The organism is Enterobacter cloacae complex sp. ECL352, from assembly GCF_020149545.1.
GTDB lineage: Bacteria > Pseudomonadota > Gammaproteobacteria > Enterobacterales > Enterobacteriaceae > Enterobacter > Enterobacter asburiae_B.
In genome coordinates, this window is sequence record NZ_CP083709.1 from 2698459 (window position 1) to 2929144 (window position 230686).

Sequence of the window (230686 nt, forward strand, 5' to 3'; positions counted from 1 at the left end):
AACACCCTTTTTCCCTGACGCCAGACGTGGTCGATGTGAACGTGCTCGCCCTTGCGGTGGGCCAGCACCAGATCCGCGCGTTTACCCTCGGCGATTTCCCCGCGATCCTGAAGATTAAGCGCCGAGGCCGGGTTTTTCGTCACCAGGCGAATCGCCTGCGGCAGCGTAAAGCTGTTGCTCTCGTCGTCGGCCACCCGGAACGCCGCATCCAGCAGGCTGGCGGGGTAGTAGTCGGACGAGAGAATATCCAGCAGGCCAAGGGAGGCTAGCCTGCTTGCCGCGACGTTGCCGGAGTGCGATCCGCCGCGCACGATGTTTGGCGCGCCCATCAGCACGTTCATGCCGTGCCTGCGGGAGGCTTCAGCCGCTTCAAACGTGGTGGGAAATTCGGCGATCACGCTGCCAAGCTGGTGGGATTCGCGCACGTGATCGTGCGTGGCGTCGTCATGGCTGGCCAGCGCGATATTGCGGTCACGACACATCGCGGCAATCCTGAGACGGTTTGGCTGCGACCACTGCGCGGCAAGCGCCAGCTGCTCTTCCTCGTAGCGCGCCATCTCCGCATCGCTGAGAGAATATTTGCCCTGATAGTATTCGCGATACTTTTCAATGTTGGCGAACTGGCGCTGCCCCGGCGAGTGGTCCATCAGGGAGACCAGCGAGACCGGCTCGCGCCCGACCAGTTTTTCAAACAGCGGCAGGGTGGTGTGGTGCGGCAGCTCGCAGCGCAGGTGGAGACGGTGCTCGGCGCGGTTGAGGCCGCGCTTTTGCGTCTCCTCCACGGCGTTGATCATCTTCTCCAGATTCTCCAGGCGATCGCCGCCGTCGCGCACGTCGCCAATCGCCACCGCGTCCAGCACGGTGGTGATGCCGCTGGCGACCATCAGCGCGTCATGGCTGCTCATCGCCGAATGGGCGGGCCAGTCGACTTTCGGGCGCGGGGTGAAAAATTTGTCCAGATTATCGGTATGCAGCTCAATCAGCCCCGGCAGCAGCCAGCCGCCTTCACCGTCCATCGCTTCAGGGGTACGGCTTTGGGTTTCGGCAAAGGCGCGAATAACGCCTTCATGGACTTCAACCGAGCCATTAACCACTTCATTTTCCAGCACCAGCCTGACGTTATTGATAATCATGCGTGGACCCCCATCGGGTGCAATCTGTCCGCCACGCGGCTGCGTACGGCGTCGTCGTGGAAGATCCCGACGATCGCCGCGCCGCGCGCTTTGGCCTGTTCGATCAGCTCCACCACGGCCGCGCTGTTTTTGCCGTCGAGCGAGGCGGTGGGTTCATCCAGAAGTAAAATCGGGTAGTCGACGATAAACCCGCGGGCGATATTGACGCGCTGCTGCTCGCCGCCGGAAAAGGTCGACGGAGCGAGGTGCCACAGGCGCTCCGGCACGTTGAGGCGCGTCAGCAGGCTGGCGGCTTTGGCGGCGCAGGCTTCTCGCGGCACGCCCAGATCCAGCAGCGGCTGCATCACCACGTCCAGAGCGGAGATCCGCGGGATCACCCGCAGAAACTGGCTGACCCAGCCGATCGTCGTGCGGCGCACTTCCAGCACTTTGCGCGCGGGGGCCTGCACCAGATCGACCCACTCATCATTGTGGCGAATATGAATGTGGCCTTCGTCCGGGAGATAGTTGGCGTACAGGGAGCGTAGCAGGGTGGATTTTCCGCTGCCGGAATGGCCGTGCAGCACCACGCATTCGCCGCTGCTGACCTCTAATGAGGCATTTTGCAGCACCGGCAGGCGCACGCCGTTTTGCTGGTGGAGCACAAAGGTCTTACTTACGTTTTGTACGTGGATCATGTTGGCCTCTTAATTCTGCAATACGGACGACACCAGCAGCTGAGTGTACGGATGGTGTGGATCGTCGAGCACCCGGTCGGTTAACCCACTTTCCACCACCTGGCCCTGCTTCATCACCAGCAGACGGTCCGCAAGCAGGCGCGCAACGCCTAAATCGTGGGTGACAATCACCACCGCGAGGTTCAGCTCCACCACCAGACCGCGCAGCAGGTCGAGCAGGCGCGCCTGCACGGAGACGTCCAGCCCGCCGGTGGGTTCATCCATAAACACCAGCTTCGGATGGGTGACCAGGTTGCGGGCAATCTGCAGGCGCTGCTGCATCCCGCCGGAGAAGGTCGTCGGCAGGTCGTCGATGCGCGAGGCGGGGATTTCCACTTCCTCCAGCCAGAGTGCTGGGCGGTAGCGCGGATGTTGCCGTAGTGGCGCGCGCCGGTAGCCATCAGGCGTTCGCCGATGTTGCCCCCGGCAGAGACCTGACGGCGCAGGCCGTCCATCGGGTGCTGATGTACCACGCCCCATTCGGTGCGCAGCAGGCGGCGGCGTCCGGCCTCGCTCATGCCGTACAGCGAGGCGCCCTCATACAAAATGTCGCCTTTCTGCGGCGTCAGGCGCGCGGAGATGGACTTCAGCAGGGTGGTTTTGCCGGAGCCGGACTCGCCGACGATCCCCAGCACTTCGCCCGGCCACAGCTCGAACGACACGTCGCTAAAGCCTTTGCCCGGCGCATACAGGTGAGTCAGGTTATTAACCGAAAGCAGCGGTTTCATTGGCTATTCGCCTCGCTCTGTTGGCGGCAGTAATCGGTGTCGGAGCAGACAAACATCCGTTTGCCCGTGTCGTCCAGCACCACTTCGTCCAGATAGCTGTGTTTGGATCCGCAGATGGCGCACGGCTCGTCCCACTCCTGCACCGTAAACGGGTGATCGTCGAAATCCAGGCTTTCCACGCGGGTGTAAGGCGGGACGGCGTAGATGCGCTTTTCGCGCCCGGCGCCGAACAGCTGCAGGGCGGGCATCATGTCCATCTTCGGGTTATCGAATTTTGGGATTGGCGACGGGTCCATCACGTAGCGCCCGTTCACCTTCACCGGGTAGGCGTAGGTGGTGGCGATATGGCCGAAGCGGGCGATATCCTCATACAGCTTCACCTGCATGACGCCGTACTCTTCCAGCGCGTGCATGGTGCGGGTTTCCGTTTCGCGCGGCTCGATAAAGCGCAGCGGCTCCGGGATCGGCACCTGGAAAATCAAAATCTGATCTTCAGTGAGCGGGGTTTCCGGGATGCGGTGACGGGTCTGGATCAGCGTCGCGTCTTCGGTTTTTTCGGTGGTGTTTACGCCAGTTACGCGCTGGAAGAAGCTGCGGATCGACACGGCGTTGGTGGTGTCGTCGGCGCCCTGGTCGATGACCTTCAGCACGTCCGCCTCGCCGATCACGCTGGCGGTGATCTGTATACCGCCCGTGCCCCAGCCGTAGGGCATCGGCATTTCGCGGCCGCCGAACGGCACCTGATAGCCCGGAATGGCCACCGCTTTTAAGATGGCGCGGCGGATCATGCGTTTGGTTTGCTCATCCAGATAGGCAAAGTTGTAGCCGCTTAAGTTAGCCATTTTTGCGCTCCCGTTGCAGGCGTTTCAGCAGTTCCAGTTCGGCCTGGAAATCGACGTAGTGCGGCAGCTTAAGGTGCGAGACGAAGCCAGCGGCCTCAACGTTATCCGCGTGGGCCAGCACGAACTCTTCGTCCTGCGCCGGGCCTGCAACGTGCTCGCCGTAGTCCGGTGCCTGCAGGGCGCGGTCGACCAGCGCCATTGCCATGGCCTTGCGCTCGCCGAGGCCGAATACCAGCCCGTAGCCGCGGGTAAAGTGCGGGTCTTCGTCTTCCGGGGCGACGAAACCGTTCACCATTTCACACTCGGTCATCAGCAGTTCGCCGACGTTCACCGCAAAACCCAGCTCTTCCGGTACGATTTCAACGTCGATATAGCCGCTGCGAATTTCGGCCGCAAACGGGTGGTTGCGCCCGTAGCCGCGCTGGGTGGAGTAGGCCAGCGCCAGCAGATAGCCTTCGTCGCCGCGCATCAGCTGCTGCAGGCGGGACGAGCGCGAGCACGAGTAAACCGGCGGCGTGCGGGTGATGTCATCCGGCTGCGCGCCTGAATCTTCTTCCGTCTTCGCCAGACCCTGTTTTGCCAGCAGGCTGAAGACGTGCGGAGACGGTTCCTGTTCGGCGTCGGAGGTGCTCAGCTGCGGCGATTCGCCGTTCGCCAGCAGGGTAAAATCCAGCAAGCGGTGGGTGTAGTCGTAGGTGGGGCCAAGCAGCTGGCCGCCGGGAACGTCTTTATAAACGGCAGAAATGCGACGTTCCAGGCGCATCTCCGCCGTATTCACCGGCTCGCTGACCGCCAGTTTCGCGAGCGTGGTGCGGTAGGCGCGCAGCAGGAAGATGGCTTCCACGCTGTCGCCGCTGGCCTGCTTCAGGGCCAGCGCCGCCAGCTCGCGATCGGCGATGCCGCCCTCGGTCATCACGCGGTCGACGGCGAGGTTTAGCTGCTGCTCAATCTGGGCGACGCTCAGCTCGGGAAGCCGTTCATCGCCCCGTCGTCTGTGCGCCTGTAGCGCATGGGCGGCGGCGATGGCCTTCTCGCCCCCTTTGACGGCAACGTACATCAGCACACCTCCACGTGGGTGGTCCGCGGGATTGCCAGCAGGCGCTCGCCGCAGGTCAGGATCAGGTCAATGCCCAGCGGGAACGGGTGCGGGCGCTCGGTCAGCTCGTGAATGATGCACTCCGGCAGCTGCGGCGCAACCATGCGTTCGTCGGCGATGCCTGCCCCCGTGAGGCGCAGCATGCGGCCGCCGCTCAGGCTGGAAACCTGCAGGATCAGCGTGGCGCTGGTCTCCGGGGCGACGGCGCTGCCTTCGCTCAGGGCATTCAATTGTTCATGGCTGATTTGCTCGTCGGCCACGGCAAAAACCGCCTGCTGGGGCTGATCGACCAGCGGAGCGCTGGTGTGAAAACGCAGGTTCTGGCTGGCGATATCGTTCGACAGCGCGCCCGAGAGCCACACCGGGGTGTCGTTGTCGGCAAGCGTCAGCAGCACGCTGGTAGTCGCCAGGTTCAGCGGCAGCCAGCCCTGGGAGAGCTGGTGCAGCGAGACGATCACGCCCGGCTCGCTCATCGCCTTCAGCAGGCGACGAAAACTGTGTTGGGCATCCTGGACGGCCAGGGTAAAAGCAGGTTGAAGCGTCATGCGTTGTCTCCGCGAACGAGCGTAAAGAAGTCGACCCGGCTGGTGTTCACTTCGGCCTGACGTGCGGCAATGCGCGCGGCGCGGTCGGCTTCCAGCGGGGCAATAAGGGTTTCCATTAACGTCTGGAAATAGGGTTGTTCTTGTAAAAGCGCGTCGATCACCGCGCAGCGCTCGGCGTGCGCTTTGTCGCGCCCCAGCACGTAGCTGTAGCCCAGCGTGCCGCTGTTCAGGCGGATTGCCGCGCGGGTGAGGGTGGCGTCTCCGGCGAAAAAGCGTTCTCCGGTGCCGCCCATGCGCGCCTGGATCTGAACGAGGCCGATCTCCGGGGCGCGAAGGGTGTCGTAGTCTGGCGTCAGGCTGAGCGCGTTCATGCGGGCAGCCAGCGCAGCAGGCTGGCTATGGGCCAGCACGCGCATCCAGCGCTGTCGGGTGGCGGTGTCGAAGTGCATTCAGTGCTCCATGGTGAATTCGATCATGTCGGCGCGGGTCAGGCTGACGGAGTATTCCGTCGCGTTGATCTCGCCGTCACGGTGGTTGAGGGTGCGCACGCAGAGCAGCGGGGCCATATTGGGGATTTCGAGCACTTTGCTCTCTTTCGCCTGCGCGCGACGGGCGCTGATGCGCGTCTGGGTGCGCTTGAGCGCAATGCCGGTCGCATCCTTAAGAAAATCATGCAGCGAGCCGCTGGAGAAATGCTGGAGTACGGGCCAGAGGGCGAGGTCCGCAAAGTAGTGGTCTATCTGGCATACCGCCACGCCGTTAACGCGACGCAGGGTGCGCAGGTGAATGACGTCGTCACCTTCCTGAATACCCAGCGCGTCCGCCACGTGGCTGGAGGCCGGACGCAGTACCGAGAGCAGCTTTTCGCTGGTCGGGTGGCTGCCCTGATCCAGCAGGTTCTGGCTAAAGCGCGCCTGGGCGTTTAGCGGGTAGTCGAACGGGCGCATCAGCACCAGCACGCCCACGCCCTGACGGCGCTGGACCCACCCGCGCTCAACCAGCTGGTCAATGGCGCGACGCAGGGTGTGGCGGTTCACTTCATAGCGGTCGGCAAGCTGCTGCTCGGCGGGCAGGTAGTCCCCGCAGCGGTAGTGCGTGCGCAGCTCCACTTCGAGCTTTGCCGCAATCTCTTGCCAGCGGGTGGGATAACTGGTCGGATGTCTGGATAAGTGCATAGAAAACAAAGCCTCGCTTCTCAGATGAAGTGCTTACGCAAACGTTGAGAGAGGAAATCCAGCAGGCTGACGGTGACGATGATGAGCACCATCAGGGCGCAGGTTTGCTGGAACTGAAAACCGCGAATCGCTTCCCACAGGGTGACGCCAATCCCGCCTGCGCCCACCATGCCGACTACCGTCGCGGAGCGGACGTTGGACTCAAAGCGGTACAGGGAGTAGGAGATCAGGAGCGGCATAACCTGCGGCAGGACGCCGTACAGGATCTCTTCGATTTTGTTGGCGCCCGTTGCGCGGATGCCTTCCACCGGGCCGGGCTCGATGGCTTCGACCGCTTCGGAGAGCAGCTTGGAGAGCACGCCGGTGGTGTGGATGAACAGCGCCATCACGCCGGCGAACGGACCCAGGCCAACGGCGACCACGAACAGCATCGCAAAGACCATTTCATTGATGGCGCGACAGGCGTCCATCAGGCGACGCATCGGCTGGTATACCCACCACGGCACGATGTTTTCGGCGCTCATCAGGCCAAACGGAATGGAGAGAACGACGGCAAGAGCGGTGCCCCAGACGGCGATTTGCAGGGTGACCGCCATTTCGCTGAGGTAATCCTGCCACTGGCTGAAGTCCGGCGGGAAGAAGTCGGCGGCGAAGGTCGCCATGTTGCCCGCGTCTTTGAAGAGCAGCAGCGGATCCATTTCCGCGCCCTTCCAGGAGATAACCAGCACCGCCAGCAGGATGGCCCAGCTTATGAGCGAGAACCAGCTGCGCTTCGGCGGCGGGAGGGTGATGGCTTGCATGTTGGCTCCTTTGGGTTTAGTCCCCTCTCCCTTGAGGGAGAGGGTTAGGGTGAGGGGGAAATGTGCGCGCTGATGCCCTCACCCCGCCCCTCTCCCACTGGGAGAGGGAGAAAGGCACTACTGCACCGCTTTATTCACGCTCGTCATCGCACCGAGCGCGGCGGTCAGGCGGTCGAGGTCTTCCAGCTGCGCCTCAATTGCGGCCACTTTGCTGGTCTTCTCCTCGTCCTTCAGCCCTTTGTTGTCCTTCACGCCCTGCATCTCTTTAAACAGCGCCAGCTGGCGAATCGGGACCAGCTGCAGGTCGCTTGACGGGCGGAACGGTGCCCAGCCCAGACGCGCCAGGACCGCTTTCTCTTCCGGCGTTTTGCCATAGGTCATGAAGAAGTCGTACACCTTGTCCTTGGTGCTCTCGGACAGGTTTTTACGCCACACGATCGGGTCGCCCGGGATCAGCGGCGATTTCCAGATAACCTTGATCTCTTTCAGCTTGTCCGGCGCGGAAGTTTTCAGCTTGTCGAGGTTCTCGGTGTTGTTGGTAGCAACGTCCACCTGCTTGTTGGCCACGGCCAGGGCGTTGGTTTCGTGGCTGGCGTTCACCGTGCGTTTGAAGTCGCTGGCGGAGGCGTTGTTTTTGGCGAAGACGTAGTAGCCAGGGACAAGGTAGCCGGAGGTCGAGTTCGGGTCGCCGTTGCCGAAGGTCAGCTCTTTGCGTTTGGCGAGCATGTCGTTGAGGTTGTTGATCGGGCTGTCTTTGTTCACGATCAGCACGCTCCAGTAGCCCGGGGAGCCATCTGCCGCGACGGTCTGGGCAAAGACCTGGCCGTTCGCGCGGTCCACCGCTTCCATGGCGGAGAGGTTGCCGTACCAGGCGATGTCCACTTTATTAAAGCGCATCCCCTGGATGATGCCCGCGTAGTCCGGGGCGAAGAAGGCGTTCACTTTGATCCCCAGCTTAGTTTCCATATCTTTCAGGAACGGTTCCCACTGAGGCTTCAGATTCTGCTGTGATTCCGTCGAAATAATGCCGAAGTTCAGCGCTTTTTCCTGCTCTTGTGCATACGCCGGGCTTAACAGGGTGCTGAGGCTGAACATGCTGGTAAAGGCCAGCGCGGCAACGGCTTTGTAGCTCATGTACTTTCCTCGGATCGGGTTTAATTAAGCAGCCTGCGCGTTCTCTTCGACGCGGTTAATGCTGCGGTAGAGATGGTCAAAACGTTCGTTATCAAACTGATGGCTCGCGCCATCAAAGAACACATGTCCCTGACGCAGGGCGACAATGCGTTCGCAGTAGCGCAGGGCGTAATCCACCTGATGCAGCGTGACCACTACGGTGATGCCGTCGTTCTGGTTAATGTCGCGCAGGGTTTCCATCACGATGCGGGCGGACTCCGGGTCCAGCGAGGCAATGGGTTCGTCAGCGAGAATGATTTGCGCTTTCTGCATCAGCGCGCGCGCAATCGCCACGCGCTGCTGTTGTCCACCGGACAGGGTGGAGACGCGCTGGTGGGCAAAATGCGCCATGCCGACGCGGGTCAGGGCCTGCAAGGCTTCCTGCTTCTGTGAAGGAGAGAACCAGCGCAGACAGGTGCGCCAGAACGGGGTGCTGCCGAGCGCGCCAATCAGCACGTTCTCCAGCACCGTCAGGCGGTTCACCAGGTTGAACTGCTGGAAGATGTAGCCCGTCTGGGCGCGGCTCTTGCGGATATCACTGGCGAGACGCCCCGCGCGCTGCACGGTATTGCCCAGCAGCTCGACGTGGCTTTCCGGCGTTTTATCGCAGGTGATAAGACCGCTTAAATGACGCAGAAGGGTGGATTTACCGGAACCGGATGGCCCCAGCAGCGCCACCATTTCGCCCTGCTGGACGGTCAGATCAACGGCATGCAGAGCCTTATTGTGATGGAAGGTCTTGCTCAGTTTCTCGACGCGGATGACGGTTTGCATGTGCTGGGCCTCACGATAAATGTGGCCTCATGCTGGCGCATCAATGTGACATTTGGGTTAAGTCTGGGTTGCGGGAGTTTGAAGAGTTGAAGTGAAAGCGATGACAGTCACCGTAGGCCCGGTCAGCGCAGCGCCACCGGGCGCTGTTGCCGGCTGCGCTGCGCTTATCCGGCCTAAGACGTTTGCTGCTGCTTAACGACGTTAATCATCCACGGCACGCCGTATTTATCGGTGACTTTACCGAAACCGTGTGCCCAGAAGGTTTCCTGCCAGGCCATGTCGATATTCCCGCCCGCGGCGAGGTTGTCGAACCAGCGTTTGCCTTCATTAACGTCCTGGGTGTCGAGAACCAGCGTGAAGCCCGCGTACTGCGCGTTGCTGCCCGGCGGCATCCCGTCGCTCATCATGATATCGCTGCCCGCAATGCGGACGTTGGAGTGAGCGATAGCCGAATCCGGAAATTGCATACCGGACGGACAGCCTTCTTCGCTGTTATCGCTTTTTGGCATTTCGCCGAAGGTGATTTTATAGAGAAGCTCTGCGCCGACGGCTTGCTGGTAGAAAGAAGTGGCTTCTGCACAGTTGCCGGCAAAAGAGATGTAGGGACTTAACGGCATAATCTTTACCTCACGTAAGAAAAGCCCGTTAAGTGTAGTTCCCGAAAACCCGGTAAGCGAAGCGCCACCGGGCGGGTAAATCAGTTCTTTTTCACGAACTCTGATTTCAGCTTCATCGGACCGAAGCCGTCAATTTTGCAGTCGATATTATGATCGCCTTCAACCAGACGGATATTCTTCACTTTGGTGCCGATCTTCAGCATGGAAGAACTGCCTTTCACTTTCAGATCTTTAATCACGGTTACGCTGTCGCCGTCCGCCAGCAAATTGCCGTTCGCATCTTTTACGACAAGTGCATCAGCATCGTGGGATGGTTCGGCATCATTCCATTCGTGAGCGCATTCCGGGCAGATGAACATGCCATTATCTTCATAGGTGTATTCAGAATTGCATTTTGGGCAGTGTGGGAGTGACATATCGGTATCCTCAAAAAGTGTAAACGCGCTGGAAAGTGCCAGCTAAATGACGGCAGCGTGCCGAAAAAGGCGGCAAGTATAGCGCAAATCCACACGTTTGTCGGTGACATTGTGAATTAAAAAAATGCAAAAAGCGTATCGGGAGTGACACTTCCTGTCAGTCAGTTAAGCGATGCTTACCTCATTAACACGTTGGGAAGAAATGACGCTAAATATATCGAATATTTTATTGCAGCAAATTGCTACGCTCCTTCATTTCGGATAAGGTGAAGCGACACATTGTTATTTATCTCCTGACTTCGCTGCCATCCATATCTTTTGGCAGGGGCGTATTACCTCTCTTTTTAGGTGGGTAAATAATGATGATATATCCTGAAGTTTCTTAAAATTGGGCTACGCTTTTTTCCTTTGGCCGTCAGGCCAGGAGGGGAGCTATACACGCCATGCAAGGATAGCGAATTATTTCTGATTATCATCAATCAGTTATATTTCGGCGGACATGTTTTCCACACGTGATCATATAAGCCTGAACAACATAATTAATACCAGTGGCTTAATAAAAGTAATAAATTTGCGTTAAGGAAAGGCTTTTATCATGCACACACAGACCATTTTTGAATTAAGCCAGGAAGCTGAGCGTTTGCTACAGCTCGCCCGGCAAAACCTTGATACGTTGAAATCAATGCCGACTGCGATGCTGGAGAGCACCGCGGCTGCTATTACGGGTGAAAAGAACAACGTTTTACCTTTGCATTTTAGCGCGCGCGGTGTCGAAGCGCAGCAGGCGATGCTGAATAATGAATTACGAAAAATAACCCGGCTGGAAATGGTCCTGGCTATTGTTGGCACTATGAAAGCGGGGAAATCGACCACCATTAATGCGATTGTGGGGACCGAAGTGTTGCCGAACCGCAATCGTCCGATGACGGCGCTTCCTACCCTGATTCGCCACACGCCGGGTCAGAAGGAGCCGGTGCTGCATTTCTCACATGCCTCGCCCATTGATGAATTGATCCAACTGCTTCAGAAAAAGCTATGCGATTACGATCGCGGAAAGCTGGCCCAGCATCTGGAAATTGATAAAGACATGAATACGCTGCTGGAGCGCATTGAAAAAGGAGAGGCTTTTGAGAAGCATCACCTGGGCGCGCAGCCGATATTTCATTGTCTGAAAAGCCTCAACGACCTGGTGAGGCTTTCCCAGGCGTTAGGGGTGGAGTTTCCGTTCTCTGAGTATGCGGCTATCGAACATATTCCGGTGATTGAAGTGGAGTTCGTGCATCTTGCGGGTCTGGATGCTCATCTCGGACAGCTGACGCTGCTCGATACGCCCGGGCCGAATGAGGCCGGACAGCCGCACCTGCAAAAAATGCTAAGCGAGCAGTTGTCCCGCGCGTCGGCGGTGCTGGCCGTGATGGATTATACCCAGCTTAAATCCATCTCTGATGAAGAAGTCCGCCAGGCCATTTCCGCGGCGGGAAAATCCGTGCCGCTGTATGCGCTGGTCAATAAATTCGATCAGAAAGATCGCAATAGCGACGATGAAGAGCAGATCCGGGCGATGATCTCCGGCACCTTAATGAAAGGCAATATTTCGCCTGGCCAGATCTACCCCGTTTCGTCCATGTGGGCCTATCTGGCGAACCGCGCTCGCTACGAGATGAGTACCCACGGACAACTGCCGGATCATCAGGAGCAACCCTGGGTACAGGACTTTGCCGAAGCGGCGCTTGGGCGACGCTGGCGTACGGCGGACCTGGACGATATCGACCATATTCGTCATGCTGCCGATTTGCTCTGGGAAGATTCGCTTTTCGAACAACCGATACGCAAACTGATCTACGCCGCCTATGCCAATGCCTCGCTTTACGCGCTGCGTTCGGCCTCGCACAAGCTGCTCAACTACGCACAAAATGCCCGGGAGTACCTCGACTTCCGCTATCAGGGGCTGACGGTTGCCTTTGAGGCGCTGGAACTGAATATCGCACGTCTGGAAGAGGACATGGCGCTTCTCCAGACGCGTCAGAGCGTGGTGAGCGATGAGGTGAAACATGAAGTTGAGGAGGCGCTGAACGCTACAGCGGACTTTATGGGAGCGCAAAAAACCGCGCTTAACCAGGCGATTGGCGAGGTGTTCAGCGCTCAACATATTCTTGATTTGGCAGGTATCGATCGGCAGAACCCTCACGGTGACGAGCTGAAGCAGCTGGTTCTGGACGATGAAGGGCAGGCGCAGATCGCGCTGAGTAAAATCCGCTCCTCCTGCGAATTGGTGATGCTGGATGCACAGACGAAAATCTGCCGGGAGCTGGCGTTACGCTTCGACCAGCTTGAATCTACGCTGGCGCGTTCCCTGAACGAAGCCATGCGCCCCATCGAAACGCGTATTAAAGAGCATCTGAGCCATGCGGGCTTTCGGGCGCGAATCAGTTTCCCGGCGTTTCAGGCTCACCAGCTCAACTTCAATACGCGGGCGCTTTTTAACGATGCGATAGCGCAGGATGACAGCCAGGCAGGCCCGTCATCAGGCGGGAGCAGCATGCGAGAAACGGTCTCTCGCTGGCTCAATAATCCGGGCTGGGGCTGGGATGAGTATGTGGAAACGCGCACGCGATATGTTATCGATATTGCGCAGCTACATGACAAATTTAAGCAACATATTGAGCTGTTTTGTGAACAAATACGTAAAGCTTTGTCCGCGCAGGTCGATGTCTCTGTTACGGCAGGAATGGCGACGTTCTTTGCAGAATTCTCGCTGTGCCTGACCGGGTTACAGGAAAGCTTGCGTGATAGCCTCGCAGTGCGTCAACAGAATGAGCATTCAACCCGAGCGCTCTGCCAGCTGTTGAAGCAAAGTATTACGACTGCGGCGTGGATACAGGAAGATACCCGACTGTTACGCGATGATATTCAAACTCTATTCGCGGCAGAGCAACCATGACAACACCACTACTGGACGGCCCCGGGCGAACGCTGGAGTGTATTAATCCAAAATTTATGGTCGATCTGGTTCAGGGAGTGGACGCGGCGCGTCATCCTCACCTGGGACCACAACAGCTTCAGTTTCGTGAGCGTTTGACTCAGGAAATCATGACGCATACCCGGCTGCGCCCCTGGGCGATGGCGGGTATGCTCAATGAAAATGCGGCGCTGCGCCTGGGGCTGGCGGAAAAACTGGCCGGCATGCTTGACCCGGGTCATCTCGCGCTGACGCTGATGGCAGAGAAACTGATTGCTTTGCGCCAGCAGACGCACCCGCGCGCCCAGCAGTCCCCCGGTTTGATGCAGCAGTACGCTGAACTTGCTTCTCATTTTACCCAACGCGCCGCCTATAAAGAAAAGGCGCTAACCCAGCGCGGGCTCACGGTGCAGGCGGGCGAGCACAGCGAGCAGATTTTTACCCGCTGGCGGGCCGGGCATTATGATGGCTGGTCGCTGGCCGGGCGCTGTTTTATCGTCCTGGAAGAGCTGCGCTGGGGGGCATTTGGTGACGCATGCCGCCTCGCGAATGAAGATGTGGCGGCAATGCTTAAGGATAACCTGCGCAGCATGGCGTCTAACTATCTGGCACAGGGCATCAATGCGTCACCCACGACCCGCCATTTCTATCACCAGTGGCTGACAACGCCAGCCTCTCCGGGGTTAATCGATCATAAAGACATGCTGGGGTGGCTGGGGGACTGGTGTCAGGCGGATCAACATCCGGTGAGCTGGTCAGTGACGCAAAACTGGCAGACCGTCGCGCTGGGCATGCCGAGACTCTGTTCGGCAAAACGGCTGGTGGACGGGATGGTGGAAGAGATTTTTGGCTAAATCTCTCCCCCTCTCCCCATTGGGAGAGGGAACGGTGCGGTGTGTTAATGATTCATCTCTATCGGCTTCGGTTCAGGCAGGGTCTCTTGCATATTCCCGTAGCGTTTCGCATACAGCGCCGTGATGATGGGGACCAGAATCGCGGTGACGATCACGCTCGCGGCAACCAGCGCCGTCGCTGAAGCGGCGACCGGTTCGAAGGCCGGGTTAATTTGGGCGATAATCACCGGGTTTGCGACTGCAGCACCGGCGGCTGAAGAGGCGGCGACGCCGGCCGTGCCGTTTCCTCCTCCGATGACGCGGTCAGCAATAATCAGCGGAATACCGGTGATGACGATCACGGCGACACCCAGCACAATGCCCAGCAGGCCGGTATCGAGAATGACCTTCAGGTTGATGGTGTTCCCCAGTGCGAAACCGAAGAACGGGATCAGCACCGGCGTGGCTTTGCTGAAGAAATCACGCAGATCGCGGTCGAGATTGCCAAGGGCGAAACCGACCAGGAAGGGCAGGATCGCGCCGACAAAGTGGTGGGGTTCAAACGAGGCCAGGCCAGCAGACCCCAGGATCAGCATCGTCATCAATGGGCCGGACTCCAGAGACATCAACACAAATGCGCCGGACTTTTCTTTCGTCCCGTACTGATTCATCAGGCTGGCGTACAATCCGCCGTTGGTCATATCCATCGCCGAGACAATCGCCAGGACCGATAAACCCGCAAAGAACCCGGTCTGAATTCCATTCTCCGGAATGAACATCGCGCATATCATTGCCACTGCCCAGGCTACGGCTATTTTGGTGATCACCAGCGTGCCGGATTTCCGTAATACTGTCCCCGTTGCCCGTAAATTAATGGATGCGCCGATACAAAAAAACCAGACGGCAAGAATGGGAACCGTGCCTGTTATCATGCCTTTTGTGAAACCGCCAAAATAAGCTCCGGTATTGGGAGCAAGGGTATTCAGGATCGCGCCCAGTACCAGCGGAACCAGCATCATGCCGCCGGGTATACGTTCTATCGTGGCTTTAATCTTCATAGACAAACCTCACATCGGATCCCGCAGTACGGGGGATAGGTGTTAAAAATTAGTCAATAAATTCAATTGATTGCTCGTATTGCTTGTGGTGTTTTTTCGAAAGCCCTGCAACAAAATTAAATGCGTGCTCTCAATTAACCTTTTCCTTAAACACGTAAAACGCTGAATTCGGATTTATGATGCGATCACTGGAATATTGATTCAATGAAAATAAAACATCGTTTTAGTTATCTTTATCACATATTCAATGTAAAACCTGAGGCCGGTTCCTGCTGATGAAAATTTATGTAAACCTGATGTGAATTAATGTGGTTTGTTTTTCTGTTACGAAAGAAATAATGACGTGCGGGAGGATGTTCTTTAGGTGGGATAAGGAAGTACTTATTGGCACTCCTTGACAAAAATTTGCCTGAGCTGACCAGACACGAAAATATGTGTGAAGTTGATCACAAATATAAACGCTGGTAGGGTAAAAAGGTCATTAACTGCCCAGGCAGGCGTCAACAGGTTCGGTTGTATCGACGTAAAACGTCAATGTAAGTAAACCTGCTACGCTTGAATAAGGCGATTCGCATGGAGCGGATCCCATGGTTCACAGAACGCTAACTGAACTGTGAAACAGACAGGGCCGAGTCAACGAGGATAGCTATGCTGAGAAGGAAAAAGATTAAACCCATCACGCTTCGCGACGTCACCATTATTGATGACGCAAAGCTGCGTAAAGCCATTACCGCAGCCTCGCTCGGTAATGCGATGGAATGGTTCGATTTTGGTGTCTACGGCTTTGTGGCCTATGCGTTAGGTAAAGTGTTTTTCCCCGGGGCCGATCCCAGCCTGCAGATGATCGCCGCACTGGGTACGTTCTCCGTTCCCTTCCTGATTCGCCCGCTGGGCGGTCTGTTCTTCGGTATGCTCGGCGATAAATATGGTCGTCAGAAGATCCTGGCCATCACCATCGTCATTATGTCGATCAGTACATTCTGTATCGGCCTTATACCGTCTTACGCCACCATCGGCATTTGGGCACCCATTCTCCTGCTGATTTGTAAGATGGCGCAGGGCTTCTCCGTCGGCGGTGAATATACCGGTGCCTCGATCTTCGTCGCCGAGTATTCCCCGGACCGTAAGCGCGGATTTATGGGGAGCTGGCTGGACTTCGGCTCGATTGCCGGGTTTGTCATGGGCGCGGGCGTAGTGGTACTGATTTCAACCGTGGTTGGCGAAGATAACTTCCTCGACTGGGGCTGGCGTATCCCGTTCTTCCTGGCATTGCCGCTGGGGATTATTGGTCTTTACCTGCGTCATGCGCTGGAAGAGACGCCTGCTTTCCAGCAGCACGTCGAAAAACTGGAACAGGGTGACCGCGAAGGGCTGCAGGATGGTCCGAAGGTGTCGTTCAAAGAGATTGCCACTAAGCACTGGCGCAGCCTGCTGACCTGTATTGGTCTGGTGATTTCGACCAACGTGACCTACTACATGCTGTTGACCTACATGCCGAGCTATCTGTCGCATAACCTGCACTACTCGGAAGATCACGGTGTGCTGATTATTATCGCCATCATGGTGGGTATGCTGTTTGTGCAGCCGATTATGGGCCTGTTGAGTGACCGTTTTGGTCGTCGACCGTTCATTATCCTGGGAAGCGTTGCGCTGTTTGCTCTGGCAATTCCGGCATTCATTCTGATTAACAGTGATGTGCTGGGGCTGATTTTTGCCGGTCTGCTGATGCTGGCGGTGATCCTTAACTGCTTTATCGGGGTGATGGCCTCCACGTTGCCCGCGATGTTCCCGACGCATATTCGCTACAGCGCGCTGGCCGCGGCCTTTAACATCTCGGTGCTGATTGCCGGTCTGACCCCGACGCTTGCCGCCTCGCTGGTCGAGAGCACGCAGAACCTGATGATGCCGGCTTATTACCTGATGGTGATTGCGGTGATTGGTTTGATTACAGGTCTTACCATGAAGGAGACGGCGAATCGCCCTCTGAAAGGCGCAACACCTGCGGCGTCTGACATCCAGGAAGCGAAAGAGATCCTGCGCGAGCACTACGATAACGTAGAGCAGAAGATTGAGGATATTGACGCAGAGATTGAAGAGCTGCAGAAAAAACGCTCCCGACTGGTGGACCAGCATCCACGCATCAATGAGTAATAAAGAAACCCGCCAACGGCGGGTTTTCTTTTATTAGCATCCGGCAGCGATGTAGTCGCCATTGGCGCTGACGGGGATCACCGTCAGGAACAGCACCGTCGCAAACAGGATCAGGACTATCCCTCCGGCTATTTTGACTGCCGGTACGAGCCATCTCAATGAGGCGCTCTCTCCGAACCAGGTCACCGTGCGCTCGCGGGCGTAACGTACAGCCAGGGAAAGCCCCACAATAGAAAGTGCGGTGCCCAAAGACATGGTCATGACCGCGGCTACCCCCCAGGTGACAATGCCCAGCGCGTTCGAAAACATCAGAATCATGATCGCCCCGCTGCACGGACGTGCGCCAATCGCCAGAATCACGCCCAGACGGGTTTTCCAGTCGCCCTGCGTCAGGTCTGTACCTACGCCGTGATGTCCGCAGCCACAGTATTCATCATGCTGATGAAGCGGCTTGATGGCGGAGATAGTCATCCTGTGCGGGCGCAGGCTCTTCAGCGCCTGATAAATGACAAAAGCACCGAATGCGCCAATAAGCACTGCGCTTATCTTCTCCACGTACCAGCGGCTGGTACTGATATCCCCTGAGGCGAGGTTAAACCCCACCGCCAGAATAAAGACAAACAGAATGGCGCTGACGCCCTGCATCAGGCTACCCAGGAAGGGGACAACCCGGGCGGCCAGTTCGCTTTCCTTATTGGTGGTCAGATAGGTCGTCACGATGAACTTTCCGTGTCCGGGTCCGATGGCGTGAAGGACACCATAAAGGAAAGCCCCCGTTAACAGCCATAATCCGCCGCTGTACTGGTGGTTATTAAGCTGCAGCAGATACATCACCAGATAACGGTGCAGCGTAATTTGCGTGGCGAGACACCACTGGATAAAGGCGTTCCAGTGCGCATGCAGGGTAAAACCGGCAAAGAGGAGTGCCAGCAGCATCACCCCTGCTGTAGGGAGACGCCAGTCGCGGGCGAGGCGTTGTGTGGTCATGAGGGAGGCCTGCACAGGGGAGATTATTTGCCGCTAGTATAGTTGATCTTCCCGCTCAATTCGTAGGATCGCCTCGCGATCCGCTCATGATTGTGGATAACTTTGTGCATAAAAGGGTATAAGGCGGGGTTTTGCTGTGGAATGCAGCAGTCAGTCATTTTTCTGTCATTTAGCGGTTGCGGCCTGCTGAGAACTCCCTATAATGCGCCTCCATCGACACGGCGGATGTGAAACACTTCACAAACAAGCCGGTCGGTTGAAGAGAAAAATTCTGAAATAACGGGTTGACTCTGAAAGAGGAAAGCGTAATATACGCCACCTCGCAACGGTGAGCGAAAGCCGCGTTGCACTGCTCTTTAACAATTTATCAGACAATCTGTGTGGGCACTCAAAGTGACATGGATTCTTAACGTCGCAAGACGAAAAATGAATACCAAGTCTCTGAGTGAACATACGTAATTCATTACGAAGTTTAATTCACGAGCATCAAACTTAAATTGAAGAGTTTGATCATGGCTCAGATTGAACGCTGGCGGCAGGCCTAACACATGCAAGTCGAGCGGCAGCGGAAAGTAGCTTGCTACTTTGCCGGCGAGCGGCGGACGGGTGAGTAATGTCTGGGAAACTGCCTGATGGAGGGGGATAACTACTGGAAACGGTAGCTAATACCGCATAACGTCGCAAGACCAAAGAGGGGGACCTTCGGGCCTCTTGCCATCAGATGTGCCCAGATGGGATTAGCTAGTAGGTGGGGTAACGGCTCACCTAGGCGACGATCCCTAGCTGGTCTGAGAGGATGACCAGCCACACTGGAACTGAGACACGGTCCAGACTCCTACGGGAGGCAGCAGTGGGGAATATTGCACAATGGGCGCAAGCCTGATGCAGCCATGCCGCGTGTATGAAGAAGGCCTTCGGGTTGTAAAGTACTTTCAGCGGGGAGGAAGGTGTTGTGGTTAATAACCACAGCAATTGACGTTACCCGCAGAAGAAGCACCGGCTAACTCCGTGCCAGCAGCCGCGGTAATACGGAGGGTGCAAGCGTTAATCGGAATTACTGGGCGTAAAGCGCACGCAGGCGGTCTGTCAAGTCGGATGTGAAATCCCCGGGCTCAACCTGGGAACTGCATTCGAAACTGGCAGGCTAGAGTCTTGTAGAGGGGGGTAGAATTCCAGGTGTAGCGGTGAAATGCGTAGAGATCTGGAGGAATACCGGTGGCGAAGGCGGCCCCCTGGACAAAGACTGACGCTCAGGTGCGAAAGCGTGGGGAGCAAACAGGATTAGATACCCTGGTAGTCCACGCCGTAAACGATGTCGACTTGGAGGTTGTGCCCTTGAGGCGTGGCTTCCGGAGCTAACGCGTTAAGTCGACCGCCTGGGGAGTACGGCCGCAAGGTTAAAACTCAAATGAATTGACGGGGGCCCGCACAAGCGGTGGAGCATGTGGTTTAATTCGATGCAACGCGAAGAACCTTACCTACTCTTGACATCCAGAGAACTTTCCAGAGATGGATTGGTGCCTTCGGGAACTCTGAGACAGGTGCTGCATGGCTGTCGTCAGCTCGTGTTGTGAAATGTTGGGTTAAGTCCCGCAACGAGCGCAACCCTTATCCTTTGTTGCCAGCGGTTAGGCCGGGAACTCAAAGGAGACTGCCAGTGATAAACTGGAGGAAGGTGGGGATGACGTCAAGTCATCATGGCCCTTACGAGTAGGGCTACACACGTGCTACAATGGCGCATACAAAGAGAAGCGACCTCGCGAGAGCAAGCGGACCTCATAAAGTGCGTCGTAGTCCGGATTGGAGTCTGCAACTCGACTCCATGAAGTCGGAATCGCTAGTAATCGTAGATCAGAATGCTACGGTGAATACGTTCCCGGGCCTTGTACACACCGCCCGTCACACCATGGGAGTGGGTTGCAAAAGAAGTAGGTAGCTTAACCTTCGGGAGGGCGCTTACCACTTTGTGATTCATGACTGGGGTGAAGTCGTAACAAGGTAACCGTAGGGGAACCTGCGGTTGGATCACCTCCTTACCTTAAAGAACCTGCCTTTGTAGTGTCCACACAGATTGTCTGATGAAAAGTAAATAGCAAGGCGTCTTGCGATTGAGACTTACACGTCCCCTTCGTCTAGAGGCCCAGGACACCGCCCTTTCACGGCGGTAACAGGGGTTCGAATCCCCTAGGGGACGCCACTTGCTGGTTCGTGAGTGAAAGTCACCTGCCTCAGTATCTCAAAACTCATCTTCGGGTGACGTTTGAGATATTTGCTCTTTAAAAATCTGGATCAAGCTGAAAATTGAAACGACACATCTTTAATGGTGTGTTCGAGTCTCTCAAATTTTCGCAATCATGAAGTGAAACATCTTCGGGTTGTGAGGTTAAGCGACTAAGCGTACACGGTGGATGCCCTGGCAGTCAGAGGCGATGAAGGACGTGCTAATCTGCGAAAAGCGCCGGCGAGGTGATATGAACCTTTGACCCGGCGATGTCCGAATGGGGAAACCCAGTGCAATTCGTTGCACTATCGTTAACTGAATACATAGGTTAACGAGGCGAACCGGGGGAACTGAAACATCTAAGTACCCCGAGGAAAAGAAATCAACCGAGATTCCCCCAGTAGCGGCGAGCGAACGGGGAGCAGCCCAGAGTCTGAATCAGCTTGTGTGTTAGTGGAAGCGTCTGGAAAGTCGCACGGTACAGGGTGACAGTCCCGTACACGAAAGCACACAGGTTGTGAACTCGAAGAGTAGGGCGGGACACGTGGTATCCTGTCTGAATATGGGGGGACCATCCTCCAAGGCTAAATACTCCTGACTGACCGATAGTGAACCAGTACCGTGAGGGAAAGGCGAAAAGAACCCCGGCGAGGGGAGTGAAAAAGAACCTGAAACCGTGTACGTACAAGCAGTGGGAGCACCCTTGTGGTGTGACTGCGTACCTTTTGTATAATGGGTCAGCGACTTATATTCTGTAGCAAGGTTAACCGTATAGGGGAGCCGAAGGGAAACCGAGTCTTAACTGGGCGTTAAGTTGCAGGGTATAGACCCGAAACCCGGTGATCTAGCCATGGGCAGGTTGAAGGTTGGGTAACACTAACTGGAGGACCGAACCGACTAATGTTGAAAAATTAGCGGATGACTTGTGGCTGGGGGTGAAAGGCCAATCAAACCGGGAGATAGCTGGTTCTCCCCGAAAGCTATTTAGGTAGCGCCTCGTGAACTCATCTTCGGGGGTAGAGCACTGTTTCGGCTAGGGGGCCATCCCGGCTTACCAACCCGATGCAAACTACGAATACCGAAGAATGTTATCACGGGAGACACACGGCGGGTGCTAACGTCCGTCGTGAAGAGGGAAACAACCCAGACCGCCAGCTAAGGTCCCAAAGTCATGGTTAAGTGGGAAACGATGTGGGAAGGCACAGACAGCCAGGATGTTGGCTTAGAAGCAGCCATCATTTAAAGAAAGCGTAATAGCTCACTGGTCGAGTCGGCCTGCGCGGAAGATGTAACGGGGCTAAACCATGCACCGAAGCTGCGGCAGCGACGCTTAGGCGTTGTTGGGTAGGGGAGCGTTCTGTAAGCCGTTGAAGGTGTGCTGTGAGGCATGCTGGAGGTATCAGAAGTGCGAATGCTGACATAAGTAACGATAAAGCGGGTGAAAAGCCCGCTCGCCGGAAGACCAAGGGTTCCTGTCCAACGTTAATCGGGGCAGGGTGAGTCGACCCCTAAGGCGAGGCCGAAAGGCGTAGTCGATGGGAAACAGGTTAATATTCCTGTACTTGGTGTTACTGCGAAGGGGGGACGGAGAAGGCTATGTTAGCCGGGCGACGGTTGTCCCGGTTTAAGCATGTAGGCGGAGGTTCCAGGTAAATCCGGTACCTTTTAACGCTGAGGTGTGATGACGAGGCACTACGGTGCTGAAGTAACAAATGCCCTGCTTCCAGGAAAAGCCTCTAAGCATCAGGTAACACGAAATCGTACCCCAAACCGACACAGGTGGTCAGGTAGAGAATACCAAGGCGCTTGAGAGAACTCGGGTGAAGGAACTAGGCAAAATGGTGCCGTAACTTCGGGAGAAGGCACGCTGATATGTAGGTGAAGCCCCTGCGGGTGGAGCTGAAATCAGTCGAAGATACCAGCTGGCTGCAACTGTTTATTAAAAACACAGCACTGTGCAAACACGAAAGTGGACGTATACGGTGTGACGCCTGCCCGGTGCCGGAAGGTTAATTGATGGGGTTAGCGGCAACGCGAAGCTCTTGATCGAAGCCCCGGTAAACGGCGGCCGTAACTATAACGGTCCTAAGGTAGCGAAATTCCTTGTCGGGTAAGTTCCGACCTGCACGAATGGCGTAATGATGGCCAGGCTGTCTCCACCCGAGACTCAGTGAAATTGAACTCGCTGTGAAGATGCAGTGTACCCGCGGCAAGACGGAAAGACCCCGTGAACCTTTACTATAGCTTGACACTGAACACTGGTCCTTGATGTGTAGGATAGGTGGGAGGCTTTGAAGCGTGGACGCCAGTCTGCGTGGAGCCAACCTTGAAATACCACCCTTTAATGGCTGGTGTTCTAACGTAGACCCGTGATCCGGGTTGCGGACAGTGTCTGGTGGGTAGTTTGACTGGGGCGGTCTCCTCCCAAAGAGTAACGGAGGAGCACGAAGGTTAGCTAATCCTGGTCGGACATCAGGAGGTTAGTGCAATGGCATAAGCTAGCTTGACTGCGAGAGTGACGGCTCGAGCAGGTGCGAAAGCAGGTCATAGTGATCCGGTGGTTCTGAATGGAAGGGCCATCGCTCAACGGATAAAAGGTACTCCGGGGATAACAGGCTGATACCGCCCAAGAGTTCATATCGACGGCGGTGTTTGGCACCTCGATGTCGGCTCATCACATCCTGGGGCTGAAGTAGGTCCCAAGGGTATGGCTGTTCGCCATTTAAAGTGGTACGCGAGCTGGGTTTAGAACGTCGTGAGACAGTTCGGTCCCTATCTGCCGTGGGCGCTGGAGAATTGAGGGGGGCTGCTCCTAGTACGAGAGGACCGGAGTGGACGCATCACTGGTGTTCGGGTTGTCATGCCAATGGCACTGCCCGGTAGCTAAATGCGGAAAAGATAAGTGCTGAAAGCATCTAAGCACGAAACTTGCCCCGAGATGAGTTCTCCCTGACCCTTTAAGGGTCCTGAAGGAACGTTGAAGACTACGACGTTGATAGGTCGGGTGTGTAAGCGCAGCGATGCGTTGAGCTAACCGATACTAATGAACCGTGAGGCTTAACCTTACAACGCCGAAGCTGTTTCGGCGAAGAGACAGACACGATTTTCAGCCTGATACAGATTAAACAGAATTTGCCTGGCGGCTTTAGCGCGGTGGTCCCACCTGACCCCATGCCGAACTCAGAAGTGAAACGCCGTAGCGCCGATGGTAGTGTGGGGTCTCCCCATGTGAGAGTAGGGAACTGCCAGGCATCAATTAGAAGAACCCCGTACCGTAAGGTGCGGGGTTTTTTGCTTTGTGCGCGCAGAAAAGCTCGATGGTGCTGCGCTTGCGGAGCCCACGAGTTTAGTAGGCAGGATAAGGCAAAGCCGCCATCCTGACCTGCCCCCACGATTAGATACAACACTCAGTTAGTAACGTCGGAATCTTCATTCTCAGAATGACCCTTTCTCCAGCCCGCTGCAAATTCAGACGGTGTCTGATAATTCAGCGTGGAGTGCGGGCGGCATTCGTTATAATCCTGCCGCCAGTCATTAATAATTTTCCTGGCATGAACGATATCGCTGAACCAGTGCTCATTCAAACATTCATCGCGAAATCGTCCGTTAAAGCTCTCAATAAATCCGTTCTGCGTTGGCTTGCCCGGCTGGATTAAGCGCAACTCAACACCATGCTCAAAGGCCCATTGATCCAGTGCACGGCAAGTGAACTCCGGCCCCTGGTCAGTTCTTATCGTCGCCGGATAGCCTCGAAACAGTGCAATGCTGTCCAGAATACGCGTGACCTGAACGCCTGAAATCCCAAAGGCAACAGTGACCGTCAGGCATTCCTTTGTGAAATCATCGACGCAGGTAAGACACTTGATCCTGCGACCGGTGGAAAGTGCGTCCATGACGAAATCCATCGACCAGGTCAGATTGGGCGCCGCCGGACGGAGCAGCGGCAGACGTTCTGTTGCCAGCCCTTTACGACGTCTTCTGCGTTTTACGCCCAGGCCACTGAGGTGATAAAGCCGGTACACGCGCTTATGATTAACATGAAGCCCTTCACGGCGCAGCAACTGCCAAATACGACGGTAGCCAAAACGCCTGCGCTCCAGTGCCAGCTCAGTGATGCGCCCTGATAAATGCGCATCAGCAGCCGGACGGTGAGCCTCATAGCGGCAGGTCGACAGGGATAAACCTGTAAGCCTGCAGGCACGACGTTGCGACAGACCGGTCGCATCACACATCAACATCACGGCTTCCCGCTTCTGGTCTGTCGTCAGTACTTTCGCCCAAGAGCCACCTGAAGCGCCTCTTTATCCAGCATGGCTTCGGCAAGCAGCTTCTTGAGTCTGGCGTTCTCTTCCTCAAGCGACTTCAGGCGCTTAACTTCAGGCACCTCCATACCGCCATACTTCTTACGCCAGGTGTAAAACGTGGCATCGGAAATGGCATGCTTGCGGCAGAGTTCACGGGCGGGTACCCCAGCTTCGGCTTCGCGGAGAATACTGATGATCTGTTCGTCGGAAAAACGCTTCTTCATGGGGATGTCCTCATGTGGCTTATGAAGACATTACTAACATCGGGGTGTACTAATCAACGGGGAGCAGGTCACATGATGAGTATCCTTTCAAAGGTTCTGTGTGGGTATAAACATTATCGAACCGCGATATACCCGCAGTTGTACCCGCATCAGTTAGTTGATTTAAATTGAATCAAGTTGACTTAGGTTGAGTGAAAAAGCGAGGAAAGCCTTGTGGATACTGGATTTCAGACACAAAAAAAGCCGCCCTTAAGCGACTTTAATTCACATCTTTTGGTGCCGAAGGCCGGACTCGAACCGGCACGTATTTCTACGGTTGATTTTGAATCAACTGCGTCTACCGATTTCGCCACTTCGGCACTGAAGGGGATGCGGAAACGTTGTGGATTATACCTGTCGCGCGCCGCCATGCAAGCGACGACGCGCTAAACACGCGCTAAGTGCCCAAAAAACCAGCGCCCTTCCTTACTCCAGCTCAGACACCGCCAGACGAATCACCCCCGCCGCCTTCTGCTCCGGCAGCGCCAGCACCTTCGCCCACATCTCCTGCACCATATCGCAGGAGAGCTTCTCTTTGCCCGTAGCCTTCTCCGGCATCTGCAGCAGCTGGATGTCCTCACCGTACTTATCGGCAAGCGCCTTCATAATCGGCCGCACGTCCTCGACGGCCGCCTCGCGTTCGGCCTGGGTCACGGTGTGGCGGTTTTTGCCGTAGGCCGCGCGCATCATGTCGGCGTCGGCCTGCATGCGCCGCGCCATCAGGTCTTTATCCAGCATGCGCATCGGGTTCACGCCGCCCTTCACCGTCGGGTAGAGGAAGCGGAAGCAGGCGTCGTCGCTCACCTTCTGGATGGCGGCGGTCTGCTCCATGTTGATGGTCATATAGTTCACCACGTTGGCGTCCGGGGCGTTTTGCAGGCGCGACATCTGCAGATGCAGGATCTGCGGCTGGATGGTGTCGATAATCTGCTGCTCCGGCTCGCCCGCTTTTTGCAGGGCGGCCATCTGGTCGAGGATGCGCTGATGCAGCGCGGGCTCCTGCTCCTTAATCACCTGCCAGGCGGGCATCGCGTTAAGGGCGGAATCCATCTGCCTTTCCGGAGCGCGCGGCCTGTCGAAGAACACCCAGAACGCCACGGCGGCGACCGCGACAACAACAATGACCGTACTGATCCACGTTTTTTTCATCTCGCATCCTTATCCTTGCGTTATGCCGGTTTACACCGGCACGCCGCTGTGGAAGCGAAACTCGTTGTCCGGTGTCGAGATAAGTGTGGCTTCAATTTCGCCAAAAAGCTTTATACGCGGTGAGATATCGTCCTCGCTCACCTGCCGGGCAAGCGTCAGGTAGTCCTGATAATGGCGCGCTTCCGAGCGCAGCAGCGAGAGATAGAACTTCTGCAGGTCGTCGTCGAGGAACGGGGCCAGCGCGGCGAAGCGTTCGCAGGAACGGGCTTCGATGTAGGCGCCGCAGATGAGCTTGTCGATCAGCGTCAGCGGTTCGTGGGTACGCACTTCCTTCAGCATCCCTTTGGCGTAGCGGCTAGCGGTAATTTTGACGTACGGAATGTCGCGGGCCAGCATCGCCTCGCGCACCTGCCAGAAGTGGTGCAGCTCCTCTTTAATCAGCAGCACCATGCTGTCGATGAGCGCCTGGCCCCACGGGTCGTCGGTTTTGGGCATCACGCTTTTGCCAATCTGCCTGTGCAGGGCGACGAAGTCCGGCTCCGGGCCGTCACGGAAGGTGAACTGTTCGTAGGGTTTGAGCCAGTCGAGCAGCGCGTCGGCACCGCTTTCGTCGACGACGTATTTGCGCACCAGCAGCAGCGCGGTCTGGGCGGCCTTGAGCTCGCACACCATGTGGTCGGTAAGCAGCAGCGGCAGGTTCGCCGGGTCGCGGGCTTTATCAATCCATGCTTGCGGGGTCGGGCACTGGAGGAAGTTGAGTACGGGGGCGAGTATCTGCGGGTAATCCATGGTTCTGCCTTGAAAAAGCGGTGGCGAGCGCCACCGCCTGAAACGCTTAGTGACGCACGCCGTCGTCGTCTTCGTCGACGTAATCTTCGTCGTCGCCTTCTTCGCCGTCTTCACCGTTCGGATCTTCGAAGTAGGTTCCCCAGCCGTCGTATTCCACTTCAAACTTCTCGGCCAGGTTCATCAGCTGTTCTACCTGCGCGTCGATCAGCTCCGCCTTCAGCGCGCCTTCGCTCAGGATGTCGCAGCAGATGACGGTATCGCCCTCTTCCACTTCCAGCTCTTCCGGCTCGGTCACTTCGTAACCCAGCTTGAAGGCTTCCACGGCCAGTTTTTCCAGCGCGTCGAAATCATCCGCAGAGAAATGGTGCTCGATGGTGTACAGCGCGTCCGGATCGCTACCGTCTTCCAGCAGTTCTTCAATAATCAGACGCGTCTCTTCGCGTTGCTCTTCCAGGTGTTCCGGGTTTGCCATGGCTCAATCCTCTTTAAAGTGCGGCAGATACTTCTATTTTCACACACGGACGGGTTTGCCTCCACCTTTGTAAGAAAGATTTGTGAAACGGGGTTGCAAATGAATAATTACACATATAAAGTGAATTTTAATTCAATAAGTGGCGTTCGCCATGCGAGGATAAGATGTCCGATTTATACAAGAAACACTTTCTGAAATTGCTCGACTTTACCCCTGCACAGTTCACTTCTCTGCTGACCCTTGCCGCACAGCTCAAAGCCGATAAAAAAAATGGCAAGGAAGTACAAAAGCTTACCGGTAAAAACATCGCGCTCATCTTCGAAAAAGACTCGACCCGTACACGTTGCTCTTTCGAAGTTGCCGCATTTGACCAGGGCGCACGCGTCACCTATTTAGGGCCGAGCGGCAGCCAGATTGGGCATAAAGAGTCAATTAAGGACACCGCGCGGGTTCTCGGGCGGATGTATGACGGCATTCAGTATCGCGGCCACGGCCAGGAAGTGGTCGAAACGCTGGCGCAGTATGCGGGCGTGCCGGTGTGGAATGGGCTGACCAACGAGTTCCATCCAACCCAGCTGCTGGCGGACCTGCTGACCATGCAGGAGCACCTGCCGGGCAAGGCGTTTAACGAGATGACGCTGGTCTACGCGGGCGATGCGCGCAACAACATGGGCAACTCGATGCTGGAAGCGGCAGCGCTGACCGGGCTGGATCTGCGCCTGGTGGCCCCGAAAGCCTGCTGGCCGGAAGAGAGCCTGGTGGCGGAGTGCAGCGCGCTGGCGGAGAAGCACGGCGGGAAGATCACCCTGACGGAAGACGTGGCGGCGGGCGTGAAGGGTGCGGACTTTATCTATACCGACGTCTGGGTGTCGATGGGCGAAGCCAAAGAGAAGTGGGCGGAGCGGATTGCGCTGCTGCGCGGGTATCAGGTGAACGCGCAGATGATGGCGCTGACCGGCAACCCGAACGTGAAGTTCCTGCACTGTCTGCCGGCGTTCCATGACGACCAGACCACGCTCGGCAAGCAGATGGCGAAAGAGTTCGACCTGCATGGCGGGATGGAAGTGACGGACGAGGTGTTTGAGTCGGCGGCGAGCATCGTTTTCGACCAGGCGGAAAACCGGATGCATACGATTAAGGCGGTGATGGTGGCGACGCTTGGGGAGTGAGCCTCTCTCTTACCTTGAGATGGTGATTATCTGCTGAATTATTTTTCAGCAGATAATCATTTCCAGTTTACGAGCAAAAAAATCATTTTACTGACGCATCCTCAGATAAGCATCAACCATAATATGTATTTATAATTTTATTAACCATTATTTATTAGATTGATGATGGTTAATATTAGATCATTATCAATTACAAACCATTGTAAATATCCGGTGTAATGTTTCCTTATTACTACGTTTCGTTAATAAAATAAGGATTATTTTATGTCATGGAATAAGCATGAAGCTGTGTCATATGCCCGCAGCCACGCACATCATAACAGTACGGGTTACTGCGCTCGCGCCGTCGCTGCAGCTATTCGTGCCGGAGGTTTGAAAATTGATGGTGCTGATGCAAAAAACTTCTGGCGCTCTCTTGAGAAGGCAGGATTCAGCAAGGTGTACGGCACACCCATTGAGGGTGATGTCGCAGTAATTGACGCATTACCAGGTGCGCATCAGAATGGGCATGCATGTATCTACGACGGATCGGGCACCTGGTATTCAGATTTTAAACAGAACAGCCTTTATCCCGGCCAGACATATCGTAAGATACAGCCAAAAATCACCCTTTACAGGCACTACTGATATGAAAAATATCTTACTGCTTCTCTTCATATTTTCTTTCTCTGTAATGGCTGGCCACTCTGAGCCGATTGAGCGTGCTGTAAAATTTAATAGCTGGTACGTTAATCAAATCAACAAAGATGCATTTCCCATTACTGATGGAAACGAAATAGATAAATATGTCACAGCATCAACAATGAAAAAACTCCGTCATACGCAGGATCCGCGTTATGCCGACGAAGAGTTTTACGAAGCCGATATGTTTTTAAAAGCGCAATACGTTGGCGATGACTGGCCCCAGAATGTAACAGCCATAGCCGGGGATACCGATCCAGTTTGTGTCAACGTATACATTGCATTTGGCAAAAAGCAGGAGCACGTAGTCATAGACTGCATGGTTAAAGAAAACAACTTATGGAAGGTACAGTCAGTTTCTAATGCGGATTTTTCAAGAAATCTGGCTATCTCTAAATGAGCCAAACAAAGTTCTTATCACTCTAGTGGTTCAGTGCGCCTTTCTTGCCGGGTGGCGCTGCGCTTACCCGGCCTGCTTTGTGCAACGATATCAATAATCGTAGGCCCTGTAAGCGCAGCGCCACCGGGCAAATCAAGCACCGATACGGCCCTCTCCCACAGGGAGAGGGAGTAAACCCGTTTAGCCGATCAGCATCTTCACCACAACCTTGCGCACCTTCGCAGGCGCGCCCACCGCGCAGAGCGGCTTGTGCACTTCGCCCGGCCAGAACACCACAAAATCCCCTTCGCTCAGCACCACGGTTTTCTCCTGCTCGCCTTCCGGCAGGAACGCGATGTCTTTGTCCGCCAGCCAGTCGGTATCCGGCGTGCCGTGCGGCAGGGTGCTGAAGGTCATCCCTTCCTGGCCCTTCATAATTATCTGGATGTCCAGATAGCGCGCGTGGTACTCGGCGCGGCGATCGGCGAACGGCTGGGTCATGTCTTCAGAGACCAGATAAAACAGGCCGTTGCCGTTGATGTCGTGTTTCCCGAGCGGCGTGGCGTCGGTGACGTGGGCTTTAACGTGCTCAATCGCCTTGCGCAACTCGTCAGGCAGCCAGGGCTGCAGATGGTAGATGTTGCCGATAATCATGTGAAATTCCTCTACGTAAAACAACGTTTCATTTTTATCTTTTATACGAGAGTTAAGACTGCCATACCAGCCCTTTTTCGAAGAGGTTTGCGCGAGCGCATGTTTATCGGGAAAGGTGTTAACCCACTGTTAATCCTGTCCAGGCAATTATGCAGGGGTTATGCATAACCTCGATCAACGCTTATCGGACGGCTGTTCTAACCTCTTGATTATGCTCTCTTATTAACAAAACTCGTTGCCGTCTCACACTTTACTGTTTTGATAATTCGCTCTAAAAAGCCATAATTATTTATTGATTTTCCTTAAGTCAAAAATAGTTAATTATGTTAATTGCATAGCCATTCTTGATTATAATAATTATGATTTAAAATCAGCCACATAACGATATATTTCAAAAGATTAAAATCTACAAAATAATAACAACCTCAAATAATGCCAGCGGATCCTGCTTAGCTATTCACGCCTCAATAATATGAAATCAATCATTATCTGATGCGAATCATGCAAATGAAAACAAACCCCTTAATATCCGGTTTCGCGTGAGCAATATCACAATACGGATTATTTAACTGCCTAGTATGAATCACGAAATCAATTGAGCTTAGCCGCCATGAAATTAAACACATCACATGGCGCATGCCCTTTTTATTCTGAAAAACAGTTAAAGGAATAATTATGGAAAAGCATTACGTCGGTTCTGAAATTGGTCAATTGCGTAGCGTTATGCTGCATCGTCCTAATTTAAGTCTGAAACGTTTAACGCCATCAAACTGTCAGGAGCTGCTTTTCGATGACGTGCTCTCGGTTGAGCGGGCGGGTGAGGAGCATGACATCTTCGCCAACACGCTGCGCGAGCAGGGTGTGGAAGTCCTGCTGTTGACCGACCTTCTGACACAAACCCTTGATATTGCAGAAGCGAAAGCCTGGCTTCTGGATACCCAAATCTCCGACTACCGCCTCGGCCCAACCTTTGCCGGCGACGTCCGCGGCTGGCTGGCGGATATGCCGCACCGCGAACTGGCGCGCAGATTAAGCGGCGGATTAACCTACGGCGAAATTCCGGCGGCCATTAAAAATATGGTGGTGGATACCCACACGGCGAATGATTTTATTATGAAGCCGTTGCCGAACCATTTATTTACCCGTGATACCTCGTGCTGGATTTATAACGGCGTCTCTATTAACCCAATGGCGAAACCGGCCCGTCAGCGTGAAACCAATAACCTGCGTGCAATATATCGCTGGCATCCGGCGTTTGCCGACGGCGATTTTATTAAGTATTTCGGCGACGAGAATATTAATTACGACCACGCCACGCTAGAAGGCGGCGACGTACTGGTGATTGGCCGCGGCGCGGTACTGATCGGCATGTCCGAGCGCACGACGCCGCAGGGCGTGGAGTTCCTCGCCAACAGCCTGTTCAAACACCGCCAGGCCGAGCGCGTGATCGCCGTTGAGCTGCCAAAACACCGCTCCTGCATGCACCTCGACACCGTCATGACCCACATCGACGTGGACACCTTCTCCGTCTACCCGGAAGTGGTGCGCAAGGACGCCCAGTGCTGGACGCTCACCCCGGACGGACGCGGCGGCCTGCTGCGCACCCAGGAAACCGACCTGCTGCACGCCATCGAGAAAGCGCTCGGCATTAACCAGGTGCGCCTGATCACCACCGGCGGCGACGCCTTTGAAGCCGAACGCGAGCAGTGGAACGACGCCAACAACGTGCTGACCATCCGCCCGGGCGTGGTGATCGGCTACGAGCGCAACGTCTGGACCAACGAGAAGTACGACAAAGCGGGCATCACCGTGCTGCCTATCCCGGGCGACGAACTCGGACGCGGCCGCGGCGGCGCGCGCTGCATGAGCTGCCCGCTGGAACGCGACGGAATTTAAAGGAGCCATCATGGAACGAAAACCCACTCTGGTTGTGGCCCTGGGCGGCAACGCGCTGCTCAAGCGCGGCGAGCCGCTGGAAGCCGAAATCCAGCGCCAGAACATCGAGCAGGCCGCGCGCACCATCGCCGGATTAACAGAACAGTGGCGCGTGGTGCTGGTGCACGGCAACGGGCCGCAGGTCGGGCTGCTGGCGCTGCAGAACAGCGCCTACGACAAAGTCACGCCCTACCCGCTGGACGTTCTCGGCGCCGAAAGCCAGGGAATGATCGGCTACATGCTCCAGCAGGCGCTGAAAAACAATCTGCCGCAGCGCGAGGTGAGCGTCCTGCTCACGCAGGTAGAAGTGGACGCCGCCGACCCGGCCTTCAGCAACCCCACCAAATACATCGGCCCGGTGTACAGCGAAGCCCAGGCGAAAGCGCTCGCTGCGGAAAAAGGCTGGGTGTTTAAGGCCGACGGAAGCTACGTCCGCCGCGTGGTGCCGTCACCGCAGCCGAAGCGCATCGTCGAAAGCGACGCCATCACGGCGCTGATCCAGCGCGATCACCTGGTGATCTGCAACGGCGGCGGCGGCGTGCCGGTAGTGGAGAACGCCAACGGCTATCGCGGCATTGAGGCGGTGATCGACAAAGACCTCTCCGCCGCCCTGCTGGCGCGCCAGATCGAGGCCGACGCCCTGCTGATCCTGACCGATGCCGACGCGGTGTACCTCGACTGGGGCAAGCCGACCCAGCGCCCGCTGGCGCAGGTGACGCCGGAGCTGCTCAGAGGCATGCAGTTCGACGCCGGATCGATGGGGCCGAAAGTGGCCGCCTGCCGCGAGTTTGTTGAGGCCTGCAACGGCATTGCCGGGATCGGCGCGCTGGCCGACGGCGCGGAGATCCTGGCGGGCGAGAAAGGCACGTTGATTCGTAATTGAGCACACTCTCCCCTCACCCTAACCCTCTCCCCAAAGGGGAGAGGGGACTTGAAACACCCTCTCCCCTTTGGGGAGAGGGCTGGGGTGAGGGGTAAGGTTTTAGACACTAATTTTAAAAAAGGATTTACCCATGACCATCAACCTGAAAAACCGCAACTTCCTGAAACTGCTGGACTACACCCCGGCGGAGATCCAGTACCTGATCGACCTCGCCATTGAGCTGAAAGCGGCCAAAAAAGCCGGACGTGAAAAGCAAACCCTGGTCGGGAAAAACATCGCCCTGATTTTTGAAAAAACCTCCACCCGCACCCGCTGCGCCTTTGAAGTGGGCGCGTTCGACCAGGGTGCGCAGGTCACCTATCTCGGCCCAAGCGGCTCGCAGATCGGCCATAAAGAGTCGATGAAAGACACCGCCCGCGTGCTGGGCCGCATGTATGACGGCATCGAATACCGCGGCTACGGCCAGGCCATCGTCGAAGAGCTGGGCGAATACGCGGGCGTGCCGGTGTGGAACGGCCTGACCGACGAGTTCCACCCAACGCAGATCCTCGCCGACCTGATGACCATGCTGGAGCACGCGCCGGGCAAAACCCTGCCGGAGCTGAGCTTTGCCTACCTGGGCGACGCGCGCAACAACATGGGTAACTCGCTGATGGTCGGCGCGGCCAAGATGGGGATGGATATCCGCCTCGTCGCGCCGAAATCCTTCTGGCCGGAAGCCGGGCTGGTTGAGCAGTGCCGCGCCATCGCGAAAGAGACAGGCGCGCGCATCACCCTCACCGACGACGTGGAAGAAGGCGTGCAGGGGACCGATTTCCTCTACACCGACGTGTGGGTCTCCATGGGCGAGCCGAAGGAGGCCTGGGCCGAGCGCGTCAGCCTGATGAAGCCGTATCAAATCAACGCGGACGTGATGAAAGCCACCGGCAACCCGAACGTCAAGTTTATGCACTGCCTGCCGGCGTTCCACAACGAACACACCAAAGTGGGCCGCGAGATCGAGATGGCCTACGGCCTGAAGGGGCTGGAGGTGACGGAAGAGGTCTTCGAATCACCGAACTCCATCGTCTTCGACGAAGCAGAGAACCGCATGCACACCATTAAAGCGGTCATGGTGGCGACACTCGGCGACTAATCACCGCCCGGCGCGCCGCGCGGTGCGCCGGGTTTAAGGAGAACATCATGGGCAAGTTTAAGTTTCCCTCCGCTTACACCATTCTCTTTTTCCTGATTGCCGTTGTGGCGGCGCTGAGCTGGGTCGTCCCCGCCGGTCAGTACCAGATGGCGATGAACGAGACCCTCGGTAAAGAAGTCCCGATTGCCGGAACGTACGCGCACGTGGCGGCACATCCGCAGGGGCTGATTTCCGTCCTGATGGCGCCCATCGCCGGGCTGTACGATCCGGTCTCCGGCCAGGCCGGGGCGATCGACGTCGCGCTGTTTATCCTGATCATCGGCGGTTTTCTCGGGATCGTCACCAAAACCGGGGCGATTGACGCCGGGATCGAACGCGTCACCACCCGGCTTCGCGGGCGCGAGGAGTGGATGATCCCGATCCTGATGGCGCTGTTTGCCGCAGGCGGCACGATTTACGGCATGGCCGAAGAGTCGCTGCCGTTCTACACCCTGCTGGTACCGGTGATGCTGGCCGCCCGGTTCGATCCGGTTGTCGCCGCGTCCACCGTGCTGCTCGGGGCGGGGATCGGCACGCTCGGCTCTACCATTAACCCGTTTGCCACGGTGATCGCCGCCAACGCCGCCGGGATCCCCTTCACTAACGGCATCGCCCTGCGCGTGGCGCTGCTGGTCATCGGCTGGGTCATCTGCGTGGCGTGGGTGATGCGTTACGCCCGTAAGGTGCGCCAGGATCCGTCGCTGTCGATCGTCGCAGACAAACAGGAAGAGAACCGCGCCCACTTCCTCGGCGACAAGGGCGAACAGTCGCTGGAATTCACCCCGGTGCGCAAAATCATCCTGGTGATTTTCGCCCTCGCCTTTGCGGTGATGATCTACGGCGTGGCGGTGCTGGGCTGGTGGATGGCGGAGATCTCAGCGGTATTTCTCGCCAGCGCGATTATCGTCGGCCTGATTGCCCGCATGAGCGAAGAGGAGCTGACGTCGACGTTTATCAACGGCGCGCGAGATTTGCTGGGCGTCGCGCTGATTATCGGCATCGCGCGCGGTATCGTAGTCATCATGGATAAGGGCATGATTACCCACACCATTTTGCACAGCGCGGAAGGGCTGGTCAGCGGGTTGTCCACGGTAGCGTTTATCAACGTGATGTACTGGCTGGAGGTCGTGCTGTCGTTTCTTGTGCCTTCTTCATCCGGCCTGGCCGTTCTGACGATGCCGATCATGGCGCCGCTTGCCGATTTCGCTAACGTCAACCGCGACCTGGTGGTGACGGCTTACCAGTCGGCCTCCGGCATCGTTAACCTCGTCACGCCCACTTCTGCCGTCGTGATGGGCGGGCTGGCCATCGCCCGCGTGCCCTACGTGCGCTATCTGAAATGGGTGGCGCCGCTGCTGGGCATTTTAACGGTGGTGATTATGGTGGCGTTAAGTCTGGGTGCCTTGTTGTGATTTGCCGGATGGCGCTGCGCTTATCCGGCCTACGGATCGGTGCGGTGCCACCGGTTATTTCAGGAACTGATATGGGAACTATGATGGATTACGAAGAGTACTCTCCCAAAGAGCAACTACAGCTGACGGTCTGCCAGCGCCTGATCGCAGAAAAAAGCTATCTCTCTCAGGAGGAGATCCGCCGGGATTTGCAGGAGCGTGGTTTTGAGACCATCAGCCAGTCCACCGTTTCACGTTTGCTTAAATTGCTCGGCGTCATAAAAATTCGAAATGCCAAAGGGCTAAAGATTTATTCGCTGAATCCCCAGCTGCGCCCTGCCCCCGACGCCGCGCGTACCGTGTCCGAAATGGTGGTCAGCGTCGAGCACAATAGCGAGTTTATCCTTGTTCATACCGTCGCCGGATATGGCCGCGCGGTGGCGCGTATTCTGGATTATCACCAGCTACCGGAAATTTTAGGCGTGGTGGCCGGCAGCAGTATCGTCTGGGTCGCTCCCCGGGTCGTGAAGCGCACCGCACTGGTGCATAAGCAAATTAATTATTTACTCAGAACGCATTAATATTCATAAAGAACCGTTTGCATTGAGTAAAGCGTGCATTAAATCGCTTGATCCGAAAAGCGAGCTGCGTATAATGCCCGACAATTTGCCGGGAGGAAGCATGGTCAAGCGTGTACGACATAACGTCTTACCGCGTCTGAAATCAGACGCTGGCCTGCCGTTTTTCTTCCCGTTGCTAAACCTATTCCCAGAGCCCCTCATTTGAGGGGCTTTTTTTTGCCCGGCGTCAGGAGATAAACATGAATCCGCTTTATCAAAAACACATCATTTCCATAAACGACCTCAGCCGCGAAGAGCTGGAACTGGTTCTGGAAACCGCGGCAAAACTGAAGGCCAATCCGCAACCGGAGCTGCTGAAGCACAAGGTGATTGCGAGCTGCTTCTTCGAAGCCTCGACCCGCACCCGCCTCTCCTTTGAAACCTCCATGCACCGCCTGGGCGCGAGCGTGGTGGGCTTCTCGGACAGCAGCAACACGTCGCTGGGTAAAAAAGGCGAGACCCTGGCGGACACCATTTCAGTGATCAGCACCTACGTCGACGCGATTGTGATGCGTCACCCGCAGGAGGGCGCGGCGCGCCTGGCGACCGAATTTTCCGGCGGCATTCCGGTACTGAACGCCGGTGACGGTGCCAACCAGCACCCAACGCAGACCCTGCTGGATCTGTTCACCATTCAGGAGACGCAGGGCAAGCTCGAGAACCTGAATATCGCCATGGTCGGCGACCTGAAATATGGCCGCACCGTCCACTCCCTGACCCAGGCGCTGGCGAAATTTAACGGCAACCGCTTCTTCTTCATCGCCCCTGACGCGCTGGCGATGCCGCAGTACATTCTCGACATGCTGGACGAAAAAGGCATTCAGTGGAGCCTGCACGCCAGCATCGAAGAGGTGATGAGCCACGTGGATATTCTCTACATGACCCGCGTGCAGAAAGAGCGTCTGGATCCGTCCGAATACGCCAACGTGAAGGCACAGTTCGTGCTGCGCGCCAGCGACCTCGAGGGCGCGCGCGACAATATGAAGGTGCTGCACCCACTGCCGCGCATCGATGAGATCACCACAGACGTGGATAAGACGCCGCACGCCTGGTACTTCCAGCAGGCCGGAAACGGCATCTTCGCCCGCCAGGCGTTACTGGCACTGGTTCTGAATCGCGAATTGGCACTGTAAGGGGAAACGACCATGACACACGATAACAAACTCCAGGTTGAAGCCATCAAGCGCGGCACCGTGATTGACCACATCCCTGCGCAGGTGGGCTTTAAGCTGCTGACGCTGTTCAAACTGACCGAAACCGACCAGCGCATCACCATCGGCCTGAACCTGCCGTCGGGCGAGATGGGCCGCAAGGACCTGATTAAAATCGAGAACACCTTCCTGACCGACGAGCAGGTCAACCAGCTGTCGCTGTACGCGCCGGACGCCACCGTCAACCGCATCGACGAGTATGAAGTGGTCGGCAAATCCCGTCCGAGCCTGCCGGATCGCATCGAAAGCGTGCTGGTCTGCCCGAACAGCAACTGCATCAGTCATGCTGAGCCGGTGTCTTCCAGCTTTGCAGTGAAAAAACGCGCCGATGACATCGCGCTCAAATGCAAATACTGCGAAAAAGAGTTTTCTCATTATGTGGTGCTGGCCAACTAATTGAGGTTGGTAATGAAATCCCGGCTGTTATAATGGCCGGGAACATTCTTAACGCTGTAATTCTGGAGAAAACATGAGCAAAGTACTCGCGACGGAAAATGCACCAGCGGCTATCGGCCCTTACGTTCAGGGCGTTGATCTGGGTAGCATGATCATCACTTCCGGTCAGATCCCGGTGAACCCAAAAACCGGCGCGGTGCCGGAAGACGTCGCGGCACAGGCGCGTCAGTCGCTGGAAAACGTGCAGGCTATCGTTGAATCTGCCGGTCTGAAAGTGGGCGATATCGTGAAAACCACCGTTTTCGTGAAAGATCTGAACGATTTCGCGACCGTTAACGCCACTTACGAAGCGTTCTTCACCGAGCACAACGCCACCTTCCCGGCGCGCTCCTGCGTGGAAGTGGCCCGTCTGCCAAAAGATGTGAAAATTGAAATCGAAGCGATTGCGGTACGTCGCTAATTCGCTTTGGCGATAAAAAAGGCAGCCCAGGCTGCCTTTTTTGTTGCTTGCTACTGATTCCGCGTCGCCCTGAGCAGCGTCTCCAGCGGATAGACCGCCGCAATCACCACTTCGTCCTGAACCTTCGCCGCGTTATCCAGCTCGCTCTGAATCGAGGCTATCTCTTTATCATCCAGCGTGCCCTGGCGCGCCACCAGATCCGTCAGCCTCAGGCCAATGGAGGCCAGCTTATCCACCTCCTGGATCACCGGCTTCATGGCCTTCAGCTGATAGCTGTTTTCGCTTAGCGCCAGCGCGTCGCTGATGTTGCTCTGCCAGCGATTAAAGACGTGGCGCAGCGCGTCGGCGCTTTCCGCATCTTCCGCATCGCTCACCAGGCGGTCCGCCCATTTGTTCATCTGGCGCACGGTGGCGCTTTCGGCGTTCAGCGCATCGGCGAAGCGGTTGAGCGGTTCGAACTGATGATAATTTCCCGCCTGGAACTTCAGGTGCTGGCGGGTGTAATACTGCGCGGGCTCTACCGCCTGAGCGAGGATCTGCAGCGGCAGCGTGTCGGCATTACCGGCGAGGCGCGTGAACTGCACCTGCTGCTGGGTATGCTGCTGCAGCCCGACCGACACCGTCGACCAGCTGTCCATCGCCTGCAGGCGGGTGTACATGTTGTCGACGTCGTTGACGTCCTGCGCGGACCACAGCCGCTCCGCCACCGCGAAGGTGCGCGGCCACAGGCGGATATCCAGCACCGGCGCCACCACGTTTTCCGCCCACAGAGCGGCTTCCCCGCCGAGCAGGTTGGCCTGATTCGCCACGTCCGGCACGACCGGCGGAATGCCTTTCGGCACCGCGTCCAGACGCGTGCCGCTGATTGGGTAACGCGTATTCCCCACCAGGAAATAGCCGGTGAGCTTGTCGTTATCGACGGAAACCACCGGGCGCGTCTCGCCCATCCACGTGTCGACGGTGAAGGTCACCTGGCTGTCGTCACGCCATTCAATATCCTGCACCGCGCGGCGGGATTTCCCGGCAAAATCAATAAACCCGCGCCAGCCTGAATCCCCTTTCACCAGCGTAAAACTCCCCTCTACCGGCTTGCCCTTCAGGCGCGGCATGGAGAAGGCCCAGCTCTGGACGCTGTCGGTGTCGGCAATCACATCCACGCCGTTCAGCCCCTGCGGGACAATTTCGTTGCGGTAGTGATAGGCGGTGGACTGGGGTTGGTCGAGATAGAAACCGGTGGAGAGAATGCCCTTGTAGCCGTTCTGCGCCACCTGCCCCAGCGCGTCCTGCCCCTGCCAGGACTGGATCAGAATGCTTTTCGGCAGGTCGGGATGGTAGATCTCATCCCAGCCGACCATCTGCCGGTGATGCTTCTCAAGGATTGTTTCCAGCCTGCGGTTGAAATACGCCTGCAGCGCGTGGCTGTCCGCCAGCCTGTTGTCGCGCATGAAATTCTGGATCGCGGCGTTCGCTTTCCACTGGCTGTCGTCGACCTCATCGCCGCCGATATGCAGATACGGATCGGGGAAAATCGCCGCCAGTTCGCTGACCATCGCGTCAGCAAAGGCGTAGGTTGCCTCTTTTGTGGGATCTAATACCGGCTTCAGCACGCCCCAGTGGCGCTCCATGGCGTACGGCCCCGGGGCGCTCATCAGCTCCGGATAGGCTACGGCAATCGCCGAGGCGTGGCCCGGCATGTCGATCTCCGGCACCACGCGGATACCGCGTTCGGCGGCGTAACGCACCACTTCACGCATCTGTTCAGGCGTGTAGAACAGCCCGTCGCTGGCAAGCTGCGTCAGCTTAGGGTAGCGCTTCGAGCTGAAGCGCCAGCCCTGGTCGTCGGTCAGGTGCCAGTGCAGGACATTGAGCTTCGCCGCGGCCATGCCGTCGATCTGGCGCTTGATATCCGGCAGCGGAATAAAGTGACGCGCCGAGTCGAGCAGCAGCCCGCGCCACGGGAAGCGCGGCGAATCTTCAATGGTGACCCACGGCAGCGAGGTGTTTTCCGCCCCGTTCTGCATCAGCTGGAGCAGGGTTTCAATGGCGCGCAGCGCGCCGAAGCGGGTGTTGGCGGAGATATCGACGCCGTTAGCATCCACCGTGAGCCTATAGCTTTCATCGCTGTCCGGCAGCGGCTGCGGTTTTACCTTTTTGGCAATCGCGATACGGATGGTCGGCTTTTCAGGCTTGTCGGCCTGGGGCTGCAGCGTCCAGCCGGTTTGCAGGGCAATGCGCTGGCGCAGGCGGTTGACGGCGTCACCGAGATCGTCCCCGCTGACGCTAATGGATACGTTGTTGCTGAGCACCAGCGCGCCTTGGGTCGTAGGGCGTTCGACCTTCGCAGGCCAGGGCATCAGGGGGAGATCGCCTGCCGGGGCGGCAAACGCAGAGGCGCCGAGCATCAGCCCGGCGGTTAAGAGGCTGTACCGTAACATGAATGTTCCTTATCTGACGGGCCAAATAAAGGCAAAACATTCTGTTAACATGCGCTCAATTTGTCGTCAAGCGAATGCGCCGACGGAGATCACAGGTTGTTGAATTTGGGAGGAAAGCCAGCCCCCTCACCCCGGCCCTCTCCCCAAAGGGGCGAGGGTGAAAGGCGGCACCAAGCGGTCCCCTCTCCCTTTCAGGGAGAGGGTTAGGGTGAGGGTAAAAAATTACTGCCACCCATACCGACGCGCATAGAATCCTTTCACCATCTGCGTCAGCACCATATAGCCCGCAAGGATTGCCACCAGCCACGGGAAGTAGCTCAGCGGCAGCGCCTGCAGCTGCAGGTAGCCTGCCAGCGGCGAGAACGGTAGCGCGATGCCGAGCGCCATCACAATGCCCGTCATTACAATCAGCGGCCACGCGGCGCGGCTCTGGATAAACGGAATGCGGCGGGTGCGGATCATGTGCACAATCAGCGTCTGCGACAGCAGACCTACCACGAACCAGCCGGACTGGAACAGCGTCTGGTGTTCCGGGGTGTTGGCGTGGAACACAAACCACATCAGGCAGAAGGTCAGGATATCGAAGATGGAGCTGATCGGCCCAAAGAACAGCATAAAGCGCCCCAGATCCGCCGGGTTCCAGTGCTGCGGCTTCTGGATCTGCTCGTCGTCCACGTTATCAAACGGGATCGCCACCTGCGACACGTCGTACATCAGGTTCTGGATCAGCAGGTGCAGCGGCAGCATCGGCAGGAACGGCAGAAACGCGCTCGCCACCAGCACGCTGAAGACGTTACCGAAGTTGGAGCTGGCGGTCATCTTGATGTACTTGAGCATATTGGCGAAGGTGCGGCGCCCTTCGATCACCCCCTCCTCCAGCACCATCAGGCTCTTTTCCAGCAGGATGATATCCGCCGCTTCGCGGGCGATATCCACCGCCCCATCGACGGAGATACCGATGTCCGCCGCACGCAGCGCGGGCGCGTCGTTGATGCCGTCGCCCATAAAGCCCACCACGTGCCCTTCGCGCTTAAGCAGGGTGACGATGCGCTCTTTGTGCATCGGCGTCAGGCGGGCAAACAGCGTGGTACGCTGGGCAAGCTTCGCCAGCTCGTCGTCGGACAGGTGCTCAATATCGCTTCCCACCACCACGTCGCCCGCGTCCAGCCCCACTTCATGGCACACTTTGGCCGCCACCAGCTCGCTGTCGCCGGTGAGAATTTTGACGGTAATACCGCTCGCCTTCAGCGCTTTCAGCGCCGGCGCGGTGGTCTCTTTCGGCGGATCGAGGAAGGCGATGTAACCCTCGAGGATCAGATCGGATTCGTCGATACGCTGATAGTCACCCTCGCGCGCGGGCAGGAACTTGCTCGCGACCGCCACCACGCGCAGCCCCTGACGGTTCAGGTTGTCGGTGACGCGCTTGATGCGGCGCAGCATGGTGTCGTCCAGCGGCACGATGTCGCCGTTATAGCGAACCTGCGTCGACACGTTGAGGATCTCCTGCAGCGCCCCTTTGCAGATCAGCTGATGCACGTCCGTCTGCTCGCTCACCACCACCGACATGCGGCGGCGCTCGAAGTCGAACGGGATCTCATCCACCTTCTGCCAGCGCCCGGAGAGCGTGCGGGCGGATTCCTCATCCACCCCTTCCAGCACCGCGACGTCGAGCAGGTTTTTCAGCCCGGTCTGGTAATGGCTGTTCAGCCACGCGCTGTGCAGGACGCGCTCGCTGGTTTTGCCGGAGATATCGGTGTGGTTCTCCAGCACGATTTTGTCCTGCGTCAGGGTGCCGGTTTTATCGGTGCAGAGGATGTCCATCGCGCCAAAGTTTTGAATGGCGTCGAGGTGTTTAACGATCACTTTCTGTTTAGAGAGCTTCACCGCCCCGCGCGCCAGCGTGGAGGTGACGATCATCGGCAGCATTTCCGGCGTCAGGCCAACGGCCACGGAGAGCGCGAACAGGGCCGCTTCCCACCAGTCGCCTTTGGTGTAGCCGTTGATCAGCAGCACGATCGGCGTCATCACCATCATAAAGCGGATCAGCAGCATGCTGACGCGGCCAATCCCTTTCTGAAAGGCGTTTGGCTCGCTCTCCTGCTCGCTGACGCGCCCGGCAAGCTGACCAAACCAGGTGTTGCCCCCGGTGGCGGTGACAATCGCCTGCGCCGTACCGCTGACCACCGTGGTGCCCATAAAGCACAGGGTATCGCATTCAAGCGGATTCATCTGCTGCGGGTCGCGGCTGCGCGCTACCTTTTCTACGGGCAGGGATTCCCCGGTCAGGGAGGCCTGGGCGACGAACAGATCGCGCGCCTGGATGATGCGTAAATCCGCCGGGATCATGTCCCCCGCGGCCAGCTTCACCAGATCGCCCGGCACCAGCTGGTCGATCGGCAGCTCCACCCAGGCGTTTTCGCCGAGATCGTTAATCACGCGCGAGACGGTCGCGGTGTTGCTGACCATCGCCTTCAGGGCATCCGCCGCTTTGGTGGAGCGGGCCTCCTGAATAAAGTTCAGCAGCGTGGAGATACCCACCATCAGGGCAATAACGCCTGCGGCAAACAGATCTTCCGTCGCGTAGGAGATGAGGCCGAGCACGGTCAGCAGCAGGTTGAACGGGTTGCGGTAGCAGAGCCACAGGTGCACCCACCACGGAGACGGCTTCTGCGCCGGGATCTGGTTATCGCCGTGCACGGCGCGGATTTTTTCCACTTCGGCCGCGTTTAGCCCTTCCGGGTGTCCGCCGAACGCGCGCCAGACTTCGTTTTCATCCATCGCCGCCACGTTCAGGCAGCGTTCGGTCAGGGACGCGGGGATCGCCGCCCCCGCCATGTTTTTGGCGTTTGGCAGCGGGTCGCGCTGAACAAGACGGTGTGGCAGGTGGCGGCTCAGCAGGGCCTGCAGCTGCCGGGTGATATTTTTAAACATAGTCATTCCTCCGCATCCGCCTGGGCGGACGCAGCAATTCCTTCAGGCGTGGCAAAGCCGTACCTGAGAGGCACTCAATTTTTCAAGCAGGAACGTTTAAGACGTTGCTGCCTCACGCCGGTGAGACAGCAAAAGCTGGCTTACCGGAAAGAACGCATTCTCCCGTTCAGGAGAGGTGTGGGATCGGGATCCATGAAGCCTCCGGTAAGTAAAAAAACAGGGTGTCGCCGCGCAGTATAAGGATTTAAGCGTACCCTTTATGACGATTCGGGCGGTATTATACCCCCCTGCAAATAAACCGAACGTAAACCAGACTTTGCCCATAGCGAAATCGCGCTATAGCATTAGGCTCAATTCACTACATCGTCGTTGTTACAGGGAATACAGCATGCAGAACCGCCTAACGATTAAAGACATCGCGCGTTTAAGCGGCGTGGGGAAATCGACCGTCTCACGCGTGCTGAACAACGAAAGCGGCGTCAGCGAACGCACCCGCGAGCGCGTTGAGGCGGTTATGAATCAGCACGGTTTTTCCCCTTCCCGCTCTGCGCGCGCCATGCGCGGGCAGAGTGACAAAGTCGTCGCCATCATTGTTTCGCGTCTGGACTCTCTTTCTGAAAATCTCGCCGTGCAGACCATGCTGCCCGCCTTCTATGAGCAGGGGTATGATCCGATCATGATGGAGAGCCAGTTCTCTGTGCAGCTGGTTGAAGAGCATCTGGGGATGCTCCAGCGGCGCAACATTGATGGCGTGGTGCTGTTCGGTTTTACCGGCATTAAGGACGAGATGCTGAAACCCTGGCAGCCTTCGCTGGTGCTGCTGGCGCGCGATGCACACGGCTTTGCCTCCGTCTGCTACGACGATGAGGGCGCGATTATCACCCTGATGCAGCGCCTGTTTGACGAAGGTCATCGCCACATCAGCTTCCTCGGCGTCCCGCACGCGGACGTCACCACCGGCAAGCGTCGCCATGAGGCGTATCTGGCCTTTTGCAAAAAGCACAACCTCTCCGCCGTGGCCTCCCTGCCGGGGCTGGGCATGAAGCAGGGCTACGAGCAGGCCGCCAGCGTTCTTACGCCGCAGACCACGGCGCTGGTGTGCGCCACGGATACCCTGGCGCTGGGTGCCAGCAAATATCTGCAGGAGCAGCGCATCGATAATTTGCAGGTGGCGAGCGTCGGCAGCACGCCGCTGATGAAGTTCCTGCACCCGGAGATCATCACCGTCGATCCGGGCTACGCCGAGTCCGGCAGACAGGCCGCAGCACAGCTTATCGAGCAGATAAACGGGCGTTCAGAGCCTCGTCAGATCGTCATTCCCGCTCACCTTTCGTAACCCCTCTTAAACAGATTATTGTGATCTTCGCCTGATTTCGGGAACGTTCCCATTTTCGCCGTCACGCTGAAGGAGTAGGCTTGCGCTCAGGTCATTACACCCCCTCACCATCTGTCATGAGGTTTCATGATGAGTAAAGTCAAACAAGCAGATATCGATCGGCTGATCGTCCTGGTCGGCGGACGCGAAAACATCGCTACCGTCAGCCATTGCATTACCCGCCTGCGCTTCGTGCTGAACGATCCGGCCAAAGCCAACCCGAAGGCCATTGAAGAACTTTCCATGGTCAAAGGCTGCTTCACCAACGCCGGGCAGTTCCAGGTCGTTATTGGTACCGAAGTGGGCGATTACTATCAGGCTCTGCTGGCGACAACCGGGCACTCTTCTGCCGATAAAGAGCAGGCGAAGAAGGCCGCGCGCCAGAATATGAAGTGGCACGAGCAGCTGATTTCCCACTTCGCGGAAATTTTCTTCCCGCTGCTGCCCGCGCTGATCAGCGCGGGCTTAATCTTAGGCTTCCGTAACGTCATCGGCGATGTGCCGATGAGCGACGGCAAAACCCTGGCGCAGATGTATCCGGCGCTGAAAACCGTTTACGATTTCCTGTGGCTGATTGGCGAGGCGATCTTCTTCTATCTGCCGGTCGGGATTTGCTGGTCCGCGGTGCGCAAGATGGGCGGCACACCGATTCTCGGTATCGTGCTGGGCGTCACGCTGGTCTCTCCACAGTTAATGAACGCTTACTTACTTGGTCAGCAGGTGCCTGAGGTGTGGAACTTCGGCCTGTTTACTATCGCCAAAGTGGGCTATCAGGCGCAGGTCATTCCGGCCCTGCTGGCCGGTCTGGCGCTGGGCTTTATTGAAACGCGCCTGAAGCGCATCGTGCCGGATTACCTCTATCTGGTAGTGGTGCCGGTCTGCTCGCTGATTCTGGCGGTGTTCCTGGCGCACGCCTTTATCGGTCCGTTTGGCCGCATGATCGGCGACGGCGTGGCCTTCGCGGTGCGTCACCTGATGACCGGCAGCTTTGCGCCAATCGGTGCCGCGCTGTTTGGCTTCCTTTACGCCCCGCTGGTGATCACCGGCGTGCACCAGACCACGCTGGCCATTGATATGCAGATGATCCAGAGCCTCGGCGGCACGCCGGTCTGGCCGATTATCGCCCTGTCTAACATTGCACAGGCGTCGGCGGTCACTGGCATCATCATCGTCAGCCGCAAGCACAACGAGCGTGAGATCTCCGTTCCGGCAGCCATCTCTGCCTACCTCGGCGTCACTGAACCGGCGATGTACGGTATCAACCTGAAATACCGCTTCCCGATGCTCTGCGCGATGATCGGTTCCGGTCTGGCGGGCCTCGTGTGCGGTCTGAACGGCGTGATGGCGAACGGGATTGGCGTCGGCGGCCTGCCGGGCATTCTCTCCATCCAGCCGGCTTACTGGCAGGTGTTTGCCCTGGCGATGGCCATCGCGATCATCGTCCCTATGGCGCTCACCACCGTGGTTTACCAACGTAAGTTCCGTCAGGGCTCGCTGCAGATTGTTTAACTTCTTCTTTCGGGGCGCAGTTGCGCCCCTTCGCATTTGCAGGAACGCATTATGAATACCCTTCCTCACTGGTGGCAGAACGGCGTCATCTATCAGATTTACCCAAAGAGTTTCCAGGATACCACCGGCAGCGGCACCGGCGATCTGCGCGGCGTGACGCAGCGGCTGGACTACCTGAAAACCCTCGGCATCGACGCCATCTGGCTGACGCCGTTTTATATCTCCCCGCAGGTGGATAATGGCTACGACGTGGCGAATTACACCGCCATCGACCCGGCTTACGGCACGCTGGATGATTTCGACGAGCTGGTTGCCCGGGCGCACGAGCGCGGCATCCGTATCGTGCTGGATATGGTGTTTAACCACACCTCCACGCAGCACGCCTGGTTCCGCGAGTCGCTGAACAAAGAGAGCCCGTACCGCCAGTTCTACATCTGGCGCGACGGCACGCCGGAGCTGCTTCCCAACAACTGGCGCTCCAAGTTTGGTGGCAACGCCTGGCGCTGGCACGCCGAGAGCGAGCAGTATTACCTGCATCTGTTCGCCCCGGAGCAGGCGGATCTCAACTGGGAGAACCCAGAAGTGCGCGCCGAGCTGAAAAAGGTGTGCGAGTTCTGGGCCGATCGCGGCGTCGACGGCTTGCGTCTCGACGTGATTAACCTGATTTCGAAAGATCAGGATTTCCCGGACGACAACACCGGAGACGGCCGCCGCTTCTACACCGACGGGCCGCGCGTTCACGAATATCTGCAGGAGATGAGCCGCGACGTCTTCACCCCGCGCAACCTGATGACGGTGGGCGAGATGTCCTCGACCTCGCTGGAGAACTGCCAGCAGTACGCCTCGCTCGACGGACGCGAGCTGTCGATGACCTTTAACTTCCACCACCTGAAGGTGGACTACCCCGGCGGAGAAAAATGGACGAAGGCGAAGCCGGACTTCGTGGCGCTGAAAACCCTCTTCCGCCACTGGCAGCAGGGGATGCACAACAGGGCGTGGAACGCGCTGTTCTGGTGTAACCACGATCAGCCGCGCATCGTGTCGCGCTTTGGTGACGAAGGGGAATACCGCGTTCAGGCCGCGAAGATGCTCGGCATGGTGCTGCACGGCATGCAGGGCACGCCGTATATCTATCAGGGCGAAGAGCTGGGTATGATCAACCCGCACTTCAGCCGCATCACCGACTATCGCGACGTGGAAAGCCTGAACATGTTCGCCGAACTGCGCGCCAACGGCCGCGAATCGGATGAACTACTGGCGATTCTGGCGAGTAAGTCCCGCGATAACGGGCGAACCCCAATGCAGTGGGACGCTTCGCACAATGCGGGCTTTACCGAGGGCGAGCCGTGGATTGGCGTCTGCGACAATTACGAGACGGTGAACGCCCGCGCGGCGCTCGACGACCCTGATTCGGTGTTCTACACCTACCAGTCGCTGATCGGCCTGCGTAAAACCCTGCCGGTGCTGACGTGGGGAGATTATGAGGATCTTCTGCCGGAACATCCTTCTCTTTGGTGCTACCGTCGTCAGTGGCAGGGGCAGACGCTGATGGTGGCGGCGAACCTGTGTAATACGCCGCAGGAATGGCAGACAGACGCCCTCAGCGATAGGTCGCAGGTGCTGATGAGTAACTACCCGGCACCGCAAACGACGTCGCTGCGTCCGTTTGAAGCCGTCTGGTGGTTGCAGCAGTAACTTTCCCTGCCGGGTGCGGCTCAGCACCCGGCTTACTTTACTGTTTTTGTTGAGTAAATAATCAGATTTTTCTCTCGCGCCTTTACAATCGCTGAAGCGCCCGTCGTTTGTACTCTCGTCTTTTTACTTTGTTCTGCATCAAATAAATCGCAAACATGTTTGATGCAAATCACTATATGTAGCACTTAAAATGCACGCCGACCCAACATCTTGTATTTATCGTCTACTATTCCAACAACAAGACGGCGCTTACGCTGGCCGGAATTGTGGATAACACGAGCTGGGAACGCGGGAAGTCTTTGGCCCGGCGGGGAATATGCCCGGTTATGACTTCTCCACCTCTGTGGATAACCTGTTTTCAAAAAATGGAGTGATCATGACACCGCATGTGATGAAACGTGATGGCTGTAAAGTGCCGTTTAAATCAGAGCGCATCCAGGAAGCCATTCTGCGTGCAGCTAAAGCAGCGGGAGTCGATGACGCAGATTACTGCGCCACCGTCGCAGAAGTCGTTAGCAGCCAGATGAACGAACGCAGCCAGGTCGATATCAACGAGATCCAGACCGCGGTTGAGAACCAGCTGATGGCGGGGCCCTACAAGCAGCTGGCGCGCGCCTACATTGAGTACCGTCACGATCGTGACGTGCAGCGTGAGAAGCGCGGTCGTCTGAACCAGGAGATCCGTGGCCTGGTGGAGCAGACCAACTCCGCCCTGCTCAATGAAAACGCCAACAAAGACAGTAAAGTGATCCCGACCCAGCGCGACCTGCTGGCCGGTATCGTCGCCAAACACTATGCCCGTCAGCATCTGCTGCCGCGCGACGTGGTGTCGGCGCACGAGCGCGGTGAAATTCACTACCACGATCTCGACTATTCGCCGTTCTTCCCGATGTTCAACTGCATGCTGATCGACCTGAAAGGCATGCTGACCCACGGTTTTAAAATGGGTAACGCCGAGATTGAACCGCCAAAATCAATCTCCACGGCCACCGCCGTCACCGCGCAGATTATCGCTCAGGTCGCCAGCCATATTTATGGCGGCACCACGATTAACCGCATTGATGAAGTGCTGGCCCCGTTCGTGACGGCAAGTTTCAACAAGCATCGTAAAACGGCCGAAGAGTGGCAGATCCCGGACGCCGACGGCTACGCGCACTCCCGCACCGAGAAAGAGTGCTACGACGCCTTCCAGTCGCTGGAGTATGAGGTAAACACGCTGCACACCGCCAACGGCCAGACGCCGTTTGTGACCTTCGGCTTTGGGCTGGGCACCAGCTGGGAATCACGCCTGATCCAGCAGTCCATCCTGCGCAACCGCATTTCCGGTCTCGGCAAGAACCGCAAAACGGCGGTGTTCCCGAAACTGGTGTTCGCCATTCGCGACGGCCTGAACCACAAGTTTGGCGATCCGAACTACGACATCAAACAGCTGGCGCTGGAGTGCGCGAGCAAGCGCATGTATCCGGACATCCTGAACTACGACCAGGTCGTGAAAGTGACCGGCTCGTTTAAAACGCCAATGGGCTGCCGCAGCTTCCTCGGCGTGTACGAAGATGAAAACGGCGAGCAGATCCACGACGGGCGCAACAACCTGGGCGTCATCAGCCTTAACCTGCCGCGCATCGCGCTGGAGGCGAAAGGCAATGAAGCGGAATTCTGGACGCTGCTGGATGAACGTCTGCAGCTGGCGCGCAAAGCGCTGATGACACGTATTGCACGTCTGGAAGGGGTCAAGGCCCGCGTCGCGCCGATCCTTTATATGGAAGGGGCCTGCGGCGTACGTCTGAAAGCGGACGATGACGTGTCGGAGATCTTCAAAAACGGCCGCGCGTCGATTTCGCTGGGCTATATCGGTATTCACGAGACCATCAACGCCCTGGCGGGCGATACGCATATGTACGACAGCGAGGCCCTGCGTGAGAAAGGCATCGCGATTGTTCAGCGCCTGCGCGACGCGGTAGACCAGTGGAAAGAGGAAACCGGCTACGGGTTTAGCCTCTACAGCACGCCGAGCGAGAACCTGTGCGACCGCTTCTGCCGTCTGGATACCGCCGAATTCGGGATTGTGGAAGGCGTGACCGACAAAGGGTATTACACCAACAGCTTCCACCTCGACGTGGAGAAAAAGGTGAACCCGTACGACAAGATCGACTTCGAAGCGGCGTATCCGCCGATCGCCAGCGGCGGCTTCATCTGCTACGGCGAGTACCCGAACATTCAGCACAACCTGAAGGCGCTGGAAGACGTGTGGGATTACAGCTATCAGCACGTGCCGTATTACGGGACCAACACGCCAATCGACGAGTGCTACGAGTGCGGCTTTACCGGCGAGTTCGAGTGTACGAGCAAAGGCTTCACCTGCCCGAAATGCGGCAACCACGATGCGGCCCGCGTCTCCGTGACCCGTCGCGTGTGCGGCTATCTCGGCAGCCCGGACGCGCGTCCGTTTAACGCCGGCAAGCAGGAAGAGGTGAAGCGTCGCGTGAAGCATTTGGGGAATGGGCAGATCGGGTAAGTTCTGCGCAGGGTTCTCCCCCTCACCCTACCCCTCTCCCCAAGGGAGAGGGAACCGATCGAGCACATTGTTAAGCCTGACTCCGGTTTTCTCCCTCTCCCCGTGGGAGAGGGCCGGGGTGAGGGCATCAGCGCGCACAAATTCTCTGGACATTTTCTATGCGATATCATCAATACTACCCCGTCGACATCGTCAACGGCCCCGGCACCCGCTGCACCCTGTTCGTTTCAGGCTGCGTCCACGAATGCCCCGGCTGCTATAACAAAAGCACCTGGCGCTTAAATTCCGGCATGCCGTTCACCGCCGAAATGGAAGACCGGATCGTCAACGACCTTAACGACACGCGCATCAAACGTCAGGGGATTTCCCTCTCCGGCGGCGATCCGCTGCACCCGCAAAACGTGCCGGATATCCTGAAGCTGGTGAAGCGCATTCGGGCAGAGTGTACGGGAAAAGATATCTGGGTCTGGACGGGATACAGGCTGGATGAGCTGAACGCGCAGCAAATGGAAGTAGTGGGTCTGATTAACGTCCTGGTCGACGGCAAGTTCGTGCAGGATTTAAAAGACCCGGCCCTGATCTGGCGCGGCAGCAGCAATCAGGTTGTGCATCATTTGCGATGAACAAAGGCGGATGTTATCCGTCCGCCCTTATCTCAAAACCGGCTCAAACTCTCCATCGCCACCGCCTTAAACCCGGCAAAATCTCCGCAGCTACAGAGCCGCGACATCGCCCGCTCACGCAGGAAGGTGACGAAGATATCGTAAATCGCCATCGCCTCTTCGTATTCGCTTTTGCTGATGGCGAGCAGGAAGATGACGTGCGCGGTTTCGTCGCCCCACTGAACGCCGTGCGGGGCGAGCACGGTATAGACCACGGTTTTCTGCGCTAAAAGGCCGAGGGAGTGCGGCAGCGCGATGCCGTCGCCGAGCATGGTGCTGACGATGGCTTCACGCTCGACGACAGAATCCAGGAACTCCGCGCCGACAAACCCCTCGCCTTCAAGCTGCGCGCACAGTTCCCGGAACAGCGTTTGCTGATCAACGGGCTTGTCGAGAATGCGGAAATGGGCCGCGTCGAAGTATTTATCCAGCATCCACGGGCGGGTGCGGTCCACCAGCACCAGCTTGCCGATCTGCTCTAACTGATAATCGGTCGGGAACGGGGCGATCGTCACCACCGGTTTGGATTTTTCGCTCACGCGGGCGGTGGAAATGACAAAGTCCTCGCCGATGGAATCCGCCAGCTCGTACTCGCGCAGGGTGAGCGTGCGGGCCACCTCAATCTGCGGGTACTTGCGCTGGAGCACCGCCTCGATCATGCGGACCATGGCATTCCCGGCGTCGCATACCAGCAGCACCCGCGGCTGGCGCTGGTAGCCGATGTTGTAATGGCGCTCCAGCCCGACGCCGATATGCAGCACCAGGAAGCCGATCTCGTTTTCGCTGATCACATACGGCGTGTATTTTCCCCAGCTCGACACCGCCGCGAGGGTCATATCCCACGCCATCGGGTAGTGCTGCTTGATGTTATCCAGCAGCGGATTGGGGATCATGATTTGATACCGCACGCGGGTGATCATGGTTTTGATATGCGTGAGCAGGTCCGCGTGCAGCTGCGCGTCGCTGAGCAGATTGTAGTTATAGTGGGTGTTGATATAGCGCAGGATGTAGTTGACCAGCGCTTCGTCGTCATCCGCGTTAATGGCGCTCGGGGCTATCTCCTGAATCTGCCGCGCCGCAATATGCACGCATAGCCAGCTCTCCTCCGAAGGTGAAAGCGCTTTGCCCGCCAGCTGCTGGATAGTGACGGCGATATCCTTCGCCGCCTCGCGCACGTTCTCTTCCACGTCTTCGGCGTGGAATTCCGGCAGCGGATAGCCCTCGCTGATGCGCCGCACCGACACCGCGCAGTACAGGCGCAGGAACAGCTCGCCTTCGTCGGTCAGACGGATGTGATGACGCGTCAGCGCCTCGTGCAGCACGGGCACCATCTGCTCCGCCACGCCTGCATTCAGCGCCACGTCGGTCACCAGCGGGTTCAGGCTGTCCTGCTGCGCCAGCTCCCAGAGCAGATCGGTCAGGCAGGCGCGGGTCGACATCTCGCTGCCAAACAGCTTCATCCCGTGGCGCGGACGCGTTTCCAGCGTCAGGTTATAGCGGTGAAACCACTCGCGCACTTCGGCCATGTCGCTTTGCAGCGTGGCGCGGCTGACGAACCACTCGTCCGCCAGATCCTCCAGCTTAAGAGAAAATGCCGAAGTCAGAAAACGCACCACCAGATAGTGCACGCGCTCCGGCCCGGTCCGGGGAATACGCAGCGCGCGCGGGTGGGATGCCTGCAGCTGCTGGTAGCGCTGGGCATCATCAATTTTGAGCTGATAGCCGTTGCCCCGGCTCAATATAAACTGCGCGCCGTAGCCTGCCAGCAGCGCGTTCAGGGCGGTGATATCGGCACGGACGGTTCGCGTGGAGACCGACAGCCGCTGCGCCAGCTCGTCCTGCGGCAGCGTCTCGTTTTGCAACAGATCGAACAGTTGCGCTAAACGTTGGTTCGGAAATCGCACGGGTTTGTCCTCTTACAGCTTAAGGTGAAATGACCATCTGAGATGGGCTGCCGACCGGGGTATAGTCCGGCTCGAAGCTTAATTTCCCGTCCTGCGCCACGCGGAAACGGGTGATGTTGTCGCTGCGCTGGTTCATGACGTACAGCCAGCGTCCCTGCTTATCGAGCGTCAGGGTGCGCGGGTAGTCGCCGCGCGTCCACACGTCGTCCTGATGCGTCAGCGTGCCCTCCGCTGTTACGGTAAAGTGCCCGATGCTGTTATGCAAACGGTTAGCCACATACAGCTGTTTACCGTCGGCGCTTAATGCGAGCCCGGCAGCAAAGCTGGTGCCTTTGTAACCTTCCGGCAGGGCTGAGAGCGTTTTGCCCTCTTTCAGGGTGCCGTTGGCGTTCACGGTATAATGGGTGAGCGTAGACGCCTCTTCGTTAATCAGCCACAGGGCATCGCCTTTTGGCGTAAAGACGAAGTGGCGCGGCCCGGCGCCTTTTGAGGAGGCGCTGATAAACGGCGGATCGTTCGGCGTCAGCTTCCCTGTTCGATCGTCAAAACGGTACTGGTAGAGGCGATCCAGCCCAAGATCGGTGGAAAACACGTATTTCCCGCTCGGATCGGCGGCGATCATGTGCGCGTGGGGGCCGTTATGATCGCTGATGGCAAAGCTGCCCTCCGCTGCCGCTTCCGGCTTCGCCGCGCCCGGTTCGCCCTGATCCTGATGTGTGTCCGTCGCCTCACCCAGGCTGCCGTCTGCTTTAACGGGCAGCACTGCGATAGATCCGCTGACGTAGTTCGCCACCAGAAGATGGCGACCGTTCGGGGTCAGCGACAGGTAAACCGGCCCCGCGCCGCCGGAGGCCACCTGATTCAGCTCGCTCAGCTCGCCGTTATCCCCCACCCGCAGCGCCTGCACCACGCCCTGCTCCACTTCGCTTGCCAGATAGAGCGTTTTGCCATCGCGTGAGACGGCCAGCTGCGCGGCGTTCGGCAGCCTGCTCACCAGCGTTTTATTCGCCAGCGCGCCGCTTTGCGGGTCAACGGTAAAGCGGTACAGCCCTTCGCCGTTGGGGTTGTAGGTGCCCACCCAGGCGTACTGTGGCTGGGCGATAGCGGCGGTGGCGAGCATTGAGAGTGAAGCAACAAGCAGGGTACGGGTGTGCATGGTGGCTCCTTCAGGTTTGTGCGGTTTGTTTTCCCTCACCCCGGCCCTCTCCCAAAGGGAGAGGGGGTAAAAGTTCCCTCTCCCTTTGGGAGAGGGTTAGGGTGAGGACAGATACTACTTCACCAGCTTCTTCGTCATCGCAAGCAGCGTACGCACGTCTTCCGGGCGCGTGTCGCCGCTGGCTTTGTCGATAATCGAGCTGTAGATATGCGGGATGATTTTGCTCACGCCCGCGTCGAGGGCGATCTGCAGGATCTCCTCATAGTTTTCCAGATCGATACCTCCGGTCGGCTCCAGCCAGAAGTCGTGACGGGCGCAGGCTTCCGCCACCGCGTTGTACTCGTCACGGCACTTGAGGCCGCCCATCGGGAAGTATTTGATGGAGCTGCCGCCGAAATCCTTCAGCAGGGCAATCGCGGTTTCAACCGGTACGATGCCGTCCGGTGCGTTGCTGCTCAGCGGTCCGGTAGAGATTTTCACCATGCCCACGATGCCGGTCGGAGAGACCAGGCCGTTGACCACCGACTCATTCTGCCCCAGCAGCGCGCGGCTGGTGGCCACGCCGGTGAAGACCTGGTTGACGTGCTGCGGCTGCACCTGACGGGAGATCTCGCTCACCATCGCCGACTGGTTCGGATCCCCCGCGCCGAGGCCGACGGAGAGTGCGTTATCGATCAGCGCGGCATATTCACGCATGTCGGCAACGGCGCTCGCCACGTCCGGGTAATTTTTGGAGAGCACGCCCACCAGCACGTGACCTTCCGCCGCCTCGTAAATGGCGCTGGCGTTGGCTTTCGATCCTGCCAGCACGTTCAGGCAGACGCGGTCACGGTAAAAGTTGGGGGTCAGTTTCATGCTTTTTTCTCCTGTCCTAATACTTCGCTAATGCGGCGGTACACGATGTTCAGCTGGTCAGCATTCACGCTGCGCACGTCCGCCTCGATAATCCCTTCGTTGGCCTTGTAGCCACGGAAGTAAATGGCGTACTCCCCCTGCTTGAGCTTCGCCACCAGATCGCCCGTGCCGACGCCCGTTGCGGCTTCGTCAAACTTAATCTCGGTGCGGGCGATATCGCGACCGGCGCTGTCCCAGACCACGCGCGCGGTCACGCCGTTCAGGGTATTGAGCGCCTCGATAAACGGCGTCATCTTCGCCACCATCTCGGCCCCGCTCTCTTTGGTCGCCGTCAGGTAGTGTTCGATGGCGCAGGTCAGGCCAAGAATGCCCTCTTTACCCACCTTCATCGCGCGGCCAATGCCCGCCGTCTGGCGCTTCACCCACTCAACGTACTGGGTTTTGCCGATCACCAGCCCGCTGGTTGGGCCTTCAATCGCCTTCGCGCCGCTGTAGATCACCAGGTCCGCGCCGGAGCGGTAGTACGCGTGAAGATCTTCTTCCGCCGCGGCATCGACGATCAGCGGGAGATCGTGCTTGCGCGCCACCACCGCCGCCTGCCCGACGCTGAGCATGCTTTTCTGCACGCAGTGGTGCGATTTGATGTAGAGGATCGCCGCCGTGCGCGGGGTGATCGCCGCCGCCAGCTGTTCGGCGGAGCATTCGTTGGCGTAGCCCGCCTCCACCAGCTTGCCGCCGCCCAGCGCCACCATGGTGCCCACCGGCGCGCCAAAGTTCACGTTGTGGCCTTTCGGCAGGACGATTTCGTTGTTCTCAATCGGGGTCACGTGCAGGTTTTCCAGCAGCCAGTCGCTGTCTTTGACCAGCACCGCCGCCACGGACTGGGCTATGCCCGCCGACGCGCAGGAGACCACCGTCGCGCCTTCCACATCCAGCAGCTTCGCGATGTATTCCCCGGTTTTATTGACCAGATCCTTCATCTCGAAATAGTGATTCATGCCGTCCATCGCCGCCTGCACCACTTCCGGGCGCGGCGTGGAGACGCCCAGCGCCGTCATGCGGCCAGAGGTGTTGATCACCTGCTTTAAGTTGTACTTCTCATAAATCGAAGGCATGTTCCGTGCTCCCTTGTTCGGTCATGTAGCCCTTGCCCGCGCGGATCGCGGCAAGCGGCACCAGAATGTGTTCAGCCTGCAGGCTGTCGTTTTCGGCATCCGTCAGCACCGTCGGCTGGCGTTTAATCGTGAACAGCGTCAGGTCGGCGTCGAGACCCGGCTGGATGCGGCCCTTGCGCGCCAGGCGCAGGCCGTCGGCGGCGTTGGCGGTCACGCAGTCAATCACCTGCGGCAAGGACATGCCGATGGCGAGAAACTTCGACATCACGCTTGCCAGCGAGCCGACCGGCCCGTTGATGCGGTTGCGGCAGTAGATATCCGAGCTGATGGTGTGCGGCAGAATGCCCATCGCGATGGCGCGTTTCGCCACCTCAAAGCTGAAGCTCGCCGTACCGTGGCCAACGTCCAGGCGCACGCCGCGCTTCAGGGCGGAGGTGATGGAGGCGCGCAGCTCGCCGGAGGGCGTCAGAATGCGGTTGGGTTTGCCGTTATAGCAGTGGGTGATGATGTCGCCTGAGCTCAGCAGCTCGGCAATTTCGTCGAGGTTCGGCGGGTTGTTGCCGATGTGCACCATCAGCGGCAGGTCGCCGTTCTCTTTCTGAATGGCTTTGGCGCGCTCCAGCGGCGTAATGCCGTTTTCACCGACCACGCTGCTGCTCATGCGCGCCTTCAGGCCGACGATAAAATCAGGGTGGCGCTTCACCGCCTGCTTCACCGCGTCGGCGTCGATATTCGCCATGTTGGCCAGTTCGTTCTGGGCAATCAGCCCCACGCGGGAGATGTTCAGCAGGGCAAATACCTCGGTAGAGGCTTTACGGGTGATTTCGTAGAAATCGTCCACGTCGTCGGCACCGGTACTGCCCGCGTCCACCACGGAGGTGACGCCGGTGGCAATGCCCACGCTGTCCGGCTCGTCGTGGTAAATCGGGGAGTTCGGGTAGCAGTGAACGTGGGAGTCAATCCAGCCTGCGCTGACGAACACGTCGCCGTTCAGCTCAACCGTTTTATGCGCGGGGGCGTCAATCTCGCCCAGCGCCGCGATCTTCCCGTCCTGAATGGCGATATCGGTCAGGGTATCGTCGGCAAGGCGCGCACGGCGCAGGAGTAAATCAAACATGAGGATCTCCTGATAAGGCGGGCGCCTGAGCGCCCGCGGGTATTAAAGGGCGACCGGGAACAGCCAGCCCAACAGCATTGCGCCGAGGATCGCGCCACCGGTGATCGGCTTCTGCCAGATGTAGAACACCAGCGCACCCAGCAGGGAACCGACGCCGATAGGAATGGAGGCGGTCATGGCGCTGAGGATAATCAACGGCCCGAGGAAGCGGCCGGAGGCGTTACCCGCGCCCATCATCACGTCTGCACCGTAGGTGGAGTTGCTCTGGTTGATGGTGAACTTACGCGCCAGGATGATGACGTAGCCAATCGCCAGACCAATCACCAGGCCGGTAATCAGCGCGGCAATGAAGTTGGTCACCGGGAACATGATGCCCGCGCCCAGCAGCAGCGCCGGAACGCCGAGGCCCACGCCGGTCTGGATGGCGCCGCCGATGTCGAGAATACCCACCAGCGACCCTTCGATAATGCGGGCGAACAGGAAGCTCGCGCCGAACGCCGCCACCGCGCCGTAAACGCCGGTATCGATCCCCGCTTTCAGCATCGCCACGAAGGCCACTTCGTTAAACGCGCCGATGCCGTAGAGGTAGTACATGTGCGTCCCGGCGAAAACGCCGGAGGAGAGCAGGCCAACGAAGATCGGGAACGACCAGTCGGCATACCAAAAACCTTTATTCTGTTCCATGTAGAGGCTCCTGTTATTTACCGCTGAGCGAGTTGTGGATCATGTCGAGCCAGTTCGGCACGGTCAGATGGAAGGATTCGATCATCTTCATGTCGAAGCCGCGGAAGAAGCCGCTCAGCACGAAGAGCAGGACGATCGCCGCCATCATCACTTTGGTGACGTGGTTCCAGCCGCTCTCTTCCACGCCTTTCCCGATCAGGATCCCCAGCACCAGGCCCGGTACGGCGTTCCCCATAATCAGCTGCGCCGCGCCGCCAAAGATGGTGGCCCAGAAGCCCGATTTTTTACCCGCGTCGATGGCCGCCAGCCAGAAGATCACCGGCATGACGGTGTTGACCAGCAGGTTTGCCGCCGGTACCAGCACCTTCACGGCGGTGACCTGAAGCGCTGCCGGCACGGAGGAGGCGGTCAGGTTCAGGAAGGTGACGACGAGCATGCCAATCACGCCGCAGGCAATCGCCATTTTGCGCGGGTCGTGCAGCGTTTCGCCGACGTTACGGTTTTTGATCATCAGTGCAGCAGCACCCCAGTTCGGGATGATGCGGTGGTCAACGTCCTGTGTGAAGGCACCTGCGGCCACGGAAGAGGCCCAGGCGTTAAAGAAGAAACCTAACCCAAAGGAGAAGTGGGACGCCGGATCCCCTTCACAGGAGTTCAGTTCCCCCAACGTACGAAACGCGCCCATACCCTGAGTGGTAGGCGCATGAAACATGCGTGCAGCCCCGGCGCCAACACCGACGCCAACCAGGCCGCCAATGATGAGCGATTTTATTAATATAATTAAGAACATCAGTCTGCCCTTTTATGAATAATCAGCGTTGCGTGACGAAATCCACCTGGTCAAGATTGATAGCGGTCACGTTGACGGTCACATCCAGCTCCACGCTGTAGGTGCGTCTTTCCCGGCGCAGAAAGAAGAACAGAAACGCTTCTTTTCGCACCGCTTCTTGCGCCTGAACGACCTGCACATCCTGTGGCTCAATACGCAGTAAGATATGCGGTGAGGCTTTCATCACCGCGGCCTGAACGTGGTTGAGCGCGTCGGCAAAGGCGCGCGCTTTGGCGTCGCCTTTGCCCTTCACTCTCACCGTGGTTGTGAACTGTTCTTTCATGCTTATGCGCCGTATTTCTTCTGCCACGCCTGCACCAGACGCTCGCCCAGCTCTTCTTTATCCATAAAGCCGAAGCCCAGCACGTTGCAGCCTTCGTTGATGGCGGTCACGCCCTCTTCCACCGAACGCATGCCGTATTTGGCCTTGTAGCCATATTTGGTTTGGGCCGTGATGGCACCCGCGCCGCCGCTGCCGCAGAAGGAGATGCCGAAGGTGGCGCTTTCCGCTTTCATCACGTCGCCGAGCTTCATGTCCGCCGCCATGCCCGGTACAACCACCGCGCGTCCACCTGCTTTTTCCACACCGGCAGCCACTTTCTGACCTTTACCCAGGCGATCGCCAATCACGACTGTAATCTGTTCCATGTGTTGCTCCTTAAAGGTTGTCTTTCGCGACTTCAAAGTGAACGGAGAGCAGCCAGGCTTCTTCATCAGGAAGATTGCCAAACTGCGCGACCACTTCACGGGCGAGCCGCATTGAATCCGGTGAAATTTCGTCAAACAGCTCTGCTTCAACCTCCGGCAGCGGCTCGCCGGTCACGGACCGGTGCGCCATTGCGCGCACGTGGGAGGTGAGCATCTGCTCCTGTACCGCATTGGGGATGATGTTGTTCCGGGCCAGCAGGGCATAAACCTGCTGCAGCATGGTGTTCGCGAGCTGTTCTTTTTGCTCTGCCTGTTCCCCAACGTCGTTCATTACCGCTCCGTTAATCACTGGTCTTACCCCGTTAATGGCTCTGGAATAAAACTAACGTTGGGGGGGAATTGTTTGTAGCGAGTTGTTTTCCACTTCGAAGTGGAAAGGCGAGCCGCAGCAGTGATCTGTGCCACATAAATGCGGTGAATCTGAATTAATCCCGGTATTTGCGTGATGAATATCACGTATTCCAGCGGCAAAACGCGCGCCGGGGAAACGAAACGTTCAGGCGCGGTGACGCAAAAATGTGATGGCGATAGGGTTTACTTATTACCACGTAAAAAAAACGGGGGCCGCCGGCCCCCGCTGGTTGTTTGTCAAATGCGCGATCGGTTAACGGTATTTCTGGTGATACGTGTTGCGGGTCGTCACAAACTGCTCGGCCGCCGCCTGGGCTTCCTTCACTTTGCCTTCGTTAGCCAGCTTCAGCGCGCCGTCGATCTGGCCGACCAGCACGTCAAAGCCGTGGCGATAGTCTTTCATTTCTGCGCTGTCTGCCGCTTTGCTTTCCAGCTTCGGAGGCGTCGCTTTTTGTGCGTCGAGCGCCGCTTCACGCATTTTGGTCAGCGCGTCTTTCATTTCAGCCGCATTGTCGGTTTTCTGTACCACCTTCAGGTTTTGACCGAGGATGCCCATGTCGTCTTCAAGATCGGCAGCAAACGCAGAAGAGCCAAGAACCAGCGTTGAAGCCGCGACGATCGCTAACAGATGTTTACGCATTGCTCACTTCCTTTTTTATTATTAAAACGCCTTTACGGGTATTACTGACCGGCGATTTTCATTTCCGGCAGAAGTACAGAACCACACTGTATATTGCTACGTGTTTCAATATCGTTACCGACCGTAACGATATTGCGCCACATGTCCTTCAGGTTGCCGGCGATAGTAATTTCGCTCACCGGATACTGAATTTCGCCGTTTTCCACCCAGAAGCCCGCCGCACCGCGCGAGTAGTCTCCGGTAATGCCGCTTACGCCCTGGCCCATCAGCTCGGTGACCACCAGACCTGTGCCCATCTCTTTCAGCATCTGCTCAAAGTTCAGGCCCTGACCGGCAATGCGCCAGTTGTGGATGCCGCCAGCGTGTCCGGTGCTTTTCAGCCCCAGCTTGCGCGCGGAGTAGTTGGTCAGCAGCCACTGGGTCAGAATACCGTCTTTGATGATATCGCGACGTTCGGTGCGCACGCCTTCGCTGTCGAACGGCGTGGAGGCCAGCCCTTTCAGCAGGTGCGGATGTTCTTCAATGGTGAGCCATTCCGGCAGGATCTGCTTGCCCAGCGAGTCGAGCAGGAAGGTCGATTTACGGTAAACCGAGCCGCCCGCGATAGCGCCCACCAGATGGCCAAACAGACCGGTCGCCACTTCGTTGGCAAAAATAACCGGGGCCTTCATGGTGGAGAGTTTACGCGGCGACAGGCGTGACAGCGTGCGTTCGGCACACTCTTTACCCACCCACTCAGGAGACTGCAAATCCCCCAGCGCGCGGCCAATGGTGTAGGCGTAGTCGCGCTCCATGTCACCGTTCTCTTCGGCGATCACGCAGCTGGAGAGAGAATGACGGGTGGAGCAGTAGCCCTGCAGCATGCCGTGGCTGTTGCCGAAGACTTTGATGCCGTAGTGGCTGTTGAAGCTGCCGCCTTCGGTATTGGTGATGCGCTTATCGGCCTGCAGGGAAGCCTGCTCGGCGCGCGCGGCCAGTTCGATCGCTTCGTCCGGGGTTACTTCCGCCGGGTGGAAAAGATCGAGATCCGGCGCGTCAAACGCCAGCAGGTCTTTATCCGCCACGCCTGCGTAAGGATCCGGAGAGGTATAACGGGCGATATCCAGCGCCGCCTGCACCGTACGGGCAATGGCATCCGGGCTGAGATCGGTAGATGACGCGCTGCCTTTGCGGTTCTGGTGATACACCGTGATCCCAAGCGCGCCATCGCTGTTGAATTCTACGTTCTCCACTTCACCATAGCGGGTACTCACGCTGATGCCGGTGGTTTTGCTGACCGCCACTTCGGCGCCATCTGATTTTTCTGAAGCAAGCATCAGCGCGGTGGAGACGGCTTCTTCCAGAATCTTACGCTGCGCTTCAACTTGTGAGGTTACTTTCATCGCAAATGCCATACTGTAAGAGAGAGTTATCTGAAGTCTAACAGAGAACCGTTTTTCAGTGCGCGTCTTAACTGGTAACATTAGCCTCTTTTTTTAAGGAGCCTGACATGACTAAGCAGCCCGAAGACTGGCTCGACGACGTTCCCGGTGATGACATCGAAGACGAAGATGATGAGATCATCTGGGTCAGTAAAAGTGAAATTAAACGTGACGCCGAAGAGTTAAAACAGCTTGGCGCGGAAATGGTAGAACTGGGTAAAAACGCGCTGGACAAGATCCCGCTCGACCAGGATCTGCGTGATGCCATTGAACTGGCACAGAAAATCAAGAAAGAAGGCCGTCGTCGCCAGCTTCAGCTTATCGGGAAAATGCTGCGTCAGCGCGACGTCGATCCGATCCGCCAGGCGCTCGACAAGCTGAAAAACCGCCACAACCAGCAGGTTGCGTTTTTCCACAAGCTTGAGCAGATCCGCGATCGCCTGATTGAACAGGGTGATGATGCCGTACCGGAAGTGCTGAACCTGTGGCCGGATGCCGACCGCCAGCAGCTGCGTTCTTTGATCCGCAACGCGCAGAAAGAGAAAGAAGGGAATAAGCCGCCGAAGTCTGCGCGCCTGATTTTCCAGTATCTGCGCGAGCTGTCTGAGAACGAAGAGTAATCAGTTCCCCCCTCCCCGGAGGGCGAGGGAGGAAAGAATGTAGGCCCGGTAAGCGCAAGCGCCACCGGGCTTTTTTTACTCTGCGGCTGCCGCTTCCGCTTTCTTCGCCAGACCGTCCAGCAGCTTCTGATGGATCCCACCAAAACCGCCGTTGCTCATCACCAGAATGTGATCGCCAGGCTGAGCGGCTTTCACCACCATATCCGCGAGCGCATCCACATCCGCGCTCCAGTGCGCGGGCTGAATGCAGGCATCGGCCACTTCGGCCACCTGCCACGGAATATGCTGCGGCTGCAGCAGGAAGACCTCATCGGCACGTCCTAACGACGGCGCGAGATCATCTTTGCAGATGCCCATCTTCATGGTGTTCGAGCGCGGTTCCAGCACCGCGAGGATGCGGGCTGTCCCGCCGACCTTGCCGCGCAGGGCGGCAAGCGTTGCCAGAATGGCCGTTGGGTGGTGTGCAAAATCGTCATATACGGTAACGCCGTGGGCTTCACCGCGCAGTTCCAGACGGCGACGGGCGTTAATGAACGAGCCCAGCGCATTGGCCGCATCCGCAGGCAGAACGCCAACGTGACGCGCCGCAGCAATAGCCATCAGGCCGTTGTGCATGTTGTGCTCGCCCACCAGGCCCCACTTCACCTCACCCACTTTTTCACCGTCGAGCAGCACTTCCCACTCGGAGGCATCGGCGTTGAGTTTCTTCGCCTGCCAGTGGCCCTGCTCGCCCACCAGCTCCTGCTCGCTCCAGCAGCCCATCGCCATCGTCTGCTTCAGGTTGATGTCGTTCTCCGGCAGGATGATGCGCCCCTGGCCCGGAACAATGCGCACCAGGTGGTGGAACTGTTTCTGGATCGCTTTCAGGTCGTCAAAAATATCCGCGTGGTCGAACTCAAGGTTGTTGAGGATCAGCGTGCGCGGGCAGTAATGCACGAACTTGGAGCGCTTGTCGAAGAACGCGCAGTCGTATTCGTCGGCTTCGATCACGAAGAACGGGCTGTCACCCAGACGCGCAGAAACGTCGAAATTACCCGGTACGCCGCCAATCACGAAGCCCGGCTTGTAGCCGCAGGCTTCGAGGATCCAGGTCGCCATGCCCGCGGTCGTGGTTTTGCCATGGGTACCGGCAACGGCAACCACCCAGCGGTCGCGCAGGACGAAGTCATGCAGCCACTGCGGGCCGGACATGAACGGAATATTGCGTTCCAGAACCGCCTCGACGCACGGATTGCCGCGGGTCATGGCGTTGCCGATGATCACCAGGTCCGGCTCGGGATCCAGCTGGCTGGCATCGTAGCCCTGAATTAACGAGATGCCCTGTTTCTCCAGAAGTGTGCTCATTGGCGGATACACATTGGCGTCCGAACCTGTCACTTCATGGCCCAGCGAGCGCGCCAGCATTGCCAGTCCGCCCATGAAAGTGCCACAAATCCCCAATATATGAATGCGCATACGTCACTATCCTTCTTCAATGTGGCGCACATTTTACTCACATGTTAGCGGCTGTGAAACGCATTTCAGGTAAATCCGTATGTTGCTGGCGCGATTCACCTCTGCGCTAATATTTGAATGTTTGTTAAGATTGTTGGGCTTTAGTCGTTTTAGTGAACATACAATCGCTCTACTCACAAAGATGCAGGGAAAGTGTTATGAAAACGTTAGGTGAATTTATTGTCGAAAAGCAGCACGAGTTCTCTCATGCTACCGGTGAACTCACTGCTTTGCTGTCGGCAATAAAGCTGGGCGCTAAGATCATCCACCGCGATATCAACAAGGCCGGTCTGGTCGATATCCTGGGTGCCAGCGGTGCCGAGAACGTTCAGGGCGAGGTTCAACAGAAGCTCGATCTGTTCGCAAATGAAAAATTGAAAGCTGCACTGCGCGCGCGCGACATCGTTGCGGGTATCGCCTCTGAAGAAGAAGATGAAATTGTTGTTTTCGAAGGGTGTGAACACGCTAAATACGTTGTTCTGATGGATCCGCTCGACGGCTCCTCAAACATCGACGTTAACGTTTCTGTCGGTACCATTTTCTCCATCTACCGCCGCGTCACGCCTGTTGGCACGCCGGTAACCGAAGAAGATTTCCTGCAGCCGGGCATTAACCAGGTTGCTGCCGGTTACGTCGTTTATGGCTCCTCCACCATGCTGGTGTACACCACCGGCTGCGGAGTTCACGCCTTTACGTACGATCCTTCACTGGGCGTTTTCTGCCTGAGCCAGGAACGCATGCGCTTCCCGGAGAAGGGCAACACCTACTCCATCAACGAAGGCAACTACATCCGCTTCCCGAACGGCGTGAAGAAGTACATTAAATTCTGCCAGGAAGAAGATAAAGCGACCCAGCGCCCGTACACGTCCCGCTATATTGGCTCTCTGGTCGCGGATTTCCACCGTAACCTGCTGAAAGGCGGTATCTACCTCTACCCAAGCACCGCCAGCCACCCGGACGGGAAGCTGCGCCTGCTGTACGAGTGCAACCCGATGGCGTTCCTCGCCGAACAGGCGGGCGGCAAGGCGAGCGACGGTAAAGAGCGTATTCTGGATATCGTGCCGGAAAGCCTTCACCAGCGCCGTTCATTCTTCGTCGGCAACAACCACATGGTTGAAGACGTTGAACGTTTTATCCGTGAGTACCCGGACGCGTAATGCCTCTCTACAGGGGAGCCGTTCTGGCTCCCCTGTTCATTTATATATTTTACCGTATAAGTGTTTATAAAAAACATGCTTTAATATTCACCACTGCTCCTGCATTATTTCCATAACAGTTTGACAGATATTTCGTGGAGCAGAATCGCAATGAACAATTATTCCCGTGCTAATACCGGCATTGATTTAAATCTTATCCCTGTATTTATTGAAATCGTCCGCTGCGGCAGCATGGCTAAAGCCTCTTTGCGTCTGGAGATGTCACGTCCGGCGGTGAGTCTGGCCCTAAAGCGTTTTAATCAACTCTTTGATGAACCGTTATTTTTCCGCAAAGGTTTATATCTTGAACCGACGGAAAAGGCGTTAGCCTTAACCAGCTCACTGGAAATATTAATGGGTGAAATTCACGATAATATTGCGGCAGTTAATTCCGGAAAAAATAAAACCCCGGCACAGAACGTACCGGGGCTGGGTAATATTATGCAGCGGTCTGAGTCGTCACTTTGAATGATGACATGGCTTCCATCAGCTGACGCGACTGCTCCTCAAGAGAGCGGGTCGCGGCGGAGGATTGCTGCACCAGCGCCGCATTCTGCTGCGCGGTTTCGTCCATCTGATTCACCGCAATATTCACCTGCTCAATGCCGCGGCTCTGCTCCTGAGACGCGGTCGCAATCTCACGCATCAGTTTGGTCATGCGCAGCACTTCTGTTGCGATTTCGTCCATGGTTTCGCCGGCCTGCTGGGCCAGCTCGCTGCCCTCGTTAACGTGGGTCTGCGAATCACTGATAAGCGATCGGATCTCTTTCGCCGCGTCGGCACTGCGGCTGGCAAGGTTTCGCACTTCGCCCGCGACGACGGCAAACCCGCGCCCCTGCTCGCCCGCGCGCGCCGCTTCCACGGAGGCGTTAAGCGCCAGGATATTGGTCTGGAAGGCAATACCGTCGATCACGCTCAGGATGTCGGCGATGCGCGCCGAGCTGCCGGAGATATCGCGCATTTTTTCAATTACGTAGCAAACCATTTCGCTGCCGTGATCGGCCGTGTCGGACACCGACTTCGCCAGCTGGTGCGCCTGCTCGGCGTTATCGGCGTTGAGCTTCACCGTCGCGGTGATCTGTTCCATGCTGGCCGCCGTCTGCTCCAGCGACGTGGCGGTGGATTCCGTACGCTCGGCAAGATCGCGGTTTCCCAGCGTCAGCTCGCGGCTACCGGTGTCAATTTGCGAGCTGGCATCGCGTACCCGCATAACCGAGTTCATCAGCGACTGTCGCATCTCCTCTATCACCGCGTTGAGGCGGTTAAACTCCTGGCTCGCGGGGGCATTCAGCGTATGGGTTAAATCCCCCGCAGCCACGTTCTCCAGCTGAGCGATCGATGCCGAAAGCGGCTTGAGCAGCATATGGCGCAGCACCAGCCACGCGAGCACGATAATACCCGCCGTCAGCAGCGCTGCGACGATAATCAGGATCAGTACGCGGGTTTTACTCGCCTGCACGGCGCTCACTTCCGCCTGACCACGCGCTTCGCTCCATTTCTGGAACGCCTGCATATCGTTATCAAACTGCTTCGCCACCGGAATCAGCGTCTTCTCCAGCAGATCGTAATACCCGTCCGCGCTCTGGTCATTCAGGGTTTTCAGCATCGGGTTGATCCCCTGCTGGCTATACGTCGCCAGGCTGGCCGCCACTTTATCGAGCAGCTGTTGCCCCTGCTCGTCAGCCACGCCGCCGTCGATCACGCCTTTCAGCGTTTTCTGGGCCAGGGCAACTTCCTGATTGATGTTTTTTACCGCTTTGGCCGCATCGTCCAGCATGCCGATTTCCATCATGCGGACGGCCTGGCCCGCCTCATTGCGCGCGCGCAGGATCAGCGTATAGCCTGAATTAAGCTGCACCATCTGCTCACCCTGAAGGTGATTAATACGCTGCAGTGAAGAAGAACTCTGTGTGAGGGCATAAATGCCAATGCCGCTGACAATCAGCAGCAGAAGGGTCATAACGGCCAGTAAAGAGAGCAAGCCGGTACGAATCGATAGCGTTTTAAGCATGATATTATTTCCGGTAGCGAGATATTTCTGGGCATAAAAAAAGAGTATCGGCCGCTACCGGAAAATGTTTAGACTTTAAGCAAATTCAGCGTGTTATCGCTCTGTTACCGATGTGTTTACGCGAGTAACAGGCGAGCTTTGACGGTTCTCCCAGAGCACCGTCAGGCCACGCTGCAGGGCAATAAAAATAAACAGCAGAATGCCGATGGCGATCTTCGTCCACCAGGAGCTGAGCGTGCCGTCAAAGTTGATATAGGTTTGTATCAGCCCCTGGATCGCCACGCCGAACAGCGTTCCCAGCACCGTCCCCACCCCGCCGCTGAGCAGCGTGCCGCCAATGACCACAGAAGCAATCGCATCCAGCTCAACGCCCACGCCTGCAAGGGCATAGCCCGCCTGGGTATACACCGAGAAGACGATCCCCGCCAGCGTCGCCAGGCCGGTCGAGAGCATATAGATGCGGATGGTGGTGCTGCGGGTGGAGATCCCCATCAGGTTTGCCGACGTGGCGTTACCGCCGATGGCGTAAACCTGGTTGCCAAACCGGGTACGGTGGGCGAGGAAGATGCCAATCACCACCACGCCCAGCATCAGCAGCCCCATCGCGCTCAGGCGGCCGCCGCCGGGAATTTTCCACGCCAGGCTGGAGAGCGTGTCGTACACCGGATGGTTAATCGGAATCGACTCTTCCGACACCAGGTAGCTCACCCCGCGCAGGAAGAACATCCCCGCAAGGGTAATGATAAACGCCGGGATTTTTAACGCGTCGATAAGCAGCCCCATAAAGGCACCAAACGCGCAGCCCATCGCCAGCACCAGCGGAAACGCCACCAGCGGAGAGATCCCCCAGAAGCCGATCGCCTTCGCGAGGAATACGCCCGTGAACGCGATCACCGAGCCAACGGAGAGATCGATCCCGCCGGAGAGGATCACAAAGGTCATCCCGACGGCGATGATGCCTAAAAAGGCGTTATCGGTCAGGATATTGCAAATCACGCGCGTCGACGCAAAACCGGGGAATTGGGTGAGGCAGTAGAGATACCCCAGCACAAACACGCCCAGCGTGATCATCAACGGTAAATTACGTTTTATCATGGCCACGGATCCCCTTAATGATGCTGACAAAGCGCGGCGACTGGACGATCAGCACGCAAAGCACGACCACCGCTTTCACCACCTGGTTGAGTTCCGGCTGAAACCCCGAAAGCAGGATCCCGGTGTTCATTCCCTGAATGATCAGCGCGCCAATCACCGAGAGCAGCAGGTTAAAGCGCCCGCCCATCAGCGATCCACCGCCGATCACCACCGCGAGGATCGCGTCCAGCTCCAGCCAGAGCCCCGCGTTGTTGGCATCGGCCCCGCGAATATCCGCCGCGACGATGACCCCGGCGATGGCGGCGCAGACGCCGCTCAGCACGTAGGTCAGCATCACCATCAGCCGGGTGTTGACCCCGGCGTTGCGCGCGGCGCGGATGTTGATCCCGACGGCTTCAATGAACATGCCCAGCGCCGTTTTGCGGGTGAAAAGCCAGAAGACAACGAGCGTGACCAGGGCAACGATCACCGGCGTCGGGAAGAACAGAAGGTTGCCGCTCCCGATCCACGCCAGGCTCGGCGAGTTAAAGGTGACAATCTGCCCGGAGGTAATCAGCTGCGCCACGCCGCGCCCGGCCACCATTAAGATAAGGGTGGCGACAAAGGGCTGAATTTTCAGCACCGCCACCAGAATGCCGTTCCATAATCCGGCCAGCACGCCGGTGCCTAAGGCCGCCAGCAGTACCACCGGCAGGCTGTGTCCGGACACGGTCATGGAAGCTGCCGTGGCCCCGGCGATGGCCATCACCGCGCCGACGGAGAGGTCAATCCCGCCGGTGGCGATGACCAGCGTCATCCCGATAGCCAGCAGCGCCACCGGCGCGGCACGGTTTAGAATGTCTATCGGGCTGCCAAACAGGCGACCATCCTGCACGATAATCTGGAAGAAATGCGGCGCGACCAGGCTATCAACCAGCAGAACCACCAGCAGCGCTGCGATTTGCGGCGTGCCGGTTGGCCAGCTGAATCGGCGCTTTGACTCACCGGTTTGCGAAAGCGAACGGGGCATCACGATTTACTCCTTATGCCGCGATGGCATTCATGATCGCCGGAACGGACAGCTTATCCAGCGGGATCTCTGCCACCTGTTTGCGATCGCGCATGATGATGACGCGATCGGCATATCCCACCAGCTCCTCCAGCTCGGACGAAATAACCAGCAGCGCCAGACCGTCCGCGCACAGGGTTTCGATAAGCCGGATAATTTCGGCGTGCGCCCCCACGTCAATGCCGCGGGTCGGTTCGTCGAGGATCAGGAACTGGGGTTTGGTCAGCAGCCAGCGGGAGAGCAGCACCTTCTGCTGGTTGCCGCCGGAGAGGAACTCGATAGGCTGTTCCGCGCTCGGGGTACGAATACCCAGCTGACGGATAAAGCGCTCGGCAATGGCGTTTTGCTCTTTACGGGGGATCGGGCGCAGCCAGCCGCGCTGGGCCTGCAGCGCCAGAATGATATTTTCCCGCACCGAGGCCGCGGCAATAATGCCGTCCGTTTTTCGGTCTTCCGGGCAGAAGCCGACGCCCAGACAGGAGGCCTGATGCGGGGATCGTAAGGTTTGCGGTTTGCCCTTGATCAGCGCGCTGCCGCTGTCGGCCGGCTTGATCCCGAAGATCACCTCGGCGGTTTCGGTTCGTCCGGATCCTAACAGGCCCGCCAGCCCGACAATTTCGCCCGGGCGGACTTCCAGATTAAACGGCGATATCACGCCTTTCTTGCCGTAATCGCTGAACGCGGCGACCGGTTTCTCGCTGAGCAGCGTGCGCCCGGCGCGCTGAAGGGCGTTGGTTTCCAGCTCGCGGCCCAGCATCATTTTCACCAGCTCGATCTGCGGCAGCTCGCGGGTTTCGCGGCAGCCGACAAAGCTGCCGTTGCGCAGCACCGTGATGCGATCGCTTACCTCATATACCTGATCGAGGAAGTGGGTAACGAAGATCAGGCTGACGCCCTGATCGCGCAGCTGGCGCATCAGGGTAAAGAGCATCTCCACTTCCTGGGTATCGAGGCTGGCGGTGGGTTCGTCGAGGATGAGTACCTTCGCGGAGAGATCGATCGCGCGACAGATGGCGACGATCTGCTGCATCGCCACGGAAAAGCGGTTCAGCGGCTCGCGGACGTCAAGGGAGAAGCCGTACGACTCCATCAGCTTTGTCGCCCGCGCCTCCATCTCTTTGCGGCGCAGCAGGCCAAAACGTCGCGGCTCACGGCCAATAAACAGATTATCCGCCACCGACATATTCGGCAGCAGGTTTACTTCCTGGTACACCGTCCCGATCCCCAGCAGCTGGGCATGGGCGGTATTTTTCGGCGAAATGGCGTTGCCTTCCAGCCAGATGGTGCCGCGATCGGCGTGATAAACGCCGGTCAGGGATTTAATCAGCGTCGATTTTCCCGCGCCGTTCTCGCCCAGCAGCGCCATAATCTCACCGCGCCGCAGGCTGAAATCAACGTTATCCAGCGCCTTTACGCCGGGGAAGAATTTACTCAAGCCCTCTGTGCGGAGGATTTCCTGGTGTTGTTCAGTGGTCATGGTTTTCCCCCTCACCCTGACCCTCTCCCCGGAGGGGAGAGGGGATTGATCGTGCCAATTGTTAATATCCAGCTCCGCCCTGCCTTTCTCCCTCTCCCCTCCGGGGAGAGGGCTGGGGTGAGGGGCGCGGGTCTTAGTAGCCCATATTTTTCTTCTTCTCTAACTCTTCTTTCGCCGTGTCAGGCAGGTAGAGCGTGGACTTGGTGACCGTCACCTTCTCAGGCATCGTGCCGTCCTTCTTGAATTTCTCCAGCGCGTCGAATGCCGGGCCCGCCATGTTTGGCGTCAGCTCCACGCTGGCGTTGGCTTCGCCGTCGATCATCGCTTTGTAGATGTCCGGCACGCCGTCGATAGAGCCGGTGAGGATATCTTTGCCCGGCTTCAGGCCCGCTTCTTTAATCGCCTGAATCGCACCGATCACCATGTCATCGTTGTGGGCGTAAACCATGCAGATGTTCTTGCCGTTGTTTTCAGCCTTAATGAAGCTCTCCATGACCTCTTTACCTTTACTGCGCGTAAAGTCGCCGGACTGAGAGCGGATAATCTTGATGTTTGGCGCTTTAGCGATGGCCTCAGCAAAGCCTTTTTTACGGTCAATGGCCACGCTCGCGCCCACGGTGCCCTGCAGCTCAACGACGTTACACGGCTTGCCGTCAACCTGCTTCACCAGCCAGTCGCCAATCAATTGCCCTTCCAGCACGTTGTTGGCGGTCACGGTGGTCATATAGAGGGATTTGTCTTTAACGTCGATGGAACGGTCGAGCAGGAAGACCGGGATCTCAGCGTCTTTCGCTTCCTTCAGGACGGGTTCCCAGCCGGTCGCCACGACGGGTGCAATAAAGATGGCATCCACGCCCTGGGCGATAAAGGAGCGCACGGCTTTGATCTGATTCTCTTGTTTTTGCTGACCATCGGCGATTTTCAGGGTAATGCCGCGTTTCTGAGCCTCGCTTTTCGCAACGTTGGTTTCTGCCGCTCGCCAGCCAGATTCAGAGCCGACCTGCGAAAAACCTACGGTTAAGGGAGCGGCCATCGCCATAGACGACATGGCTGCCGAAACTGCTGTGACAAGAAGTAAGCGCTTCCACATATGAGCGTCCTCGTAGGGGTGTTTATTGTTGGTTAAAAGATGTTCTGCGAAATGACTATAGCCCATGAAATATGTAACGAATTGCGTTACATCACACTTCAGAAAAGTGAATAAAACGTTAATCACAAGTTTGTAATCGCTTTCATTTCACCATGAAAAATGCGGCTGAGTTTATGGATTTTTCTGTCATGGAAAGGGTCTGAAAAATGGGAAAAGCGGGGAGAGAAAGCGAAAACAGGCGGAGACATTCAGCGCGAGTTGGCTATAATACCTGCCACTTGTTTACCATCCATTTTAAAGGACACCGACATGAGCTTACTCAACGTCCCAGCGGGTAAAGAACTGCCAGAAGACATCTACGTAGTTATCGAAATCCCGGCTAACGCAGATCCGATCAAATACGAAGTGGACAAAGAGAGCGGCGCCCTGTTCGTAGACCGTTTCATGTCTACCGCGATGTTCTATCCGTGCAACTACGGTTACATCAACCACACCCTGTCTCTGGACGGTGACCCGGTTGACGTGCTGGTCCCAACGCCATACCCACTGGAGCCAGGCTCCGTCATTCGCTGCCGTCCAGTTGGCGTGCTGAAAATGACCGACGAATCCGGTGAAGATGCGAAGCTGGTTGCGGTACCGCACACCAAGCTGAGCAAAGAATACGATCACATCAAAGATGTGAACGACCTGCCAGAGCTGCTGAAAGCGCAGATCACTCACTTCTTCGAGCATTACAAAGACCTCGAAAAAGGCAAGTGGGTTAAAGTTGACGGCTGGGACAACGCAGAAGCGGCGAAAGCAGAAATCATCGCCTCCTTCGAACGCGCTGCTAAGAAGTAATTCTTACTGCTGTTAATGAAGGCCCCGCGAGTCGGGGCTTTTTTATTTCCCTGGTTGAGAGTAGTACAAACTTAACTTTTAAGAATAATCCCATTCCTTTTGTTTTGGATATTAAAAACAAAAAAAGACTCCCTATCATTTATAGTGGGAGTGGTTGAATAGCCTGGCTGTTCACAACATACTGTCATGATGATCATTAATCCCCATTCATTACAGGATTCATATGTCATCCATTAACATTGATGTTGCCCGCCCAACTGGAATTTATTTTATCATTGAACGGTTGTATTCCCGCGATGGTTATATGCCTTCTATTGGGGAAATCAGCCCCTCTTTGACACAGGTGCACCGTACTGTCATTCAGCTAAAACGCAAGCAGGATATGTTTATGGATGGTGTTAAGGTTACCCCTAAAGATATTACCCTTTGGCAACAGATAAAATATATTACGGGTTCAAAAGTAACGACCAAGGATACAGATGCGTTAGTGTATACGACCGATTTTATCGGCTCCCTTGTTGCCACCACGCCTTTAGGTAATATTGAGCATGAAAATATTCCTCGCTTCCTCACGACAGAGTCTATCCACTCCCTTCCACAGGCGGTGAGTTATGGGCGTGATCCCATCCCACAAGTCCTTCTTTATGGTCGTAAGGATATAGTCTTCTTTATGGATAATGGTGGTAAGGGTACACCAACCGCTATTGCAAAATATAACCACAATACTCGTGACCTTGCCATAATCAAAGATCAGTTAGAAGCCAGTAAAACGATGAAGGAGCTGCTATCTAAGGGAGCAAAATTATGAGTAAGAAAAGCCATGTCATAAGCCTATTCGTCCTTATTATTGCCTCCTTTGTCTTTGGCAGAAGTACTTATGTTGAATATCTGTCATGGTACTATGGAAGCGATCATTTAATATTCAGTCAAATAAATAGCGCATTACTATCTGGTTTACTTAACGGACTTTACTTCGCGCTATCATCAAGCATTATTTATGCGTTACTCACTCTATTAAAAACAATTCCCAGAAATATCTTTTTTTCTTGTCTTCTGCAATTCTTTATTAACATAGGGCTATATACGCTTTTTGTTGCAGTAGATAGAGGTTATAGTAAATTGCATACTTTAGGCTCGGGTGCTACTGATATCACCCAAAGCTATTTTTTAGGGGCGTTGCTGATGAGCACACTCCTGACCGTCGCGATCGTGAGCGTTATACATGCTAAGTTTCTTTCTTCAAAGCATAAAGATGGGCTACATAAAGGCGTTTGACTGTTACGGTAAAGACAGTAAATGGCAGTATCTCTGCATCATGACATTCCAGCTTGCCTGGTTTTTGTTTTACTTATGGATCCCTTATCGAAGCGATTATGTGATTCTGCTGTTTTTACTGTTTTTCCTGCCCGTCATTTCAAGCAATACGCGGTGCATAAACTACTATGGCCGTTCACGCGCCTTGTGTTTTTTATGGCTTATTGCCCCGTACATCATGCTGTTCGTTCCTCTGTTTTTAACCCGACGCCGGGATACAGAAGAGAGTTGAAGGAATAAAAAAAACAACGCCACCTCACGGTGGCGTTGTTTTTTTCAGTACTGGTCTCTGTCTAACCAGTTACCGCTTACAATCCGCGTTAACCCTTCGACCGGACGCTGGTAGACGTACATCCACGCACTTCCGTACGGCGTCTGGATCAACTGGCGTGCGTATTCACCGCCCCTGGTGCGCAAGGCATCAAGTTCGGCAAGCGTCGCGTTATCAATACGATAGACTTCACCCTGTACTGTTCCTTCGCCCGGAACCGCGCCTGGATAGTGGCCCAGGCTGTACAACTGGTAGTTCTCGATATTGTAATTCCCCAGCAGCAGGGCATTGGTCATCCAGTGACTGTTGCCTTGCTTGGTTCGTAAACTGCCGTAGACAAATATTCGCATTGCTAAAACTCAAACTGATAGAGCAGATCAAGTGCCTGGTCTACGCCGGACACTGCTTCCAGATATAGCTTGGGCATCAGGCGATAGCGTAACGTGAGAGTTGCCAGTGAGTCAAAGATCCCCACACCATATTTTACCTGCAGACCCGGCAATACATAGCCGCTGACCACCACCTGCGAGGAGTCACCCACGCCCTGGGTGTCCAGCGCCAGATTGCTTACGCCGAACGTCTCGCCGATTTTACCCACAACCTGCCCACTTTGTGCAACCCCCAGACCCACTAACATCGAGGTCATCGCCGCACTGTCGCTTTGTCCGCTGTTCAGACCTTGTCCACGCAGCAGATAAGAGAGGGCTTCCTGCTGCGACATCGCCGGGTCAGAGAAGATCTCCGCCTTCGGTTCGTCGGCGGAACCGGTGACGCGAACGCCAGCAATGACGTCATCTTCCGTCGCTTCCGGGTTACGAATCGCCTCGATGTTCAGCAGGGGCTGATCCGGTGGACCGGAGAACAGTAGCTCGCCTTTGCGCACAATCAGATCCTGACCATAGGCGTGGAAACGCCCTTCAGGAATAGTGATCTGCCCGTTCAGGCCAAGCCCCTGTTTATCCTGCGCGACTTTCAGGTCGCCCGTGAGCCTCGCCTTCAGCCCAAACGCATTCAACCGCACGTTATTTCCCACGTGCACGATGAGGTTACTATTGATCGGTATGCCCGCGCTCTTCTGTTCGACAGGTTTCAGATTTTCATTGAGCATCACTTCATCACTTGAGACGCCGACCGCGCTTTCCGGCACGTCGTGAACCACGATGCGCGCCCACGGCACGTCGACGCGCCCGTCAAGCGTAAAGAGGCTTGGCGTGGCTTCAAAGACCACATCAGGCGAAACGTCCAGGCGCACCATTGGCGGTACGGTGATGCGTACCCGGCTGCCCTTCGCGGCAATACGGGCGCGCCAGTTGTCGAGCTGGCTCCAGTCCGCGTCGCCGCTCAGGTTGATTTGCCCTTGCTGCGTCAATACCGAGCCGCTCAGCGTCGAGCTCATACCGTTGAAGTTCATCGCGATCTGGCTGGGCTGCATGTCAAACGGCATGAAGTTACCGTCGATATCCACGCCGCTGAGCCGCATCTGACCGAACAGCTGCGGGCTTTGCACGTTACCGGCCAGGCGCAGGTTAGCGTTCAGCATGCCCTCCGCTTTTTCCCCGCGCGCGAAAATCGGGTTCACCATCGCCAGGTTGAAGTTACGGACGTTGACGTTGCCGCCCAGATTACGCCGTCCCTGCGGATCGGTAATCTGGACCTGCCCGTCCAGCTGACCGTTGTTGGTCAGGCGGATCGTCCACCCCAGCTGTGCGCGATTGTTATGCAGATCGGCACTCAGGTTCAGGGTGTCGAACGCCACCGGCAGCGGCGCGTCGTTGACCTCCTGCGTCACCTTCACGTTACGCCCGGACAGCGTGACGCTGCCCTGCGGCAGCCCCTCTTTGGTGGTGTCCCAGGCGACATCGGCTTTCCCGCTGAAGACGCCGCTGGCCTGGGTCGTGTCCGGCATAAACGGCTTCAGCATCGCCAGATCGAAGCGGTTGAGGTTGATCTGCGCGCGCCCTTCCGCACCCGCATCGATGGTCTGCGGCACGCACAGCTCCGCATTCGGGTTGGTCCAGCAGTGTGGCCCAATGCTTATCTTCTGCTCAGCGTTGCGGTAGTCGAGGGCAATGGCGCGCGAGAGCGCCAGCGGCCCGACCGGCGTATTGAAGCGCGTGTTATCCAGCGTCCCTTTCCAGCGTTCTTCTTTGCGGTCGAAGCTGCCGGTAAGGTGAAGCTGGCCGGAGACCGGCTCGCCCTGCACGCGCAGCTGGAGGTCGTGCTGTTTCTCGTTCCCTTTGGCGTCCAGGGTGACCAGGTTAATGTTCACGTCCGGCTGAGAAATGCGCTCCACGCGCAGGTTCAGGCTACCGCCGATCTGATCGGTGGATTTCACATCCCCTTCCACGCGGACGCGGGCAACGCTCAGCTCCTGCCAGCGCAGGTTATTGGCGGTAATGTCCGCCAGCAGCTGCGGTGCCTCCACCGTACCGCGCACTTTCACGAGGCCCTTCGCCGTGCCGCCCAGCCCCGGCAGGGCGTTATCCAGATTCGGCGCGTCGATGGTGGCGTCCAGATTGAGATCTTTCACCCCCAGCTCGCCTTTGATATCCGCCGTGTTGCGGCCCAGCGCCACGTGCAGCCCCGGGATAACCCACTGCAGATAGCTGTTGCCTTTCACCGAGCCTTCAACGTTAACCTTGTTCTGCTTCACGTTCCCGGTGAGCTTGATTTCCGGCACGTCCATCTGCCACGTACCGCCGTACAGGCTGCCGCGGGTTTTAATCAGGCCATCCAGCTTCGACGGCCAGTCCGGCACCTCTTTGGCGGTGTTAATACCCGTCAGCTTCAGCTCGCCGCGCCAGCTGATCGCCTGCTGCCAGTCGAGCAGCGCGGTCAGCTCGGTTTTGCCTTCCAGCGCCGCGACGGTCAGCTTGTCGAGGTTGACCTGCTGTTCGTTGCCCTTCGCATCCAGCGTGATGTTCGCGGGCGGCACGCCCTGTCCCTTCACCGCGGTGCGGAACGAGAGCGCGTAGTCGGTCATCTTGCCGCTCAGCTTCAGCTTCAGATCATCGGCCTGGAACTGCTTTTCGCCGGTGAACGGCCAGTAAAGCTGCTTGCTGACAACCTCCAGATTGAGCGGCAGCCCGGCTTCCGCCAGCTGCGTTTGCGCGCGCAGGACCATGTCCACCGGGCCTGAGAGATTCACCCCGACATCCAGCTTATCGCGCAGCGCACCGCCCACTTTGACCTTCACCTTTTCGCCTTTCAGCGGATCGATGTTGAGGGCACTGTTAAGCGTGATGTCCACCGGCCAGTTATCGCGCAGCAGGGCATTCCCTGACGCATTCACCGAGCCCTGGTTGGTGTCGATATCCAGCGCGTCGAGCTTCATGTTGCCGTCAATGCTGCTGACTTTCAGCAGCATGGTGTAGACCGTCAGATCGGTATCGCCGGTCAGGCGCAGCTGCTCGCCTTTGAACTCCTCGATGTTGAGGTTCAGCGGCAGGTGAACGTCGGTCATTTCCGGCAGGACAGGCTTCGAGAAGAGATCTTTCAGCGTTTCGCCCAGCGGCTTTTCTTCCGGCTGCGGGTTCTGGATCTTCGGCTCGACGATCTCTTCCTGCGCCACGTCGGCCACCTTCGGCAACGCGATCAGCAAGCCCTGCAGGGACGTCGGCGTCAGGGTGAGGTTTTTCTCCTGCCAGCGTAGGCCGGAGGTGAAATCCATCACGGACACGGTAGTGTCGTCGATTTTGATATTGACGTTATCAAGCGCGACCCGATAGAGCGCGATCGGGTACGGCGTGGAGAGATTCAGCGGGCCGCTGTCCTCTTCCTCGACCGGCGCAGACTTCGGCATTTTTTTCGAATCTATCGCCACGTTGACGTCTTTAAGCGACAGATCGTTGACGCAGAGCTTGCTGTCGCGCAGGCAGCCCAGCTTCACCGCCAGGTGGAACTCCCCGGCGTTCACCGCCACGCCCGGCTGCTCGTAGCGGATATTCTTCAGACGCAGATCGCGCCAGCCGCCCGTTACCTGGCCAATCTCCAGCCCCGGCACCCAGCGGTTCGCAGCGTTAAACAGCAGATGCAGCCCGGTCGTCGTTCCCACCAGAAACGCCACCGTACCGAGCAGCAGCACGATAAAAATCAGCACCCCGAGGCTTATTTTCTTCCATAAACTCATAATTCAGGCCCCAGACCGATGTAAAACTGTAATCCGTGCTCTTCTTTGTCGCCGACAGGCACGGCGAAGTCGAGCTTGATGGGCCCGACGGGTGACTGCCAGCGTACGCCCACGCCCGCGCCGGTTTTGAAGTCGCTGCGGCGGATATCGTTCACCGCTTCGCCACCGTCAACAAACATGGCGCCCCACCACTTTCCGCTGACGTTGTACTGATACTCCAGCGATCCGGTCGCCAGTTTTGACGCACCGGTCAGCTGGCCCTTTTCGTTCTCAGGTGAGATCGATTTGTACTTATACCCACGAATGCTGCGGTCGCCCCCGGCGAAGAAGCGCAGATCCGGCGGAACGCGCTCGAAGTCTCCCGTTTCAATCCAGCCGAGATTGCCGCGCATCACAAAGCGGTGTTTGTCGTACAGCGTGCGGATCCAGACGTTTTGCGCCTGAATCACCGAGAAATCCACGTCGGAGCCCCAGGCGGAGTTGGAATAATCGATGGAGTAGCGCTGTGAGTCGCCCCAGGTCGGCATCAGGCCGCCGCGCGAGCGGGTACGGCTGATCATCACGCCCGGATAAAGCAGCATGGTGGTATTGGTGACGTTGGCCTGGGTAAAGTGGTCCAGGCTCCAGCGCAGGTTAATGGCGCGCTGCCAGCCGCTGGAGAGATCCCAGAAGCGGGAGACCGCAAGGGTCGTAGAATCCTGCTTGGTGTCGTTCAAGTCGGTGCGCTTAAAACCGCCCTGCACAAGGTAATATTGCTCAAGCGGGTTTTTCAGCAGCGGCATTTTGTAGCTGAAATCCAGCTGCTGCTCGGGCGCAGAGAGGCTCAGGCTGGTGGTCAGGCTGTGACCGTACGAGTTCATCCACGGCTTTTTCCACGAGGTTCTCACGCGTGGTCCAACATCCGTCGAGTAGCCAACACCGGTCTCAATGGTGTTCTCGGTGCGCGGCGAGACAACGCCATGCAGCGGCAACACCTTCGTTTTGCGAGACTTATCAAATTCCGGTGCGACAACCACGGAGTTAAACCAGCCGGTAGCGGAAAGACGACGGTTCAGTTCCGCCAGGTCTCTCGACTGGTAGTAATCCCCTTTTTTGAACGGCACGAGGTTTTGCAGATACTCTTCACGAATTTGCGAACCTTCAAACGTCACATCGCCAAAGCGGTAGCGTTCTCCGCTGTCGTAATCGATATCCCAGAAGGCCTGACGCCGATCCAGCGCAATCCCCAGCTGGCTTTTATTGAACTGGCTGTCGAAGTAGCCCTTACGCAGGGAAACGTTCGTCAGCTCTTTTTTGAAATGGTCGTAGTCACCGTGGTTAAGCACGGTACCGATTTTCGGCCGCGTGTTGAGCAGGTCCAGGTAATCCCGGTCGGTACGCGCCCCGCCGCGCAGAATGACGTTCGTGCCGCCAATCAATACCGGCTCACCCGGCGAAACGCGGGCAATAAGAACCTGGCGCCCCTTCTTTGGCGGCGGGCGGAGATCGAAATCAATGGTGGGTTCGTAATACCCCAGCGCTTTCAGCCCTTCACGGATGGCGTCATCGACGCGCGCGCGAAAACGCCGGTCCGGCGTCACCTCATCACTCTGGATGGTCGACAACTGCGCACGCACGTTTTTTTCCAGCGCCCCGGATAACCCCTCAACCTGCAAACGGACATTCGCCGCGCTGGCAATCCCGCTTGTCAGCAATACACTGACTAAACATAACTGGCGGATTTTTGTCACGTTTTCTCCTGAATATCCCTGTTTCCACCCTGGAAGCAAATGAAGTACCGCTCCGCGGCAAAATACGGCCTGTTGGCCAAAAACCCAAATCACGGGTTGAAAACGGGTGTAACACCCAAATATTTCTTATGATTAAATCTAGACTCATTCAGCGCATTTATTGTGTTCAATTAAACGCTTCGTGACAACCTTAACCGAAACATCGCACCCCGGGAGGCCCCATCGTGAGTTTATTCGACAAAAAGCATCTGGTTTCACAAACTGATGCATTACCGGGACGCAACACCCCTATGCCTGTGGCGACCTTACACGCCGTCAATAACCATTCCATGACAAACGTGCCGGAGGGAATGGAAATCGCCCTGTTCGCCATGGGCTGCTTCTGGGGCGTTGAGCGCCTCTTCTGGCAGCTGCCCGGCGTTTACAGCACGGCGGCTGGCTACACGGGCGGCTACACGCCGAATCCTACCTATCGCGAAGTCTGCTCCGGCGAAACCGGGCATGCGGAAGCGGTACGCGTGGTCTATGACCCTGCAGTCATTAGCTACGAACAGCTCCTGCAGGTCTTCTGGGAAAACCACGACCCGGCGCAGGGCATGCGTCAGGGCAACGACCACGGCACACAGTACCGTTCGGCCATTTATCCGCTCACGCCCGAGCAGGATGCCGCCGCGCGCGCCAGCCTTGAGCGTTTCCAGCAGGCCATGCGTGAAGCGGGCGATACGCGCGAGGTGACGACGGAAATCACCACCGCGAAACCGTTCTACTATGCCGAGGACGATCACCAGCAGTATCTGCATAAAAACCCGTACGGCTACTGCGGTATCGGGGGCATCGGCGTCTGCCTGCCGCCACAGCTGGCCTGATTATCAGCCGTTAAATCGTCGCCCGTACCGGACAGCGCCACGCTGTCCGGTCTTTTTTATGCCAAAATGTGACCTCTGGCAGATTTACATCTCTTTACGCTATACTACCCGCTGAAATAATCGGCTCAACGCTACGAGCTGATTTTCAATGTGTTTTCACACAAATGGTATCAACTCCCCTTCTGAGGATCTGGCGATAAGCCGGATAAACTATGTTAAACAGTATTTTAGTAATACTTTGTCTGATTGCCGTCAGCGCGTTTTTCTCGATATCTGAGATCTCGCTGGCCGCGTCCCGTAAAATCAAACTGAAGCTGCTTGCCGATGAAGGCAACATCAATGCCACCCGCATCCTGAAAATGCAGGAAAATCCCGGGATGTTCTTCACCGTGGTGCAAATTGGCCTCAACGCGGTCGCCATTCTCGGCGGTATCGTGGGTGATGCGGCGTTTTCTCCGGCGTTTTATAGTCTGTTTGTTAAGTACATGTCCGTTGAACTGGCCGAACAGCTGAGCTTTATCCTCTCCTTCTCGCTGGTAACCGGCCTGTTCATCCTCTTTGCAGACCTGACCCCGAAACGCATCGGTATGATTGCGCCAGAAGCTGTGGCTTTGCGTATCATCAACCCGATGCGCTTCTGTCTGTACGTGTTTCGTCCGCTGGTGTGGTTCTTCAACGGCCTGGCGAACGTCATTTTCCGCATCTTTAAGCTGCCGATGGTGCGTAAAGACGACATCACCTCTGACGACATTTATGCGGTGGTGGAAGCCGGCGCGCTGGCCGGGGTGCTGCGCAAGCAGGAGCACGAGCTGATTGAGAACGTATTCGAACTGGAATCCCGTACCGTGCCGTCTTCCATGACGGGCCGTGAAAACATTATCTGGTTCGATTTACATGAAGATGAGCAGAGCCTGAAGAACAAAGTGGCGCAGCATCCGCACTCTAAGTTCCTGGTCTGTAATGAAGATATCGACCACATCATCGGTTACGTCGACTCCAAAGACCTGCTGAACCGCGTGCTGGCAAACCAGAGCCTGGCGCTTAACAGCGGCGTGCAGATCCGCAATACCCTGATTGTGCCGGACACCCTGACGCTCTCAGAAGCGCTGGAAAGTTTCAAAACCGCCGGGGAAGACTTCGCGGTTATCATGAACGAATACGCGCTGGTGGTGGGTATTATCACCCTGAACGACGTGATGACCACGCTGATGGGCGACCTGGTTGGCCAGGGGCTGGAAGAGCAGATTGTTCAGCGCGACGATAATTCGTGGCTGATTGATGGCGGCACACCGATTGAAGACGTGATGCGCGTGCTGGATATCGACGAGTTCCCGCAGTCCGGCAACTACGAGACCATCGGCGGCTTTATGATGTTTATGCTGCGTAAGATCCCGAAACGTACCGACTCGGTGAAGTTCTCCGGCTACAAGTTTGAAGTGGTGGATATTGATAACTACCGCATCGACCAGCTGCTGGTGACGCGCATCGATAACAAACCGACCGTACTGGTACCGAAGCTGCCGGACGCGGAAGAGAAGGTGTCGGCGTAAAGTACCAGCCTCTACAAACATCAACGGCTCCCATTGGGAGCCGTTTTTAACTACTGCATAGCACGTTGGTTAAGCCATCTCAGTCTGCAGACGCATAACCTGACGGTTGACTTCGGACATCACAGACAGGTGCTGTTTGTCCTTCACTTTTGGGACAAGGATCTTGCCCTTATCAAACTCAAAAGCGCCAACATCCTTGATGTACAACCGTCCACGGAACAGGATCTTCACGTACTTCGCCACCTGAAGCGGGTTGTAGCGTTGGAAAATTTTCATTCTTGTATCTCCTGCGAATCATACGCTCTTGCGGTGCCACAATCGGCCCGACTGTCCTGAGCGCAAATTTTAATGCCCAATGACTATAGACCAGAACTACGGTGTTACCCAGTGTGCATAAGTTTATTTACCGTTTGATTACAATTATTCAGAATAATCTTTGCAAAGCGTGACCGGGCGCAGTATAAGCCGTCGTTTTTTCATGGATATGTGCGTTCGCCCGCAAACTGGCATCGGGATTGCGGGAAAACCCCATTGATCGCACTTATGATTAAAAGCGCAAGACCAAGTGGTCGGATCACCTGCAAACAATAAGGAAACGCCATGACCCTACGTAATATCCTTGCAGCAACCTGCCTGCTGCTGCCGCTGTGGGCTTCCGCTCACAACATTGAAAAAGGACAACGTGTACCGCCAGTCGGCATTGCTGACCGGGGAGAATTGATTCTCGACAATGATAAGTTTAGCTACAAACCCTGGAATAGCGCGCAGCTCGCGGGCAAAGTGAGAGTTGTACAACATATTGCCGGTCGTACATCCGCAAAAGAGAAAAATGCTACCCTGGTGGAAGCGATCAAGGCCGCAAAATTCCCTCACGACCGCTACCAGACGACCACGATTGTTAACACCGACGACGCCATTCCGGGCTCCGGGATGTTTGTGCGCTCAAGCCTTGAGAGCAATAAAAAGCTCTACCCGTGGTCGCAGTTTATCGTCGACAGCAACGGCGTAACCCGTAAGGCCTGGCAGCTGGAAGAAGAGAGCTCCGCGATTATCGTGCTGGATAAAGAGGGCCGCGTACAGTGGGCGAAAGACGGCGCGTTAACCCAGGAAGAGGTGCAGCAGGTTGTCGACCTGCTGCATAAGCTGCTGGCTCAGTAAATAGAGACGCGGAAACCGGGGTTGAGGAAGGATTCGCGCGGGGTATAGTCCAGCGGCTTGCCCTGCCAGTCATGAACATGCGCCCCGGCGGCCGCGGCAACGGCATGACCTGCCGCGGTATCCCAGACGTTGGTTGGCCCAAAGCGAGGGTAGAGCTGCGCATGGCCTTCCGCCACCAGGCAGAATTTCAGCGATGAGCCAATCGAGGTGGTCTGGTGTTCACCCAGCTGCTGCAGGTACTCCTGCAGCTCGCTGTCGCTGTGCGAGCGGCTAATCACCACCAGCGGTGGACGCGCATCGCGCACCTGGATCTGCTTGCGCACGCCGCACTCTTCCTTCCACGCCTTCCCTTCTGCAGCGCTGTACATCACCTTCATTACCGGCGCGTAGACCACGCCCAGCACCGCTTTGCCCTTCTCAATCAGGGCGATATTGACGGTGAATTCACCGTTGCGCTTGATGAACTCTTTTGTCCCGTCCAGCGGATCGACCAGCCAGTAACGCTGCCAGTGCTGGCGCTCGTCCCAGCTTTGCGGCGCTTCTTCTGACAGAACGGGGATGTCCGGCGTTAAGGCCTGTAATCCTTTCAGGATCACCTTATGCGCCGCGATATCCGCCGCCGTGACCGGAGAGTCGTCGGCCTTGCTGACCACCTCCATAGGTTTACTGCCGTCATACACCTGCATGATGGCATCTCCCGCATCCCGTGCGAGCTGACAAATTTTATCTAGCATTTTCCACCTCTTTGTTAACGCAGTGAGGTTAACTCTTTGTTTTAGTTATATCGTAATGTGAACAATTCCGCTATCTGTGAAGCAATTCCGGTTTCAGGTGACTTTTTTCTGTCAGGATTCACATTTCTGTAAGCAACAAGCTATAGATACATACTCTTTTGTGCTCTGCATCGAAAAAAGGACTCCTCTGATGATTAAGTTTAGTGCAACGCTTCTGGCGACGCTGATTGCAGCAAGCGTACAGGCGGCGACGGTAGATCTGCGTATTCTGGAAACGACCGATCTGCACAGCAACATGATGGACTTCGATTACTACAAAGATACCCCGACGGAAAAATTCGGTCTGGTACGCACGGCAAGCCTGATCGATGCGGCGCGTGGCGAAGTGAAAAACAGCGTGCTGGTCGACAATGGCGATCTCATTCAGGGCAGTCCGCTCGGGGATTACATGGCGACCAGGGGGCTGAAAAAAGGCGAGATCCATCCTGTTTATAAAGCGATGAACACCCTGGACTATACCGTCGGCAACCTCGGCAACCACGAATTCAACTACGGTCTAAAATACCTGCATGACGCCCTGGCCGGTGCGAAATTCCCGTACGTTAACGCCAATATCATCGACGTTAAGACGCAAAAGCCGCTCTTTACCCCTTACCTGATTAAAGAGACAAACGTCGTCGACCAGGACGGTAAAAAACAGACGCTGAAAATCGGCTATATCGGTTTTGTGCCGCCGCAGATCATGACGTGGGATAAGGCCAACCTCGACGGCAAAGTGACCGTTAACGACATCACCGAAACCGCGCGGAAATACGTGCCGGAAATGCGCGAAAAAGGCGCCGATCTGGTGGTCGTTGTCGCCCACTCGGGTCTCTCCGCCGATCCGTATCAGGCCATGGCAGAAAACTCCGTTTACTATCTGAGTGAAGTCCCGGGCGTCGACGCGATCCTGTTCGGCCACGCCCACGCGGTCTTCCCGGGCAAAGATTTCGCCAGCATAAAAGGAGCGGACATTGAGAAAGGGACGCTCAACGGCGTGCCTTCGGTGATGCCGGGCATGTGGGGCGACCATCTTGGCGTGGTGGATCTGGTGCTGAATAACGACGGCGGCAGCTGGAAGGTGACGCAGTCAAAAGCCGAAGCGCGCCCGATTTACGACGCTGCGGCTAAAAAATCTCTGGCGGCGGAAGATAAAAAACTGGTCGACGTGCTGAAGCACGATCACGACGCCACGCGCGAATTCGTCAGCAAGCCGATCGGCAAATCCGCCGATAACATGTACAGCTTCCTGGCGCTAGTGCAGGACGACCCGACCGTTCAGGTCGTCAACATGGCGCAGAAAGCCTATGCGGAACACTTTGTGCAGGGCGATCCGGATCTGGCAAAACTGCCGGTCCTGTCAGCGGCTGCGCCATTCAAGGTTGGCGGGCGTAAGAACGACCCGGCAAGCTATGTTGAAGTCGAAAAGGGCCAGCTGACCTTCCGTAACGCCGCCGATCTCTATCTCTACCCGAACACGCTGGTGGTGGTAAAAGCGACGGGCCAGGAGGTGAAAGAGTGGCTGGAGTGCTCTGCCGGACAGTTTAACCAGATTGACCCGCACAGCAGTAAGCCGCAGTCGCTGATTAACTGGGACGGCTTCCGTACCTATAACTTCGACGTGATCGACGGCGTGAACTACCAGATTGACGTCACCCAGCCGGCGAAATATGACGGCGAGTGTCAGGCGATCAACCCGCAGGCGGAGCGCATCAAAAACCTGACCTTCAACGGCAAGGCGATCGACCCGAATGCCACCTTCCTGGTGGTGACCAATAACTACCGCGCCTACGGCGGTAAGTTTGCCGGTACGGGAGATAGCCACATCGCCTTTGCCTCGCCGGACGAGAACCGCTCGGTGCTGGCGGCGTGGATCAGCGCGGAGTCGAAGAAGGCGGGCGAAATTCATCCGGCGGTGGACAACAACTGGCGACTCGCGCCGATCCACAGCGATACGAAACTGGATATCCGCATAGAAACGTCGCCGTCCGATAAGGCAGCCGCGTTCATCAAGGATAAAGCCCAGTATCCGATGAAGAAGGTCGCAACGGATGATATCGGGTTCGCGATTTATCAGGTGGATTTGAGTAAGTAAAAACAAAACGGCAACATACGTTGCCGTTTTTCGTGTTTGTTCCCTCTCCCTATGGGAGAGGGGTCCTCAGTAATTTTCCAACTCGAAGCGATGAATATTTCTTCAGAAAAAATTAATGAATTGCAGCGATGCCCTGGTCCGGCTGTAAATCGCCGAAGCGTTTCCGCAAGGCCGGGGCGAGGCGCAAGGATGCGCCGAGAGGGCGTGGCCTGCAGGGATGCAGGCTCATGCCCGACCCGATAGCCTGAAGGAATAAGCTGAGGACAAAATTGCCGGGAGCAATTTTGGACAGCGCCTGAGCTGGCCCTGAAAGGGTGAGCCCCAGGGATGGGGCGAGCAATCCGCGAAGCGGCGATTTACCGCCGGGAGCCCGGGTCGCCAGGGCGGCGGCGATTGAGCCGCCCTGGCACGTTCACAGGCCATGTCGTTACAGAGAAGCAAGGAACATAAAGTGAACGGAATGACCACCAGAGTTATATGTTCCCCCCTCACCCCCGCCCTCTCCCTCAAGGGAGAGGGGGTCGCCCACGCAGGCATTAGGTCAGGGTGAAGACATCAGGCCGCACGATCGTCCCGATTCGCCATCACCTTCGGCGTATTCACCTCAATCCAGTCCGCCAGCGCAGCGACTTTCTCGCTGACCTCAATCCCCAGCGGCGTCAGGCTATACTCTACGTGCGGCGGCACCACCGGATAAGACACGCGATCGACAAACCCGTCCAGCTCCAGCGCCTGGAGTGACTGGGACAGCATCTTTTCGCTCACCCCGCCCATTTTACGGCGCAGATCGCTAAAGCGATGCGTTCCCTGGCGCAGGGCCAGCAGAATCAGGACACCCCAGCGGCTGGTCACGTGTTTGAGCACCTCGCGTGAAGGGCACTGTTCCGCGAAAAGATTGCCATCGCGCATTTGTTCGCTGAGCGTCGGTATCGTTGTTTTCATACTTACCTTTTTGTATGTACTTACTAAAAGTTAGCCATGGTGCTAGTGTGCCACAACACCAGACAAACACGAAGGAGATTCATCATGATCGCGATTACCGGCGCTACCGGCCAGCTTGGCCATCTCGTTATCGAACAGCTGCTGAAAACCGTACCGGCCAGCCAGATTGTGGCCATCGTACGTAACCCGGCGAAAGCGCAGGCCTTAAGCCAGCAGGGAATTGTCGTTCGCCAGGCGGACTACACGGATGAAGCCGCATTCACCGCCGCGCTGAGCGGCGTGGATAAGCTGCTGCTGATCTCTTCCAGCGAAGTCGGCCAGCGCGCGACCCAGCACCAGAACGTGATTAACGCCGCCAAAACGGCAGGCGTGAAATTTATCGCCTACACCAGCCTGCTGCATGCGGACAACTCACCGCTGGGTCTGCATGTTGAACATGTTGCCACTGAAAAAGCGCTGGCGGCGTCCGGCATCCCTTATGCCCTGCTGCGCAATGGCTGGTATACCGAAAACTACCTGGCGAGCGCGCCGCCTGCGCTGGAACACGGCGTGTTTATTGGTGCGGCAGGCGAAGGCAAAATTGCCTCTGCCACCCGCGCCGACTATGCCGCGGCAGCCGCCAAAGTGATTGCTGAAGAGGGCCACGCGGGCAAGGTCTACGAACTGGCGGGCGACCACGGCTGGACGCTGAGCGAACTGGCGGCTGAACTCAGCAAACAGAGCGGGAAGCCGGTAACCTATCAGAATCTCAGTGAAGCGGATTTTGCCGCCGCCCTGAAAAGCGTCGGCCTGCCTGCAGGGCTGGCAGATATGCTGGCGGACTCGGATGTGGGTGCGTCCAAAGGGGGACTCTTTGACGATAGCCATACGCTGAGCAAACTGATCGGGCGCGCAACGACGCCGCTGGCGCAGAGTATTAAAGCCATTCTTTAACGGTGTCACCGTTCTTTCCTGCGGCCGGGTGATTTCCCTTACCCGGCCCGCTCATATTTATTAATAATAAAAACAGATATAACGATTAAAAGTCCGGGTATTCTTTATCCGTCGCGTACGTTATCGGTTTTTCAAATCCGGGAATGGTGATGCCATTCATATCAATCTTAATATCTTCCTCATTTATCCCCTGCTGGCCGAACAGATAAATGACATTCAGTTCCCCCTGTGACGCCGCCTGGTCGTAGGCGTTAGCCTGACGTCGCACCTGGCGGTTACGCTGCTGATAATCCGCAAACACCGTTTCCCCATAGCGTTTGCGCAACCATTGATGGGTAAGCTTTGGCGAGTAAACCACCCCCGTGGCATTATTACCGCCAAAGCCTTTTGAATTAATAAAGGCGATTTGTCCCTGACCTTCCTCTAATTTGCAGTCCTGAAGAGGAATGGTTAAGCGCGCATTGTTCACCTGCGGCGCGATGTGGGACACGCTTTTAATTCCCGGCAAAATACCATAGCGGAAGACGCCGAGGCAGCCGATCAGCTGGTCGCCGCTGGCTGGGCCCAGGGAGTGACCGAGGTACGATTTCACCGCCGTCACCGGCCAGTCGCGAATCGAAAAAGCTTGCGCAACGCGGTCAAAAATATCGGCCTCGGAGACGCAATTCTTCGGCGTGCTTGAGCCGTGCGCCTGAATAAACGATCCCTTCTGCACCGTCTCTATCCCGGCCATCGATACCGCAGAGGCTACGGCTTTCGCCATGGTGATGTAGTTCCCCGGCCCCGGCGACGCAATAGAGCGTTTAAAGCCGTCAGCGTTGATGAAGACATTCCCCACCGAACCGTGGATCTCTGCGCCAAGCTGCAGCGCCAGCTCGTCGTCCATTAGCACGACATACTGGCTGGATTCTGCGATAACAAAACCGCAGCTGTTACCAAACGGGCGGCTGCTGTTGCGCCAGTCGGCCGTTTCCGTTTCATCAGTGTGCTTAAGCTTGCTCTCCGTTGCCAGGGCGCCCATGGCATCGAATCCTTCAATCACTTCTGAGGTGACCGGCGCTTCGGCGCTGCCAACGACGGCTACGCGAATGCGCCCCGCTTTGATATCCTCAACTGCCGCATTCAGGTTATACAGAAACGTGGCGCACGCCCCCAGCGTGGCGCTGGTATGACCGACGCTACCCAGCACATACGCATTGAGGAAATCGGCGCACATGCTGTTCAGGCCCAGCGGGCATTGTTTGGCGCTGACGCGATGGCCTTTCAGGCGCGACTGCAGCATTCCGCCAAAGCCATAATCGTCGAGCTGCCCCATGATATTGCCCGAATAGACGCCGAGCTGATCCGGCGTGATTTTGGCCTGTACCTCTCGCCACGGGATCCCCAGCGCGTTGATGGCGTCTGACGCTCCGACAATCGCCATTTGTAACGCCCGCGGATGGAACTGCGAATTGTAATGGTCGCCCGGACGGAATCCCTGCGGCAACAGCCCTGCAGCCTGAACCTCCGTGCGCAGCAACGCCTCAATTTTACAGTCCATCTCTCCCTGGACGGTAATACGGACGCGCCGCTCCGCTAATTCTTCAACGTGCCATCCCGCCGGTAAGGGTTGAGGTAATTGCCTGGCAGATATATTAAAACTGAATCCCTCTTCGCCTGAAGCCATATTCAATTTTGCATGGCCGGCAATAGCATCGACATCAAAGTAGTCGCGCGTAATTTTTCTGATAAGGGTTCCCTCAAGCGCCTCGTCTTTTATCCTCGCGGCAGCCTGAGCAGGTGTGAATCTTTTACCGGAAATATCGTAATACCCACCTTCATCATATTTAAGGATGCCCATCAGGATGGCTAACGATAATAACGTATCCTGCCGTTCCTCTTCCGATAATGACTCAATAATCATTCGACGGAATGCATGATGTGAAGAACTACGCCCAGCTGGACCATAGCCGCCAAAAGCCGTTATTACGGGTAATTTCACCATAATTTATTCTCTCGTGGTCGTGGATTTATTTTATTAAGCAAGTGCGATAATTTCAGATATTAGTTTACAAATCACCAACAAAAGCTAATATGAAAATCCAGCCAAAACGCTGACTTTTTTGGCCACGGCAACGATGAGCTACCAAAAATAATAGTCAAAACAGGTATTAATCAAAAATGACAAATACACAAATAGGATTTGTGTTATGTGAACGCATGCTAAGTTCCGGTCTCAGCCTTCCGATTGAAATGTGGAAAGCGGCAGCCAGTAGCTATTTAGCTGAGCAAAAAACAACATCCCACGCAGGCACGCACAAACCGGAGAAGTCACCCTTCAGGCTCTGTCGCCCGGAGAATATTCTGAAGGTGAATACCATTGGCATAAACAGCGAGCCCATCCTGACGCACAGTGGTTTTAGCATTACCGCCGATACCACCCTTGCCGCAGACAGACACTATGACGTTATCTATCTTCCTGCCCTGTGGCGCAATCCTCGCGCGGTGGTCAGACAACAGCCTGAACTTCTGGAATGGCTGACCGAGCAGGCCGCGCGAGGAACCCGCATCGCCGCCGTCGGAACGGGCTGCTGTTTTCTGGCGGAGTCGGGATTGCTAAACGGAAAGCCCGCCACCACCCACTGGCACTACTTCAAACAATTCTCGCGCGACTACCCCAGCGTAAAATTACAGACAAAGCATTTTCTCACTCAGGCCGATAATATTTTCTGCGCCGCAAGCGTTAAGGCCCTGTCCGATCTGACGATCCATTTTATAGAAACGATATACGGGAAACGTGTAGCCACCCATACTCAACGGACATTTTTCCATGAAATTCGTAGCCAGTTTGAACGCCAATGTTACAGTGAAGAAAACAAACCCCATCCGGATGAAGATATTGTTCAAATTCAAATCTGGATAAAAGCCAACTGCGCCTCGGATATATCCATGCAGAATCTTGCAGATATGGCCGGCATGAGTTTGCGCAACTTTAATCGCCGCTTTAAAAATGCCACCGACATGTCCCCACTGCAGTATTTATTAACCGCCAGAATTGAATCCGCCATGACAATGCTGCAATCCACCAATCTGTGTATTCAGGAGATTGCAAATGCGGTTGGATATCAGGATATTGCGCACTTTAATCGCCAGTTTAAGCATAAAACAACGGTTTCACCGGGGGATTACCGTAAGACCGTCCGGGCAAAGATGTTTAGTGCATAAACTGCGGTCATCTCTGATAATGAAAAGATGACCACGAGGAGGCTCAACGTGCAAGGCGTACCGGAACAGTTTAATGATGAAAGAGACAGCGCGCGCTTTCGCCATCTGGCGCAGCTGCCGGGCCTGGAGCTTTATCACGCGCATATTTCTGACTACGCCTTTGAGCCTCACACCCATGAAGCCTTCGGGATCGGCACGATTGAAACCGGTGCCGAACGCTTTCGCTATCGCGGTACCCAGCATCTCGCGGCGGAAAAATCCGTCGTCACCATGAACCCGGACGAGATCCATACCGGCGAATCCGCCACCGAAGGCGGCTGGCGCTACCGGATGGTCTATATCGAACCCGATCTTCTGGAAGAGGTGACCGGCCTCCGGCACTGGTGGTTTAGCGATGTCACGCGTCATGACCCGCTGCGCTCGCAGCAAATCGGCAGGCTGATTTACGGATTGTGGCATACGGACGATCCGCTTGCGCAAAAAGGATTACTGCTGGATCTGATTGAGACCTTCCAGCCGCTGGCCCATCACGCGCCGGTGATTCAGGAAGGCGCGCACCGCTTCGAACGCGTGCGCGAGTACCTGCACGACAACTACATGCACGCCCTGACGCTGGACGAGCTGGCCAGCGTCGTTTCGCTGAGCCCGTACCATTTCCAGCGCCAGTTCAAAGCCCATTTTCACGTTACGCCGCACCAGATGCTGATGGCCATTCGCCTCTGGCGCGCTAAAGCGTTCCTCACCCACGGCATGCCAGCCGCCGAAGTGGCAGCCGCGACCGGGCTGACCGACCAGTCCCACTTAACCCGCGCGTTTACCCGCCGCTACGGCATTACGCCCGTGCGCTACCAGAAGCAGGTCACCCGGCGCTAATGCGCAATCTCATACAATACGCACGCATTTTCCCCTCCTACACTGCATGCAGCGTAAATACCTGTGGATGGAAAAATGATTAGTGGAGTGTTGTATGCCCTGCTGGCCGGGATGATGTGGGGGCTTATTTTTGTCGGCCCGCTGATCGTGCCCGAGTATCCGGCAATACTGCAGTCGACCGGACGCTATCTGGCGCTCGGGCTGATTGCCCTGCCCCTGGCGTGGCTGGGACGCGCGCGCTTGCGTCAGCTCAGCCGTCAGGACTGGGGCACCGCGCTGGCGCTGACCATGATGGGCAATCTTATCTACTACGTTTGCCTTGCGAGTGCCATTCAGCGTACCGGTGCGCCGGTATCTACCATGATTATCGGCACGCTGCCGGTCGTCATTCCCGTCTTTGCTAACCTGCTCTACAGCCACCGCGATGGCAAACTGGCGTGGTCAAAAATGGCGCCGGCGCTGGTATGCACCGCCATGGGGCTGGTATGCGTCAATATTGCCGAGCTGCATCACGGGCAGGCGGATGTTGACCTGTGGCGTTACGGCTCTGGCATTGTGCTGGCGTTCATTTCCGTGGCGTGCTGGGCATGGTATGCCCTGCGCAACGCGCGCTGGCTGCGGGAGAACCCTGACAAGCATCCGATGATGTGGGCGACGGCGCAGGCGCTGGTTACGCTGCCCGTCTCGCTGGTGGGCTATGCCGGCGCGTGCATCTGGTTAGGCCATCAACAGCCAGACTTCGCCCAACCCTTCGGGCCAAGACCCTGGGTTTTTATCGGCCTGATGGTTGCGATTGCGGTGCTGTGCTCATGGGTGGGCGCGCTGTGCTGGAACATTGCCAGCCAGAAGCTGCCGACGGTGATTTTAGGGCCGCTGATTGTCTTCGAAACCCTGGCCGGACTGCTTTATACCTTCCTGATGCGCCAGAGCTTACCGCCGTTATTCACGGCCTGCGGGATCGCGCTGCTGGTGGTGGGAGTGGTGATGGCGGTAAGAGCGAAGCCGGAAAAACCGAGGGTCATTCCGGCTTCGGAGATGTGAGCATTGCCCAGCGGCGCTGCGCTTGCAGGGCCTACAAAATCGTAGGCCCGGTAAGGCGTAGCCGCCACCGGGCAAGCCCTTAAAACGTTTCCCAGTTCCCTTCAGACGCCGCCGCTACGGGCTGCGCTTTAGGTACATAGGTTTTCACCGGCGCCGCTTTGACCGCCTGGTTGCGGGTGATTTTGAACACCGCCACCGCTTCGTTCAGGCGGGCAGCCTGATCTTCCAGCGCCGCCGCCGCGGCCGCAGATTCCTCTACCAGCGATGCGTTCTGCTGGGTCACGCGGTCCATCTCGGCTACCGCCTGGCCCACCTGGTCAATACCGCGGCTCTGCTCGTCAGAGGCCGAGGCAATTTCACCCATGATGTCGGTGACGCGGGTGACCGCATTAACGATCTCTGCCATCGTCTCCCCGGCTTCGTTGACCAGCTGGGAGCCCGCGTTCACGCGCTCGCCGGAATCATCGATCAGCGCTTTGATCTCTTTCGCCGCCTGGGCGCTGCGCTGTGCGAGAGTACGGACCTCCCCTGCTACCACCGCAAAACCACGGCCCTGCTCGCCCGCGCGCGCCGCTTCAACCGCCGCGTTCAGCGCCAGAATGTTAGTCTGGAAGGCAATACCGTCGATCACGTTAGTAATTTGCGCGATTTTACTGGAACTGGTGGCGATTTCGTCCATTGTACGCACCACGCCTTCCACCACGTTACCGCCCTTCTTCGCCGTTGAGGAGGCGTCCAGCGCCAGACGGGAAGCCTGACGCGCGTTATCGGCGTTCTGCTTCACGGTTGCCGTCAGCTGTTCCATGCTGGCTGCCGTCTCTTCCAGAGACGCGGCCTGCTGCTCGGTACGGGAAGAGAGGTCGTTGCTGCCGGCAGAAATTTCACCGGCACCGGTGTAGATGGTATCCGCACCTTCACGCACCACGCCCACGGTGTTCGCCAGCGAGGTCTGCATCTCCTGAACGTTGCGCGCCAGGATAGCCATTTCGTTCTTACCTTCAGCCTGAATCGGCTGGGTTAAATCTCCCGCCGCAATGGCGCGAATATGGTTAATCACCTCTTCCAGAGGCAGCAGCAGCACGCGGCGCATGGCTACCCAGCTGGAAATAATCACCACAATCACCAGCAGCATAACCGCAGAGAGGATCCACAGGATGCGCTTGTAGTCGCTTTCATTGTCCTGGATGCCTTTATCGGTGAGCGTTGCCTGCGCTTCACGCCATTCACGGTAAACCGCCTGCATCGCGGTCTGCTTTTGCTCCGCGTTCTGCTTGAACATGTCTTCCAGATTGCCCTGGCTCAGCAGGACGTTCATTTGCGTCAGCGTTGCAGAGTAAATGCGGTACTGCTCTTCAAGCCGGTTAGCCAGGTTCTCGTCCAGGCCCGGCGTATTTGGCAGGGCATAGTATTTATCGTAATGGACCTGCGCATCGGCGAGCAGATTTTTCGCCGTGTTGACCAGCTCATTAAGCTGCCCACCGTTAATCTGAGAGGCCATGCTGCTTTGCAGACGCAGCATCCCGCGGTTCAGCGTCACGCGCGCCTGGTTCAGGCTGATCCACGCATCGGTAAACTCCGCCACGTTCTTGCTGGAGAGCTGCGACACGGTGAAGTTGTCTTTATCGTTATTCAGCGCGTTGATAAAGATACCCGCGGAAATCACTTGCATGATGCCGAGCACAAGCAGCACCGAAATCAGAAGGGTAATGACTTTTATACGTTTAAACATGCGTTGCCTTTGTTATATGCAGGTTTGTCTGACGTGGATATATCGGCAGGCGCGGCGGGTTGTTTACTGTTTCTACACCTTTAAAAAGTTTCTAAACCACTTTCCTAAGTCCATTCAGAGAGTTAAACGGGGTATTTTTTTGTGATCTGCATCTCACTTTCCCCTTCCCTCTAAAGGGTTATAGCGCTGGCTTAAAGATGCATTTAATATGCACCTTATATTATTGATGACGAGGTAACTGCTATGGCCTTTCGCGACCAACCCCTTGGCGAGCTGGCGCTCTCCATTCCTCGCGCTTCTGCGCTGTTCCGTAAATACGATATGGATTACTGCTGCGGTGGTAAGCAAACCCTGGCGCGTGCGGCCTCACGCAAGGAACTGGACGTTGAGGTGATTGAAGCAGAGCTGGCGCAGCTGGCCGGGCAGCCCGCCGACAAAGACTGGCGAACCGCCCCGCTCGCTGAAATCATCGACCATATCATCGTGCGATACCATGACCGTCACCGTGAACAGCTGCCGGAACTGATCCTGCAGGCAACCAAAGTCGAGCGCGTACATGCCGACAAACCTTCCGTACCGCGCGGTCTGGCGAAATACCTGACCCTGCTGCACGAAGAGCTTTCCAGCCATATGATGAAAGAAGAGCAGATCCTCTTCCCGATGATTAAACAGGGAATGGGAAGCCAGGCGATGGGGCCTATCAGCGTGATGGAAAGCGAGCACGATGATGCGGGTGAGCTGCTGGAAGTGATCAAACACACCACCCACAACGTCACGCCGCCGCCAGAAGCGTGCACAACGTGGAAAGCGATGTACAACGGCATTAACGAGATGATTGACGACCTGATGGAACACATCAGTCTTGAGAACAACGTTCTGTTCCCGCGGGCATTAGCTGGGGAATAAAAAAGGCCGCTGCGGCCTGATGCCCTCCCCCCGGCCCTCTCCCACGGGGAGAGGGTGCAAAAACTAAAAACGGCAACCGAAGTTGCCGTTTTGCTTTTACCTTACGCCTGCCATACGTTTCTTACCGATAAACACCCAGCCCAGCCCCAGCGCGATAAACCACAGCGGCGTGACGATGAGTGCCTGACGGGTATCATCTTCCAGCGTCAGCAGAACCAGCACGAAGACGAAGAACGCCATGCACACCCAGCACATCAGCTTGCCCAGCGGCATCTTGTAGATCGATTTTTCATGCAGGTGCGGGCGCTGCTTGCGGTACACCAGGTATGAACAGAGGATGATGGTCCAGACGAACATAAACAGGATCGCTGAGACCGTGGTGATCATGGTGAACGCGCCAATCACGCTTGGGTTCACGTAGAGCATCACCACGCCGCCCAGCAGGCACATGCAGGAGAAGGTCAACCCTTTTGCCGGTACCGCGCGCTTCGACAGCTTGGCGAACGCGCTCGGCGCCACGCCTTCCTGCGCCAGACCAAACAGCATACGGCTGGTGGAGAATACGCCGCTGTTGGCAGACGAGGCAGCAGAGGTCAACACCACGAAGTTAATCAGGCTCGCGGCAGCAGGCAGGCCTACCAGCACGAACAGCTCAACGAACGGGCTCTTGGTTGGCACCACGGAGCTCCACGGCGTCACGGACATAATGACGATCAGCGCGAAGACGTAGAACATGATGATACGCAGCGGAATAGAGTTAATCGCGCGCGGGAGAGACTTCTCGGGATCTTTGGTCTCCGCTGCCGTCGTGCCCACCAGCTCAATGCCCACGAAAGCAAAAACCGCGATCTGGAAGCCGGCAAAGAAGCCGCTAATGCCTTTCGGGAACCAGCCGCCGTCATTCCACAGATGGGTAAACGACGCCTGAACGCCCGTTGGCGACTGGAAGTGGGTGAGCACCATCACCAGCCCCACGACGATAAGCCCGACAATCGCCACGATTTTGATCATCGCGAACCAGAACTCCATCTCACCGAACATTTTAACGGTGGCGAGGTTAAGGCTCAGCAGCAGAACAATGACCGCCAGCGAGGCGACCCAGTCCGACAGCCCCGGGAACCAGAACTGCGCGTAGGCGGTAATCGCCACGACGTCCGCCATACCGGTGACAACCCAGCAGAACCAGTAGGTCCAGCCGGTAAAATAGCCCGCCCACGGCCCGAGCAGGTCAGAAGCGAAGTCGCTAAAGGATTTGTATTCGAGGTTCGAGAGCAGCAGTTCACCCATTGCACGCATCACGAAGAAGAGCATAAAACCGATGATCATATAAACGAATATGATCGACGGCCCGGCGAGACTGATGGTTTTGCCTGACCCCATAAACAGCCCGGTACCGATGGCACCCCCAATCGCAATGAGCTGAATATGACGGTTAGTGAGATTGCGCCGTAGCGACTGTTCAGACGACGCCTCTTCGTCGGCGACGACTTTGACCTGATCTACCATGTGATATTTTCCTGTTTATGCCTGTCTGTGTTGTTAAGGCTCTTCTGGCCTTTAAATACGTCAAAAGATGACGTTCCCTTGTAAGGGCTAATCGATATTAGGTAAGAATCGGCGGGATGAATACTATGATTTAGATATTATGTTAATAATATGTTGAAAGTGAGTGTCATATCACTCATACAGCGCGAAACAGCTCACAAAAATACACGCAACAGTTTCGTTTGCAAGATAAAATATTGATTACGTCGTAACTATAGGTTTTAACACTATTTCCTCTCCCCAACCGGGAAGAGGAAATAAGAAAAGTCGATTACAGAATTTCCAGCAGCTCGACTTCAAAGACCAGGGTGCTGAATGGCGGAATGGACGCGCCAGCGCCGCGCTCGCCGTAGGCCAGGTTATGCGGGATAGTCAGTTCCCATTTGGAACCGACCGGCATCAGGGTCAGAGCTTCGATCCAGCCTGCGATCACGCCGTTGACCGGGAACTCAGCCGGTTCGCCGCGCGCCACGGAGCTGTCGAACACGGTACCGTCGATCAGTTTACCGGTGTAATGCACGCGAACGTGGTCGGTACGCGCCGGGATTGCGCCGTCGCCCTGATTGATCACGCGGAACTGCAGACCAGACTCGGTGCTGTTCACGCCTTCACGCTCGCGGTTCTCTTCCAGATATTTCACACCTTCGGCAGCCATCTCTTCGAAGCGCGCGCGACGCACGGCGTCAGCACGTTCGTGGATTTCACGCAGCGCACGGTGCACAACGTCTACCGGAACGGCAGGCTGTTTGCCTTCCAGCGCGTCAGCGATACCCGCCACCAGCGCTTCTGGTAACAGACCTTCCAGGCCGGATTCGCTCAGCTGCTGTCCTACCTGCAAGCCGATACCGTAACTTGCCTGCGCTTCGATAGTGTCAAAAGTCGGGGTGGTCATGGGTTTTCCTTCCATCACATTTAAAGTAGCGGGCAGCATATCAGCCATGCCCTTATGGGTAAAACTTTGTCTGAAGTTAAGGTGACAAACCGCGACGAAACAGAAACAATAGAGATAACCAGGATTAATCCCGAACTGATGTCACGGATGTCGGGTTTACTACGCCGTTCAGGCAGTTAGCAAACTATACTTCGGGGCACAGGATAAAAAATACGCGGAGCAGGAGGAGTGCCATGCCCGGGCGATTTGAACTGAAACCTACCCTGGCGAAAATCTGGCAGGCGCCGGACAATTTTCGCATCATGGACCCGCTGCCTCCTCTGCATCGCAGAGGGATCATCATTGGCGCGCTGATGGTGATCGTGGGCTTCCTGCTTCCTTCCGGGGGCGATGATGTCGATACCGCACCCGTCACCCGCAATGCTCAGCTGGACATTCAGTCGCAGACGCGGCCGCAGCATGACGCACAGCCGATGCAGACGCAGCTTGTGACCCCGTCTAACGATCCGGGTCAGGTCGCGCCGGTTGAGCCAGAACCTATTCAGGATGAACAGCCGCAGGATCAAGCCGCCGCCCCGTCTCAGCCTCAGACGCAAAAGCCTACCGGTATTGAGCAACAGTGGCGTTCCTATCGCGTAGAGCCGGGCAAAACTCTGGCACAGCTGTTCCGCGACCACAATCTGCCGCCAACCGACGTGTATGCCATGGCGAAGGTGGAAGGTGCGGGTAAACCGCTCAGTAATCTGCAGAATGGACAGATGGTACAGGTTCGCCAGAATGCCAGCGGGGTGGTGACAGGGTTAACGATTGATACGGGAAATGGACAACAGGTGCTGTTTACCCGCCAGCCAGACGGCAGTTTTATCAGGGCGCGTTAAGACCCGGTTCTCTAAAAAGCAAAACGCCGGCACAAGGCCGGCGTTTCAACGTGAGCAGAGTAAAAAATTACTCAGCTACAACGTTAACAACCAGTTTAGCGAACACTTCGCTGTGAACCTGGAAGTCAACTTCGTGCTCACCAGTGGTACGCAGAACGCCGTTCGGCAGACGAACTTCGCTCTTAGCCACTTTAACGCCTGCTGCAGAAACTGCATCAGCGATATCGCGAGTACCGATGGAACCGAACAGTTTACCTTCGTCGCCTGATTTAGACGCGATGGTAACGGTGCCCAGTGCGTTGATTGCTTCAGCGCGAGCGTTAGCAGCCGCCAGAACGTCAGCCAGTTTGGCTTCCAGTTCAGCGCGACGTGCTTCGAAAAACTCTACGTTTTTCTTGGTAGCTGGAACAGCTTTACCCTGTGGAACCAGGAAGTTACGTGCGTAACCCGCTTTAACGTTAACCTGATCACCCAGGCTGCCCAGGTTTGCTACTTTATCAAGCAGAATAACTTGCATTACCTTATCCTCTTAAAGTCGTATTAATGGACCGTGCCCGATTACTGATGACGATCAGTGTACGGCAGCAGGGACAGGTAGCGAGCGCGTTTGATAGCGCGAGCCAGCTGACGCTGGTATTTTGCACGAGTACCGGTGATACGGCTTGGGACAATCTTACCGCTTTCGGTGATGTAGTTTTTCAGCGTTGCGATATCTTTATAGTCGATCTCTTGAACGCCTTCCGCGGTGAAACGGCAGAACTTGCGACGACGGAAATAACGTGCCATATGGCTAGTCTCCAGAATCTATCAAATCAATCTGCTCGGCATGCAGAACCATTTTGCTCAGGCCGTTCTTTGCCTTGTGGCAAGAGATGAACCCCTGAACGATTACTGCGCTACCGACCGTTAAACTGTGAGTAATGGCCTGGTTTTCGTGTCCGCTAATAATAACGGGCATTTGGCACCACGCCTGCCGGTGAAACCCGGCTTCCTCTTGCACAGAACGATGCTCAAGCACGAACTGGCAATGCGGAATTCCTGATGGACTGACCTTTCGAAGGGGAGCCCTGCATACGATGCCGGACAACGCCAGACGGTTGGCCATCAGAAATTACTCTTCAGAATCCCCAGCATCAGAATCATCTGCGGTTTCGTTTGCGAAATCATCGCGACGCTCACGGCGCTCGTCTTTCGCTTTAACCATCGGAGATGCTTCGGTAACTGCGTTTTTGGTACGCATAACCATGCTGCGGATAACGGCATCGTTGAAGCGGAAGGTAGTTTCCAGCTCATCGATCACTTCCTGCGGCGCTTCAACGTTCATCAGAACGTAGTGTGCTTTGTGCAGTTTGTTGATCGGGTAAGCCAGCTGACGGCGGCCCCAGTCTTCCAGACGGTGGATCGTACCTTCTGCACCAGTGATGGCAGCAGAGTAACGCTCGATCATACCCGGAACCTGTTCGCTCTGGTCAGGATGGACCATAAAAACGATTTCGTAATGACGCATCGAATTGCTCCTTACGGATTATTCAGCCTCCTGTCTGGGTCAGCCGAGGCCCGGGGAGGCAAGGAACGTGTTAAAGGTCGGCTGAAAAATTGACGCGTCATAATACTTGCGCGCCCCTGGAAACTCAAGCTGATTGCACAAATAATTCGCACAAAGCGCGAAGCGGGTCTAAGTGGGTGATTTAAAATTGGTCACACCCGGAAGCGTTGTTTTTTTGAACAACTGCATCAGAAATGGTCACGCATCCCCGCCGGATGAGTGATTACACTTTAATCAGAGATCGCCTGAATTAAAGAAGGAGCATCCCCCCTCTCGCAGCACGTAGTCGTGGAGCGCATATCATGAAAAAAATCGCATTAGCCATAATGGCGGCGCTTTTGCTCAGTGCAAACGCGATGGCAGCCATCAAGATAGACAGCCGACAGGCCAGAAACATGGATGATGTGCAAAGCTTGGGCGTAATTTACATCAATCATAATTTCGCCACGGAAAGTGAAGCAGATCAGGCATTAAACGAAGAAACCGATGCGCAGGGCGCAACCTATTATCACGTGATGTTAACCCGTGAGCCCGGCAGCAACGGCAACATGCACGCCAGTGCAGATATTTACCGATAACGCTTTAACGCTAGCACCAGGAAAGCCAACAACGAGAACATAGCCATAGTTGACGTTGCCCCCTGCCCGGGGGCTTTTTTTTTGAATGGCTCCGGAATACTCCCGGTAAAAGAGCCCCCTGAGATCCTTCACATGCTGGAAGGTAAGGGCGTCAAAGTCCTGCGCGTTTACAGGTGCTGGCGGAAAAAAGCCACCGTAGCGTCCAGCGCCGTTGGCGTAATGCGGTGGCGGACGCCCGGTTCCCACAGACAGGTCAGATTAGCGTCCAGCCCTTCATTCATTAACGCCTGCTGCAGACGGAAGGTTCCCTCGGGCGGGACCACATCATCCGCGTCACCGTGCCACAGCAGCAGCGGGCGATCGGCCACGCGCGGCAATGCCCGGGTCACTTCCCACTCTGCCAGCGTCGCGGTCATTTCCGTTAAATCCTGAGGGGGAAAGAGGGTCTTCGCCAGCGAAGTAAAGTAGCCCGAGCCCATCAGACAGGCGACAGACTTCACTTCAGGATGATGCGTAATAATCCCCAGCGCCGTCATACCGCCCATCGATGCCCCGGCTACCGCCAGACGATTGTCGGCCACCAGCCCTGCCCCATAAAGCGCATCGCGCAGCCCGGCAAACTCGGTCAGACTCCCGTGCAGAATCTGCCAGAACTGACCCAGCCGCGCCTGTTCATTACCCGTAAAGCGTGCGCCATGGTCGGGTGCATCTGGCATCACCACGCGAAAACCCGCCTGCGCCAGCGCTACCGCAAAATAACTGTAAACCAGCTTCGATGAGGTAAACCCGTGATAAAAAACGACAACAGGCAGCGGTTTATCACGTTTACCCACCGGCATCGCGTGTAAAATTTCATGGTCGCCGAGGTGGCGTATTTCAATTTCAATCATTGTCGACCCTGTGCGAATCTATGATTCATAATGTTGAGAACTGGGTTACGCTTTCGCGTCATTTTCATTCGAAATATACGTACCAGATAACACTTCGGGAACATTCCCCCAAAACTAAATTCACAGACAACTACACTATGGCTATCAGGAAACGAGATATGGTTATGCGCAGGTTTGCTGCTTTATTGCTGGTGTTTCTGCTGAGTGGCTGTAGCGCGCTGCAGGGAACGCCGCAACCCGCTCCACCGGTCGCCGATCATCCACAGGAGATTCGTCGTAATCAGACGGAAGGATTACAACGAATGGGCACCATCTCCGCGCTGGTTCGCGGCTCTCCGGATGACGCAGAATCGGCAATAAAAGCACAGGCCGTCGCCGCCAAAGCAGATTATTACGTCATCATTATGATCGACGAAACCATCATAACGGGACAGTGGTATTCACAGGCCATTTTGTACCGCAAATAATGGTTTTCCTTTGAACGAGATTTACACTGCTTTGCGTCCATAGACATTTTCCTGTCCACAATAAACTCCACGCCCGCATCAATGGAAGGGAGTTTATTAGCGAAGGATTGCCCGGCGGATACCGGATATATGTGAAATGGAGCTGACGATGAAACGAACTCTTGCTTTGACCTCACTGTTGCTCTCAGCAGGCCTGCTGAGCACCACCGCGCAGTCAGCAGAATTCGCCAGTGCTGATTGTGTGACTGGCCTGAATGAAATTGGCCAGATCTCCGTGAATAATATCTCGGGGAGCCCGCAAGACGTTGAACGTGTCGTGGCATTAAAGGCCGATGAGCAGGGTGCTTCATGGTATCGCATCATCCAGATGCAGGAAGATAACCATATCGATCGCTGGCGGGTACAGGCCATTCTCTACGTGTAAACTCCCTCCTGATAAAAGCCACTTATTTTTAGTGGCTTTCCGTTTTTGCAAATTTTTTATCTTATATAAAACCAATAAAGAACAATTAAATAACATTTTGTTACATTAAAACAGTAAACGTAATCCCCGCTCTGCCGTTGAAGAACCATAACTTTTCAATGATGAGCAATTTATGATCAACTTTTTCCGCCGTGCGGGCCTGGGGTCGAAACTCTCGCTGCTAACTGGCGTCAGTGTCGCCACGCTGTTTCTGCTATTCACTTTTCTGCTCAGCCAAAAAGCCAGCCAGCAGCTTGAAGCCCTTGCGGTCGAAGATCTGCATAATCAGTCCACCGGCATGGTCGACATGGTGCAGATGTTCAACACCAGCCTGAGTGAAGAGGTTGAGAGCTATACCCGCCTGTTTACCACCTTCTTACCGCAGCCCCTGAACATTGATAATTCCCAACCCCAGACGATTAACGGACTTAGCGTTCCGCTTCTGAAAGGCGGAGACACCGGGCTGCATGAAAATAACACCCTTTCGGACGAGTTCCTGAACCGTACGGGAGCCATTTCGACGCTGTTTGTACGCAGCGGTAACGACTTTGTGCGCGTAGCCACTTCCCTGCGCAAAGAGAATGGCGATCGGGCAATGGGTACCGTTCTGGATAACGCCAGCCCGGCCTTTGCCGCCGTCAACAAAGGTGAAGTGTACCGCGGCCTGGCGCTGCTGTTCGGCAAACGCTACATCACCCAGTACCAGCCCGTTAAAAACGCCGAAGGGCAGGTCATTGCGATCGTCTTTGTCGGGGTGGACATCACCCACTCCTGGAACGTCATGCGCGAGAAAATCCTCAACCGCCGCCTGGGCGAGAGCGGTCGCTTCTTCGTGCTGGATCGCAGCAACGGCAAAACGCGCGGGCAATACCTGTTCCACGCCAGCGAAGAGGGAAAACTGCCGCAGTGGGACGGCGCGACGCAGCAACAGCTTCTGAGTGACAAACCCGGCACGCTGGAGCGTACAAGCGACGACGGCCGGACGCTGAAAATGGCCTATACCCCGCTGCCGGGCTGGAACTGGACTATCGTGGGCGAAGTGGATAAATCGGTGCTGCTCTCAAGCGTTACCGCCATGCGCGATCGCTTCCTGCTGGCCGGCGTGGCCTTATCCATCCTTTTTGCTGGCCTGTTCGTGGTCATTATTCGCCGCGTGCTGACCCGACCGCTGCGCAACGTGATCCATCTTGCCCGACAATATGCCGCAGGGGATCTCCGTTCCAGCCTGCCCGTGACGCGTCAGGACGAAGTCGGCCAGCTGATCGATGCTATCAACGGTATCGGCGGCGGCCTGCAAAAAATTGTGCTGCAGGTTCGTGAGGCCGCAGGCGAGATCCATTTGGGCACCAACGCGCTGGCCGCCGACACTGGCGAGATTTCAGAGCAGATCAACAAGCAGGCCAGCAGCGTGGAGGAGACGTCCGCCAGCATGGAGCAGCTGGCCGCCACCGTGCAGCAAAATGCCGCCAACATGGAGCAAACGCAGCAGCTGGTGGGTGAAACCTCGCTCGCGGTCCATCAGGGCGGTGAGACGGTCACCCACGCGGTGTCGACCATGGACGACATTCGCGAAGCGTCAAAACGCATCGAAGACATCACGCGCGTGATCGAATCCATCGCTTTCCAGACCAATATTCTGGCGCTGAACGCGGCAGTGGAAGCGGCCCGCGCAGGCGAGCACGGAAAAGGGTTTGCGGTAGTCGCGCAGGAAGTTCGCGCGCTGGCGGGTCGCAGCGCTAACGCGGTGAAGGAGATTGAGCAGCTGATTGGCGATACGCTCAGAAAAGTGAGTGAGGGTCATGCGCTGTCTGAACGGACGCGCCTGGCGATGGACGACATCATCATTCATATCGATAACATCAGCCAGCTGGTCACCGAGATTAACCATGCCTCACGCGAGCAGTCCGCCGGGATCGGCCAGGTGAACCTCGCCATGACCCATATTGGCGAAGCGTCGCATATCAATGCCGACCGCATCTCACGCAGCGAGCAAACCGCTCAAACGCTGCGCGAGAAGGGTTCACACCTGACTCAGCTGGTGAGCCTGTTCCAGCTAAAAGGCTAACCGACTCTGCCCGTCGCACGCAGCAGCAGGTCGCTTTGCACCTGCTCGCTCATCAGCGTGCCGCCACGGGTATCCAGCATCATACGGCACCACGCCTGCGCCACCGGGGGCGATGCGTGCCGCAGCATCTGGCTTCCGGCACCCAGCAAGAAAAGCTGCTGCGCGATCTCCCGCCCCTGTGCCTCCTGCGGTTTACGCAGTTTTTGCTGAAGCTGTCGCCAGCTGCGGTCGAAGTGTCTGTCCTGCCCTTTCACCTGCGCAAACTCGTCGGCAAGCAGGTCGTGAATACCCGGCTGCTTCGCCAGCACGCGCAGAACGTCCAGGCACATAATATTTCCTGACCCTTCCCAGATGCTGTTCACCGGCATCTCGCGGTACAGGCGGGGAAGTTCGCTCTCTTCGCAATATCCATTCCCACCCAGCACCTCCATCGCCTCAGCCACAAACGGGATGCCTGCTTTACAGACGCTAAATTTCGCCGCCGGGGTAAACAGCCGCGCCCAGGCGGCCTCTTGCGGATCGGCACGCTTGTCCCACGCCCGGGCCAGGCGGAACAGCAGCGCCGTTTGCCCCTCCAGCACCAGCGCCATCCGGCTTAATACCTCGCGCATTAAAGGCTGATCGATGAGGTTTTTGCCGAAGGTCTGACGCTGGTGGGCATGGTACAGCGCCACCGAGAGCGCCCGACGCATCAGTCCGTGGCTGCCCAGCGCGCAGTCAAAGCGCGTCAGACCGCCCATTTTGAGGATCTGCCGTACCCCTTCGCCCTCTTCCCCCAGCAGCCAGCCGGAGGCATCGAGGAACTCCGCCTCGCTGCTGGCGTTGGAGCGGTTCCCGAGCTTGTCCTTAAGGCGCTCCAGCCGCACGGCGTTGCGCTGTCCGTCAGGCAAAAAGCGCGGCACAAAAAAGCAGGACAGCCCGCCCTTCGCCTGGGCCAGTACCAGATGCGCATCGCTTTGCGGGACGGAGAAAAACCATTTATGCCCCACCAGCCTGTAGCTGCCGTCGCTGCATTTTTCCGCTTTGGTGGTGTTGCTGAGCACGTCCGAGCCGCCCTGCTTTTCCGTCATCCCCATGCCGATCAGCAGGCCGCGCTTTTGCGCGCCGGGGGCAAGGTGCGGATCATAGCGATCGCTGAGCAGCGGCGTCAGCCAGTCGTGAAATGCTTTGGGGAGCGCCTGCTGCAGCAGCGGCGTGGCGGCGAACGTCATGGTGACCGGGCAAAGCGTGCCCGCCTCCACCTGAGCATGAAGCACAAAGCGTGCGGCCCGAGCGACAAACGCCCCTTTACGCGCCTCCTCTTCCCACGCCAGGTTATGCACGCGGTTGGCGCAAAGCCCCTGCATCAGCAAGTGCCATGCCGGATGAAAACGCACGTCGTCCAGCCGCTCCCCGGTGGCGTCATAGCGTAGTAACTCCGGAGGATTAACGTTTGCCAGCCGGCCCAGCTCCAGCGACTCCGCGGTGCCTAACTGCTGTCCGATGCTGGCGAGCAGCTCAATATCCCACTCGGCCCCTTCACGCGCGACCGCATCGCGCAGGGCGCAGTCCGAGAGGAAAAGGTTGCTGTTGGAAAGCGGTGCAGGTTGATTGAAAACGGTATGGGTCTGCCAGTGCATGCAGTCTCCCTCCTTCAGTGGCAATGACGATAAGTATGGACAGACCGCGCGCACGCTGCATGGGAGGGGAGTCACACGTTCACGATCCCGCTGATATCATTCGTGAAATAGCTCACAGAACATAAGAATAAACTATTTCATGACTCCGCTTTTGTTGAATAATTTATTCTTACAACCTTAAGTGAGGATCGTTATGCAACCGGACGCGCACAAGCGAGCATTAATTGCAGGCTCCATTGGTAACTTTATCGAGTGGTATGAGTTTGCGGTCTACGGTTTTCTGGCGACCGTCATTGCGAAAAACTTCTTCCAGCTTGAAGGAGAGGCGGGGCTGACCAGCCTGATCCTCACCTACGCCTCGTTTGCCATCGCCTTCTTCTTCCGCCCGCTGGGTGCGGTGGTGTTTGGCCGCATCGGCGACCGGATTGGCCGTAAGCCGACGCTAATTATCGTGCTGGTGCTGATGACGCTCGCTACCGCCGCCATCGGCGTTGTGCCGGTCTACGCCAGCATCGGGATTGCCGCGCCGCTGATTATTACGCTGCTGCGCATCCTGCAGGGGCTGTTCGCGGGCGGCGAGTACGGCGGTGCGGTCTCGCTGATGACGGAGTTCGCCCCGCGCGGCAAGCGTGGGCTCTATGGCGCGTGGCAGTCCTTTACCGTGGCGCTGGGGCTGCTGGCGGGCGCAGGCATCGTGGCGCTGCTCTCCACCCTTCTCACCCCTGAAGCCCTGCACGACTGGGGCTGGCGCATTCCGTTCTTCCTGGCGCTGCCCATGGGCGTCGTTGCGCTGTGGCTTCGGGTCAGCATGGAGGAAACGCCCAGCTTTGTGCTGCAGCAGGATAAACCGGCTGTCGCTCAGGCGGATACTGTCGCCACGCTCCGGGCCATCGTGATGGGGATTGGGCGCGTCATGGTCTGGTCTGCGGCGGGGTATACCTACCTGGTGATTATGCCGACCTATCTTCAGTCGGCGCTGCACACCGGGTTCAACCAGGCGCTGTTGATAGCGGTGATTTCAAATATTGGTTTTGCACTCACCATCATTCCGTCGGGGATCCTGAGCGACCGGATCGGCCGCCGCACGGTGATGATTCTCGCCACCGCGCTGCTGCTGATCCTCGCCCTGCCGCTGCTGAAAATTCTTCAGGCGGAGTCGAGCACGCTGGCGGTGAAGGCTGTTGTGGTGCTGATTGCGGGCGGTCTGGTGGGCATGCTGGCGGGTCCGGGCCCGGCGATGCTATCTGAGATGTTCCCGACGCGCGTGCGCTATACGGGGCTGGGGCTGGCCTACTCGTTGTCGAACGCGATTTTCTCGGGATGCGCAGGGTTAATTATTACCGGGCTGATTAAGCAGACGGGCAACCTGGATATTCCGGCGTATTACGTGATGGCGACGGCGGTAGTGAGTATTTTCGCGCTGATGACGCTGAGGAAGGACGACCATTTGCGGTCACTGGAGGAGTGAGGTTGTCACCGTCAGGTGCCCTCACCCCGCCCCTCTCCAACGGGGAGAGGGAGAAAACACAAAAGGCCGTCCTGTGGACGGCCTTGCTGTTTATTCTCCGCGCTGACGCACCGCTTCAAACAGGCAGATGCCCGTCGCAACGGAAACGTTCAGGGACGACACGCTGCCCGCCATCGGGATGCTGATCAGCTCGTCGCAGTGCTCGCGGGTGAGACGACGCATGCCTTCGCCTTCCGCACCCATCACCAGCGCCAGACGGCCGGTCATTTTGCTCTGGTACAGAGTATGATCCGCTTCACCGGCGGTACCGACGATCCAGATATTCTCTTCCTGCAGCAGACGCATAGTGCGCGCCAGGTTAGTCACGCGGATCAGCGGAACGTTTTCCGCCGCGCCGCAGGCCACCTTCTTCGCCGTCGCGTTCAGCTGCGCGGAGCGATCTTTCGGCACGATCACCGCGTGCACGCCCGCCGCATCGGCGCTGCGCAGGCACGCCCCGAGGTTGTGCGGATCGGTAACGCCGTCGAGGATCAGGAAGAACGGGTTATCCAGCTCAGCAATCAGATCCGGCAGATCGTTTTCCTGATACTGACGACCCGGCTTCACGCGGGCAATGATCCCCTGGTGGACCGCGCCTTCGCTTTTCTCATCCAGGAACTGGCGATTCGCCAGCTGGATCACCACGCCCTGCGCTTCCAGGGCGTGGATCAGCGGCATCAGACGCTTATCTTCACGCCCTTTCAGAATAAACACTTCCTGAAAACGCTCCGGTGCGCGCTCGAGAAGGGCCTGCACCGCGTGGATGCCGTAAATCATTTCACTCATTGATGGTTCTCGTAATAAGTATTTCCCCTCCCCCCGCTGGGGAGAGGGTCAGGTTGAGGGGAGAATTTACTCCGCCTGCTTTTTCTTGGCCGCGCGCTTCGCTTTGGTGGCGGCAGCGATTTTCTGCGTTTTCGCGGAAGGTTTTTTCGCTGAACGAGCTTCTTTCTTCGCCGCCTTCGGCTTCTGTTTCTTCTCGCCGCGGAACGCGCTGTCCGGCTCGAAGTTTACCTTCTTGCCCGCCTGACGACGTTTACCGCCGCCCGGTTTACCGTTACCGGTTTTTTTCGCCCTTTCACGCTCGGTTTTACCGACGTTACGCGGCGCGCGCTCGCTGGAGATCAGGCTGAAGTCGATCTTACGGTCGTCCATATTCACGGCTTCGACCTTCACTTCCACACGGTCGCCCAGACGATAGGTCTGGCCGCCAGACTCGCCAATCAGGCGCTGGCCGACCTGGTCGAAGCGGTAGTAGTCGTTATCCAGGCTGGAGACGTGCACCAGACCGTCGATGAACAGCTCGTCCAGACGAACGAAGAAACCAAAGCCGGTCACGCTGGCAATCACGCCTTTAAAGACGTTACCGACCTGATCGAGCATAAAGTCACACTTCAGCCAGTCCGCCACGTCACGTGTTGCTTCATCGGCACGACGTTCGGCCATGGAGCAGTGCTGACCCAGCTGCAGCATCTCTTCCATCGAATAATGGTAGCCACCGGTTTCGGTGGTGTTCCCTTTATGGCCCTGCTCCTGCGCCAGCAGATACTTGATCGCACGGTGCAGAGAGAGGTCAGGATAACGACGGATCGGCGACGTAAAGTGGGCGTAAGACTGCAGCGCCAGGCCGAAGTGGCCGCGGTTTTCCGGATCGTAAATCGCCTGCTTCATAGAGCGCAGCAGCATCGTCTGCAGCATTTCTGCATCCGGACGATCGCTAATGGATTCCAGCAGCTCGGCGTAATCGCGCGGCTCTGGCTTGTTGCCTCCGGGCAGTTCCAGACCCAGTTCAGCCAGCACGGAGCGGAACGACGTAATGGCTTCCGTGGTCGGCTTATCGTGAATACGGAACAGCGCTGGCTCTTTGGCTTTCTCGACGAAACGTGCCGCCGAGATATTCGCCAGGATCATACACTCTTCGATCAGCTTGTGCGCGTCGTTACGCTGGGTCTGCTCGATACGCTCAATGCGGCGTTCGGCGTTGAAAATGAATTTCGCCTCTTCACTCTCAAACGAGATCCCGCCGCGCTCTTCGCGCGCCTGATCCAGCGTTTTGTAGAGGTTATGCAGCTCTTCGATATGTTTGACCAGCGGCGCGTACTGTTCGCGCAGATCCTGGTCGCCCTGCAGCATATGCCAGACCTTGGTATAGGTCAGACGCGCGTGCGAGCTCATCACCGCTTCGTAGAACTTGTAGCCGGTTAAGCGCCCTTTGGTGGAGATGGTCATCTCGCAAACCATACAGAGGCGGTCAACCTGCGGGTTCAGGGAGCACAGGCCGTTAGACAGCACTTCCGGCAGCATCGGCACGACCTGGGACGGGAAGTAGACCGAGGTACCGCGGCTGCGGGCTTCGTTATCCAGCGGGGTGTGCGGACGGACGTAATAGCTTACGTCAGCGATAGCAACCCACAGACGCCAGCCACCGCCGCGTTTTTTCTCACAGTATACGGCGTCATCGAAGTCGCGGGCGTCTTCGCCATCAATAGTGACCAGCGGCAGGGAGCGCAGATCCACGCGGCCCACTTTGGATTCTTCCGGCACTTCTTCGCGCAGGCTTTCGATCTGCTCTTCAACCGCTTTCGGCCAGATGTACGGAATTTCATGGGTACGCAATGCCATATCAACGGCCATCGTGGTGCCCATGTTGTCGCCAAGCACTTCGACGATTTTACCTACCGCTTTGGTGCGACGGGTTGGGCGCTGGGTGAGTTCAACCACCACCACAAAGCCCATGCGGGCGCCCATCACCTCTTCAGGTGGGATCAGAATGTCGAAGCTCAGACGGCTGTCGTCCGGCACCACGAAGCCTACGCCCGCGTCGGTAAAGTAGCGGCCGACGATCTGGCTGGTTTTTGGCACCAGAACGCGTACCACGCGCGCTTCGCGGCGGCCTTTACGGTCAGCGCCCAGCGGCTGCGCCAGGATCTGGTCGCCGTGGATGCACATTTTCATCTGTTCAGATGAGAGGTACAGATCGTCCTTACGGCCTTCCACGCGCAGGAAGCCGAAGCCATCGCGGTGACCAATGACGGTCCCTTTCAGCAGATCGAGGCGTTCTGGCAGCGCGTAGCACTGGCGGCGGGTAAAGACCAGCTGCCCGTCACGCTCCATCGCGCGCAGGCGGCGGCGAAGGGCTTCAATTTGCTCTTCACCTTCAATGTTTAATTCAACGGCAAGTTCTTCACGATTGGCGGGTTTTTCGCGTTTTGTTAAGTGTTCAATGATGAACTCGCGGCTGGGAATAGGATTCGCGTATTTTTCGGCTTCGCGTTCCTGGAAAGGATCATGTGACATGTCGGTTCCTCCGTTGTCAGCTCCGGTGGAAATTTTCTTCATTCCACCAGCAATAATTTATAAAGCGGTTGATTCTCTTCAACCAAATCGGCCAGCGTGTAGTTATCCAGTTCCATGAGAAAACTTTGCACGGCCTTTGAAAGCGCCTTTTTCAGGCGGCAAGCGGGCGTGATGTGGCAGAACTCGCTGCTGCAGTTCACCAGAGACAGCGGCTCCAGTTCACGTACCACATCGCCAACACGAATACTCTGTGCCGGTTTACCGAGACGGATCCCACCATTCTTCCCGCGGACGGCAGCAACGTATCCGGCACGACTAAGTTGATTGATTATTTTGACCATATGATTACGGGATACGCCGTAGACCTCTGTCACTTCAGAGATACTGGTCATCTTCCCCTCGGGTAACGACGCCATGTAAATCAGCGCACGTAAGCCGTAATCGGTGAAACTTGTTAACTGCACATCAACCTCAGGAAAAAGGGAAAACGCGGTCAAACCGCAGAGATATTCATTAATGATGATAAACCAGCCAGATAGTTAGCGGCTAATTTATTTGACAGACGGGGCGAAAAAGCGGAGATCCAAGAGCGGTCGCCGGATGGCGCTACGCTTATCCGGCCTACGGGTCTCCCCGCAGGCCAGCAGTCACGAAGATTATGCGTCGAACGGGTCGCGCAGGATCATCGTTTCAGTACGATCCGGGCCGGTAGAAATAATATCGATCGGCACTTCGGTCAGTTCTTCAATACGCTTGATGTAATCCAGCGCCGCCTGCGGCAGGCCGCTACGCTCTTTCACACCGAAAGTGGTCTCAGACCAGCCCGGCATGGTTTCGTAGATTGGCTCAATGCCTTCCCAGTCGTCAGCAGCCAGCGGAGTGGTGGTCACTTCGCGGCCATCTGGCATACGGTAGCCTACGCAGATTTTCACTTCTTTCAGGCCGTCCAGTACGTCCAGCTTGGTCAGGCAGAAGCCAGACAGGGAGTTGATCTGCACCGCACGACGCACTGCAACCGCATCCAGCCAGCCGGTACGACGACGACGACCGGTGGTCGCGCCAAACTCGTTACCCTGCTTGCACAGGAACTCGCCGGTTTCATCAAACAGCTCGGTCGGGAATGGACCCGCACCCACGCGAGTGGAGTACGCTTTGATGATGCCCAGTACGTAATCCACATAACGTGGACCCAGGCCAGAGCCGGTCGCCACGCCACCTGCAGTGGTGTTAGAGGACGTTACGTACGGATAGGTACCGTGGTCGATGTCCAGCAGCGTACCCTGCGCACCTTCGAACATGACGAAATCGCCACGCTTGCGCGCCTGGTCCAGCAGATCGGATACGTCAACAACCATACCGGTCAGAATGTCAGCGATCGCCATGACGTCATCCAGCACTTTCTGGTAGTCAACAGCGTCAGCTTTGTAGAAGTTCACCAGCTGGAAGTTGTGATATTCCATCACTTCTTTCAGTTTTTCAGCGAAGGTTGCTTTGTCGAAGAGGTCGCCCACGCGCAGACCGCGACGTGCAACTTTATCTTCGTAAGCCGGACCGATACCACGACCGGTGGTGCCGATCGCTTTCGCGCCGCGCGCTTTCTCACGCGCTACGTCCAGCGCCACGTGATAATCCAGGATCAGCGGGCAGGCTTCGGAGAGCAGCAGACGCTCACGAACAGGGATACCACGGTCTTCCAGACCTTTCATCTCTTTCATCAGCGCAGCAGGAGACAGCACAACGCCGTTACCGATGATGCTGGTGACGTTATCACGAAGAATGCCTGATGGAATAAGATGGAGGACGGTTTTTTCACCGTTGATTACGAGAGTATGGCCTGCGTTGTGACCGCCCTGGTAGCGTACAACATATTTAGCCCGTTCAGTCAGAAGATCAACAATCTTCCCTTTACCTTCGTCACCCCATTGGGTGCCCAGTACGACGACGTTGTTACCCATTTTTTTCAAAATCACCGTTTGCTTAAAAATGGATTCTACCATCGCTTTTTCAGATATACAGCACTTTTTGACCTCAAAATACGCCGATTGCGCCTACTTTTTGATCAGCCAATCGTTTTCCTCAACATGTAGTAGATCACGATGCCCGCAACCACAAGACCGCCGCCAAAACGACGCAAAATATTATCCGGCAGCTGACTCATCGTGGCGATCATTCGGCGCCAGGCACGCGGATAAAGCATCGGTCCAAGACCTTCCAGCACAAGGACCAAAGCCAGTGCGAGCCAGATCGTTGAATTCATTTTTATTCCTTATAAAAGAAAACCACCGCTCCGTTGGGAGCGGTGGTTTGAATACTCAAACGGGCCTGAGTTTATCGCGTTGCGTTAGTCGGCGTCTTCATATAACGGAAGAAATCGCTGTCCGGGCTGAGCACCATCACATCCTGGTTGCTCTGGAAGCTATTCTCGTAAGCGCGCAGGCTACGGATAAAGGCGTAGAAGTCAGGATCCTGGCTGAAGGCATCCGCGAACAGCTTCGCCGCTTCGGCATCGCCTTCACCGCGCAGGATACGGCCCTGGCGCTCAGATTCCGCCAGCGTCTTGGTGACTTCGTAGTCCGCTGCAGCACGCAGCTTCTCAGCCTCTTCCTGGCCCTGTGAACGGTGACGACGGGCTACCGCTTCACGCTCGGCGCGCATACGGTTGTAAATCGCCTCGGACACTTCTACTGGCAGGTTGATCTGCTTAATACGCACGTCAACGACTTCGATACCCAGCGCAGCCATACTGTTCGGGTTGATCACCGGCACTTTACCGTTGGTCTCCGCCTGAACGCGTTCAGCCGCTTTGGCAATCGCATCATCTGCTGCCGGCGTTGAAACTTCGTCTTCAGTGCCCGCTGTACCGGAGTTCAGCGCATCGCGAACTTCCAGGGTCAGACGACCACGGGAGTCGGTCACGATGTCTTTCACATCCAGACGACCAATCTCGGAACGCAGGCGGTCAGAGAACTTACGTTTCAGCAGCACTTCTGCCTGAGAAACGTCACCGCCGCCCGTTGCCAGGAAGTAACGGCTGAAATCGCTGATGCGCCATTTGATATAGGAATCAACGATCAGGTCTTTCTTCTCTTTGGTCACGAAACGGTCGGCCTGGTTATCCATGGTCTGGATACGCGCATCAAGCGTTTTCACGGACTGAATAAACGGCACCTTGAAGTGCAGACCCGGCTCGTAAATCACCGGGCGTTTGTCGCCGTCACGCACGACGCTGCTGAACTGGAACTTAATCCCACGCTCGCCTTCTTTCACCACAAAGATCGAGGTATAAAGCGCGACCAGTACGATGACGATGATCGCAATAACTGACTTACGCATCCTTATTCCCCCTGACGCTGGTAGTCGTTACGCTGCGCGTTAGCACGGCGTTGGTCCATAATGTCACCATCGTTCGAAGAAGGCGTTGTGTTCGTGCTGGCGCTGCCTGATGAGGCTGGCGGCAGACGCAGCAGGTTGTTCGCGCCGCTGGTGTCGCCTTTCGCTGCTGGCGCAGAACTGCCTTTCAGCATCTGATCCAGCGGCAGAACCATCAGGTTCCCGCCTTTATTGTCGTTAACCAACACTTTGCGGGTGTGGCTCAGCACTTTTTCCATGGTCTCGATATAGAGACGCTCACGGGTAATTTCCGGTGCAGCTTTATATTCCGGCAGGATCTTCGCGAAGCGGGCCACTTCACCCTGAGCTTCCAGGATGGTCTGCGTCTTATACGCGCGCGCTTCTTCCAGAATACGCTGCGCCTGACCGTTAGCGCGTGGCTGAACTTCGTTGGTGTACGCTTCTGCTTCACGGATGTACTGCTGTTCGTTTTCACGGGCAGCAATCGCATCGTCAAATGCGGCTTTCACCTCTTCCGGCGGACGTGCAGCCTGGAAGTTAACGTCCAGCAGGGTAATACCCATGTTGTACGGACGAATGGTCTCTTCCAGCTCGCGCTGGGTATCGCTACGAATAACGGTACGACCTTCGGTCAGAATACGGTCCATGGTGTATTTACCGATCACGCCACGCAGGGCGCTGTCGGTCGCCTGACGCAGGCTGTCATCGGCGCTGGTCACGCTAAACAGATAACGCTCAGGATCGGTCACGCGGTACTGCACGTTCATCTCAACGCGCACCACGTTTTCGTCAGAGGTCAGCATCACGCCAGAGGCGGCCAGTTCACGGACAGATTCCACGTTTACCGCGGTCACATCGTCAATGAAGGTCGGCTTCCAGTTCAGACCCGGCTCAACCAGATGGCTGAACTTACCGAAACGGGTGACTACGCCGCGTTCTGCTTCTTTAATGGTGTAGAACCCGCTGGCTGCCCAGATGATGACTACCGCAGCGGCCACGATGCCCACTACGCGGCCACCCATTGGCGGGCGCGAGCTCTGAGTGGAATTGCCACCCGAGCCAGAACCTTTTCCTCCGCCAAGGCCACCAAGCTTCTTGCTCAGTTTGCGGAAGATATCATCCAGATCCGGCGGCCCCTGCTCGCGACCACCTTTGTTGCCATTTCCCTCAGAGTTGCCGCCAGGTTTGCTGCTTCCCCACGGGTCGCGGTCTTGTCCGTTATTACCGGGCTGATTCCACGCCATGTATATGCTCCATATTTGTTATGCAAGGGCGAATTATTCAGGCATCCCCTTTCTGATCAGACGATATAGTCGACCAGCGCAGGTTCTTGTTTACAGAGGCGACGCCAGTCAACGATCGGCATACGCACCTGCATCCCCACGCTGCCGTCATCCTCCATCCACTCTTTTTCTATCGCCTGAAGCTGATAAAACCGGCTGCGCAGCCTGCCTTCCTGTGGCGGCAGTCGCAGCGTGTGCTGAGCTACCTCACCGGAAAGACGTTCTGTCAAAGCCTGGAAAAGCAGTGGCACACCAATACCGGTCTGGGCAGAAAGCCAGACCCGAATCGGTTTGTTTTCTTCATCTCTGTCGATACGCGGTTCGAAATCGTCCAGCATATCGATCTTATTCATGACCAACAGCGTTGGGATCTCGTGGGCGTCGATCTCTTCGAGCACCACGTTCACCGCGTCGATGTTCTCCTGCACGCGCACGTCTGCCGCATCAATCACGTGCAGCAGCAGAGTCGCCTGTCGCGTCTCCTGCAGGGTGGCTTTAAACGCCGCCACCAGGTCATGCGGCAGGTGGCGGATAAACCCTACGGTATCCGCCAGCACCGTTTCACCGACGTCTGCAACGTCAATACGGCGCAGCGTAGGGTCCAGGGTCGCAAACAGCTGGTCTGCGGCATACACCTGGGCCTCGGTTATCTGGTTAAACAGGGTGGATTTACCGGCGTTGGTATAGCCCACCAGCGACACCGTCGGGATGTCGGCTTTGGTTCGCGCCCGACGCCCCTGTTCACGCTGTTTCTCTACACGTTCCAGACGTGAAAGGATCTGGGTAATTCGGCCACGCAGCAAACGACGGTCGGTTTCGAGCTGGGTTTCACCCGGGCCGCGCAAACCAATCCCGCCTTTTTGTCTTTCAAGGTGTGTCCAGCCACGCACCAGACGCGTTGCCAGATGGCGCAGCTGCGCCAGCTCAACCTGCAGTTTCCCTTCGTGGGTACGTGCACGCTGAGCAAAAATATCTAAAATCAAACCCGTGCGATCGATAACACGGCATTCGCAAAGGGCTTCCAGGTTGCGCTCCTGGGCTGGAGACAGCGCATGATCAAACAACACGACTGACGCGCCGGTTGCTTTTACGGCATCCGCAATTTCGACTGCTTTACCTTCACCAACAAAATACTTTGGGTGCGGCGCTTTACGGCTACCGGTAATCACCTGCATTGCTTCGACACCGGCGGAAGAGACCAGAGATTCAAACTCCTGGAGGTCTTCCATATCTTTGTCTTGCGAAAAATAGATGTGTACCAGCACCGCCTGCTCACCGGCATCATAACGGTCAAACAAGCGTAAACCTCTCTAAAAAGATCAGCGGGGAACGCAGGATCCCTGGCTCCCCGTGTGGATAACAGTGCGAAACCTTATTCGGTCTCGTCGCTGTCCTGCGCCGGCGTTGAAGAACCCTGCGCGCTGCTGCCATGATGGTAGTTACTACCAGTGCCGCCGCCAGCGTTATTGCTGTGATGAGATACCGGACGGGACGGAACAACAGTAGAAATAGCGTGCTTGTAGACCATCTGACTGACCGTGTTTTTCAACAGAATCACAAACTGATCGAAAGACTCAATCTGACCTTGCAGCTTAATACCATTCACCAAATAAATAGAAACTGGAACACGTTCCCGACGCAATGCGTTCAGGAACGGATCTTGTAAAGATTGCCCCTTAGCCATTCTATCTTTTCCTTATATGCTTGTTTTGTACTTAGAACCTTGCGATTCTGAAAAATTGCGCACGATACGTCTCAATTGTACACATTCAGTGAGCGATATCACCAACAACCTCAATCACTTCGTTTAACGCCTGTTGCGGTTTTTCACTGTCTAACCAGTGAACACCCTCCCAACCGCGCAACCAGGTGATCTGGCGCTTCGCTAACTGTCTCGTGGCGCAAACACCTCTATAAACCATTTCATCGTATGAAATCTCACCTTCAAGATACGACCACATCTGGCGGTATCCCACACAACGAATGGAAGGCATGTCCGTATGCAAATCTCCACGGGCAAATAGCGCCCGCACTTCTGCTTCAAAATCTGAAGCTAACATCTGATGAAAACGCTGCTCAATTCGCTGATGGAGCAGTTCACGGCTCGCCGGGGCGATGGCGAACTGATGCACCTGATACGGCAGAGCGTCTCCTGACGTTTGCGTCATTTCCGTTAAAGTTTTACCCGAAATGAAAAAAACTTCCAGTGCCCGGGAAAGCCTTTGCGGATCATTTGGATGGATCCGTGCTGCTGCAACCGGGTCAATCTCCGCCAGTTGCTGATGCAAAACGTCCCAACCCTGCTCTGCCGCCTGCTGCTCAATTTTCGCTCTTATTTCCGGATCCGCGGATGGCAGAGGTGACAACCCCTCCAGCAACGCCTTGAAATAGAGCATGGTTCCGCCAACCAACAGCGGTATACGTCCCGCCGCCGTTATCTCGTCCATCTCGGCTAAGGCATCCCGGCGGAAATCCGCTGCGGAGTACGCCTGAGCCGGGTCGAGAATATCGAGCAAACGGTGCGGTGCCGCACGCAACTCTTCTGCGTCAGGCTTCGCCGTGCCGATGTCCATCCCCCGGTAGATGAGGGCGGAGTCGACGCTAATCAACTCTACAGGCAAAACTTTACGCAACTCAATGGCTAGCGCCGTTTTGCCGGAGGCCGTTGGGCCCATTAAAAAAATTGCCTTAGGCAGGCTCGCCTTACTTGCGTCAATCATGTTTCAGGGCGTTCATCGCCGTTTGTAAATCAACAGGTTGTAATAACCCACCCGGCGGCGTTTTCACCAGATGCGGACAGAGGCGTTCTACCTCCGCCAGCACGCTAATGGCCTGCGCCATACTCCACGGCGCGTGTTCGCTTGCCAGATGGCGGGCGATCCACTGCGCGGTGTTGGCGGCATCAAACGACGTTTGCTGCGCCAGGTAGCCTATCAGTTCAGGAATCAAGTTTTGTAAATTTTGTTGGCGTAAGGGTAAAGGCACTGCACGAATTGTCACATGTTGTGGTTCGAGCACAGTTTCAATACCCATTTGCGCCAGCTGCGGCTCTGCGCGCTGCAATACCCTCGTTTCATCAGGGGATATTTTCAGGCGAACCGGAATTAATAACGGCTGCGCGCAGGCTGCATTTTCGCCTGGCGTAAGCTGCACCTGCTTGAGCCAGCGTTCGGCGACCGGCAGGGCCAGAAGCATCAGTTTGCCGTCACGCTCAAGCAGCGCCATATCGGGCGCGATAATCGTCAGCACCCGGCCAAAACTTTGGCTATGGCCGTCCAGAGAAGGCTGAGCGGGCGGAATGTGCTCTTTACGCTCCACGGCGGGCGTTTCCAGCAGCTTGCGGTACAACGCTCCCTGCTGCTTCTGATAGCCCGGCTGGGCATTCGGGTAGTTCGCGCCCGTTGGACGCGGTGCGCTCCCGGTCGGGGAGAAACGCGGAGCTTCCGGTTCACGCGCGACGGCAGGCTCAGCAAAATGGTTGCGCCCTGCCGCTACACGGTTTTCAGGCAGCGGACGCGGCGCAGGGGCGTCGTTCTCCAGCGGCAGCGTTGGCGCTGCCTGCTGCTGCAACACGGCGGCCACGCCCTGATAAATGAAGTCGTGAACCAGACGCGACTGGTGGAAACGCACCTCATGCTTGGCAGGATGAACGTTTACATCCACCTGATGGGGGTCGATTTCCAGATAAAGGACGAAAGCTGGCTGCTGATCGGCCCCGAGTTTGTCTTCGCAGGCCTGGCGAATCGCGTGATTGATGAGACGATCGCGCATCATGCGCCCGTTCACGTAGCAATACTGAATTTCAGAGAACGCAGCACTGCTCGCGTTTGGATCGGCAACCCAGCCGCGTAAAGCCAGATCGCCGTGCTGCCACTCAATGGCCAGAGCCTGTTCCAGAAACGGCGTCCCGCAGATAGCGCCCAGGCGACGCTCTTTCTGTCCACCTTCCGCCACCGCGCGGTACTGGCGCATCACCTTACCGTTATGGCTGAGGTTGATGGCGACATCGAATCGGGCGAGCGCAATACGGCGAATGATCTCGTCGATATGGCCGAACTCGGTCTTCTCGGTACGCATAAACTTGCGTCGGGCGGGGGTGTTGTAGAACAGATCCAGGACTTCCAGCGTCGTGCCGACAGGGTGCGCCGCGGGTTTGACCGTCACATCCATATCGCGCCCTTCGGCGTAAGCCTGCCAAGCTTCCTGCTGTTCAGCAGTACGGGAGGTCAGCGTTAAGCGCGAAACGGAGCTGATACTGGCCAGCGCTTCGCCGCGAAAACCGAGGCTAATAATCGCTTCCAGATCGTCCAGAGAGGCGATTTTACTGGTGGCGTGACGAGCCAGCGCCAGCGCCAGCTCCTCTTTTTTAATGCCACAGCCGTTGTCGCGAATGCGGATAAGCTTCGCGCCACCGCGTTCGATATCAATATCGATGCGGGTTGCGCCCGCATCGAGGCTGTTTTCCACCAGCTCCTTCACCACCGACGCAGGGCGTTCCACCACCTCACCGGCGGCGATTTGGTTCGCGAGCTGCGGCGGTAGAACCTGAATCGGCATGAATGCTCCTTAGTTGGTCGCGGTCATCTCACCCGGCAGCGCTGCGCTGGCCGTCTGTGCTGAGCCGCTCTGCGGCGCAGACTGCAGAGGATGCGCCTCAAAATATTTACGTAAACCGTTATAAATCGCTTCGGCAATTTGCTGCTGGTAACTGTCGCTTCCCAACAGACGCTCTTCACCGTTGTTACTGATAAAGCCCGTCTCTACAAGGATGGACGGAATATCCGGGGAGCGCAGAACGCCGAGGCTGGCATGTTCCGGACGGCGCTTATGCAGCACGCCAACGCTTTGCAGCTGGTTCAATACGTTAGTGGCGACATCATACCCGACGCGCTGCGAATGACCGAACTGTAAATCCAGCACCGCCTGGCTGAGGTACGGATCGGACTGGCTGTTCGCCAGCACGTCGCCCGCGCCGCCTAACAGTTCAGACTGCTTCTCGTGCTCTTCCAGCCAGTTGGCCATTTCGCTGTTAGCGCGACGGTTCGACAGCACCCAAACCGAGGCGCCGGTGGCGCTACGATTCGGTGCGGCGTCCGCATGAATAGAGACCAGGAAGTTTGCGTTTTGCTTACGCGCCACGTCCGAGCGCCCCATTACGGAGATAAAGTAATCCCCGTCGCGGGTCAACACGCCTTTAAACATCGGGTCGTCATTGAGCAGCGAACGCAGTTTCCGCGCGATCGCGATAGTCACGTTTTTTTCTCGCGTGCCGCCAGGGCCAATCGCCCCCGGGTCTTCCCCACCGTGGCCCGCATCAATGGCGATAATCACTTTGTCACCGCTGACCGTCGCGCGTCGCGCGCTGGCCGCAGGACGCGTCACCGTATTGCTGCTGGTTGCCGCAGTAATGCGATCGTTCTGCGATTTAAACGGATTACGCGCAGGTTCAGAAGGACGCGGCGTATACACCGGTTCTTCCACGCGCTTCGCTACGACCGGCGGCGGTGGAGGCGGTGGCGGCGCGTCGGCATTGATGGTAAACACCACCGTATAGTTCGCCCCGTTTTGCTGCTTCACCGCCTTCGTTTTGCCCTTTTCGGTCAGATCAACCACCAGGCGTAACGACTGGCTATCCTGCGGCGTTCCCGAACGGATACTTTTTACCAAGTTGTTGCCGCTGAACCGCAGCGGTAGCCCCTGGATCACGCCTGTTTGTTTGATATCCAGCGCCACGCTGTGGCTGTCTGGCTGTGAGAACGCATATTCAGGGTCGCCCATAAAGCTGAACGTGATCCGGGCCTGGCTTTCGCCGTTTGATACCTGAATATCTGAGAGGTTTGCCGCCCCGGCCTGCGCGCACAGCAGCACGGTGGCAGCCAACAACCAACCTTTAACGCGATTTATCATCCCGTCATCCCTACGCTTAACCGGCCAGTCGTGCCAGTAAGGAACTGCCTGATGAGGAAACAGCACTGATGCGTGCCTCACGCCCTTGTGCCTGGTAATCTAAGTGAATTTCGACATCCGGGTCAGGCAGCACACCCGCACCTTGTTGCGGCCACTCCACCAGGCAAATGGCATCGTTGGCAAAATAATCACGGATCCCCATAAATTCCAGCTCCTCAGGATCCGCAAGGCGGTATAAATCGAAGTGGTACACCATGAGATTTTCAAGGGTGTACGGTTCTACCAGCGTGTAGGTTGGGCTTTTCACATTCCCGTTATGCCCTAACGCCTGCAAAAAACCCCGGCTGAAGGTGGTTTTACCCGCACCTAAATCACCATACAGATAAATGACGGTTGCCCCCTGACAGGCCTGCGCCACGCGCTTGCCGAGTTCTAAAGTGGCTTGTTCATCAGGTAAAGGAATCGCTCGATTAGTCATTTTCTACGTCAATCACATCCGGGTTAACAACACGCCGCAGCGTGCAAAAAAGATCGGTGGCCAGCATGCCGCGTGTACCGTAACGCGCGGCCAGTTTATCCGCCGCGACACCGTGGGCCACGCAGCCCGCGCAGGCTGCATCATAAAGGGGAAGTTTCTGTCCAAGCAATGCGCCAATGATGCCGGAAAGCACATCGCCCATGCCGCCGCTTGCCATGCCCGCATTTCCGGCATCAATAATGCCCTGCGTCTCGTCACTGGCGACAACGGTTCCAGCCCCTTTCAAAACAGCAACACCTCCGTAACGTTTTACCAGACGCTGAGCAGAAAGTAAGCGATCGCTTTCAATTTCTGCCACGCTGCAGTTAAGCAGGCGCGCGGCTTCGCCGGGGTGTGGCGTCAGAATGCGATTGTGACGCTTATCGGGGTTTATTGCCAGAAGGTTAAGCGCGTCGGCATCCCACAGCATCGGTTTACGAAAATTCTCGACCTTTTGCAGGGCCTGTTTACCCCATGCCTGCTGCCCAAGCCCGGGGCCGATCACCACCACGTCCGCCCATTCCAGGCTTTCTTCAAGCGACTGAGGCGTAAGCTCATGGACCATCAGCTCCGGTCGGGCCGTAACGATCGGCGCAATATTCTCAATGCGAGTGAGTACTCGCACTAATCCGGCACCGCAGCGCAGGGCCGCTTCGCCGGTCATGCGAATTGCACCTGCCGTACCATGGTCGCCGCCAATAATCACCAGCCTACCGTGATCGCCCTTATGGGACGTCTGCCGGCGCGGCGGGAGCCACGCCGCAAGCTGCGAAGCATCAAAACGCGCGAGGTGCGTTTCCTGCCCGGACAGCCAGCTCTCCAGCCCCAGCGCATGGTGGTGCAGCACGCCAACAACGTCTCGTGCTTTACCGGTCAGTAGCCCCGGCTTGAGGGCGATGAAGGTTACCGTATGTGCAGCCTGAATGACCGCCCCCGGCGTCGCGCCGGTTTGTGCAATCAGGCCAGAGGGAATATCCAGGGCAATTACCGGCGCGGAATGTCTGTTAGCGTGTTCAATAAGGGCGGCAATGTTCTCGCGAGGCGCACTGCGTAGCCCGGTACCCAGCAGACCGTCAACAATCAGATCCACCTCTTCCGGCCAGACGATATCAGGCGCATGAATCACGCCGCCTGCGTTAAGCCACGCCTCCCGCGCCCCGCTGGCCTCTTCCGGCAGCGGTTTATCACTCTCCAGGGCCAGCAACGTCACGCGGATACCTGCCGCAACCGCGAGACGGGCGACGACGTAGCCGTCGCCGCCGTTATTGCCGTGACCGCACAGAATCATCCAGTGGGCGGCCTGAGGGTACACGCTGCGGGCAACGTTAAACGCCGCCTCCCCCGCGCGCAGCATCAGTTCATAAAGGGTAATCCCGAGGCTGTCTGCGGCCTCTTTTTCGGCGCGCCGGAGGTCATCCGCATGCCAGATGGAATGTGGTATACTTGTGGGGTTTTTCTTCACCGTATGGTCCGTCATGTCACAGCCCCTCGATCTCAATGAATTAGCGCAAAAAATAAAACAGTGGGGTGCTGAGCTTGGCTTCCAGAAGGTGGGCATTACCGATACCGACCTTTCCGCCAGCGAGCCAAAACTGCAGGCATGGCTGGACAAACAATACCACGGCGAAATGGAGTGGATGGCGCGTCATGGCATGATGCGCGCCCGCCCTCACGAGCTTTTGCCGGGCACGTTACGCGTCATCAGCGTGCGCATGAATTATCTGCCCGCCAACGCGGCCTTTGCGCGCACGCTAAAAAATCCCTCTCTGGGTTACGTCAGCCGGTACGCTCTGGGCCGTGATTACCATAAGCTCTTGCGTAACCGTTTAAAAAAACTCGGGGAAACTATTCAGCAGCACTGTGTTTCGCTGAATTTTAGACCCTTTGTCGATTCTGCGCCTATTCTTGAGCGCCCGATCGCCGAAAAAGCCGGGCTTGGCTGGACAGGTAAGCACTCACTTATCCTCAGCCGCGACGCCGGATCGTTTTTCTTCCTGGGTGAACTGCTGATTGATTTACCATTGCCGGTAGACGGCCCGGTAGAGGAAGGCTGCGGACGCTGCGTGGCCTGCATGACCATCTGTCCGACGGGTGCCATCGTCGAGCCTTACACCGTTGATGCGCGCCGCTGCATCTCCTACCTCACTATCGAACTGGAAGGGGACATTCCAGAGGAATTTCGACCACTTATCGGCAACCGCATCTACGGCTGCGACGACTGCCAGCTGATCTGCCCGTGGAACCGCTATTCGCAGCTCACGGACGAAGAGGATTTCAGCCCGCGTAAGGCGCTGCATGCGCCGCAGCTGGTTGAGTTATTCGCCTGGACCGAAGCCTGGTTCCTGAAAGTGACGGAAGGTTCGGCCATTCGCCGTATCGGTCATCTGCGCTGGCTGCGTAATGTTGCCGTCGCGCTGGGTAATGCCCCGTGGGATGAAGCCAATATTCAGGCGCTTGAAAGCCGTAAAGGTGAGCACCCACTTCTTGATGAACACATAGAATGGGCGATTGCGCAGCAAATAGAGAAGCGTAATGCCTGCACGATCGAGGTGCAGCAACCGAAGAAACAGCGTCTGGTGCGGGTGATTGAAAAAGGGCTTACGCGGGATGCCTGAACTATTCACAGCCTGTGAATAAAATTACAAACTCAAGCGCCATCTGGGCTGGAGAAGAGGTCAAGTGATCTCAATAACATTTTGAAATGAAAATTTATTTACTAAATACAGCGCGTTACAAAGATATTATTCACCCTGCTAAGTTTTAACCCTGTTACGGTTAAGCGTAGTTTCTGTGGATAACTCTGTTCACAAGAGTATTTCAGAGACAATAGAAAACGTCCCCAACGACTCTTTTCGCTGTGGATATTTTAGAGATTAAGAAGAATTTGGAGCGGGAAACGAGACTCGAACTCGCGACCCCGACCTTGGCAAGGTCGTGCTCTACCAACTGAGCTATTCCCGCTTGGGTGGTCCGTGCTTTAGAAGCACTTTCAAATTTTGGAGCGGGAAACGAGACTCGAACTCGCGACCCCGACCTTGGCAAGGTCGTGCTCTACCAACTGAGCTATTCCCGCTTGGGTGGTCCGTGCTTTGGAAGCACTTTTCAAATTTTGGAGCGGGAAACGAGACTCGAACTCGCGACCCCGACCTTGGCAAGGTCGTGCTCTACCAACTGAGCTATTCCCGCAAATCTGCACTGCTTTTGTTGCTGTCGTAACGTGTAATTCTCTGTCGTTACGGGAGGCGCATTATACGAGAAATCCTTTTAGCTGCAACCCCCCTTAAAGCGATTTTTTCGAAATTAAGTTCAAATGCTTAATTAATCGGCAAGCTGAACAATTTAACGACAAAAACCCGGCCACGCAAGGCGCCGGATCGCAAAATCACAGCTTAATAAAGTTTTCGCGGTAGTAGGAAAGCTCCGCCACAGACTCACGGATATCGTCCATCGCCTGGTGAGTCCCCTGCTTTTTGAAGCCGTCGAGGATTTCAGGCTTCCAGCGACGCGCCAGCTCTTTCAGAGTGCTGACATCCAGATAGCGGTAGTGGAAATATGACTCCAGCTCCGGCATGTACTTAAACAGGAAACGGCGATCCTGGCCGATGCTATTCCCACAGATAGGCGATTTGCCTGCCGGAACCCACTGTTTCAGGAACTCAAGCGTCGCCAGCTCCGCCTCGCGATCGCCGAACGTGCTCGCCTTCACGCGCTCTACCAGGCCACTGCCGGTGTGGGTGCGCACGTTCCATTCATCCATCAAAGCCAGCTGGTCGTCGGACTGATGCACCGCAATCGTTGGCCCTTCAGCCAGGATATTCAGGTTAGCGTCCGTCACCAGCGTTGCAATTTCAATGATGCGATCGCGCTCGGGATCCAGCCCGGTCATTTCGAGATCGATCCAAATCAGGTTGTTTTCATCCGCGCTCATGTTATTTTCCACCCTTCTCGCATAACCGGCAGTAGCAGGTTAACTAGTATTAATTAGAGTGTATCATAGAGGTTTTGCCCCTTACGGGCGACCAGGAGCCAGCGCGATTGAGTAAAAATAAACTCTCCAAAGGGCAGCAGCGCCGCGTAAACGCCAACCACCAGCGCCGTCTTAAAACCACTTCGGAGAAGCCGGATTATGACGACAACCTGTTTGGTGAAGCGACAGAAGGCGTAGTTATCAGCCGTTTCGGTATGCATGCCGATGTCGAATCCGCCGACGGGGATATCCACCGTTGCAATATCCGTCGCACCATCCGTTCACTGGTTACCGGCGATCGCGTGGTCTGGCGACCGGGTAAAGAGGCGGCGGAAGGCGTTACGGTAAAAGGTATCGTTGAAGCGGTTCATGAGCGCACGTCCGTGTTAACCCGTCCCGATTTCTACGACGGGGTCAAACCTATTGCCGCCAACATTAACCAGATCGTCATTGTTTCGGCGATTTTGCCCGAACTTTCGCTCAACATTATCGACCGATATCTCGTCGCCTGCGAAACGCTGCAGGTTGAACCGATTATCGTGTTGAACAAAATCGATCTGCTGGATGACGACGGTATGGCCTTCGTGAATGAGCAGATGGATATCTACCGCAAGATTGGTTACCGCGTGCTGATGGTCTCCAGCCACACCAAAGATGGCCTTAAACCGCTGGAAGAGGCGCTGACCGACCGCATCAGCATCTTTGCGGGCCAGTCCGGCGTAGGTAAATCGAGCCTGCTGAACAACCTGCTCGGCCTCCAGCAAGAGATCCTGACCAACGATGTGTCCAACGTCTCTGGCCTGGGCCAGCACACCACCACCGCCTCGCGTCTGTATCATTTCCCGCACGGCGGCGACGTGATCGACTCCCCGGGGGTGCGTGAGTTCGGTTTGTGGCACCTTGAGCCGGAACAAATCTTTAACGGATTTGTCGAATTCCATGATTATTTAGGCGCCTGTAAATACCGCGACTGTAAGCACGATAACGACCCAGGCTGTGCTATCCGTGAAGCGGTTGAGAAAGGCGAGATCGCGGAAACCCGCTTCGAGAATTACCACCGTATTCTTGAGAGCATGGAAGACGTAAAAACGCGTAAAAACTTTTCTGATTCTGATAACTGACAACTAAGCTAAGCATCGCTAAAATCGTCCCCTTTTTTCAGGTTCCGGCGGCTTGACGTCGGATCAGGAACGACAAAACAATGGCCTGGAGGCTACCTTGTTAAACGCATTTAAACTTTCGCTTCAATACATTCTGCCAAAACTGTGGCTCACTCGCCTGGCGGGCTGGGGCGCAAGCAAACGCGCGGGCTGGCTGACCAAACTGGTCATCGACCTTTTCGTAAAATATTACAAGGTCGACATGAAAGAGGCGCAGAAGCCGGATACCGCCAGCTACCGCACCTTCAACGAGTTCTTCGTACGCCCGCTGCGTGACGAAGTGCGCCCGCTGAACACCGATCCTAACGTCCTGGTGATGCCGGCAGACGGCGTGATCAGCCAGTTGGGTAACATCGAAGACGACAAAATCCTGCAGGCGAAGGGCCATAACTACAGTCTGGAAGCGCTGCTGGCGGGTAACTACCTGATGGCGGATCTGTTCCGCAACGGAACGTTTGCCACCACCTATCTGTCACCGCGCGACTACCATCGCGTGCACATGCCGTGTAACGGTATCCTGCGTGAAATGATTTACGTCCCGGGCGACCTGTTCTCCGTAAACCACCTGACCGCGCAGAACGTGCCGAACCTGTTTGCCCGTAACGAGCGCGTCATCTGTCTGTTCGATACTGAATTTGGCCCTATGGCACAGATTCTGGTCGGTGCGACCATCGTAGGCAGCATCGAAACCGTCTGGGCGGGCACCATCACCCCACCGCGCGAAGGCGTGATCAAACGCTGGACCTGGCCTGCCGGTGAAGCGGAAGGCTCGGTGGCCCTGCTGAAAGGTCAGGAGATGGGTCGCTTCAAGCTGGGCTCTACCGTAATCAACCTGTTTGCGCCGGGCAAAGTGAAGCTGGCTGAACAGCTCGAAAGCCTGTCGGTCACCAAACTGGGCCAGCCGCTGGCGGTCTCTACCGAAACCTTCGTTACGCCGGATGCAGAACCAGCGCCGCTACCGCAGGAAGAGATCAACGCCGAGCACGACGCCAGCCCGCTGGTTGACGACAAAAAAGACGAAGGCTAACAACAGAAGGATCGCTGACGTGCGCCCGATTATCGTTCTACTGATGGCCTGGTGCCTCAGCATGGGGGCGTACGCAGCGACAGCCCCCGACGCCAAACAGATAACCCAGGAACTGGAGCAGGCAAAAGCGGCTAAACCCGCTCAGCCAGAGACCGTCGAGTCGCTCCAGGCTGCCCTGAACGCGCTTGAGGAGCGGAAAGGCTCTCTTGAGCGCGCTCAGCAGTATCAGCAGGTTATCGACAATTTCCCCAAACTCTCGCAGACGCTACGCGCGCAGCTCAATAATTTGCGTGACGAACCGCGCGATGTGCCAGCAGGTATGACCTCCGACGCCCTGAACCAGGAGATCCTGCAGGTCAGCAGCCAGCTTCTGGAAAAGAGCCGCCTTGCCCAGCAGGAGCAGGAGCGAGCGCGTGAAATTGCCGACTCCCTCAGCCAGCTTCCGCAACAGCAAACCGATGCCCGCCGCCAGCTTAATGAAGTTGAGCGTCGCGTGGGTACGCAAAGCGGCAATACGCCACAGGCTCAGGCTCAAAATCTGGGCCTGCAGGCAGAATCGGCTCGCCTGAAGGCCCTTGTCGATGAGCTGGAGCTAGCGCAGCTTTCCGCCAATAACCGCCAGGAGCTGTCGCGGATGCGCTCTGAACTCGCTCAGAAGCAGAGCGAGCAGCTGGATGCGTATCTCCAGGCCCTGCGCAATCAGCTTAACAGCCAGCGTCAGCGCGAAGCCGAGCGTGCCCTTGAAAGCACCGAACTGCTGGCGGAAAACAGCGAAAACCTGCCTGCCGGTATCAACGAACAATTCAGGGTCAACCGCGAGCTTTCTGCCGCGCTGAACCAGCAGGCGCAGCGCATGGATCTGGTTGCCTCGCAGCAGCGTCAGGCCACCAATCAAACCCTGCAGGTTCGCCAGGCGCTCAACACCCTGCGCGAGCAGTCCCAGTGGCTCGGGTCATCAAACCTGCTGGGCGAAGCGTTACGCGCCCAGGTCGCGCGCCTGCCGGAAATGCCGAAGCCGCAGCAGCTGGATACCGAGATGGCCCAGTTGCGCGTTCAGCGCCTGCACTTTGAAGATCTTCTCAATAAACAGCCGCAAATCCGCCAGATCCGTCAGGCTGACGGCCAGCCCCTGACCAGCGAGCAAAACCGTATTCTGGAAGCCCAGCTGCGTACCCAGCGTGAGCTGCTGAACTCTCTGCTCCAGGGCGGGGATACGCTGATTCTGGAGCTGACCAAGCTAAAAGTCTCCAATAGCCAGCTGGAAGATGCGCTGAAAGAGGTGAACGAGGCTACGCACCGTTATCTCTTCTGGACGTCCGACGTGCGTCCGATGACCTTCTCGTGGCCGATTGAGATTGTCCAGGACCTGCGCCGCCTGATTTCGCTGGACACCGTCAGCCAACTGGGACAGGCCAGCGTGATGATGTTTACCAGCAAAGAGACCATTTTCCCGCTGCTGGGGGCGTTGATTCTGGTGGGCTTCAGCATTTACTCGCGCAGACATTTCACCCGCTTCCTGGAGCGTTCCAGCTCCCGGGTCGGGAAAGTCACCCAGGATCACTTCTGGCTGACGTTGCGCACCGTATTCTGGTCGATTCTTGTCGCCTCTCCGCTGCCGGTGCTGTGGATGACGCTGGGGTATGGCCTGCGGGAAGCCTGGCCCTATCCGCTCGCGGTCGCGATTGGCGATGGCGTCACCGCCACGGTGCCGCTGCTGTGGGTGGTCATGATTTGCGCCACCTTCGCGCGCCCCAATGGCCTGTTTATCACCCACTTTGGCTGGCCGCGTAATCGCGTTGCGCGCGCCATGCGTTACTACCTGATGAGCATCGGGCTGATTGTGCCGCTGATTATGGCGCTGATCATGTTCGATAATCTCAACGACCGGGAATTCTCAGGCTCGCTGGGGCGCCTCTGCTTTATGCTGATATGCGGGGCGCTGGCCATCGTCACGCTCAGCCTGAAACGCGCGGGTATTCCGCTCTATCTCGATAAATCCGGCAGCGGCGAAAACATGTTCAACCGGCTGCTCTGGAACCTGCTGCTTAGCGCGCCGCTGTTTGCGATGCTGGCAGCTGCGGTAGGCTATCTGGCAACCGCGCAGGCGCTGCTGGCGCGGCTGGAAACCTCGGTGGCCATCTGGTTCCTGCTGCTGGTGGTGTACCACGTAATCCGCCGCTGGATGCTGATCCAGCGCCGCCGTCTGGCCTTTGACCGAGCCAAGCATCGCCGGGCGGAGATCCTCGCCCAGCGCGCGCGGGGTGAGGAAGAGCCAAACCACGTCAACAGTACGGAAGGCACAACGGAAGCGGACGAAGTCGAGCTGGATCTGGATGCCATCAGTACCCAGTCCCTGCGCCTGGTTCGTTCCATACTGATGCTGATTGCCCTCCTCTCGGTCATCTTCCTGTGGTCAGAGATCCACTCCGCATTCGGCTTCCTGGAGAACATCTCTCTCTGGGACGTGACGTCTACGGTGCAGGGTGTTGAAAGCCTGGAGCCGATTACCTTAGGGGCGGTGCTGATTGCCATTCTGGTGCTGATCATCACCACGCAGCTGGTACGCAACTTCCCGGCGCTGCTGGAGCTTGCGCTGCTGCAGCATCTGGATTTAACGCCGGGTACAGGCTATGCGATTACGACCATTACCAAATATCTGATCATGCTGTTTGGCGGGCTGGTTGGCTTCTCGATGATCGGTATTGAGTGGTCGAAGCTGCAGTGGCTGGTGGCGGCCCTTGGTGTAGGGTTAGGTTTTGGTTTACAGGAGATCTTCGCCAACTTCATCTCTGGCCTGATCATTCTGTTCGAAAAACCGATCCGTATTGGCGATACCGTAACGATCCGCGATTTGACCGGCAGCATCACGAAGATCAACACCCGCGCGACGACGATCAGCGACTGGGATCGCAAAGAGATCATCGTGCCAAACAAGGCGTTTATTACCGAGCAGTTCATCAACTGGTCGCTGTCAGACTCCGTTACCCGCGTGGTGCTGACGGTACCGGCGCCGTCGGACGCCAACAGCGAAGAGGTCACCCAGATCCTCTACACTGCCGCTGAACGCTGTTCGCTGGTAATCGACAACCCGGCGCCGGAAGTATTCCTTGTGGATTTACAGCAGGGGATCCAGATTTTCGAGCTGCGCATCTACGCCGCCGAAATGGGACACCGTATGCCGCTGCGCCATGAGATCCACCAGCTGATTCTGGCGGGCTTCCGCGAGCACGGTATTGATATGCCGTTCCCACCGTTCCAGATGCGTCTCGAAAGCCTGGACGGGCGTAAAACGGGAAGAACGCTGACGTCAGCGGCGCGTACGCGCCCGGCGGGAAGTTTGTAAGGTAAGCGGGGCAACCCTCTCCCACGGGAGAGGGTAAACTGCCGTCAGGCGCGATCTACGGTAAACGCAATCACATCGCCAAGCTGCTCTGCGCCCAGGGCCAGCATCACCAGACGGTCAACACCCAGCGCCACGCCGGAGCAATCCGGCAGACCTGCTTTTAATGCTTCAAGCAAATTCACATCAATAGGCTGCTGCGGCAGACCGCGCGCGGCGCGCTTGCGGTTATCCTGCTCGAAGCGCTGCTGCTGCTCGCGGGCATCCGTCAGTTCGTGGAAGCCGTTCGCCAGCTCGATGCCTTTGTAATAGACCTCAAAACGCTCTGCGACACGATGATCTTCGGTACTGATCTGCGCCAGCGACGCCTGGCTTGCCGGGAAGTGGTAGACAAAGGTCGGACGGTCTTTGCCAATCTGCGGTTCAACGCCAAAAGTGAACAGCAGCTGCAGCAGCGTGTCGCGATCCTCTTCGGTATCCGCCACGTTGCTCAGATCCAGTTTTGCTGCCACTTCGCGCAGCTGGGTTTTGTCCGCCGACAGCGGATCGATTTCCAGATGGCGCTGGAAAGCCTGCTGATAGGAGAGCGTTTCGGCTTCTGAGCAGTCCAGGACCTGCTGCAGCAGATCGTCCACCTCATTCATCAGGCGGTACATATCATAATGCGGGCGGTACCACTCCAGCATGGTGAATTCCGGGTTGTGGTGACGCCCCATCTCTTCATTACGGAAGCTGCGGCACAGCTGATACACCGGGCCACACCCCGCCGCCAGCAGGCGTTTCATGTGGTATTCCGGGCTGGTCATCAGATACAAATTCATGCCCTGAGAGTGGCCGGGGCCAACAAAACGGGTTTCAAACGGCACCAGATGAATATCCGTTACCGTTGCCTGACTCATGCACGGCGTTTCCACCTCCAGGACTCCGCGGTCGGCAAAGAAACGGCGGATCTCCGCCATAATTGCAGCGCGTTTTAACAGATTAGGGATGGATGCGCTCGGCTGCCAGGTGGCCGTTTCGCTCATGAGTTGTTCTCCGATTTCAGACAAGGGCACGAAGTCTACTCGTTAGCAGGGGCAGAGACAAATTTTGCGCAGTAAAAAAGGGCATTTCATTTAGGTGAACTTTTTCGTGACGTATTTCATCAATCTTCATGATAAATCGCCGTACAGAACAGCAAAAAAATCGAACACGTCAAATTTCCCTGACATCTACACGGTTATACTGTTTTACCCATAAAGGAGCAGTGGAAACGCTTTCGCAATCGTCCTTTTGGACGGGTGAACTACCTTTAGTTTGTCGCGTTGCGAAATAACAAAAATCTGGAGGAATGTCGTGCAAACTTTTCAAGCCGATCTTGCCGTAATAGGCGCTGGCGGGGCTGGATTACGTGCTGCGATTGCTGCAGCACAAGCTAATCCCAACGCTAAAATCGCATTGATTTCAAAAGTCTATCCAATGCGTAGTCACACAGTGGCAGCAGAAGGAGGGTCCGCCGCCGTTGCGCAGGATCATGACAGCTTTGAATACCATTTCCACGACACGGTTGCAGGGGGCGACTGGCTTTGCGAACAGGATGTCGTTGACTACTTTGTGCATCATTGTCCAACGGAAATGACCCAGCTTGAACAGTGGGGATGTCCGTGGAGCCGCCGTCCTGACGGCAGCGTCAACGTTCGCCGCTTTGGCGGTATGAAGATTGAACGCACCTGGTTCGCCGCCGATAAAACCGGCTTCCACATGCTGCACACCCTGTTCCAGACCTCCCTTCAGTTCCCACAAATTCAGCGCTTCGATGAACATTTCGTCCTCGACATTCTGGTTGATGACGGGCAGGCGCGTGGCCTGGTGGCGATGAATATGATGGAAGGCACGCTTGTCCAGATCCGCGCCAACGCGGTAGTGATGGCGACGGGCGGTGCGGGTCGCGTTTATCGTTATAACACCAACGGCGGCATCGTCACCGGTGACGGCATGGGCATGGCGCTCGGTCACGGCGTACCGCTGCGCGATATGGAGTTCGTCCAGTATCACCCAACCGGCCTGCCGGGCTCCGGCATTCTAATGACGGAAGGCTGCCGCGGTGAAGGCGGTATTCTGGTCAATAAAAACGGCTACCGCTATCTGCAGGATTACGGCATGGGCCCGGAAACCCCGCTCGGCGAGCCGAAGAACAAATACATGGAACTCGGCCCGCGCGACAAAGTCTCTCAGGCCTTCTGGCACGAGTGGCGCAAAGGCAACACCATCTCCACGCCGCGCGGCGATGTGGTCTATCTCGACCTGCGTCACCTTGGTGAGAAGAAACTGCTGGAACGTCTGCCGTTCATCTGCGAGCTGGCGAAAGCTTACGTCGGCGTCGACCCGGTGAAAGAGCCGATTCCAGTGCGTCCAACCGCGCACTACACCATGGGCGGGATCGAAACCGACCAGCAGTGCGAAACCCGTATTAAAGGCCTGTTCGCCGTCGGCGAGTGTTCCTCCGTGGGTCTGCACGGCGCCAACCGTCTCGGGTCTAACTCGCTGGCAGAGCTGGTCGTCTTTGGCCGCATGGCGGGCGAGCGCGCGATGGAGCGGGCAGCTACCGCAGGCGAAGCCAACGGTGCCGCGCTGGATGCGCAGGTCGCAGACGTTGAAAAACGCCTGAAAGATTTGGTGAACCAGGAGGGTAACGAGAACTGGTCTAAGATCCGCGACGAGATGGGCCTGTCGATGGAAGAAGGCTGCGGTATTTACCGTACGCCAGAGCTGATGCAAAAAACCGTCGACAAGCTGGCGGAACTGCAGGAGCGCTTCAAGCGCGTACGCATCACCGATACCTCCAGCGTATTCAACACCGACCTGCTCTACACCATCGAGCTGGGCCACGGTCTGAACGTCGCGGAATGTATGGCGCACTCTGCGCTGGCGCGTAAAGAGTCGCGTGGGGCCCACCAGCGTCTGGACGAAGGCTGTACCGAACGTGACGACGTCAATTTCCTGAAACACACTCTCGCCTGGCGCGATGCAGATGGCACCACACGTCTGGACTACAGCGACGTGAAAATCACCACGCTGCCGCCGGCTAAACGCGTGTACGGTGCAGAAGCAGAAGCCGCCGAGAAGAAGGAGAAGGCGAATGGCTGAGATGCAAAAAATGAAGGTTGAAGTGGTGCGCTACAATCCGGAAGTGGACGCCGCACCGCACAGCGCTTTCTATGAAGTCCCTTATGACGAGCAAACCTCCCTGCTGGATGCGCTCGGCTATATCAAAGATAACCTGGCGCCAGACCTGAGCTACCGCTGGTCCTGCCGCATGGCAATCTGCGGCTCCTGCGGCATGATGGTCAACAAGGTGCCGAAGCTGGCCTGTAAGACCTTCCTGCGCGAGTACACCAAAGGCATTAAGGTCGAAGCGCTGGGCAACTTCCCGATTGAACGCGATCTGGTGGTCGATATGACCCACTTTATCGAAAGCCTGGAAGCCATTAAGCCGTACATCATCGGTAATCCGCGCACGCCGGATCAGGGGCCAAATACCCAGACGCCGGCTCAGATGGCGAAATATCATCAGTTCTCCGGCTGCATCAACTGCGGCCTGTGCTACGCAGCCTGTCCACAGTTTGGCCTGAACAAGGAGTTCATCGGCCCGGCCGCCATTACCCTGGCGCACCGCTATAACGAAGACAGCCGCGACCACGGTAAAAAAGAACGTATGGCGCAGCTTAACAGCCAGAACGGCGTCTGGAGCTGTACCTTTGTGGGTTACTGCTCCGAAGTGTGTCCGAAGCACGTCGACCCGGCCGCCGCAATTCAGCAGGGTAAAGTAGAAAGCTCGAAAGACTTTCTTATCGCTACCCTGAAACCACGCTAAGGAGTGCATGATGACGACTAAACGCAAAGCCTATGTGCGGCCTGTGCCGTCCACCTGGTGGAAAAACCTGCCGTTTTATCGCTTCTATATGCTGCGTGAAGGCACGGCGGTACCGGCGGTCTGGTTCAGTCTTGAGCTGATGTACGGCGTTTTTGCCCTCAAGCATGGCCCGGAAGCCTGGGCCAGCTTTGTCGGTTTCCTGCAAAACCCGATCATTGTTGTTCTGAACCTGATCGTGCTCGCGGCCGCGCTGCTTCATACCAAAACCTGGTTTGAGCTGGCGCCAAAAGCCGCGAACATCATCATAAAAGACGAGAAAATGGGGCCAGAGCCGGTGATTAAAGGGCTCTGGGCAGTGACGATTCTGGTCACTGTGGTCATTCTGTTTGTCGCACTGTTCTGGTAAGGAGACTACTGTGATCAATCCAAATCCAAAACGTTCTGACGAGCCGGTCTTCTGGGGCCTGTTTGGCGCAGGCGGCATGTGGAGTGCCATCATCGCCCCCGTCATCATTCTGCTGGTCGGCATTATGCTGCCGCTGGGGCTGTTCCCGGGCGATGCGCTGAGCTACGAGCGCGTGCTGGCGTTCGCGAGCAGCTTTATCGGCCGCGTGTTCATCTTCCTGATGATCGTCCTGCCGCTGTGGTGTGGCCTGCACCGTATTCACCATGCGATGCATGATCTGAAAATCCATGTACCGAGCGGTAAATGGGTGTTCTACGGTCTGGCGACCATCCTGACCGTGGTGACGCTGATTGCCGTGGTCACCATCTGACGCTTCAGGCCCGCCACCCGGCGGGCCTTTTATTTCTGCATCTTCCCCACCAGCCACTGGGCAAACTCGCGCATTGCGGGCGTTTCTGTCCGTGACTGTAGCCTTGTGAGCCAGTAGCTGCCGAGGTCAATCTGCGTTGCAAACGGCTGCACGATGCGCTCGCTGCTGAGTAAATGGGTAAACATGTCGACAGGCGCAATGGCAATCCCTACGCCTGCCTGCGCGGCTTCCAGCATGGTCACGGACGAATCAAACACCATCACCCGGTGCGTCGGCGAGGGAGGATGTTCACCCGCTGCCTGCATCCACGCAGCCCACTCGTCGCGCCGGTAGGAGCGCAGCAGGGTAAACTTCAGGATATCTGCCGGGCTTTTTAGACAGGAGGCAATGTCGGGTGTACAGAGCGCAGACAGCGGCGCAGGGCAAAGGAATTCAGCATCGGTTCCATGCCACGCGCCGCCACCGTAGCGAATGGCGTAATCAAGCCCTTCAGCCGCCGGGTCGACGCGATTGTTATGGGTGGAAAGCTGAAGATCAATATGCGGATAGCAGCGGCGAAAGTCCGCAAGCTCAGAGAATAAAACCCCCGTAGCAAAGGTTCCTACCACACCTATTTTGAGCTTCTCCTGAGCGCGCTGGCTGGCAAAGCGATCCAGCATGCCGGCGATGCGATCGAACGAGTCATTCAGCACAGGCAGCAAATTCTCGCCTTCGGTGGTCAACATCAGCCCTCGCGAAACGCGAACAAACAGCTGGCAATTAAGATGCTGCTCCAGCGCCTTTACGTGCTGGCTAATCGCGGAATGGGTGACGTTCAGCTCGATAGCGGCATGCGTAAAACTGAGGTGCCTGGCGGCTGCTTCAAACGCCCGCAGGGAATTAAGAGGGAGATAGCTGCGCGTCATGGTCTCGTCCGTTAGAAAAATTAACAGCTAATGCTAAATTTAACCGTTTGTCAGCCATAGTCAAATCCAACAGACTACAGCGGTCTGACGGGCCCGGACACCCCCTTGAACTGCTATTACGGAAGATAACTGATGATGACTAAATCCCTTTGCTGCGCCCTGCTGCTCAGCACCTCCTGCTCGGTATTGGCTGCACCGATGTCAGAAAAACAGCTGGCTGAGATGGTGGAACGTACCGTTACGCCGCTGATGAAAGCGCAGGCCATTCCGGGTATGGCGGTGGCGGTGATTTATCAGGGTCAGCCGCACTACTTTACCTTCGGTAAAGCCGATGTTGCGGCGAACAAACCTGTCACCCCACAAACCTTATTCGAGCTGGGCTCTATAAGTAAAACCTTCACCGGCGTACTGGGCGGCGATGCCATTGCTCGGGGTGAAATATCGCTGGGCGATCCGGTGACCAAATACTGGCCTGAACTGACAGGCAAGCAGTGGCAGGGGATCCGCATGCTGGATCTGGCAACCTATACCGCAGGAGGTTTGCCGTTACAGGTACCGGATGAGGTCACGGATAACGCCTCTCTGCTGCGCTTTTATCAAAACTGGCAGCCTCAGTGGAAGCCGGGCACCACGCGTCTTTACGCCAACGCCAGCATCGGTCTTTTTGGCGCGCTGGCGGTCAAACCTTCCGGCATGAGCTATGAGCAGGCCATAACGACGCGGGTCTTTAAGCGGCTCAAGCTGGACCATACCTGGATTAACGTTCCGAAAGCGGAAGAGGCGCATTACGCCTGGGGATACCGCGACGGTAAGGCGGTACACGTTTCGCCAGGAATGCTGGACGCTGAAGCCTATGGCGTAAAAACCAACGTGAAGGATATGGCAAACTGGGTGATGGTCAACATGAAGCCGGACTCGCTTGAGGATAGTTCACTCAGGAAAGGCCTTACCCTGGCGCAGTCTCGCTACTGGCGCGTGGGTGCCATGTATCAGGGGTTAGGCTGGGAAATGCTTAACTGGCCGGTCGATGCAAAAACCGTGGTTGAAGGTAGCGACAATAAGGTGGCGCTGGCACCGCTGCCTGCGAGAGAAGTGAATCCACCGGCGCCCCCGGTCAATGCGTCATGGGTCCATAAAACAGGCTCTACCGGCGGGTTTGGCAGCTACGTGGCATTTATTCCTGAAAAGCAGCTCGGCATTGTGATGCTGGCGAATAAAAGCTATCCGAACCCGGCACGCGTTGAGGCGGCATACCGTATCCTCGACGCGCTGCAGTAAAACATTGCCGGGTGGCGCTAACGCTTACCCGGCCTACAAAATCCACGGGGTGGCCACCCAGCGAAACACACCGCACAAAAACCACATTTTCCTTGCCGTCATCTACACTTAACAAAAAACAGTAAGGAAACTCCTATGCGCATTCTGCCTGTTATCGCCGCGGTGACAGCCGCGTTTTTAGTGGTTGCCTGCAGTTCCCCTACCCCACCTCCAGGCGTTACCGTCGTCTCGCCTTTTGATGCACAACGCTTCCTTGGAACATGGTATGAAATCGCGCGCCTCGACCATCGGTTTGAGCAGGGCTTAGAGAAGGTCACTGCGAATTACAGCCCGATGGATGATGGCGGTATTCAGGTGATCAACCGGGGCTATAATCCCGATCGGGAGATGTGGCAGCAATCGATTGGGAAAGCGTACTTCACGGGCGACCCGCGACGGGCCGCGCTCAAAGTCTCTTTCTTCGGCCCGTTTTATGGCGGCTATAACGTGATCGCGCTCGACAGAGAGTACCGTCACGCGCTGGTCTGCGGGCCGGATCGCGACTATTTGTGGATACTTTCCCGCACGCCAACTATTTCGTCAGAAATGAAACAGCAGATGCTGGACGTCGCGACCCGACAAGGGTTTGATGTGTCAAAGCTCATCTGGGTAAAACAGCCCCATTAATGGGTGCTGAGCTTCAGCCCAACGATGCCGGCCACAATCAAGGCGAGGCTGGCGATACGCGCCAGACTCGCTGACTCTCCCAGCAGCAGAATGCCGGTGATGGCGGCCCCCACCGCACCAATGCCCGTCCAGACGGCATAAGCCGTTCCCACAGGCAGCGAGCGCATCGCCCAGGATAACAGGACAATACTCACGATCATTGCGGTGACGGTTATGACGCTGGGCGTCAGGCGGGTAAATCCATGGGTGTACTTGAGACCAATTGCCCATACCACTTCGAGCAGGCCAGCAATAAAAAGAATGATCCAGGACATTTCAGGCTCCTTAACTTAATTCAAGTTGGGGCCGTCCCCGGTGAAAGAAACGCTTACGGGTCGTCCCGTAAGGCAGAGATTACGCCCCATATTGTGGTTAGCGTGCTATTTTTTTTCAATCATTTTTTGCTGAACACGTTAAGGCAAGAAATAGCCGCAGTATGGCGCGTAGTTCCGGCATTTAGCACTCATCCGACTTCTCTATGATGATGTGCTTTCTGATGGCAGGAAGCCAAACCACTAGCCGACTGCGAATAAAATATGTTCAAAATTCTTTTGATTGACCGTTGTCACTTCACCCGCACGGGGTTTGAAGCATGGCTCAATCATTCCGGTTTGTTCCCGGGACACTACGTTGTGACCGGGCTAAATAATCTGTTCCTTGCCAGGGAGCACATTCTGCAATGGAAACCCACGCTGGTCATCGCCGACCTGTACGGCTTCAGGCAGGATATTCATCATTTTCAGCAGCTCTCGTCCTTGCTTAACGCCAGTGAACGATTACCGTTTATTATGCTGCAATCGGGAGAGGATCGCGGCATGACCGACTGGCTCGGACAGTTCCCGGTGTGGTCGTCGCTGTTGAAAAACGCCAGTCTCGAAGAAGTGGCAACGACTATCAACGACGCATTAAACTCGCGCGCCAGCGCTGAAAGGCCAACGGCAGCCGCCCCCTTGCTGACCCGGCAGGAAGAGAAAGTGCTGACATTGTGGATGGACGGTGCAAGCAATCAAAAAATTGCCGCTCACCTGAGTATCAATGGAAAAACGGTCTATACCTACAAACGCAATATCCGCATGAAACTGCATATGGATACGCGTTTTTCTCCGTTCTTATCCCTGCAGGAATCAGAAAGCTGACGGTACGAAACCCGCTGGTCTCGTACCGTATGTTAATTACTGCTGAGCTTTAGTTGCCGCACCAGAGATTGCGCTACCACCTTCAGAAATATCCTGACCGACGCCACGCGTGGTATTACAGGCCGTTAACACTGAAGAAAGTACCAGGACTGAAAAGATCGCTGCAATTGTCTTCTTAACCATAATATCTTCCTTTTATAGCCAAAGTTGTTTTGTGTATAGCAACTTAAGAATAGACAAGATCCCGCCGGTTGACGGAAAAGGAAGCATTTTTAGGAAAATTAGACGAACTTAGCTGGCGGCGTGAGAAATGATATGACCGAGATCCTGGATATCTTGTCCCATTCCACGGGTGGTGTTACAGCCGGAAAGCAATGCACTGGAAAGCGCTAACAGAAGCAGAATTTTAACGGTACGTTTCATCATCCCTGCCTGCAAAAATCAGGCGCAGCGGGCGCTGCGCCTTCAATCATGACGTAAATTACTTCACGCGGGATACGTATTCGCCGGAGCGGGTATCCACTTTGATCACTTCGCCAGTCTGTACGAACAGTGGAACTTTAACCACTGCGCCGGTAGACAGTTTGGCTGGTTTACCGCCGGTACCTGCGGTATCACCTTTCAGACCTGGATCGGTTTCAACGATTTCCAGTTCTACGAAGTTTGGTGGGGTCACAGCGATAGGCTGGCCGTTCCACAGGGTCACGATGCACTCAGCCTGATCCAGCAGCCACTTAGCGCTATCACCTACCGCTTTCTCATCAGCAGACAGCTGTTCGAAAGTGGAGTTGTTCATGAAATGATAGAACTCACCGTCGTTGTACAGATAGGTCAGGTTCATATCAACAACATCAGCGCCTTCAGCGGAGTCAGTAGACTTGAAGGTTTTCTCAACACGGGTACCGGTCAGCAGACGGCGCAGCTTAACGCGTGCGAATGCCTGGCCTTTACCTGGTTTAACGAATTCGCTGGCTTCAACCGCGTACGGTTCGCCGTCCATCATGATTTTAAGACCAGCACGAAAATCGTTGCTATAGTACGTTGCCATAAGGCCCTCTAAATTTGTTAACTGGTAGCTAAGCCACAAAATGGCGCATATTGTAACCCTAAACACCCCGTCCAGAGAAGATTGGTTATCGCAACTTGCCGATGTAATCACCAGTCCTGATGAATTGCTGCGTCTTTTAGACCTCGATCAGCACCCAGAGTTGCTTGCAGGCCGCGAGGCAAAACGCCTTTTCGCCCTGCGCGTTCCCCGTGCGTTTGTGGCGCGGATGGAGAAAGGCAACCCCGACGATCCACTTTTAAAACAAACGCTTACTTCGCAGGATGAGTTTGTCACCGCACCGGGATACAGCACCGATCCGCTGGAAGAGCAGAACAGCGTGGTGCCGGGTTTACTGCACAAGTATCTCAACCGCGCCCTGCTGCTGGTAAAAGGCGGTTGCGCGGTAAATTGTCGTTATTGCTTCCGTCGGCACTTCCCGTATGCCGAAAACCAGGGCAATAAACGCAACTGGCAGGTCGCGCTGGACTATATCGCCGCCCATCCGGAGCTGGATGAGATTATTTTTTCCGGCGGTGACCCGCTGATGGCAAAAGATCATGAGCTGGACTGGCTGTTGACTCAGCTTGAAGCCATCCCGCACGTTAAGCGCCTGCGTATTCACAGCCGTTTACCGATTGTCATTCCGGCACGTGTCACTGACGGACTGGTGTCACGCCTGGAGCAGTCAAGATTGCAGGTGCTGCTGGTGAATCATATTAACCACGCGAATGAAATTGACGATGACTTTCGCGCGGCGATGGCGCGTCTGCGTAAAGCGGGCGTGACGCTGCTGAACCAGAGCGTGCTGCTGCGCGGCGTCAATGACAGCGCCCGCGTGCTGGCTGACCTGAGCAATGCCCTGTTTGATGCGGGCGTGATGCCCTATTACCTGCACGTGCTGGATCGCGTTCAGGGCGCGGCCCATTTCATGGTGACGGATGAAGAAGCCCGGCAGATTATGCGCGAACTGTTAACGCTGGTTTCAGGCTATATGGTGCCGAAGCTGGCACGCGAGATTGGCGGAGAGCCGAGCAAGACGCCGCTGGATTTGCAGCTGCGGCAGCGCTAGTTTCTCCGCACCCTAACCCTCTCCCACAGGGAGAGGGAAAAAGGCAATCAGTTCGGGCACTTGTAGACCTGGCCGTTCATCTGGCTGGCGGTCGGCACGAAGCTGGACAGCATACTCTGCGTTGGGCTGCTCACGCCGTAAATCACGTTACCGCCCATTGCCGCAGCCTGGTTACGCAGGGCATTCGCCGCACCGCGCATCGAGCCGCCTTCTTCGCCATGCTGCCCTGACATCCAGTTACTTTGCTCACCGGTTGCCGTGCCTAACAGCTGGCATTCACTGCCAGGCTTATCTTCCACAAAGCGAACGCCCTGGCCCGCTGCCGACAGCTCATTGCTGGAGCTACAACCCGCCAGCAGCAATGCTGCCCCTACAATCCCTGCACAGACTTTTACGCGCATGTTATTCCTCGTTTTCAATAAGCTGGACAGTAGTTGTCCGTGTGTAAATCTTATACCTAAAAGATGACCAAAAGAAAAACCCCCGAGCATTTCTGCCCGGGGGTTTTTCACATTCTACGACGTAGAGCGCACGATTACATCATGCCGCCCATACCGCCCATGCCGCCCATGCCAGCAGCACCTAAGTCTGGTGCATCGCCTTTAGGCATATCGGTGACCATGCACTCGGTGGTGATCATCAGGCCAGCGACAGATGCCGCGTACTGCAGAGCAGAACGGGTCACTTTCGTTGGATCCAGGATACCGAAGTCGATCATGTTGCCGTATTCTTCAGTTGCTGCGTTATAACCGTAGTTACCTTCGCCCGCTTTCACGTTGTTCGCAACCACAGATGGCTCTTCACCGGCGTTAGAAACGATCTGACGCAGAGGAGCTTCCATTGCGCGCAGCGCAACTTTAATACCCACGTTCTGATCTTCGTTCTGTGCGGTCAGGCCTGCCAGTTTAGCGGCAACACGCACCAGCGCAACACCACCACCAGCAACCACGCCTTCTTCTACCGCAGCACGGGTCGCGTGCAGGGCATCGTCAACGCGTGCTTTTTTCTCTTTCATTTCAACTTCGGTCGCTGCACCGACTTTGATTACCGCAACGCCGCCTGCCAGTTTCGCTACGCGCTCCTGCAGTTTTTCACGGTCGTAATCGGAAGTCGCTTCTTCGATCTGCTTACGGATCTGACCAACGCGGCCCTGAATAGCAGCTTCTTCACCCACGCCATCGATGATGGTGGTGGTGTCTTTGTTGATCACAACGCGTTTCGCCTGGCCCAGGTCTTCCAGGGTCGCTTTTTCCAGTTCCATACCGATCTCTTCAGAGATTACGGTACCGCCGGTCAGGGTAGCGATATCCTGCAGCATCGCTTTACGGCGATCGCCGAAGCCAGGTGCTTTAACCGCAGCCACTTTCACGATGCCGCGCATGGTGTTAACCACCAGGGTCGCCAGCGCTTCGCCTTCAACGTCTTCAGCGATGATCACCAGCGGCTTGCCTGCTTTCGCAACGGCTTCCAGCACTGGCAGCATTTCGCGGATGTTGGAGATTTTCTTGTCAGCCAGCAGGATGAACGGGCTTTCCAGTTCAACAGCGCCAGTCTCTGGCTTGTTGATGAAGTATGGGGACAGGTAACCGCGGTCGAACTGCATACCTTCAACCACGTCCAGTTCGTCTTCCAGACCGGTACCGTCTTCAACGGTGATCACGCCTTCTTTACCGACTTTGTCCATCGCTTCAGCGATCAGTTTACCTACGGTTTCGTCGGAGTTAGCGGAGATAGTACCAACCTGAGCAATGGCTTTAGAGTCAGAGCACGGTACGGACAGCGCTTTCAGCTCTTCAACAGCGGAGGCGACAGCTTTGTCGATACCACGTTTCAGATCCATTGGGTTCATGCCCGCAGCAACGGCTTTCAGACCTTCGGTGATGATTGCCTGCGCCAGTACGGTCGCGGTGGTGGTACCGTCACCAGCAGCGTCGTTCGCTTTAGAGGCAACTTCTTTCACCATCTGCGCACCCATGTTTTCGAACTTGTCTTCCAGCTCAATTTCACGTGCTACAGAAACACCATCTTTAGTGATGGTTGGCGCGCCGAAGGATTTATCCAGCACTACGTTGCGGCCTTTCGGGCCCAGAGTCACTTTAACTGCATCTGCCAGTACGTTTACGCCGCGGAGCATTTTTACACGAGCGTCGTTACCGAATTTTACGTCTTTAGCTGCCATGTTCTTATTTCCTCAAATTCTCGTGCGTAAATTACGCTTCAACAATTGCCAGAATGTCGCTCTCGGACATGATCAACACTTCTTCATTGTCGATCTTCTCGGATTTCACGCCGTAGCCATCGTTGAAAATTACGATGTCACCAACTTTAACGTCCAGTGGCTGCACAGTTCCGTTTTCCAGGATGCGGCCCTTACCGACAGCGATGATTTCGCCACGCGTTGATTTGGCTGCTGCAGAACCGGTCAGAACGATGCCGCCAGCAGACTTGGTTTCAACTTCTTTACGTTTGACGATCACACGATCATGTAACGGACGAATACTCATTGATAGCTCTCCTTTGAGAAAGTCATTATCAGTTATGGATGACGCCGGCCCGCATGCGGTTTTCCGACTAGTGCCCTGAGAGATGGGGATAGCTTTTTCCCCCTTCAAGGGGGAGTCGAAAAAAAATTTGCGAAAGTGTTACCATCGCCTCTCTTTTGGTACTGGCAGGGCGATGTCAATGAGTGGACTCAAGCAGGAGCTGGGGCTGGCGCAGGGCGTCGGACTGCTCTCAACCTCCTTGTTAGGTACGGGCGTGTTTGCCGTACCCGCACTGGCGGCGCTGGTGGCTGGAAATAACAGCCTGTGGGCGTGGCCAGCGCTGATTGTATTAGTTTTCCCGATAGCCATTGTATTCGCCATCTTGGGGCGGCATTTCCCCAGCGCGGGCGGCGTGGCGCACTTTGTCGGACTGGCCTTTGGCCCGCGGCTGCAGCGTGTCACCGGCTGGCTGTTTCTCTCCGTCATTCCGGTTGGTCTTCCTGCGGCGTTGCATATTGCGACCGGCTTTGGTCAGGCGCTGTTTGGCTGGCATAACGAGCAGTTATTGCTGGCCGAACTGGGTACGCTGGCGATCGTCTGGTGGGTGGGCTCTCGCGGCGCCAGTTCCAGCGCCAACCTGCAGACGCTGGTTGCGGTGCTGATTGTCGCGCTCGTTGTCGCAATCTGGTGGGCGGGCGATATCACAATAAAGGAAATTCCCTTCCCGGCGCTGACCGACGTCGACCATTCCGAGCTTTTCGCCGCGCTCTCCGTCATGTTCTGGTGTTTTGTTGGTCTGGAAGCCTTTGCTCATCTGGCCTCTGAATTTAAGCAGCCTGAACGTGATTTCCCCCGCGCGCTGATGATAGGCCTGCTGCTGGCTGGCACGGTCTATTGGGCGTGTACCGTGCTGGTCTTACACTTCCACGCGTTCGGAGCGGATCTCGCCGCCGCGGCATCGCTACCGGGTATCGTGGTGGAACTGTTCGGCGTGAAGGCGCTATGGATCGCCTGCGTCATCGGCTATCTCGCCTGTTTTGCCAGCCTGAATATTTATATCCAGAGCTTTGCCCGGCTGGTGTGGTCGCAGGCGCTCGACAAACCAGAGAATCGCCTCGCGCGCCTGTCTAAACGCCAGCTTCCGCTGAATGCCCTGAATGCCGTACTGGGCTGCTGCGTGGTGAGCACACTGTGTATTTATGCACTGAAGATCAATCTTGACGCGCTGATCGTTTACGCCAACGGCATTTTCATCATGATCTACCTGCTGTGCATGCTGGCGGGATGTCGTTTGCTGAAAGGTCGCTATAAAGCTCTGGCGGTCATCGGGGGTATGCTTTGCCTGCTGCTGCTGGCGATGGTGGGATGGAAGAGTCTGTACGCGATTGTCATGCTGGCAGGGCTGTGGGTGTTTTTGCCGAAGCGCGGTGCGCTACCGGAAGCCCGGTAGGCGAAGCGCCACCGGGCAACAAAATCACCGATCGTCTTTATGGTCTAAACGGTCGTGCTGTTCATCCTTACGCTGATACTCCCCTTCAAAGGTATCGCCCGGCCCGGTGCTGAATCCGCCCCCCGGCATACGGCTAAAGCGCAGATGCGGCAGCAGCTTCATGGTCAGGTGTTTTTGCACCGGCGGCAGAAGCAGCAGAAGGCCGAGGAAGTCAGTGAAGAACCCCGGCAGGATCAGCAGCAGCCCCGCAATAATCAACGACACGCTTTTGATCATCTCTTCCGCCGGGCTTTCCCCTGCGGCCATCTTCTGCTGCATTATCAGGAAATTTTTGAAACCCTGATTACGCACCAGCGACATGCCGATGACGGAGGTGAAAATCACCAGAATCAGCGTCAGCAGGACGCCCAGCACATGGGCAACCTGGATGAAAATGGAAATCTCAATGTAAACATAGAGAAAGAAAGCAATAAACGGTATCCAGCGCACTGGCATCTCCTGTGTGGCAGAGGCCATCGGGCCCCTGTCTGAATGTGTTCGCGACGCGCGTTTGTATGAAATGGTGACGGTTAGCGAAAATTCAATCAGTTTGCACGGATATTTTTTTTGGAAATTATAAAGCGGTGACCCATTTCACAGATTAATAATTATCATGGAATCGGCTCGATAATAAGTGATCCAGCTTACGGCAATTCGCTATCATCAGCATATGATCTCGAACATCTGGCTGATTGAGGGAATAATCGTCGGCCAGAAAATATTCAAAACCACATAAATACTGTGTGTTTAGTACAATCCATCGGCAGCTTGAAAAGAAGGTTCACATGTTAAACAACATTCGTATCGAAGAAGACTTGTTGGGTACCAGGGAAGTTCCAGCGGATGCCTACTACGGTGTCCACACTCTGAGAGCGATTGAAAACTTCTACATCAGCAACAGCAAAATCAGCGACATTCCTGAGTTTGTCCGTGGCATGGTGATGGTGAAGAAAGCCGCAGCACTGGCCAACAAAGAGCTGCAAACCATTCCTAAAAGCGCGGCAAATGCGATTATCGCAGCCTGCGATGAAGTGCTGAACAACGGCAAATGCATGGACCAGTTCCCGGTTGACGTCTATCAGGGCGGCGCGGGCACCTCCGTCAACATGAATACCAACGAAGTACTGGCAAACATTGGCCTGGAGCTGATGGGTCACCAGAAAGGTGAATACCAGTACCTGAACCCGAACGACCACGTAAACAAATGCCAGTCTACCAACGACGCCTACCCTACCGGCTTCCGTATCGCGGTGTATGCCTCTGTGGTGAAACTGGTGGATGCGATCAACCAGCTGGGTGATGGCTTCCAGCGTAAAGCGGTTGAGTTCCAGGACATCCTGAAAATGGGTCGTACCCAGCTGCAGGACGCGGTGCCGATGACGCTCGGCCAGGAATTCCACGCGTTTAACGTACTGCTGAACGAAGAGACCAAAAACCTGCTGCGTACCTCCGAGCTGCTGCTGGAAGTGAACCTGGGCGCCACCGCCATCGGTACGCGTCTGAACACCCCGGATGGCTATCAGCAGCTGGCGGTACAGAAGCTGGCTGAAGTCTCTAACCTGCCGGTTGTGCCTGCAGAAGACCTGATTGAAGCCACCTCCGACTGCGGCGCCTACGTCATGGTACACAGCGCCCTGAAACGTCTGGCGGTAAAACTGTCCAAAATCTGTAACGACCTGCGCCTGCTCTCTTCCGGTCCGCGCGCTGGCCTGAATGAAATCAACCTGCCAGAGCTGCAGGCCGGTTCATCCATCATGCCAGCCAAGGTGAACCCGGTAGTGCCAGAAGTGGTGAACCAGGTTTGCTTCAAAGTCATCGGTAACGATACGACCGTGACCATGGCCTCGGAAGCGGGTCAGCTGCAGCTGAACGTGATGGAGCCAGTGATTGGTCAGGCGATGTTTGAATCTATCCACATCCTGACGAACGCCTGCTACAACCTGCTGGAAAAATGCATTAACGGCATCACGGCGAATAAAGAAGTCTGTGAGGGTTATGTCTATAACTCCATCGGGATCGTCACCTACCTCAACCCGTTCATCGGTCACCACAACGGTGATATCGTCGGTAAGATTTGCGCCGAAACCGGTAAGAGCGTACGTGAAGTGGTGCTGGAGCGCGGGCTGTTGACCGAAGCTGAGCTGGACGATATCTTCTCGGCCCAGAACCTGATGCACCCGGCATATAAAGCAAAACGATATACCGATGAAAGCGAACAGTAACCGTTCAGGCTAGGCTTCTTAAGGCACGTCACTTGTGACGTGCCTTTTTTCTTTTTAGGCGTTACCAAAATACAACAATTCAATATCAACTTGTTAATAAGCAAGGCAGGTCCTTATGTTTGGAGCAGAACTCGTCATCGTCTTGTTGGCGATTTATTTGGGAGCAAGACTCGGGGGTATCGGCATTGGTTTTGCCGGCGGTCTCGGGGTGCTCGTTCTTACCCTTATCTTTCAGATTAAACCCGGCGCAATCCCGTTCGACGTTATCGAAATCATCATGGCAGTTATTGCCGCTATCGCCGCCATGCAGGTGGCAGGCGGTATGGACTACCTGGTAAGCCTGGCGGAGCGTATGCTGCGCCGCCATCCAAAATACATTACCTTCCTTGCCCCGCTGGTGACCTGGTTTATGACCATTCTCGCCGGTACGGGCCACACCGCCTTCTCTACGCTGCCGGTGATTACCGAAGTGGCGAAAGAGCAGGGTATCCGTCCGTCTCGTCCGCTCTCTATTGCCGTCGTCGCGTCCCAGATTGCGATTACCGCCTCGCCGATTTCCGCTGCGGTGGTCTTCTTCGCCGGTATTCTGGAGCCGATGGGCGTGAGCTACCTGACGCTGCTGGCGATCTGTATCCCGGTGACGCTGATCGCGGTGATGATTACTGCCGTGCTGTGTAACTTCCTCGGCGCCGAACTGAAAGACGATCCGGTTTACCAGGAACGCCTCGCCAAGGGTGAAGTGAGACTGCGCGGCAGTCAGGTCTTCGAGCTGAAGCCGCACGCAAAGCGCTCCGTGCTGCTGTTCCTGATCGGTATTGTCGCGGTGATGTTCTACGCGACCGCCATCAGCGACACCGTGGGCCTGATCCAGAACCCTGTCCTGCCGCGTAACGAAGCGATTGTAGTGTTTATGCTGACCATCGCGACGCTGATTAGCATCACCTGTAAAATCGACACCAGCGAAGTGCTGAACGCCAGCACCTTTAAATCAGGTATGAGCGCCTGCGTATGCGTATTGGGCGTGGCGTGGCTCGGTGATACCTTCGTGAAAGCGCACATCAGCGACATTCAGACCGTCGCTGGCGACCTGCTGCACAACTACCCGTGGCTGCTGGCGGTGGTGCTGTTCTTTGCCGCTACCCTGCTTTACTCCCAGGCGGCGACCACCAAAGCGCTGATGCCTGCGGCACTGATGCTGGGCGTGACGCCACTGACGGCGATTGCCTCTTTCGCGGCGGTTTCTGCCCTGTTCGTTCTGCCAACTTACCCAACCCTGCTGGCGGCGGTGGAGATGGACGACACCGGCTCAACCCGTATCGGTAAGTATGTGTTTAACCACGCGTTCCTGATCCCGGGCGTGGTCGCCATTTCACTTTGCGTGATCCTCGGCTTTATCATTGGCGGCGTGGTGCTGTAAACGGTGAGTGGTTGTAAAAATAGTTAAAATCGGGCCGCACTGCGGCCCGTTTCATTAATGACCAACCGCCTTGCGTGATATAGTGAAGCCTTTCGTGATGAGGAGGTCGACTTGTGAACACGCCTGATGCTGTTGTCGTACTGTGTACCGCCCCTGATGAAGCCTCTGCCCAGGATCTCGCCGCCAAAGTGCTGGCCGAAAAACTGGCCGCCTGCGTGACGCTCCTCCCCGGTGCCACCTCCCTTTATTACTGGGAAGGCAAGCTGGAGCAAGAGTACGAAGTCCAGATGTTGCTCAAAACCAATCTGGCGAATCAGCAGGCTCTCCTGGACTGCCTCAAATCTCATCATCCTTACCAAACCCCGGAGCTGCTGGTATTGCCAGTGGTCCACGGCGATAACGACTATCTCTCATGGCTCAACGCTTCCTTACGCTGATCCTGCTGCTGTGCAGCACGTCAGCTTTTGCCGGGTTGTTTGACGCGCCCGGCCGTTCGAACTTTATTCCTGCCGACCAGGCGTTTGTTTTCGATTTTCAGCAGAACCAGCACGATCTGACGCTCACCTGGCAGGTGAAAGAGGGCTATTACCTCTATCGCAAGCAGGTGAGCATTACCCCTGCCCAGGCAAACGTGGCCGCATTACAATTACCCGCTGGCGAATGGCACGAGGACGAGTTCTACGGTAAGAGTGAAATCTACCGCCAGCGCCTGAGCGTGCCCGTTACGGTGAATCAGGCCGATAAAGGCGCGACGCTGACGGTGACCTACCAGGGATGCGCGGACGCGGGATTCTGCTATCCACCGGAAACGAAAGTCGTGCCGCTCAGCGAAGTGAAAGCGTCTGCTGCTGTAACGCCGGTCCCCTCGGTTGAGAAAACCAACGACAGCGCTGACCTTCCGTTCTCAGCGCTGTGGGCGTTACTGATTGGTATCGGCATTGCCTTTACGCCGTGCGTGTTGCCGATGTATCCGCTCATCTCCGGCATCGTGCTGGGCGGCAAACAGCGTCTTTCTACCGCCCGCGCGCTGCTGCTGGCTTTTATATACGTGCAGGGAATGGCGCTAACCTACACAGCCCTTGGCCTTGTGGTTGCCGCTGCCGGGTTACAGTTCCAGGCGGCACTCCAGCACCCTTATGTTCTCATTGGCCTGTCAGCGGTGTTTATCCTGTTGGCGCTGTCAATGTTTGGCCTGTTCACGCTACAGCTGCCCTCTTCGCTGCAAACGCGCTTAACACTGATGAGCAACCGTCAGCAGGGCGGCTCCGCAGGCGGCGTGTTCGCGATGGGTGCCATTGCCGGGCTGATTTGCTCTCCCTGCACTACCGCACCGCTGAGCGCTATCCTGCTGTACATCGCCCAGAGCGGTAACATGTGGCTCGGCGGGGGTACGCTGTACCTCTACGCGCTCGGCATGGGTCTGCCGCTGATTCTGGTCACGGTTTTCGGCAATCGACTTCTGCCGAAGAGCGGCCCGTGGATGGAGACGGTGAAAACCGCATTTGGTTTTGTCATCCTCGCGCTGCCGGTGTTCCTTCTTGAGCGTATCATCGGCGACGCCTGGGGTCTGCGCCTGTGGGCGATGCTCGGCGTAGCATTCTTTGCCTGGGCGTTTATCGTCAGCCTGGGGGCGAAGAAGCCATGGATGCGCCTGGTGCAAATCCTGCTGCTGGCTGCCGCGCTGGTGAGCGTACGCCCTCTGCAGGACTGGGCGTTCGGCACACCGGTGAGTCAGACCCAGGCGCATCTGCACTTTACCCAGATAAAAAACGTGGATGAACTTAACAGCGCACTGGCAGAGGCGAAAGGCAAACCGGTGATGCTCGATCTCTATGCCGACTGGTGTGTCGCCTGCAAAGAGTTTGAAAAATATACTTTTAGCGACCCACAGGTGCAAAGCGCCCTGAAAGAGACCGTTTTGCTCCAGGCTAACGTGACCGCCAATAATGCGCAGGATAAGGCTCTGCTGAAGCAGCTTAACGTACTCGGGCTGCCAACCATTCTGTTCTTCAATCAACAGGGACATGAGCAGCCAGAACAGCGTGTAACCGGGTTTATGGATGCTGCGGCATTTAGCGCGCATTTGCGCAATCGCCAACCGTAAACAACACTTTAAGCGGGACAAACCGTTGGGAATAGCGGAGGAGATAACCGTGCAACGTGAAGACGTACTGGGACAAGCCCTGCAACTACTTGAGATTCAAGGGATCGCCAGCACTACGCTTGAGATGGTAGCCGACCGTATCGATTATCCCCTGGATGAACTTAAGCGCTTCTGGCCAGATAAAGAGGCGCTACTCTATGACGCCCTGCGCTATCTCAGCCAGCAGGTTGATATCTGGCGCAGACAACTGATGCTGAATGAAGAACTGACCGCGGAGCAAAAGCTGCTGGCGCGCTATACCGCCCTGACGGAATGCGTCAGCAACAACCGCTACCCGGGTTGTCTGTTCATTGCCGCCTGCACTTATTTTCCTGACCCTGGCCATCCTATTCACCAGTTGGCGGATCAGCAAAAACGGGCGGCGCATGACTTTACCCACGAGCTGCTGACCACGCTGGAAGTCGATGACCCTGCGATGGTGGCTAAACAGATGGAGCTGGTGCTGGAAGGTTGCCTCAGCCGCATGCTGGTGAACCGTAGCCAGGCCGATGTGGATACGGCGCACCGCCTGGCGGAAGATATTCTACGCTTTGCCCAATGCAGAATGGGTGGAGCGCTGACCTAAGCCAGCATGCCCGCCCAGGCGGAGACGAGCAGACACAGCGCCATCAGGCGCTGAAACCGCACCATCGCCACGGTGGTGCGAAAAATTCGGTTCACCGCTTTACCCAACCACGCCCAGCACATCAAACAGGCTATCGAGATCAGCAGAAACCATAGCGCCATTAGCGCAATATCCCGCAATGCATGATCGCCAGTTGGGGCAAACAGGCTGACGACGGCCAGCGCCATCATCCAGGTTTTGGGGTTCACAACCTGCAGCAGCGCCGCCGCCCGAGCGGTGAATCGAATACGGTTCTCAGCGGAGAGACGGGCAGCCGGGGCGCGAAACAGCTGCCAGCTCAACCAGCTTAGCCACAGCACGCCTGTCCAGCTCATTATCTGACGTATCAGAGGATACTGACGCAGCACTTCCCCTGCGCCCGTGCCTGATACCAGCACAATCGCACTGGCCGCGATACATCCGCCCAAAATAGCAGGTACGGTATTTTTTACGCCAAAGTGCTGGCTGTTCGTCAGCACGAGAATATTGGTCGGCCCCGGCGTAATGGAGGCGACAAATGCGAACAACAGAAAGGGTATCAAACTCACGGGTGGCTCCTTTTTATTAGAGCCATGAATGTGCCGTTATTTTTTGGAAACGTCTGGAAGGTTTGTGCACAACCGTCGGTAGTGTGCAGGAGAGATACGGTAAGCACGCTGAAACCAACGTCCCAGATGGCTTTGATCGGCAAAACCCACTGTTCCAGCCACATCAGCGGGCTGGTCGCCACGCGCCAGCAGCTGTCGGGCCTTTGCCAGACGCAGCTGAATAAGCCATGCGTGTGGCGCCAGGTTGAACTCGCGCTTAAAACAGCGCGTCAGGGTAAAGCGATCCGTGCCCGTCTCGCGCGCAAGGTCTGACAGCCCTACGTTCTCGCCGATATGAGCAAAGAGATAGTCGCGCGCACGGTGCGCCACGGCAGCGCTTTGTAACTGCGACGGCAGTTTTTTACGCCAGTGGCAGTGGGCGGTGATCCGGGAGAGCAGATTATCCATTGTGCTCTGCTGAACGATTTTCATCTCGTCATTATGCAGGGTGGAAAATGTCTCACCGATAGCACGCACCAGCTGCGGCTCCCGCGTCAACGTTTGGGCAAAGTGGAGTGAATAACTCCCGGGAGTAGATTCGTAAAGCCCTTGTAGCGCACGGGTAAGCCAGCGCTCATCCAGATAGAAGGTCAAATAGGTAAAGCCGCCCTCTACAGGCGCATCACCGTCGTGGATCTCGCCAGGTTCGAGGAGAAATGCGTCGCCCGGCTGGCTACGATGACGCTCACGGCGGCAGTGAAACTGCTGCATGCCGGAGAGGGTTATCCCTACCAGATAGCTATCGTGCCAGTGCGGATCAAAGGCATGCCCTTCGAAATGCGCTTTAATCGTCTCAATACCCGTATCTGCATGCTGACGCAGTTCAAGCCAGTCATTCGCCATACTGTCCTCCTCTTGCTATCAGCATTGCCGTATTACGCTGGTTGTGTCTGGAAGATTTGTGCATTTTCACGGCGAAAGCGGACAGATTGCCGCAAACTTAAGCAGTTGAACAGCTTTTCCCGAAATAATGTTGACGATCGAGCGTGATTGCGGTTTAATGCGCTCCGTTGCCCGGATAGCTCAGTCGGTAGAGCAGGGGATTGAAAATCCCCGTGTCCTTGGTTCGATTCCGAGTCCGGGCACCACTTATTCATACACGGACGTCCACTGACGTCCGTTTTTCTTTTTAAAGTCAACAAAATATCTACTTTATCCCCCTTACTGACGTTCACTAACATTCATCAACATCCACATTGCCTTGATGGTATATCTGTTGGTATTGTTAGTTCGATACGTTTTGTACCATCACAGGGAGGGGTAAACGATGGCTCTCACTGATGTCAAGGTAAGAAATGCCAAGCCCGCCGACAAGCCTGTAAAGCTCACTGACGGCAACGGCATGCATCTTCTTATTCATCCCAATGGCTCCAAATACTGGCGTCTACAATACCGCTTTGCAGGAAAACAAAAGCTACTGGCTCTTGGGGTCTACCCTGCTGTCTCTGACCTGCTCCCCGTTGATTAGTACACCCCGATGTTAGTAATGTCTTCATAAGCCACATGAGGACATCCCCATGAAGAAGCGTTTTTCCGACGAACAGATCATCAGTATTCTCCGCGAAGCCGAAGCTGGGGTACCCGCCCGTGAACTCTGCCGCAAGCATGCCATTTCCGATGCCACGTTTTACACCTGGCGTAAGAAGTATGGCGGTATGGAGGTGCCTGAAGTTAAGCGCCTGAAGTCGCTTGAGGAAGAGAACGCCAGACTCAAGAAGCTGCTTGCCGAAGCCATGCTGGATAAAGAGGCGCTTCAGGTGGCTCTTGGGCGAAAGTACTGACGACAGACCAGAAGCGGGAAGCCGTGATGTTGATGTGTGATGCGACCGGTCTGTCGCAACGTCGTGCCTGCAGGCTTACAGGTTTATCCCTGTCGACCTGCCGCTATGAGGCTCACCGTCCGGCTGCTGATGCGCATTTATCAGGGCGCATCACTGAGCTGGCACTGGAGCGCAGGCGTTTTGGCTACCGTCGTATTTGGCAGTTGCTGCGCCGTGAAGGGCTTCATGTTAATCATAAGCGCGTGTACCGGCTTTATCACCTCAGTGGCCTGGGCGTAAAACGCAGAAGACGTCGTAAAGGGCTGGCAACAGAACGTCTGCCGCTGCTCCGTCCGGCGGCGCCCAATCTGACCTGGTCGATGGATTTCGTCATGGACGCACTTTCCACCGGTCGCAGGATCAAGTGTCTTACCTGCGTCGATGATTTCACAAAGGAATGCCTGACGGTCACTGTTGCCTTTGGGATTTCAGGCGTTCAGGTCACGCGTATTCTGGACAGCATTGCACTGTTTCGAGGCTATCCGGCGACGATAAGAACTGACCAGGGGCCGGAGTTCACTTGCCGTGCACTGGATCAATGGGCCTTTGAGCATGGTGTTGAGTTGCGCTTAATCCAGCCGGGCAAGCCAACGCAGAACGGATTTATTGAGAGCTTTAACGGACGATTTCGCGATGAATGTTTGAATGAGCACTGGTTCAGCGATATCGTTCATGCCAGGAAAATTATTAATGACTGGCGGCAGGATTATAACGAATGCCGCCCGCACTCCACGCTGAATTATCAGACACCGTCTGAATTTGCAGCGGGCTGGAGAAAGGGTCATTCTGAGAATGAAGATTCCGACGTTACTAACTGAGTGTTGTATCTAATCGTGGGGGCAGGTCAATTGGACCATGTTGTTCCATTGGGGACGGTTGCTATCATCAGGAAGCAATATGCTCATTTCTTCATCGGTAAGGCCGAACTCCCTCCCCAACGGTTCATAACATGAGGAAGAACTAACTTCTCCCCATCGGTTATAAATATTTCAAAGTAAGGGAATCTCAATCTCTTTATAACTCGGGAATGCCATGTTTATCAGCATCAAGATGAATAAGTTACTTTCTGAAAATTTCGCGTATATGCCACTGAAGTGGTTTACTGAATTTGGCCACCTGAACAGAGGTGATATGCTCACCTCAGAACAACACAGGTGCCATAATGAAAAAAAGAAATTTCAGCGCAGAGTTTAAACGCGAATCCGCTCAACTGGTCGTTGACCAGAATTACACCGTGGCAGATGCAGCCAGCGCTATGGATGTCGGCCTTTCCACAATGACGCGATGGGTGAAACAATTACGTGATGAGCGGCAGGGAAAAACACCAAAAGCCTCCCCCATTACCCCGGAACAAATTGAAATCCGTGAGCTCAGGAAAAAGCTACAACGTATTGAAATGGAAAATGAAATATTAAAAAAGGCTACTGTAGATTCAATTGGTCAACGCAACAGTTATGTGAAAACATGGGGTTGCGGAGGTTTTTTGAATGAGACGAACATTTACAGCAGAGGAAAAAGCCTCTGTTTTTGAACTATGGAAGAACGGAACAGGCTTCAGTGAAATAGCGAATATCCTGGGTTCAAAACCCGGAACGATCTTCACTATGTTAAGGGATACTGGCGGCATAAAACCCCATGAGCGTAAGCGGGCTGTAGCTCACCTGACACTGTCTGAGCGCGAGGAGATACGAGCTGGTTTGTCAGCCAAAATGAGCATTCGTGCGATAGCTACTGCGCTGAATCGCAGTCCTTCGACGATCTCACGTGAAGTTCAGCGTAATCGGGGCAGACGCTATTACAAAGCTGTTGATGCTAATAACCGAGCCAACAGAATGGCGAAAAGGCCAAAACCGTGCTTACTGGATCAAAATTTACCATTGCGAAAGCTTGTTCTGGAAAAGCTGGAGATGAAATGGTCTCCAGAGCAAATATCAGGATGGTTAAGGCGAACAAAACCACGTCAAAAAACGCTGCGAATATCACCTGAGACAATTTATAAAACGCTGTACTTTCGTAGCCGTGAAGCGCTACACCACCTGAATATACAGCATCTGCGACGGTCGCATAGCCTTCGCCATGGCAGGCGTCATACCCGCAAAGGCGAAAGAGGTACGATTAACATAGTGAACGGAACACCAATTCACGAACGTTCCCGAAATATCGATAACAGACGCTCTCTGGGGCATTGGGAGGGCGATTTAGTCTCAGGTACAAAAAACTCTCATATAGCCACACTTGTAGACCGAAAATCACGTTATACGATCATCCTTAGACTCAGGGGCAAAGATTCTGTCTCAGTAAATCAGGCTCTTACCGACAAATTCCTGAGTTTACCGTCAGAACTCAGAAAATCACTGACATGGGACAGAGGAATGGAACTGGCCAGACATCTAGAATTTACTGTCAGCACCGGCGTTAAAGTTTACTTCTGCGATCCTCAGAGTCCTTGGCAGCGGGGAACAAATGAGAACACAAATGGGCTAATTCGGCAGTACTTTCCTAAAAAGACATGTCTTGCCCAATATACTCAACATGAACTAGATCTGGTTGCTGCTCAGCTAAACAACAGACCGAGAAAGACACTGAAGTTCAAAACACCGAAAGAGATAATTGAAAGGGGTGTTGCATTGACAGATTGAATCTACAACCGCGCTCTTGATGTCAGACTCCCTGAACAGTTCTCGATAATCGGGAAACTCAGGGCGCGTTATCCTGTGGCCACTCTCTGCCATGTGTTCGGGGTCCATCGCAGCAGCTACAAATACTGGAAAAACCGTCCTGAAAAGCCAGACGGCAGACGGGCTGTATTACGCAGCCAGGTACTTGAACTGCATGGCATCAGCCACGGCTCTGCCGGAGCAAGAAGCATCGCCACAATGGCAACCCAGAGAGGCTACCAGATGGGGCGCTGGCTTGCTGGCAGACTCATGAAAGAGCTGGGGCTGGTCAGTTGCCAGCAGCCGACTCACCGGTATAAGCGTGGCGGTCATGAGCACGTTGCTATCCCGAATCATCTTGAGCGACAGTTCGCCGTAACGGAACCAAATCAGGTTTGGTGCGGTGATGTGACCTATAGTGTGCCCGGAGTTCAGGGCGGGCATGGATGCTTAAATGAACCGCGAGTCTGTCTGGAATATTGAACCGGTAACTCACGATGAGAAACCCAACAATCCCACCGGGTGTGACGGTGGAGAACCTGAGCGGCAGTGACCTGCGGCATGCCCGCAGGGTGATGTAACCCGCTGACAACGGGGATTGAGGCGAGATCACTAAGCCGAGATGATCCTCAAGGTTAAGTACTGAAAGGCTGAAGAACATGAACCCGTTAATCCGCCTCTGTGGGTTGAAAACGTCACCACGGCCTACGTGATCTGACAGGCCGTGCAGGAGGAACTGGCAGTGATACGTAAGCACTGCCGGTCGAAGGTGTTTTGACATGTATGCGAAACACCGGGGCAGCAGCGTCTATCACGCTTGCGTTGCTGACTTCTGCCAACTTGCGGCAAGCAAGGATAAAGAGTGCGACGGGCAGCCTCCTCAGTATGCCTGAGTCCAGGCAGGTAAACCGGGGAAGGTCAGCGACGGATGTTAAGGGGGCATGGCTCCGATGACGCGCTGGCTGGCGGAGCTTCCGTAGTAGTCCGCGATGGGGAAAGCCCATTACATGGCGAAGGGAAGCAGTTTGAATGTGTTTGCGACGTGAATTAACTGACCTAACGAGGTGAAGACCTTTGATAATCAGCGAAATGCAACGCAAGCTTGCCACATGGGCGGCCACCGATCCGTCCCTACGGATTCAACGGCTGCTGCGTCTGATAACACAACCAGAATGGCTGGCTGAAGCGGCGCGGATCACGCTTTCATCAAAGGGGGCGCATACCCCCGGCGTTGATGGCGTGAACAAAACAATGCTACAGGCCAGACTGGCTGTTGAGCTGCAAATCCTCAGGGATGAATTACTCTCAGGCCACTACCAGCCCTTGCCCGCCAGACGGGTTTACATCCCTAAAAGCAACGGCAAACTGCGACCACTGGGTATCCCCGCGTTGCGGGATCGTATTGTTCAGCGGGCCATGCTGATGGCGATGGAGCCGATATGGGAGAGTGATTTTCATACGCTCTCATATGGCTTCCGGCCTGAGCGCAGTGTCCACCACGCGATCCGCACGGTGAAATTACAGCTCACAGACTGCGGTGAAACCCGGGGACGCTGGGTGATTGAAGGCGACCTGTCCAGTTACTTCGACACCGTACATCATCGACTGCTGATGAAGGCTGTACGCCGCAGGATCAGTGACGCACGTTTCATGACTCTGCTGTGGAAAACCATCAAGGCGGGACATATCGATGTCGGTCTCTTTCGGGCGGCCAGTGAAGGTGTGCCACAGGGCGGTGTTATATCGCCGCTATTATCGAACATCATGCTGAATGAGTTCGATCAATACCTGCATGAGCGCTACCTGAGCGGGAAAGCCAGAAAAGATCGGTGGTACTGGAATAACAGTATCCAACGGGGCCGAAGTACGGCGGTCAGAGAAAACTGGCAGTGGAAACCCGCGGTGGCGTACTGCCGCTATGCCGATGATTTTGTCCTCATCGTCAAAGGCACCAAAGCACAGGCGGAAGCCATCAGGGAGGAGTGTCGGGGTGTGCTCGAAGGCAGTCTGAAACTCAGGCTGAACATGGATAAGACTAAAATCACCCATGTTAATGACGGCTTTATCTTTCTGGGGCACAGGATCATTCGCAAACGCAGTCGTTATGGCGAGATGCGAGTGGTCTCAACGATCCCGCAGGAGAAAGCCAGAAACTTCGCCGCATCGCTGACAGCACTGTTATCAGGCAACTACAGTGAAAGCAAAGTCGATATGGCTGAACAACTCAACCGAAAACTGAAAGGCTGGGCCATGTTCTATCAGTTCGTTGATTTTAAGGCCAAAGTCTTCAGTTATATCGACCGTGTCGTGTTCTGGAAGCTGGCTCACTGGCTGGCCCGCAAATACCGTACAGGTATCGCTTCCCTGATGAGGTGGTGGTGTAAATCACCGAAACCGGGTCAGAGCAAAACGTGGGTTTTATTTGGTAAAACCAATCACGGCAAGCTCAGCGGCGAAATACTGTACCGGTTGGTGGGGCAAGGCAAGAAGCTGTTCCGCTGGCGGCTACCCGAAGGTAATCCCTATCTGAGGACGGAGACCAGAAACACGTATACATCGCGCTTTACAGAAGTGGCAATGGCGTTCGCCAGCATTTAAATGGAGAGCCGGATGCGCTGAAAGGTGCACGTCCGGTTCGGGGAGGAGAGGCAGGGAAATAGTCCGACTACGCCCTGCCTCTTACTCTACTCTGGACGGGTAAGCGCTGGGCGTACCTCGCCGTTGTTCTCGACCTGTTCGCAAGAAAACCAGTGGGCTGGGCCATGTCGTTCTCGCCGGACAGCAGGCTTACCATGAAAGCACTGGAAATGGCATGGGAAACCCGTGGTAAGCCCGTCGGGGTGATGTTCCACAGCGATCAAGGCAGTCATTATACGAGCAGGCAGTTCCGGCAGTTACTGTGGCGATACCGGATCAGGCAGAGTATGAGTCGGCGTGGAAACTGCTGGGATAACAGCCCAATGGAGCGCTTCTTCAGGAGTCTGAAGAACGAATGGGTGCCAGCGACGGGCTATGTAAGCTTCAGCGATGCAGCTCACGCAATAACGGACTATATCGTTGGATATTACAGCGCACTAAGACCGCACGAATATAATGGTGGGTTACCACCAAACGAATGTAAGCGTGCAGTGAGAACCGTATTGACGAAGTGAAGCTGGTCAGGCAGGCAGAGTAACCCGCCACGGGAGCAGAGCACCCACCCGGTTCACAGGCCAGTCGGCGATGACATCAAGTACATAATGCAGATAGCGTTCCGGATCCACGCCGTTTAATTTGCACGTCCCGATAAGACTGTACAGTGACGCACCGCGCTCACCACCATGATCCGAGCCGAAGAACAGCCAGTTTTTTCTCCCCAGACTGACCCGTCGTAGGGCGTTTTCGGCAATGTTATTATCCACCTCCACCCAGCCATCTTCTGCATAGCGGATCAGCGCCGGCCACTGGTTCAGCGCATACCCGAACGCCTTCGCCAGTTCTGAGTGCCTTGAGAGGGTTTTCTGTTTCTCCCGCAGCCACCCCTCCAGTGACGCCAGCAGCGGCAGCACTTTTTGGTGCCGGACTGCCTGCCGTTCCTCTGCTCTTTTACCTCTGAGCTCCGACTCGATGGCATACAGCTCGCCGATCCGTTTCAGCGCCTCCTCCGTCAGGGCTGACGGGGTACGGACGTGAACATCGTGGATTTTTCGGCGGGCATGGGCCCAGCACGCGGCTTCCTTTATATGGCCGTCGCGGTAGAGCTCGTTGAACCCGGCGTAGGCATCAGCCTGCAGTACGCCACTGAAGCCTGCAAGATGGGTCTGAGGGTGGATACCTTTTCTGTCCGGGCTGTAAGCGAACCACACTGCGGGGGCCAGCGCTGATCCGGCGTTGCGGTCGTCTCGAACGTACGTCCATAAGCGCCCGGTCTTCGTCTTCTTATTGCCCGGCAACAGCACCGGGACAGGCGTATCGTCAGCATGGAGTTTGCCGTCGGTCAGGACATAGTGCTGAAGGGCTTCATCCAGCGGTGCCAGCAGACGACAACACGCATCCACCCAGCCCGACAGTACAGAACGACTCAACACTACACCCTGGCGGGCATAGATCTCCGACTGGCGATACAGCGGTGTGTGCTCTGCATACTTTGAGGTCAGCACTCGGGCCAGCAGCCCCGGTCCGGCGATCCCCCGTTCGATGGGGCGCGAAGGAGCCGGGGCCTGAACGATGCGATCGCACCGACGGCAGGCATGCTTTTCACGGACTGTCCGGATAACCCGGAAGGCGCTGCGCATCAGCTCCAGCTGTTCGGCGGCATCCTCACCCAGGTAACTCAGCGAACCACCGCACTCCGGGCAACACGGCTCAGTCGGCAGCAGCCGCTTCTCATCCCGTGGGAGTGACTCAGGGAACGGTTTGCGGGTGCGGGTCTGACGCAGCGGGCGCTGCACTGCCGGGTCATCCACCCGGCCGGTCAGCGTATCGCTTTCCTGCTGCAGCAGGTTCAGGTCAGCTTCCATTTGCGCGATACGGCGGGATACCTTTTCGGAACGACTGCCGAAGTTCATCCGGCGCAGCTTATCCAGTTGCGCCTGCAGATGGTCTATTTCGCGTTCCCGGTTGCTCAGCTTTTCCTGCAGGGCGTGGATCAACGCTTCCTGTTCGGCCAGGCGCTGTTTCAGCAGAAGGATGTCGTCAGAAGAGGTGTCGTTCATAAGCCTGTATTTTACCAGGCTTATTCTGCGACAACCAGGATAAAGAGCGCTACAACATGGTCAGGGATGTCAGTAACCGCTTTGGCTGTCGCCAGTCGATACCTTCCATCAGCATCGCCAGTTGCGCCGGCGTCAGGAACACTTTGCCATCGCGGGCTGAGGGCCAGGCGAAGCGACCACGTTCCAGTCGCTTTGTCAGCAGGCACAGACCATCGCCGGTGGACCAGAGCAGTTTTACCTGACTGCCGCTGCGTCCCCGGAAGATGAAGACGTGGCCGGACATCGGGTCATCTTTCAGCGCGGTCTGCACCTTTGCGGCGAGGCCATTGAAGCCGTTGCGCATATCGGTGATACCGGCAACCAGCCAGATTTTTGTGCCTGCGGGAAGATTTATCATACAGGCCCCCGCATCAGTTCGCGCAGGACAGTGCTCATGAGTTCAGCAGAGGGATGAGTCAGTGTTATTTCTCCTCCCCGACATTTTATGTGGCAGGTAGCGGGAGGAGAGCAGGATGGTAGTTCGAAGGTTGGGAGAGAAGAGCCCGCCTGAAGCTGCACGGGTATCAGGGCAGGAAGCGACGATGAGTTTTTTCGGGGCCGACAGACCCGCCCTTCACGCTGCCAGAGCCTTATCCATTTAAAGAGCAGGTTATCATTGACGTCATGTTTCCGGGCCAGTGCGGCAATACTGCCTTCTTCTTCAAGAGCCAGCCTGACCAGTTCCATTTTGAATTCAGGGGAATAGTGTTTCCGGGGAAGTCTTTCTTTAGCGCGCATGAGGTGTCCACCTGCAAAATAAGTGGGTGCTTAAGTTACAGGATCCTGGATTCGGGACCAGACGGTACTCAGACGACGCTTACAAACGAATCAGAAAACCGATACTGGAAAAACTCTAACGCGGTGGCCAGTTTTAGTTGACCACAACACACTCTATATAACTATCCTGCGGATAATTTTCTTTTTGTAGTGGGAGGTGAATTTGAGCTCCTGCGAAGTCCCAAAAGAATCTGGATACAACGCTATTACCATTTACAGCGGAAGATATTTGAACGCGCATGTTTTCATCCACTCCAAGAGAGCCTTTATCAAAGGCTTTATGATGGATTGAACAGAGAGCTAAGGAAGGTGCGAATAAGCAGGTCATTTCTTCCCAAGCTGACTCGCTGATTAAAATTTCGCGGATCTGGGCCGATTTTTTTCCCGCAAACACATCGAATCAGCCTATTTAGGCTATTTTTTCCACCATTTCTGGCGTTATTTCCGGTTTTTACTGAGATCTCTCCCACTGACGTATCATTTGGTCCACCCGAAACAGGTTGGCCAGGGTGAATAACATCGCCAGTTGGTTATCGTTTTTCAGCAGCCCCTTGTATCTGGCTTTCACGAAGCCGAACTGCCGCTTGATGATGCGAAACGGGTGCTCCACCCTGGCACGGATGCTGGCTTTCATGTATTCGATGTTGATGGCCGTTTTGTTCTTGCGCGGATGCTGCTTCAAGGTTTTTACCCTGCCGGGACGCTCGGCGATCAGCCAGTCCACATCCACCTCGGCCAGCTCCTCGCGCTGTGGCGCTCCCTGGTAGCCGGCATCGGCTGAGACAAATTGCTCCTCTCCATGAAGCAGATTACCCAGCTGATTGAGGTCATGCTCGTTGGCCGCGGTGGTGACCAGGCTGTGGGTCAGGCCACTCTTGGCATCGACACCAATGTGGGCCTTCATGCCAAAGTGCCACTGATTGCCTTTCTTGGTCTGATGCATCTCCGGATCGCGTTGCTGCTCTTTGTTCCTGGTCGAGCTGGGTGCCTCAATGATGGTGGCATCCACCAAAGTGCCTTGGGTCATCATGACGCCTGCTTCGGCCAGCCAGCGATTGATGGTCTTGAACAATTGACGGGCCAGTTGATGCTGCTCGAGCAGGTGGCGGAAATTCATGATGGTGGTGCGATCCGGCAGGGCGCTATCCAGGGATAATCGGGCAAACAGGCGCATGGAGGCGATTTCGTACAGGGCATCTTCCATGGCACCGTCGCTCAGGTTGTACCAATGCTGCATGCAGTGAATACGCAGCATGGTCTCCAGCGGATAGGGCCGTCGGCCATTGCCCGCCTTGGGATAAAACGGCTCGATGACAGCGGTCATATTCTGCCATGGCAGAATCTGCTCCATGCGGGAGAGGAAAATCTCTTTTCGGGTCTGACGGCGCTTAGTGCTGAATTCACTATCGGCGAAGGTGAGTTGATGGCTCATGATGTCCCTCTGGGATGCGCTCCGGATGAATATGATGATCTCATATCAGGAACTTGTTCGCACCTTCCCTAAATGCCCTTCCGAAATAAGATACCAGATAAAATACAGGAAGGAACCGGCGAGAACGGCCGGGAAGGCGACCACAACGCTTGCAGGTATAAAGAAAACGAACCCGCCAAAGATAAGTAATAACAAAAAGCAAAGGCCAGGTCCATTATTGTCAGGTGTTGAGTTTGCTTCAGCGTCTATAGACATATTAGTGATCTGCCTGTGGGTTAATGATAGGGAATGGAATAAATGCCCTTGGTGTAAGCAAACTGAGAGGTAAAGGCTGTTTGGTCTTTCCGTTAACTAATGCCAGTGACGTCAGGCGCAGCGTGAGATTGCTTTCGCAATAATGCTCGCCTTCGGCGAAAGCCGTTTGGTATCGCGTGGCATCAGAATCGCCGAATGGGTCTACCTGCAAAGTATCATGAGCTACAAGGTTATTTTTTGCATCAACGAGGTCAAAGCCTATCTCTAACGAACCAACGCTTTCCATGCCACTGTCCAGCGTGAAAGTGGCGCTGCACATCCCTTGATTTGCCCAGACGGTGTTTGAGTGCCAGATCTCAATCGCATGAGTTGGAGCAGCGAATAAAAGACATGCGAATACTGTGCTACAGTGTAAGTAACGGCTCATCATATTTTACCATCCTGAAAATGATGTATTAATCAACATAACCGTATGTTGCATCATCACCGGTGTCCGCTTCTTTTACGAGGCCTTGACCGCGATATTCATTAGGTAAAAACCCCCCATTAGTGCACTCTTTTTTCATGATGAGCTTTTGGTTTTTATATACTTTCAGGCCGGTATAATCCCATCCTTTTCCCGTACCGCTATAAACAACATAGCTGTAGTTGCCATTGATGAAACGATAATAATAAGCGCCTCCACCTGAGAACGTCATTTCACCCAGGCGAACCTGCGTTTTGTCTCCCTCATTTTGGGGGAGAGTCATTTCTACTTTTTCAAGTGAGCCGTAATAATAAGTAGGAACATCGTGATCCAGACGGACGATAACGTATTTTCCGTTCGTGAGTTCGCAGTTGAAAATAAGTTCAGGCTCAGGCGGTGCAGCATGAACGCTTGGAGTTGTCGCCAGAAGTGTCAATAATCCAGCAGAGAGTAATTGAGATTTCAACGTTATTTTTCCTTAGCAGGTAAAGCAGCCGGTAATCCGGCTGCTATTTTATTATTGTGAAGCCAGTGTTTCTTGTAATTCATTCAGCTGTCCCTGCAGCTTCTGCAGTTCCATCTGTTTTTGCAATTCGGAAGCGCTTGGTTTGTTTTGCGCCTCCTTCATACTTTTTTCCAGGTCTGCAACTTGCTTTTGAGCATCAGCCCGGCCAGCTGTTTTTTTCTTCAACTGGGCGACCAGATTGTTCATCGACTTTTGCAGTTCTTGCTGCGATTTTTGTTTACTGGCTACGTTGGCATTGCTCAGTGCTTTCTCTTTTTCAATCGCATCATTCACCGCTTTGAACTCTTTATTCAGTTCCTGATCGTGTTGCAGCGTTTTTTGTTTATCTTCAACGCGCTTATCCCAGGTGCCGGAGTAGTTGCAGTTAAATTTGGTAATAATGCTGACATCACCGGTTGTCGGGTCACAATCTCGCGCGTTAGTGGCACAGCCGGCTAATATGAGTGCGCTGAGTGCAAGAAAAATATAACGCATTGCTATTCCCCTCAACCGACTTTCAGCGCGGTGCGCTGGGTATAGAGGCTATCGAGCTCGCCCTGCAGAGAGCCAATTTTGTCGCGCATCAACGCAATCTCGCTATCCAGATTTTGGGTATCACTGCCGGATTTGCTCATGTCTGCAGAAACGTCCTGCCACTGCTTCTCATGTTTTTTCATGTCGGTGATGGTGCCGCGAAGGTAAGCAATGTTGGCATCCACTCCTTTAATTTGCTTCTGTACGGCGTCTTTTTTCACCGTGTTTGCAGCCATATCTTTTTCTATTTGAGCGAGGGTCTTTTTATCAGAGTCGATAACCGATTTTGCAACGCTGGTTGCGTTCTGAATGCGTTTGTTTTCGGCTTCAACATCCTTAATCGTTGCGTTTAACTGCAGCTCTTGGGAGGCGTATTTTTTGCGCTGATTATCCAGATAGGCGTTAGCCCCCATACCCACACCGCAACCGGCGATAGCGGCGGCGGCCATACATACCGCTTTGTTGCTGGAGTTACTGACAGCGCAGGCCAGTGCGCCGATTACCGCGCCGCCAGCACAGGCCTGCCAGCCTGATTTATTGAAAAACTCAACGTCCTGATTATTGGCAAGGCGCGGGTCGACGCCGCCACTACTTCCCGTACTGCCATTCTGGCACCCCGCCAGAAATACCATCATTCCTGCTATCACTGCTGTGCGAATAACCTTTAACATTCCAATCTCCTGAACTATTTAATTATTTTTTTTACATGAACTAAGCCACGCCTCGCGCGCAACTTTTCCATCTTTCCAGTACCCCTGAAGGTTCTTCCAGTAGGTATCGAGATAACCGTTAAGGTTGGTTTTTCCGCGTGCAGCCATCTGTTGCAATACGACAGCGACCTGCGGTTCGATGAGGGGTTTGTCATAGGTTGTGCCCATGTCTACCAGGGTGTCAGCGTAATAACTGGTAATAAAATCAAGGGCTTTTTGATGTTGACCAAGCTGTTCCTGACGGCGGGAGCAATTAGCATCAAGCTGGCTGCCTGCGGCACAGGTTTTGGTGAAGAGCTGGTTGAGACGATCGTAAAACTCGCCGTCATCTTTCATTTTTGTGCACAAAAAGGCGCCCAACTGTAACGATGTGCGTATTGCCTGATCCCGTTGTTCATCCCGAAGCTGGCTATTTGCGCGCAGCTCACCGCGCAGTTGCTCAAGTTGTTTCTTCAGTGCGTCATCCTGGACTTTTGCCGAGATAGCATTCAGGTTTTTTAGCGAATCATCAGCTTTGCCTGCAGGTGTCTCCTTTTTACCCGTGCCTAATGATTGCCACTCTTTTTCAATCTCTTTCACCCGCTCGCGTGATGTCAGGGTTGTGGAAACTAAAACCAGACGAACACCGGTGCTTTTGGTTGTATTCTCGCCCGCATTGGCATAGTACGGCTCCTCTCCACGCAGTGAACTGCGGATATCCGCCTGAGGAGTCATATAACTGCCCCCCCGAACGACATAGCCCCCAGCCTTACCATGCAGGCGATCGAGCTTGTTCAGGCGGAACGGGTCAAACATCATCTCTGCTGCGTTGCCCAGTATGTCGTGCAATCCGAGCGGGTTAGGTTTCAGCAGGCCGGTAAGCTGAAGTTTTCCATTTGCAGACTGTGCCCCCGCAAACCAGACATAACCGTTTAATCCTTCAGGCATGGGGAAGTGGCGATCGCGGAACTCTGCGGGGGAAACCGCGAGCCCGCCGCGTGCGGCAAACTCCCACTCGGTTTCTGTCGGAAGCCGTAAAAATCCCGCCTGACCATCATCTTCAGGCAGTGCAGAAAGTTTTTCTTTTCGTAACCACAGGTTGTATTGATTTGCGAATACCATGGCATCCATCCAGCCAATACTCACCTTCGGTAAACGTCCTTTCATATCCGTCGTCGGGCATTCCCCAGAAAGCGCGCGATACTGCAGGTCGCTCAGTTCATATTTGGCCATCAGGTAATAACGGCCCTTACCACCCTTCTCCGGGAAACTGCCTGCAATGTGTTCCTGGCGAGATTGTTCAACGTATCCCCAGTCGTCGCCTTCTTGCCCCAGCGTGATGTTGTAATCTTCCAGCGGTTTATTCAGCGGGATAGCGACTTTGCGAAATGCCATGGCACCGTCGCACGGCATAGGCAATATCACGTCATCGGCCAGAGGTTTTGGGTTCCAGAACTTTTCATCCCAGGTGGCTTTCGCCGCGCAGGCGTACCCGAGTCCAATGATAGCCAGGCTCATCGCCAGTTTAGATTTCACGTAAACTCTCCGCAGGTTCGATTTTCAATGCGCGCAGTGCTCCGATAGCGGCCACGCCTAACGCCACGGCAAGGACACAGAGCAATGCGGCGATAAAATGAAGGGGGTCAAGGTGACAGACGAATGCCTGGTCCGGTAAAGAACTGCCCAACACATGGTTGAACAATGCGCTGCCCAGCAGGTAGATGATCACACCCAGTCCGTATGAGACGCCGGTCAAACACAGCGCCTGAATAATAATAAAAAGCGTCACAGCGCGACGGCGAAAACCCAGAAGGCGCAGCACGGCCATATCTTTGCGCTTACGATCAATGTTGGCGATGAAGGCACCGACTAACGAGGCGATGCACCCTGATGCAGAGATCCAGGCTATCACGCCAAAGATAATCCCCAGCACACGGTCGATGGCACGCACAGACTCAATTTGAGCTGACTGAGTGATAGCCTCAATGTTCTGCGTCTCCAGCCACCGCGCGAGGAGTGAAACGTCATCTATCGAACTGGCATAGATACGTGCTCTTGAATAGCGGGTTCTCTCTCTGGGCGGCTTGCCATCGCTGACCCCCAGCAAGGGAACCTGAAAGCCATCGCGGTAGTCTTCCAGAGCAACAAGCAAAGGCAATGTAATAAAGGCACCTTGACGTGAAAATTTTGCGTCATCCAGCACGCCGGTAACGGTTAAAGCGAACGTGGCGCGTTGGTTTTTCCCTTCGCTTTTTCGGCTCACCATCAGGCGCAGGATATCTCCTGGCTGCACGCCAAGGCGCCGTGCCGCACTGGCGCTGAGTACGGTATCGCTGTCTTTGACCGGTGCTCTGACATCCTGCAAAAGAGGATCGCCTTTGGCCGTCGGGATCACTTCAGCACCCGGGACAAAGTGTTGCCCGTCCCGGACCAGATCGGCCTGAGTGTTCAGCGAACGGGTTAACGGAATCGAAAATCCGACTTCTGAACGGCGGGCGAGCTTATCAAGCCAGGCAAAATCATAATTACCATTACCCGTTATACGTACTTCCCGGGTGCGAGGGTCGTCGAGAAGCTGATGGCGAAGCTGGCTGACAATGCCATTCTTCAATCCGAACAGCAGCAATAACGGTGCGATAACGGCAATCAAAGAGAAGATGATGCACAGCGCGACCTTGCGATCGTGAATGAGATCGCGCAGAGCCATACGGCATAGCAGGGTGCCTGACGCTGGCATATCAGCTGGATAAGAAGACACTTTTTCCCTCTCCGGTCACGGCCTGATATCGGTCAATCCCAAAATGCGTCACGCGCTGCCAGTCGTGGCTCACAACAATGGCTGCCATATCCAGTGAGCGCACCATGCCGATCATCAGGTCAAACAGCCGGTCTGCATTATCAGGATCCAGCGCCGCAGTCGGTTCATCGGCAAGGAGTAAGCGTGGCTGGTGGGCAATCGCACGGATGAAGGCAACGCGCTGGCGCTCGCCGATAGAAAGCCGGGAAGGCATTCTTGTCAGCAGCGGCCGCACGCCCAGGCTGTCGATGGCCTTATCGAGCCAGGCTGACTGTAGGCTAAGTCCTGCCAGCCTGCGAACCAGAGTGATGTTTTCTATCACGGGTAACCAGGGCAACAAGCCGCCGTGCTGTAGCATAAACCCAAGCTCGCGTGCGCGAAGCGCGGCCAGGACAGGCTCGTTTTCAGCCATGAGCGGTATTGAAATATCGCGACCGGCGAGCCGGTATTCGGCAAGATGCGCTGGGCGGAGGATCGCCCCTATCATCTCCAGAAGCGTGCTTTTACCGCACCCGCTAGGCCCGGTTAGAGCGACCACCTCTCCCTTTTTCAACGAGAGGTGCGGGAGGGCGACGCTATAGCCATGCGTTCCGCCCCGGCTGATCTCCATATCGCGGATCCTCAACATCAGGGCAGGTTCTCCAGAGGTACCGGATAAACGTTATCGCGTGGGTCGCTATCGGGCGCTAATGCCACCCAACGGTCTACATCCTGGTTGTAGCGTTGATAGTAATTAAGCTTGGTATTCAGCCTGCGGATGAAACGCTCCTGCTCAAGGCCATCCCAGCTTTTCCAGGTTTCTTCGTCCAGGCTCAATACTTCACTGAGGTAAGGTAAGCTCTCGATATATTCACCGAGCAGTCCCATCTCTCCGAGTCGGGTCGCATTTTTCCCTTTCGCCTGGTTTGGATCGTTGCCCATGGTTGCCGCCAGAGAACGCAGGCTGGCAAACATGTCATCCGGAGAGATCATCCCCTCATTGGCGGCATTGACGATCTTCTTCATGACATCGCTCAGATCGCTGAGCTCGCTTTTCGTGAGCAGTACGCGCACCTCGGTCGCCGGGATGTTTTGGTCAATCAGATCGCGGTCGCTTATCCATGACTTGAATACCGGTGGTGCCGTGGTGCCTTGCTTTTCACCCAGATAGGCAAGACGCATTGCCTTACTTAACTTGTCGGCATCACTGAGCAGGGGATCTTCTTTCTTACCGGCATATTTAGGGCTTGCCCCCAGCGCGCTCCCCGCCGTTTCTTCGCCGCTCCAGGCTGTTTTAATCTGGCCGGTAATGGCATTCGCCAGGTTATCGACCATACTACCGAAGCTATTTACATCACCTGAATCAATAGGATAGTAGAGCGGTTTGTGCAGGAATGGATTTAACGTCAGCTCCTGATACTGGGCTTCAGCAGAACTGTGATTTTTCTTACCATCAGAGGTTTTCAGATGTAACGCATACAGCGCAACGCCACGATAGGCGGCTTCCTGACGCACCTGGGCGGCATCCAGATGGGTTGACGAGAGCTTATCTGTGCCATCAAGCGCGCCTGCGTCAGTAATCAGTACAACGTAGCGGGCGCCAAACTGCGTCCAGTCCACTTTGTCCAGCGCTGTCATGACCCCGCCGTAAGCATCTTCATCAACCTTGCTGCTGGAAACGGTAGCCTGCTTCAGGTCATGTACTTTAGCGAGGAAGTCTTTACCATCTTTAACGGTATTGGGGTCGACATACATCTTGCTGTCGTATTCAAGACCCGGAACCGCTTTCACGCTGGAGCGGAAAGCTACCAGGCCAAACTTGACCTGATCCTGTAAGTGTTCCTTCTCGATCCTCTTGTAGATCTTATCGATCGCCTCTTTAGTGCGATCGATATACGGCCCCATCGAGATGGTGGAGTCGATCACAAAAACAACCGAGGCGGAGAACCCTTTCATCATGTTCTTTTCATCAGCAGCGGACGCGGCCTTTTTTGCGAGCGACTTTTCGCTGACGGAGGCAACGTTGAGTACACGTACCTGGAAGCCGGTATCGGTAAACACATCATCTGAGCCAAGAACAGGTAAGAGATAAAAGTTTTTTAACTGATCCACCATGTAATCAGGCTCGCGTGCCAGAACCTGCGGGACCGGTTTATGGCTGCTCAAACTGTTGAGCATTGGTTGCAATGTTGCCGCAGGGTTTTTGCTGTTCAGAAGAGACTCAACGTCGGATTTCTCTTTAAAGAACAGCATCGGTTGACGGCCAGCAGGATTGGTAAACGCCAGCGTCAGCTGCATTTTCCAGTCAACGGTGCAGGAGGATTTCATCCAGCCAGCGGTATGACCAAAGCTGTCCGGCCCAACCTGCAGCCACGTGTCCTGACCCAGCGTTGTCCTTTGGTAAACATAGAATCGACTAAAGGCCGGCTGCTCTTTACCTGCTTCACCTGCTTTGGCGGACAGCTGGCAGCCTGGGTAAGTCAGTACCCGCTGGAATAACGCATGTTTACCTTCCTGCAAAAGCGGCTGTTTACCCGCGGCACAGGCGGGGGATGCCAGCGTTGCGGCACACACCAGGCTACTGAACCAATGCATGTATTTCATTGTTTATCCTATTTCTTCAGCTCAGCTAAACGGGCTTTGGCCTCGTTATTCTGCGGGTCCTGATTTACAACCGATTCATACCAATACGCCGCTGTCTCTGCGTCAGGATTGAAGCATCCCCCTGGTTTTGCGGTTTTCGGGTCATATTCTTGTGCATAACGAACAGCTATCTGCGTATCGCCGGACTGGGCTTTATAGGCGTAAAGGCGCTGAGCGATATCGCAATGTTTTGCCGCTTTCGCTTTTGCGATGACGTCCAGCAGTTGTGCACTACTTGGCTGGCTACGCAGGCACCCTTTAACGAACGCCATTTCATTGCCGCTCGCCATTTGTTCATCACCACACGGCCCGGTAATTTTCGCGACGGGCGCGGGAGGTGCCGCTGGAATTGCAGGCTCTGGCTTACGGGTAAACCACCACCCAGCAGCGGCCAGCAGGAGCAATAGAATGGCTAATCCCGCAAATAACGGCAGCTTACTTTTCGGCTTCTGCGGCTGTTGAGATACAGGCTTTTCTGCGACAGGTTCTAAAACGACAGGTTCCGGTTCTTGAACGGACATCGGCTGCACGATGGGGGTATCATTCAGCGTCTGTATATTTTCCGGGAGTGGGTTTTCACCACCGGCCTGGGAGCTGAGTAGCCCTTCAGCGATGGTCAGAATCCCCATATCCTTATTACTTCCATCTTTGATGGTGATGCGATAGGCCGCCTGGCGGTTGGCGAGTAGTGGATCGATCAGAGAAGGGCCGACCTGAACGCAGGGCGTCTCCTCATTTTGTATCAGTGGAGGAAGGGCGAGGAAAATCTCGCCACTGACCCAATCACCGTGGCTATCCAGATACAGGCGATCCTGATTACGTACTACCGAGATTGTGACGCCCTCGGCATCGCCTTTCCAGCCTTTCAACAAGAGCAATGCGAATCCTGGTTGTATAGGGGTCAGCGTCTTAAGTTCAGGTTTGATCACGTCCAGTTACTCCTTTGCCAATTTAATCTGGCGGAGAATGACGCCCAGATTTTCGTTCTGCGCGACGCTAATCTCGCGTCCGGCAGAATGACCTGCGTTTTCGGTAATGAGTGCTTCCAGGCCAACCAGCCAGTCGATGATAAAGAAGGCACTGTAGTTCAGCTGTTGCGGCGTCAGGCGTGCCAGGCGTTCATCACCTTTCCAGACCACGCTGTCGCACGTTGGTGGACGGGTAAAGATCGGCTGTTCGGGCTGGTTGAGACGGGCCGGGCGTTTCGATTCCGGCATATTTTGATAGCCCAGCCAGGTGATGAAATCGCTCATCACGTGAAGCACGCGTGAAACCTGACGCTCGACCATACGTTCGCGACGAACGCCAGCCTGCTCGGTATTTTTCATTGCATTGACCAGCGCGTCCTCGACACGTGAACGCAATAACCCCGTGATCAATTCGTCTACCAGCGCTTCGGCAATCGGGCGCGGAAGACTGATGTAGTTGAGCATGGCGGCGGTTTCAGGCAGGCCGCGCAGATGGTTAATCCAGAGCTGAACGCTCTGGTGCGCGAAAGCGATCTCATGGCTGTGCGTCGTCACCGCAGTTGCGCTGCTTTCGAAAGCATCTTCCACACCGATATCAAAGAATCCTGCATCTTCTTCTTCTGCTTCAGGCGCAGACAGGGTCGTTTGCTGCATGTAAAGTGCATGGAGATCGCGGCGTGCCGGAACCAACCGCGCCAGCAGTTCGCCGTGCATGCCGCTGCGTTTTTTCAGGGTGGCAAGGATCTCTTGCGCAATTCGGGATTTTCTGGACAGCTCTTCTTCGCCGTCCGGCTGGTACCAGTTCCCCAGTCCCCCTTCGACCAGTTCGTGGCGGATCTCGTCGAGCTGTTCTGCGATCCGCTCCAGTTTCAGTTCAGGGCGGGCGACGCGGGCCAGATAATCGGCCATTCGGCGCATACCACCGTCGTTGAGGGTGAGCATCGCATCCCAGGCTTCAGCAGGGTTCGCGATGTAGCGAGCGACAGCTTCATCTTCAAGGAAGGTTTTCCGCATCAGTGCGAGCTGCCCGCCATTGTCGTCGTTGAAAGCCGCTTCACTACCGGCGTTCATGCGGATAAAGGGCGTTTGCTGGCGCGGTTTGCGTACCAGGAACGTGTTATTGAACGCTTGACCCTGGCTCCATTCCTGCATCCATTTGTACTGGCCAAAACGCTCGGTCATCGCCATTTTGATCATCCCGCCAAGCCCCCAGGACTGGCGAAGAAGTGCTTCGTCATGGGAAAGGTTTTGGCTAATGCGCAGATCAAACATGGTTAATGCCCAGACTAGGCCAGGTAAGCGACGACCACGCGCGTCGGCATCGGCGCCCTGGGTGTAACGGATCCACTCGTCCAGAACACCGCCCACTTCTTTGACATCAGACTGTTTTGTTGAGGCCGTACACACCACCAGGACATTCATCTCCTGGTTTTCGGTGTAACGTTCAAAAAGATAGGCCACTTTTCCGCGCAAAATTAACTGCGCTAGCGGGTTGCTCTCTGCATTTTTAACCTCGCGAGTGACATCACTCATGGACTCCACCGCCAGACGGCCGCGATAACCCGGGAAATCAAGCAAGTCGACGGCTTCGAAGATTGTTTCGCGAGGCGGAGCCATTAGCGGGATATGCAATTCAACGGTAAGCGCAGTGAGCTCTGCCAGCGATAGCGAAATAGACGCACCCGTTTGCCCATTTACCACAGGACAGACTTCAATAGTCTGATCCGACGGGGTATTCAGCCGCTCCAGCATATCGACGTTCATGATGCTATCCCGCTGGATAAGCAGGCCGTTTTCGTTACGAACCAGCGTGCTCAGCGGGGCACGCAGCTCCTGCACTCCACCGAGACGCTGTAGCGTGTTGGCAAAACGGATATAGGCATTGGTTAGTTCTGGTACTTCGCCCCATAAAACGGAGAAAAGCTGGCCGCGATCTTCAACAGAAAGCCATGGTGCGAGGCTTACTGCCTGTGGCCAGTAGGTCAGGGCAAAACGGCTTTGCGTTTTCTCAGCATGGCGGATGAGGTAATCCCAAAAAGAAACTACGTCATCTTCGGTCACGCCAGGGCTGCGGGAGGTCAGGCGTCGTTTCGACAGGGACGTTAACAGATCGCTGATGCGTTTTTCATCGAACTGCCAGTCAAATTTTTCCTGGTTGAAGTCATGGATGAATGCGTTGGCGAGGATCTTCCCCATTTCCACTTCGTTGAAGAGCTGTAACGTGACAGGCCAGCGGTCGTCTGAGCTCTGAGCACTGCGGCTAAACCGGGTAACAAGACCCGTCGCCTCTTTGCCGCCGCCAGGCGGGTTGATGTGGGTCAAAAAATCGAGCTGATTGCCGCCGAGGCGTGTTTCCAGCTTTCCGTTTTCACCCGCAGCCAGCGCGGAAATGAGATACGATTTGCCTGCCTGCGACAAGCCAAAGAAGCCGATTGTCATCGGTTTCGCTGCGGCCTGCGCCAATCTGCGTGCTTTGTTACGGCTGCGGCGCAAGTTCATGGTCAGGCGATCGGCTTCAGTGTTCAGGCGCGGCGCGTCCTGACGAACGCTTGCGATCCAGTCAATGGCCCGGCCTGCACCTTGTTCGACGCCATTCCAGCCCTGGATAATGGTGTTGGGATGAATAGTGCTCATTAGCTTTTAATACTCCCGCTATCCAGCCAGTAATGGGTTTCACTCAGCCCATTACCGACCATTGTGTTCAACTGGAATGCAACATCTCTACGACCATAACCGCGCTGTGCGTTTTTCATTTCCATCGAGCCAATCTGGAAGCGCTCCGGACTGACCGGTTCTTCGCTACTACGTCCACGTCCCTGTTCTGCGGTTAAACCGATGCTTATTACAGCATCACCCGACAGCTCGCTTGCCAGGTTCGCACTGGTAATTTTTAGGGTGTAAAGTGCGGTCGATGGCCAGCGTTCGTTATCAAGCTGGCGGAAACCGATACGCACTTCCCCCCGTGCTTCAAAGCCTTTCCCTTCCGGTAACTGGAAATCAGCGGAGTCCAAATCAACGTCGCGATAGGCGACATTGCTGTCTTTAATCACATTGTTTCCATCAAGCATCCCGACATAGCGGATGGTTGAATAAGGCTTAAAGTTCGCAGTGCGGAAGAAGAAGTTGTTGAGCCTGGATTTCTCCGCTAACAGGCACAGCATCGCCCCCACAACGGCTGTCGATTTCGGATCGTCAATGCATCCTTTCTTGTTAAACGGATACCAGCCACCGGTTTCATAACCGTGGAGTGGCAGCACGCGAGAAGGGGGAACAGGTTGAAGCTGGCGAATGAGCGCTTGAATTCCCGGCAGGCGGGATGGACGACCGGTTAAAAGTAATACATCGCAGTTGTAGTGCCAAAGCACTTCGCACAACGCGCGCAGGCTGTGGCAAATGTTCATTCGCCCGCTGCGAGGGTCGATAAATTCATTGTGCAGACGCGCAAGATCCAACTCCAGCGGTACATCCAGAATGGAGAACGGTACTTCGCTCGCAAGCTGTCCGGAACGGGCAACGTCGTTGACGTAATCCTGTACTTTCTCGGTTGGAAGATTATCGGCAAGTAGCTCACGGAAAGTGTAATTCAGTATCTCCCGACCATTTTCCGGGGAGTACTCTTCATAGCGATGCAAAATAGATAACGCCAGAGGCGCGAAGATCTGCAATGTAAGCTGCTGACGTAATACCTGTTTTCCGGCTTCGATCGATTCACTACCGAACAGTTGTGACATCATTGATTCGGCTGCAAGATCGCTGTGGCCGACTTTGGTCATGGCCGCTTTTACTGCTGGCTGGAGGAAAAGCCGTATAACATCCAGCAGTATGTCGTCGCCTGCTACCTTAAACCCTTCACGGAAAAGCTGTTTCGGGGTAATCCGGACGTTAATGCCCTGGCCTTCATCCAGCGTGTAGCGAGAAATGACGAGATCGGTCGTTCCTCCGCCAATGTCAATCGACGCGATTTTTAATGAGCGTGTATCGCTGGTGTCCTTTTGAGTATCGGGACGGCGAGTAGCTGCAAAAAATTCGTCCGTGCGACCGCCAAAGTAGTTCTGCGTTTCGTTATAGAGATATACCAACTGCCCACAGGTGGCTTCGTCCCACTTCACGTGTACGCCTGGATGGGCGTATTTCAAGCACTGCGGGTCATCGCCTTCATAATCCATCTCTTCCCAGCCGAGCGCTTTCCAGACCATGCGGATAGCGTCATGCATGCTCTCCTCAAAGATAGCGCGCTCAGGCTTTGGCATCGCCGGAGGGACAGTCATAATGACATTTCGTAAACGACGCGGTGTGCTGGCGTGGTTCATCTTCAGCCGCTGTGAAGGGCTGTTGATTTGCATGAGAGCCTGGCTTAATACCTCTGACAACATCATCGTCATCAGCGAGCTACGACTGTATACCGGCGTGAAGACGGGCATACGGTCTTCTTCATTTTTCAGGCGAATGAGCAATTTCCCCTGATCGTTGATCATATACAGCAGCGGTGCTGCAGTGGCTAACGGCTCTCTGTCACTTTTCACGAAGGCCTGGCTAAAGCGCCATCCCGGTGAATAGGGTTGATCGTCCCAGAGGTAGCGTTTAGGGCTGGAGATCCCTGTTGAGCCCTCGGTACCCAGGCGTTGAGCCGCCATTCTGAAGGCTTCTCCGCCGACGCGTCCAATGGTTGGCCATGTGAAGGCATCGCTGCGCCCGCTTTTTAGCGAGAAATCCTGCTTGCCGAATTCGGCCTGGGCAAACTCGAGACGGCTGTCAAAAGGCTCGTTATAAACAAATTGCGGTTGGCTCAAATCTCGGAGCTGAAGCTGATAAAGTTGAGAAAGCCCTTTATTGTCGTCACGATGTTCTTCGATCAGGATGCCGCAGCTACGTGAGTTACCAATGTCCAGCACGAGATCTACAGGTATCGCTGAGTCCCGGATTTTTACGTCGTTGACCTGTACTTCAGGAACGACAATCGTCGTCGCCAGGACATGCAGCAGGTTAAGATAATGCGCCTGATGTTCCTTCTGCAGTAGTTGTTCATCAATGTCATCAATATGTTGGCGTAATACTTCGCGAGCCTGAGTACTGAAAATTTCCCGTAGCCATTCATTCACCCATGGCAGTGAGAGAAACTCCCCCATCTCGTGAGGATGGCGTGCCAGAGCAAATCCCGCCCCTGAACGGATATCATCCTCGCCCGGTGCGAGATACTGCGTATTCTCGCGATCCGGGAAAATTTTGGTATCAAAAATCAGAGTAGCGCGCCAGGTATTGCCCTTTTCATCCGGCTCAGGCAGCTCATGGAACTGGACGCGTGACCAGTTATACGGCCCGTGAGCAAAGGCTCGTGGCGGGTTGAAGCGGAAAAATGGCAGCGGTAACCAGAGGCCGCGATAGAGGCGTAGCGACTCTTCGGTCGTCAATGTGTAGTCGGAGTCTGCGTAGCGAGGAGGTTCGCTGTCAGGCTGAGGGATCTGCAGCTTATCTTCCCTCTCATTATAGATAAGCCGCATAATAGCCTCGTCGCCCTGTTGACGAAGAAATTCCCCATATTCTTTACGCGTTGGCAGGGTAAAGGCGAAATCAAGGAACTGGATCCCGCTGTCGCGAATAAGTTTGACCTGTTTTTTAAAATCAGTGAGTTCAGCGAGCATTTACTGACTTGCCTCCTGCTTCATCGAAATAGGGAAAAGTGTTTTGGCGTCGTAACGGCCTTTGCAATCCGCAATGTTTTGCGCGCCGGGAGCACACAGAATTTCTGGCATTTGGTAGCGTGAGCCATCGGAGCACTGTGCTTCTCCCTGATTGTTAATGGCGAGATGACCTGACTGAATGGCCGCGTTGACCGCGCCACGACAGGTCACACCGTCGCCACGGATCATCTGTACTTCGCCCTTACCGTCATTGATTTGGTAACTCAGACTAAGGGGCTTTCCTGTGCGTTGATCCTGAATACCAGCCCCTGCGTGCCAGTTCCCGTTCAGAAAACGGGTGTTTCCTTGGGCCAGTGAAGATGCGGGCAGGGTCAACGGGACTTTAGCGCCAGTTGAGGTATTGGCCGATGGCGCTTCGAGAGCAGGTGCTGTTCCGCCGGGATGAGGGCTATTCGTGGCTGACGCAGGATCCACAGCAGATGCCGTTGCTGCTGCGCTTTGTGACGGCGTTTGTAATGCTGATTGCTCTTGTGACGTTGTGAGTGAAGTGCCCGTGGTGCTTAAAATCTCACTGCCCGTTGTCGAATGCAGGTTCGCCTTAGACGTTGTTGTGCTGATGATGGCCCTTGACGACGGCGCAAGAGATTCGGCTGTTGGAAGGTGGGGCGCGGGCAAAGCGGGTACGGAAGATGAAATACCAGGGATCGTTATGCCTGGCATGCAACCCCGTAAGAACAGTAACGCTAAAAGGAGTAACAGAAGTAGCGGCAGTAGCCAACGCAACCATGCGGGTAAGAGCAACCACCAGCGTCTTTTGGCGTGCCTTTGATGCGTGAAAGTGCGTTCTGGTATCACCGGTTCAATACTGGCTGATTGCGGAGGCAAGGCTGTAGATATGGGACGCAAACAGTCTAACGGCTCGATGCGGGCCTGGTTAGTGGCGTTCACAAATCCCCAAAAACTGATGACCGGCTTTCCACCTACCAGCCACACGTGCTGCTGATCGGGGAATTGCATCGCTTTTTCAAGTAATTTCCCAAAGAGCCGGCGTTCCGGCTGCTGGCTTTGGGCAAATTCATTACTTATCTGGCGAAACGCTGCATGGGTGGTTTCGAGTTGCGCGAGCGCGGCCTGGCGCTCAGCTTCCGTTGCGGCCGTCCATGGAATAACGTCACCGGCCAGCGGGGCATACCAGTCGATTCGATCGCCATGCTCGCTGATTTGCGGGATGGCTAAAGTGTCAGCAACCGCCGTTTGTTTTCTAAGTCGTAGGGTTTCACGCAGCTGTAATGCGGAAATATATACTGCCTGTCCATTCTCACCCATCGACTGATATTTATCGAGCTTGTCACTGCATAGAAAAATTTCTTTCACGCTGCATGCCTTTGCTGGTAAACGAACAAGTGAAAGCAAGTTCCACTGTGGAAAAGGACGCCGCAAATACGCCGGGTAATCTGCGTCAATTGTTTATGGCAACAAAATATTGAGTATTATCGGCAAATGGCCGAAAACGTTTAGACCTAAACTAAACTTATTATTGGGACGTGCGCATATCCGATTGCCGCAAAAAAAGTTTCGCTGTGAAACTATATTTCTGGCAATGTATTCATTTTCTCTAATGTGTTAATCACAACCCTGCGGTATATATTCCTTCACGGCGTTGTTCATCATCTTATTAAACTCCTGCGTATTATTGACAGCAAATACCTTTCCACCTGTATTGCTGGCAATACAGTTTCCGGCGCCGGTATTCATGATATCGACAACATTGACCTGTAATCGGGGCTTACGTTTTTTTAGCTCAAGCGCGACATCGCAAGGCGAGCCTCCGCATGTCTCTTCCCCGTCCGTCACCAGTAGAATTATGGCATCACGGTCAACGCCATTAACTCGTTTCCCCGCCTCTTCTAACGCCTCTGCCAGAGCGGTTTTACCCACCGGCTGGATTTTATCAATTAACTTTTTTAGCTCAGCGCGTTGTTCCGGCAGGAAAGCCGGAGTTGCGTTCACCTGGTGGCAATTAGCTGCGGCAATAAGGCTAATGTCCATGTCATTTGGCACGTCATCGATAATGTGTTTAGCGGATTGATGCGCGAGCGTAATGCGACGAGGTTCACGATCGATACCGGGTACAGGTTTATCCTGCATCCACCGCATTATCTCTTCTGGTGTGGCATCCATGCTCATGGCCATAGAGCCAGAAGCATCAAAAATAATAACCATTTCAGGTGCCTGCTGTTTTGTCCGCTGTGCCGGGCAGAGCATTTTGACCTGATGCTCAGGGGCTGGCTGGACGGGAGAAACGGCAGGAGTGGCTACTTTGACAGTCGGCCAGCAGCCGCGCAGGAGAACAAGAGCCAGAAGCAGAGCCAGTGCTAAAAGCCCCAGCCATAACCACCCACGCTTTTTAGCCAGCGGTTCTGCCGGCAACTTAGTTTCAGGCATGATGTCCCAGCCTGTAATCACAGGCTGACCGTCAACGATCCATATTCTTTCTGGTGAGGGCTGTCTGGCTATTTTTGCCAGTAACTGCAGTGTTTCGGGAGAAGTCTGCGCGCTAGTCGAGAGTGTTTGATGAAGTTGAGTGAGTGCCGCCAGCTTTTGTGAGAGGAGTATGGCGATTTTGTCTCGCTCAACGACGTTTAAAGCGTTAAAGCGTTGGGGTTTGCCATTTATTTCGCTATACCATTCAACCGCACCATCTTCAGCTTGCTGAGGGCGGGCAAAAAGATTGAGATAAGTTTTAGAAAGGTGTCGGTCAATAAGATTATTTAAGGCAGAAAACGTTGAAATATATTCTTGTAAGCAATGTTCGCTTTCAACAGTCCTTGTGATTCTAATCATTGCCTTTAATGAGCCAAGTATGCAAAAGAAAATAGCTTAGAGCTAAATATAAAGAATGACAATCTCTAATGCTAATCTTGTTCTTAAAATTAAAAAACTACCAGTTTTAAGAGGTAAGATGCCTTGAGTAAAAGTAAACGTCGGACGGGGGAAAAGGTTCAGGAAAAATTATCATTTAAGTTTTACTTTAATACCACTTCACCTAATGACCAGGTTTAATCATTGCCAACACGCGCGTGGCAGGCAAATCATCTGCGCTTGACCCACGACAAAGCAGCCCTCCACGCTCTCCACCATAATCGCGCCTGTTTCCCCTCTCACTGGTGCTACCCATGGCGTATCAACTGAACCTGAACTGGCCGGAATTTCTTGAGAAATACTGGCAAAAACAACCCGTAGTGCTGAAAAATGCCTTCCCGAATTTTGTCGACCCGATCACCCCGGACGAGCTGGCAGGGCTGGCGATGGAGCCGGAAGTCGATAGCCGTCTGGTGAGCCATTTCAACGGCAAATGGCAGGCCAGCAATGGTCCGTTTGAGCACTTTGACGATCTGGGTGAAACCGGCTGGTCGCTGCTGGCGCAGGCGGTGAACCACTGGCATATGCCCGCAGCTGAGCTGGTGCGTCCGTTTTGCGTCCTGCCGGACTGGCGTCTGGATGACCTGATGATCTCCTTCTCCGTGCCGGGTGGCGGCGTGGGTCCGCATATCGATCAATACGACGTGTTTATTATTCAGGGGATGGGCAGTCGCCGCTGGCGCGTGGGCGATAAGCTGCCGATGCGTCAGTTCTGCCCGCATCCGGCGCTGCTGCATGTCGATCCGTTTGAGCCGATCATCGACGAAGATCTGGCCCCGGGCGATATCCTCTACATCCCGCCTGGATTCCCGCACGACGGCTTTACCCATGAGACGGCGCTCAACTACTCCGTCGGTTTCCGCGGGCCGAACGGTCGCGATCTGATCAGCAGCTTCGCCGATTATGCGCTGGAAAACGATCTGGGCGGCGAGCACTACAGCGATCCGGATCTGACCTGTCGCGAACACCCCGGCCGCGTGGAGCAGTACGAGCTCGATCGCATTCGCCAGATGATGTTCGACATGATTAGCAAGCCGGATGATTTCACAAAATGGTTCGGCAGCTTTGTCTCCACGCCGCGCCACGAGCTGGATATCGCCGCCGCTGAGCCGCCGTACGCGCCGGAAGAGGTGCTGGACGCGCTGCAGGGCGGCGAAACGCTGTCTCGCCTGAGCGGCCTCCGCGTGCTGAACGTCAACGGCAGCTTCTTTATCAACAGCGAACAGCTGGAGACGGTAGACGCGAAAGCGGCGGATGCGCTGTGCCGCTACACCGAACTCGGCCAGGCCGAGCTGGGCGATGCGCTGAATAACCCGGCGTTTGTTGAAGAGCTCACCGGGCTGATTAACCAGGGATACTGGTACTTCGACGAGTAACCTGCCTGTTGCCCGGTGGCGCTGCGCTTACCGGGCCTACAGGATCGGTTTTCTCCCTCTCCCTTTGGGAGAGGGGCGGGGTGAGGGCATCAGGCCGCACTACTCCTCCATTGCAATCACAATCGCTTCACCCATCTTCTTCAGCGCCTCGCGATTCTTCTCCGTCGGCGGCAGCGCCACGTTGATCCGCAGACAGTTGCGGTACTTCCCGGAGGCGGAAAACAGCGATCCGGCCGCGGCCTGGATCTTCAGCCGACACAGCTGCTTGCTGACGCACACCATGTCGACCTTTTCCGGCAGCTCAATCCACAGCAGGAAGCTGCCCTGCGGGCGCGTGACGCAAATCTCTGCCGGAAAATACTGCCGCACCCAGCAGGTGTAGGTTTCCATATTCTGCTGATAAATCTGGCGCATACGACGCACGTGGCGATGGTAATGGCCGTCGCGAATAAACGCCGCCACCGCCATCTGCGTGCCCGGCACGTTAAACCCGCCCGCGGCGTATTTCATGTGCATCACCCGGTCGTAATAGCGCCCCGGCACAATCCAGCCGACGCGCAGGCCCGGCGCCACGGTTTTGGTAAACGAGCTGCAGAGGATCACGCGGCCGTCGATATCCATCGAATGAATGGTGCGCGGGCGCGGGTACTCCGCCGCCAGCTCGCCGTAAATATCGTCCTCGACAATCACGATATCGTGCCGCTGGGCCAGGGCTAAGACCTGCTTTTTCCGCGCTTCCGGCATGATAAACCCGAGCGGGTTATTGCAGTTGGGCACCAGAATCACGGCCTTGATCGGCCACTGCTCCAGCGCCAGCTCTAACGCCTCTATGCTGATCCCGGTCTCGGGATCGGTAGGAATTTCAATCGCCTTGATGTCAAACCCGCGCAGCATCTGCATGGTGCCGTGAAACGACGGCGACTCCACCGCCACGATATCCCCCGGCTTGCACACCGAGAGCAGGGCAATCGACAGCGCGCCGTGGCAGCCGTTGGTGATGACAATCTCGTTCGCCGCTACGGTGGAGCCGCCGTCCAGCATCAGGCGGGCGATCTGCTCGCGCAGCTCCAGGCGGCCGTCGAGCACGTCATAGCTCAGCATCTCGGCAGGATTATGCTGCGCGATGCGGCTCATCTCGCGCCACAGGGGCTTCAGGCTCGGCTGGTTAATATCCGGCGAGCCGCCGCCGAAGGAGATCATCTCTTTGTCGGCGCGGGCGTCCAGCAGCATCATCACCTCATCCCACTGGGTGACGTCCACGGGGCGCTGCACCGGGCGCGTCATGGCCGGAACCGGCGGCTGGGCCTTGCGCTGCGAGACAAAATAGCCGGAGCGCGGCTGAGGGGTGATCAGCTGGAGATTTTCGAGGATCTGATAGGCCTGCTGTATGGTGCTGATGCTCACGCCGTGCTCCTGGCTCAGCGTGCGCACCGACGGCAGACGTTCGCCGCTGCGATACAGCCCTTGTTCAATACGTTCTGCCAGAAGGTTGGCCAGATGTTGATAGCGCGTCATGCTGTATCCTTTGTTTTCACCATACAGATTACAAAACCAGTACAGATTGCCGTAAAAATTGGCATGCAGATACTGTTTTAGCGGATCTGTATGTTAAACAAAAGCTGTTTTTGAGTCTGTATTGCACAGGCCGATTTCCAGGATGATAACCCCACTGGTACAGTGAGGAGAGCATCATGGAATTCTATGAGAACCGTTCAAAACGTCCGTTCGTCGTGTTTGTCTGGATCGGCAAAACGATCTGCAACTGGTATCGCATCAACCGTACCCGCCGCATCCTGAGCCAGATGAGCGACGAGCAGCTCAAGGATGTGGGGTTGTCGCGGCATGATGTGTGAGACACGTCATCGCCGGGTGGCGGCTGCGCCTTACCCGGCCTACTCGATCCCGTAGGCCCGGTAAGCGTAGCGCCACCGGGCGATTTTCAGCTCAACAGCGCAAGCGTCTGCCGCTTCGGCCTTTCCAGCAAATCCACCGCCTCCTGATACGACCGCACGTTGTTATAGCCCATCACCAGACCGTAGCGTTTGCCCGACCCGTGATACCACTCCGACAGCGCATTCACCTGCAGCTGCTGTTCCTGCCAGCAACGGGCGATCTCCCGGTCACCGCTTCCTCTGGTCAGGAACGCCACGATATGCATCCCGCCGTCGTTTTGCTCGGTGAAAAACAGATCGCCATACACCTCGCGCAGGGCGGCAATCATCCAGTCGCGGCGGGTCTGATACAGGGCGCGCATCTTTTTCAGGTGACGGAAGAAATGCCCTTCGTTGAGAAACGCGGTGAGGATCTTTTGCGTCAGCACCGGCTGGCCGCTGGTGGTAATGTCCGCGCAGTCGGTAAAGGCCCCGACGGTGCTGGCGGGCATCACCACGTAGCCCATGCGCAGCGACGGCATGATGGTTTTACTGAAGGTGCCCATAAAAATCACCCGATCGTGCCGATCGAGACTTTTCAGCGACGGCAGCACCTTGCGGGTGTAGTGAAACTCCCCGTCGTAATCGTCTTCGATGATCCACGCCTCGTTCTGGCTGGCCCAGTCGAGCAGCTGCTGCTTGCGCGGCAGCGATAGCGTGACCGCCAGCGGGCTCTGGTGCGACGGGGTGACGATGGCAAAACGGGCATCGCGATGGTGACGGAGCAGGTAGTCCGTGTCGATACCTGAATGGTCGACCGGCACCGTGTGCAGGCGCGGCACGATCCGCTTGAGCAGCTGCTGGCCCATAAAGTAGCCCGGATCCTCAAACACCACCTTGTCGCTGCGGCTGGCGAGGGTGTCGAGGATCAGCCGCAGGCTGCCGCTGTAGCCGCTGGTGATCAGCACCTGTTCGGCGCTGCAGGACAGCCCGCGTGAAATATTAAGATAGCTGGCGATGGCCTGGCGCAGCGGATACCAGCCCAGAACGGGCGGATTGAGCATCTCCTCCTGACGCATGGCGCGCGTTGCCTGGCCCGCCAGCAGCAGCCATTTTTTATACGGAAAGCTGTCGAGGGCGGGAATGCCGGGGCGCAGAAACCCGGCCCGCTCGCGCTGGCTGATGAGCGAGGCCGGAAGCGTGCCGGTGGGCTGTTCCGCAGGGGCACTCTTATCCGGCAACAGCAGATCCGGGTTGACCCGCGTGCCGCGCGCCCCCTGGCTCACCAGATACCCTTCCCCCGTCAGAATGGCATACGCCGTTTCGACGGTTTTACGCGCCACCTTCAGCTCTTCCGCCAGCACGCGGATGGCAGGCACCTTATCGCCCGGCTTCAGCACGCCGCGCGTGATGTTGTCGCGATAGCGGGAATAAATCTCGTGATAGCCTGGCTTCATGTCCTACCTCATTTCACGCGTTTTGTATCTTTTTACTATGTCATGAACGGCGTAGATTTGCCGCATCGCATGACATATGCCGCACAAAAAAGAGGAAAGACAATGAGCACTCGCGTTAACCACCACAAAGTTACACCCGCCCTCGCCAACGCCCTGTCCGCCCTGAGCATGGAGGTGGCAAAAACCTCCATCGACCCGGCGCTTAAGCACCTGATCGACATTCGCGTGTCGCAGCTGAACGGCTGTACCTTCTGCCTGGATATGCACTCGAAAGAGGCCAAAATTGCCGGCGAGCGCGAGCTGCGCCTGTACCATCTGGCGGCCTGGCGCGAGTCCCCGCTGTTCAGCGCCCGCGAGAAAGCCGCGCTGGCCTTCACCGAAGCGCTGACCCAGATTGGCGTTCACGGCGTGAGCGACGCGCTGTACCGCAGCGTGGCGGAGCACTTCTCGGACGTGGAGATTTCAGAGCTGAACTTCGCCATCGTGGCGATCAACGCCTGGAACCGTCTGGGGATCACCTCCCGCATGGCGCCGGGCTCGCTGGACGCGGCTTACGGGCTGAACAAGGCTAACCTGGAATAATCCCGCGCTCGCGGATCGTCGCCACCAGCGCCCGCAGGCCTGGCGGGACGTGGCGATGGCCGGGGTAGTAAAGGCGCAGTCCGGCAAAGGGCTGCGCCCAGTCGTTTAAGACGCTCACCAGTTCTCCACGCTCCAGCTCTTCCCGGATATACAGTTCCGGCAAAAATCCCACCCCTAATCCCGCTTTTACGGCGCGGATCGAGGCAAAAAGATCGGACGTCGCAAAGCGCGGGGGGACGGAAAGGGCGTACGTTTCCCCCCGACGCGCCAGCTCCCAGCGGTAGATCCCGCCGTGGGCCATGCGCATGCCGATCCCTTGATGTGAAAGCAGATCGTCCGGCGTCTGTGGAATGCCGTGACGGGCAAAATAGTCCGGCGTGGCGGTAACCAGCTGGCGGATCTCTCCGGTCAGCGGCACGGCGATCATGTCCTGCGGCACGGACTCTTCAAGGCGGATCCCCGCGTCGTAGCCTTCCGCGACGATGTCGATCATTCGCGCTTCGCTGACGGTCTCTACGCGCATCTTCGGGTAGCGGATCATAAAGTCGATCAGCAGCTGGTCCAGAAACAGGGTGCCGATATGGTTCGGCACGTTCAGACGCAGCGTGCCGGCGGGTTCCCCGGTGTCGCTGTGGATCTCCTCGCTGGCGAGACGGATCTCCTGCAGGGCCGGGCCGATACGCGCCACATAGCGCTGTCCGGCGTCGGTGAGCGCCACGCTGCGGGTGGTGCGGTTAAAGAGGCGGGTATCAAGGCGGCTCTCCAGCCCGGCGATGGCGTTGCTTACCGCCGTGGCTGACATGCCCAGCTCCTGCGCGGCGGCGCGAAAGCTGCCGCGTCGCACGACCGCCATCACCACTTCCAGCTCTGTCAGACCTGAACGATGCATAGATTATCCTGAAAATCGAAACAACCCTTGCAGCATAGCGTGGATTATCGGAATGGAGAAGCCGTGACAGACTGTGCTCACACAGCCTGAGGAGGTTTATATGCACACCATCGAACAGATCTTTATTAACGGCGAATTTGTTACCCCGCACGGCAACGAGTGGTTTGATTTGTACAACCCGGCGACGGCGCAGGTCATCGGCCAGGTTCGTCTGGCGGACGAGGTTGACGCGGAGCGCGCCGTTGCGGCGGCGAAAGCGGCGTTTCCGGCGTGGTCGCAGACCACTAAACAGGAACGCCTCGCGGCGCTAAAACGTATGCACGCCGCCGTGGCCGCCCGTCACGACGATCTGCTGGAAGCGGTCATTGAAGAGTACGGCGCGCCCGCCTCGCGCTCGGCGTGGATGGCCAGCTATCCGGCGGAGGTGATTGCTCAGGCCATCGAGGCGCTGGAGGCGTTTGAATTTATCACCCCCGCAGGCGCAGCGACGGTGCAGATGACGCCGCTTGGCGTGGCCGGGCTCATCACGCCGTGGAACAGCGACGCGGGGTTTATCTGCGGCAAGCTGGCGGCCGCGCTGGCTGCGGGCTGTACGGCAGTCATCAAGCCGAGCGAAATGAGCGCCCTGCAAACCCGGATTGTCACCGAAGCGCTGCGCGATGCCGCGCTGCCGCCGGGCGTGTTTAACATCGTCACCGGACGCGGCGAAACCGTCGGTGAAACCATCAGCCGTCATCCCGACGTGGCAAAAATCTCGTTTACCGGCTCGACGAATACCGGCAAGGCGATCCTGCGCAACGCGGCGGAGAGCTTTAAGCGCGTTACCCTGGAGTTAGGCGGTAAATCGCCGACGATCCTGCTGGATGATGTGGATCTGGCGCAGGCGATCCCGCTGGTGATTCAGGCCGGATTTATGAACAGCGGGCAGGCGTGCGTGGCCGGAACGCGCATTCTGGTGCCGCAGGCGCGCAAGGCGGAGATCGAAGCCGCATTGGCGCAGGCCGTGGCGGCGGTGAAATCGGGCGATCCGCGCGATAGCGCGACGGACGTCGGCCCGATGGTCAGCGAAAAGCAGTGGCAGCGGGTGCAGGGCTATATCCGTAAAGGAATCGAAGATGGGGCGCGCCTGCTGGCGGGTGGTGAAGGGAGACCGGACGGCACGCGAGACGGCTGGTTTGTGCGCCCTACGCTGTTTGCCGACGTGAACAACCAGATGACGGTCGCCCGTGATGAGATTTTCGGCCCGGTGCTGTGCGCGATCCCTTATCGTGACGAGGGGGAGGCGATCGCGATTGCCAATGATACCGACTACGGACTGAGCGCGATGGTGCTGGGCGGCGATGCGAACCGCGCGCGACGCGTGGCGCAGCAGATTGTTTCCGGTCGCGTGCTGGTGAATACCCTTGCCCATGAGCCGAAAGCGCCGTTCGGCGGGTTTAAGCACTCCGGCGTGGGGCGCGAGATGGGCGAGTGGGGAATTCGGGCGTTTATGGAGCCGAGGTCGATTCTGAGCTAAAACCTGCCCGGTGGCGCTGCGCTTACCGGGCCTACAGGAGCCCACAGGCCGGATAAGCGCAGCGCCATCCGGCACAACACTTCGCTCTTTGCCGAAGCATCGTTCCTCTCTACCCTGCATTCTCTCCCCAACATCACTACGGAGAGACCATCATGATTGCAGTCATTTTCGAAGCCAAAGCCGCGCCCGCCCATCAGGCGCGCTACCTACAGCTCGCTGCCGAACTCAAACCTCTGCTGGCGGACATCGACGGCTTCATTGATATCGAACGTTTTCAGAGCCTGACGACCGACGGCAAAATCCTGTCCCTTTCCTGGTGGCGCGACGAAGAGGCCGTCCGCCGCTGGAAGCAGAACGTCTTTCATCAGGCCGCGCAGGCCGAAGGGCGGGAGTCGATTTTCGCGTACTACCGCATTCGGGTGGCGCAGCTGGTGCGGGAGTATAGTTCCGAAACCGGAGGGCACGCGGATGTATGACGTTCACCTTATTCTGCTGACGGATGATGATAAGCTGGCCGCAGAGATCACCGAACCCTGGGCGACACATGTTAAAAACGAGCCTACCTCCTGATAACAGCGCGGCGCTGGAACAGGCCATTGCCGCGGTGGCTGCCGCAATGGCCGATCCGTCGCGTGTAAAGATGCTGTGCGCGCTGATGGACGGGCGGGCGTGGACCGCTACCGAGTTGAGCGCGGCGGCAGACGTTGCGCCGTCGACCGCCAGCGGGCATCTTGCCCGGCTGGTGGAAGGGCAATTGGTTACCTGCCTGTCGCAGGGGCGGCACCGCTATTATCGTCTGGCGGGGCACGACGTGGCGGCGCTGGTGGAGCAGATGATGGGGCTCTCCTGGAGCCGCATCACCCCGCCGGAAACAAGCGCGCCGAAAGCCATGCGCGAGGCCCGAACCTGCTACGACCATCTTGCCGGAAGGGTTGCGGTGCAAATCTACGATTTTATGCAGGCGGAAGGCTGGCTGGAGGCAGACGGTTCAGCGCTCACGCCGTATGGCCGGGAGCAGTTTCTGAAGCTTGGTATTCCGTTAAATCCCAATACACGTCGCAAGGCCTGCTGCGCCTGTCTGGACTGGAGCGAGCGGCGGTTTCATCTGGGCGGTGAGGCGGGCGCGGCGCTGCTCATTCATCTGGAAAGCAAAGGGTGGATCCAGCGGGTGGCGGGGTACAGGGAGGTGGTGGTGACGGTTTCGGGGAAAAGTGCCGTCAGGAGACTTTTTAGCCGCTAAACTCTGCTGCGGGCTGGTGCCCTCACCCCAGCCCTCTCCCACGGGGAGAGGGAGAATATCTTTTTCGCAATTCCTGCTCTTTCGCCTCTCGTTTCTTGATACTTACCCTGATAACTATTATCTTGACCGCGTGTGACGAGAGGTTTCCCCATGAGCGAAGAAGAACTGTTTAGCCGCAGGCCGATGGGCATGCGGATGGCGATGATCGTGCGCCAGTGGCGTGCGGTAATCGACGACGCCATTCTCGATACCGGGTTAACCCAGTCGAGCTGGACGGTGATGATGCAGCTTCATCAGCTCGGGGATAACGTCTCCGTGAGTGAGCTGGCGGAGGTGCAGGGCATTGAACTGCCGCCGCTGATGCGCACCCTGACACAGCTGGAAAAGCAGGGTTACCTGCTGCGCTCCGTATCGCCTTATGACAAGCGCATCCGGCTTCTGACGCTGACGCCTGAGGGAAAAGCCCTATTACAAAGGCTCACTCGGGTGATTGAGACCTATCAGGCGCGCGTATCGCAAAACATCGCGCCGGAACATATCGACATTTTCAGCGCCACCCTGAATCAATTCGCCTGCAATTTGCGGATAATCCGCGAAGAAGATAACAAGACCGAAAAATAATGACCCCTGAACAAAAGTTTGCCCGCTGGGTAAGGGTGAGTATTGCCTCTTTCCTGCTGATGTTTGTCTACTTTATCGTCGCGGATCTCTGGATCCCGCTGACGCCGGACTCCACCGTGATGCGCGTGGTGACGCCGGTTTCTCCGCGCGTCTCCGGCTACGTGGCGGCGGTACATGTCCACAACAACAGCCAGGTGAAGAAAGGCGATCTGCTGTTTGAGCTCGACGACACGCCGTTTCGCAATAAAGTGGAAGCGGCGCAAATCGCGCTTGAGCAGGCACGCCTTTCCAACGACCAGCTGGATGCGCAGATCGCTGCCGCGCAGGCCAGCCTGAAAACCGCCGTGCTGACCGCGCGTAACGATAAAGTGACCTTCGATCGCTACCAGAAGCTGAGCACCCTGCAGAACGTCTCGCAGGCGGATCTGGATAAGGTTCGCACCACCTGGCAGAGCAGCGAGCAGTCCGTCAGCTCCATTCAGGCCAATATCCATAACCTGCGCATTCAGCGCGGCGAGCGGGACGAGCATCGCAACGTGACGCTGCAAAAATACCGTAACGCGCTGGATGAGGCGGAACTTAACCTCGGCTGGACGAAGGTCTATGCCCAGGCGGACGGCACGGTCAGTAACCTGCAGTTAAGCCCGGGCTTTTACGCTTCCTCGGGTTCAGCCGCGCTGGCGCTGGTGAACAACCAGACCGATATCGTCGCCGATTTTCGCGAAAAAAGCCTGCGCCACACCCATCAGGGCACCGACGCCGCCGTGGTGTTCGACGCCTTCCCGGGGCACGTTTTCCGCGCCCACGTGACCAGCAGCGACGCGGGGATACTGGCAGGTCAGGAGGCCGTGAACGGTCAACTCTCCGAGCCGGAAACCTCCAACCGCTGGGTGCGCGATGCCCAACGCATGCGTATTCACGTCGCGCTGGACGAAGAATTGCCGAAGCATCTGCCGACCGGCGCGCGCGCCACCGTGCAGCTCTACAACAGCGAGGGGCCGTTTGCGCGCTTCTTCTCCGGAATGCAGATCCATCTGGTGAGCCTGCTGCACTATGTTTATTAGTTCGATGTCTATTAGCACCCTGGCGCGGGTGTTTACCCCGCACGGCAACATCGTCTATACGGCAAACGACTTTCGCCAGACCCTGCGCATCGTCTTTGCCGGGATGATTGCGCTGAGCATCTCCAGCTTCTACAACACCAGCTACGGCGTGTTTTTTGTGGTCTATCCGATCATGCTGCTGTCGCTGGTGCCGGTGTTTAACCGCCACGTGGCGAAGCAGTTTATCTTCAGCGCCGCGCTAAACTGCGTCGAAATGATCTTCATCATCGGCTATCTGTCGCAATGGCCGGTCATCATGACGCTGGTGGTGTTTGCCCTGTACGTGATGCGTTTTCGCTTTATGAGCAAGGGGCCGCTGTTCCTGTTTGGCTCAATGGGCGTGGTGTGCCAGAGCGTGATGCTCAACTTTATGAGCTACCCCACCACCAGCTGGCACACGCTGCTGTTTTCCAACATCGAAGCGAGCGTGATGGCGGTGTGCCTGAGCGCGCTGATGAACTATCTCCTGCCGGACGTGGAGCCCCGCAGGCCGCCGCCGCTGATTGAGAAAGACGATGCCCGCGTGCGCCACGAGTCGCTGCTCTCCGGCACCGTCGCGACGCTGATATTCGTGGTGTTTCAGATTAGCGACTTAAGCGATTCGCTTTCGGCGCTGATGGCGGGGATTTTGATCCTGTTCCCCATGCACTACCGCGGTTCGGTGATGAGCTCGATCTGGCGCGTGGTCGGCGTGGTGCTGGGCTGTCTCTATATTCTGGTGGTGCAGCTGATCCTCTACGATCACAGCAGCCATATGCTGCTGATGATGCCGCTGATTGGCCTCGGGCTGGCGTTTGGCGCGCGTCTGCACGTGATGGAAAAGGTGGGCGCGGGCGTGGGGTTCTCCAGCATCACGACCATCGGCATTATGTTCGGGCAGAACATGCACCCGGACACTGACCTGGTGTTCAGCGATCTCTACCGCATCACCTCCGTTACCTTTTCGCTGGTCGCAACGCTGACGATGGTCTTTCTGGTGCACCTGATCCTCAACCGCTTCGAGGCGACGCGCTACGTCATCGCGCCGCCCAAGGTAGATTAATGTCCCAGCACGGCAGGCAGCTGCGAGAGTAAAAACAGGATCAGGCCAATCGTCCCGCCCACCAGCGTGCCGTTGACGCGGATGAACTGCAGATCTTTACCGATGTTAAGCTCAATCTGGCGGGACATGTCTTTGGCGTCCCAGCTTTTGACCGTGTCGCTGATGTGGCGCGTCAGGAACGCCGCGAAATCCGGCGCGAGGCGGTGCGCGGCCTGCTCCAGATGTTCGTTCAGCGACGCCCGCAGGCTGGTGTCGTTAGACAGCGTTTCGCCAAACCACAGCCCGGCGTTGGCGATGCGCTGCTTCACCCGCGAATCCTCGCTTTGCATATCCGCTTTCAGCCACTGGCGCAGGTCGGCCCACATCTCTCCCAGATAGCGGTTAAACGCCTCATCGTTTTTCAGGTAGTGCTTGATGTTGTCGGCTTTCGCCGCCATTTCCGGATCGTTTTTCAGGTTGTCGATAAGCTTCAGCGTGGCGCGGTCGAACGCCTGGCGGATCTGGTGCGTGCGGTCGTGGCTGATATCGTCCAGCAGCGCGTTCACCGCGTTCGACACCATCTCCGCGCTTTGATCGCCCAGCCACTCGGTGGGCAGCACCATCGCTTTGCGCGGGTGTTCGGTCTTCAGCCAGTGGACAATCTGATCGGCAATAAAGTCCCGCGTGCTCTCCCGCTGAATCAGGGTAATCAGACGGTTGATGATCGCATCCAGCAGCACCTGGTGGCGGTTGTTTTTGGTCATGCTCTCCAGCATCACGGCGCTGGTTTCGGTGAAATCGACCTTGTCGATGGCCTTATGCACCGCCCGTTTGAGCAGGCGCTGAATGCGTCCATCGTCGGTGAGTTCGAGAAAACCGCTCATCACCTGCATCAAATGCAGCCCGACGCGCTGGGCGTTGTCCGGTTTGCTGAACCAGGCGCCGATCATCTGGGCAGGTTCATAGCGGCGGATGAGTGCCACCAGCGACTGGGTATCAAGAAACTTCTCCTGCACAAACTGGCCGAGATTGTCGCCGATCCGGTCTTTATTGCGCGGGATAATCGCCGTATGGCGCGAGATAAACGGAATGGGCACCCGGCGGAACAGCGCAACCACGGCAAACCAGTCTGCCAGCGCGCCGACCATCGCCGCCTCGGCAATGGCCTTCACGCCGCGCACCCAGAAGGTCTGCGGCAGGAACAGGGTGGTGATAAACGCCGCGGCGGCAACCAGCAGCAGCGACAGCGCCAGCAGCTTGGCGCGTTTGAGTTCAGCTATTTTTTCCATGGGTTAAGGATAGAGGGAAGCGGGGGGAAAGTGCAAAGAAGGAGAAGGACCTCCGCGTTTCAGCTTCTGGAATGCGCCTTCAGATATTGAAATTGAACGATGTCGACCGGTTCAATTTACGAACGTTTTGTATATGCTTTTTTGTATATACAATAAGGGAAGGGTACACTATGCCAACGGAGTTTGAATGGGATACCAACAAAGCGAAAAGCAATCTCATTAAGCATGGGATCCGCTTTGAAGAAGCTGTTCTGGTGTTTGACGATCCTTACCATTTATCTTTGCAGGATCGTCATGAAAATGGAGAGTTCCGTTGGCAGACCATTGGCCTTGTACATGGTCTAATTGTCATTATGGTCGCACACACGGTACGTTTTGAAAGTGGTGACGAAGTCATTCGAATCATTAGCGCACGAAAGGCGGACCGTAAAGAGAGGAGCCGTTATGAGCATGGTTAAACATAAACGCGGTAGTGCGCCTGAGATGAGTGCTCGCCGTGAGGCTGAGCTCAAAGCACTAGCCGAAAAATCGGAAGCAGAGATTGATTACAGCGATATCCCTGCCACGGGAGATGAACAGTGGTCAGGGGCGGTGCGAGGGAAGTTCTATCGGCCACTCAAAACTCAGGCGTCTGTACGTATCGACGCTGACGTGATGGAGTGGCTTAAACGGCCTGGAAAAGGTTACCAGACGAGGCTCAATGCCATTTTGCGTGAAGCTATGCTGCGCGATCAAAACAAAAAATAAGCAACGGGCGGCGTCAGGCTGCCCGCTATCTCAGCGTATATTTTCCAGTAGCCGCCACAGCACCCACCCGCCAAATCCCATCAGCACCACCCCCGCCGTGCGCTCAATCCACCACAGCGAACGGCTGAGCTTCTGTTGTACCGCCGATAGCCCCATCAGCGACACCAGCGCGACATCCCACGCCAGCACCACCATTACCATCCAGACGCCGCAGGTCGCCTGCTGAAGCAGCGTGACGTCCGGCCCCAGCAAGGCCGTCATCAGCGCCAGATAGAACAGCGCGTTCTTCGGGTTTAGCAGCGCCGAACCGAGCCCCAGCAGGATCTGCTTGCGCAGCGAAGGGAAGCGCTGGTGGGTTTCATTCAGCGCCAGCGCCTGCTGGCGGCTGCGAATCAGATGCGAGCCGACCCACAGCAGGTACAGCGCCCCGCAAAGTTCGATAAGGGTAAACAGCCACGTAAACTGGCGCAGCGCGCTCCAGCCAATAATCACCAGAAGAATATAAAGCGCGTTGCCCGCGGCGATGCCGAGGCACAGTCCGGCGCTGCCGCGTAGCCGATAGCGCGCGGCATAGCCCACGAGCAGGAAGAAATCCGGGCCCGGGCTTAGCAGGGCGACAAAGTGCGCCAGCGCCAGGGCGAGAAAAGCGGAAGGGAAGAACAGTTCCATAGCGACCTCATTTAACAATCCGAGGTCAGAGTACGGCGCTGCAGAACCTATTTATTGTCTGATATTGATCGGCCGGTGGCGTACTGGCGCGGCGTGGCGGCGGTATAGCTGACGAAGGTCTTATGAAAATGGCTCTGGTCGGCAAAGCCGCTCTGGTAGCCGACGTCGGCAATATCGTCCCCGGCACGCAGCCGCACCTTGGCGTACTCCACGCGGGAGATGTTGAGAAAACTGCCCGGCGTCAGGCCGGTGTCCTGCCTGAAGGTGCGGATCAGCGTCTCCTTGCGCAGCGAGAAGCGTTGGGCAAGCTCGTCGAGGGAAGGCGGGCAGGCGAGATCGGAAAGGAATGCCTGCTGAACCTGCTGGCTGGTTGCGCGAAGCGCGTCAGCGTTATCCGCGGCGCGGGGAAGGGAAGAAAGCAGCGTTTCCAGTGATGCCGGAGACAGGGTCTCAACAACGTCCAGGTAATGGGCAAACAGGGTTGGGCTACGAATCACCTGTAGCGCCAGCGGAAGCCCTGTGTCGATGTAGAGCATATGGTAGCTGCGCGGTTGCCCGGCGACGGGGTTACAGCTGTGCGGCACACCGGCCGGGATCGCGATGAGGTCCCCGGGGTTAAGGATGAACTCTCTGTCATGACACACGCAGCAGGTTTGGCCCTCCACAATCGCTCCGATGGAGAGCTGAGGGTGACTGTGGCGTTTGTACGCCTGCGTACTCTGCCAGGTGCTGCGCAGCTCAAGGCCTGAGGCGCGGTGAAAAGTCTGGCGGATATGTCGGGTATCGGTCATGGGCGCTCCTTCTGAAGATTTTTTATACCACGTCAGCGAACCGTCCGGCAGCGCTTCATTAAGAACCTTCCGGATATACCCAACTTTACGTCCATAGCCAGTCATGTTGACTACCCTTAATACCCTAAGCGGTAAAACAAGGAGATTCGACATGGCTTATCAGACAGTAAATCCTGCCACTAACCAGCTCATCAAAGAATACCCCTCACATACCGACGCGGATATCGAAGCGGCGCTCAGCGCGGCCGATGCGCTTTATCATTCGGACTGGGCGAAAGGCGACATCAGCCAGCGCCTGCCGGTGCTGCATAAGCTTGCCGATCTGATCGACGAGCGTGTGGAGGATCTGGCGAAAATCGCCAGCCAGGAGATGGGTAAGCTCATCGAACAGAGCCGCGGCGAGGTGAAGCTGTGCGCGCAGATCGCCCGCTACTACGCCGACAACGCGAAGCGGTTCCTGGCCCCGGAGAAGTACGACTCTGAGCTCGGTGAAGCCTGGGTGGAGCATCACCCCATCGGCGTGCTGATGGCCGTTGAGCCGTGGAACTTCCCGTACTACCAGCTGATGCGCGTCCTGGCGCCAAACCTGGCGGCGGGTAACCCCGTCATCGCCAAACATGCCAGCATCGTGCCGCACTGCGCCGAGACCTTTGCCCATCTGGTGCGCGAGGCGGGTGCGCCGGAAGGGGCGTGGACCAACCTGTTTATCTCGTCCGAGCAGGTGGCGAATATCATTGCTGACGATCGCGTGCAGGGCGCCGCATTAACCGGCTCCGAAAAGGCCGGCAGCGCGGTGGCCGCGCAGGCGGCGAAGCACATTAAGAAATCCACGCTGGAGCTGGGCGGTAACGACGTGTTCGTGGTGCTGGACGATGCAGACCTTGAGAAGGCCGTGAAAATTGGCGTTAACGCGCGGCTCAACAACGCCGGGCAGGTCTGTACCGCGGCGAAGCGCTTTATCCTGCATGAAAAGATTGCAGAGGCCTTCCTGAGCAAATTCACCGAGGCGTTTAAGCAGGTGAAGATTGGCGATCCGCTGGACGAAAGCACCACGCTGGGGCCGCTGTCGTCTAAAGATGCGCTCGAAACGCTGACCAGACAGGTTAACGAGGCGGTGAAAAACGGCGCCACGCTGCACTATGGCGGCAAACCGGCGCAGCGCGACGGGAGTTTCTTCGAACCGACGATCCTGACGAATATCTCCCGCGATAACCCGGCGTATTTCGAAGAGTTCTTCGGCCCGGTGGCGCAGATGTACGTGGTGAAAAACGACGACGAGGCGGTCGCGCTGGCGAACGACTCCCACTACGGCCTGGGCGGGGCGGTATTCAGCCAGAATATCGAGCGCGCGAAGAAAATGGCGTCGCGGATTGAGACCGGGATGGTGTACATCAACTGGCTCACCGATACCGCGCCAGAGCTGCCGTTCGGCGGCGTGAAGCGCTCCGGCTACGGGCGCGAGCTGTCGGATCTGGGGATCAAAGAGTTTGTGAACCAGAAGCTGGTGGTGGTGCATAAGTAAGAGGTCATAAAAAAACCTGCCAGCCGGCAGGTTTTTTTTAAAGGGATTATTGCACTTCGATCTTGTCCCAGCCGCTTTTGAACATGCAGCTGTCAACTAACGTATCCCGGCGATATTCATTCGCGTCTTCAACCGTGTAGCTCGTGGAAATATCCTTTTTCTTGTTCTTTTTGTCCGTTTTTTCCGAGCTGGATCCGGTTACGACGTTATCCGGGGGCAGATCGATCAGCGCCTGCGCTTCGCATTCCGTGAGCTTTTTATTCATTTCCGCATCGCTGACGCCCGGTTTCACCCATTTGTACTGGACGCAGCCGGCGAGCATCAGCGTGAGGCTCAGAACGCAAAGCGCGGTCATGCGGTGTTTCATCAGAAGGTGACTCCACCGCCTACATATGCGCCGTCAATCAGCGTGTGGCCAGGACGACCGTCTTTGCCGTCCACGCTCACGTGGCGGTAGCCCACTTTCAGGGTCACTGGCGTAATTGGCGTCCAGCTTACGCCGCCGTTGGCTTCGACGTAGTTTTTCACGCTGTTGTTCAGGCCTTCTGGTGCGACATAGCCTTCACCGTACACGTGGATGCTGTCGGTCAGGGCAACGTTTACGCCGCCGCCAATCGGGAACGCCACGCCGTTATCGCCTTTTTTCGGGCCGAGGTAGATGGCTTTTGCGCCCGCGTTCAGCATCACCGGGCCAAGACCCAGGTTGTAGCCTGCGCCCACGCCGCCGGTCTGGGTACCGTCGTCGGTGTTTTTGAGCCAGTTACTTTCCAGATAAACACCGGATGAGGATTTCCCCATTTCCAGATTGAGGTTGGTAAAGTTTTTACCCTGCTCAACGGTGCCGCCCATCGCCAGTGCGGAACCCGATACGGCAGCCAGAGCAGAAAGAAGAAGGATATTCAGTTTTTTCATGTTTTTTGCCTCGTCATTAAATTCATCTGGGCGCACCTTAACAAGCGATGTTAATGACTGCAAATGTGATATAAATCGCTGTTTTATACTGATATTGTTAACTTTTTTATTGAAGTTGTTGCAATGATGTTTGATTGTCGGGGTGTCAACAGGGGATGTTTTTAGCGTTTAGGAACCGTTTAGTTTTTTGACTAAACATAAACTGAACGAGGCGGGGATAGTGATTTGAGATGAATTAATTGGGTTTCTAATAATTTCCAAAAATGTTTCGCCTGTCACACAAAACAACAAAGCCTTACATTTCGAGCGATGAATATACGTTCAATCGCGCAGGCCGTTTTCCCTTCCATGTCATTTTTCTGACACGTTTATTCTTTACGTTGTTGGCTTCACTAACTGGATGCTAACAATATGAAAAGAAAAATTATTCCTGTGCTAATCGGCTGTGCGCTCTCTTTCTCTGGCCTGGCGGCGCAGCCCACTGCTGAGCGCTATGTCGTCAGCTTCCCTGAAGGCTCCCACGTGAGCTACAGCGGCGCGTTTGCCAGCGCGTTTCCGAACGGACTACCCGTGGGTATTGGCTCCGGCCTGCTGTTTACGGGCAAGCAGGGCGACGCCCTGACCTTTGCGACCGTGACCGATCGCGGTCCAAACGCCGATGCGCCAAAAATGGGTAAAAACGAAGCCAAAATATTTGTCACGCCAGATTTCGCGCCGCTGCTGATGACCATCCGCGTTCAGAACGGCAAAGCGGAGGCTGTCGACGCCCGCCCGCTGCATGATGATAAAGGCGAGATTAACGGTCTGCCGCTGCAAAGCGGCGTGATTGGCTCCACCAATGAAGTGGCGTTCAGCGATACCCTCAAGATCCTGAAGGGCGACAACCGCGGGCTGGACACGGAAGGCATCACCCCGGACGGGAAAGGCGGCTACTGGCTGTGCGACGAATATGGTCCGTTCCTGATTAACGTCGACAGCAAAGGGAAGATCCTGGCGATCCACGGGCCGCAGGCCGCGGAAGGGGAGAAATCCATCGCGGGCGGCCTGCCAAACATTATCAAATGGCGCCAGGCGAACCGGGGCTTTGAAGGCCTGACCCGGATGCCGGACGGGCGGATTATCGCCGCCGTGCAAAGCACGCTGGATATTGACGGCAAGAGCAAAAAGCAGGCGCTGTTTACGCGTCTGGTGAGCTTCGACCCGGCGACCGGGAAAACGGCGATGTACGGTTACCCTATCGACAGCGCGGCCTACAGCAAAAACAGCGACGCCAAAATCGGCGACATCGTGGCGCTCGATGACCAGCACATCCTGCTGATTGAGCAGGGAAGCGATAAAAACGACGGGATGCGTAACCTGATTTACAAGGTGGATCTCAGCAAGGCGAGCGACCTGACCACCTTCGACAAGCCGGGCGAATACCCGGAGTTTGATGATGAGAAAACCCTGGCGCAGCGCGGCATTACCCTTGCGGCTAAAACGCAGGTCGTCGATCTGCGCGCGCTGGGCTGGCTGCAGGAGAAGGCCGAAGGGCTGGCGTTGATCGACAGCAAAACGCTTGCGGTAGCGAACGATAACGACTTTGGCGTGAAGGTGGCGATGCAAAACCCGGTCGAGGGCAAGAAGCTCAAGGATTATCGGGTGAACGCGGAAGGCAAGCTGACGCTGGATGATAAGCCGGTGGAAACCACGCTCAGCGTGAAGCCGCTGAAGAAGCCGGAGTCGGACAGCGAGCTGTGGATTGTGACGCTGCCGGAGGCGGTGAAATAAGTATCCCCACAAAATAATGCCTGCACAGACGCCCCCTCTCCCTTGAGGGAGAGGGCTGGGGTGAGGGGGAACATACGGCTCTAGTGGTCATTCCGTTCACTTCATGTTCCTTGCTACTCTGTAACGGCATGACCGGTGAACGTGCCAGGGTGGCTCAATCGCCACCACCCTGGCGACCCGGGCTCCCGGCGGTAAATCGCCGCTTCGCGGTGCCCTCAGCTTATTCCTTCAGGCTATCGGGTCGGGCATGAGCCTGCATCCCTGCAGGCCACGCCCTCTCGGCGCATCCCTGCGCCTCGCCCCGGCCTTACGGAAACGCTTCGGCGATTTACAGCCGGACCAGGGCGTCGCTGTAAGTCATTAATTAACCTGAAGCAACGTTCATCGCTTCAGGTTAATAAATTACTGGGCAGAGGGGATGCATGGCTGTTATTTCTTCAGACCCGCAAACGCCGCCCGAATTTCTTCTTCCGGGAGTTGGATACCGATAAACACCATCACGCTGTGCGGCGCTTCCTCGCCCCAGGGGCGATCCCAGTCTGCGCTGTACAGGCGCTGTACGCCCTGGAACAGCAGGCGGTTCGGCTCGCCGTCAATCCACAGCATCCCTTTGTAGCGCAGCAGCTTGTCGGCAAACGACAGCAGCAGGTTTTCCATCACGCGCGAAACCTCGCCGATGTCCACCGGGTAGTCCAGCTCCACCACTATCGACGCCACGTCGTTTTGCCTGTCTCCCATAAAGTGGAAGCGCGGTTTTGCGGTGACGTTCTCCTCCAGCATAAAGCCGTTGGTGTTGAACAACTGAGACAGATCGATGTCGCCATGCGTCACCGTGTAAACCGGCGCGCGGGAGTTAATGCGAGTCAGGCGTTCGCGCAGCTTAACGCTTTCGCCCGCCACGTCGGTTTTGGTCAGCAGGATGCGGTCGGCGTAGCCCACCTGAGACTGGGCGATGGTGAACTGGTTCATCTGCTCGTCGGCGTGAACCGCATCGACCAGGGCAATTACGCCGTCCAGCAGGTAGCGCTGGCACAGGATCTCGTGAGAGAAAAAGGTCTGAATAATCGGGCCGGGGTCGGCCATGCCGGTGCACTCGATCACCAGGCGGTCAAAGTCGATCTCGCCGCGATCGCGGCTGTCGATTAGATCCAGCAGGGCGTCTTCTAATTCGTTAGAGCGGGTGCAGCAGATGCAGCCGTTGGTCAGGGTTTTGATCTGGGTGGCGCGATCGCCGATCAATTGATCGTCAACGGAGACCTCGCCGAATTCGTTTTCGATGACGGCGATTTTGAAGCCGTGCTGTTCGTTCAGGATGTGGCGCAGCAGGGTGGTTTTACCGGCGCCGAGGAAACCGGTCAGCAGGGTAACGGCAATCGGGGTCATGGTCTCTCCTTTAGCAGCAGCGGACGCCGCCTTCTCCACTTCCGCCGTAGCGCGCTTCCTGGCGCTCGCGGAAGAATTCGGTGTAGGTCATGTACGGCTTATCCGGATGGTTGGTCTTCATATGCTCAACGTAGTTGTCATAGTCCGGAATGCCAATCAGCATTTTCGCCGCCTGACCGAGGTATTTTTTTGCTTCGCCTAAGTTACCAAACATTGTGGGTTCCAGACAGAAAAAGCCCGGCGATGTGAGTCCGCTGGGCTTATGTTTTCCTCACCCCAGCCCTCTCCCGAAGGGAGAGGGGGAGGATTGCGGATTAATGGTGTGAAGAGGTCTTAACGCCGCCTTCCGGCACCGGCACGTAAGGGGTTTCTTTATCCGTACGGCCGTCGGCGTTGCGCACGTTCAGCCAGGTTTTGATGCCGTAGAAGATGATGCTGTACACCACCACCAGGAACAGAATGCTCAGACCCGCGTTGGTGTAGTTGTTCACCACGATATGGTTCATGTTGGCAATCTGCTGAGCGGTCAGGTCCGCGCCGCCTGCGGCAATCTTCTCTTTGTACTGGTTAGCCATGAAGAAGAAGCCTTCCAGCTGCGGGTTGGCGCTGAACAGCTTCAGGCCAAGCGCCCAGGTGGTGCAGAGCAGCAGCCACAGCGCAGGAACAACGGTTACCCAGATGTATTTGGTGCGCTTCATCTTCACGAGGACCACGGTACCCAGCACCAGAGCAACGGCTGCGAGCATCTGGTTAGAGATACCGAACAGCGGCCACAGGCTCTTCACGCCGCCGAGCGGGTCGACAACGCCCTGATACAGCAGGTAGCCCCACAGGCCTACGCAGCCCGCAGTACCCAGAATACCCGCCACCAGAGAGTCGGTTTTCTTCAGGAACGGCACGAAGTTACCGAGCAGGTCCTGCAGCATGAAGCGGCCCGCACGGGTACCGGCGTCCAGCGCGGTCAGGATGAACAGCGCTTCGAACAGAATACCGAAGTGGTACCAGAAGCCCATGTCCGCCCACGGCAGCACTTTGTGGAACACGTGTGCGATACCGACGGCCAGCGTCGGCGCGCCACCGGCGCGGTTCAGCACGGACGGTTCGCCGATGTCTTTCGCCGTCTGCATGATCTGCTCAGGTGAAATCACGAAGCCCCAGGAGCTGACGGTCGCCGCCGCGTGTGCACTCGCGTCCTTCAGCTGCGCCATAATCAGCGCCGCGTTGTCACCGCCCATTTCGTGCAGGTTTGGCATGGTGATGCCGAGGCCCGCAGGCGGGGTGTTCATCGCGAAGTAGAGACCCGGTTCGATGATAGACGCGGCAACCAGCGCCATGATCGCCACGAAGGACTCCATCAGCATTGCGCCGTAGCCGATCAGACGCGCGTCTTTCTCGTTCGCCAGCAGCTTAGGCGTGGTACCGGAGGCAATCAGGGCGTGGAAGCCGGAGACCGCACCGCAGGCGATGGTGATGAACAGGAACGGGAACAGGGCGCCTTTCCACAGCGGGCCGGTACCGTCGATGTACTGCGTGACCGCAGGCATTTTCAGGTCCGGGTTAATCACCAGGATACCGATCGCCAGACCGACGATAACGCCGATTTTGAGGAAGGTCGCGAGGTAGTCACGCGGGGCCAGAATCAGCCAGACCGGCAGCAGCGCGGAGATAAACGCATAGCCAATCAGCGCGAAGGTAATGGTAGTGTCCTTGAAGGTCAGCGCCGGGCCCCAGTACGGGTCGTGCGCAATCACGCCGCCGAAGTAGATGGAGGCCACCAGCAGTACGATACCAATCACCGACACTTCGCCCACGCGTCCCGGTCTCAGGAAGCGCATGTAGATCCCCATGAACAGCGCAATCGGCACGGTTGAGCAGACGGTGAAGACACCCCACGGGCTTTCGGCCAGCGCTTTCACCACGATCAGGGCCAGCACCGCAAGGATGATGATCATAATCAGGAAGCAGCCGAACAGCGCGATCGTCCCCGGCACGCGGCCCATCTCTTCTTTGACCATCTCACCCAGAGAGGCGCCGTTACGGCGAGAAGAGATAAACAGCACCATAAAGTCCTGCACCGCACCCGCCAGCACCACGCCGGCGAGCAGCCACAGGGTACCCGGCAGGTAGCCCATCTGCGCTGCCAGCACCGGGCCGACCAGCGGGCCTGCGCCGGCGATAGCGGCAAAGTGGTGACCAAACAGCACGTAGCGGTTGGTTGGCACGTAGTTCAGGCCGTCATTGTTAATGACCGCCGGAGTGGCGCGCGTCGGGTCGAGCTTCATGACCTTCTGCGCGATGTACAAGCTGTAGTAGCGATAAGCAACAAGATAGACGGAAACCGACGCGACCACGATCCACAGGGCGCTTACGTGTTCGCCCCGGCGTAATGCGACAACCGCCAGACAGAAAGCGCCGAGGATCCCGAGTAAGGCCCAGGGCACGTGCTTCAGTAGTTTTTTAGTATCCATAGTAAGACCTGGTTTTTTATGTAAAGAAAAAAGGGTCAGGGTTCGTTGTGAGGAGGTATTGATTAATGCTGGAGCGATCGTGCCAGATCCTCGCGCGTGTAAAGGACGGTAAATGAATGAGTGGTTGAAAGTGCCGGGTGAGCGGTCAAAGGGGGCGACGAGCGGTTCCGGCTCGCCGCCAGGGGGCGAAATTATGTGATTGAGATCACTTGATTATTCGGGTTACGCTCCACCGCCAGATAGTTCTCCAGCGTTCTAATCAGTTTTTCCTTCAGCCAGTTCGGTTCCAGAATCTGAATGTGGGGCAGCCAGTAGAACAGCAGCGGTAGGATCTGGTTCTCGTGCGCCGCCTGGCAGCGCAGCGTGACGCCGCCCTGCTGCTCCTCCAGCAGCTCCTGTTCCGGCAGAAGATCGCGGCGCAGGAAGTAATGTGAAATATTATCTTTGATAAATATTTTCACCGCGAAAGTATTTTCAGACACCCAGGGATCGAGGCTTTTCTCCAGCAGCTCAAGGACATTTTCTTCGGGCGTGAAGGTCGTTTTCTGAATATCAAACCAGCTAATCTGGCTCAATGAGAAGGATTTCAGGCGGCTATTTTCGGTGGCTTGTAAATACCATATATTTTTTTTGTTAATGAGTTTATAGGGATTAATCAGACGGTTTTTTCCCTTATAAACGATCTGACAAACATTATGGTTTTTAATCGATCTCTCGATTTTCGTTAAATGACGGCGAATATCACGTTCTACCGTGTGTTCTGCCTCATTGCCAAGAATAAGAATATGGTTTTCGTCAACGCGCGTTTCGAGCTTCTGCCAGAATTCCGTATTTCTTTCAGGGAAAAAGCTGTCAGCATTCAGGAAGTTAGCAAGGGTGTGATGTAAGCCTTGTCCGCCAGGCGATTGCGCAGAATGGATCAGTCGATATAGCCCGTTACCGGTATGTTCAACAATAGGAGATAGGGCATTTAAATCCCGGTAGACGGTACGCTCGGTAATTTTAAATTTCTCCATTAGCGCACTGCGGTTTACCACACCGTTTAAATGTAGCTCAACCAGAATATCGACCAGACGTTCAGCCGAGCGGCTCCGCGTCGTTTTAGCCATAAGGTCATCCTGTATATTTAGGTATGCGCTGAATGATGCGGATGCACTGACAAAGGGTGTCAGTATTCAGTCACAGAAAATTTCTCTTATGGGTATATAACGGCGTGATTTAGCGGAAACCTTAGGAGTTTTTGTAGAAAGCGGCGCTGGCCGAAGAAAAAGGCCAGCGCGAGGGGGGATCACACGGCGGCTTCCGCCTCCAGCATGACCGGATGGAAACGGCGCTTGAAGTAGATCAGACCGTGTCCCGCGTCACTCAGAATAATGTTCTTAACTTCAACAAGGTAGACAAGATGCGTGCCGATGGTTTGCACCTGGCTAATCTCGCCCTCAAGGCTGGCGAGCGCGCCCTTGAGCACCGGCTGCGCCAGCGGTCCTTTCTGCCAGCAGGAGAGGGCAAAGCGCTCCTCCATCGTCATACCGGTCATCCCGGCGAAATGGCGAGCCATGATCTCCTGTTCGTGGTTCAGTACGTTAACGCACAGCCTGCCGTTGCCCTGAAATACCGGGTTCATGGCGCTGTTGGCGTTGATGCACACCATAACCGACGGCGGGGTGTCCGTGACCGAACAGACGGCGGTGGCGGTAATGCCGCAGCGGCCCGCCTCGCCCTCGGTGGTGATCACATTAACCGCCGCCGACAGGCTACTCATCGCGTCGCGAAAACGCAGGCGTTGTTCATCTGAATGCATTGCAACCTCCCGCTGCGCTATTTCAGCAGCTTGTCGAGCATGTTGATATCGCTGTTATTGTGCAGGTGCGGCACCGTCCAGCCGTGCTGGTCGTACTCGGACATGCAGCGGTCGACCATCGCCATCATTTTGTCCATGTTGCCGGAGCTCTGCGCCTGGCGCAGACACTGCAGGCGGATCTCATCCTGGCTTCCGGAGTAGTTGATCTCGTACAGCTCGTGACGGCCGCCAAACTCGCTGCCGATGGCGTCCCACATCAGCTTCAAAATCTTGATGCGTTCGACGTGATCCATACCGTTGGAGCCGCGCACGTATTTCGCCAGATACTGGTCGATCTGCGGGTTGTTCAGATCCCGGGCGCTGGACGGGAGGTAGATCAGACCGGACGTCACGTTACGCTCGATGATGTTCTTGATCTTGGCGTAGGCCATCGGCGCCATCACACGGTAGGTTTGCAGCGCGGCGTGATCCGGCAGATACGCGCCGTTGACCCACGGGGTGGCTTCGGAGCACATGGAGTCGCTCAGCGCCCAGAACATGTTGCGCCAGGCCACCACTTCGCCGAGATCGGCCTGCACGCCGCGGAACTCCAGGGTGCCGGTGCACTCCAGGGATTTCTTCAGCAGGGCGGTGATGAAGTCGAGCTTCACCGCCAGACGCACGCAGGCCTGCAGCGGGTACATCCGCGCAAAGCCGCCTTCCATCGTCCAGCGACGGCAGCGGTCGAAATCGCGGTAGATCAGCACGTTTTCCCACGGGATCAGCACATGATCCATCACCAGGATCGCGTCGTTCTCGTCGAAGCGGCTGGAGAGCGGGTAGTCGTACGGGGATCCGGTTGCGCCTGCCACCATCTCGTAAGAGGCGCGGGAGATCAGCTTCACGCCTTCGGCATCCATCGGCGCGACGAACATCAGCGCGAAGTCCGGGTTTTCGCCCATCACCTGCGCGGAGCCGAAGCCGATCATGTTGTAGTGGGTCAGCGCCGAGTTGGTTGCCACCACTTTCGCGCCGCTGACGATAATCCCGGCGTCGGTCTCTTTCTCCAGCTTGATGTAGACGTCTTTCACCTCGTCCGCCGGCTTGTGGCGGTCGATCGGCGGGTTAACGATGGCGTGGTTGAAGTACAGGCCGGTTTCCTGAATGCGGGTGTACCAGTTGCGGGCGTTCTGTTCGAACTGGCCGTAGAAGGCCGGGTTGGCGCCGAGCGCGCAGCCGAACGCGGCTTTGTAATCCGGCGTGCGGCCCATCCAGCCGTAGCTCAGGCGCGACCACTCGGCGATGGCGTCGCGCTGCTGGCGCAGGTCGTCGGCGCTTTTCGCCACGCGGAAGAACTTGTGGGTATAGCCGCCGCTGCCGGTGTCGGTGCCCCAGCAGAGCGTGTCCTGCATCTCCGGCTTGTGCAGCGCGTCGTACATCTGTGCGATGGAGGCCGCCGCGTTGCGAAACGCCGGGTGGGTGGTGACGTCTTTGACGCGCTCGCCGTAGATGTAAATCTCACGGCCGTCCTGCAGGCTTTTTAAATACTCTTCGCCGGTTAACGGACGTTTGGCATCAGCGCGGAAATCTTCAGGCTTCATAGGGACCTCGTATCGGAATAAGGTTGTTAAATTTATGTTTTGTTTTTGTTGTTTAATTGAAGCCTGAGAGGGGCGGAACGTGAAGGGACGATTGGGACAACGGCGGGTACTTTTCGGGCGGGATTGGGATTTGTGATCGTTGTCCCCTCACCCCGGCCCTCTCCCCAAAGGGGCGAGGGAGAAATCGTCCCCTCTCCCCTATGGGGAGAGGGTTAGGGTGAGGGGTAAGGTTTTACGACACCGGTACTTTCTGCGCCCGATACGCGCTCGGCGAGCACCCCACTAAGCGGTTAAAAAACCGGGCAAAATAGGCCGGATCCTTAAACCCCAGCTGCCAGGCAATGTCGCTGACCGCGCTGTCGGAGAAGAGCAGCAAGCGTCTGGCTTCCCGCAGCTGGCGGTCGAAGATCAGCCGCTTCGGCGGGCGGTTGGCGAAGCGGCGGCAGATATCGGTCAGGCGGGATTCGGTCAGGTGCAGCTCGCTGGCGTATTCCGGCACCGTCCAGTGCTGGTGGTAGTGGGCATCTATCAGCTGGGTAAAGCGCTGGAACAGCTTCAGCTCGCCGCGCATGCCGCCCGAAGCGTGGTCGTCGAGCTTCGCGTTACGCAGCAGCAGGGTAAACACCGCCTGCGCCAGCAGGACCAGAGTATGTTCGCGCCCCGGCAGCTGTTCCGTGGATTCCCGGGCGATAAGCTGCCAGTAGTGCTTCAGCGCCGCCAGCTCGTCCGGCCTGTCGGCCAGCGAGAGGCAGATCCCCGGCAGGCCAAACGCTTCCCGCGTGCCGGGGTAGAGCACCTCCAGCAGCGGCCAGATCAGATCCTCGCGCACCGTCAGCACGTGTCCGTCGCTGTCGGATTCGGTGATAAACGCGTGCGGCACCGACGGCGGCGTGAGGACGAACAGCGGAGCCTGCACCGAGTAGCGGTGATCGTCGAGCTGGAGCTCAATCTGCCCGGTATCGAGAAAGTGCATCTGAAAATACTGGTCGTGACGGTGCGCCTGCATGTCGCGGCCAAAAAAGGCCGCCATGCGCGCGAACGACTGGTAGTGCACATCGTCGGTGCCCAGACTTTCGTCGTACTCCTTGCTGATATCAATGTTGGCGATAGGGCTCTGGCACATGCTCGTTCCTCTGTTGATCCCGCTGCGTCATCGGGATGCGCGTCAGCACCAGCGCGCCGACCACCAGCAGCCCGGCCACAAACCACAGCCCGGAGCTGAAGCTGCCGGTCGCGTCGCGCAGAATGCCGATCAGCAGCGGGCTGACGGCGGATCCGACGTTGCCGATGGCGTTGATCACCGCCAGCGCCACCGCGCGGGACTGCAGGCTAATCACCCGATCCGGCGTGGTCCAGAATATCGCCATGGCGGTAAAGGATCCGGTTGAGGCCATAATGATGCCAAGCAGCTGGATCAGGCTGTGATCGGTGGCCGAGGCCAGCATCCATCCCGCCGCGGCGAAGAGGTACGGCAGGATGGTGTGCTTTTTTCGCTCTTTCAGCCTGTCGGAGCGTCGGCTCCACCAGATCATCCCGAGAATGGTGCAAAACTGCGGGATCGCCGCCAGCAGGCCGATGACGATATTGCTGCTCCCCGTGTTGAAGCTCTGCAGGATCTGCGGCGTCCAGATGTTGATGGCGCTGAGCGTGTTGGTCAGGCAGAAGTAGGCCAGCGTGTAGAGCAGCACCGCCGGGGTCAGCACTTCGCGCAGCGTCGATCGCGGCGTGACGGACTGGGCAATGGCGACCTCCTGCTCGCGGGCGATCATCGTTTTCAGCGCCTGCTTTTCGTCGTCGTCGAGCCAGGTAGCTTGATCCGGCGTGTCGTTGAGATAAAACCAGGTCACCACGCCGAGCACCACCGACGGCAGCCCCTCCAGCAGGAACAGCCACTGCCAGCCCTTCAGGTTCCACAGCCCGTCCATCGCCAGAATGTAGCCGGAGAGGATCGAGCCGAGCATCATGGTCACCGGCATGGCGATCATAAACAGCGCGTTGGCGCGGGCGCGGTGATAGGCCGGGAACCACCATGTGAGGTAGACCAAAATCCCCGGCAGGAAGCCCGCTTCGGCAATGCCTACCAGCATGCGCAGAACGTAGAGCGTTTCAGGGCTGGTGGCAAACATGGTGCAGGTGGAGGCGATGCCCCACACCACCATGATCCCGGCGATCCAGCGCCGCGCGCCGATCTTCGCCAGCATGATGTTGCTCGGGATCCCGCACAGCACGTAGGTGACGTAAAACAGCGTCGCGGCCAGGCCAAACATGGTCGATGTGAGGCCCAGATCTTTGCCCATCGTCAGCCCGGCAAAGCCGATGTTGATACGATCGAGAAACGAAAAGACAAACAGGATAAAGAGAAAGACGATCAGGCGTCGGAACAGCTTGTTAATGGCGCGATGTTCAACAGATTTATTATCATGGGTTTGCAGGGTAGAGGTCGTCATGGTGCGCTCCAGATCTTACGTTTAGTAGACGGATTTATTGTTATTAACTGACGTAACCGGTTGTTCGATAAAGCGTGCCGCCAGCGCTTCGGCGCCGCGGGCGAGCAGGGTGGTGTCGACGCCGACGGCGACAAACAGCGCGCCAAGCTCGAGGTAGCGTTTCGCCAGCGGCTCGTTCGCCATCAGGATGCCGGGGGCTTTGCCCGCGCTGAGGATCTGCGCGATAGCCTGCTCGATGGCGGCCTGCACCTCCGGGTGCTGCGGATTGCCGGCAAAGCCCATGTCGGCGCTCAGATCCGCCGGGCCGATAAACACGCCGTCGACGCCTTCAACGTCGAGGATCTGCGGCAGATTTTTTAGCGCCTCGCGGGTTTCAATCTGCACCAGCACGCACATGGCGTCGTTGGCCTGCTGCAGGTAATCCGGGATGCGGTTCCAGCGCGAGGCGCGCGCCAGGGCGCTTCCGACCCCGCGAATGCCCGCGGGCGGGTAGCGGGTGGCACGTACCGCCAGCCGCGCTTCGTCGGCGTTTTGCACCATCGGCACCAGCAGGGTTTGTGCGCCCACGTCCAGCAACTGTTTGATCTGCACCGGGTCGTTCCACGACGGGCGCACCACCGGCTGGCTGGGATAGGGCGCGATGGCCTGTAATTGGGTTAACACGGTCTGCACGCTGTTTGGCGCGTGCTCGCCGTCGATCAGCAGCCAGTCGAAGCCTGCCCCCGCCAGCAGCTCGGCGCTGTAGCTGCTGGTCAGCCCCAGCCATAACCCGATTTGCGGGCGGCCCGCCTTCAGCGCTGCTTTGAATGCGTTTTGCATGGTTGCCTCCTTACACAAAGCGGCAGCTGATGGATCCCATGTTGCCGTAGTCGACGTGGAAGGTGTCGCCTCTGCTGGCGGGCACCGGGCGGGTAAACGAGCCGCCGAGGATGATTTGCCCCGGTTCAAGCTGCACGTCGTACGGCGCCAGCTTGTTCGCCAGCCACGCCACGCCGTTCGCCGGGTGGTTAAGCACGCCTGCGGCCACGCCGGTCTCTTCGATCACGCCGTTGCGGTAGAGCAGGGCGGAGATCCAGCGCAGATCCAGCTCGTCGGGCTTAATCGGGCGGCCGCCGAGGATCACTCCCGCGTTGGCGGCGTTATCGGAGATGGTGTCGAACACCTTGCGCGGGCGCTGGGTTTCCGGATCAACGTTGTGACAGCGGGCGTCGATCAGCTCCAGCGCGGGGATGACGTAGTCCGTAGCGTTGTAGACGTCGAAGATGGTGCAGTTCGGGCCGCGCAGCGGTTTTGCCAGCACGAATGCCAGCTCGACTTCGATGCGCGGGACGATGAAGCGATCGACCGGGATGTCGCTGCCGTCGTGGAAGAACATGTCGTCCAGCAGCGCGCCGTAGTCCGGTTCGCTAATCTGCGAGCTGGCCTGCATCGCTTTGGAGGTCAGGCCGATCTTGTGGCCCTTCAGCACGCGGCCTTCGGCGATTTTCAGGCTGACCCATTCGCGCTGAACGGCGTAGGCGTCGTCGATGGTGATCGTCGGGTAGTCGAGAGAGATCTGGCGGATCTGCTCCCGGGACTGTTCCGCCTGATGCAGGCGGTGGGCGATCAGGGTATGGGTGTGTTTGTCGAGCATGGCGATATCCTGTTTTATGTTTTTTTCTCCCTCTCCCCGTGGGAGAGGGACGGGGTGAGGGCATCAGGCCGCAGAGATTTCCCCTCACCCTAACCCTCTCCCAAAGGGAGAGGGGACGGTATTACTTAAACAACGCGTGCACGTTGTTCTGTTTGTAATTGAGCGTTGGGTGCAGCTCGTCGAGCTCGAACGACAGCGCCAGATAGCGGTCGGCCATCAGCTCCGCGAAATGTGCCTTGATCAGCGCAAACAGCATCTCCCCCACGGCTTCCCGGCTCTCCAGGCTGCGCCCGGAGCCAATCTTCAGCGTCATATGCACAAAGGCGTAATCGTGCCTGCCGTCGGCCATCTGCCAGGTGTCCAGCCAGTGGGCGCGGCTGCGGATGCCGCCGATGGGGAAGATGCCCGTGGCGGCGAGCGCCTCGTTCACTTTGGCGAACAGCCCCGGCAGGTCGCCCTGCTCGCGGATGTTGTCGGTACATTCAGCAATAAAGTGCGGCATGGTGGCTCCTTACGCGGGCAGCGGGAAAACGGCGTTGACCTGGCCGGTGCCGGAGCTGGCGAACAGCTCGGTGAGGAACTCCACCTTGCCGTCGTATTTGTCCCAGCCGAGCATCCCCAGCAGCATCACCGTGTCGTGCATGTTGCCCTCGCCGTAGCAGTAGTCGGCGTACTCCGGCAGCATGCTGCAAAACTCTTTGAACTGCCCCTCGCGCCACAGCTTCACCACGCGTTCGTCCATCTGGCGGTCGAACTCGCGGGTGTAGCTGTTCATCCCTTCCTCCGCGCGCTGGTCGTCGATAAAGCGGTGCGACAGCGAGCCGCTGGCGAGCACCGCCACGGTGCCGTCGTATTTTTCGATGGCGCTGACGATGGCCTCGCCCAGCCTGCGGCTGTCGGCGAAGTCGTGGACCGTGCAGAACGCCGAGATGGAGACCACTTTGAAGTGTTTATCCGCGTTCATGTAGCGCATCGGCACCAGCGTGCCGTACTCCAGCTTGAGGCTCGGGATGTTGTGCGCTTTGGCGCGCACGCCGAGCTTCACCGCCTCGTCGGCAATCAGCTGGCCGAGCGCCGGGTTGCCGTCGTAGTCGTAGGTCATGTCGCGGATAAAGTGCGGCAGCTCGTTGCTGGTGTAGACGCCCGCAAAATGGTCCGCACAGTTGATGTGGTACGCGCTGTTCACCAGCCAGTGGGTGTCGAACACGATGATGGTGTCCACGCCCAGCTCGCGGCAGCGCTTGCTGATTTCTTTATGCCCGTCGATGGCCGACTGGCGGCAGCCGTGGTTTTTCCCCGGCAGCTCGGAGAGGTACATCGACGGAACGTGGGTGATTTTTGCCGCTAATGCTAATTTACCCATGGTCAGATCCCCCACTTTGGAATCGGATGGTCGCCCATGGAGATGCAGACGTTCTTCATCTCCGCGAATACCTCGAAGCTGTACTCGCCGCCCTCGCGGCCGGTGCCGGAGGCCTTCACGCCGCCAAACGGCTGGCGCAGGTCGCGCACGTTCTGGGTGTTGACGAACACCATCCCCGCTTCGATATTCCGCGCCAGGCGCAGCACTTTGCTGACGTCCTGGGTCCAGATGTACGACGCCAGGCCGTACTCCACGTCGTTGGCCAGCCGCAGGCCTTCCGCTTCGTCCTTAAACGGCAGCAGGCAGGCCACCGGCCCGAAGATCTCCTCCTGCGCCACGCGCATGCGGTTATCGACGTCCGCCAGCACGGTTGGTCGCAGAAAGTTGCCGCCCTTCAGGTGCGCAGGCAGGTCGGTTGGTTTGCCCGGGCCGCCCGCCAGCAGGGTTGCACCCTCTTCAATGCCGAGGCGGATGTAGCCGGAGACTTTCTCCCAGTGCTGCTTGCTGATGAGTGCGCCGATCTGGGTGTTCGGATCGGTCGGGTCGCCCACGCGAAGGCGGTTGGCGCGCTCGGCAAAGCGCTTCACGAATTCCGGGTAGATGCTCTGCTGGATAAAGATGCGCGAGCCGGCGGTGCAGCGCTCGCCGTTGATGGAGAAGATGGTGAACAGGGCGGCGTCCAGCGCGCGCTCGATGTCGGCATCTTCAAAAATCAGCACCGGGGATTTGCCGCCCAGCTCCATGGAGTATTTCTTCAGCCCGGCGTTTTTCATGATGTTGCGCCCGGTGGCGGTGCCGCCGGTGAAGGAGACGGCGCGCACGTCGTGATGGCGCACCAGCGCGTCGCCTGCCGTCGCGCCGTAGCCCTGCACCACGTTGAGCACGCCCGCCGGAATGCCCGCCTCCAGCGCCAGCTCGCCCAGACGGTCGGCGGTCAGCGGGGAGAGTTCAGACATCTTCAGCACCGCGGTGTTTCCGAGTGCCAGGCACGGCGCGACCTTCCAGGTGGCGGTCATAAACGGCACGTTCCACGGCGACACCAGCGCGCAGACGCCCACCGGCTGCACCAGGGTGTAGTTGAGCATCTTGTCGTCGACCGGGTAGGTTTTGCCGTTCATCTGCTGGCACACCTCGGCGAAGAACTCGAAGTTGTGTGAGGCGCGCGGGATCAGCACGTTTTTGGTCTGGTGGATCGGCAGGCCGGTGTCGGCGGTTTCCATGGCGGCGATCTCGGGCACGTTCTGGTCGATCAGGTCACCCAGACGACGCATCAGGCGCGCGCGCTCCTTCATCGGCAGGTTGGCCCATTTCGGGAACGCCTCTTTGGCGGCAGCGACGGCCTGGTGAACTTCAGCTTCACCGCCGGCGGCGACTTCCGCTAATACCTCGCCGGAGGCCGGGTTGGTAGTGTGGAAGTACTCGCTTCCGGCGACGTTTTTACCGTTGATCCAGTGGTTAATCTTTTTCATTTTGCAGTCTCCTCGCTGACAATCCGGTTCACCAGGCGTCCCACGCCTTCCACTTCCACCACTACCTCATCGCCCGGCACCACGTCGGACAGCCCTTTCGGCGTGCCGGTGGCAATCATGTCGTCCGGCTGCAGGGTCATAAAATCGCTCAGGTACGCAATCAGGTACGGGATGCTGAAAATGAGATCGGCGGTGGTGCCTTCCTGCCGCAGCTCGCCGTTGACGAAGGTGCGCAGGGCGAGGTTGTGCGGATCGGGGATGGCTTCTTTTGGCACGATGTTTGGGGAAATGGGGGTCAGCCCGTCCCGGCTTTTTACCCTCAGGTTCGGTCGGTAGTAGTTTTCCAGGTAGTCGCGGATGGCGTAGTCGTTGCAGACCGTATAGCCCGCAACAAAGTCCATCGCCTCGGCTTCGCTGACCTTACGCGCGGTTTTACCGATGACCACCACCAGCTCCGCTTCGTAATGCATGTATTCGATATTGTTCGGGCGCACCGACGTCTGGCCGTCGCCGTTGAAGGTGTTTGGCGCTTTGATAAATACCAGCGGCTCGGTTGGCGGCTTAAAGTCCAGCTCGCTGGCGTGGTCGGCATAGTTCAGACCGAGGGCAAACAGCGTGGCGTGCGGCGGCGTGCTGTGCGTGAAAGCGACGTCGCGTTCATCCACCACCGGGTTTTCCAGCGGCGGAAAACCTTCCGCCAGAACGCGCACGCGATCGCCCGGGCGGATCTCCACGCGGCTTTGCGGGGTGCCGAGCAGGATCGCATCGCCGGGATTGAGGGTGGCGAACTCGCTCAGGGCGCTCAGCAGTTCGGCGGCGCTGCGCTGAAGATCGGCCGTGCTCCAGTGGTCCGCTTCGCGGCCGTTGATCTCGGTGATGATGGTCAGGTTATCCACGTTATCCACGGCGACAAGTTCGCCGAGCGGGCAAAATCCGTCCCGGCATTTGGCCTTGATGGCCGGGCGGTAGAAGCTCTCTTCCGGCAGGCTCACCTCGTTGGCGAGCGCATATCCCGCGATGTACGCCGCGGCGTCCTCCACGCGCACCTTGCTGGCGGTTTTGCCCACGACCAGCGCCACCGTCGCGCCGCTTAATACCGTTTCCCCGTGCGGGAAGGGGATCGGCTCGCCCGCGCGAATCACCGTGTTATGCGGCTTGATAAACCAAACCGCCGTTTTCGGCGGCGTGTTGTAGGGCGCTTTTTCAAAGGCCTCACGCCAGGCTTCACGCTGGCTTTGATGGTTGAGGACGACGGCAAAAACGGTACCTTTCATTCATATACTCCTCACCCCGGTGGTCCGGGTTGTGATTTCATTAATATGTTAATGATCTGGTTTTATGCTTTTGCTGTTTATTTCGCAATCAGAAGTGAAAGATTTGTGATGGGAATAACAATAAATTTACATGTTGGGTTTTATTGATAATGAAATCATATATTTAATAAAATTGATGGGTTTCTGTTAGACTTTTTGACGGAAAACGTGTTGTTTATAAAAACATCTTTTAGGGATTGTTTACTTGTTAATGATGGGAAGGGGAAAGGCTATGCATGATTCATTAACCATCGCGCTGCTGCAGGCGCGGGAAGCGGCGATGTCGTACTTCCGCCCGATCGTGAAGCGCCATAACCTGACCGAGCAGCAGTGGCGCATCGTGCGCGTGCTGGCTGAACATCCGTCGATGGATTTTCACGATCTGGCGTTTCGCACCTGCATCCTGCGCCCGAGCCTGACCGGCATCCTGACGCGCATGGAGCGCGACGGCCTGGTGCTGCGCCTAAAGCCGGTGAACGACCAGCGCAAGCTGTACGTGTCGCTGACCAAAGAGGGGAATGCGCTATATGAACACGCCCAGGCGCAGGTCGAAGAGGCGTATCAGCAGATCGAGGCGGAATACACGCCGGAGAAGATGAAACAGCTGACGGCGCTGCTGGAAGAGTTTATTGAACTCGGAAACCGGCATAACGCAGCGCGGGAAGAAGAGTAAAAACCACAAATTCCAGGATGATTTTCGTAAAGTTTTCCCTTTCCAGGCCGAAAATTCTGTATCTGTCTGAGGAAAGAGAAAACATGTTAAACCGTATCAAGATTGTCACCAGCTTAATGCTGGTTTTAGCGATATTTGGCCTTTTACAACTCACGTCCGGTGGTCTTTTCTTTAATGCCCTTAAGAATGACAAAGAGAATTTCACCGTCCTGCAAACCATTCGCCAGCAACAATCCACGCTGAACGCCAGCTGGGTAGCGTTGCTGCAAACCCGTAATACCCTGAACCGTGCGGGTATCCGCTACATGATGGATCAGAGCAATATCGGCAGCGGCGCGACCGTTAACGATTTGATGCAAATCGCGTCTACGTCTCTGAAACAGGCGGAAAAAAACTGGGCTGCCTACGAAGCCCTGCCGCGCGATCCGCGTCAAAGCGATGCGGATGCCATGGAGATCAAGCGTAACTATGATATTTACCACGGTGCGCTGGCGGAGCTGATTCAGCTGCTGGGTGCCGGCAAAATCAACGCCTTCTTCGACCAGCCGACCCAGAGCTATCAGGACGGTTTTGAGAAGCAGTATGTGAGCTACCTGCAGCAGAACGACAAGCTGTATCAGACGGCGGTCGAAGACAGCAACAGCTCCTACAGCCAGGCTATCTGGGTGTTGATCAGCGTCCTGATTGCCGTGCTGGTGGTGATCGTGGCCGTCTGGCTCAACATCAAGCAGACGCTGATCTCTCCGCTGAATCGTCTGATCGACAACATTCGCCATATCGCCAGCGGCGACCTGGTGAAGCGCATTGAGGTTCAGGGCACCAACGAGATGGGTGAACTGGCCGACTCGCTGCGCCATATGCAGAGTGAGCTGGTGCGTACCGTCGGCGACGTGCGTAACGGCGCGAACGCGATCTACAGCGGCGCGAGCGAAATTGCGATGGGCAATAACGACCTCTCTTCCCGTACTGAACAGCAGGCCGCTTCCCTGGAAGAGACCGCTGCCAGCATGGAGCAGCTGACGGCAACCGTTAAGCAGAACGCCGAAAACGCCCGTCAGGCGAGCCACCTTGCGCTGAGCGCTTCTGAAACCGCGCAGAAAGGCGGCAAAGTGGTGGATAACGTGGTCCAGACCATGCGCGATATCGCAGGCAGTTCGCAGAAAATTGCCGACATTATCAGCGTGATCGACGGCATTGCCTTCCAGACCAACATTCTGGCACTGAACGCGGCGGTAGAAGCGGCGCGTGCGGGCGAGCAGGGCCGTGGTTTTGCGGTGGTGGCAGGTGAAGTGCGTAACCTGGCCCAGCGCAGCGCCCAGGCGGCTCGCGAAATCAAGAGCCTGATTGAAGACTCCGTGGGCCGCGTGGAAGTGGGCTCAACGCTGGTAGAAAGCGCCGGTGAAACCATGGGTGAGATCGTGAACGCGGTGACCCGCGTAACGGACATCATGGGTGAAATCGCCTCTGCGTCTGACGAGCAGAGCCGCGGTATCGACCAGGTGGGTCTGGCGGTCGCTGAGATGGATCGCGTGACCCAGCAGAACGCCTCGCTGGTAGAGGAATCTGCCGCAGCGGCGGCCGCACTGGAAGAGCAGGCGAGCCGTCTGACTCAGGCCGTGGCGGTGTTCCGCATTCAGCAGGAGCAGATGAAAGCGCGCGAATTCGCTGCGGCTAAAGCGGTTTCCACGCCGGTGATGGCGCGTAAAACCGCGACGGCCGATTCAGGCGATAACTGGGAAACGTTCTAACCCGGTGCGTTGTGCCGGGTGGCGGCTACGCCTTACCCGGCCTACGGAAGGTTGTTGCAGGCCCGGTAAGCGAAGCGCCACCGGGCGATATCAAAGCGGCAGACGCATGGCACAGCGGGAGTTATACGCTAAGCCGTGCGCTGCTTCTTCTTCACGTTTTTCACTCAGTTCAGGCGTCAGTTCAGCTACGTATTCAAACCCCAGCTTTGCATAGAACGGCGCGTTCCACGGTACGTCCCTGAACGTCGTCAACGTCAGCGACGCCAGCCCCAGCGTGCGGGCATGGCCTGCCACGCAGGCGATGAGCTGCCTGCCGATCCCTTTTCCCTGCCAGTCCAGATCAACCGAGAGTTCGACAATAAACAGTGATGAAGGATGGGCCCCGGCAAGGATAAACCCGACGGGCTGGTCGTTCGCCAGCGCCAGCCAGCTTAGCCCACGTTCAACATACTCAAGGTGCTGCTCAGCGGAAATGACCTCACCGTCGGCAAGCCAGGCGAGATCCGGGTCTTCACGAAAGCGCTCGCCCGCCGCGCGTTCAATGGCGGGCAGGGAGGCAACGTCGCCGGGACGCGTGGGGCGGACGGTGAGGTTAAGGTCGACCATTAGCCTGCGCGACTCACAATTTTAATTTCGACCATGCCAATGCCGAGCTCGCGCGGTGAATGGCCGAGAATATTCCCTTCATTGGTGGACTGCGGATCCGGCGGCACGATCACCAGGGTATTGCTGCGGGATGGGTTCTCAAAATGCAGCGTGTGCGTGCTCACGTCGTTCCCGAGCGTCAGCATCTGCTCCTGGCTGCCCACGCGAACCGGTACGGGCTTGTTAGCGTTGGGGCCATACGCTCTGGCGGTGATCACCAGGTCGAATTGTTCCGGCAGGGGATGGGCGTACTCAATTTTCACCTCATTGCCCAGCTGCGCGTTGGACCAGCGCCCCCAGGACTCCGGACGCGAGATGCCGCTAAACTGTTTCACTTCCTCGGGCGCGCCGGCCACGTTAAAGATAAAGCTGTCCGCTTTGTAGCGAATGTCGTTATCGCTGATTTTCAGCATGTCGACGTTACGCTGATAGCGCGCGGTATCAATCACCGTATCGTTGAACGCGGTTTTGCCTTTCCACTGGGCTTTATCCACGTGCTGTACGGTTTGCTCTCCGCCGAGCTGACCCTGAGAGACGCACCAGTCGGTAGAAAGCGCCAGCGGCTGCGACCAGAGCTGGCCCATCTTGTAACATCTGTCGACCCAGACGAAATTATCTCGTGGGGCAAAATCGGCCAGCTGATAGCGCAGCGGCGCGGAATATTCGCTTTCCGGCAGCGGCTCGACGCGCCCCGCCGACACGCGCACCAGCAGCGGTAGACGGAAGCTGCTGCCCGAGAAGGCAATCGTGTTTTTATCCCGATCGACGGTGAAGTCCTTCATCTCTTTCGGGAAGTTCCACAGGCGGATAATGTCTGGCTTCCAGGCGAGGATTTTATCCTTCATGTTGAGGAACACTTCCGACAGGGATTGCCCCGACAGTGTGCTGCGGCCCAGGCCAATAAAGTTGTCGCCGCCCAGAATGTCCAGCACGGTTGCGCCGTTATCCATGGAGTTGCGTTTGGTGGCGATGACCTCCTGCTGCGGCTGGTCGCCGCGCAGGACGAAGAACAGGTTGCTGCGATCCTGCTTGTTGAGCCGATCCCATGCGCTGTTTTTCATCGCCAGATGGTCAGACGAAACGACGATGACGGTGTTTTTAAACCAGGGCGAGGCTTTGATTTTCTCGACCAGCGCGGCAATGTGCTCCTGGCTGCAGGTCACGGCGCTGAAAGACGTGTTGTTTTTGCCATCCACGTCATAGCTTTTGCGTTTGCAGCTGCGCGAGACGAACCCGTCCGGATGGTGGGTGTCCACCGTCAGCGCAAAGAGGGAGAAACGCTTGCCCGCGCGGGAAAGCTCCTCGAATTTCTTCCAGGTTTCGTCGAGTACCGTATCGTCATAGAAGCCCCAGTCGTTACGGTAGCTCGGATCGGCAACCGTCGTTTTTAACTCCTCTGAGCCATACAGGTGGTCAAAACCGTGGGATTTCAGGAACACGTCTTTTCCGGCAAAGCGCAGGTTTGCCCCCTGCACGAAATAGTTTTCGTAGCCGGAGTTTTTCAGGATATCGCCGAGGCAAATATTCTGGGGGAAGAACGTCGACATCGAGGCTGAGGCGTTACCTTCAAAAGGCGCGAACAGCGGGATACCGCACTGGGAGGCAACCATACCGGCAATCGTATAGTCCGTACCCGGCAGCTGCATGGTGTGGCTGAAGTCGAGCCCTTCGTTTTTCAGCGCGCCCAGGTCTGGCGTCAGGTTCGGGAAGGCATCGTTATCAAAGTACGTGCGTTCCAGGCTTTCACCGTAGATGTAGACCAGATTGAGCTTCGGGCTGGCGATCGTTTTGGACGGTTCTTTGTAGTAAGCCGCGAAATCCGGATCGCCGTCGCGCGACTGGGATTTCACCAGCTCGGTGATCTGATGGAACGCCGGGCTGGCGTCGACGGAGGCCAGCGCCAGGAATAACGCCAGCAGGCTGTAGCCATGATGGTGCGGAAGATGGCGACGTCGACGCAGCACCCAGGCCAGCGCGCCAAAAATCGTCACCAGCGCGACGATAAGGCCGAGCCCCGGAAGAATGTACTTGCCCACACCCGCGCCCGTCAGGCTGTTCGTTAGCGTGTAGAGCACCGCATCGTTAATACCGTCACCGGTAAAGTAGTCGCTGGCGTATAAGGTAATGTTTAAAATAATAAAAATGCCGAGTACCACCAGCGTGGCGATAAACCACCAGGTGTGACGGCCGGCTTTCCAGGCGTAAACGCCGACAGAAGCCAGAAAAAGGATAAGAGACATGAATTCTGACAACAGCATATCCTCATGACGCCAGGTGCTTCGCTGGCTAACTGTTTATTTTTTGGGTCATACAATGTAATTGCGATGTCGTTAAGCTGCAATTTTAGTGTCACGAAAGTGTGCTGTTGTTAGGATTTGGTTTAGAAAATCGTTTTTATGAAGAAGGTCGCATCCTGACAAACGGACGCTGAGACGGTGGCAGGTGGGAAAAACGTTCGTTTAGCGCCGCGTTGCAAGACTATCGCATTAAACGCGGCGTGTTGTGGCAGAAAATGGGGTAGATCAGGAGATGAAATTAACGCCTTGTTTCAGCACCAGATCGCAGGCTTTGGTTTTCACCTGTTTTGCCAGAGAAGAGTTGCCGAGGGTGCTCAGGTTAAGCTGCTGCCCGTTTTGCGCGTTAAGCAGGCCCTGAATGCCGTCCATATAGTTGGTGTCCGCTTTTTGCTCCTGGGTATCCAGACCCAGTTTACCCAGCACCTGGTTTTTCACGTTTTGCGCGTCGGTCACGGAGGCCAGCTTTTGCTTCGCGCAATATTCCAGAATCCCCGCCGCGTTGTTCATCGTGCCCGCGCTAAGGCTCTGAGAGCTGTTGCCCAGCAGGCTGGTGAGGGAAGAGGCGGAGAGTCCACCCTGAGAGCTGCTGCTCTCTTTGGTCAGCTCATTTGCCGCGCTTGACAGGGACTCCTGCCAGGACGCCGCTTGCGCTGCGCCGGTTACCAGCAGCGCGCCTAAAAAGGTGCTGATTAGAATCTGTTTTTTCATCATGGCTCTCTCAAAAAGGTCCGTTTTGGGCCGAAGGGGTTCCAGTATATACCTGTGCCCTGGCAGCGATTCCTGGAACTGTCTTAATACTCTTTGCCGGTAACGCGGCTGCGGTAACTTTCCCAGTCGAAGATGACATAAAGACTATTACCCAGCTTCATGCGGTCCATGACGCGTTCACCCAGTAAGCGGGTCATCTCGTCGATATTGTGGTTCGTCAGCATGCCGGTGGGGCGTTTGGACGAGGAGCGGCGGTCGACAATCTGGTTGATGATCACTTTTTCATAGCGGGATTCTGTCTGAACGCCAATCTCGTCGATGACCAGTAAATCGACATTGCTCAGATCGTTGAGCAATTGCTCTTCGCTGGTTTCGCGGTTGCTGAAGGTGTCTTTCATCGCGGACATGATATCGGCCACGGTGATGATAAGAACCGATTTACCCCGCAGAAGCAGCTCGTTGCAGATGGCGGCTGCAAGGTGGTTTTTTCCGGTACCCGGCTTGCCGCTAAAGATGAAGCTGGCGATATTGCCGTCGAATTCATCCACGTACTGACGGGCGGCGGCAAGGGCGTTCATTTGTCCGTTGGTTTCGACTTTATAGTTATCGAACGAGCAGTTCTGGTGCAGGGGACGGATACCGGAGCGGTTAAAGGTGCGCTGCATTTTCATCGCCCGGTTTTCCCTGGCGAGCGCGGCGGCGCGGATCTCACCTTGCTCTTTTTGCCACGCCAGCAGCTCTTCACCCGTGGTGAACGCGGGCTTCACGTTGGCAGGCATCATTTTTTGCAGACGTTTCATCAGGTCGCCGACGTTCTTCATTTCGCACCTCGGAATCCGCTGGGGATCTGTTTATCCGGTTCGGAAAACGCGTTGATATCGCGTTTGGGCTGGCCGTTGTTGCCGGCGCGGGTAATTTGAAGATGACGCGCGAGCTTTTGCTGCCATTGAATATGGGTGAAGACTTTACCTTCCGCCTGCCACCAGGCGGTAAACGCGGCGAGCTCTTCCGCGGTGGCCGGCTGGGTTAGCGCAATGCCCCACAGCGCGGCCTGCCGCTGAAAATCCGCATCCGGCTGCCAGCCCGCGTACAGGGCAAATTTTCCCATCGGAACGGTCACGGGGGCGTTGACCGGCTCATCAAAGAACTGGTTGTCCAGCGTGATATCGCTCGCCGGGCGTGACAGTTGCGCTTCAATCTCCAGAAGCTGTGCCAGGCGTTCCGGCGTGATTGCGTAGAACGCCGGCGCGTTGTCGGCAAAAACCGCAACCGTGCCGCCTTCGGCATGGGTCAACACACCGCGTGGGTCGCGCATAAAGGCATCAATGCCAGCAATGCTGGTGGTCAGAATTCTGGAGGACATAACGCTTACTCTACTGATTACTACGGGCGTGATATGGGCTTATGGTAGCACAGAGAGAGGAAAGGGAAGGAGGGGATTTCCCCGGTGGCGCTGCGCTTACCGGGGCTACGGTCGTAGACCTGAAAAGCGCAGCGCCATCAGGCATTTATCACGCGATAATATTCAGGGTCACGTCGATGTTGCCGCGGGTCGCGTTAGAGTACGGGCAAACAATGTGCGCCGCATCGACCAGCTTTTTGGCTTCCGCGGGATCCATACCCTCAACGTGGATGTTCAGTTTTGCTTCGATACCAAAACCGGTTGGCAGCGGGCCAATACCCACTTCGCCTTCAATAAAGGCATCTTTTGGCAGGGTAAATTTGTCGCGTGCGGCCACGAACTTCATCGCGCCCAGGAAGCAGGCAGAGTAGCCCGCAGCAAACAGCTGCTCAGGGTTCGTTACTTCTCCGCCCATGCCGCCCATCTCTTTTGGCACGCCCAGTTTTACGTCCAGTACGCCATCGGAAGAGGTCGCGCGGCCGTCACGGCCACCGGTTGCTTTTGCTTTGGCGGTATACACTACTTTTTCTAAAGACATGGCAGGTTCCTCATCTTGCTTTGATGTGTGCTATTAAATAGCGTGCGATATATATGGGTGATAATCACGCGTAAAGTATAGCTTTACGCGCGGTGTAGCTGTTGTCGCAAAAGTTCGAGCTGCTGTTTGAGCGCCAGCAAAGTGTCGGTATCACACTGCGCTGCGCAACCCACCGCATGGGGAATACCCAATGCCTGCTGCTGAAGTTCACGTCCCGCTTCACTCAGGGTGACGGCGACCTGACGTTCGTCTTTGCGCGAACGGTGACGGTTGATTAACCCACCGTTTTCCAGCCGTTTTAACAGCGGCGTCAGGGTTGCAGAGTCCAGAAACAGGCGTTCACCGATGTCCGACACCGTGACGTCATCCTGCTCCCATAGCACCAGCATCACCAGATATTGCGGGTAAGTCAGGTTCAGCGGTGCCAGCAGTTGCCGGTACAACTTATTAAGCGCCAGATTTGCCGAATAGAGAGCAAAGCAGAGCTGGTTATCCAGCTTGAGCGCAGCGGTTGCGTCGTTCGTTTTCGCGTTCATGAGATGAATATAGGTAGTGTGCGATTTAATTGCAAGCAATTTTATGGGCAGGTGTAGCGGAGCGCCACCTGAACGGCCATTTTACGGTAGTGCTGGCGCTGAGCCTGTTCGTCCGCTCCGTCTTCAAACAGGAGCGTGAAGGTGTAGCTGTTGGCAACGTAATGAAAGCTGAAGCTGCTTATCAGGCGGTGAAGATCGCGGGCGTCAACCGTCTGGCTGAAGAGCTGCTTTTCTTTGCCCCGGTGCAGGATGCCTTCCAGCAGGTCGAGCGCGCTACGGTTAACCTGGCGAAGATAGCTCGACTGCTGCATAAAGCGGCCCCGCTGCATGTTTTCCATGCAGATAATCCGGATGTAGTCCGGGTGGTCGGCATGATAGTCAAAGGTGGCTTCAACCAGGTTGACCAGCGCTTCGACGGGGGGCATTCCCGCCAGGCTTAGCGCTTTTTCACTGGCGCGAATCTGGGTGTAAACATGTTCCAGAACCAGGAGATAGAGATTCTCTTTATTCTTAAAATGATAAACCACCATGCGTTTGGTGGTACCCGCTTTCTCCGCGATCTGCTCCATGCGGGCACCGTTCAATCCATACTCGGCAAAAAGCGCGATGGCGCTCTGAAAAATTTTCTCTTTCAGGCTGGATTCTTCGCTGTGCTCGGGGTGTTCGCTGCCAGGGTTAGCCACATCCTTTCCTTATTTTCACCAAACGGACCAGAAGGATTATCTCCATGGCAGCGAAATAACACAAATATCAAACGCGTGGGCGTTTGCGGTATAGCCACAGCCCGGGGATCGACAGCCCGATGGAGAGCGCGCCGACGATGGACGAGGCCTTAAGAAAGTTGCTCAGGAGGAGGATCATCTGAGGCTCGGTGTAGCCAAAGTGGCTGATTTTCACCGCGGAAATCATCGCCGTATAGGCAGATATGCCGGGGAACATTGGGATCACGGCGGCGACGGTGAACACCTTGGGATGCGCCAGATACCAGCGCGACCACTGAATGCCGATACTGCCAACCAGCATGGAGGCCATAAATGTCGACCATTCGATGTTAAATCCTGCGGTCATCATCACCATTCGCGAGCCATGACCAATCGCGCCCAGCAGCGCACACCATCGCAGAGCGCGTTGCGGAACGTTAAACACCATCGCAAAGCCGACGGCAGGAATGGCGGCCAGAAGCATGTCCTGTGCCAGCGCCAGCAGAAAATCTATCACGCCCATCCGCGTAACCCCCAGAGTGTCATGGCCATCACAACGCCGATGCAGGTCGCCAGCGTCAGCAGGCTGGCAATAGCCCAGCGTGCCAGACCGGTATTGATGTGTCCTTTAAACATGTCGGCGACGGCGTTAATCAACGGAAAGCCCGGAACCAGCAGAAGCACGCTGGCGGCCATGGCAATCGTCGGGGTAGTGGCAAACTGCGGCAGGCGCAGCAGCAGGCCGGAAACCGTGGTGGCGACAAACGCGGTAATGCAGAAGTTAATTTGCGGATGCAGCTGCCGGTGCGTCAGCAGCTGGCGAACATACATGGCGATACTGCTGGCGAAAAAGGTGACGATCGCGCCGTCCCAGCCGCCTTTGTTGAGCTTACAAAAGCAGGCGCAAGACAGCCCTACCATCACCACGACAAGCCAGCGCGGATAACGCAATGGCTTAATTTGGCTGAACCGTTTTTCAATCTCCCGAAGATCGAGAAGCTTATGTTCAGCAAGGATGACGATGTGCTGCACTTCGGTCACGACGTGCATGTTAATGCCGCGATCATGGTTTTTGCGGGTGGAGGTCAGGCACTGGCCGTCTTTGATCGTGGTCAGCACGATGGCATTAGATGAAATAGCGCTTTCAACGCTATCCATACCCAGCGCCAGTCCCAGCCGGGTGGAAAGCTCCTCAACCAGCGCGCTTTCCGCGCCGTGCTGGAGCAGAAAAAGACCGCACTGAATACATAGCCGCGTGATAGCACGCTGCGTTGACCGATCTGCCTGCATGTATTGTCCTGAAGAAGGTGGAAAGTTGCCGGTTGGCCCATAGCGATTACTTTTAGCACAAAGTGCAGTGCCTCTTGCTGTGGGCCAGATCAAGGTTTATGCAAACAGTTGCAGCGCCTAAGTGCGGGCGGGGTTGGGATTAATTCATCATTCTGGTGAATTATAATTATTGAAAGATAAGTTATATATATTTAGTTATTCTAATTTTATATTGTAGTTATTTTAATGACACTGCAATTAAATTTAATTTCGCTTTGTGAGATATTACTGCTGTTTAGGTATTTCTTAAACTAAGAAAACATCTCATCTTCTGCTTGTATTAACCTGCTTTACACTCAGGGACGAAAATACTCATACGTTGATGCATTTTAACGTTACTCATCACATGAAGAATGGACATGGAGGGTCTATGTTGTCTTTGCACGGTAAGCATAGCGTTATCATTAGTCGGATACCGGTCATGCAAAACGGGTTGGGGGGCGTAATGACTCGCCATTTTCCCGATTTTGAATTGACCTATTGCAGCTCATTGCAGGAGTTAACACTGCTCCAGCTACGCCGCGCTGACGTCATCATTGCCGATATTACAGGCGAATACTGGAATCCTCGGGGCGCGCTCGAAGAGTATTTCAATTTATTGAATCAATACCGGAACATTCACTGGATCTTTTTAGTTTCGCGGCCGCTTAACCCTATTGCCGTTGAGCTACTTGTGCGCCCGGAAAGTACGTTGCTTTCTGATATGGAACCCATTGAAGGCCTGGTTAACGCTATTCGGGCAGGTAGTGAACGCGCAGAGCGGGTAAGCCAGACGTTGTTAGCCCCTGAACCTCAAAGTACGGAGGACGAAGACGAAAACGTTATTGCCCTTACGCACTCTGAACGCAAAGTATTGCGGCTGTTAGGTAAAGGATGGGGGATTAACCAAATCGCCACATTGCTAAAGAAGAGCAATAAAACCGTCAGTGCACAGAAAAACAGTGCGATGCGACGGCTGTCATTACGCAGTAATGCCGATATGTACGCCTGGATAAACAGTACACAGGGAATGCGAGAGCTGAGTTTGATGTCAGCCTATGGAGAGTTCGAGGAATGGAAAAAACCGATTCAACAAGACATATCGCCATCGTCGAAAATTGCACGATGAGTGCTGTTGGGCTACAGCATCTTTTTGCGATGCCCGGACTGAATCATTATCAGCTGCATCTGTTTAGTGAATTTGATAGCTTTCAGAAAGCACTTCAGCACGTCAATTTTTTCTCGCTGATCTATTCATATTCCGATGCACGAGACGACCGTCGTAGCTGCCTGGCGCACCTGCGGGATTTTGCCTTTACGCATGGCCACATCCAGCGCATTATCCTGGTCGCTGATGAGATGGAAGCAAGATTGATTAGCCATCTTTCCCCGTCACGCCTTCACGGTGTGGTCAGTAAATCGCTGAAGCTTGAGCTCCTGCAGAAGGAACTCATGGTGTTGCTGAGCGAAACCCTGCGCATCAATGACAATATGATGAATCACTGGTACCAGAGTCAAAGCAGAATGGGTGATGCTGCCAACTTACTGATTTAGTGTATGATGGTGTTTTTGAGGTGCTCCAGTGGCTTCTGTTTCTATCAGCTGTCCCTCCTGTTCAGCTACTGACGGGGTGGTGCGTAACGGCAAAAGCACTGCCGGACATCAGCGCTATCTCTGCTCTCACTGCCGTAAAACATGGCAACTGCAGTTCACTTACACCGCTTCTCAACCCGGTACGCACCAGAAAATCATTGATATGGCCATGAATGGCGTTGGATGCCGGGCAACCGCCCGCATTATGGGCGTTGGCCTCAACACGATTTTCCGCCATTTAAAAAACTCAGGCCGCAGTTGGTAACCTCGCGCATACAGCCGGGCAGTGACGTCATCGTCTGCGCGGAAATGGACGAACAGTGGGGATACGTCGGGGCTAAATCGCGCCAGCGCTGGCTGTTTTACGCGTATGACAGGCTCCGGAAGACGGTTGTTGCGCACGTATTCGGTG

The 230686-nt window shown here is 56.4% G+C and carries 212 protein-coding genes, 6 tRNA genes, 3 rRNA genes and 9 pseudogenes (2 of these 230 running past the window's edge); 91 read left to right on the top strand and 139 right to left on the bottom strand.

Annotated elements, in window-relative coordinates:
* The 13 genes and pseudogenes from phnM to LBF07_RS13180 form a co-directional block, all read right to left on the bottom strand.
* On the bottom strand, nt 1-1133 hold the 5' portion of the coding sequence (phnM, locus tag LBF07_RS13120; RefSeq protein WP_069303539.1) for an alpha-D-ribose 1-methylphosphonate 5-triphosphate diphosphatase. Its footprint begins 4 nt before the window's first position; the window shows 1133 of its 1137 coding nt (coding positions 1-1133); its start codon is at nt 1131-1133; its stop codon lies off the left edge, out of view.
* Complete coding sequence (phnL, locus tag LBF07_RS13125; protein WP_064672971.1) at nt 1130-1810, bottom strand: phosphonate C-P lyase system protein PhnL; 681 nt, start codon at nt 1808-1810, stop codon at nt 1130-1132. Before phnL ends, phnM begins: the two co-directional genes overlap by 4 nt.
* Before the next feature lie 9 nt (nt 1811-1819).
* Nucleotides 1820-2577: pseudogene (gene phnK / locus LBF07_RS13130) on the bottom strand (phosphonate C-P lyase system protein PhnK).
* On the bottom strand, nt 2574-3419 hold the full coding sequence (gene phnJ, locus LBF07_RS13135) for an alpha-D-ribose 1-methylphosphonate 5-phosphate C-P-lyase PhnJ (RefSeq protein ID WP_033144435.1): 846 nt from the start codon (nt 3417-3419) through the stop codon (nt 2574-2576). The pseudogene phnK and the gene phnJ overlap by 4 nt, the downstream one beginning before the upstream one ends.
* Entirely contained in the window at nt 3412-4476 is a 1065-nt protein-coding gene (locus LBF07_RS13140; RefSeq protein ID WP_094935047.1) for a carbon-phosphorus lyase complex subunit PhnI, read from the bottom strand. Before LBF07_RS13140 ends, phnJ begins: the two co-directional genes overlap by 8 nt.
* The gene (phnH, locus tag LBF07_RS13145) at nt 4476-5060 is read right to left on the bottom strand and encodes a phosphonate C-P lyase system protein PhnH (protein WP_032662532.1); all 585 of its coding nucleotides are present in this window, start codon (nt 5058-5060) and stop codon (nt 4476-4478) included. Before phnH ends, LBF07_RS13140 begins: the two co-directional genes overlap by 1 nt.
* Entirely contained in the window at nt 5057-5509 is a 453-nt protein-coding gene (gene phnG / locus LBF07_RS13150; protein ID WP_033144437.1) for a phosphonate C-P lyase system protein PhnG, read from the bottom strand. Before phnG ends, phnH begins: the two co-directional genes overlap by 4 nt.
* Entirely contained in the window at nt 5510-6235 is a 726-nt protein-coding gene (phnF, locus tag LBF07_RS13155; RefSeq protein WP_094935046.1) for a phosphonate metabolism transcriptional regulator PhnF, read from the bottom strand.
* A 20-nt stretch (nt 6236-6255) separates the two neighbouring features.
* Nucleotides 6256-7035 carry a phosphonate ABC transporter, permease protein PhnE gene (phnE, locus tag LBF07_RS13160; RefSeq protein WP_094935045.1) on the bottom strand — a complete coding sequence of 260 codons (780 nt, stop codon included), beginning with the start codon at nt 7033-7035 and terminating at the stop codon, nt 6256-6258.
* Between the two features lie 117 nt (nt 7036-7152).
* Nucleotides 7153-8169, bottom strand: coding sequence for a phosphonate ABC transporter substrate-binding protein (phnD, locus tag LBF07_RS13165; RefSeq protein WP_047059567.1), 1017 nt, complete (start codon nt 8167-8169; stop codon nt 7153-7155).
* Between the two features lie 24 nt (nt 8170-8193).
* Complete coding sequence (phnC, locus tag LBF07_RS13170) at nt 8194-8982, bottom strand: phosphonate ABC transporter ATP-binding protein (protein WP_033144439.1); 789 nt, start codon at nt 8980-8982, stop codon at nt 8194-8196.
* A 173-nt stretch (nt 8983-9155) separates the two neighbouring features.
* On the bottom strand, nt 9156-9599 hold the full coding sequence (yjdN, locus tag LBF07_RS13175) for a VOC family metalloprotein YjdN (RefSeq protein WP_045889388.1): 444 nt from the start codon (nt 9597-9599) through the stop codon (nt 9156-9158).
* An 80-nt stretch (nt 9600-9679) separates the two neighbouring features.
* The gene (locus tag LBF07_RS13180) at nt 9680-10015 is read right to left on the bottom strand and encodes a zinc ribbon domain-containing protein YjdM (RefSeq protein ID WP_023310096.1); all 336 of its coding nucleotides are present in this window, start codon (nt 10013-10015) and stop codon (nt 9680-9682) included.
* Nucleotides 10016-10610: 595 nt separating this feature from the next.
* Between LBF07_RS13180 and crfC the strand changes: the two genes are divergently transcribed.
* The gene (crfC, locus tag LBF07_RS13185) at nt 10611-12956 is read left to right on the top strand and encodes a clamp-binding protein CrfC (RefSeq protein WP_033144441.1); all 2346 of its coding nucleotides are present in this window, start codon (nt 10611-10613) and stop codon (nt 12954-12956) included.
* Complete coding sequence (locus tag LBF07_RS13190) at nt 12953-13828, top strand: diguanylate cyclase regulator RdcB family protein (RefSeq protein ID WP_069303543.1); 876 nt, start codon at nt 12953-12955, stop codon at nt 13826-13828. The genes crfC and LBF07_RS13190 overlap by 4 nt, the downstream gene beginning before the upstream one ends.
* 44 nt (nt 13829-13872) lie before the next feature.
* On the opposite strand, the gene kdgT is transcribed toward LBF07_RS13190, so the two are convergent.
* Complete coding sequence (gene kdgT / locus LBF07_RS13195; protein ID WP_224435040.1) at nt 13873-14865, bottom strand: 2-keto-3-deoxygluconate transporter; 993 nt, start codon at nt 14863-14865, stop codon at nt 13873-13875.
* Nucleotides 14866-15513: 648 nt separating this feature from the next.
* On the opposite strand from kdgT, the gene proP reads away from it, so the two are divergent.
* Nucleotides 15514-17016 (top strand): glycine betaine/L-proline transporter ProP, encoded by a 1503-nt coding sequence (gene proP, locus LBF07_RS13200; protein ID WP_029740241.1) that lies wholly within the window; start codon nt 15514-15516, stop codon nt 17014-17016.
* Nucleotides 17017-17049: 33 nt separating this feature from the next.
* Here the strand turns inward: proP and LBF07_RS13205 are convergent, their stop codons facing one another.
* On the bottom strand, nt 17050-18003 hold the full coding sequence (locus LBF07_RS13205) for a nickel/cobalt transporter (protein ID WP_094935044.1): 954 nt from the start codon (nt 18001-18003) through the stop codon (nt 17050-17052).
* A 494-nt stretch (nt 18004-18497) separates the two neighbouring features.
* Here LBF07_RS13205 and LBF07_RS13210 point away from each other — a divergent pair.
* The 4 genes from LBF07_RS13210 (at nt 18498) to rrf (ending at nt 23475) form a co-directional block, all read left to right on the top strand.
* A 16S ribosomal RNA gene (locus tag LBF07_RS13210) occupies nt 18498-20039 on the top strand.
* Nucleotides 20040-20124: 85 nt separating this feature from the next.
* A tRNA-Glu gene (locus LBF07_RS13215) sits at nt 20125-20200 on the top strand.
* A gap of 184 nt (nt 20201-20384) precedes the next feature.
* Nucleotides 20385-23289 (top strand): 23S ribosomal RNA (locus tag LBF07_RS13220).
* A 70-nt stretch (nt 23290-23359) separates the two neighbouring features.
* A 5S ribosomal RNA gene (gene rrf, locus LBF07_RS13225) occupies nt 23360-23475 on the top strand.
* Together the 16S, 23S and 5S rRNA genes with 1 tRNA gene alongside form the textbook arrangement of a ribosomal RNA operon.
* 156 nt (nt 23476-23631) lie before the next feature.
* Here the strand turns inward: rrf and LBF07_RS13230 are convergent.
* The 5 genes from LBF07_RS13230 to rraB all read right to left on the bottom strand — a co-directional run bounded on the left by LBF07_RS13230 (nt 23632) and on the right by rraB (nt 27201).
* A protein-coding gene (locus LBF07_RS13230) for an IS3-like element ISSen4 family transposase (protein ID WP_087451024.1) occupies nt 23632-24752 on the bottom strand; the annotation gives its coding sequence in 2 pieces (ribosomal slippage) (nt 23632-24494 and nt 24494-24752; 1122 coding nt in all).
* 274 nt (nt 24753-25026) lie between these two features.
* Nucleotides 25027-25111, bottom strand: a tRNA-Leu gene (locus LBF07_RS13235).
* A 106-nt stretch (nt 25112-25217) separates the two neighbouring features.
* On the bottom strand, nt 25218-25940 hold the full coding sequence (locus LBF07_RS13240) for a topoisomerase II (protein WP_094935156.1): 723 nt from the start codon (nt 25938-25940) through the stop codon (nt 25218-25220).
* Between the two features lie 30 nt (nt 25941-25970).
* Entirely contained in the window at nt 25971-26729 is a 759-nt protein-coding gene (gene miaE / locus LBF07_RS13245; RefSeq protein WP_094935155.1) for a tRNA isopentenyl-2-thiomethyl-A-37 hydroxylase MiaE, read from the bottom strand.
* A gap of 46 nt (nt 26730-26775) precedes the next feature.
* The gene (rraB, locus tag LBF07_RS13250) at nt 26776-27201 is read right to left on the bottom strand and encodes a ribonuclease E inhibitor RraB (protein WP_029739283.1); all 426 of its coding nucleotides are present in this window, start codon (nt 27199-27201) and stop codon (nt 26776-26778) included.
* Between the two features lie 99 nt (nt 27202-27300).
* On the opposite strand from rraB, the gene LBF07_RS13255 reads away from it, so the two are divergent.
* From LBF07_RS13255 to LBF07_RS13270, 4 genes are all read left to right on the top strand, one after another.
* A complete protein-coding gene (locus LBF07_RS13255; RefSeq protein WP_213705005.1) occupies nt 27301-27396 on the top strand; it encodes a hypothetical protein in 96 nt (31 codons plus the stop codon).
* The gene (gene argF, locus LBF07_RS13260) at nt 27366-28370 is read left to right on the top strand and encodes an ornithine carbamoyltransferase (RefSeq protein ID WP_023299201.1); all 1005 of its coding nucleotides are present in this window, start codon (nt 27366-27368) and stop codon (nt 28368-28370) included. The genes LBF07_RS13255 and argF (LBF07_RS13260) overlap by 31 nt, the downstream gene beginning before the upstream one ends.
* Nucleotides 28371-28634: 264 nt before the next feature.
* Nucleotides 28635-28997, top strand: coding sequence for a hypothetical protein (locus tag LBF07_RS13265; protein WP_033144509.1), 363 nt, complete (start codon nt 28635-28637; stop codon nt 28995-28997).
* A 1-nt stretch (nt 28998) separates the two neighbouring features.
* Complete coding sequence (locus LBF07_RS13270; RefSeq protein WP_094935154.1) at nt 28999-29451, top strand: DUF3828 domain-containing protein; 453 nt, start codon at nt 28999-29001, stop codon at nt 29449-29451.
* A gap of 180 nt (nt 29452-29631) precedes the next feature.
* Here LBF07_RS13270 and LBF07_RS13275 read toward each other — a convergent pair whose 3' ends face one another.
* Nucleotides 29632-30084 (bottom strand): YhcH/YjgK/YiaL family protein, encoded by a 453-nt coding sequence (locus LBF07_RS13275; protein ID WP_094935153.1) that lies wholly within the window; start codon nt 30082-30084, stop codon nt 29632-29634.
* Nucleotides 30085-30759: 675 nt separating this feature from the next.
* Here LBF07_RS13275 and arcA point away from each other — a divergent pair.
* The 5 genes from arcA (at nt 30760) to LBF07_RS13300 (ending at nt 36048) form a co-directional block, all read left to right on the top strand.
* The gene (gene arcA / locus LBF07_RS13280) at nt 30760-31980 is read left to right on the top strand and encodes an arginine deiminase (RefSeq protein ID WP_029739276.1); all 1221 of its coding nucleotides are present in this window, start codon (nt 30760-30762) and stop codon (nt 31978-31980) included.
* A gap of 10 nt (nt 31981-31990) precedes the next feature.
* Complete coding sequence (gene arcC, locus LBF07_RS13285) at nt 31991-32902, top strand: carbamate kinase (RefSeq protein ID WP_033144506.1); 912 nt, start codon at nt 31991-31993, stop codon at nt 32900-32902.
* Nucleotides 32903-33032: 130 nt separating this feature from the next.
* Nucleotides 33033-34037, top strand: coding sequence for an ornithine carbamoyltransferase (gene argF / locus LBF07_RS13290; protein ID WP_032647051.1), 1005 nt, complete (start codon nt 33033-33035; stop codon nt 34035-34037).
* Between the two features lie 47 nt (nt 34038-34084).
* Complete coding sequence (locus LBF07_RS13295; RefSeq protein WP_094935152.1) at nt 34085-35488, top strand: YfcC family protein; 1404 nt, start codon at nt 34085-34087, stop codon at nt 35486-35488.
* A gap of 80 nt (nt 35489-35568) precedes the next feature.
* Nucleotides 35569-36048 (top strand): arginine repressor, encoded by a 480-nt coding sequence (locus LBF07_RS13300; RefSeq protein ID WP_029739272.1) that lies wholly within the window; start codon nt 35569-35571, stop codon nt 36046-36048.
* A gap of 3 nt (nt 36049-36051) precedes the next feature.
* Here LBF07_RS13300 and LBF07_RS13305 read toward each other — a convergent pair.
* Nucleotides 36052-36169, bottom strand: a pseudogene (locus LBF07_RS13305) (hypothetical protein).
* On the opposite strand from LBF07_RS13305, the gene LBF07_RS13310 reads away from it, so the two are divergent.
* From LBF07_RS13310 to ridA, 4 genes are all read left to right on the top strand, one after another.
* Entirely contained in the window at nt 36149-36253 is a 105-nt protein-coding gene (locus LBF07_RS13310) for a pyrBI operon leader peptide (protein ID WP_022646880.1), read from the top strand. The pseudogene LBF07_RS13305 and the gene LBF07_RS13310 overlap by 21 nt on opposite strands.
* Before the next feature lie 34 nt (nt 36254-36287).
* The gene (gene pyrB / locus LBF07_RS13315) at nt 36288-37220 is read left to right on the top strand and encodes an aspartate carbamoyltransferase (RefSeq protein WP_023310198.1); all 933 of its coding nucleotides are present in this window, start codon (nt 36288-36290) and stop codon (nt 37218-37220) included.
* A gap of 12 nt (nt 37221-37232) precedes the next feature.
* Nucleotides 37233-37694: an aspartate carbamoyltransferase regulatory subunit gene (gene pyrI, locus LBF07_RS13320; protein WP_023310197.1), complete on the top strand. Its 462-nt coding sequence runs from the start codon at nt 37233-37235 to the stop codon at nt 37692-37694.
* Nucleotides 37695-37767: 73 nt separating this feature from the next.
* Nucleotides 37768-38154, top strand: a complete 387-nt coding sequence (ridA, locus tag LBF07_RS13325; RefSeq protein WP_008501391.1) for a 2-iminobutanoate/2-iminopropanoate deaminase — start codon at nt 37768-37770, stop codon at nt 38152-38154.
* A 50-nt stretch (nt 38155-38204) separates the two neighbouring features.
* On the opposite strand, the gene LBF07_RS13330 is transcribed toward ridA, so the two are convergent.
* Nucleotides 38205-40589, bottom strand: coding sequence for a beta-N-acetylhexosaminidase (locus LBF07_RS13330; RefSeq protein ID WP_094935151.1), 2385 nt, complete (start codon nt 40587-40589; stop codon nt 38205-38207).
* Nucleotides 40590-40811: 222 nt separating this feature from the next.
* Nucleotides 40812-43520, bottom strand: a complete 2709-nt coding sequence (gene mgtA, locus LBF07_RS13335; RefSeq protein WP_047174645.1) for a magnesium-translocating P-type ATPase — start codon at nt 43518-43520, stop codon at nt 40812-40814.
* A 388-nt stretch (nt 43521-43908) separates the two neighbouring features.
* Here mgtA and treR point away from each other — a divergent pair, with 388 nt between their 5' ends.
* The 5 genes from treR (at nt 43909) to nrdG (ending at nt 51237) form a co-directional block, all read left to right on the top strand.
* A complete protein-coding gene (treR, locus tag LBF07_RS13340) occupies nt 43909-44856 on the top strand; it encodes a trehalose operon repressor TreR (protein ID WP_047174646.1) in 948 nt (315 codons plus the stop codon).
* Between the two features lie 129 nt (nt 44857-44985).
* A complete protein-coding gene (gene treB, locus LBF07_RS13345) occupies nt 44986-46404 on the top strand; it encodes a PTS trehalose transporter subunit IIBC (RefSeq protein ID WP_094935157.1) in 1419 nt (472 codons plus the stop codon).
* Between the two features lie 51 nt (nt 46405-46455).
* On the top strand, nt 46456-48099 hold the full coding sequence (gene treC / locus LBF07_RS13350) for an alpha,alpha-phosphotrehalase (protein ID WP_094935150.1): 1644 nt from the start codon (nt 46456-46458) through the stop codon (nt 48097-48099).
* Between the two features lie 376 nt (nt 48100-48475).
* Nucleotides 48476-50614, top strand: a complete 2139-nt coding sequence (nrdD, locus tag LBF07_RS13355) for an anaerobic ribonucleoside-triphosphate reductase (RefSeq protein WP_023310191.1) — start codon at nt 48476-48478, stop codon at nt 50612-50614.
* 158 nt (nt 50615-50772) lie between these two features.
* Complete coding sequence (gene nrdG / locus LBF07_RS13360) at nt 50773-51237, top strand: anaerobic ribonucleoside-triphosphate reductase-activating protein (RefSeq protein WP_094935149.1); 465 nt, start codon at nt 50773-50775, stop codon at nt 51235-51237.
* Between the two features lie 32 nt (nt 51238-51269).
* Here the strand turns inward: nrdG and LBF07_RS13365 are convergent, their stop codons facing one another.
* From LBF07_RS13365 to pmbA, 12 genes are all read right to left on the bottom strand, one after another.
* Entirely contained in the window at nt 51270-53180 is a 1911-nt protein-coding gene (locus LBF07_RS13365) for a transcription antiterminator (RefSeq protein WP_094935148.1), read from the bottom strand.
* A 19-nt stretch (nt 53181-53199) separates the two neighbouring features.
* Nucleotides 53200-54336 (bottom strand): lactonase family protein, encoded by a 1137-nt coding sequence (locus tag LBF07_RS13370; protein WP_094935147.1) that lies wholly within the window; start codon nt 54334-54336, stop codon nt 53200-53202.
* A gap of 114 nt (nt 54337-54450) precedes the next feature.
* The gene (locus LBF07_RS13375; RefSeq protein WP_094935146.1) at nt 54451-55191 is read right to left on the bottom strand and encodes a KDGP aldolase family protein; all 741 of its coding nucleotides are present in this window, start codon (nt 55189-55191) and stop codon (nt 54451-54453) included.
* Nucleotides 55188-56306, bottom strand: a complete 1119-nt coding sequence (locus LBF07_RS13380; RefSeq protein ID WP_094935145.1) for a DgaE family pyridoxal phosphate-dependent ammonia lyase — start codon at nt 56304-56306, stop codon at nt 55188-55190. Before LBF07_RS13380 ends, LBF07_RS13375 begins: the two co-directional genes overlap by 4 nt.
* Nucleotides 56290-57423, bottom strand: coding sequence for an amidohydrolase/deacetylase family metallohydrolase (locus LBF07_RS13385; RefSeq protein WP_094935144.1), 1134 nt, complete (start codon nt 57421-57423; stop codon nt 56290-56292). Before LBF07_RS13385 ends, LBF07_RS13380 begins: the two co-directional genes overlap by 17 nt.
* 42 nt (nt 57424-57465) lie before the next feature.
* Nucleotides 57466-58107, bottom strand: coding sequence for a DUF4310 family protein (locus tag LBF07_RS13390; protein ID WP_023310183.1), 642 nt, complete (start codon nt 58105-58107; stop codon nt 57466-57468).
* Between the two features lie 13 nt (nt 58108-58120).
* On the bottom strand, nt 58121-58897 hold the full coding sequence (locus LBF07_RS13395) for a DUF4311 domain-containing protein (RefSeq protein ID WP_023310182.1): 777 nt from the start codon (nt 58895-58897) through the stop codon (nt 58121-58123).
* A 22-nt stretch (nt 58898-58919) separates the two neighbouring features.
* On the bottom strand, nt 58920-59219 hold the full coding sequence (locus LBF07_RS13400; protein ID WP_006810338.1) for a DUF4312 family protein: 300 nt from the start codon (nt 59217-59219) through the stop codon (nt 58920-58922).
* 2 nt (nt 59220-59221) lie between these two features.
* Nucleotides 59222-59584: an SFCGS family glycine-rich protein gene (locus tag LBF07_RS13405; protein ID WP_094935143.1), complete on the bottom strand. Its 363-nt coding sequence runs from the start codon at nt 59582-59584 to the stop codon at nt 59222-59224.
* A 10-nt stretch (nt 59585-59594) separates the two neighbouring features.
* Nucleotides 59595-59933, bottom strand: coding sequence for a glycine dehydrogenase (locus LBF07_RS13410; protein ID WP_094935142.1), 339 nt, complete (start codon nt 59931-59933; stop codon nt 59595-59597).
* A 315-nt stretch (nt 59934-60248) separates the two neighbouring features.
* Nucleotides 60249-60635 carry a cytochrome b562 gene (gene cybC / locus LBF07_RS13415; RefSeq protein WP_023334302.1) on the bottom strand — a complete coding sequence of 129 codons (387 nt, stop codon included), beginning with the start codon at nt 60633-60635 and terminating at the stop codon, nt 60249-60251.
* Nucleotides 60636-60676: 41 nt separating this feature from the next.
* Nucleotides 60677-62029 carry a metalloprotease PmbA gene (gene pmbA, locus LBF07_RS13420; RefSeq protein WP_023310180.1) on the bottom strand — a complete coding sequence of 451 codons (1353 nt, stop codon included), beginning with the start codon at nt 62027-62029 and terminating at the stop codon, nt 60677-60679.
* 95 nt (nt 62030-62124) lie between these two features.
* Between pmbA and yjgA the strand changes: the two genes are divergently transcribed.
* Nucleotides 62125-62676 carry a ribosome biogenesis factor YjgA gene (gene yjgA / locus LBF07_RS13425; protein WP_029739257.1) on the top strand — a complete coding sequence of 184 codons (552 nt, stop codon included), beginning with the start codon at nt 62125-62127 and terminating at the stop codon, nt 62674-62676.
* A gap of 75 nt (nt 62677-62751) precedes the next feature.
* Here the strand turns inward: yjgA and mpl are convergent, their stop codons facing one another.
* On the bottom strand, nt 62752-64131 hold the full coding sequence (gene mpl / locus LBF07_RS13430) for a UDP-N-acetylmuramate:L-alanyl-gamma-D-glutamyl-meso-diaminopimelate ligase (protein WP_029739256.1): 1380 nt from the start codon (nt 64129-64131) through the stop codon (nt 62752-62754).
* A gap of 197 nt (nt 64132-64328) precedes the next feature.
* On the opposite strand from mpl, the gene fbp reads away from it, so the two are divergent.
* Both fbp and LBF07_RS13440 read left to right on the top strand, forming a co-directional pair.
* Nucleotides 64329-65327 carry a class 1 fructose-bisphosphatase gene (gene fbp, locus LBF07_RS13435; RefSeq protein WP_023310178.1) on the top strand — a complete coding sequence of 333 codons (999 nt, stop codon included), beginning with the start codon at nt 64329-64331 and terminating at the stop codon, nt 65325-65327.
* Between the two features lie 150 nt (nt 65328-65477).
* Nucleotides 65478-65834 (top strand): LysR family transcriptional regulator, encoded by a 357-nt coding sequence (locus LBF07_RS13440; RefSeq protein ID WP_033144492.1) that lies wholly within the window; start codon nt 65478-65480, stop codon nt 65832-65834.
* Here LBF07_RS13440 and LBF07_RS13445 read toward each other — a convergent pair.
* From LBF07_RS13445 to ytfQ, 5 genes are all read right to left on the bottom strand, one after another.
* Nucleotides 65806-67377, bottom strand: a complete 1572-nt coding sequence (locus tag LBF07_RS13445) for a methyl-accepting chemotaxis protein (RefSeq protein ID WP_033144491.1) — start codon at nt 67375-67377, stop codon at nt 65806-65808. The genes LBF07_RS13440 and LBF07_RS13445 overlap by 29 nt on opposite strands.
* Before the next feature lie 93 nt (nt 67378-67470).
* Nucleotides 67471-68472, bottom strand: coding sequence for a galactofuranose ABC transporter, permease protein YjfF (gene yjfF, locus LBF07_RS13450; protein ID WP_023293434.1), 1002 nt, complete (start codon nt 68470-68472; stop codon nt 67471-67473).
* Entirely contained in the window at nt 68459-69484 is a 1026-nt protein-coding gene (gene ytfT, locus LBF07_RS13455) for a galactofuranose ABC transporter, ATP-binding protein YtfT (protein ID WP_165356711.1), read from the bottom strand. The genes yjfF and ytfT overlap by 14 nt, the downstream gene beginning before the upstream one ends.
* Before the next feature lie 10 nt (nt 69485-69494).
* Entirely contained in the window at nt 69495-70997 is a 1503-nt protein-coding gene (gene ytfR / locus LBF07_RS13460; protein ID WP_094935140.1) for a galactofuranose ABC transporter, ATP-binding protein YtfR, read from the bottom strand.
* A 133-nt stretch (nt 70998-71130) separates the two neighbouring features.
* The gene (gene ytfQ / locus LBF07_RS13465; protein ID WP_014882271.1) at nt 71131-72087 is read right to left on the bottom strand and encodes a galactofuranose ABC transporter substrate-binding protein YtfQ; all 957 of its coding nucleotides are present in this window, start codon (nt 72085-72087) and stop codon (nt 71131-71133) included.
* Between the two features lie 309 nt (nt 72088-72396).
* Here ytfQ and ppa point away from each other — a divergent pair, with 309 nt between their 5' ends.
* From ppa to LBF07_RS13480, 3 genes are all read left to right on the top strand, one after another.
* Nucleotides 72397-72927, top strand: a complete 531-nt coding sequence (gene ppa / locus LBF07_RS13470) for an inorganic diphosphatase (protein WP_010427397.1) — start codon at nt 72397-72399, stop codon at nt 72925-72927.
* A 223-nt stretch (nt 72928-73150) separates the two neighbouring features.
* The gene (locus tag LBF07_RS13475) at nt 73151-73735 is read left to right on the top strand and encodes a hypothetical protein (RefSeq protein ID WP_032662463.1); all 585 of its coding nucleotides are present in this window, start codon (nt 73151-73153) and stop codon (nt 73733-73735) included.
* The gene (locus tag LBF07_RS13480) at nt 73732-74202 is read left to right on the top strand and encodes a hypothetical protein (protein WP_048977042.1); all 471 of its coding nucleotides are present in this window, start codon (nt 73732-73734) and stop codon (nt 74200-74202) included. The genes LBF07_RS13475 and LBF07_RS13480 overlap by 4 nt, the downstream gene beginning before the upstream one ends.
* Before the next feature lie 315 nt (nt 74203-74517).
* Here the strand turns inward: LBF07_RS13480 and LBF07_RS13485 are convergent, their stop codons facing one another.
* Genes LBF07_RS13485 through tamA form a run of 3 tightly spaced genes read right to left on the bottom strand, consistent with a single transcriptional unit; the run spans nt 74518 to nt 80371 of the window.
* A complete protein-coding gene (locus LBF07_RS13485; RefSeq protein WP_014830431.1) occupies nt 74518-74862 on the bottom strand; it encodes a gamma-glutamylcyclotransferase in 345 nt (114 codons plus the stop codon).
* 2 nt (nt 74863-74864) lie between these two features.
* Nucleotides 74865-78641, bottom strand: coding sequence for an autotransporter assembly complex protein TamB (tamB, locus tag LBF07_RS13490; protein ID WP_094935139.1), 3777 nt, complete (start codon nt 78639-78641; stop codon nt 74865-74867).
* Complete coding sequence (gene tamA, locus LBF07_RS13495; protein WP_094935138.1) at nt 78638-80371, bottom strand: autotransporter assembly complex protein TamA; 1734 nt, start codon at nt 80369-80371, stop codon at nt 78638-78640. The genes tamB and tamA overlap by 4 nt, the downstream gene beginning before the upstream one ends.
* A gap of 224 nt (nt 80372-80595) precedes the next feature.
* Between tamA and msrA the strand changes: the two genes are divergently transcribed.
* Together msrA and LBF07_RS13505 are read left to right on the top strand one after the other, a co-directional pair.
* The gene (gene msrA / locus LBF07_RS13500; protein ID WP_029741954.1) at nt 80596-81237 is read left to right on the top strand and encodes a peptide-methionine (S)-S-oxide reductase MsrA; all 642 of its coding nucleotides are present in this window, start codon (nt 80596-80598) and stop codon (nt 81235-81237) included.
* A 212-nt stretch (nt 81238-81449) separates the two neighbouring features.
* The gene (locus tag LBF07_RS13505; RefSeq protein WP_032662457.1) at nt 81450-82787 is read left to right on the top strand and encodes a hemolysin family protein; all 1338 of its coding nucleotides are present in this window, start codon (nt 81450-81452) and stop codon (nt 82785-82787) included.
* 69 nt (nt 82788-82856) lie between these two features.
* On the opposite strand, the gene LBF07_RS13510 is transcribed toward LBF07_RS13505, so the two are convergent.
* Nucleotides 82857-83063, bottom strand: a complete 207-nt coding sequence (locus tag LBF07_RS13510) for a DUF1107 domain-containing protein (protein WP_008501430.1) — start codon at nt 83061-83063, stop codon at nt 82857-82859.
* 324 nt (nt 83064-83387) lie between these two features.
* Between LBF07_RS13510 and LBF07_RS13515 the strand changes: the two genes are divergently transcribed.
* Nucleotides 83388-83945, top strand: coding sequence for a YtfJ family protein (locus LBF07_RS13515; protein ID WP_094935137.1), 558 nt, complete (start codon nt 83388-83390; stop codon nt 83943-83945).
* Here LBF07_RS13515 and cysQ read toward each other — a convergent pair.
* Entirely contained in the window at nt 83939-84679 is a 741-nt protein-coding gene (gene cysQ / locus LBF07_RS13520) for a 3'(2'),5'-bisphosphate nucleotidase CysQ (protein WP_023310160.1), read from the bottom strand. The two genes, LBF07_RS13515 and cysQ, sit on opposite strands and share 7 nt — an antisense overlap.
* Before the next feature lie 190 nt (nt 84680-84869).
* Here cysQ and LBF07_RS13525 point away from each other — a divergent pair, with 190 nt between their 5' ends.
* Nucleotides 84870-86813: a bifunctional 2',3'-cyclic-nucleotide 2'-phosphodiesterase/3'-nucleotidase gene (locus LBF07_RS13525; RefSeq protein ID WP_094935136.1), complete on the top strand. Its 1944-nt coding sequence runs from the start codon at nt 84870-84872 to the stop codon at nt 86811-86813.
* 555 nt (nt 86814-87368) lie between these two features.
* On the opposite strand, the gene LBF07_RS13530 is transcribed toward LBF07_RS13525, so the two are convergent.
* Complete coding sequence (locus LBF07_RS13530; protein ID WP_094935135.1) at nt 87369-87755, bottom strand: helix-turn-helix domain-containing protein; 387 nt, start codon at nt 87753-87755, stop codon at nt 87369-87371.
* A gap of 84 nt (nt 87756-87839) precedes the next feature.
* On the opposite strand from LBF07_RS13530, the gene LBF07_RS13535 reads away from it, so the two are divergent.
* Nucleotides 87840-88688: an SDR family oxidoreductase gene (locus tag LBF07_RS13535; protein WP_033144480.1), complete on the top strand. Its 849-nt coding sequence runs from the start codon at nt 87840-87842 to the stop codon at nt 88686-88688.
* Nucleotides 88689-88773: 85 nt separating this feature from the next.
* Here the strand turns inward: LBF07_RS13535 and LBF07_RS13540 are convergent, their stop codons facing one another.
* A complete protein-coding gene (locus tag LBF07_RS13540) occupies nt 88774-90228 on the bottom strand; it encodes a beta-ketoacyl synthase (protein ID WP_224435041.1) in 1455 nt (484 codons plus the stop codon).
* 620 nt (nt 90229-90848) lie between these two features.
* On the opposite strand from LBF07_RS13540, the gene LBF07_RS13545 reads away from it, so the two are divergent.
* The 3 genes from LBF07_RS13545 to LBF07_RS13555 all read left to right on the top strand — a co-directional run bounded on the left by LBF07_RS13545 (nt 90849) and on the right by LBF07_RS13555 (nt 93806).
* Nucleotides 90849-91892: a GlxA family transcriptional regulator gene (locus LBF07_RS13545; protein ID WP_033144478.1), complete on the top strand. Its 1044-nt coding sequence runs from the start codon at nt 90849-90851 to the stop codon at nt 91890-91892.
* A gap of 48 nt (nt 91893-91940) precedes the next feature.
* A complete protein-coding gene (locus LBF07_RS13550; RefSeq protein WP_033144477.1) occupies nt 91941-92765 on the top strand; it encodes an AraC family transcriptional regulator in 825 nt (274 codons plus the stop codon).
* Between the two features lie 75 nt (nt 92766-92840).
* Nucleotides 92841-93806: a DMT family transporter gene (locus LBF07_RS13555; protein WP_094935133.1), complete on the top strand. Its 966-nt coding sequence runs from the start codon at nt 92841-92843 to the stop codon at nt 93804-93806.
* Nucleotides 93807-93885: 79 nt separating this feature from the next.
* Here the strand turns inward: LBF07_RS13555 and LBF07_RS13560 are convergent, their stop codons facing one another.
* Nucleotides 93886-95535, bottom strand: coding sequence for a methyl-accepting chemotaxis protein (locus LBF07_RS13560; RefSeq protein WP_063440651.1), 1650 nt, complete (start codon nt 95533-95535; stop codon nt 93886-93888).
* A gap of 243 nt (nt 95536-95778) precedes the next feature.
* Here LBF07_RS13560 and ytfE point away from each other — a divergent pair, with 243 nt between their 5' ends.
* On the top strand, nt 95779-96441 hold the full coding sequence (gene ytfE, locus LBF07_RS13565) for an iron-sulfur cluster repair protein YtfE (protein ID WP_094935132.1): 663 nt from the start codon (nt 95779-95781) through the stop codon (nt 96439-96441).
* 96 nt (nt 96442-96537) lie between these two features.
* On the opposite strand, the gene cycA is transcribed toward ytfE, so the two are convergent.
* Together cycA and fklB are read right to left on the bottom strand one after the other, a co-directional pair.
* Nucleotides 96538-97947 (bottom strand): D-serine/D-alanine/glycine transporter, encoded by a 1410-nt coding sequence (cycA, locus tag LBF07_RS13570; protein ID WP_048977313.1) that lies wholly within the window; start codon nt 97945-97947, stop codon nt 96538-96540.
* A gap of 310 nt (nt 97948-98257) precedes the next feature.
* Nucleotides 98258-98878: an FKBP-type peptidyl-prolyl cis-trans isomerase gene (gene fklB / locus LBF07_RS13575; protein ID WP_008502892.1), complete on the bottom strand. Its 621-nt coding sequence runs from the start codon at nt 98876-98878 to the stop codon at nt 98258-98260.
* Between the two features lie 233 nt (nt 98879-99111).
* Between fklB and LBF07_RS13580 the strand changes: the two genes are divergently transcribed.
* Nucleotides 99112-99756, top strand: coding sequence for an OapA family protein (locus LBF07_RS13580; protein WP_094935131.1), 645 nt, complete (start codon nt 99112-99114; stop codon nt 99754-99756).
* 67 nt (nt 99757-99823) lie between these two features.
* Here LBF07_RS13580 and rplI read toward each other — a convergent pair whose 3' ends face one another.
* From rplI to rpsF, 4 genes are read right to left on the bottom strand one after another with little or no spacing between them, the layout of a single operon-like run.
* Complete coding sequence (gene rplI / locus LBF07_RS13585) at nt 99824-100273, bottom strand: 50S ribosomal protein L9 (protein WP_023310148.1); 450 nt, start codon at nt 100271-100273, stop codon at nt 99824-99826.
* 41 nt (nt 100274-100314) lie between these two features.
* On the bottom strand, nt 100315-100542 hold the full coding sequence (gene rpsR / locus LBF07_RS13590; protein ID WP_000135199.1) for a 30S ribosomal protein S18: 228 nt from the start codon (nt 100540-100542) through the stop codon (nt 100315-100317).
* Between the two features lie 4 nt (nt 100543-100546).
* Nucleotides 100547-100861 carry a primosomal replication protein N gene (gene priB, locus LBF07_RS13595; protein WP_094935130.1) on the bottom strand — a complete coding sequence of 105 codons (315 nt, stop codon included), beginning with the start codon at nt 100859-100861 and terminating at the stop codon, nt 100547-100549.
* A 6-nt stretch (nt 100862-100867) separates the two neighbouring features.
* A complete protein-coding gene (rpsF, locus tag LBF07_RS13600) occupies nt 100868-101263 on the bottom strand; it encodes a 30S ribosomal protein S6 (protein ID WP_014068637.1) in 396 nt (131 codons plus the stop codon).
* 341 nt (nt 101264-101604) lie between these two features.
* On the opposite strand from rpsF, the gene yjfY reads away from it, so the two are divergent.
* Nucleotides 101605-101880: a DUF1471 family protein YjfY gene (gene yjfY, locus LBF07_RS13605; protein WP_010427445.1), complete on the top strand. Its 276-nt coding sequence runs from the start codon at nt 101605-101607 to the stop codon at nt 101878-101880.
* Nucleotides 101881-102047: 167 nt separating this feature from the next.
* On the opposite strand, the gene yjfP is transcribed toward yjfY, so the two are convergent.
* A complete protein-coding gene (gene yjfP, locus LBF07_RS13610) occupies nt 102048-102770 on the bottom strand; it encodes an esterase (protein WP_094935129.1) in 723 nt (240 codons plus the stop codon).
* A 137-nt stretch (nt 102771-102907) separates the two neighbouring features.
* On the opposite strand from yjfP, the gene bsmA reads away from it, so the two are divergent.
* The 3 genes from bsmA to LBF07_RS13625 all read left to right on the top strand — a co-directional run bounded on the left by bsmA (nt 102908) and on the right by LBF07_RS13625 (nt 105765).
* Nucleotides 102908-103237, top strand: a complete 330-nt coding sequence (gene bsmA / locus LBF07_RS13615; RefSeq protein ID WP_029740376.1) for a biofilm peroxide resistance protein BsmA — start codon at nt 102908-102910, stop codon at nt 103235-103237.
* Nucleotides 103238-103373: 136 nt separating this feature from the next.
* Nucleotides 103374-103661: a DUF1471 family protease activator YjfN gene (yjfN, locus tag LBF07_RS13620; RefSeq protein ID WP_032665074.1), complete on the top strand. Its 288-nt coding sequence runs from the start codon at nt 103374-103376 to the stop codon at nt 103659-103661.
* A gap of 172 nt (nt 103662-103833) precedes the next feature.
* Entirely contained in the window at nt 103834-105765 is a 1932-nt protein-coding gene (locus tag LBF07_RS13625) for a methyl-accepting chemotaxis protein (protein WP_087823506.1), read from the top strand.
* Here LBF07_RS13625 and LBF07_RS13630 read toward each other — a convergent pair.
* Nucleotides 105762-107384 carry an isovaleryl-CoA dehydrogenase gene (locus LBF07_RS13630; protein WP_094935128.1) on the bottom strand — a complete coding sequence of 541 codons (1623 nt, stop codon included), beginning with the start codon at nt 107382-107384 and terminating at the stop codon, nt 105762-105764. The genes LBF07_RS13625 and LBF07_RS13630 overlap by 4 nt on opposite strands.
* A 193-nt stretch (nt 107385-107577) precedes the next feature.
* On the opposite strand from LBF07_RS13630, the gene LBF07_RS13635 reads away from it, so the two are divergent.
* Entirely contained in the window at nt 107578-108852 is a 1275-nt protein-coding gene (locus LBF07_RS13635; RefSeq protein ID WP_094935127.1) for an MFS transporter, read from the top strand.
* A gap of 90 nt (nt 108853-108942) precedes the next feature.
* Here LBF07_RS13635 and rlmB read toward each other — a convergent pair whose 3' ends face one another.
* The 14 genes from rlmB to nnr all read right to left on the bottom strand — a co-directional run bounded on the left by rlmB (nt 108943) and on the right by nnr (nt 124723).
* Nucleotides 108943-109677: a 23S rRNA (guanosine(2251)-2'-O)-methyltransferase RlmB gene (gene rlmB, locus LBF07_RS13640; RefSeq protein WP_010427468.1), complete on the bottom strand. Its 735-nt coding sequence runs from the start codon at nt 109675-109677 to the stop codon at nt 108943-108945.
* Between the two features lie 66 nt (nt 109678-109743).
* A complete protein-coding gene (gene rnr, locus LBF07_RS13645; RefSeq protein ID WP_033144465.1) occupies nt 109744-112188 on the bottom strand; it encodes a ribonuclease R in 2445 nt (814 codons plus the stop codon).
* Between the two features lie 38 nt (nt 112189-112226).
* Nucleotides 112227-112652, bottom strand: coding sequence for a nitric oxide-sensing transcriptional repressor NsrR (nsrR, locus tag LBF07_RS13650; protein ID WP_023334253.1), 426 nt, complete (start codon nt 112650-112652; stop codon nt 112227-112229).
* A gap of 192 nt (nt 112653-112844) precedes the next feature.
* On the bottom strand, nt 112845-114143 hold the full coding sequence (locus LBF07_RS13655; RefSeq protein ID WP_024907332.1) for an adenylosuccinate synthase: 1299 nt from the start codon (nt 114141-114143) through the stop codon (nt 112845-112847).
* Between the two features lie 104 nt (nt 114144-114247).
* On the bottom strand, nt 114248-114445 hold the full coding sequence (locus tag LBF07_RS13660; protein WP_003855996.1) for a DUF2065 domain-containing protein: 198 nt from the start codon (nt 114443-114445) through the stop codon (nt 114248-114250).
* Nucleotides 114446-114516: 71 nt separating this feature from the next.
* Nucleotides 114517-115521, bottom strand: coding sequence for a protease modulator HflC (gene hflC, locus LBF07_RS13665; protein WP_023334250.1), 1005 nt, complete (start codon nt 115519-115521; stop codon nt 114517-114519).
* Nucleotides 115522-115523: 2 nt separating this feature from the next.
* Nucleotides 115524-116783 carry an FtsH protease activity modulator HflK gene (gene hflK, locus LBF07_RS13670; RefSeq protein ID WP_094935126.1) on the bottom strand — a complete coding sequence of 420 codons (1260 nt, stop codon included), beginning with the start codon at nt 116781-116783 and terminating at the stop codon, nt 115524-115526.
* Between the two features lie 56 nt (nt 116784-116839).
* Nucleotides 116840-118120 carry a ribosome rescue GTPase HflX gene (gene hflX / locus LBF07_RS13675; RefSeq protein WP_023310136.1) on the bottom strand — a complete coding sequence of 427 codons (1281 nt, stop codon included), beginning with the start codon at nt 118118-118120 and terminating at the stop codon, nt 116840-116842.
* Between the two features lie 74 nt (nt 118121-118194).
* Entirely contained in the window at nt 118195-118506 is a 312-nt protein-coding gene (gene hfq, locus LBF07_RS13680) for an RNA chaperone Hfq (RefSeq protein ID WP_023334248.1), read from the bottom strand.
* A gap of 85 nt (nt 118507-118591) precedes the next feature.
* Nucleotides 118592-119542, bottom strand: a complete 951-nt coding sequence (gene miaA / locus LBF07_RS13685; protein ID WP_094935125.1) for a tRNA (adenosine(37)-N6)-dimethylallyltransferase MiaA — start codon at nt 119540-119542, stop codon at nt 118592-118594.
* Nucleotides 119535-121379, bottom strand: coding sequence for a DNA mismatch repair endonuclease MutL (mutL, locus tag LBF07_RS13690; RefSeq protein WP_094935124.1), 1845 nt, complete (start codon nt 121377-121379; stop codon nt 119535-119537). Before mutL ends, miaA begins: the two co-directional genes overlap by 8 nt.
* Nucleotides 121380-121388: 9 nt before the next feature.
* Nucleotides 121389-122729 carry an N-acetylmuramoyl-L-alanine amidase AmiB gene (gene amiB, locus LBF07_RS13695; protein WP_033144462.1) on the bottom strand — a complete coding sequence of 447 codons (1341 nt, stop codon included), beginning with the start codon at nt 122727-122729 and terminating at the stop codon, nt 121389-121391.
* A gap of 16 nt (nt 122730-122745) precedes the next feature.
* A complete protein-coding gene (tsaE, locus tag LBF07_RS13700; protein ID WP_013095283.1) occupies nt 122746-123207 on the bottom strand; it encodes a tRNA (adenosine(37)-N6)-threonylcarbamoyltransferase complex ATPase subunit type 1 TsaE in 462 nt (153 codons plus the stop codon).
* A complete protein-coding gene (gene nnr, locus LBF07_RS13705; RefSeq protein WP_094935122.1) occupies nt 123200-124723 on the bottom strand; it encodes a bifunctional ADP-dependent NAD(P)H-hydrate dehydratase/NAD(P)H-hydrate epimerase in 1524 nt (507 codons plus the stop codon). The genes tsaE and nnr overlap by 8 nt, the downstream gene beginning before the upstream one ends.
* Here nnr and queG point away from each other — a divergent pair.
* On the top strand, nt 124722-125861 hold the full coding sequence (gene queG, locus LBF07_RS13710; RefSeq protein WP_094935121.1) for a tRNA epoxyqueuosine(34) reductase QueG: 1140 nt from the start codon (nt 124722-124724) through the stop codon (nt 125859-125861). The genes nnr and queG overlap by 2 nt on opposite strands.
* Nucleotides 125862-126131: 270 nt before the next feature.
* Here queG and LBF07_RS13715 read toward each other — a convergent pair.
* The 4 genes from LBF07_RS13715 to orn form a co-directional block, all read right to left on the bottom strand.
* Nucleotides 126132-126207: transfer RNA gene (locus LBF07_RS13715), tRNA-Gly, on the bottom strand.
* Nucleotides 126208-126243: 36 nt separating this feature from the next.
* Nucleotides 126244-126319 (bottom strand) — tRNA-Gly (locus tag LBF07_RS13720).
* A 37-nt stretch (nt 126320-126356) separates the two neighbouring features.
* A tRNA-Gly gene (locus LBF07_RS13725) sits at nt 126357-126432 on the bottom strand.
* A 196-nt stretch (nt 126433-126628) separates the two neighbouring features.
* Complete coding sequence (orn, locus tag LBF07_RS13730) at nt 126629-127174, bottom strand: oligoribonuclease (RefSeq protein WP_023310130.1); 546 nt, start codon at nt 127172-127174, stop codon at nt 126629-126631.
* A gap of 107 nt (nt 127175-127281) precedes the next feature.
* Between orn and rsgA the strand changes: the two genes are divergently transcribed.
* The 3 genes from rsgA to mscM all read left to right on the top strand — a co-directional run bounded on the left by rsgA (nt 127282) and on the right by mscM (nt 132743).
* Nucleotides 127282-128334: a small ribosomal subunit biogenesis GTPase RsgA gene (rsgA, locus tag LBF07_RS13735; RefSeq protein ID WP_023334242.1), complete on the top strand. Its 1053-nt coding sequence runs from the start codon at nt 127282-127284 to the stop codon at nt 128332-128334.
* 97 nt (nt 128335-128431) lie between these two features.
* Complete coding sequence (asd, locus tag LBF07_RS13740) at nt 128432-129400, top strand: archaetidylserine decarboxylase (protein WP_033144458.1); 969 nt, start codon at nt 128432-128434, stop codon at nt 129398-129400.
* Between the two features lie 19 nt (nt 129401-129419).
* Entirely contained in the window at nt 129420-132743 is a 3324-nt protein-coding gene (gene mscM / locus LBF07_RS13745; protein WP_039261016.1) for a miniconductance mechanosensitive channel MscM, read from the top strand.
* A gap of 44 nt (nt 132744-132787) precedes the next feature.
* Here mscM and epmA read toward each other — a convergent pair whose 3' ends face one another.
* The gene (epmA, locus tag LBF07_RS13750; protein WP_024907345.1) at nt 132788-133765 is read right to left on the bottom strand and encodes an elongation factor P--(R)-beta-lysine ligase; all 978 of its coding nucleotides are present in this window, start codon (nt 133763-133765) and stop codon (nt 132788-132790) included.
* Between the two features lie 310 nt (nt 133766-134075).
* Between epmA and frdA the strand changes: the two genes are divergently transcribed.
* Genes frdA through frdD form a run of 4 tightly spaced genes read left to right on the top strand, consistent with a single transcriptional unit; the run spans nt 134076 to nt 137369 of the window.
* Nucleotides 134076-135866: a fumarate reductase (quinol) flavoprotein subunit gene (gene frdA / locus LBF07_RS13755; RefSeq protein ID WP_023310125.1), complete on the top strand. Its 1791-nt coding sequence runs from the start codon at nt 134076-134078 to the stop codon at nt 135864-135866.
* A complete protein-coding gene (locus LBF07_RS13760; RefSeq protein WP_023310124.1) occupies nt 135859-136593 on the top strand; it encodes a succinate dehydrogenase/fumarate reductase iron-sulfur subunit in 735 nt (244 codons plus the stop codon). The genes frdA and LBF07_RS13760 overlap by 8 nt, the downstream gene beginning before the upstream one ends.
* Before the next feature lie 10 nt (nt 136594-136603).
* Nucleotides 136604-136999, top strand: a complete 396-nt coding sequence (gene frdC / locus LBF07_RS13765) for a fumarate reductase subunit FrdC (RefSeq protein WP_032662400.1) — start codon at nt 136604-136606, stop codon at nt 136997-136999.
* Between the two features lie 10 nt (nt 137000-137009).
* Nucleotides 137010-137369 carry a fumarate reductase subunit FrdD gene (gene frdD / locus LBF07_RS13770; protein WP_000609653.1) on the top strand — a complete coding sequence of 120 codons (360 nt, stop codon included), beginning with the start codon at nt 137010-137012 and terminating at the stop codon, nt 137367-137369.
* A gap of 29 nt (nt 137370-137398) precedes the next feature.
* On the opposite strand, the gene ampR is transcribed toward frdD, so the two are convergent.
* Nucleotides 137399-138274 carry a LysR family transcriptional regulator AmpR gene (ampR, locus tag LBF07_RS13775; RefSeq protein WP_094935120.1) on the bottom strand — a complete coding sequence of 292 codons (876 nt, stop codon included), beginning with the start codon at nt 138272-138274 and terminating at the stop codon, nt 137399-137401.
* Between the two features lie 132 nt (nt 138275-138406).
* Between ampR and LBF07_RS13780 the strand changes: the two genes are divergently transcribed.
* Together LBF07_RS13780 and LBF07_RS13785 are read left to right on the top strand one after the other, a co-directional pair.
* Complete coding sequence (locus LBF07_RS13780; protein ID WP_094935119.1) at nt 138407-139552, top strand: cephalosporin-hydrolyzing class C beta-lactamase ACT-57; 1146 nt, start codon at nt 138407-138409, stop codon at nt 139550-139552.
* A gap of 135 nt (nt 139553-139687) precedes the next feature.
* Entirely contained in the window at nt 139688-140218 is a 531-nt protein-coding gene (locus tag LBF07_RS13785; RefSeq protein ID WP_023310119.1) for a lipocalin family protein, read from the top strand.
* Here LBF07_RS13785 and sugE read toward each other — a convergent pair.
* The gene (gene sugE / locus LBF07_RS13790; protein WP_008502938.1) at nt 140215-140532 is read right to left on the bottom strand and encodes a quaternary ammonium compound efflux SMR transporter SugE; all 318 of its coding nucleotides are present in this window, start codon (nt 140530-140532) and stop codon (nt 140215-140217) included. The genes LBF07_RS13785 and sugE overlap by 4 nt on opposite strands.
* Before the next feature lie 261 nt (nt 140533-140793).
* Between sugE and LBF07_RS13795 the strand changes: the two genes are divergently transcribed.
* Nucleotides 140794-141393, top strand: a complete 600-nt coding sequence (locus LBF07_RS13795) for a LuxR C-terminal-related transcriptional regulator (protein WP_033144453.1) — start codon at nt 140794-140796, stop codon at nt 141391-141393.
* Nucleotides 141394-141429: 36 nt separating this feature from the next.
* Here LBF07_RS13795 and ecnB read toward each other — a convergent pair whose 3' ends face one another.
* The 3 genes from ecnB to efp all read right to left on the bottom strand — a co-directional run bounded on the left by ecnB (nt 141430) and on the right by efp (nt 142441).
* Complete coding sequence (gene ecnB, locus LBF07_RS13800) at nt 141430-141576, bottom strand: lipoprotein toxin entericidin B (protein ID WP_003025482.1); 147 nt, start codon at nt 141574-141576, stop codon at nt 141430-141432.
* A 108-nt stretch (nt 141577-141684) separates the two neighbouring features.
* Nucleotides 141685-141816, bottom strand: coding sequence for an entericidin A/B family lipoprotein (locus LBF07_RS13805; protein ID WP_024907352.1), 132 nt, complete (start codon nt 141814-141816; stop codon nt 141685-141687).
* A gap of 58 nt (nt 141817-141874) precedes the next feature.
* On the bottom strand, nt 141875-142441 hold the full coding sequence (gene efp, locus LBF07_RS13810) for an elongation factor P (protein ID WP_010427766.1): 567 nt from the start codon (nt 142439-142441) through the stop codon (nt 141875-141877).
* Nucleotides 142442-142481: 40 nt separating this feature from the next.
* Here efp and epmB point away from each other — a divergent pair, with 40 nt between their 5' ends.
* Complete coding sequence (epmB, locus tag LBF07_RS13815; RefSeq protein ID WP_039261006.1) at nt 142482-143510, top strand: EF-P beta-lysylation protein EpmB; 1029 nt, start codon at nt 142482-142484, stop codon at nt 143508-143510.
* 47 nt (nt 143511-143557) lie between these two features.
* Here epmB and LBF07_RS13820 read toward each other — a convergent pair whose 3' ends face one another.
* From LBF07_RS13820 to LBF07_RS13830, 3 genes are all read right to left on the bottom strand, one after another.
* A complete protein-coding gene (locus tag LBF07_RS13820) occupies nt 143558-143911 on the bottom strand; it encodes a DUF4156 domain-containing protein (protein ID WP_023310115.1) in 354 nt (117 codons plus the stop codon).
* Between the two features lie 134 nt (nt 143912-144045).
* Nucleotides 144046-145689 (bottom strand): chaperonin GroEL, encoded by a 1644-nt coding sequence (gene groL, locus LBF07_RS13825; RefSeq protein ID WP_014882201.1) that lies wholly within the window; start codon nt 145687-145689, stop codon nt 144046-144048.
* Between the two features lie 31 nt (nt 145690-145720).
* Nucleotides 145721-146014 (bottom strand): co-chaperone GroES, encoded by a 294-nt coding sequence (locus LBF07_RS13830; RefSeq protein ID WP_003855929.1) that lies wholly within the window; start codon nt 146012-146014, stop codon nt 145721-145723.
* 178 nt (nt 146015-146192) lie between these two features.
* On the opposite strand from LBF07_RS13830, the gene yjeH reads away from it, so the two are divergent.
* On the top strand, nt 146193-147443 hold the full coding sequence (gene yjeH, locus LBF07_RS13835; protein WP_094935118.1) for an L-methionine/branched-chain amino acid transporter: 1251 nt from the start codon (nt 146193-146195) through the stop codon (nt 147441-147443).
* 24 nt (nt 147444-147467) lie between these two features.
* Here the strand turns inward: yjeH and LBF07_RS13840 are convergent, their stop codons facing one another.
* The gene (locus LBF07_RS13840) at nt 147468-147932 is read right to left on the bottom strand and encodes an FxsA family protein (protein WP_023616652.1); all 465 of its coding nucleotides are present in this window, start codon (nt 147930-147932) and stop codon (nt 147468-147470) included.
* A 335-nt stretch (nt 147933-148267) separates the two neighbouring features.
* Between LBF07_RS13840 and aspA the strand changes: the two genes are divergently transcribed.
* The 5 genes from aspA (at nt 148268) to LBF07_RS13865 (ending at nt 153850) form a co-directional block, all read left to right on the top strand.
* Nucleotides 148268-149704: an aspartate ammonia-lyase gene (gene aspA / locus LBF07_RS13845; RefSeq protein WP_003855923.1), complete on the top strand. Its 1437-nt coding sequence runs from the start codon at nt 148268-148270 to the stop codon at nt 149702-149704.
* A 115-nt stretch (nt 149705-149819) separates the two neighbouring features.
* Nucleotides 149820-151121: an anaerobic C4-dicarboxylate transporter gene (locus LBF07_RS13850; RefSeq protein ID WP_023334226.1), complete on the top strand. Its 1302-nt coding sequence runs from the start codon at nt 149820-149822 to the stop codon at nt 151119-151121.
* A gap of 113 nt (nt 151122-151234) precedes the next feature.
* On the top strand, nt 151235-151558 hold the full coding sequence (gene cutA, locus LBF07_RS13855; RefSeq protein ID WP_014168278.1) for a divalent cation tolerance protein CutA: 324 nt from the start codon (nt 151235-151237) through the stop codon (nt 151556-151558).
* Nucleotides 151534-153225, top strand: coding sequence for a protein-disulfide reductase DsbD (locus LBF07_RS13860; protein ID WP_094935117.1), 1692 nt, complete (start codon nt 151534-151536; stop codon nt 153223-153225). The genes cutA and LBF07_RS13860 overlap by 25 nt, the downstream gene beginning before the upstream one ends.
* Nucleotides 153226-153274: 49 nt before the next feature.
* Nucleotides 153275-153850: a transcriptional regulator gene (locus tag LBF07_RS13865; RefSeq protein WP_032643754.1), complete on the top strand. Its 576-nt coding sequence runs from the start codon at nt 153275-153277 to the stop codon at nt 153848-153850.
* Here the strand turns inward: LBF07_RS13865 and LBF07_RS13870 are convergent.
* Together LBF07_RS13870 and LBF07_RS13875 are read right to left on the bottom strand one after the other, a co-directional pair.
* Nucleotides 153847-154437: a LysE family translocator gene (locus LBF07_RS13870; protein WP_094935116.1), complete on the bottom strand. Its 591-nt coding sequence runs from the start codon at nt 154435-154437 to the stop codon at nt 153847-153849. The genes LBF07_RS13865 and LBF07_RS13870 overlap by 4 nt on opposite strands.
* Before the next feature lie 36 nt (nt 154438-154473).
* Complete coding sequence (locus LBF07_RS13875) at nt 154474-155319, bottom strand: AraC family transcriptional regulator (protein ID WP_094935115.1); 846 nt, start codon at nt 155317-155319, stop codon at nt 154474-154476.
* A 169-nt stretch (nt 155320-155488) separates the two neighbouring features.
* Here LBF07_RS13875 and LBF07_RS13880 point away from each other — a divergent pair.
* The 8 genes and pseudogenes from LBF07_RS13880 to LBF07_RS13915 form a co-directional block, all read left to right on the top strand.
* Nucleotides 155489-155564 (top strand) — tRNA-Phe (locus LBF07_RS13880).
* Between the two features lie 179 nt (nt 155565-155743).
* Nucleotides 155744-155923, top strand: a pseudogene (locus tag LBF07_RS13885) (Arm DNA-binding domain-containing protein); the annotation flags it as partial.
* Nucleotides 155924-155993: 70 nt separating this feature from the next.
* Nucleotides 155994-157114 (top strand): IS3-like element ISSen4 family transposase gene (locus tag LBF07_RS13890; RefSeq protein ID WP_087451024.1). Its coding sequence is split into 2 segments (ribosomal slippage): nt 155994-156252 and nt 156252-157114, totalling 1122 coding nucleotides; the frame shifts between segments, so codons are not numbered across the junction.
* A gap of 344 nt (nt 157115-157458) precedes the next feature.
* Nucleotides 157459-157716, top strand: a pseudogene (locus LBF07_RS13895) (transposase); the annotation flags it as partial.
* A 67-nt stretch (nt 157717-157783) separates the two neighbouring features.
* Entirely contained in the window at nt 157784-158935 is a 1152-nt protein-coding gene (locus LBF07_RS13900; protein WP_001254932.1) for an IS30-like element IS30 family transposase, read from the top strand.
* A 9-nt stretch (nt 158936-158944) separates the two neighbouring features.
* A pseudogene (locus LBF07_RS13905) lies at nt 158945-159370 on the top strand (IS3 family transposase); the annotation flags it as partial.
* A gap of 672 nt (nt 159371-160042) precedes the next feature.
* On the top strand, nt 160043-161551 hold the full coding sequence (gene ltrA / locus LBF07_RS13910) for a group II intron reverse transcriptase/maturase (RefSeq protein ID WP_001189111.1): 1509 nt from the start codon (nt 160043-160045) through the stop codon (nt 161549-161551).
* 80 nt (nt 161552-161631) lie between these two features.
* Nucleotides 161632-162105 (top strand): annotated as a pseudogene (locus tag LBF07_RS13915) (IS3 family transposase); the annotation flags it as partial.
* Between the two features lie 6 nt (nt 162106-162111).
* Here LBF07_RS13915 and LBF07_RS13920 read toward each other — a convergent pair.
* From LBF07_RS13920 to LBF07_RS14005, 19 genes and pseudogenes are all read right to left on the bottom strand, one after another.
* Entirely contained in the window at nt 162112-163647 is a 1536-nt protein-coding gene (locus tag LBF07_RS13920; protein WP_016239903.1) for an IS66 family transposase, read from the bottom strand.
* A 49-nt stretch (nt 163648-163696) separates the two neighbouring features.
* Nucleotides 163697-164044: an IS66 family insertion sequence element accessory protein TnpB gene (gene tnpB, locus LBF07_RS13925; protein WP_000609174.1), complete on the bottom strand. Its 348-nt coding sequence runs from the start codon at nt 164042-164044 to the stop codon at nt 163697-163699.
* Nucleotides 164041-164424, bottom strand: a complete 384-nt coding sequence (locus LBF07_RS24725; protein WP_001201739.1) for a transposase — start codon at nt 164422-164424, stop codon at nt 164041-164043. The genes tnpB and LBF07_RS24725 overlap by 4 nt, the downstream gene beginning before the upstream one ends.
* Before the next feature lie 133 nt (nt 164425-164557).
* A pseudogene (locus LBF07_RS13935) lies at nt 164558-164785 on the bottom strand (HNH endonuclease); the annotation flags it as partial.
* Complete coding sequence (locus LBF07_RS24730) at nt 164742-164933, bottom strand: hypothetical protein (RefSeq protein ID WP_342707331.1); 192 nt, start codon at nt 164931-164933, stop codon at nt 164742-164744. The gene LBF07_RS24730 and the pseudogene LBF07_RS13935, both read right to left, overlap by 44 nt.
* Nucleotides 164915-165895, bottom strand: a complete 981-nt coding sequence (locus LBF07_RS13940; protein ID WP_016156491.1) for an IS5-like element ISKpn26 family transposase — start codon at nt 165893-165895, stop codon at nt 164915-164917. Before LBF07_RS13940 ends, LBF07_RS24730 begins: the two co-directional genes overlap by 19 nt.
* Nucleotides 165896-166151: 256 nt before the next feature.
* On the bottom strand, nt 166152-166580 hold the full coding sequence (locus LBF07_RS13945) for an IrmA family protein (protein WP_048980632.1): 429 nt from the start codon (nt 166578-166580) through the stop codon (nt 166152-166154).
* 25 nt (nt 166581-166605) lie between these two features.
* Nucleotides 166606-167082 carry a hypothetical protein gene (locus LBF07_RS13950; protein WP_058840477.1) on the bottom strand — a complete coding sequence of 159 codons (477 nt, stop codon included), beginning with the start codon at nt 167080-167082 and terminating at the stop codon, nt 166606-166608.
* A 51-nt stretch (nt 167083-167133) separates the two neighbouring features.
* Entirely contained in the window at nt 167134-167616 is a 483-nt protein-coding gene (locus LBF07_RS13955) for a hypothetical protein (RefSeq protein WP_033144529.1), read from the bottom strand.
* 11 nt (nt 167617-167627) lie between these two features.
* A complete protein-coding gene (locus tag LBF07_RS13960) occupies nt 167628-168326 on the bottom strand; it encodes a hypothetical protein (protein ID WP_033144530.1) in 699 nt (232 codons plus the stop codon).
* Between the two features lie 18 nt (nt 168327-168344).
* Nucleotides 168345-169739, bottom strand: coding sequence for an SUMF1/EgtB/PvdO family nonheme iron enzyme (locus LBF07_RS13965; RefSeq protein ID WP_223998095.1), 1395 nt, complete (start codon nt 169737-169739; stop codon nt 168345-168347).
* A 130-nt stretch (nt 169740-169869) separates the two neighbouring features.
* The gene (locus LBF07_RS13970; protein WP_224435042.1) at nt 169870-171051 is read right to left on the bottom strand and encodes an ABC transporter permease; all 1182 of its coding nucleotides are present in this window, start codon (nt 171049-171051) and stop codon (nt 169870-169872) included.
* A gap of 31 nt (nt 171052-171082) precedes the next feature.
* Nucleotides 171083-171769, bottom strand: coding sequence for an ABC transporter ATP-binding protein (locus LBF07_RS13975; RefSeq protein ID WP_094935523.1), 687 nt, complete (start codon nt 171767-171769; stop codon nt 171083-171085).
* A complete protein-coding gene (locus LBF07_RS13980) occupies nt 171769-173724 on the bottom strand; it encodes a vWA domain-containing protein (RefSeq protein ID WP_094935522.1) in 1956 nt (651 codons plus the stop codon). Before LBF07_RS13980 ends, LBF07_RS13975 begins: the two co-directional genes overlap by 1 nt.
* A gap of 8 nt (nt 173725-173732) precedes the next feature.
* Complete coding sequence (locus tag LBF07_RS13985) at nt 173733-174692, bottom strand: hypothetical protein (RefSeq protein ID WP_094935521.1); 960 nt, start codon at nt 174690-174692, stop codon at nt 173733-173735.
* 6 nt (nt 174693-174698) lie between these two features.
* Entirely contained in the window at nt 174699-177365 is a 2667-nt protein-coding gene (locus tag LBF07_RS13990) for a putative virulence factor (RefSeq protein ID WP_033144534.1), read from the bottom strand.
* Nucleotides 177365-180370 carry a virulence factor SrfB gene (locus tag LBF07_RS13995; protein ID WP_033144535.1) on the bottom strand — a complete coding sequence of 1002 codons (3006 nt, stop codon included), beginning with the start codon at nt 180368-180370 and terminating at the stop codon, nt 177365-177367. Before LBF07_RS13995 ends, LBF07_RS13990 begins: the two co-directional genes overlap by 1 nt.
* Nucleotides 180371-181744 (bottom strand): SrfA family protein, encoded by a 1374-nt coding sequence (locus tag LBF07_RS14000; protein ID WP_224435043.1) that lies wholly within the window; start codon nt 181742-181744, stop codon nt 180371-180373.
* A 249-nt stretch (nt 181745-181993) separates the two neighbouring features.
* Nucleotides 181994-183214, bottom strand: coding sequence for a VWA domain-containing protein (locus LBF07_RS14005; protein WP_033144537.1), 1221 nt, complete (start codon nt 183212-183214; stop codon nt 181994-181996).
* A 332-nt stretch (nt 183215-183546) separates the two neighbouring features.
* Between LBF07_RS14005 and LBF07_RS14010 the strand changes: the two genes are divergently transcribed.
* Entirely contained in the window at nt 183547-184668 is a 1122-nt protein-coding gene (locus LBF07_RS14010) for a cupin domain-containing protein (RefSeq protein ID WP_094935520.1), read from the top strand.
* Between the two features lie 99 nt (nt 184669-184767).
* Here LBF07_RS14010 and LBF07_RS14015 read toward each other — a convergent pair whose 3' ends face one another.
* Nucleotides 184768-186183: a PLP-dependent aminotransferase family protein gene (locus LBF07_RS14015; protein ID WP_033144539.1), complete on the bottom strand. Its 1416-nt coding sequence runs from the start codon at nt 186181-186183 to the stop codon at nt 184768-184770.
* Between the two features lie 176 nt (nt 186184-186359).
* On the opposite strand from LBF07_RS14015, the gene LBF07_RS14020 reads away from it, so the two are divergent.
* Nucleotides 186360-186521, top strand: coding sequence for a DUF1127 domain-containing protein (locus tag LBF07_RS14020; protein ID WP_032642726.1), 162 nt, complete (start codon nt 186360-186362; stop codon nt 186519-186521).
* Nucleotides 186522-186607: 86 nt separating this feature from the next.
* Here LBF07_RS14020 and LBF07_RS14025 read toward each other — a convergent pair whose 3' ends face one another.
* The gene (locus tag LBF07_RS14025; protein ID WP_094935519.1) at nt 186608-187996 is read right to left on the bottom strand and encodes a PLP-dependent aminotransferase family protein; all 1389 of its coding nucleotides are present in this window, start codon (nt 187994-187996) and stop codon (nt 186608-186610) included.
* A gap of 102 nt (nt 187997-188098) precedes the next feature.
* Between LBF07_RS14025 and LBF07_RS14030 the strand changes: the two genes are divergently transcribed.
* Nucleotides 188099-188578 (top strand): carboxymuconolactone decarboxylase family protein, encoded by a 480-nt coding sequence (locus tag LBF07_RS14030; protein ID WP_014882392.1) that lies wholly within the window; start codon nt 188099-188101, stop codon nt 188576-188578.
* Here LBF07_RS14030 and LBF07_RS14035 read toward each other — a convergent pair.
* Nucleotides 188565-189467 carry a LysR family transcriptional regulator gene (locus LBF07_RS14035; protein WP_045888817.1) on the bottom strand — a complete coding sequence of 301 codons (903 nt, stop codon included), beginning with the start codon at nt 189465-189467 and terminating at the stop codon, nt 188565-188567. The two genes, LBF07_RS14030 and LBF07_RS14035, sit on opposite strands and share 14 nt — an antisense overlap.
* Nucleotides 189468-189567: 100 nt before the next feature.
* On the opposite strand from LBF07_RS14035, the gene LBF07_RS14040 reads away from it, so the two are divergent.
* From LBF07_RS14040 to LBF07_RS14065, 7 genes and pseudogenes are all read left to right on the top strand, one after another.
* The gene (locus tag LBF07_RS14040) at nt 189568-190983 is read left to right on the top strand and encodes an aldehyde dehydrogenase family protein (RefSeq protein WP_094935518.1); all 1416 of its coding nucleotides are present in this window, start codon (nt 189568-189570) and stop codon (nt 190981-190983) included.
* A gap of 152 nt (nt 190984-191135) precedes the next feature.
* Nucleotides 191136-191459, top strand: coding sequence for an antibiotic biosynthesis monooxygenase (locus tag LBF07_RS14045; RefSeq protein ID WP_033144543.1), 324 nt, complete (start codon nt 191136-191138; stop codon nt 191457-191459).
* A gap of 4 nt (nt 191460-191463) precedes the next feature.
* Nucleotides 191464-191553 (top strand): annotated as a pseudogene (locus tag LBF07_RS24735) (amino acid-binding protein); the annotation flags it as partial.
* Nucleotides 191528-192223: a helix-turn-helix transcriptional regulator gene (locus tag LBF07_RS14050; protein ID WP_094935517.1), complete on the top strand. Its 696-nt coding sequence runs from the start codon at nt 191528-191530 to the stop codon at nt 192221-192223. The pseudogene LBF07_RS24735 and the gene LBF07_RS14050, both read left to right, overlap by 26 nt.
* A 150-nt stretch (nt 192224-192373) precedes the next feature.
* Nucleotides 192374-192844, top strand: coding sequence for a MarR family winged helix-turn-helix transcriptional regulator (locus LBF07_RS14055; protein WP_094935516.1), 471 nt, complete (start codon nt 192374-192376; stop codon nt 192842-192844).
* Entirely contained in the window at nt 192841-193908 is a 1068-nt protein-coding gene (locus LBF07_RS14060; protein WP_094935515.1) for an HlyD family secretion protein, read from the top strand. Before LBF07_RS14055 ends, LBF07_RS14060 begins: the two co-directional genes overlap by 4 nt.
* 4 nt (nt 193909-193912) lie before the next feature.
* Nucleotides 193913-194989, top strand: a complete 1077-nt coding sequence (locus LBF07_RS14065) for a DUF2955 domain-containing protein (protein ID WP_023310256.1) — start codon at nt 193913-193915, stop codon at nt 194987-194989.
* Here LBF07_RS14065 and LBF07_RS14070 read toward each other — a convergent pair.
* On the bottom strand, nt 194986-196257 hold the full coding sequence (locus tag LBF07_RS14070; RefSeq protein ID WP_094935514.1) for a DUF445 domain-containing protein: 1272 nt from the start codon (nt 196255-196257) through the stop codon (nt 194986-194988). The genes LBF07_RS14065 and LBF07_RS14070 overlap by 4 nt on opposite strands.
* 170 nt (nt 196258-196427) lie before the next feature.
* Between LBF07_RS14070 and LBF07_RS14075 the strand changes: the two genes are divergently transcribed.
* Nucleotides 196428-196715, top strand: a complete 288-nt coding sequence (locus tag LBF07_RS14075) for a BrnT family toxin (protein WP_010427219.1) — start codon at nt 196428-196430, stop codon at nt 196713-196715.
* Nucleotides 196702-197004, top strand: a complete 303-nt coding sequence (locus LBF07_RS14080; protein WP_033144548.1) for a BrnA antitoxin family protein — start codon at nt 196702-196704, stop codon at nt 197002-197004. Before LBF07_RS14075 ends, LBF07_RS14080 begins: the two co-directional genes overlap by 14 nt.
* A gap of 30 nt (nt 197005-197034) precedes the next feature.
* Here the strand turns inward: LBF07_RS14080 and LBF07_RS14085 are convergent, their stop codons facing one another.
* Both LBF07_RS14085 and LBF07_RS14090 read right to left on the bottom strand, forming a co-directional pair.
* Complete coding sequence (locus tag LBF07_RS14085) at nt 197035-197673, bottom strand: LysE family translocator (RefSeq protein ID WP_094935513.1); 639 nt, start codon at nt 197671-197673, stop codon at nt 197035-197037.
* Between the two features lie 47 nt (nt 197674-197720).
* On the bottom strand, nt 197721-198464 hold the full coding sequence (locus LBF07_RS14090) for an AraC family transcriptional regulator (RefSeq protein ID WP_048976422.1): 744 nt from the start codon (nt 198462-198464) through the stop codon (nt 197721-197723).
* A gap of 151 nt (nt 198465-198615) precedes the next feature.
* On the opposite strand from LBF07_RS14090, the gene LBF07_RS14095 reads away from it, so the two are divergent.
* Nucleotides 198616-199986, top strand: coding sequence for an NAD-dependent succinate-semialdehyde dehydrogenase (locus LBF07_RS14095; RefSeq protein WP_094935512.1), 1371 nt, complete (start codon nt 198616-198618; stop codon nt 199984-199986).
* Between the two features lie 46 nt (nt 199987-200032).
* On the opposite strand, the gene LBF07_RS14100 is transcribed toward LBF07_RS14095, so the two are convergent.
* Together LBF07_RS14100 and LBF07_RS14105 are read right to left on the bottom strand one after the other, a co-directional pair.
* Nucleotides 200033-200353: a hypothetical protein gene (locus tag LBF07_RS14100; RefSeq protein ID WP_039262264.1), complete on the bottom strand. Its 321-nt coding sequence runs from the start codon at nt 200351-200353 to the stop codon at nt 200033-200035.
* Nucleotides 200353-200898 carry a YfaZ family outer membrane protein gene (locus LBF07_RS14105; protein WP_023310269.1) on the bottom strand — a complete coding sequence of 182 codons (546 nt, stop codon included), beginning with the start codon at nt 200896-200898 and terminating at the stop codon, nt 200353-200355. The genes LBF07_RS14100 and LBF07_RS14105 overlap by 1 nt, the downstream gene beginning before the upstream one ends.
* Nucleotides 200899-201309: 411 nt before the next feature.
* Here LBF07_RS14105 and LBF07_RS14110 point away from each other — a divergent pair, with 411 nt between their 5' ends.
* Complete coding sequence (locus LBF07_RS14110) at nt 201310-202668, top strand: esterase-like activity of phytase family protein (RefSeq protein WP_126327604.1); 1359 nt, start codon at nt 201310-201312, stop codon at nt 202666-202668.
* A 429-nt stretch (nt 202669-203097) separates the two neighbouring features.
* Here LBF07_RS14110 and yjiA read toward each other — a convergent pair whose 3' ends face one another.
* The 14 genes from yjiA to hpaG all read right to left on the bottom strand — a co-directional run bounded on the left by yjiA (nt 203098) and on the right by hpaG (nt 218086).
* Nucleotides 203098-204051 carry a GTPase gene (gene yjiA / locus LBF07_RS14115; protein ID WP_094935510.1) on the bottom strand — a complete coding sequence of 318 codons (954 nt, stop codon included), beginning with the start codon at nt 204049-204051 and terminating at the stop codon, nt 203098-203100.
* A gap of 10 nt (nt 204052-204061) precedes the next feature.
* Nucleotides 204062-204265 (bottom strand): YbdD/YjiX family protein, encoded by a 204-nt coding sequence (locus LBF07_RS14120; RefSeq protein WP_003856610.1) that lies wholly within the window; start codon nt 204263-204265, stop codon nt 204062-204064.
* Nucleotides 204266-204365: 100 nt separating this feature from the next.
* Complete coding sequence (locus LBF07_RS14125; RefSeq protein ID WP_023334384.1) at nt 204366-206519, bottom strand: carbon starvation CstA family protein; 2154 nt, start codon at nt 206517-206519, stop codon at nt 204366-204368.
* A gap of 191 nt (nt 206520-206710) precedes the next feature.
* Nucleotides 206711-207628, bottom strand: coding sequence for a YafY family protein (locus LBF07_RS14130; RefSeq protein ID WP_094935509.1), 918 nt, complete (start codon nt 207626-207628; stop codon nt 206711-206713).
* 179 nt (nt 207629-207807) lie between these two features.
* Entirely contained in the window at nt 207808-208320 is a 513-nt protein-coding gene (locus LBF07_RS14135; RefSeq protein WP_047173281.1) for a 4-hydroxyphenylacetate 3-monooxygenase reductase subunit, read from the bottom strand.
* Nucleotides 208321-208337: 17 nt separating this feature from the next.
* Nucleotides 208338-209900, bottom strand: a complete 1563-nt coding sequence (gene hpaB, locus LBF07_RS14140; protein ID WP_033144556.1) for a 4-hydroxyphenylacetate 3-monooxygenase, oxygenase component — start codon at nt 209898-209900, stop codon at nt 208338-208340.
* Nucleotides 209901-210132: 232 nt separating this feature from the next.
* Nucleotides 210133-211023 carry a 4-hydroxyphenylacetate catabolism regulatory protein HpaA gene (gene hpaA / locus LBF07_RS14145; RefSeq protein ID WP_094935508.1) on the bottom strand — a complete coding sequence of 297 codons (891 nt, stop codon included), beginning with the start codon at nt 211021-211023 and terminating at the stop codon, nt 210133-210135.
* Nucleotides 210995-212347: a 4-hydroxyphenylacetate permease gene (gene hpaX / locus LBF07_RS14150; protein ID WP_039262275.1), complete on the bottom strand. Its 1353-nt coding sequence runs from the start codon at nt 212345-212347 to the stop codon at nt 210995-210997. The genes hpaA and hpaX overlap by 29 nt, the downstream gene beginning before the upstream one ends.
* Nucleotides 212348-212368: 21 nt before the next feature.
* Nucleotides 212369-213166, bottom strand: a complete 798-nt coding sequence (gene hpaI, locus LBF07_RS14155; RefSeq protein WP_064673190.1) for a 4-hydroxy-2-oxoheptanedioate aldolase — start codon at nt 213164-213166, stop codon at nt 212369-212371.
* 10 nt (nt 213167-213176) lie between these two features.
* The gene (hpaH, locus tag LBF07_RS14160) at nt 213177-213980 is read right to left on the bottom strand and encodes a 2-oxo-hept-4-ene-1,7-dioate hydratase (protein WP_039262280.1); all 804 of its coding nucleotides are present in this window, start codon (nt 213978-213980) and stop codon (nt 213177-213179) included.
* A 121-nt stretch (nt 213981-214101) separates the two neighbouring features.
* Entirely contained in the window at nt 214102-214482 is a 381-nt protein-coding gene (locus tag LBF07_RS14165; protein ID WP_094935507.1) for a 5-carboxymethyl-2-hydroxymuconate Delta-isomerase, read from the bottom strand.
* A 9-nt stretch (nt 214483-214491) separates the two neighbouring features.
* Nucleotides 214492-215343, bottom strand: coding sequence for a 3,4-dihydroxyphenylacetate 2,3-dioxygenase (gene hpaD / locus LBF07_RS14170; protein WP_039262285.1), 852 nt, complete (start codon nt 215341-215343; stop codon nt 214492-214494).
* 2 nt (nt 215344-215345) lie between these two features.
* The gene (gene hpaE / locus LBF07_RS14175) at nt 215346-216812 is read right to left on the bottom strand and encodes a 5-carboxymethyl-2-hydroxymuconate semialdehyde dehydrogenase (protein ID WP_094935506.1); all 1467 of its coding nucleotides are present in this window, start codon (nt 216810-216812) and stop codon (nt 215346-215348) included.
* Nucleotides 216809-218086, bottom strand: coding sequence for a 4-hydroxyphenylacetate degradation bifunctional isomerase/decarboxylase (gene hpaG, locus LBF07_RS14180; RefSeq protein ID WP_094935505.1), 1278 nt, complete (start codon nt 218084-218086; stop codon nt 216809-216811). Before hpaG ends, hpaE begins: the two co-directional genes overlap by 4 nt.
* Before the next feature lie 271 nt (nt 218087-218357).
* On the opposite strand from hpaG, the gene hpaR reads away from it, so the two are divergent.
* Nucleotides 218358-218798 (top strand): homoprotocatechuate degradation operon regulator HpaR, encoded by a 441-nt coding sequence (hpaR, locus tag LBF07_RS14185; RefSeq protein WP_023334396.1) that lies wholly within the window; start codon nt 218358-218360, stop codon nt 218796-218798.
* An 83-nt stretch (nt 218799-218881) separates the two neighbouring features.
* Complete coding sequence (gene tsr / locus LBF07_RS14190) at nt 218882-220546, top strand: methyl-accepting chemotaxis protein (protein ID WP_033146482.1); 1665 nt, start codon at nt 218882-218884, stop codon at nt 220544-220546.
* A gap of 90 nt (nt 220547-220636) precedes the next feature.
* Here tsr and LBF07_RS14195 read toward each other — a convergent pair whose 3' ends face one another.
* The 10 genes from LBF07_RS14195 to LBF07_RS14240 all read right to left on the bottom strand — a co-directional run bounded on the left by LBF07_RS14195 (nt 220637) and on the right by LBF07_RS14240 (nt 228663).
* Complete coding sequence (locus LBF07_RS14195) at nt 220637-221152, bottom strand: GNAT family N-acetyltransferase (protein WP_094935504.1); 516 nt, start codon at nt 221150-221152, stop codon at nt 220637-220639.
* Entirely contained in the window at nt 221152-223443 is a 2292-nt protein-coding gene (opgB, locus tag LBF07_RS14200) for a phosphatidylglycerol--membrane-oligosaccharide glycerophosphotransferase (protein ID WP_047060246.1), read from the bottom strand. Before opgB ends, LBF07_RS14195 begins: the two co-directional genes overlap by 1 nt.
* A gap of 270 nt (nt 223444-223713) precedes the next feature.
* Nucleotides 223714-224196, bottom strand: a complete 483-nt coding sequence (locus LBF07_RS14205) for a DUF2501 domain-containing protein (protein WP_073001066.1) — start codon at nt 224194-224196, stop codon at nt 223714-223716.
* An 83-nt stretch (nt 224197-224279) separates the two neighbouring features.
* The gene (dnaC, locus tag LBF07_RS14210) at nt 224280-225017 is read right to left on the bottom strand and encodes a DNA replication protein DnaC (RefSeq protein ID WP_023334409.1); all 738 of its coding nucleotides are present in this window, start codon (nt 225015-225017) and stop codon (nt 224280-224282) included.
* Nucleotides 225014-225559, bottom strand: coding sequence for a primosomal protein DnaT (dnaT, locus tag LBF07_RS14215; protein WP_033144566.1), 546 nt, complete (start codon nt 225557-225559; stop codon nt 225014-225016). The genes dnaC and dnaT overlap by 4 nt, the downstream gene beginning before the upstream one ends.
* 148 nt (nt 225560-225707) lie before the next feature.
* Nucleotides 225708-226136: an organic hydroperoxide resistance protein gene (locus tag LBF07_RS14220; RefSeq protein WP_023310299.1), complete on the bottom strand. Its 429-nt coding sequence runs from the start codon at nt 226134-226136 to the stop codon at nt 225708-225710.
* 83 nt (nt 226137-226219) lie between these two features.
* Nucleotides 226220-226672: a MarR family winged helix-turn-helix transcriptional regulator gene (locus tag LBF07_RS14225; protein ID WP_064673267.1), complete on the bottom strand. Its 453-nt coding sequence runs from the start codon at nt 226670-226672 to the stop codon at nt 226220-226222.
* 41 nt (nt 226673-226713) lie between these two features.
* The gene (locus tag LBF07_RS14230; protein ID WP_023310301.1) at nt 226714-227355 is read right to left on the bottom strand and encodes a TetR family transcriptional regulator; all 642 of its coding nucleotides are present in this window, start codon (nt 227353-227355) and stop codon (nt 226714-226716) included.
* Between the two features lie 67 nt (nt 227356-227422).
* Entirely contained in the window at nt 227423-227896 is a 474-nt protein-coding gene (locus LBF07_RS14235; RefSeq protein ID WP_023310302.1) for a threonine/serine exporter, read from the bottom strand.
* Nucleotides 227887-228663 (bottom strand): threonine/serine exporter ThrE family protein, encoded by a 777-nt coding sequence (locus tag LBF07_RS14240; protein ID WP_023310303.1) that lies wholly within the window; start codon nt 228661-228663, stop codon nt 227887-227889. Before LBF07_RS14240 ends, LBF07_RS14235 begins: the two co-directional genes overlap by 10 nt.
* 409 nt (nt 228664-229072) lie before the next feature.
* Here LBF07_RS14240 and LBF07_RS14245 point away from each other — a divergent pair, with 409 nt between their 5' ends.
* From LBF07_RS14245 to LBF07_RS14255, 3 genes and pseudogenes are all read left to right on the top strand, one after another.
* Nucleotides 229073-229810: a response regulator transcription factor gene (locus LBF07_RS14245; RefSeq protein WP_039260920.1), complete on the top strand. Its 738-nt coding sequence runs from the start codon at nt 229073-229075 to the stop codon at nt 229808-229810.
* A pseudogene (locus LBF07_RS14250) lies at nt 229807-230208 on the top strand (bgl operon transcriptional regulator BglJ); the annotation flags it as partial. The gene LBF07_RS14245 and the pseudogene LBF07_RS14250, both read left to right, overlap by 4 nt.
* Nucleotides 230209-230263: 55 nt before the next feature.
* Nucleotides 230264-230686, top strand: a protein-coding gene (locus LBF07_RS14255; RefSeq protein WP_103178130.1) for an IS1-like element IS1B family transposase whose coding sequence is annotated in 2 segments (ribosomal slippage) — nt 230264-230513 and nt 230513-230686 — 699 coding nt in all; it runs 275 nt beyond the window's last position. Because the reading frame shifts where the segments join, the coding sequence is not laid out codon by codon here.

Bases quoted from the DNA above. Each gene is read 5' to 3' on its own strand.
- LBF07_RS14105 (WP_023310269.1), bottom strand. From the start codon at position 200,898: ATGAAAAAACTGAATATCCTTCTTCTTTCTGCTCTGGCTGCCGTATCG.
- LBF07_RS13530 (WP_094935135.1), bottom strand. From the start codon at position 87,755: ATGAAAACAACGATACCGACGCTCAGCGAACAAATGCGCGATGGCAAT.
- LBF07_RS14205 (WP_073001066.1), bottom strand. From the start codon at position 224,196: ATGAAAAAACAGATTCTAATCAGCACCTTTTTAGGCGCGCTGCTGGTA.
- LBF07_RS13265 (WP_033144509.1), top strand. From the start codon at position 28,635: ATGTCATGGAATAAGCATGAAGCTGTGTCATATGCCCGCAGCCACGCA.
- nnr (WP_094935122.1), bottom strand. From the start codon at position 124,723: ATGACGGACCATACGGTGAAGAAAAACCCCACAAGTATACCACATTCC.
- LBF07_RS13625 (WP_087823506.1), top strand. From the start codon at position 103,834: ATGATCAACTTTTTCCGCCGTGCGGGCCTGGGGTCGAAACTCTCGCTG.
- tnpB (WP_000609174.1), bottom strand. From the start codon at position 164,044: ATGATAAATCTTCCCGCAGGCACAAAAATCTGGCTGGTTGCCGGTATC.
- LBF07_RS13510 (WP_008501430.1), bottom strand. From the start codon at position 83,063: ATGAAAATTTTCCAACGCTACAACCCGCTTCAGGTGGCGAAGTACGTG.
- LBF07_RS14245 (WP_039260920.1), top strand. From the start codon at position 229,073: ATGTTGTCTTTGCACGGTAAGCATAGCGTTATCATTAGTCGGATACCG.
- hpaD (WP_039262285.1), bottom strand. From the start codon at position 215,343: ATGGGTAAATTAGCATTAGCGGCAAAAATCACCCACGTTCCGTCGATG.
- LBF07_RS13380 (WP_094935145.1), bottom strand. From the start codon at position 56,306: ATGCCTTCGATTTATGAGAAGTACAACTTAAAGCAGGTGATCAACACC.
- LBF07_RS14030 (WP_014882392.1), top strand. From the start codon at position 188,099: ATGAGCACTCGCGTTAACCACCACAAAGTTACACCCGCCCTCGCCAAC.
- LBF07_RS13505 (WP_032662457.1), top strand. From the start codon at position 81,450: ATGTTAAACAGTATTTTAGTAATACTTTGTCTGATTGCCGTCAGCGCG.
- LBF07_RS13205 (WP_094935044.1), bottom strand. From the start codon at position 18,003: ATGACCACACAACGCCTCGCCCGCGACTGGCGTCTCCCTACAGCAGGG.
- mpl (WP_029739256.1), bottom strand. From the start codon at position 64,131: ATGCGCATTCATATATTGGGGATTTGTGGCACTTTCATGGGCGGACTG.
- fklB (WP_008502892.1), bottom strand. From the start codon at position 98,878: ATGACCACCCCGACTTTTGACACTATCGAAGCGCAGGCAAGTTACGGT.
- LBF07_RS13480 (WP_048977042.1), top strand. From the start codon at position 73,732: ATGAGTAAGAAAAGCCATGTCATAAGCCTATTCGTCCTTATTATTGCC.
- LBF07_RS14075 (WP_010427219.1), top strand. From the start codon at position 196,428: ATGCCAACGGAGTTTGAATGGGATACCAACAAAGCGAAAAGCAATCTC.
- rnr (WP_033144465.1), bottom strand. From the start codon at position 112,188: ATGTCACATGATCCTTTCCAGGAACGCGAAGCCGAAAAATACGCGAAT.
- LBF07_RS13580 (WP_094935131.1), top strand. From the start codon at position 99,112: ATGCCCGGGCGATTTGAACTGAAACCTACCCTGGCGAAAATCTGGCAG.
- phnF (WP_094935046.1), bottom strand. From the start codon at position 6,235: ATGCACTTATCCAGACATCCGACCAGTTATCCCACCCGCTGGCAAGAG.
- fbp (WP_023310178.1), top strand. From the start codon at position 64,329: ATGAAAACGTTAGGTGAATTTATTGTCGAAAAGCAGCACGAGTTCTCT.
- yjiA (WP_094935510.1), bottom strand. From the start codon at position 204,051: ATGACCCCGATTGCCGTTACCCTGCTGACCGGTTTCCTCGGCGCCGGT.
- LBF07_RS14070 (WP_094935514.1), bottom strand. From the start codon at position 196,257: ATGGAAAAAATAGCTGAACTCAAACGCGCCAAGCTGCTGGCGCTGTCG.
- LBF07_RS13310 (WP_022646880.1), top strand. From the start codon at position 36,149: ATGGTCAAGCGTGTACGACATAACGTCTTACCGCGTCTGAAATCAGAC.
- LBF07_RS14095 (WP_094935512.1), top strand. From the start codon at position 198,616: ATGGCTTATCAGACAGTAAATCCTGCCACTAACCAGCTCATCAAAGAA.
- LBF07_RS14040 (WP_094935518.1), top strand. From the start codon at position 189,568: ATGCACACCATCGAACAGATCTTTATTAACGGCGAATTTGTTACCCCG.
- yjfY (WP_010427445.1), top strand. From the start codon at position 101,605: ATGAAAAAAATCGCATTAGCCATAATGGCGGCGCTTTTGCTCAGTGCA.
- arcA (WP_029739276.1), top strand. From the start codon at position 30,760: ATGGAAAAGCATTACGTCGGTTCTGAAATTGGTCAATTGCGTAGCGTT.
- LBF07_RS13920 (WP_016239903.1), bottom strand. From the start codon at position 163,647: ATGAACGACACCTCTTCTGACGACATCCTTCTGCTGAAACAGCGCCTG.
- phnJ (WP_033144435.1), bottom strand. From the start codon at position 3,419: ATGGCTAACTTAAGCGGCTACAACTTTGCCTATCTGGATGAGCAAACC.
- LBF07_RS13630 (WP_094935128.1), bottom strand. From the start codon at position 107,384: ATGCACTGGCAGACCCATACCGTTTTCAATCAACCTGCACCGCTTTCC.
- LBF07_RS13395 (WP_023310182.1), bottom strand. From the start codon at position 58,897: ATGTTCTTAATTATATTAATAAAATCGCTCATCATTGGCGGCCTGGTT.
- tsr (WP_033146482.1), top strand. From the start codon at position 218,882: ATGTTAAACCGTATCAAGATTGTCACCAGCTTAATGCTGGTTTTAGCG.
- tamB (WP_094935139.1), bottom strand. From the start codon at position 78,641: ATGAGTTTATGGAAGAAAATAAGCCTCGGGGTGCTGATTTTTATCGTG.
- LBF07_RS13485 (WP_014830431.1), bottom strand. From the start codon at position 74,862: ATGCGAATATTTGTCTACGGCAGTTTACGAACCAAGCAAGGCAACAGT.
- frdC (WP_032662400.1), top strand. From the start codon at position 136,604: ATGACGACTAAACGCAAAGCCTATGTGCGGCCTGTGCCGTCCACCTGG.
- rlmB (WP_010427468.1), bottom strand. From the start codon at position 109,677: ATGAGTGAAATGATTTACGGCATCCACGCGGTGCAGGCCCTTCTCGAG.
- LBF07_RS13540 (WP_224435041.1), bottom strand. From the start codon at position 90,228: ATGGACTGTAAAATTGAGGCGTTGCTGCGCACGGAGGTTCAGGCTGCA.
- LBF07_RS14065 (WP_023310256.1), top strand. From the start codon at position 193,913: ATGTCTATTAGCACCCTGGCGCGGGTGTTTACCCCGCACGGCAACATC.
- arcC (WP_033144506.1), top strand. From the start codon at position 31,991: ATGGAACGAAAACCCACTCTGGTTGTGGCCCTGGGCGGCAACGCGCTG.
- LBF07_RS13255 (WP_213705005.1), top strand. From the start codon at position 27,301: ATGAATAATTACACATATAAAGTGAATTTTAATTCAATAAGTGGCGTT.
- yjfF (WP_023293434.1), bottom strand. From the start codon at position 68,472: ATGATAAAACGTAATTTACCGTTGATGATCACGCTGGGCGTGTTTGTG.
- bsmA (WP_029740376.1), top strand. From the start codon at position 102,908: ATGGCTATCAGGAAACGAGATATGGTTATGCGCAGGTTTGCTGCTTTA.
- proP (WP_029740241.1), top strand. From the start codon at position 15,514: ATGCTGAGAAGGAAAAAGATTAAACCCATCACGCTTCGCGACGTCACC.
- LBF07_RS14220 (WP_023310299.1), bottom strand. From the start codon at position 226,136: ATGTCTTTAGAAAAAGTAGTGTATACCGCCAAAGCAAAAGCAACCGGT.
- LBF07_RS14125 (WP_023334384.1), bottom strand. From the start codon at position 206,519: ATGGATACTAAAAAACTACTGAAGCACGTGCCCTGGGCCTTACTCGGG.
- LBF07_RS13140 (WP_094935047.1), bottom strand. From the start codon at position 4,476: ATGTACGTTGCCGTCAAAGGGGGCGAGAAGGCCATCGCCGCCGCCCAT.
- LBF07_RS14025 (WP_094935519.1), bottom strand. From the start codon at position 187,996: ATGAAGCCAGGCTATCACGAGATTTATTCCCGCTATCGCGACAACATC.
- LBF07_RS13270 (WP_094935154.1), top strand. From the start codon at position 28,999: ATGAAAAATATCTTACTGCTTCTCTTCATATTTTCTTTCTCTGTAATG.
- pyrB (WP_023310198.1), top strand. From the start codon at position 36,288: ATGAATCCGCTTTATCAAAAACACATCATTTCCATAAACGACCTCAGC.
- LBF07_RS13190 (WP_069303543.1), top strand. From the start codon at position 12,953: ATGACAACACCACTACTGGACGGCCCCGGGCGAACGCTGGAGTGTATT.
- LBF07_RS13275 (WP_094935153.1), bottom strand. From the start codon at position 30,084: ATGATTATCGGCAACATCTACCATCTGCAGCCCTGGCTGCCTGACGAG.
- LBF07_RS14110 (WP_126327604.1), top strand. From the start codon at position 201,310: ATGAAAAGAAAAATTATTCCTGTGCTAATCGGCTGTGCGCTCTCTTTC.
- LBF07_RS13805 (WP_024907352.1), bottom strand. From the start codon at position 141,816: ATGAAACGTACCGTTAAAATTCTGCTTCTGTTAGCGCTTTCCAGTGCA.
- ecnB (WP_003025482.1), bottom strand. From the start codon at position 141,576: ATGGTTAAGAAGACAATTGCAGCGATCTTTTCAGTCCTGGTACTTTCT.
- LBF07_RS13635 (WP_094935127.1), top strand. From the start codon at position 107,578: ATGCAACCGGACGCGCACAAGCGAGCATTAATTGCAGGCTCCATTGGT.
- hpaB (WP_033144556.1), bottom strand. From the start codon at position 209,900: ATGAAGCCTGAAGATTTCCGCGCTGATGCCAAACGTCCGTTAACCGGC.
- LBF07_RS13980 (WP_094935522.1), bottom strand. From the start codon at position 173,724: ATGAAATACATGCATTGGTTCAGTAGCCTGGTGTGTGCCGCAACGCTG.
- mgtA (WP_047174645.1), bottom strand. From the start codon at position 43,520: ATGTTTAAAAATATCACCCGGCAGCTGCAGGCCCTGCTGAGCCGCCAC.
- LBF07_RS13240 (WP_094935156.1), bottom strand. From the start codon at position 25,940: ATGAAAAAAACGTGGATCAGTACGGTCATTGTTGTTGTCGCGGTCGCC.
- LBF07_RS13555 (WP_094935133.1), top strand. From the start codon at position 92,841: ATGATTAGTGGAGTGTTGTATGCCCTGCTGGCCGGGATGATGTGGGGG.
- rpsF (WP_014068637.1), bottom strand. From the start codon at position 101,263: ATGCGTCATTACGAAATCGTTTTTATGGTCCATCCTGACCAGAGCGAA.
- LBF07_RS24725 (WP_001201739.1), bottom strand. From the start codon at position 164,424: ATGCGCGCTAAAGAAAGACTTCCCCGGAAACACTATTCCCCTGAATTC.
- cybC (WP_023334302.1), bottom strand. From the start codon at position 60,635: ATGCGTAAACATCTGTTAGCGATCGTCGCGGCTTCAACGCTGGTTCTT.
- phnC (WP_033144439.1), bottom strand. From the start codon at position 8,982: ATGCAAACCGTCATCCGCGTCGAGAAACTGAGCAAGACCTTCCATCAC.
- hpaE (WP_094935506.1), bottom strand. From the start codon at position 216,812: ATGAAAAAGATTAACCACTGGATCAACGGTAAAAACGTCGCCGGAAGC.
- cysQ (WP_023310160.1), bottom strand. From the start codon at position 84,679: ATGCTAGATAAAATTTGTCAGCTCGCACGGGATGCGGGAGATGCCATC.
- LBF07_RS13405 (WP_094935143.1), bottom strand. From the start codon at position 59,584: ATGGAACAGATTACAGTCGTGATTGGCGATCGCCTGGGTAAAGGTCAG.
- priB (WP_094935130.1), bottom strand. From the start codon at position 100,861: ATGGCCAACCGTCTGGCGTTGTCCGGCATCGTATGCAGGGCTCCCCTT.
- rplI (WP_023310148.1), bottom strand. From the start codon at position 100,273: ATGCAAGTTATTCTGCTTGATAAAGTAGCAAACCTGGGCAGCCTGGGT.
- LBF07_RS13830 (WP_003855929.1), bottom strand. From the start codon at position 146,014: ATGAGTATTCGTCCGTTACATGATCGTGTGATCGTCAAACGTAAAGAA.
- epmB (WP_039261006.1), top strand. From the start codon at position 142,482: ATGGCGCATATTGTAACCCTAAACACCCCGTCCAGAGAAGATTGGTTA.
- argF (WP_032647051.1), top strand. From the start codon at position 33,033: ATGACCATCAACCTGAAAAACCGCAACTTCCTGAAACTGCTGGACTAC.
- orn (WP_023310130.1), bottom strand. From the start codon at position 127,174: ATGAGCGCGGATGAAAACAACCTGATTTGGATCGATCTCGAAATGACC.
- LBF07_RS13300 (WP_029739272.1), top strand. From the start codon at position 35,569: ATGATGGATTACGAAGAGTACTCTCCCAAAGAGCAACTACAGCTGACG.
- LBF07_RS14020 (WP_032642726.1), top strand. From the start codon at position 186,360: ATGGAATTCTATGAGAACCGTTCAAAACGTCCGTTCGTCGTGTTTGTC.
- LBF07_RS14055 (WP_094935516.1), top strand. From the start codon at position 192,374: ATGAGCGAAGAAGAACTGTTTAGCCGCAGGCCGATGGGCATGCGGATG.
- LBF07_RS14085 (WP_094935513.1), bottom strand. From the start codon at position 197,673: ATGGAACTGTTCTTCCCTTCCGCTTTTCTCGCCCTGGCGCTGGCGCAC.
- crfC (WP_033144441.1), top strand. From the start codon at position 10,611: ATGCACACACAGACCATTTTTGAATTAAGCCAGGAAGCTGAGCGTTTG.
- LBF07_RS13330 (WP_094935151.1), bottom strand. From the start codon at position 40,589: ATGTTACGGTACAGCCTCTTAACCGCCGGGCTGATGCTCGGCGCCTCT.
- LBF07_RS14120 (WP_003856610.1), bottom strand. From the start codon at position 204,265: ATGTTTGGTAACTTAGGCGAAGCAAAAAAATACCTCGGTCAGGCGGCG.
- epmA (WP_024907345.1), bottom strand. From the start codon at position 133,765: ATGAGCGAAACGGCCACCTGGCAGCCGAGCGCATCCATCCCTAATCTG.
- treC (WP_094935150.1), top strand. From the start codon at position 46,456: ATGAATACCCTTCCTCACTGGTGGCAGAACGGCGTCATCTATCAGATT.
- ltrA (WP_001189111.1), top strand. From the start codon at position 160,043: ATGCAACGCAAGCTTGCCACATGGGCGGCCACCGATCCGTCCCTACGG.
- cycA (WP_048977313.1), bottom strand. From the start codon at position 97,947: ATGGTAGATCAGGTCAAAGTCGTCGCCGACGAAGAGGCGTCGTCTGAA.
- LBF07_RS14195 (WP_094935504.1), bottom strand. From the start codon at position 221,152: ATGGTCGACCTTAACCTCACCGTCCGCCCCACGCGTCCCGGCGACGTT.
- yjdN (WP_045889388.1), bottom strand. From the start codon at position 9,599: ATGCCGTTAAGTCCCTACATCTCTTTTGCCGGCAACTGTGCAGAAGCC.
- LBF07_RS14135 (WP_047173281.1), bottom strand. From the start codon at position 208,320: ATGCATTCAGATGAACAACGCCTGCGTTTTCGCGACGCGATGAGTAGC.
- LBF07_RS13375 (WP_094935146.1), bottom strand. From the start codon at position 55,191: ATGAAACTGACCCCCAACTTTTACCGTGACCGCGTCTGCCTGAACGTG.
- LBF07_RS14050 (WP_094935517.1), top strand. From the start codon at position 191,528: ATGTTAAAAACGAGCCTACCTCCTGATAACAGCGCGGCGCTGGAACAG.
- LBF07_RS13850 (WP_023334226.1), top strand. From the start codon at position 149,820: ATGTTTGGAGCAGAACTCGTCATCGTCTTGTTGGCGATTTATTTGGGA.
- dnaT (WP_033144566.1), bottom strand. From the start codon at position 225,559: ATGTCCTCCAGAATTCTGACCACCAGCATTGCTGGCATTGATGCCTTT.
- mutL (WP_094935124.1), bottom strand. From the start codon at position 121,379: ATGCCGATTCAGGTTCTACCGCCGCAGCTCGCGAACCAAATCGCCGCC.
- sugE (WP_008502938.1), bottom strand. From the start codon at position 140,532: ATGTCCTGGATCATTCTTTTTATTGCTGGCCTGCTCGAAGTGGTATGG.
- LBF07_RS13995 (WP_033144535.1), bottom strand. From the start codon at position 180,370: ATGCTCGCTGAACTCACTGATTTTAAAAAACAGGTCAAACTTATTCGC.
- hflC (WP_023334250.1), bottom strand. From the start codon at position 115,521: ATGCGTAAGTCAGTTATTGCGATCATCGTCATCGTACTGGTCGCGCTT.
- phnL (WP_064672971.1), bottom strand. From the start codon at position 1,810: ATGATCCACGTACAAAACGTAAGTAAGACCTTTGTGCTCCACCAGCAA.
- treB (WP_094935157.1), top strand. From the start codon at position 44,986: ATGAGTAAAGTCAAACAAGCAGATATCGATCGGCTGATCGTCCTGGTC.
- miaE (WP_094935155.1), bottom strand. From the start codon at position 26,729: ATGGATTACCCGCAGATACTCGCCCCCGTACTCAACTTCCTCCAGTGC.
- LBF07_RS13955 (WP_033144529.1), bottom strand. From the start codon at position 167,616: ATGCGTTATATTTTTCTTGCACTCAGCGCACTCATATTAGCCGGCTGT.
- ridA (WP_008501391.1), top strand. From the start codon at position 37,768: ATGAGCAAAGTACTCGCGACGGAAAATGCACCAGCGGCTATCGGCCCT.
- ytfE (WP_094935132.1), top strand. From the start codon at position 95,779: ATGGCCTTTCGCGACCAACCCCTTGGCGAGCTGGCGCTCTCCATTCCT.
- amiB (WP_033144462.1), bottom strand. From the start codon at position 122,729: ATGATAAATCGCGTTAAAGGTTGGTTGTTGGCTGCCACCGTGCTGCTG.
- LBF07_RS13960 (WP_033144530.1), bottom strand. From the start codon at position 168,326: ATGTTAAAGGTTATTCGCACAGCAGTGATAGCAGGAATGATGGTATTT.
- LBF07_RS13400 (WP_006810338.1), bottom strand. From the start codon at position 59,219: ATGAAAGAACAGTTCACAACCACGGTGAGAGTGAAGGGCAAAGGCGAC.
- hfq (WP_023334248.1), bottom strand. From the start codon at position 118,506: ATGGCTAAGGGGCAATCTTTACAAGATCCGTTCCTGAACGCATTGCGT.
- LBF07_RS13785 (WP_023310119.1), top strand. From the start codon at position 139,688: ATGCGCATTCTGCCTGTTATCGCCGCGGTGACAGCCGCGTTTTTAGTG.
- yjeH (WP_094935118.1), top strand. From the start codon at position 146,193: ATGAGTGGACTCAAGCAGGAGCTGGGGCTGGCGCAGGGCGTCGGACTG.
- LBF07_RS13900 (WP_001254932.1), top strand. From the start codon at position 157,784: ATGAGACGAACATTTACAGCAGAGGAAAAAGCCTCTGTTTTTGAACTA.
- LBF07_RS13440 (WP_033144492.1), top strand. From the start codon at position 65,478: ATGAACAATTATTCCCGTGCTAATACCGGCATTGATTTAAATCTTATC.
- hpaA (WP_094935508.1), bottom strand. From the start codon at position 211,023: ATGTGCCAGAGCCCTATCGCCAACATTGATATCAGCAAGGAGTACGAC.
- LBF07_RS14045 (WP_033144543.1), top strand. From the start codon at position 191,136: ATGATTGCAGTCATTTTCGAAGCCAAAGCCGCGCCCGCCCATCAGGCG.
- LBF07_RS13940 (WP_016156491.1), bottom strand. From the start codon at position 165,895: ATGAGCCATCAACTCACCTTCGCCGATAGTGAATTCAGCACTAAGCGC.
- LBF07_RS13875 (WP_094935115.1), bottom strand. From the start codon at position 155,319: ATGGCGAATGACTGGCTTGAACTGCGTCAGCATGCAGATACGGGTATT.
- LBF07_RS13445 (WP_033144491.1), bottom strand. From the start codon at position 67,377: ATGCTTAAAACGCTATCGATTCGTACCGGCTTGCTCTCTTTACTGGCC.
- nrdG (WP_094935149.1), top strand. From the start codon at position 50,773: ATGCGATATCATCAATACTACCCCGTCGACATCGTCAACGGCCCCGGC.
- yjgA (WP_029739257.1), top strand. From the start codon at position 62,125: ATGACTAAGCAGCCCGAAGACTGGCTCGACGACGTTCCCGGTGATGAC.
- phnH (WP_032662532.1), bottom strand. From the start codon at position 5,060: ATGACGCTTCAACCTGCTTTTACCCTGGCCGTCCAGGATGCCCAACAC.
- LBF07_RS13660 (WP_003855996.1), bottom strand. From the start codon at position 114,445: ATGAATTCAACGATCTGGCTCGCACTGGCTTTGGTCCTTGTGCTGGAA.
- LBF07_RS13385 (WP_094935144.1), bottom strand. From the start codon at position 57,423: ATGTTTGATTTACTCCTGCGCCGTGCGCGCCTTGCCGACGATACCCTG.
- argF (WP_023299201.1), top strand. From the start codon at position 27,366: ATGTCCGATTTATACAAGAAACACTTTCTGAAATTGCTCGACTTTACC.
- LBF07_RS13295 (WP_094935152.1), top strand. From the start codon at position 34,085: ATGGGCAAGTTTAAGTTTCCCTCCGCTTACACCATTCTCTTTTTCCTG.
- LBF07_RS13370 (WP_094935147.1), bottom strand. From the start codon at position 54,336: ATGCACACCCGTACCCTGCTTGTTGCTTCACTCTCAATGCTCGCCACC.
- LBF07_RS13945 (WP_048980632.1), bottom strand. From the start codon at position 166,580: ATGATGAGCCGTTACTTACACTGTAGCACAGTATTCGCATGTCTTTTA.
- LBF07_RS13180 (WP_023310096.1), bottom strand. From the start codon at position 10,015: ATGTCACTCCCACACTGCCCAAAATGCAATTCTGAATACACCTATGAA.
- pyrI (WP_023310197.1), top strand. From the start codon at position 37,233: ATGACACACGATAACAAACTCCAGGTTGAAGCCATCAAGCGCGGCACC.
- LBF07_RS14225 (WP_064673267.1), bottom strand. From the start codon at position 226,672: ATGAACGCGAAAACGAACGACGCAACCGCTGCGCTCAAGCTGGATAAC.
- rraB (WP_029739283.1), bottom strand. From the start codon at position 27,201: ATGGCAAACCCGGAACACCTGGAAGAGCAACGCGAAGAGACGCGTCTG.
- LBF07_RS13795 (WP_033144453.1), top strand. From the start codon at position 140,794: ATGTTCAAAATTCTTTTGATTGACCGTTGTCACTTCACCCGCACGGGG.
- LBF07_RS14235 (WP_023310302.1), bottom strand. From the start codon at position 227,896: ATGGGCGTGATAGATTTTCTGCTGGCGCTGGCACAGGACATGCTTCTG.
- hflK (WP_094935126.1), bottom strand. From the start codon at position 116,783: ATGGCGTGGAATCAGCCCGGTAATAACGGACAAGACCGCGACCCGTGG.
- LBF07_RS13515 (WP_094935137.1), top strand. From the start codon at position 83,388: ATGACCCTACGTAATATCCTTGCAGCAACCTGCCTGCTGCTGCCGCTG.
- LBF07_RS14005 (WP_033144537.1), bottom strand. From the start codon at position 183,214: ATGATTAGAATCACAAGGACTGTTGAAAGCGAACATTGCTTACAAGAA.
- hpaH (WP_039262280.1), bottom strand. From the start codon at position 213,980: ATGCTCGACAAACACACCCATACCCTGATCGCCCACCGCCTGCATCAG.
- phnG (WP_033144437.1), bottom strand. From the start codon at position 5,509: ATGCACTTCGACACCGCCACCCGACAGCGCTGGATGCGCGTGCTGGCC.
- LBF07_RS13990 (WP_033144534.1), bottom strand. From the start codon at position 177,365: ATGAGCACTATTCATCCCAACACCATTATCCAGGGCTGGAATGGCGTC.
- LBF07_RS13970 (WP_224435042.1), bottom strand. From the start codon at position 171,051: ATGGCTCTGCGCGATCTCATTCACGATCGCAAGGTCGCGCTGTGCATC.
- LBF07_RS13390 (WP_023310183.1), bottom strand. From the start codon at position 58,107: ATGGAACAGAATAAAGGTTTTTGGTATGCCGACTGGTCGTTCCCGATC.
- hpaG (WP_094935505.1), bottom strand. From the start codon at position 218,086: ATGAAAGGTACCGTTTTTGCCGTCGTCCTCAACCATCAAAGCCAGCGT.
- yjfP (WP_094935129.1), bottom strand. From the start codon at position 102,770: ATGATTGAAATTGAAATACGCCACCTCGGCGACCATGAAATTTTACAC.
- LBF07_RS14080 (WP_033144548.1), top strand. From the start codon at position 196,702: ATGAGCATGGTTAAACATAAACGCGGTAGTGCGCCTGAGATGAGTGCT.
- miaA (WP_094935125.1), bottom strand. From the start codon at position 119,542: ATGATTGACGCAAGTAAGGCGAGCCTGCCTAAGGCAATTTTTTTAATG.
- efp (WP_010427766.1), bottom strand. From the start codon at position 142,441: ATGGCAACGTACTATAGCAACGATTTTCGTGCTGGTCTTAAAATCATG.
- LBF07_RS13860 (WP_094935117.1), top strand. From the start codon at position 151,534: ATGGCTCAACGCTTCCTTACGCTGATCCTGCTGCTGTGCAGCACGTCA.
- LBF07_RS13780 (WP_094935119.1), top strand. From the start codon at position 138,407: ATGATGACTAAATCCCTTTGCTGCGCCCTGCTGCTCAGCACCTCCTGC.
- LBF07_RS14090 (WP_048976422.1), bottom strand. From the start codon at position 198,464: ATGACCGATACCCGACATATCCGCCAGACTTTTCACCGCGCCTCAGGC.
- LBF07_RS13525 (WP_094935136.1), top strand. From the start codon at position 84,870: ATGATTAAGTTTAGTGCAACGCTTCTGGCGACGCTGATTGCAGCAAGC.
- kdgT (WP_224435040.1), bottom strand. From the start codon at position 14,865: ATGAAGATTAAAGCCACGATAGAACGTATACCCGGCGGCATGATGCTG.
- LBF07_RS14010 (WP_094935520.1), top strand. From the start codon at position 183,547: ATGGCGTATCAACTGAACCTGAACTGGCCGGAATTTCTTGAGAAATAC.
- LBF07_RS13560 (WP_063440651.1), bottom strand. From the start codon at position 95,535: ATGTTTAAACGTATAAAAGTCATTACCCTTCTGATTTCGGTGCTGCTT.
- ytfR (WP_094935140.1), bottom strand. From the start codon at position 70,997: ATGACCACTGAACAACACCAGGAAATCCTCCGCACAGAGGGCTTGAGT.
- LBF07_RS13965 (WP_223998095.1), bottom strand. From the start codon at position 169,739: ATGGCATTTCGCAAAGTCGCTATCCCGCTGAATAAACCGCTGGAAGAT.
- LBF07_RS13975 (WP_094935523.1), bottom strand. From the start codon at position 171,769: ATGTTGAGGATCCGCGATATGGAGATCAGCCGGGGCGGAACGCATGGC.
- groL (WP_014882201.1), bottom strand. From the start codon at position 145,689: ATGGCAGCTAAAGACGTAAAATTCGGTAACGACGCTCGTGTAAAAATG.
- LBF07_RS13655 (WP_024907332.1), bottom strand. From the start codon at position 114,143: ATGGGTAACAACGTCGTCGTACTGGGCACCCAATGGGGTGACGAAGGT.
- pmbA (WP_023310180.1), bottom strand. From the start codon at position 62,029: ATGGCATTTGCGATGAAAGTAACCTCACAAGTTGAAGCGCAGCGTAAG.
- aspA (WP_003855923.1), top strand. From the start codon at position 148,268: ATGTTAAACAACATTCGTATCGAAGAAGACTTGTTGGGTACCAGGGAA.
- LBF07_RS14240 (WP_023310303.1), bottom strand. From the start codon at position 228,663: ATGCAGGCAGATCGGTCAACGCAGCGTGCTATCACGCGGCTATGTATT.
- treR (WP_047174646.1), top strand. From the start codon at position 43,909: ATGCAGAACCGCCTAACGATTAAAGACATCGCGCGTTTAAGCGGCGTG.
- hpaR (WP_023334396.1), top strand. From the start codon at position 218,358: ATGCATGATTCATTAACCATCGCGCTGCTGCAGGCGCGGGAAGCGGCG.
- dnaC (WP_023334409.1), bottom strand. From the start codon at position 225,017: ATGAAGAACGTCGGCGACCTGATGAAACGTCTGCAAAAAATGATGCCT.
- LBF07_RS13475 (WP_032662463.1), top strand. From the start codon at position 73,151: ATGTCATCCATTAACATTGATGTTGCCCGCCCAACTGGAATTTATTTT.
- rpsR (WP_000135199.1), bottom strand. From the start codon at position 100,542: ATGGCACGTTATTTCCGTCGTCGCAAGTTCTGCCGTTTCACCGCGGAA.
- ytfQ (WP_014882271.1), bottom strand. From the start codon at position 72,087: ATGTGGAAGCGCTTACTTCTTGTCACAGCAGTTTCGGCAGCCATGTCG.
- nrdD (WP_023310191.1), top strand. From the start codon at position 48,476: ATGACACCGCATGTGATGAAACGTGATGGCTGTAAAGTGCCGTTTAAA.
- LBF07_RS14130 (WP_094935509.1), bottom strand. From the start codon at position 207,628: ATGGCTAAAACGACGCGGAGCCGCTCGGCTGAACGTCTGGTCGATATT.
- hpaX (WP_039262275.1), bottom strand. From the start codon at position 212,347: ATGACGACCTCTACCCTGCAAACCCATGATAATAAATCTGTTGAACAT.
- tsaE (WP_013095283.1), bottom strand. From the start codon at position 123,207: ATGACTAATCGAGCGATTCCTTTACCTGATGAACAAGCCACTTTAGAA.
- phnE (WP_094935045.1), bottom strand. From the start codon at position 7,035: ATGCAAGCCATCACCCTCCCGCCGCCGAAGCGCAGCTGGTTCTCGCTC.
- queG (WP_094935121.1), top strand. From the start codon at position 124,722: ATGTCACAGCCCCTCGATCTCAATGAATTAGCGCAAAAAATAAAACAG.
- LBF07_RS14165 (WP_094935507.1), bottom strand. From the start codon at position 214,482: ATGCCGCACTTTATTGCTGAATGTACCGACAACATCCGCGAGCAGGGC.
- LBF07_RS13535 (WP_033144480.1), top strand. From the start codon at position 87,840: ATGATCGCGATTACCGGCGCTACCGGCCAGCTTGGCCATCTCGTTATC.
- LBF07_RS13820 (WP_023310115.1), bottom strand. From the start codon at position 143,911: ATGCGCGTAAAAGTCTGTGCAGGGATTGTAGGGGCAGCATTGCTGCTG.
- yjfN (WP_032665074.1), top strand. From the start codon at position 103,374: ATGGAGCTGACGATGAAACGAACTCTTGCTTTGACCTCACTGTTGCTC.
- ampR (WP_094935120.1), bottom strand. From the start codon at position 138,274: ATGACGCGCAGCTATCTCCCTCTTAATTCCCTGCGGGCGTTTGAAGCA.
- LBF07_RS14035 (WP_045888817.1), bottom strand. From the start codon at position 189,467: ATGCATCGTTCAGGTCTGACAGAGCTGGAAGTGGTGATGGCGGTCGTG.
- ppa (WP_010427397.1), top strand. From the start codon at position 72,397: ATGAGCTTACTCAACGTCCCAGCGGGTAAAGAACTGCCAGAAGACATC.
- LBF07_RS14015 (WP_033144539.1), bottom strand. From the start codon at position 186,183: ATGACGCGCTATCAACATCTGGCCAACCTTCTGGCAGAACGTATTGAA.
- LBF07_RS13760 (WP_023310124.1), top strand. From the start codon at position 135,859: ATGGCTGAGATGCAAAAAATGAAGGTTGAAGTGGTGCGCTACAATCCG.
- LBF07_RS14100 (WP_039262264.1), bottom strand. From the start codon at position 200,353: ATGAAACACCGCATGACCGCGCTTTGCGTTCTGAGCCTCACGCTGATG.
- hpaI (WP_064673190.1), bottom strand. From the start codon at position 213,166: ATGCAAAACGCATTCAAAGCAGCGCTGAAGGCGGGCCGCCCGCAAATC.
- LBF07_RS13545 (WP_033144478.1), top strand. From the start codon at position 90,849: ATGACAAATACACAAATAGGATTTGTGTTATGTGAACGCATGCTAAGT.
- phnD (WP_047059567.1), bottom strand. From the start codon at position 8,169: ATGAGCTACAAAGCCGTTGCCGCGCTGGCCTTTACCAGCATGTTCAGC.